This is a genomic window from Clostridium mucosae, from assembly GCF_024622765.1.
Lineage (GTDB): Bacteria > Bacillota > Clostridia > Clostridiales > Clostridiaceae > Clostridium.
In genome coordinates this window covers 1-230,686 of the sequence record NZ_JANKAF010000001.1, presented here as the reverse complement: position 1 = coordinate 230,686, position 230,686 = coordinate 1, and the positions used below count along the sequence as shown (strand labels likewise).

Here is a 230,686-nt window from a genome sequence, read left to right as displayed (position 1 = left end):
ACAAGAATCGATTATTCTTCTTCTATCGATTTCATTTGTTTCTAAGCTTATATTAGCTAGCCACTGTGGATTAATTCGACCAAAATCTTGAAGCGATAAGCTCATAGGATTTCCTCCTACTGCAGAAAATATCCCCATCATTAATATTATTATGCCTTCAACAAAAAGTACATCTCTAAAATTGTACCCCTTAAAGTTAGAAATAATTTCTCCTAAGCTAAAAGAAACTATCAAACTAATAATAAAAATAGTTATAAATTTTGATAAAGTTTTTGAATTCTTTTTAATCATAAGAATCACCATCCACCCTTCTTTGAAATCAATTACATTATAGCATTCTAGCCATTTCCTTACAATACCTACTAAACTTTCAATATATATTTAAATTATTAATATTATAAAATTTTCTAATTATCTTTAAATAAAATAGCATTTATTGTATATATTATTTTTTATAATTTAAACTATGTACAAATGTTTTATCATATAAATATATTTTTTGTACTTTTAAAAATTTTTCTTTCACAATTAACTTACTTATTAATTAGAAATACCGTTTTTCAAATTTCCATCCCTAGCATTAACTCTGTTCATATTCAAACTATTATGAACAACGTTCAAGATATGTTATGATAATCTATCAAATTGACTTTTTAAGGCAAAATCTAAAAGATTTTGAATCATTATAGAATTTGATATTTTAAATATTAAAAAGTATTATTAATATAAAGATTTAGTTAATGATCTTTATTTAATTGTACTTTTTAAGGAGTGAATAAAATGAATAATTTAATGATAGAAATTAAAAATAGAAGTAATATATTACACAAAGCAGCAGAAAATACTGGTTTCACAAGAAGACTTCTTGATAAAAATGCTACAGTTGAAAGTTATGCCGAATATATCTATAACTTATATTATGTATATAAAGCTATTGAAAATAATTTGGACAATTTAAAGAATATAGAAACAATTACCCCATTTGTGACAACAGAATTATACAGATCTGAATTAATTAAAGAAGATTTAAAAAATATTTTATCTATTAACTCATTCACCCCACTTTCATCTACCATAGCATATGTAAATAGAATTAATAATGTTTGCGAAAAGAATCCAAAATTAATCATTGCTCATGCATATACAAGATTTTTAGCAGATTTATTTGGTGGTAGAATGTTTTATAGTTTGCTAAAAGACCATTATAATATAAATAACAATTGCCTAAACTACTACTCTTATAAAAATCTTGGAGATATGAAATCTTATATAATGAATTATCATAATATGTTAAATACACTTACTCTTACAGAAGATGAAAAAGATGAATTTATCATTGAGATTTGTAATTCATATATTTATAATATAGCAATTTCAAATGAATTAGATTCTAAATGCTTTTAAAAAGAAGTGGCTTTGCCACTTCTTTTTAAATATAATATATAATTGTATCTTTTGATTTCTTATAATCATTTACTAAATCTTCTAATGTTATAGAAGAAAAATATTTGCTTATTAAACAATTTATCTCTTTCCATAAATTTTTATTTATAAAATCTTCTACCTCATTTTCTTCTTCTTCATTTATATCTATGAATATATTTTCACCTTCTAGAACTTTTAAAATTTCACTAATTGTTAATTCACTTGGATTTTTTCCTATTGTATATCCCCCTTGAGCTCCTTTTCGACCAACTATAATACCGCCCTTTCTTAGCAAAGAAAATATTTGTTCCAAATATCGTTCTGAAATATTTTGTCTTTCAGATATTGTCTTTATACTCACATTTTCACAATCCATATTTATAGCTAGATCAATTAATGCTCGTAAACCATATCTTCCTTTAGTTGAAATCTTCACATAATCACCTTTTTCTTATTATTTTATATATTTCAATTAATATCTTCCTAAACAAATATAATATAAAATAAATAGTTAATAAATTTGTTCAATACAAATAGTAAAATTGAAAGATTAACTTTAATTTTTTATAAGTTATTAAATAATATCTTTATTTAAATACTCTATTATTATGTCTTTTATTTAATCATATAACTTCTATTATAACTCATATATTTAATATATAAAAGCCACTACTATAAATAGCAATGACTTTGTTAGAATTATTTATATAAATCAGTTGATAAATATCTTTCTCCTGTATCTGGTAATAGGACAACAATATTTTTCCCCTTATTTTCTTCTCTGTTTGCAAGCTCTGTGGCTGCTACTATAGCTGCTCCTGCTGATATTCCAACTAATAGTCCTTCTGTTCTTGCAAGATCTTTAGATGCTTTAAATGCATCTTCATTTTCTACTGCAATAATTTCATCTATTACGGAAACATTTAGATTTTTTGGTATAAATCCAGCTCCTATACCTTGTATTTTATGAGGCCCTGGCTTTCCACCGGCGATAACTTGAGAATTTATTGGCTCAACAGCTACTATTTTAACATTAGGATTTTTAGCTTTTAAAACTTCTCCTACTCCAGTTATTGTACCACCTGTACCAACTCCAGCTACAAAAATATCTATCTTTCCATCTGTATCTCTTAATATTTCTTCAGCTGTAGTTTTTCTATGAATTTCCGGGTTAGCTGGATTATCAAATTGTTGCAAAATAACTGCATTTTCTATTGTATCTTTAAGTTCATTAGCTTTAGCAATAGCTCCCTTCATTCCTTCTGTCCCAGGAGTAAGAACTAATTCAGCTCCTAACGCCTTTAAAAGATTTCTTCTTTCTAAACTCATGGTTTCTGGCATAGTTAATATTAATCTATACCCTTTTGCTGCAGATACAAATGCTAGTGCAATACCAGTATTGCCACTTGTAGGTTCTATAATTACTGAATCTTTATTTAAAATTCCATTTTTCTCTGCATCATCTATCATTCCGTATCCAACTCTATCTTTTACACTTCCACCTGGATTGAAATATTCTAATTTACCTATAATGGTAGCTAAAATTTTCTTTTCTTTATTATAATTAGATAATTCTAGTAAAGGTGTATTCCCTATTAATTCAACTAAACTTTTTGCTATTTTCATTTTAACCTCTCCTCCATTTCCTACTACTCCGATATGTTTATTATTATAATTATATAATACTCCATTTTAATTAATTTGTGAATACTTTTTTTGAATTATAAAAAAAGAAACTGTATCGTTATTATAATACAATTTCTTTTAAATTAAACATATTTTAATTTTCTTTAAAACTTTTCATAAACATAGTGAAAAAATTAAATAAAACAAAACTTATTATAGCAGTTGTAATATATATTTGTATTCCTGAGATTTGCTTTGTAATATTTCCCAATACTTCATATCCTTCATTAATTAAAAAGCCTGAAATTTTAATTGAAGCTAAAGTACCTATAGCCATTGGGAATGTTAATCCTGCAAAAGCTGGAGTAAATTTGTAAGAGAAAAATTTCGGTAGCTTGTACACTACAAATAAAAGTGTAATGACTACTAAAATATATAATAAATATAATACAATTTTATTAGGTTCTTTAACAACATTTATATAACTAACTACACAAAGACTTGATGGAGCTAATAGAATTGCTTGTGTATGGAAAAATGCTTCTTTTAAAGGTAACCTTCTTAATCTTATAATCATGAATGGTAATATTAATAATAATACTAATATACCATAATATAATACTATCTTGCTTATCAAAGGTTCTTTCATAACAGAACCTACAACTGTTGAAACCATTATACCATTATAAGTTACAAACCAACTTGGAACAAATGTATCTTCATTTACACCTTTAATTACATTTCTATATGTAAATATGATTATATGTATTGCATGTAAAATAAGACCTATTAACCATAATATTTTTCCAAATGAATTATTATAATCAAAATAATACGATCCTAATATCATTGTTATCATAGTTATTCCTGCATAAAGGCTCGCTGGAACTGTATTTGAATATTCTTTTTTACAAGTAGGATAGAATGCTAAAATTTTAACTAAATATACTATTAAAATACAAGTTGCTATCCACATTGTTAAATGCCTTACCCAAGTATACCCTAACGATGAGTAAATATTCGATAATGTCGCTGCTCCTACCATTGTAGGTAATATTGGAACAGGTAAATTTTCAATTTTTCTAAAAATTAAATTATTTTTCATAACTCCTCCTAAGTCAGTTTTAATAATTATATAAAATTCTCATTATAACTTTGTTACTTATTGTTAATTTTTTCACTTAGATATGCATAAAAGGCCTTTCAAACATAATTCAACGCTATTATTATATCATTTAATAATATAATTACCGTGATTTTTATCACGAATTCTATTTTTATTTTTAATAAAATACACACTTTACTGAACCATTTATGAAAACTTTAGTTCAATAAAGTGTGCTATTTTTAACTTTTTTTTAAGCTTTTAAATAATATATGTGTAAATTTATATAAAACAAAAGCTATTATAGTTGTAGTAATATATATTTGTATTCCACTTATTTCTTTTATAATGTAACCTAAGAAATTATTATTCATTTTTATAAAAAATGATGATGCCTTAATTGACGCTACTATCCCAATTGCCATTGGGAACGTTAATCCTGCAAACCCTGGTGTAAAAGTGTAAGAAAAAAACTTAGGTAACATATATAAAATAAATAGTAATGTCAAAAATATTATAGTATATAAAACATATATAAGAACCTTATTAGGATTATTAATAAAATTTAAATAACATACTAAACAAAGACTTGATGGTGCTAATAATATAGCTTGGGTATGGAATAGTGCTTCATCTATAGGCTCTTTTCTTAACCTAGAAATCATAAATGGAATTATTAATAAAAAAGCTACTATTCCATAATACACTATTATCTTACAAATAAAAGGTTCATTCATAGGAACTCCTACTACAGCAGAAACCATTATTCCATTATACGTAACAAACCAACTAGGTACAAATGTTTCTTTTTTTATGCCTGGAAATACATTTTTATATGTAAAAATTATTATATGTATTGCATGTAATATTATACCTATATACCACAAACCTTTTCCTATTAGTTTATTAAAATCAAAATAATAAGATCCTAATATCATTAATATCATAGTGAATCCAGCATATAGACTTGATGGAACCGTATTACTATATTCACTTTTACATGTATCAAAATATAGTGTTATTTTCATGATATAGGCAATTAATATTATAGTTGCACATATCATTGTTATATGCCTTATCCACGTATATCCTAAAATTTGATACACATTTGATAAAGTAGCTGCCCCAACCATTGTAGGCAAAATTGGTACTGGCATATTTTTTATTTTTTTTAATATAGATTTCTTTTCCATGATTTGCTCCTTTGTATTTATTATTAATATACAAATTCTAAGTTTTCTGTTTCATTAAAGAAATCAGAATAATCTATATCAAATAAAGGCTTTTTAACTCTATCTACATTAATTTTTTGCTTTATAAGTTGAGTCAAAACTCCAACATATGATAAATCCCCTTGAACTATAGCTCCATAAATTGCACCATCTTTATAAATTATCTTCTTATAATCTTTTCCATCGATATCAGTTATTTCTTCATAACTATCATCCGGCTTTACTACCAACCCTAATGACATTGTAGCAACTCCACAAAAATTCATTGTATTTTTGCTTCCAAAAAAATCCTCCATAAAACTTTCTTTACCTACCATATTGTTTGCTGCTATCATTCCTTCTTTAACAGCAGTTGGCCATATTGGATTTCTTCCTGTTATATCCCCTGCTCCATAAACATCTCTAACATTTGTTTCACCTTTTGCATTTATTATAAGACCAAATTTATCACACTCAACTCCACTATCTTTTAAAAAGCCTACATTTGATCGGACTCCAGTACAAGCAATTATCAATTCACAAGGTACCTCTTCTCCAGTGCTAAGCTTTATAGAAATAGGATTATTTTCATCATCTACAATTACTTTTTCTGCCCTAACGCCAAATTTTAAATTTACTCCCTCTTTTTTTAATCTTTCTTCGTATATATTAGCTGCATATTTATCTAATTGAAGAGGAAGTAGTCTATCCCCCATTTCAATCAATGATATATTTACGTTATAATCCAGCAATCCTGCTAAAGCATCAACTCCAACAAGTCCAGCACCTAGAATTGCAACATTTTTTACTTTTCGAGCAATATTTTTAATTTTTATAGCATCATCTAAATTTCTTAATCCTATAACATTATTAGCACTCCTTAAATTTTCTATTGGAGGCAAAAAAGATGATGATCCAGTAGCAAGTAAAACTTTATCATAACTTAAATTTTCTTCATTAGATAATTTTAATAATTTTTCTTTTATATCTATTCCAATAACTTCTACTCCTTTTATCCATTTTATTTTATACATTTCAAAAAAGTTGTCAGGAGTAAAGTCTAAATCTTTAATATCCCTTCTCCCATCTAAAAAATGATGAAGTATACATCTTGAATAAACATGATCATCCTTAGATACCAAAACTATTTCTGAATCTTTATCATGTTCTCTAATAGTTCTTGCAGCATTAATTCCAGATGCTGATGCACCTACTATAACATATGACATTATTTATATACCTCCTCTAAGGTTAATGCTCCCATAGGACATCTATCTACGCAATGTGGATATTTAGTATCTGTAGATAGACACATATCACATTTCATTACTTCTCTATTAGTTTGATAATCCATTTTTAATACTCCATAAGGACAACCCATTATGCACATATAACATGTCGCACAACGACTTTTATCATATATGACATATCCACTTTCATCATCTCTTCTCATTGCTCCAGTTGGACATGAATATACGCACTCTGGTCTTGTGCAATGCCTACAATAAATTGGTGCATACCTTCCTTCACTATTAATAACAATCCTTCCTCTTGTATCTCTACATCCATGAGAAACCTTACAAGCAGTTGTACAAGTTAAACAGCCTATACATTTCTTTCTATCGATTTTTATCCTTTTCATAATAATCTCCTAATTGATTTTTTCTATTTTTACTGGACCATATTTATAATTAGGTTCCTTTGAGTACGTATCAAATATTGATGGCAGTACAGAATTTGCTTCTATATAATGCATTGGTGCATAAAGCTGATCTTTTTTAACAGTTCTACTTAACTTAACAAGGAATTGGTTGCTTATTCCATTTGGTGAACTTACTTTAACCATATCATTTTCTTTAATACCTAGCTCTTCTGCTAAATCAGTATTTATATTTATGTACCCTTTCTTCATAATTATAGCTTCTACATCTGGAATTTCTCTTGTTCTTGTTTGGGTATGCCATTGCCCAACTGTTCCTCTACCTGTATTTAAAATATATGGATATTCTTCACTTTGCTCAAAAGGAGGATTAATTATATCTTCATAAATAAATTTTGCTTTTTTATTTGGAGTATAGAACTTTCCATCTTCAAATAATCTTCTTTCTTCTTTTTCAATATCATCTCCTTCTTTAAATGGCCATTGAATTCCCTTTGAGTCCTTTAGCATATCATAGCTTACACCAGTTATATCACAAGGCATATTTCTAGTACACTCCTTCAAAGTTTCAAAGGCATCTCTTGGTGTTTTCCATTTATCTAAAAGACTTCCCATTCCAAGAGCATTTCCTATTCCTAGTAATATGTCATAATCACTTAATTCATCTTCTTTCTTTTCAAGCACTGGCTGAATCTTGGATAATCTTCTTTCCGTATTTATTAAAACACCTTCTTTTTTCAACCCATTTGTTGAAGGAAGTATAAGATGAGCATATTTACAGGTTTCTGTATCACTATAAATATCCTGCACTGCTAAAAACTCTAATTTTTCAGCTGCTTTTTTAAATTCCAAACTATTTATCCATGATACAACTGGATTTGTTGCTAGTACCCAAAGGGCTTTTATTGTTCCATTATTTATACCTTCAATTATTGCATTATATGGTATTGTAGGCTTTTTAGGTAGCATCTCTTCGTCAATTCCTAAAGCTTTAGCGACTACTTTTCTTCTAGCTTTATCAGTATATTCTCCTCCACCATAAAGTCCAGTAGTATTACTAAACAATCTTGATCCCATAGCATTACATTGACCTGTTATTGAATTAGCTCCAGTTCCAGGCCTTCCAATATTTCCAGTCATAAGAGCCAAATTTATCACGGCTTGTGCAGTTCTAACAGCTTGATATCCTTGATTTACACCCATAGTCCACCAAAATGATACTCTTTTTCCTTCATGTATTATTTTAGCTAATTCTAATACTCTTCCTTTTGATATTCCTGTGTACTCTTCAACATCATTTATGTCATATTTTTTAACATGATTTTTAAATCCTTCAAAATCTTCAGTACTATTTTTTATAAATTCTTCATCTATCCACCCTTCTTCAATTAATACATTTGCTAATGTATATAAAAGTCTTAAATCACTTTTAGGCTTTATATCTATCCACATGTCTGAATTAGTTACTGTTTCAGTTCTTCTTGGATCTATACTTATTATTTTTTTATCTTTATTTCTATTTTTTATAACTCTACTCCAAAGGATTGGATGCGCTACTACAGGATTACAACCTATAAATATCATTACATCCGATAATTCTAAATCTTCAAATGTGTATGGTGGAGAATCAAACCCAAAACTTTGTTTATATGCAACAACTGCTGTTGCCATACAAAGCCTAGTATTTCCATCTCCATTCCCTCCTAAGAATGTTCTTCCAATATGCCCTGCCAATGCCATTTCTTCTGTACATAATTGACCTGTACTCAGAAATGCAAAACTTTCTTTACCATATTCATCTTGAATTTTTTTTACTCTTTCTGCAAATATATTAAATGCTTTTTCCCAAGATATATGTTCTAATTTCCCTTTTTCATTTCTTAGTAATGGTAATACAGGATTTTCATATATAGTATTTTGTTTATCTAAATTAAGACCCTTAACACAGCAAAATCCTTTATTTACAGGATAATCCTTTGCTGGCTTAACCCTTTGTATAAATCCATCATCTTCAACATGAAAATCAAAATTACATGCTATGGAACAATAGTTACAAGTAGATCTAACAACTTTCATACTTTTTACCCCTCTTTAACAAACATTTTATAGATATTATTAGTATTGTTTACTTTTTATATTCACGCTAAACAATTAATTATATTTATCCTCTCATAATTTAAATTTCATCTATTTATTTTTTTACAATAAAAAACATCTTGATATTTGATTATTAAAACCAAATATCAAGATGTTTCCTTATTATAAAGTAAATACTTTCTTTTCATTATCTAACAAAGTACATTTATCTCCAACTCTTACTTTTCCACCTTTTAATACCCTAGTAAATATACCATTTTTAGGCATTATACATTCTCCAACTTGATAATATATAGCACATTTATCATGACATTCCTTACCTATTTGAGTTACTTCTAAAAGTACTTCTCCTACTGTTAATCTTTGACCAACTGGAAGTTTATTTAATTCTATTCCATCTACTACTAAATTTTCTCCAAATGCACCAAAATCAACATTTCCACCTTTATTTCTAAATTCATCAATTTTTTCAAAAGCTAATAAACTTACTTGTCTATGCCACTTACCAGCGTGAGCATCACCTTCTATTCCAAATTCCTCTATGAAGTTTGCTTCTTCAACTTCATTTTTTAAAGTTCCTTTGTGTTTACTTGTACATATAGCTAAAACCTTGCTCATATTTTTATCCTCCAATTTGATTCATAAACTTTAATTCTTTATCATTACTTTTTTGCATAAACAAATGTTTTTCCGGCTTATCAAAAATACTATTTTTTATTGCATGTGATAATTCACTATCTGAAACTCCGCTTCTAATTAATTCCTTCAAATCAATACCATAATTAAAGTGTAAGCATTGTTTTAAAAAACCTTCTGAAGTTAATCTAATCCTATTACAATCCTCACAAAAACAATTGCTTATAGCACTAATAAATCCAACCTTACCTCTACCGCCATTTACTTTTATATAAGTTGCTGGTCCACCACTATTAATTCTTTTAACTTCTTCGAAATTTTTATAATTATCTTTAATAATATTTATAATTGCTTCATTATTAATCCCTTTATATTTACTTCCTACTCCAATAGGCATAAGCTCTATAAACCTAACATCTATTGGCTTTTCTAAAGTTAAATTTACAAAATCAAGTATTTCATCATCATTAATGCCCTCTATCATAACTGTATTTAATTTAACTTTTATTCCAAGTGAAATACATTTATCTATTGCTGCTAGTACCTTTTTTAAATCTCCTAATCTAGTTAATCTTTTAAAGGTTTCTTTCTTTAATGAATCCAAACTTATATTAACACCTTTTAGTCCTGATTTTGCAAGAATTTCTGCTTTTTCTTCTAGTAATATTCCATTTGTAGTCAAGTACATTTCTTCTATGCCTGGTATAGTGTTTATCCTTTGTATTAGATCTACTATATCTTTCCTAACTAAAGGTTCTCCACCAGTGAATCTAACTTTTTTTATACCAAGCTTTGCACTTTCGCATACTATTTTATATATTTCATCATTAGTTAATTTATCTTCATCTTTAAGAAAAATATTATTCTTCTCTTCCATGCAATATATACATCTTAAGTTACAATTATCGGTTAATGAAATCCTTAAATAGTCTATTTCTCTATTATATTTATCTTTCATATTATTTTAAAGAGCTATCATAAAAATTAAACTCGCCGCTCTTCCCCCCTGTTTTTTTAAGTAAATGAGTACCTTCTATAATCATTCTTTTATCTACAGCTTTACACATATCATATATTGTTAATGCTGAAATTGTTGCTGCAGTTAATGCCTCCATTTCAACTCCTGTTTTATCTACTATTTTTACAGTTGCTTTTATTTCAATACTACTTTCTTCATCATTTATCTCAAAATCAATATTACAACTAGATATCATTAATGGATGGCACATAGGTATCAAATTAGATGTTTGCTTACTTGCCATTATTCCTGCAACTCTAGCTACACCTAAAACATCACCTTTACCTATTTTTCCTTCTTTTATAAGCTCTAAGGTTTCTTTGCTTACTTTTATTTTAGAAACTGCAATTGCAACTCTCTCAGTTTTATTTTTTTCTGATACATCTACCATTCTTGCATTTCCACTATTATCAAAATGAGTAAATTTATTATTCATTATATCCTCCTATTTTCCAAAAGAACAATGTGGGAAAGTACAAACCTTACAATCTAAGCACATTCCACCATGTCCATAAGCTGCTATATCACCTAAAGTTAATTTTTCATCTGCTAGTATTCTTGGCAGCACTAAATCTAATACTGTTCTTTTTGAATACATAGCACAACTTGGTACTCCAAGTATTGGAATATCTTTATAATAAGCTAGTAAAAACATAGCTCCTGGTAATACTGGTGATCCATACGTAACAAGTTCTCCACCACATTCTTTTATTGCTGTTGGAGTTACATCATCTGGATCTACTGACATCCCTCCTGTACATATAATCATATCTACATTTTCTTTAAAGCCATTTTTTATTTCTTCTATTATTCTTTCCTTGGAATCTGGCAAAATAACTTGCTTAATGACTTCACTACCATAATATCCAAGTTTTGATTTTATAACTGGTAAAAAGGCATCTTTAATTCTTCCGCTATAAACTTCATTACCAGTTGTTATAAGTAAGCATTTCTTAGGCTTTATTTCCTCTATATAAATTATTTTATCTTTTATTAATTTTTCTGCATTAATTATTTTTTCTTCATCAATTATTAATGGAATAACTCTAGTTGCACCAATTTTTTCTCCTTTTCTTATTGGAGTATTATTATGCAATGTTGATACTATTATTTCTCCAAGGCTATTAAGTTTAAATAATTCTTCTTTATCTATTTTTAAAACTCCATCTATATCTGCAAAAAAGTCAACTTTTCCTTCTTTTATTTCTTCTGACTTACATACCCCATCTCCAAGTACAAGATTTGAAATTCTAATTGCAGCATCATTTTCATGCAATTCTCCTTCACTAGGCTCCCATACATAAATGTGTTCTTTCCCTATAGATAGCAGTTTTTCTATGTCTTCCGCTTTTATAATATGGCCCTTTTTAAAAAGTCTTCCTTTAAATTCTCCTGGTATTATTTGTGTAACATCGTGAGATAATATACAACCAACAGAATCATATACGCTTATCATTTTCATTATAATGCATCTCCTATAAAGTTAATCATTTGTCTAGTTACTCATTTTTATAATTTTTTTGAATGAACTTATTTTCTTGCACATTCTTTTGCTTCTCCAATTAATATACCAATTCCATGTTTTAACTCGTCTAATATAAAATCTAAAGCTTCTTCACATGCTTTTGGACTTCCTGGTAAATTTACTATTAAAGTATCTTTTCTTATTCCTGATACTGCTCTAGAAAGCATTGCTCTTTTAGTTATTTGAAGACTATACATTCTTATAGCTTCACATATTCCAGGTGCCTCTCTATCAATTATTTCTTTGGTTGCTTCAGGAGTTATATCTCTTTTTGAGAATCCAGTACCACCTGTACTTAATATTAAGTTCACCTTTAATTCATCACTCATATTTATAAATTCTTTTTTTAACATTTCCTTTTCATCAGGTACAATAACCATCCTTTCTACTTTAAAACCTGCATTTTCTATTATTTCTTTAATAACAGCTCCACTTTTATCTTCTCTTTCTCCTGCGTATCCTTTATCACTACTTGTTATTATTCCAACAGTATACATTAAATCTCCTCCAAGTCTTTATAATCATTAACTGTATTTATATTTGAAAAATCTATCTCATTTAACTTCTCGTATTTTTTATCTTCTAATACTTTGTATTTTGTTGACATTATAAATTTTTGCAATTTATTTTCATTTTTTATTAAAGCATTTTCAATTTTAGGTATTAACCTCTTAGAATACACTGAACACAAAGGTTGTAGCTTTTCATTAATTTTAGGAATTAGAACCTCGTATTCTTCATCCACATTTCCTATTAAATTTAAAGTCTCTTTTGTAATTAAAGGCATGTCACAAGCAATACATAAAACTTTATCATTTTTTGAGTTTTTAAGTGCTGAATGTATTCCACATAAAGGACCATTTCCCAAGTATATATCACTAAATACATTCAATGAAAACTTATTATATACTTCTTTATTATTTGATATAATAATAATTTCATCAAAATCTTCTCCAGCACTTATTATATTTTCTATAAAAGTTTTTTCTTTATAAAGTAATAATGCCTTATTATTATAATTCATCCTACTACTTTTTCCACCTGCTAAAATAGCTAATGTTTTATTTATCATATATTCTCCTAAAGCTTTATAATATCTACTAAATCCCCTTGATTTTTTCCATTATTATTAGCTTCTATTTCAATTATACAATTTGAGTTTATTGTAGAACTAAGTATTCCATTTCCTGATTTAGTTTGTGTTATATGTACATATTGTTTGCAATTGTCAACTTCTACATATCCCCTTATGAACCTTCTTTGAGGACTTTTCTTCTTTATGTCTTGTGATAATATTGCTTTTTCCCTATTTATTTTAATTTCTTTATATCCAGATAATTTCTCAAGTGTTGGTTTAACTAATAATTCAAAAGTTGTTAAAGCTGCTGTTGGATTGCCTGATAAACTAATTACAATTGAATTATTTACCTTGCTACATAAAACTGCTGAACCTGGCTTAATAGTTATCTTCCAAAAAAGTTTTTCTCCACTTGTTGTATTTATAGCATCTTTTAATAAATCTTTCTCACCAACAGAAACTCCTCCAGTTGTAATTATCAAATCAACTTTCTTTGAAATTTCTTCTATATAACTACCTATTGCATTAAAATCATCATTTATATGATTTATATATTTGGCTTCATAGCCTAATTCATTTATTCTTGATAAAATAGAATATTTATTACTGTTATAAATTTTTCCTTTTTCTAATTCTAAGCCTATATCCATAACTTCATCACCTGTACTAATAAAAGCTATTTTAGGCTTTTTATATACATTTACTTTCTTTAATCCAGAACTAGCTAAAATTCCAATATCAGCATAATCAAGCTTTTTATTAATATTTAAAAGTAAAGCTCCTTTTGAAATGTCTTCTCCCTTTATACAGATATTTTCATTTTCTTTTACACTTTTCTTTAAAATAATATAATCATCTTGTAAAATTACATCTTCTTGTTTTATAACAGCATTTGCTCCCTTAGGGATTGGTGCTCCTGTCATTATTCTAATTGCTGTATTTTCTTTTACAATACTACTACAATTTCCTCCAGCATAGACTTTATCTATTACCTTTAATTTTTTATTGTTTGATTCAGTATCTCTAGAAATCAATGCATACCCATCCATTGCCGATTTATTAAAAGGTGGATTATTAATTTGAGAATATACATTTTCACCTATTACTCTATTTAATCCATTAATTAAATCTACCTCTTCTATATTCAAATTATTTACGTTATTATTTAGTATTTCTATTGCTTCTTCTAATGATATAAAGGATTTCACTTTTTTCCTCCTTTAAAAAGTTGATGTGTATAAATTTTCTATTCAAAAAAAGCCTATTACCCATAAATTTGGTGAGTAATAAGCTTTTAATTTAAATATAAATAAACACTGTAATAGTGCTAAAATCAACTTAATTATAAACCTCAAAATAAAATTAAACTTAATATTATTTTAAGACTTATATTTCTATAAGTATAATATATTTAAATCAACTTATTTTCCTTCCCAAATCGTGGAGATGCTATCTTTTCAAATTAACACCCTGTGAATATAAAATTCAGGCATAGAATCCATAGATTAATCCTTAGGTAAACTATGCTCAAGAAAATATTATTGATAATTTTCAAATTTAAATTCTTTTTCTTTTTCTATTAAATTAGCAAGTTCCTTAAAATTATCTTTATTTATAACTAAGGCATCATTTAAATTTAAATTTACATCACTTGCTACTGCTATAAGATTATTCTTAGTAGTTATTATTTTACTACTAACCCCACTCCTATATACTTCTATCTTTCTTAAATTACTTTTCTTATATCCTTCTACTAAAATTATATCCTTATCCTTTGCCATATTTATAAGATCATATAAGTTAGTTTCATGTTTTAATTCCTTTATTATTGCAAGTCTAGAACTTGAAGATATTATTACAGTTTCTGACCCTGCTTCTCTATGTTTATATGTATCTTTTCCTTTTTTATCAATATCAAATCCATGAACATCATGTTTTATTGTTGCTATACTTAAGTTTCTACTTTTTAATTCTCTTATTAGTCCTTCCATTACAAATGTTTTTCCTACATTTGACTTTTCTCCAACTATATTAATAACCTTTGGCATATCTTTCATCCTTTAAGTATATTTTTGTAACCATTAATATCTATATTTAATTTTAATTATATATGTTATTAACTATTATGTTCTAGATTTTTTATAATAATCCTTCTTTTATGTACACTATTATTAAAAATTTTAATTTATATGGAAATTAGTTTTAATACTAATTTCCATATAAAGTTTATTATTAATAAGTAAATTCAAAATTCTTTTTTATATTGAAGAAATCTGCATAATCTATATCAAATATATTTTTTGTTACTTTTGATATATCTATTTTTTCTTTTATAAGTTGTGTTAATACACCTGCATAAGATAAATCACCTTGAATTATTGCTCCATAAATCTTACCATCTTTGTGTATAATCTTTTTATAGTTTTCACCATCAATGCTTATTTCAACTTTATAAGTTTCATCCTTTGGCTCTACATCCCCTAAAGACATAGTTGCAATACCAACAAAATTCATAGTATTCTTGCTTCCAAAGAAATCTGTCATTATCATTTCTTTTCCTAACATGTTATTTGCAGCAATTATACCCTCTTTCACTGCTGTTGGCCAAATTGGATTTCTTCCAGTTACATCTCCAGCACCATAAATATCATCAATATTAGTTTTACCTTTTTCATCTATTATTAATCCAAATCTATCACATTCAACATTGCTATTACTTAAGAAATTGATATTAGACCTTACCCCTGTTGCTACAATAACTAATTCACATGGTATTTCTTCACCAGTATTGATTAATAATGCTTTAGGATTTTTATTTTCATCTAATATTAGTTTTTCTGCTTTAACACCAAGTTTTAAATTTACACCTTTTTCTTCAAACTTCTTTTTATAAACATCTGAAGTATATTTATCTAGCTGTATAGGTAAAACTTTATCTCCCATTTCTACTAAAGAAACATTAACTCCTGTATCTATAAGTCCACTTACTGCATCTATTCCAACAAGCCCAGCACCTAATACAACTACGTTTTTCACCTTAGAAGCTTGTTCTTTTATAAGTATTGCATCTTCTAAATTTCTAAGACCAACTACATTATTTCCTTCTCTTAACCCTTCAACAGGTGGAATGAATGATGAAGCTCCACTACAAATCATTAATTTATCAAAGTTTAAGACTTCATTGTTTGATAAAGTTAAAGTTTTACTTTCATCATTTACACAAGTAACCTCAACATTATTTATCCATTGTATATCGTATTCTTCAAAGAAATTCTTTGATGTGAAATTTAATTGTTCTACATTTCTATGGTTTGAAATATAGTGATGTAAAATACATCTTGAATAAACTTCTGTATCTTTTGAAATTAATATTATTTCTGCATCTTTATCTAACTCTCTTAATGTTTTTGCTCCACTAATTCCAGCTGCTGATGCTCCTATAACTATATATCTCATTAATTAGGTACCTCCTCTAATGTAATAGCTGCCATTGGGCACTTTTCTACACATTGTGGTGTTCCCTTATCTTTACACGCATCACATTTCATTATTTCCTTATGAACTCTACTATCAGCTTTTAAAACTCCATAAGGGCATGCCATTATACACATATAGCAACTTGCACAGTGTTCTTTATTGTAAGTAACTAATCCAGTTTCCTTATCTTTGCTCATTGCACCAGTCATACATGTATAAACACATTCTGGTCTATCACAATGTCTACAAAAAATCGGAGCATATTTTCCATTACTATCTATTGTTATTCTACTTCTTGTATCTTCTGAATTATGAGAAACAATACATGCAGTTGTGCAAGTTAAACATCCAACGCATTTCGATCTATCTATTTTTATTCTCTTCATATTGAATCCTCCTATTTCTTAGAAATATTTACTGCAACAGTTTTGAAAGATGGTTCTTTTGAGTAAGGATCATAAACTGAAGGAGTAAGTGAATTTGTTTCAATATAATGCATTGGTGCATATATATGATTCTTTTTCACATTTTCTGAGTAAACAACATTAAACTCATTAGTTTTCCCATTTTGTGAAGTTATTTTAACTCTTTCATTTTCACTTATATTTAATTCTTTTGCTAGCTCTGGGTTCATTAAAACATATGATTCCTTGCTGTAAATTCTATTATGTTCTATTTCTCTAGATCTAACTTGAGTGTGCCATTGTCCTACAGTTCCTCTTCCTGTATTTAATATATACGGGAATTCATCTGAAGTCTTTGTTGGATTTTCTGCTATATCTTCAAAATGGAATTTAGCCTTCTTAGATGGTGTATAATAGTTACCATCTTCATAAAGTCTTCTTTCATCTTCTTCTAGAACTTGTCCTTCTTTAAATGGCCATTGAACTCCTCTTGAACCTTCCATATTGTTACCTTCTAACATTTCATAAGTAACTCCTGTTATGTCACAAGGCATTCCTTTAGAACATTTTTTTAATAGTTCAAATACATCTCTTGGAGTTTTCCAATTATCAAGTAAACTTCCCATTCCTAATGCTTTACCTATATTAAAGAATATTTCAAAATCAGATAATTCGCCTTCTTCTTTTGCTACTACTGGATTAACTTTTGATAATCTACGCTCAGTATTAATTAGAACTCCTTCTTTTTTAATAGCTGGAACTGAAGGTAAATATAAATCGCAAAGCTCTGCAGTATGTGTATCCTCATATATATCTTGTACTACTAAGAAATCTAAATTTTCTACTGCCTTTTTGAATTCATCATTATTTGTAAAAGAATGTCTTGGATTTGTACATATTACCCATAATCCTTTAATTTCTCCTGCAATTGCTTTTTCTATAATAACGTTATACGGAAGAGTAGGCTTAGTTGCTAATACACTTTCATCAACTTCTAGTGCTTCTGCTACAGCTTTTCTTCTTACTGGATTATCAAAATCTCCACCGCCATAAAGTCCTGCTGTATTACTGAAAGCTCTTGATCCCATAGCATTACATTGACCTGTTAAGGAATTTGCACCTGTCCCTGGTCTACCTATATTACCAGTAATTAATGCTAAGTTAATTATAGATTGTGCAGTTCTTACTGCTTGATATCCTTGGTTTACACCCATTGTCCACCAGAATGATACTCTTTTACCATTATGTATTATTTCTGCAAGTTCTAAAACTCTTTCTTTAGATATTCCTGTTTCTTCTTCAACATTATCTAAGGTAAATTTAGATACATGATTTTTAAATTCTTCATATCCTTCTGTATGTTCCTCTATATATTTCTTATCAATCCAATCATTTTGAATTAATACATTTGCTAATGTATATAATAGAACTAAATCAGCTTTAGGTTTAATATCTACCCATATATGAGAATTTATTGCTGTTTCAGATTTTCTTGGATCAATAGTTATTATTTTTGCATCCTTATTTTTTCTTATTCTTCCCCAAAAAACTGGATGTGCTATAACTGGGTTAGCTCCAATTAAAACAATTGTATCTGAAAGCTCAGCATCATTCAAAGTATAAGGAGGAGCATCAAAACCAAAACTTTGCTTATGCGCTACTACTGATGTTGCCATGCATAATCTTGTATTACCGTCTCCATGCATCCCCATATAATTTCTTCCAACATGTCCAAGTAAAGCCATTTCTTCAGTTGTCATTTGACCAGTACTGATATATGCAACGCTTTCTTTACCATACTTAGCTTGAATCTCTGTCATTTTTTTAGCAAAGACTTGGAAACCTTCGTTCCATGATATTTCTTTCATTTCGCCATTTGCATCTCTTAATAATGGTGACTTTCTTGCCTTAATTTTTGTTTGTTGCTTGTCCAGACTTAATCCTTTTATACAACAAAACCCCTTATTAACTGGATAATCAACAGTAGGTGAAACCTTTTGAATTTTACCATTATCTACATAGAAATCTATGTTACATGCTAAAGCACATAAATTACAAGTTGACTGAATTTTTTTCATATAACTTACATCTCCACTTCACAATTTCATAAACTCACTATATTATTTTATGATTTCTAATTCTATCATTAACTACCACTAAAAACCGTGACAATTATCACATTTTTATCATCGATTGTTATATAATTAACAAATTATTAAAATGTATTCTTATTTATACTTCCAAAAAAATATTATATAAAAAAAGAAGCATGCTCACACTTCTTTTACACTTTAATTATTTCTTTTTTTACCGGTTCATTTTTTAATAATATTATTTTATTTGTAAATTCCCTTGCTTCATTTATATCATGGCTTATAATTATAACTGTTTTCTTATTATCGCAAAAATACTTTTTTATTAGTTTAATAATATTTTCTTTATTCTCCTTATCTAATCCTTTAAAAGGTTCATCCATAATAAAGATATCCCCATCATATATTACTGCTCTAGCTATGTTAACCCTTTGCTTCATGCCTCCACTTAATTCATGAGGATATAATTCTTTGCAATTTAATAGATTCATATTTTGTAATATATCATTAATTTTTATTTTTCTTTCATCTTTATTTAATTCATTTTTAATTACAATATCTAAATTCTTATATATATTTTTCCAAGGTATTAATCTATTTTCTTGAAAAACAACACTAACCTTAATTCCACTTGAAATTAATTTATCTTTTATATATTTTATTAAAGTGCTTTTACCTATACCTGATTCACCCATTATAAAATTTACATTATTCTCCTCAAAACCTATAGAAAAATCATCATATAAAACTCTATCATTAAACTTTATGTTTATATTATTAAAGTTAATCAACTATATATCTCCCACCCTTAATCAACTTGCTTGTAAAGTAAATAATTATCTTATCAGTTATATAGCATAATATAGCTACTATAATTATCCACGCAAATATACCTGATGTATTAAAATTAATTTTTTCACCTTGAATTGCAGTTCCAATTCCATACAATGGTTGCCCATAAACTTCTCCTGCTATAACCACCTTTAGTACTAAAGAAAATGTTGAGGTTGCTATAGATGAAATACTAATGATAATTGATTGAATATGTACATTTAAAAGTTTGTCTAAAAAACTAACTCTAAAAGTTTCAACCATATCATTTAATTCACTATTTCCATTCAAAATTGAATTCACAGTTGTTTCATATATTATAGGAAATGAGATAATTATTCCTATTAAATAAGGTGCGTAATTCTTATTTAGCCAAATTAACGCAATCAATATAAAAGCTATTGTTGGTATAGATTTTAATATTGAATTTATTGGATATAAAAAATTATATGCAAATTTATTGAATCCTGAAACTATTCCTAAAACTATTGCTATTATTAAAGCAATAAAAAAGCTTATAATCCCTCTTAGCAATGAGTTGCTTATATTTAATAAAAAATTATCTTCTTTTACTATTATAAAAATTTCATCTATTATCTCACTTATTTTAGGCAAGTAAATAGAATTATTAATTCTATTTGATAAAAATATCCATATCGCTACTATTATAAGTAGCGATATAAATATAATCTTTTTATCCTTCATAGAAGAAGTCTTCACCTGGTATATTTTCTCCTATTGATTTCGGGTTTTCACTTTCTAAAACTTTAAAATAATTTATATAGTCTTCTTTACTATCTCTTGCCTTTGAAAAGTTTATATTACTATTGTTTATTGATTTCTCTATTATAGAAGCTTCAACCTGTGATCCATTTTCTACTGAATAATCTGCAGCTTCTTTATTGTTTTCATTTACCCATTCAATAGAACTATCTACTTTATCTATAAAATCGTTAAGAAAATCCTTATCATTATTTATTATCTCCTCTTTTACTATTATACTTGCTTGTGGAAATCCTTTTTCATTATCAAACCTTTCTTTCCATAAATCATTTAAACTAGCTATTATATTTATATTAGGATTTTTGCTTAGTATAGTAGTTAATGCTGGTTCAGGAACGACTGCAAATTTAGCTTTACCACTCAATATTGCTGGAGCTAACTCAGTGGATCCACCAACATAACTTAAGGTTACATCATTTAATATTCCACTTTCTTTTAATAAAGCTTTAAAAACTATATCAGGAGTTAGACCATTGCCTATATTATATATTTCTTTTCCTTTAATATCGCTAAAATCTATTTTCCCTTCAGTTGAAATTAAATATAGAGCTCCATATCCAGTTGTACCAACTAACTTATAACCTAGCCCTTTATTATAAGCTTGTGCTGCTAGATTAGATGGAACTATAGCTATATCCGGTTCTCCTTTCATAACTGAAGTTGCTAATGTATCTGATGTGTTTTCTATATAGTAATTAATTGAATAATTATCGTTAACTTGCGTATTTTCTTTTATCAATTTTGATATAGCTGTAGATGGAACTCCATTAGGGACAACTATTGATATTTCTTTTCTTGCTGTATCTTGAATTACATTTTCATCCACTTTTGCTTTACAGCCTGTAAACATTAAGAATATAGCTGCTATAAAGAAAAGGCTTAATTTGATTTTATTGCTTCTTCTCATTTTATCTACTCCTTCATCTTTTACTATATATTACCATTATATCATTAATCTTGATATACTCAAAACCAATAAAATCAATACTAACACTTCTTTATATGTTATTTTTTATTATATAAAATAGATTTTAATATCGAAATAATATTATTTTATCTATATAATATTATTATAAAATTTTGAAAGGAATGAAAATTTATGATAGAAAATAAAATTGAATTACTAATCAAAAATAGTAATAACTTAGAGAATGTAAAATCTACCTTTGGTATGGGTACATTTAAAAAATGTAATGCACTAAATTTAACATTACGAAATATTGAGGCAAATGTAGAAAAGATTAATAACTGCATAGATATAATTAAGAGTAATTCCTCTATTTTTTCTAACTTTAGAGGAAATAACCTATTAACTACTGCGGTTAATTTATCTATGCAAACTAATCCTGAAGAAAGCTTTAATGATATTATGATAATATATGACAAATTAAAGAATCATTTCTTCAACAATCAGTTTTTAGTTTTAGCTGCTCAAATAATATACAATTACAAAAATACAAATGATATTGATTTAATAGTTATAAATACTAGAAAAGCTTATGATACTATGAAAAAAAATCATTTATTTTTAACTGGTCAAGATGACATTTGTGCTGCAGCTCTTATTGCAACAACTTCCAATAACTTAGAGCAAACATTTATAGATATGGAAGAATGTTATAATATTTTAAGAAATAATGGTTTTTTTGGTGGTAATAATCTTCAAGCTTTATCTCATATACTATCACTTTTTGAAGGATTTCCAGAGGAAAAATGTAATAAAGTTATTTTATTGGATAAAGTTTTAAGGAATTACTCTGTTCCTTTAAAAGGTTATTCTTTACCAATTTTAGGAGTTGCAGCTGTTGCTAATACTGATTATGAAAAATTTGCTACTGACTTAAATTCAATAAATAATTCCTTAAAGAAACAACATGGATTTGGAAGCTTTACTTTAGGCCGAGATGTTAGAAATATGATTATAGCTTCTTTACTTTCATTAGAATCTATAGAAGATAATAATTCTTTAATAAAAGAAAAATTAATAGAGACAACTAACAATATATCTTTAAATATAGTTATTGTAATGCAAATAGCAGCAGCAACTGCTGCCACATCTGCAGCAGCAGCCGCTGCAGCTTCAAGTAATTAACTTTATCAAAACCTTAAAGCTTATTCTGTAAACTTTAAGGTTTTTGTTATTTCATCTTCACCAATTATTACATCACTAAATGCTTCAGTAGCATTTTCTAAATACTCGTTCGGATTTAACATAGCAGGACTAAAATGAGTTAAAAGCATTTCTCTTACATCACCATTCTTTGCTAAGCTAGCAGCTTCTCTAAAAGTCATATGTTTATTTTTTATAGCCTTTTCAATATCATTGTCATCTCCATAAGTACCTTCGCAAACAAACAAATCACTATTTTTTATAAAGCTAGCAATACAATTTGTTGGTCTTGTATCTGTAATAAAACTTATTTTAATACCTTTTCTTTCTTCTCCTAAAACCATTGTATAGTCATATTTAAATCCATCGTAAATTACTTCTTCTTCTTTTTGCAATCTATTCCACAAGACTTTAGGCACATTATTTTTAGTAGCTTTTTCTACATCGAATTTCCTTTTTCTTTTGAAGTAAAACCCATATCCTAAACAAGCTGCTGAATGTTCAAGTTCTATAGTTTTTAAAATCAAATCACTTTTTTCACTTATATCTAGTTCAATCAAATCCTTTTTCACATTAAAATATAATTCATTAGGGTTTTCTATTATATTTAAATCATAAGGTAAATAAGGTGCAATAACTCTAAGACTATTTACTACATTAGTAATTCCTATTGGACCAATTATAGTTAAAGGATTTTCTCTTCCGCTATTTCCTATAGTTGAAAGAAGTCCTGGAAGCCCAACAATATGATCACCATGGCAATGAGTTATAAGTATTAAATCTATAGCCTTAAATCCAAGACCCATTTTTCTTATTGCTACTTGTGTCCCCTCACCACAATCTATTAATATTTTTCTACCTTTATAATTTATAAATAGTGAAGATAAATTTCTATTTAGCATTGGCATTCCTCCACCACATCCTAATAGCGATATATCAATCAAATTAATCACCTTCTTTTCTAATAAACTTGTAAATTTAAAATTTATATTTTTAATAATTTTTATCTTAATCAATAACTTAATACCTATATTATTATTTATCATATTTTAAACTTATACTCTAAAATATAGCCTTTATTTATTAATACATATAAATTAATAAAGACAGTAGAGTAACCATCTACTGTCTTCACTTAAATTATATAAAAAATTATTTTGCTAGTTCTAAGGCTATTTCCATCATATCAGTAAAGCTTTCTTGTCTTTCTTCAGGACTAGTTTCTATTCCTTTAAATATATGATCAGAGATTGTTAATATAGCTAATGCTTCAACTCCAAATTTTGCTGCTAATGTATAAAGCTCTGCTGATTCCATCTCCACAGCTAAACAACCGTAATCAGCCCATAATTTTATTCCTACATTAGTATCATCGTAGAATAAATCTGAAGATAAAACATTACCAACTTTAATGTTTAATCCCTTTTCTTTTCCTTTGTTATATGCTTCTAATAAAAGATCAAAATTTGCTGTTGGTGCATAGTCCATACCTTGAAATCTTCTCTTATTAATTGCTGAGTTTGTTGAAGCACTTTGTGCTAAAACTATATCCCTAACATTAACATCTTCATTCATAGATCCTGCAGATCCAATTCTAATAAGTCTCTTTGCTCCATAAAATTGAATTAATTCATTTACATATATAGAATGTGATGGTAATCCCATTCCTGTTCCTTGTACAGATATTCTTTTTCCTTTATATGTACCAGTATAACCATACATTCCTCTAACTTCATTATAACAAACAGGATTTTCCAAATAATTTTCAGCTATAAACTTAGCTCTTAATGGATCTCCTGGTAATAATACTGTTTCTGCTATATCTCCTTCATTAGCCATTATGTGTAAATGCTTTGCCATACGTTAAAAGCCTCCTTAAATTTATAATTAATAAAATACTACCATATTTCTAAAAACAAATAAACCTCTTCATTTTAAAATCTTATTATTGTTATATTTATTATTAAAAATAAAATAATTTTTACTCTTCACCATATATTATTCTGCCAATTTACATAGTTAAATTAAGAATTATCCTCATTAATGATATGTATTAAATTGGAGATTTTATTATAATAATAAACTACAATTCTATTATATAAAAATCGGAAAGTTAATACATGTCATTAAGTTTAATTCACAATTTATAACAAAAGTGTAATTAATAAAATTAATTTTACTAATTGCGCTAAAATCCTACTTCATTTCCTATCACAGATGTTCTACTTAATGAATATACTCTCCAAGTAGCAACTAATTTATTTAAATTTAAATACTTATCTGTACCTGGGGTAGTTGTTGGTGGGTTTACTGGAGGATTTATTGGTACTTCTAACCTTATATATTATTAAGTTTCTTTCTTATTTCTCCTATCATATAAAGTGAACCAGCTGCAACTATTAAATCATCTTTTTTTGCTTTATTTAATGATAGTTTTATTGCATTGTCATAATCATCAAAAGCAATACAATTATTGTTATATTTTAATACTACTTTCTTTAGCTCATTTGCACTAGCTGCTCTTATTGAATTTGCAGTAACAGTGTACACTTCAGTAGCTACTGGTGCTATTATTTTAACCATTTCCTCGACATTTTTATCTGCTAAAATTCCAAGTATTAAATATATATTTTTATATTTAAAATACTCTTCTATATTTCTTTTAAGATATTCTATACCTGAAATATTATGAGCCCCATCAATTACTATATATGGATCTTTCTTTAAAACTTCAAGTCTTCCTTTCCATTTAACACTTTTTACGCCTTTATATAATTTATTAATATTTACCTTTATACAATTTAAATTTTGAAGCTCTTCCAATGCTTTAATTGCTAAAGATAAATTAATTATTTGATGTTTACCAAGCAAACCTAAATCTAAAGTATATGTATTATTATTAAAGTTTACTGAAACTCTTTGATAAGGAATATCACCATTTACTATTTCTAATAAACTAAAATCATTTGAATCTACAATAGTTAATTTAGATTTTGTTAATAATGCTTTACTTCTAATAATATCCATAGCTTCATCTTTTTGATTACAAGTTAAAACTGGAGTAGATTCTTTTATTATTCCTACTTTTTCACTAGTTATTTCTTGTATTGTATTTCCCAAAATATTTGTATGATCTAAGCTTATAGAAGTTATTATTGATAAAATTGGTGTAATTACATTTGTTGAATCCAGCCTTCCTCCAAGTCCTACTTCTATTACTCCAAAATCAACTTTTTTTCTATATAAATATAAAAACATAATACATGTTAATACTTCAAATTCAGTAGGATGTTTATATCCTTCTTCCACTACTTTATTAACATATGGCTTTATTTCTTTTAATAAATATACCAAATCTTCTTCTGGTATATTTTCATCATTTATTCTTATTGTTTCTTCTATTTCTTCTAAATGTGGAGAATTGAAAAATCCTACTTTATAACCATGTTCAATTAAAACTCTACCTAATATAGAGGATGTTGATCCCTTTCCATTTGTTCCTGCTATATGTATAAGCTTTAACTTTTTATGGGGATTTCCAAGTAATTCTAATAGCCTTTCTGTACGTTCTAACCCATAATTTGAACCTAATACTCTTAGCTCCTCTAAATATTTTAATGTTTTTAAATCTTTCATATTTATTTCATTCCTTTAACGCTGTTTCTTATATGTTCTAAAAATAATTCCATAGTATTATTTACACCTAAATGACTTAACATCCTACTTCCAACCGCATCTTCAAATTCATTGAATAATATTTCACCATTTTCTAAAAGTAAGAAATCAATTCCCCCAAAGTCTATATCTATATTATTTAGTATCTTTTCTAATATCTCCTTTTGCAAAGATGAATATTTATATACTTCAACATTGCCACCTCTTGAAAAATTAGATAAAATTTCATCTTCTTTAGGAAGCCTAATTACTGAATTAACTATTTTATTATTTATTATATAAAATCTTATATCCCCAACATAATCCTCAATAAAATCCTGATAAACATTTTTATTAAAATCTAAGGAATCAAAACCCTTTAATATATTTATACCTATTCCACCATGTCCATTTTTAGGCTTTTCTATTATCTTTTTATTTCCTTTTATATCCTCATTACTTCTATAAATCTTTGGATATTTAATATCTAAAGTATCCATAAAATTATATGCTTCTAACTTATCATTTCCAAGCCTACAAAAATTAAATTTATTAAATACTCTTAATCCTAATGATTCTAAATTATAAGTTATTTTAAAATTTCTAGATCTATTTATAGCAAATTTATATTTTGAATTTACAATTTTGTAATCTATATCTTTTGTTAATATAAGTTCCAAATCTAAATTATATTTTATTCCATCTTCTATTAACCAATTTATATAACTTTTATTTTTTTCTACATCTATTTCATCATAAATAACTAACCCTTTTATCATAAACATTCCTCTAATATATATTTTAATATCTCTGCACCAAAGCTTTTTCTCCAAAGTTCTTCAAAACTTAAGAAGTTTAAATTTGAATTTACCTCACATAATATAGGCTTATCATCTTCGCCGAATAATAAATCGACACCTGAAAAATCTAACCCTAATACATTATGAGCTTTTAATGCAATCTCTTCTTGTTCCTTAGTTAAATTTATTAATTTACCTTTTCCACCTTGAGATATATTAGCTCTAAAATCTTTATCAGATTCCCTAAGCATAGCCCCTATTACTTTATTTCCTATGATATTTACTCTTATATCTTTTCCATAACTACTTTTTATATTTTCTTGTATAATAAAGTCTACATTTCTTTTATTTAATTCTGTAACCTTTTTAATAAACTCTTCTTTATTTTTTATTAAATATACTTGCATTCCAAAAGAACCCTTTGATTCCTTTATTATTACATCCTTTCCAAGCTCATCAAAACATTTTACTAAATAATCTTCATTATTTAATAAGTAATCAAATATCATTGGTGATAATATTGTTCTTGGCATTTGTATATCATTATTAGAAAGTTCTAAATGCATTAACCCCTTATGATCACAGTATTCAATAGATTTACTTGAATTGAAGACTTTAAATCCCATCTTTTCTAAGTGCCTTGCTAATAATACATCTTTGTCCCAAAATATAATAAATCTTGGGCTTTCAAGCTCTTTTAAACATAAAAGCTCAGCTTTTCCATCATTATTATATGTAGGTATTATCTCTGTATTTTTAACTGCCTGTAATCTTATATTTAACTTTTCTCCTTCAGTTACTAAAGATTTTACAAGCTTATTTATTTTAGGAATATTTAACGTTCCATTATAAATTATCCATCCTGTCATAAGTAATCCACTCTTTCTATACTAATATTTATTTAATGCTTTCGCCTTTTTTCCATAACTTCTTGCCTAAAAAATACCCAATTATAATAAGTAAAACATTTATTATAATTGTAATAGTTATTAAAAATCTATTTATTATATTTATTTTATTTATCATTACTACTGGTATAAATATCAAATAAAATAATACTAATAAACTTACAATTAAATTTCTTATAAAGCTCTTTTGACCTAATGATTTAAATGGCTGCCACCATATATTAAAATCTTTCATTTTTATATCTCCTATTTTTTCATGATTATAAATAATTCTATCCTTTTAATGTATAATGTAAAATTTATATTATTTTTAAATTACTTTAAAAAGCTTTTGAATTCATCATAAACTATACGTTTTTAATTGTATAATAACTATTAATTACCCTACTTTTATCACTTTTAATTTTTTTTGTCAATATTACATCTTAGTTTATTGCTTTTTATTAATTGAATTTTATATTAAGGTACTTTACAATAATAAATATAAAACCTAAAGAAGGAGCTTATTATGAACAATTTAAATGAAGCATTAAAGTTAAATTTAGATAAAATATCTATTTTTGAAATAGATGAAGAAAAGTTAATAGAACTTAAGTCTTACGATTACTATATGCAAACAAATTTTTATTTTTGGTTAATTACTAAGATAAATTATTTTGAAAATGAAAAACTTTATGATGAGTTAGCATATGCTCATTACTTAATGTCTTACTTTATTTTTATTATCCTAACACCTTTATCATATGAAGATTTAGCATTTAATCATATTAATAAAGCATTAAAATATAAAGATGAACTTAAATATAAAGAATGGCTTCTTATTTTTTCAACCCTTCCAAATAACTTTATAAAAATATATGATACAATAAAAATTGCTGAAGAAGTTATTGAAAAAGATCCAAGTAGTACTTTAGCTAATACTATATTACAAATGTTTTAAAAACACTAAAGGCCCTAGCTTAAGCTAGAGCCTTTAATGCCTTTTATCTTATTAAATCTTTTATCTTAAATATTATAAACCAAATACTCTAAATTAGAAACAAAAATTTTCTTTAATAATAAAATAAATTCTTTTAATGTTGTATCGCAATGAATATTATTTTAATATCTAAAAATAATATATTCTATTTTAAAGTATCTATTCTAACTAAAACTGCATTAAGCATTTCTTGATATTTTTCTCTCTTTTCTTTTTCACCATCAATTACAGCTTGTGGTGCTTTAGCTACAAATCCTTGATTAGATAGTTTTTTATCTATTCTTTCTACTTCGCCTTCTAACTTTTTCTTTTCCTTATTTAATCTTTCAAGTTCCTTTTCCTTATCTACCAAATCTAAAAGTGGCATAAATAATTCTCCACCTTTAACAACTAGTGATACTGCATTTTCAGGAACCATAGTTTTATCATCTATAAATGATACTTCAGATGCAGATGCTAACTTTTCTATATAGTGAACTCCAGAAATAAATGCATCTTTTGCTTCACTTGTAGCATAGCTAATTACTTTAGCTTTTCTTGATGGTGGAACATTCATTTCAGCTCTTACGTTTCTTAAACCCTTTATAGCTTCAATTATAAAGTCCATATCCTTTTCAGCTTTTTCATCAGTTAAACTTTCATTGTATTCTGGCCAGTTTGAAACTACTATTGAATCACCATCTGTTAAAGTAGTATATATTTCTTCAGTTATAAATTGCATTACAGGATGTAATAACTTAAGTCCAGTTTTAAGAACATCATTTAAAACATTATAAACTATACCTTTTTGTTTTTCATCTTCGCCATATAACACGCCTTTAACTAATTCTATATACCAATCGCAGAATTCTGTCCACATGAAATCATATACCTTTTGAAGAGCAATTCCAAGTTCATATTTTTCCATATTTTCAGTTACTTCTTTAATTAAAGTATTCATTCTTGAAAGAATCCACTTATCAGCTAAGCTATATTCTTTGCAATCAGCATACTTTTCCATTACTTCTTTATCAAGATTCATCATAACAAATCTAGAAGCATTCCACATCTTATTTGCAAAGTTTCTAGCAGCTTCAACTCTTTCTGGAATATATCTTATATCATTTCCTGGAGAGTTACCAGTTACTAGCATGAATCTTAAAGCATCTGCTCCATATTCATCAATAACTTCTAATGGATCAACACCATTTCCTAGAGATTTACTCATTTTTCTTCCTTGAGAATCTCTTATAATTCCATGAATTAAAACTGTATCAAATGGAGTTTTATCCATATTGTGTATTCCTGAGAATATCATTCTTGCTACCCAGAAGAAGATAATATCATATCCTGTAACTAATACATTTGTTGGATAGAAGTATTCAAGGTCTTCTGTTTCATTTGGCCATCCTAAAGTTGAGAAAGGCCATAAAGCTGAGGAGAACCAAGTATCTAATACATCTTCATCTTGATGCATATGTTTTGATCCACACTTAGGACAAGTTTCTGGTGCATCTACTTGAACTACAATTTCTCTACAATCATTACAATACCAAACTGGAATTCTATGTCCCCACCATAATTGTCTTGATATACACCAATCTTGAATGTTTTCCATCCAATTGAAGTATATTTTATCAAATCTTTCTGGAACAAATTTAGTTTCATTATTTTTTACTGCTTCTATAGCTGGTTTAGCTAAAGATTCCATTTTAACATACCATTGTTTTGATATTATAGGTTCAACTACAGTTCCACATCTATCATGTGTTCCTACATTATGATTATGTGGTTTAACCTTAACTAATAAGCCTTGTTCATCTAAATCACTAACCATTTGCTTTCTAGCTTCATATCTATCTAAACCTTGATATTTTCCACCTAGTTCATTAATAACACCATTATCATCCATAACTCTTATTTGAGGTAAGTTGTGTCTAAGTCCTACTTGGAAGTCATTTGGATCATGAGCAGGAGTTATTTTTACAGCACCAGTTCCAAATTCAATATCTACGTAGTCATCACCAACAATAGGAATTTCTCTATCTGTTAGTGGTAATTTTAATGTTTTTCCTATAAGATGTTTGAATCTATCATCATTTGGATTTACAGCAACTGCTGTATCCCCAAGTAAAGTTTCTGGTCTTGTTGTCGCAATTTCTAAATGTCCACTGCCATCAGCTAATGGATAATTTATATGCCAGAAGCTTCCTTCTTTTTCTTCATACTCTATTTCAGCATCTGAAAGTGCTGTAGTACACTTAGGACACCAGTTAGTTATTCTATTTCCTTGATAAATTAAGCCTTCATTATATAGCTTAACAAAAACAGTTCTAACTGCTTTATTTAGATTTTCATCCATTGTAAATGCTTCTCTTGAGAAGTCACAAGAAACTCCCATTTTCTTTAATTGAGTTCTTATTGTATCTCTATATTCATCAGCCCATTCCCAAACCTTTTCTAAGAATGCTTCTCTTCCCATTTCTTTTTTAATTAAGCCTTCTTTTAAAAGTTCATTTTCAACCTTAACTTCAGTTGCAATAGATGCATGGTCTTGTCCTGGTAGCCATAAAGTACAATATCCTTGCATTCTTTTAAATCTAATAAGCATATCTTGAAGTGTATTATCAAGAGCATGACCTAAATGAAGCTTTCCAGTTATATTTGGTGGTGGCATAACTATAGAAAAAGGCTTCTTATTTTTATCGATTATTGGTGTGAAATATTTTTTTTCTTCCCAAAGTTTATAAATTCTTTCTTCGAACTCCTTTGGATTGTATGTCGTTGCTAAGTTTTTCTTTTCAGACATCCTTTTTGCCTCCTTTTTTATTTTATATAGACTAAAAGCTAATACCCTAAATTTACTTATATTAAAGTTAATAAAACTATATTAAATAAAAAAATTAAAGTATTTATATAATTTGAAGGTTCATATATTTTAGATTCACATAATTAATTTATAAATTCACTTTTGTAATTTAGAAATAAAACAAAATAGTTTAGTATATCTTAATATTTATTTTTAAGCAATAAAAAAAGCCCTCATCACAAAAGGACGAAGACTCGCGGTACCACCTTTTTTCTTAATACAAAAAAATTATATTAAGCTCTTTATTTATTAACGACTAAGAAAGCCGCCTTTACTTACTTTAGTTCAGTAAAGATGCTCAAAAGCTACCTTCGGGATACTCTAATATAGAAGGCTTTCAGCCTGTGACCTTCATTCTCTTTATATATTGTATTCCTTACTCCTCTTTATCATTGCTTTTATAATATGATTTTGTAAGGCTATCTTATAATATATTATTATTTTTGTCAATATTGTCCTTATAATAAAATAAATATAAAAGGTGCTATGATACAATAGCACCTTTTATTGATTACTAAATTATAAAGTCTCTTTTATCATGTTCTTTTGCTTTTGGTTCTCCAAAAGCTGCTTTTACACTTTCCACTTGTGGATTATGATTAATATGTTTCTTATGACTATTCTTTGATTTCTTACCCATTTCTTTCACCTCCAAGCTTATATACTTAGATTATGTAAAAGAAATTTATTTATTTTATTTAATCTTAAGAAAGAAAGTGAAAATATGTAATTATTATTATCCTTCAATCCACTCCATGTCTTCTATAAACTCATTAACAAAGTCTTCACTCATACTTGGATTAATAGTTTCTTCATGAGTTATTGTAACTGTTGACATAGCAATAGCGTATTTAACTGTATCCTTCATAGAAAGATTATTCATATATCCATAACCAACACCAGCTACAAAAGAATCACCAGCGCCAGTAACATTTTTAACTTCTACACTACTAGTTCTAATCTTTCCTTCTTCCTTAAAACTTTTATAATATATTCCATCAGCATCAAGACTTATAAATACATTTTCAACTCCTAATGATAAGAAATAATCTGCTGCTCTTCTTAAATCATCATCATTTTCAATTTTAAATCCGCATAAAACTTCTGTTTCTAGTCTGTTTGGCTTTACAGTATGAAAATATTTAATTAAATGTTTTATTTTTTCTGCTTTTGTAGCTGAAACTAGATCTAAAACAAATTTACTTTTGCCTTTAAAAGTAGTTAAAATATATTCTAAAAGTTCTGGATTATCTGAATCTAATATTGTATATTCAGCATTTTCAATTATATGAGATTTAGAATCAATAAAAGAAGTTTCCATCTTATCTAGGCTGTCCATATCTACTATGGCAGATTCCATTTCTCCATCTTCATTTAAAATTGCCATATATGTTGGTGTGTACTCATCTTCTAAAATCAATGAGTGCTCCATATTATATCCTATTAACCTTGAATTTTCTAGGATATTTCTTCCTTGGTCATCTCCACCTAAGATAGAAATAAATTCTGTATTAACATTAACTCTTGCTAAGTTTTCCGCAATGTTTCTACATACTCCACCTAAAGATATCTTGATATTTCCAGGTATTGAGTCTCTTTCATGATATTTTTTTCTGCTAAAACCTATTATATCTACTATTGATGCTCCTAATACTAATATATAAGGATTATTATTACACATACCATCTCTCCTGCTCTTTAAAATCCGTTACTAAAAAACATAAATATATTATATTCGAGAAATATAAAAAAATAAAGTCAATTTTACAAAGTTTGTCGAATTTTATTTTTTAATAATATTTTTTATCAATATATTTAGTTTAAAAATTTCTAAAATTTGCTACAATTTCTTTTAATATTCATATATTGAATATTAACTAATTTAGCTGTCAATACTTTAAATATAAAATACTTATTACGACTTATATACATATTAATTGTCGCTTGGAGGTAAAAATGAATTACTTTAATGAAGGTAATAAATACTATAATCTTAAAGAATATAAAAAAGCAATTGAATATTATACTATGGCAATTGAAAACAATGAAAGTACAGCATGTTCTTACTACAACTGCGGAGTTTGTTATATAAAACTTAAAAATTTTGATTTAGCAATATCAATGATAAAGAAAGCACTTGCTATGCAACAAGAAAGTAAATATTTCTTTAACTTAGCATATTGTTATGCAATGAAAGAAGAAGTTAAAAAAGCATTAATTTATTTTAACATAGCTTGGTCCTTAGATAGTTCAGATACTGATTGTGAAAAAGCAATAAATTTAATAATGTCTAAAAACAAAAAAGCATTATAACCTGTTTAAGGTTATAATGCTTTTTAACTTATACACTTAAAGCCATTCACCTGCTATTTGAGCATTTAAATGATCTTCATTGAAGTCTTTATTATCAAAGTAATCTCCTGCTAAATAAAATGTTGGATCAACATTAATCCAAATACCCTCATCTTTAAGATATACTTGATTCCATGCATGAGGTCCATAATTTTGACCATCAAATGCATCTCCAGTTACTATTCTACTTCCTAAATCAACTGATTTTGCCATAGCTACATAAAGACATGCATAATCAAAGCAAATCCCACTTCGAGTATTCCAAGCTTCAATGGCTCCACTATTAGTTACACCTTCCGGTCCTAATGCTTTTTCTGCTTTTGCAAAATCATATTTTATATTTGAGCCTATCCATGAATATAATCTTTTTGCCTTTTCTCTATCATTTTTAGCATTTCCTATTATTTCAAGTGCCTTTTCATCTATTTCTTTGGATGATTTAATACCATCCTCTAAAGTGACACCATTATAATATACTATTACATTAGAATTTACCGGAATATATTCTTTAAAATCATCGTAAGATAAAACCGGCTTATTTATTGACATTATATTTTCTAAAGTATTATATCCATTAATGCTGTTAAATAAATTGATTTTCATACTTCTTCCGAAGGTTGTATTATAAGTTATTATTCCCATAAACATTATTAAAATAATAACTAACCCTTTTAAAAATCCAAACAGTGATGAAAATAATACTATCCTTAATTTACCTTCGCTTAATAAGAATTTATAAGCTTTTGATAATGGTTCACTTAAACATTTTAAAATCCAATAAATAATAGTTTGTATAACTAAAAAAACTATTCCTAATACTAATGCTTTAAATAAATTATTATTTACTAAAGTAACATTAGAATTATCACTTACAAACTTTAATACTTCTAGATATATCTTATCTAAATTAGTAAGCATAATTAAAAATGTTATAAAAATAGAAAAATAATAAACTAATCTATTTAAAGAGTACTTAGCACTTCCTTCTTCTAAAGACCCTTGTATACTACCCTTTATTGAAAAAAGCATTAATATAGCACATAATATATAAGGTAAATATGTAACCATTAATGTCTCTCCTTTTTAATAATCTACATATCATCAGTATTTGTTACTCTTTTTACAACATATGATACTGTATCGTAATCATATCCTTTTGATAATAGAAATCTATATATCTTTTGAGATAACTTATATTTATCAGATTCTCTTTTTGATAAAACATTATACTTTTTTAGTGCCATATTATATGCTACTTCTTTTTCTTCTTCTTCATCTATATTAGATATTTCTCTTTCTATAAGGTTATCGTTAATACCCTTTTTTATTAGATCATATTTTATCTTCTTTTTTCCTTGTAGTCTACTTCTATCCTTAACATACATTTTCACATAATTTGTATCACTTAAAAAATTATATTCTTTTAAAAAACTTAAAGTTTTATCAATTGTTAAATTATCATATCCCTTTAATAAAAGTTTATCCTTTAACTCTTTTTCACTCTTATATGATTTTTCTACTATTCTAAGTGCAGCATTTTTGCACTTCATATAATTATCCTCTTTAGCAATAGATTTCATTTTTTCTAAATCAATTTTTTCATTTATTTTAAGTCCTTCTTTATATACTAGTTCTGCACTTAAAGAAAATGAATACTCATTATCAATATATATATTTACTCTTTCTTTGTTTCTCTTTTGTACCTCTATTTTTGTAATAATATTCATAATTATCTCCAATATTTTAAGATTTTAATATATGAATTGTTGGATTACATAAAACTTCCCTAGCAACTTCTTGAATTCTATTTATATCAAGAGAATGTAACTTTTCCATATCCTTAACAAATTCATATAAGTCTTCACCATCTAATCCTTGATGAAGCATATAATTACACAGCTCTGAAGGATCTTCTAAAGTGGAAATAACAGCTGTTTTATGGACTTTTTTCATAAGTTCTAAATCTCTTTCACCAATTGCTAAACTTCCACTTTTAACCCCAGATATTGTTTCATTTATTGCATCTACTGCAGCATTAAGGTCTTCTTCTCCAACTGCTGTATAGATATATAAAGTCTTAACACTATTAGTCATATCTATACTTGTATAGATATCATAAGCAAGTCCTCTTTTTTCTCTAACTTCTCTAAATAAAAGTGAGTTAGAGCTCTCTCCTAATCTATGATTTAAAATTCTAAGAGGAAGTTCTAAATCTCTATTTAAATTATAGAAAGTATATAAGTAAACTATTGTATTTTGTTCTATATTAGATTTGGTTGTTGTTATAGACTTACATATATTCTTTTCTTCTAAAATACTTTTTTCTATCTTTTCTCCTCGTTCCCATTCTTTAAAAACCTTTTTCACTTCATTTAATGCTTCATCATGATCATATGAGGATACTACTGTAACTAAAGCATTATTTGGAATATAATGCTTCTTATAAAAATTAATCAAATCATCCCTATTATAATTTCTTACATTTGCTTCAATTCCTGCTACATCATACTTTAACGGACTTTTATTAAATGCTACTTCATTTGTTCTCTTGAAACTTAAATCTTCAATATCGTCCTTGCTAGTTCTCATTTCTGCAAGTATTACTCCTCTTTCCTTTTCTAATTCTCCTTTATTAAATGCGGGATTTATAACCATATCGCCTAAAATTTCTATAGCATTTTTAAATTCCTCTTCCAAACAACTTATAGTAAACACTGTAGATGTATAATCTGTATATGCATTATACTCTCCCCCTAGAAACTCTAATTCATCACTTAATTCTTCATAACTTCTTTTTTTTGTTCCTTTAAACAGCATATGCTCTATAAAGTGAGAAATTCCCTTTTCATTCATATTTTCATAAAGTGATCCAACCTTAATTCCAACGTTTATAGCTGAAATTTTTGTATCTTTTTTTATTGTTATAACTTCTAATCCATTATCTAAAAAATGTCTTTCAACATCAAAATTCAATTTAAACATATTAATCCACCCATTCTTCATACTACTTTACTTATTAAAAATATAATATGACTATATTCTAAATACAATACTATAATTATATATATGTTTCAACTAAGAATCTACATTATTACTCTTTTTAAATCAAATAATTACTTATTATTTTTAAACAATTTACGCAAGAAGTAATTAATAACTATCTTTACTTATTTTTATGAAATTTTTCTCAAAATTAATACTGTTTTTCAATATAAAAATGTACTTAGCTATATAACAAGATAAATATTACTTTTTATTTAATTTGATTAATTAATCTTTACCACTCAAGTCTTGACATTTATAATTATATTAAAGAATTGATTATAGGGAGGGTTTTATGCAAAAAAATATTCTATTAATTGAAGATGAAACTCGTATTAGATTTTTACTTAGAGATTATTTTTTAAAAGAAGGATTTAAAATTATTGAAGCTGCTGATGGAGATGAAGGGCTAAATTTTTTCATTAGTAATAAAATAGATCTAGTTATATTAGATATTATGATGCCAAAGGTTGATGGAATTACAGTTTTAGAAATGATAAGAAAGGTCTCTACAGTACCTGTTATATTATTAACTGCCAAAGGCCAAGAAGAAGATAAGTTATTTGGATATGAAATGGGCGCTGATGATTATATAACCAAACCTTTTTCACCTAAACTACTAATAGCCAAGGTAAAAGCTTTACTTAAGAGAACTTCTGAAGATACTTTTTCTGGTTCAAATGAATATAATGGGTTAACTATAAATAAATTATCTCATGAAGTTAAGGTAAATAATGAAGTCATAAATTTATCTCCAAAAGAATTTGAGCTATTATCTTACCTATCTGATAATGAAGGAATTGCATTATCCAGAGATACAATATTAGATAATGTATGGGGATTAGATTACTATGGCGACTTACGAACTGTTGATACAAACATAAAAAGACTTAGGGAAAAGCTTGGAGATAAATCATCCTATATAGTTACTGTTAGAGGAAGTGGATATAGATTTGAAGCACAAAGATAAATTTAGCATTTCAAAAAAATTATTTTTAATAACCTTTGGTTTAATATTTATTTTATTAATATTTAGCATGTTATTTCAAATTCTATTTTTTGAAGATTTTTATTTAAATAGAAAAGTAAAAGACATGATCAAGGAATCTAGTAAATTTAGCACTTTAAATTCTTATTATACTGATGAAAATATTTTAAATAAAGCATTGTTTAGATTCGAGCAAGAAACTGATTCCAGAGTTGTTATTCTTTCATTAGATGGTACAGTTAAATTTCTAGCTAATTACGGTAAAAATACAGATGACTTTCAAATTTTAACTGCATTTTATGCTGAACTTATCAATGATAAATATCTTATTAATGAAGTTTTAACTTCTGGTAAGCCACAAGCTAGCGTTTTTGAGAATAAGTTAAGTGGTACAAAAAAAATCGGTATTTTATCTCCAATGTCATTAACTTCTAAAAATGATTCAATTATTGTATCTGTTTCATCAATGCAACCTATAAATGAAGCTGCTGGTGTAACTAAAGAGTTTTATGTATATTTATTTTTAGGTTTTAGTATTATTGCAGTCTTCTTATCTTTTGTATATGCAAATTTGATTTCTAAACCGTTAATAAATATAAATAAAGTTGCTAAAAGAATGTCAGCAATGGATTTTAAAGCTAAATGTGAAGTAAACTCTGATGATGAAATTGGTAATCTTGCTATAACATTAAACTTTTTATCTTCCACACTTGAAAATGCATTAGATGATTTAAAACAAAAAAACAAAAAATTAGAGGAAGATATTGAAAAAGAACGTAAACTAGAAGAAATGAGGAAAGATTTTGTTGCAAGTGTTTCTCACGATTTGAAAACACCTATTGGAATAATAGAAGGATATGCAGAAGGCCTTAAAGATGGAATTGCTACTGGTAAAGATGCTTTAGTTTATCTAGACACTATAATTGATGAATCACATAAAATGAATAAACTAGTAACTAATATGTTAGAACTTTCAAAACTTGAATCTGGAAGCATAGAGCTAGTTTTAGAAAAATTTAATATACTTAGACTTATACAAAAGCTTATTAAAAGCTTCTCATTGGAATTTGATTCAAAAGATATAAATCTAGAATTAAAGACAGATTTTAAATATTGCTATATAATCGGTGATGTATTTCAGTTAGAACAAGTTATTACAAATCTTATAAGTAATACTCTAAAATATACTCCTAATGGAAAAAAAGTAATTATTGAGGTAAATAGTACTGACTCTTTAGTTAATATTTCCATTGAGAATAAAGGCGCGTATATACCTGAAAATGAGATTGAAAATTTATATACAAAATTTTATAGAATTGATAAAGCAAGGACTACTTCTAATAATAGTAACGGGCTTGGACTTGCAATTGTAAAAAGAATTTTAACCTTACATGAAAGTTCTTATTCTCTAAGTAATACAAATGATGGAGTTAAGTTTGAATTTACATTAAAAAAAGCTGATGATTCAGAAATAATATAAGTGATGAAACTTCATCCCTTATATTATTTTAAAAACTCTAATTCATAATATTATTTTCTTTATATTTTGTTATAAAAAAGTAGTAGAATTTAGACTTTCTACTACTTAACAATTTAACCTTCTATTAAGTTAAAATCTTGTATCTTCTTTATTTTTTTACAATATGGACATATAATTAAACATTCATCCTTTAACTCCTCGAAAGTGTATCCACATTTAGTACATGTACATTCTGATTTATTCATTTCCACATTCCTCCTTATTGTTATAATTTTCACCATCTGTTATTATTTTTATTCATCTATAAATAACTTTAAATTTATGATAGAAATTTTTCAGACTATATATTTCTATTCTTATTTTATATAAATATTCAAAAATTATTATAAAAATTTTTTTATTTTATTTCATACTTCCTATTTTCTTCTTATATTTATTTTAATATCATTTCTTATTTTGCTTCAACATAACAGTATAATTAACAAAAGATATTATACCAGATACTGGTGGATATATACACATCAATTTAAACAAAAATATCTCTCTTTTTCTACAAAAAATAAAGGAAATATACATTTCTGCATATTTCCTTTATCCGGACTTCTAAAATTTTCCAAGAACATAAAATTAACTATTCTTACTACTCAATTTCTAATTCTGTAGGTTTTTTTTCTCTTAAATTATTCATTATTTCTTCTTTTATTTTTAATAACTCTTCTGATTCATCAATAGATTTATTTTCTTGAATAGCAGTTAATTTTTCACTTAGCAAAAGCATAACTAAAGATTCAAAAGCATTTGATCCCTTACCTTCTCCTTCTGTTCCAGTATTTATAAGAGTTCTTGGCACTATATCAATACTTCCCTCTTTAATTGCATTTGTAAATGAAGTCATAACATCATTTATAACTTTATATTGTGGTCCTCCATAAGCATTTACTTGCTCTTTTGCAGCTATAGCTTTTGATATACCTACTCTTGCTTCCTTATCAGCGTCAGCTTCTGCAGTTATTTTTATTTTAAATGCCTCAGCTTCGGATTGCTTTTTAACTTTATAAGCTTCAGCTTCAGAAAGATTTTGTATTTTTTCAGCATCTTGCTTAGCCTTCATAAGCTCAGCTTTACCTTGATTTTCCTGTATCCTAATATTGATATCTGATTCAGTTAAAGTAGTTTGTTGTTTTGCAATAGCTTCTGCTTCCCTGAGTTCTTTTTCTTTTTCAGCTGCTCTTTGCTGAGTTTCATAAGTTTCAAGCTGCTCTTTTGCAATTTGTCTACTTCTTAGCTGTGTTAATATTGTCTCAATATTTGTATCAGCTTTAGAACTTCCAGGTGTTCCTATTAATACTTCTTCTAATTCTAAATTATAGTGTTCAAACTTTCCTTGCATTTCTAATGAACTTTGAGCTTGAATTTCATTTCTTTGTTGTATCAATTCTATTAATGTTTTAGTTTGTCCAATATTTTTAAAATATGCCGATACCATAGGATCTAATGTTTGATCTACTAGCATCTTTATATCTCCAAATCTTTGAATCACAAGAGGCGCCTTTCTGTAATCTATATGGAATACTACTGACAATGGTAATGTTGGTTCAAATGCATCCTTAGTGATTAAATTTACTTCTTTAAGATTTTCATCATATTTATGACTACCATTTTGGTTACTAATCCATTTTAATATAACGTTAGTAGTTGGTACTTTAATAATATTGCCGGCATATGTGTTAAATGCATATTTACCAGGCATTAATGGTTCATTCCAAACCCCTCTATATCCCTTCTTAACTAATTCTCCATGTTTATAATCGTTTCCTGAAAAATCTTCTCCTTTTGATCCTGTATATGAGACAACAACACCTACAAATCCAACTGGAATAACTATCTTAGGAATATATTCTACTGTGGCAAATAACCTATTTATAAAGTAAGTACCATCAGCTAAAACTTGATATTGTCTTCCCCTATATCCTCCTGCTCTTAAAAATGCATCAATATCTTGAAAATTATTATGATAATTTTCATCATTATGGTTATCTCCAACTATAGGACAAATTATATTTTCTGAACCTAATGACTGTCCATCATGCACTGTTACTATTCCTACTAAATCACTATTACCTTCAATTATAACTGGCTCAAACCCTCTTCTTTCAGAAATTAATCTAGACATAGTTGAAATAGTATCCAGCTCTTGTTTATTTCCCATCTTCAAATAATAAGTTTTATTTTCAGTAATAATCACAAATTGTGCGAGGTTAAAAGCATAAGTACCTTCTCTTACTATTCCTCTTTGCGGACCTTTTTGTCCTCCATTTTCTAAGAATCCTCTTACATCCTGAAAGTTGTTTCCCTCTTTAACTACATTTCCTAAAGTTTGTGTTGCATCTAATGGTTTACCATCTCTTGCAAAAACATATGCAATTTTTCCTTGAGGTATTGTTACTAAAGGAACTATATGGACTTTATAAATAAATGGCGTCCTAAAATGAATACCTCCTCTTAGCAATGCAGGCTGATATCCCGCTTCCCCTTTCAATGCAATTATTTGCTCCTTTAATGAACCTTTTGTAGACCACCATTTTTCCACAATACCAACCTTATCATTTGGAACTATTCTAAATCCTATAATCCAAAATAATAATATTATTCCAAGGATTATAGCTATTACTTTAATTCCAAGTAAAATCATTTCATCCATACCACACCTCCGATATTTAATAAGAGAATTATACCAAATATTGGTTTATAAATGTATATTCATTTTGAACAAAATATCTTGTATTTTCTATGAAAAAAAGCAAAAGAAATAGGTAGAAATACCTATTCCTTTTACTATCTAATTATTACATTAGTCTTTTAAATTCATCTTTCCTAATAGTTCTGCAAAAGGATTATTTAGTGGCTCTTCCGCTTCCTTTTTCATCTTCTTCATTATGTTGTTTACTTCTTTTTTATTTACCTTATCAGACTTAGAATTAAATCTTTTATTAAATACTGAAGCTTTTTCTCTAAATGTACAATTGGTATTTGGGCATACATATATTTGCCCTTCTCCATGTCCTCGAAGTTCTAATTTCTTTTTACATTCTGGACATCTTGCATTTGTATTTCTACTTACATTTTCTCTATATCCACATTCTCTATCTTGGAAAACATTCATAACTCCATTTTTACCTTTTACCTCTAAAAGGTATTTGCCACAATTAGGACACTTCTTACCTGTTTTATTGTCATGAATAAATTTACTGTTAGTTCCTTTTATAGCTTCTATTAATGCTACAGCATAGTTTCTCATTTCTTTTATAAATAAATTAGAATCTTCTTTTCCTTTACTTATTCCATCTAATCTCTTTTCCCACTTTGCAGTTAATAATGGTGATTTAAGCTCTTTTGGAACTAAATCTATAAGCTGTCTTCCCTTAGATGTAGGTATAATTTCTTTACCTTTCTTTTCTATTACAAAAGAATTGAATAATTTTTCTATTATATCTGCTTTAGTTGCAACAGTTCCAAGTCCACCTGTTTCATTTAATGTTTTAGCAGAATCTTTATCTACACTAATATATTTTTGTGGGTTTTCCATAGCTGATAAAAGAGTTCCTTCATTAAATCTAGCTGGTGGCTTAGTTTGACCTTTACTTAAATCTACTGAGTTTATCTTTATTAACTTATTTTTAATATTACAAAAATCCCCACAAGTTTTGTGATGATTTTGTAAGAAATCTTCTTCTCCTGTCTGGCTTATATGTCTTTTATAAATGATCTTAATAAGTTTATTGATTCCTGAGTATCACCTTTATCGAACGTCTGTATACACCACACAACATCCTTACAATTATTATTAATTTTATTAACTATATCAATTAAATTAATATTTCCTTTTCCTATTCCCAGATGAGCATCCTTATCTCCATAATTATCATGTACTGCCACATAACTAATATATTCCTTCATAGTTTCTACCCAGATATCTAAAGAAAGATTAGATATATAATTAGCATGTCCTATATCAAATGCAAATCTAAAATATTTTGAATTAATATATTCAAATAACTCTTTTAATAAGTATGGGCTTTCATCCCAAACATTACAATATAAACAAATAACATTTTTCTTTTCTGCATATTCTATTATTTCTTTCCAGAATTTCATATTTCTTTCTAGCCACATTTCAGAATAAAAATCAAACTTAACTAAATTATCAAAAGTAGTTGAAAACATTACATACTTTATATTATATTTTGATGCTAAATCTATTTACAGTTATTTGTCTTATTTTCGGATCGCCTGATTCTGGTTTAATATCACGAATAGGTCCCTCCAAACATTGAATATTTAATTTATTTTTTCTATTGAATGCTGATTCAAGTATCTTTTCTGCATCTAGTATTCTTTCAGGAAATATAAAATCTGATATTTCTACAAAATCATATTTTTCTAGTTTTTCTATACATTCAAAATCTTTTACATCATAATTTACACCTATCTTCATTATAATTATCCTTTCTATTATTTTATTATCATTGTTTTTTTATTTTGTCATGATAGAAATAATATTTACAATCTATTTCTAATGATTCTAAATAGTTATTTAAATCTTTCTGATAGTTCTCCCAATAGCTTAAATCCTTTTTAACATAAATATTATTATATAAATCCATTAAATAAGGATAATTCGTACTTATAAAATCTAAGACTACCTTTTTATGATTTCCTCTTAGATTCAAATTTTCAAAGCAAACATAATCAGCATATTCCTTAACACTATCCACTATCTTTTTACAATCTGTTATCCCTGGGAAAATTGGAGATATAAATGCATATGTATTTATATTATTCTCATGTAATACCTTTAAAGTATTAATTCTTTCATCAACTGAACTTGCACATGGTTCAATTTTTTCTCTAAAAGTATCATCTATAGTATTCATAGAGATTCCTACTTTTATATTTTTAATTTTTTTTATTATCTTAATATCATCTAACATATTTTTAGACTTTGTTAATATTTCAATATTTGCCTCTGAATCTACTAACTGTTCTAGAACCATTCTTGTTTTTCTATATTTTTTCTCTATAGAATTATACGGATCAGTAACTGAACTAATTAGTATAGTTTTTTCTTCCATATCATTGCACTTAATATCCTTTTTAGCATCTTTTACTATTATATATTCTCCCCACTTTTCTGAACAACGAGCAAATCTATTCATAAACTCAGCATAACAATATATGCATTTATGCGTACATCCTATGTATGGATTAATTACATAATCAGCATCTGGCAATTTTGATTTTGTCAATAAATCATTTACTTCTCTATTATATAGTTTCACTTTACACCATTCTTTCTTAAACATACTTAAAATAATCTAATTGTATGTTTTCAACATAATCATATGGTTTAATTCTTTTATAATATTCTTCATTAAATATTATTTTTTCTCGATTCATACCACTTTTTCTATTATCGTACATCCACAATACTAAAGGAGTTACTTTATATAAATAATTATTCTTATCCCTTAAATATTCTCCATAGTAAGGAAACTTCTCTAAATATTCTGCTTTTATCTTTTCATATTCTAAACTATTCTTACCTATTTTTACGCATCTTCCATGTATTTGTATATTTCCTATAGTTAATGCAACTAACTTATTAACATTTATAAATTTACATTTTGTAGTATAATTATATGCTCCAAAATAAATACTAAAATTTTGAGATAAATAAAACACTACCGCATTATCTATAAATACCCCATTAAATGTAGCAATCGAACATAACTTTTTCTTTTTTAATGTGTTAATTATATATTCATTCATGTATACTCCTTATTTATCTCCCTCTAAACAAATTTTATTTACGCTAATAGCTCCGCCTATAAAAATTACCACCATTAACGCTGCTAGTCCACAAACTCTGCTATATGAGAATATAAATCCTACAATTGATAACACTACAAAATTTAATGTTAATACTAAAAATGATATTATCGATAAATAAGTTGAACGTACTTCATCCTCAATTTCTTTATTCTTTATTAAAGTTAATGGTAAATTTCTTATAGGACCTACTATTGAAATTAATAATAATCCTAAAATTATCAAAATATTATTATTTGATATCATCAGCATTACTGAAAATACTAGAAGAATCATAGAATTTTTAAGCACAAATCTATTGTTAGTCTTTTCCAAAATCTTGTTAGCAAAAAATTGTGCTACTGCAGTTATTATTGTAATTAACGTGTATAAAACTCCAAATAACTTTATATCAAATCCATTTCTATTTAACATAGTTTGTGTAAGAACTGGTATATAATATTGTAGTCTCCCACATGCTTCATAAACAACTATAAAAATTGATTCCTTCTCTAATAAAACCTTACGCAAACAAGAAAAAAATATTATTTTTGCTTCATTTGAGCCTTTACTTATATCACTTTTAAGTTTTAAAAATATTGTACAGATGAACGAACAAAACTTAAAAATAAATGTTAAGATTATTAACATCCTATATGTATCGCCATTTGCATTCTTAAGTATTGTAGAATTAAGCATCCCTGCTATTATTGGCGCAATACTAAAGCCTGCATAAAAGAAAGAAAACTGTGCTCCTAAATTAAGGTTAGTTCCCTTTACATCTTCTACTATTATTGCATCTGTATTTCCAGAAAAGAAACTCCATCCAACTGCTTCAACTAAATATATAATAAAATACATAGGAACACAGTTAGAAAAAATAAGTAAAAAACTTGAAAGAGCAAAACATCCCATTGCAACAGATAATGTTTTTTTCCTTCCAATGCAGTCACCTATTATTCCTGTTGGTATTTCTAATACTGCACATCCTATTGGAACTATTAAATTTAGTAAAGAAATAATCTGTACTGGAACCCCTTTTGTTGTGAAATATACGGTTTCTATTGGAGCAAATAAACTCAAATTCATAAATATGGATACAATTAATAACATTTTTACATTTCTTGAGTACTTCATTTGCTATTCTCCTTGTATGATATAGATATAACATTTGATAGAAAACTTAATGTATTTCTAACGAGCATTAATTCATATCATTATTTTAATATTCATATTTTTAAATATATCTCGTCTAGCATCTTCCGATGCAGAACGCATATATTTTGTAATAATGGTTTTCTATTTAAATCCATTTTGGGGCCTAACCAAATTAAATATATTTTAGTATAATACTCCTAAATAGATGATAGATGTAATCCTCCTGGGAAGCTTTATGAGCCTATACCCGCAAATTAGCGTATCTTTCCATCAGTTAGATTTCTATGTTTAGCTCTGGTTGGGTTTCCCTTTGGGAATTACCCATGTCACAAACAACGTTATAGGCTAACTGATAGATTTGAATTTCTATTCTATCTCTAAACTAAATTTAAAGGAGATATTTACAATATCTAAATTTTTTAATAGTCCTACAGTAGGAATTGATGTTTCAGCAGATTTTTTTTATGTTGCAATACTTGCACCTAACGGAGATGTTTTCAAGAAGCCATTTAGAATAAAGAATGATGTTAATGGCTTTAACAACTTATTAAAAGAAATAAAAAAAGTGGAAGAAGAGTTTAATATGAAAACGGCCATTTTCATGGAGTCCACAGGTGTGTACCATTTATCTCTTTTCCACTTTCTTAATAAAAACTTCGATAACACATTTGTTATCAATCCACTTGTTACTAAGTGTAACAAAATGTGGATGTACGAAAAATGAATTTTCTTTTTAGTTTTTCAATCATTTCTTCATCTACAAATCTACCTGAAATACTAATTCCAACATTTTCACTACAAAGTTTTTCTGATGCATATTCAATTACATCAAGGTTAAGAGGATCTATCAATAAATCTCCTCCTGAAAAGTCTATTCTATATTTTCCATATTTTAATTGATCTATTATTTTTATTTTTTCTTCATATGATAGTTCATTATCATACTTGAATTTAGGATCTTTATTTACATTTACTTTTTCCATTCCTCCTGTGCATTTTGCTGCAACACAACAGAATCTACAATTCCAAACACAGCTCCTTGTTAAATTCCATATTATAGTTTTTTGACATCTTATTAACATTACCCCTCTTTTCTAATATTTATTACAATTTTTACTTGTTTTCTATTTATTATATCATTGATTTATTTATTTGCTAACTAGAACTTTCTTGCATATTTTTAAATAAATATTAATTTTTTCAATATTTATTTAATTTAATTAAAAAGTCATTGTTCTTTTATACTTTTTTTACTCCTTAATGCATTATTAATTCAGATATTGAAAGATAAAAGATAAAATAAACGATATCATATTATAATAATGACCAAAATAGAAAAATTAAAATCTGAAAAAAGCCGTACAGAAATCGAGTCATCTTCTTTTTAAAACTCGCAGAAATAGAAAGGATGCGGTGCTAAATTTAGTTCGTCACGAATATATTTAGCAAAGAATATTTTAATAATAATATATATCATTATGTTATCTATATATGCAGAACTAAATAATTTTGAATATTTTTAATTATATTTATTTTATTAAATTACATACTATTTTTCATTTCATCACTTTATTAAATTTGTTAAAAATCCAATTTATAAATGATTAATAAATCTTCATAATTTAAAAATGCCATAAATAAACATTTGAATGTTCATTTATAGCATTTAATTAAAGTTTTATCTATTTAATTTTTCCAAGTAAAGCTGAAAATGGATTATCCTCAGCAGAAGTCTGTTCAGCTTCCTTTTTCATCTTCTTCATTATGTTATTTACTTCTTTTTTATTTACCTTATCAGACTTAGAGTTAAATCTTTTATTAAATACTGAAGCTTTTTCTCTAAATGTACAATTGGTATTTGGGCATACATATATTTGCCCTTCTCCATGTCCTCGAAGTTCTAATTTCTTTTTACATTCTGGACATCTAGCATTTGTATTTCTACTTACGCTTTCCCTATAGCCACACTCTCTATCTTGGCAAACATTCATGACTCCATTTTTACCTTTTACCTCTAAAAGATATTTACCACAATTAGGACACTTCTTGCCTGTTTTATTGTCATGAATAAATTTACTATCAGTTCCTTTTATAGCTTCTATTAATGCTACAGCATAGTTTCTCATTTCTTTTATAAATAAATTAGAATCTTCTTTTCCTTTACTTATTCCATCTAATCTCTTTTCCCATTTTGCAGTTAATAATGGTGATTTAAGTTCTTTTGGAACTAAATCTATAAGTTGTCTTCCCTTAGATGTAGGTATTATTTCTTTACCTTTCTTTTCTATTACAAAAGAATTAAATAATTTTTCTATTATATCTGCTCTAGTTGCAACAGTTCCAAGTCCACCTGTTTCGTTTAATGTTTTAGCAGAATCTTTATCTACACTAATATATTTTTGTGGGTTTTCCATAGCTGATAAAAGAGTTCCTTCATTAAATCTAGCTGGTGGTTTAGTTTGCCCTTTATTTAAATCTACTGAATTTATCTTTAATATATCTCCTGTATTAAGCTTTGGAAGCACTTGATCTTTTAAATCATCTTCTTTTGAATTATCATCTATTATTTCTTTATCATATAAGGCTTTCCATCCCTTTGATTTTATAACTTGCCCCTTTGCAACAAGATTTTCTCCATTTATTTCTGCTTTAATGTTTGTTTGTATATATTCAAATGGAGGCATTAAAACACTTAGAAATCTTTTAACTACAAGGTCATATATATGTCTTTCCTCTGAACTTAAATTACTTAAGTTTGGCTTTTGTTCAGTCGGTATAATTGCATGGTGATCGCTAACTTTGCTATTATCTACAAAGCTTTTATTAGCACTTATTTTTCCCTTTAATATTTCAGATGCTGCCATTCTATATTCACCAATAGATATTGCTTTTAATCTCTCTGGAATAGTTGAAACAACATCTGTAGATATATATCTAGAATCAGTTCTTGGATATGTTAATATCTTATGATTTTCATAAAGCCTTTGCATTATTGATAAAGTTTGCTTTGCTGAATATCCCCATATTTTATTTGCATCTCTTTGAAGCTCTGTTAAATCATATAAAGCTGGTGAAAACTTCTTTTTAGGAGTTTCTGTTATAGATGTTACTTTAGCATCATGTCCCTTTAAGTTATTTAAAATCTTATTTGCTACTTCTTCATTGAAAATCCTTAAATTATTATCACTATTCATCCACTGAAGTGATATTCCATTTGCTTTTGCAGATATAGTATAAAAGTCTTTTGGTTTAAAATTCTTTATTTCATCTTCTCTATCAACTATCATAGCTAAAGTTGGAGATTGTACTCTTCCTGCTGAAAGTTGCGCATTATATTTGCATGTCAAAGCTCTTGTTGCATTAAGTCCAACTATCCAATCAGCTTCTGCTCTACATACTGCTGCCTTATATAGGTTTTCATAGTGGATTCCAGGCTTTAAGTTCTTGAAGCCATCTAATATCGCCTTATCAGTTTGAGATGATATCCATAGTCTTTTTATAGGTTTTTTAACTCCTGCCTTTTCTATAATCCATCTTGCTACAAGCTCACCTTCTCTACCAGCATCTGTAGCTATTACTATTTCTTCAATATCATTTCTATTTAAAAGCTTTTTCACTTCATAAAATTGCTTAGATGTCTTTTTTAAAACTGTTAGCTTCATATACTTAGGTAACATTGGAAGGGTTTCCATGCTCCAAGTTTTATATTTTTCATCATAACCTTCTGGATCTTGAAGACCAACCAAATGGCCTAACGCCCAAGTTATTACATACTTACTTCCTTCAATATATGATCCCTTATTTTGATTACTTTTTAGAACCTTTGCTATATCTCTACCAACAGAAGGCTTTTCTGCTAGTACTAATACTTTTCCCATATTATTAAGTCCTTTCTCTTTTAAGAGTTCTATTTTAACTCTTAACAAAATCTCTATTTATTTTCTTTTATCTAATTAAACTATATCTAATTTATAATATTCTGTAAACCTTCTTTAGTTAAACATTAGATATTCAAAGTATATTTATTATACAAAATTAGTAAATTGTTATATTTAATGATATAATAAATGATAAAAAACATAGGGGGAATATCTATGGTAGAAATATTGAAATTAATAGCTAGCATTATTAATGACTTACATGATAAAGTTTTAGATATTGTTAGCATAGCTGGATATCCATTAAATGACAAACAACTCCACTTTATATTCATGGCTTTAATAGGAATTATCATATTTGGAATAACACAAATTTTATTTAAAAAACTTGCTAAATATAGCATTACAGCAATATCTTTTATATATACATTAACAGTAATGATAGTTATAGTTTTTGCTATAGAAATACAACAAAAACTAACAAATAGAGGTAATATGGAATTTGCTGATATTGCTTATGGCTTATATGGTTTTATTTATATATTCTTTGTCTATTTACTTGTAAAACTTATTGTAATATCAATAAAGAAAATATTTAAGAAATATAAAAAATAATTATAGGCTTTTTCATACTAACTTATAGTATTGAATATCACTTTAACATATAATTTTTATAAAGGGCGTCGCGTTTCGCGACATCCTTTTTAACCATTGATTTTACTTACTTAAAGAAGCTTTTAAACTTAAATAGAAGTTTATGTCTATTATCAATTACCTAATATTAATTCTAAATAAGTCCTCCATCAACTTTTATAATTTGTCCAGTTAAATATTTGCATGAATCATTACATATAAAGGCTACCAATTTTCCAATTTCGTCCGTTTCACCAAATCTCCCCATTGGTATCTCCTCTTCTAATTCACTTCTTTCATCTTCTGATAAAAATGCATTCATTTCTGTATTAATTACTCCTGGCGCAATTGCATTGACTCTTATTCCCATTGGCGCAACTTCCTTAGCAAGTGATTTAGTAAATAAATTTATTGCACCTTTTGAAGTAGAATATATTACTTCACATGAAGCTCCAACATCACCCCATATAGAAGATATATTAATTATATTTCCTTTCCCTTTTGAAATCATATGTGGAAGTACATGTTTACTTAAGTACATAGCTCCAAGAATATTTATTCCCATTACATTATCTATATCCTCTTTTGAAGAATCCATAAATAATCCTATAGTAGATATTCCTGCATTATTTACTAATATATCTATTTTCCCAAAGGATTCTATAACATAGTCAATCATTTCTTTGCTCATATCATAATCAGATATGTTACACTTATATAATTTACCATATCCTCCCAATGCAATTATTTCTGCTAATGTAGTTTCTGCACCATTATCATCTTTTGAGTAATTTATAATTACTGTTGCTCCTTCTTTAGCTAATTCAACGGCGATTGCCTTTCCAATACCACGTGATGCACCTGTAACTAATGCTATTTTTCCTTGTAAGTTTTCCATCTTTTTCTCCTAAATTTTAATTTATATTATAAACACTCTTTAATCACTCTTTTTACATTTTTAAAGAATATCTTATCAATTTCTGAGTTTGTGAAATTTTCTTTTATTAAGGCATCTCTAAGTTTTCCTATTTCTCCAATATTTCTAATTTCTACTTCATTTTCAATTCCATCAAAATCTGTTCCAAGTGAAAGTACATCTATTCCTCCAATATTTCTTATATGTTTAATATGTGCTATCATGGATTCAATTGTTGGAACCTTGTTTCTTCCTAAAAATGGTGCACAAAAGTTTAATCCCATCACACCACCCTTATTAGCTAATTTTACTATCATATCATCTGTTAAATTTCTTGAATGATTAGTGATTTCTCTAGAATTAGAATGAGTTGCAATAAAAGGCTTTCTGCATATATCTACTAAATCGTAAAATCCACCATCTGATAAATGAGAACAATCAGGTATTATTCCAACTCTTTCCATTTCATTAACTATTTCTTTTCCTTTAGCAGTCAAACCATTATCTTTATATTTATACCCTGCATTTGGATAGCCTATGCTATTAGGAAAATTCCATGTTAAAGTTATAAATCTTATTCCCATATCATAAACTTCTTTTACTCTTTCCACTTTTCCTTCTAACACTTCACCTTCTTCTATTGATAGAAAAGCTCCTAGTTTCCCTTTATTATTAACGCTTTCTAATTCCTTTAAATTCGTTACAATTTCAATATCATTATAATTTTCTTTTAATTCTTTCATTAAAATTTCATGCATTCTTTTAAATTCTAAATATGGATTATCTACTATATTTAGTTCTATAAAATGTGCAAAAACCTGTGCTAATGCTTTTGCTTCCTTCAATTTTTTTATATCAACTTTACAAATACTTTCCTTTAGCTTTAGGTTTTCATATAATAATCTACTAGCTGTATCACAATGTAAGTCAATTGAGTTCATATATATCTCTCCTTTATTTTGTATTTTTTATTTTAATTCCATCTTCTTCTTTAGCATCATTTATAATTCTAATTCTCTCGTTTCTAGCCCATAATAAATAATCTTCTAGATTTTCTGGACCAGTAATAACTTTTCTTCTTGCCCAAAGAACTCCTGATTCTTGAGATTCCACGCTCCATTTTATAAGAGATATTTTTCCACTTTCTATTTCTATTGCTGTCATTGCATATGGTAACACACAACATCCATCATTAAAATATGGTGGTTCAAGACTTCCTGGCATTCTACTATTATGAGTATGTCCACATAGCAACATTTTACCATTTTCTTTTGTCCATTTTTCAAGCTTTCTATCAACTTTGCTTCCTTTTTTATTATTTTTAGCAGGGCTTGTTGGATCATTAAATCCTGCTAATCCATTTAAAAATTTCCATACATATCTTACTAAAAATCGTGATATCATCCAATAATCACAATTTATTAGATCTGCTTGATGTCCATGAGTAACTAAAAATTTTTCATTAACTGGAGTAAATTTAAAATTAATACCTTCATAAAATTTAATATCTTTAATGAACTTTAAAAAGTTTTTTCCATAATCAGCTCCAACTTTTCTTAATGCCCTATATTGTGTATAATAAAAATTTTCCCTGTTTTTTATTATATCATGATTTCCATAAATCATATAAATTCTATTTTCTTCTTTTAACCTATTAAACAATTTAAATATATCACTATAGCAATATGCAATATCATTAAAATTTCTATTCTTCCAAAGTTCATCTCCATCTCCAACTTCAACATAAGTGAAACCCTTTCTATAATAATAAGCAAGCGCCGTCTTATAAATATTTCTGTTTGGAAGAAGAGAATCATAAAAAGTTCCATCACCTCTGTGGATATCTGAAATAAACACAATATTATCTCCATCATCAAATTTTACTTCCATTGCATTATCATAAAGATAGTTTAGTCTTTTCATAAATTTCCCCTTACTTAATTTATAATATTTTATTATATGTTTTCATTACTTATTTGCTAAAAACCTCCATACAAAATACTAATAACTTATAGATAAATTTAACGTCTTTTGTATAAACTACTTATATAATTTAAAGAGGAAAGAGGCGAAATTTGTGAAGCTTAAATATAAATTTATTTTTTTTATTTTGATTGCACTATTTATTTTCAATACACTACACTTTTCTACTATTTTTGCCGAAGATTTAAATGAAGACGAGGAAGCTATTATTTTTTTAAATAATGGTTTATCATCTGAAGAAATGAAACAAGAGTTCAAGGGTTTACTAGAAGATTTATTTGAACAAAGAAATGCTGCAATAGTTTCAGGAGATTGTGAACTATTAAAGGGATTTTATGATTTAAATATAAAAGTAAGTTTATGGGCATATGAAAGTGAAGCTAAAAAAACTAACTATTTAATAAATTGGTCAGAAAAACAAGCAGTTAAATTTAGAGATTTAAAATCTATTGTAAGGATAAGAAAAGTAGCTGAAAAAGAACCTGGTTTGTATGGAGTAATTTGTGATGTTGCAACAGATTTTAATTATTATTATATAGATACTCCAGATATTATTAATCATTTTAGACTTGGAACTAATCATTACCTAAACTTAAAGAAAGAAAATGATAGATATATTATCACTAAGGAATGGTATACTGACCCTTTTGCAGACTCACTTGATATAAAAAATATAAAATCTGATGAAATAAAAAATTATATATTATCTCAAAAACAACCAGAGTTTGTACCAAGTGAAAGAGTAACAAAGGCAATAGAGTACGCTCATAAATATTGTGGAGTATCTGAAGATGAAGAGTTTACTTTTAAGTATAATTCAAAATATAAAGATCATAATCCTGATGGTGGGGATTGTGCAAATTTTGCTTCACAAATTCTTTTTGAAGGTGGTGGATTCAAGAAAAATAGTTTATGGAATTACTCAGGAAAAGAAGGGACTAAGGCTTGGTTAAATGCGCAAGGATTTAAAAATTATATGGTTGGAAGTGGCAGAGCTTCATATATTGCCAAAGGCTCCTATCAGCAAACATATAAAGCTGCATTTAATATGAGACCTGGAGATTTTGTTGCATATGAAAAGAAAGGCAGAATAACTCATATATCAACAGTTACTGGATTTGACTCAAAAGGCTATCCATTAGTTACATGTCATAACACCAATAGATTACTTGTTCCTTATGACTTAGGTTGGAGTAATGATAATATAAGATTTCATTTAATTCATGTTCATTACTAAAATCTTAATCACAAAAATACCACTACAAGCTTGATTTCAAATTTTGTAGTGGTATTTTTATTTATATAAACTTATTTTATTCCTTATATTTATCTAAAGAATTTACAACTATATTCATAAACTTAAATTGATAATTTGCATCACATAGCATTTTATCATCAAAACTATTATTTATTTTTGACTAATTTAGCTATAAAAAAGCCTTCCATATTTTCATTTGGAATTATTCTTATTGATTTTGTAATTTCTTCACTATATATTTTTTCTTTATATTTGCTTAAACCTCTTATTACATTTGGTAGCTCTAAATTAATTTTTTCTAAGCTCAAGTCTGGATATTTCTTTAATGCATATTCTATCACTTCTTCATTTTCAAAAGGATTTAAAGTACATGTTGAATATACCATTATCCCTCCAGGTTTAAGAGCATTATAAGCACTATCAAATAATTTTTTTTGCAATTTTGAGCATAGTGCAACTTTTTTTTCATTCCACCCCTTATATGCCTTACTGCTTTTTAATGTTATTATTCCTTCTCCAGAGCAAGGAACATCTAAAAGGACCCTATCAAAGTATTTATTTAACCGTTTACCTATAGAACATCCATCAGCTCCTAAAACTATTATAGAATTTGCACCTTGTTTTTCTATATTATAATTTAATCTCTCTCTTCTTATTTCATTTACATCATTTGCTAAAATAGTAGCTTTATTTTTAGTTATATCAGCCATGTAAAGACTCTTTCCTCCTGGTGCTGCACACATATCCAAAACAACTAAATCTTCTTTTAAATCTAAAAATAAAGGAGGTAACATTGAAGATAGATTTTGTAAATATATTTTACCATATTTATAAATCTCTAATCTTCTTAAGTTACTCTCCTTAATGTCTTTTGCAATAAATGCATTTTTCAATAACGGATGATTTACAGCTTTTATTCTATTCATGCTTAATTCATCCATTACTTCCTTAGTATTACCTTTTAAAGTATTAATTCTAAATGTAGTATTTCTTCCTCTATAATAACTTTTATAAATAAGATCTAATTGCCTATCTGTAAATATATTTTCTAAAATTTCTATAAGTTCTTTTGGTAAGCTATTTTTAACTTCCTTAATTGACACTACATCACCCCTATAGTTTATTCATAATATATATTACTTTTCAATTGTATAAATTATGCTGTGATTAAATTATTTTTATTTGTAGTAAATATAATTTGCATATCTTTAAAATAATTTTCACTGTCTATTCCAATATATAATTCATTTTTTATAATTTCTTCTTCTTCTTTAGTTATTAACTGGTTATTTTCTCCTATAATAAAGTTAACTTCAATTTTAACACTTCTACCAATTTTCAATACTCTTGTTACTGCTTGTATAAAATTATACTCATTTTTTATAACTTCAACTTGCTTTTCAACTTCTACACTTATTCTTTCTGGAACCCTTACTCCAATAACTTCTTTAAAGCTATTTATAAATATCTTTAAAGGAGCTTTTAAAAATAAAATTGATGTTATTATAACCATAGTTGGATCAATATATTTTGTTATAAATGAAAATGCAGTTTTTGATATTATTACAGATAAAATAAATCCAAATAAAACTGTAGCACTTAATATTCCATCCATTAGCCATTGTATACTTTCAGCATCTATAAGTTCAGAATTTATCTTCTTTCCTGCTTTTTTTATTCTATCGTAGAAAATAAATGAACCCAAAGTTGATACTATTGCATATACTATTGCTGATGATGTATTTACGCTATTACCTCCAAGCAATAAAGCATTTATAGCATCATATAATGACAATAAGCACATTATTATTAATATAATTGAATTTATAGATACAACTAATGGCTCCAAAACATACTTTCCAAATGGAAAATCTTCATTATCTTTTACTTCTATAACTTTACATACAACCAAAGAAGCTGACGATAATATAACACTTATAAATGAATATAGTCCATCAAAAATAATCATTTCTGATTTTATCAGTCATCCCCAAGCTAATCCAAATACTGCAAAAAATATTGTACCTAATACAGAAAATCTTAAAATATTACTTTCATTTTTGTCCATAATTTCACCTCTAACTTTTTGTAATATTCTATATTTATATATTACTCATTTCAAAAGTAATTTGTAATTTCTAATTATTCTGAAATTAATATCATAGAGGTTTTGATATTATTTCACATAAAAATATTTTAATAACACAAATGTACTTATAATTACTTATATAAGTACTCATATTGGTAATTTCTATAATGAAAAAAGCTACTTTACTATTTATTATATAAGTAGTAAAGTAGCTTAATTGTTTATTTGATTAAAGATTAATTCTAAGTTCAACTGGACAATGATCAGATCCTAAAATTTCTGAATGAATTTTAGCATCTTCTAATTTATCCTTTATTGAATCTGATACTAAGAAGTAATCAATTCTCCATCCTGCATTCTTTGCTCTTGCATTAAATCTATATGACCACCAAGAATAAGCTCCAACTTCATCAGGATAAAAATATCTAAATGTATCAACAAAACCAGCATTTAATAACTCAGTAAATTTACTTCTTTCCTCTTCTGTAAACCCTGCATTTCTTAAATTAGTCTTAGGATTTTTTAAATCTATTTCCTTATGTGCAACATTTAAATCCCCACAAACTATAACAGGCTTTTTTGTATCTAATTCCTTTAAATAATCTCTAAATGCATCTTCCCAAATCATTCTATAATCTAGCCTTGCAAGTTCATTCTTTGAATTTGGAGTATATACTGTTACCATATAAAAATTTTCAAATTCTAAAGTAATAACTCTTCCTTCTTTATCATGCTCTTCTATTCCTAGTCCATATCTTACACTTAATGGCTTTTCTTTAGTAAATATAGCTGTTCCTGAATATCCTTTTTTCTCAGCATAATTCCAATATTGATTATACCCTTCTAGCTCTAAATCTATTTGTCCTTCTTGTAATTTGCTTTCTTGAATACAAAAAATATCTGCATCCATTTCTTTAAAATATTCTAAAAAGCCTTTTGTAACACAGGCTCTTATTCCATTAACATTCCATGATATTAACTTCATATCTTCTTCTCCTTTTTGCTATAATATTATATTAATTATATTATAACACGTTTTTATTTTTATATCATTGACTACATTTTCTTATATAATTCAACTAATCAATTATGTTTTAAATAAAAAATAGTAGAAATATGTATTAAATCATTCTTATTAAAATAATACATATCTCCACTATTCTTAATTTTTATATTTTCTATGAATTAATAACTACCTATAAACTTTATTACTCATATAAAGGATGCTTTTCACATAAGGCTTTAACTCTTGATTTTAATAATTCTAAATCATTATCTTTTTTAGAAAGTGCATCATTTATAATAGACGCTACTTCCTTCATATCTTCTTCATTAAATCCTCTTGTTGTTACAGCTGGAGTACCTATTCTAATTCCAGATGTAATAAATGGACTTTTAGTTTCATTCGGTACAGTATTTTTGTTTACTGTTATTCCTATACTATCTAAAAGAATTTCTGCATCTTTTCCTGTAACATCTTTATTAGTTAAATCAACAAGTATTAAATGATTATCTGTTCCACCTGAAACTATTTTAAAATCATATTTAGTTAATTCATTTGCTAAAACATTGCAATTATTAACTACGTTTTTTATATATTCTTTATAACTTGGATCTAATGCTTCTTTAAAACATACTGCTTTTGCTGCTATAGTATGTATAAGTGGTCCTCCTTGTATCCCTGGGAATATGGTTTTATCTATTTGCTTTGCGTATTTTTCTTTACAAAGAATTAATCCACCTCTTGGTCCTCTTAATGTTTTATGTGTTGTAGAAGTTACAAAATCGGCATATGGTACTGGAGAAGGATGTACTCCTGCTGCAACAAGCCCTGCAATATGAGCCATATCTACCATGAATAAAGCTCCTACTTCATCACATATATCTTTAAAAGCTTTAAAATCAATTAGTCTTGCATATGCACTTGCACCTGCTACAATAAGTTTTGGCTTATGCTTAAGTGCTAATTCTCTAACTATATTATAATCAATAGTTTCAGTTTCTTTATCAACACCATAAGAAACAAAGTTAAATAACTTTCCTGAGAAATTTACTGGTGAACCATGAGTTAAATGTCCTCCATGGTTTAAATCCATTCCTAAAACAGTATCCCCTGGCTCTAATACTGAGAAATAAACAGCCATGTTAGCTTGTGAACCTGAATGTGGTTGAACATTTGCATGTTCAGCACCAAATAGTTCTTTTGCCCTTTCTCTTGCTACATCTTCTACTTCATCAACTATATGACAACCACCATAATATCTTTTATTTGGGTATCCTTCAGCATATTTGTTTGTAAGAAATGAGCCCATAGCTTCCATTACTGCTTTTGATGCAAAATTCTCTGATGCAATTAGTTCAATTCCATCTTGCTGCCTTTTTAATTCTTTTTCTATTAATTCATAAATTGCTTTATCTTCTTTTGAAATATTTTCAAAATTCATTTTATCACCCCAAATCCTTTTTTACTAAATTATAAATATAATTCAAATAATAATCAATTAATATTTCTAAATTATTCTTGTTTTTTTATAAATTTATAAAGTAGTTCCTTATTAATATGATATATATTATTAATTCTGAAAAGTAGTATATACTATATATAAAGCTATTGTGTTATAATACCTTAAGAAAATTTTTAGATTATAAGGAGCATACAATATGGATATGAATGAAATACTTCACGTTGCAACTTTCGCTGGAAAAATAATGCTTGAGTCTGGTGGAGAAACATATAGAGCTGAAGAAATAATATGGAGAATTTGTAAAATCTATGGAGTAGAAGAAGCAGAAAGCTTTGTTACTACAACTGGTATTATGGTTTCAGTATGTCATGAAGGAAAAACTTATTCATTAATTAGAAGAGTTTCAACAAGAACTATTGATTTAGATAAGGTTGATAAGGTAAATGATTTATCTAGAAATATTATAAGTCGAGGTTTATCTGTATCCGAATTAAAAAATCAACTTCAAATAATAAATAATGGAGAAAGATACAATAATAAAACTGCAATATTAATTTCTGCATTAGGTGCCTTTTGCTTTGTATTTCTTTTTGGTGGTAAAATAAAAGAAGCTATTGCTGCTTTTTTCATCGGACTTGTTATAAAATCTGTATCCATAAAATTTTCTAGCCTTGAAATAAATCAGTTCTTTATAAATAGCATTTCAGCAGGAATTGCTGCTATAATGGCTATTATATTTTTAAAGTTAGGATTTATAAATGACATAGACAAAACTATAATCGGCTCCATAATGCTATTAGTTCCAGGCCTCGCTATTACAAATGCAATAAGGGATACTATATCTGGAGATTTACTAGCTGGACTTACAAGAGCAGCAGAGGCTTTTTTAGTTGCTATATCAATAGCTGTAGGTACAGGAGCTGTACTTAGTTTTTGGATTTCTACTTTTGGAGGACTATAATATGCTAATACAATCATTATTTGCATTTTTTTCTACTCTTGGTTTTGGTATATTATTTAATATAAAAGGTCAAAAATTATTTTATGCTGCTTTAGGTGGTGGATTAAGTTGGTTTATAAGCATATATTGTGAGAGCTTAGGATTTAATACTACTTCATCATTTTTTATTTCATCAATTATATTTAGTATTTACTCAGAAGTTCTTGCAAGAATATTAAAAACCCCTGTTACAACACTTATAATTTGTGCCTTAATTCCATTAGTTCCTGGCGGAGGAATGTATTATACTATGTATGAAGCTATAAATGGGGATATAATGAAGTCTTTAGAAATAGGTTTAACTACACTAGCAAATGCTGGTTCACTTTCTCTTGGCGTTATATTTGTATCAACAGTTACTAGACTTTTAATGTCTGCTAGAAAAAAGAGAGAATTTAGAGAATTAGAAAGACGTGCAAAAAGAAAATTTAAATAATAAAGCCATACACTATAATATCCTTTAGTGTATGGCTTTTAAATTATTCTTCTATTGAAATAGCTGTTACTGGACAGCTTTCACAAGCTTCTCTTGTTGCATCTTCAAATTCTGCTGCAACAGTTCCTTCTATAGCAACTGAAACTCCTGTTTCTAATGAAAATACTTCTGGACAGACTCCTTCGCAAAGTCCACAAGATATACATGTATTTTCGTCAACAAATGCCTTCATGCAATTCGCCTCCTTTACTCACATTATCTTATATCTTCAAAAGTTAATGTGCATTTATAAGTTAATATACCATAATTATAAATAATTATTTTCATTTGTCAATATTATTAGACAAGCATTATTACTAATAAATATTAATTATTCCTTATTTAATAGATTATAATAAGTTTATGTCGTTTTCTCTACATACTTTTAAATTTTTTTCATCCCATGTACTTGCTTGTACTTCTCCTATATGAGCTTTATTTAAGAAATACATACAAATTCTAGATTGTCCTATTCCTCCCCCTATTGTATAAGGTAATTCTCCATTCAATAGCATCCTATGAAAATCTAAACTTCTTCTATCATCATTTCCAGAAACTCTAAGTTGATAATCTAATGCTTTTTCATCTACTCTTATTCCCATTGAAGATAGCTCTACAGCTCTATCTAAAAGAGGATACCAGAATAATATATCTCCATTTAAGTTCCAATCATCATAGTCAGGGCTTCTTCCATCATGCTTTTCTCCTGAACTTAAAACACCTCCGACCTTCATTAAAAATACTGCTTTATGTTCTTTGCATATAGCATCTTCTCTTTCTTTTGGAGTGTATTCTGGATACTTATCTTCTAACTCTTGAGTAGTTATAAAAAATATTTCTTCTGGCAACTTATCTTCACCTTTGATTAAATCTTTATGAACATAATTTTCAGTTTCCTTAAAAACATCATAAATACTTCTTACTACTTCTTTTAGTTTTTCTTCAGTTCTATCTTTTTTATCTATAACTTTTTCCCAATCCCATTGGTCTACATAAATAGAATGTAAATTATCTAATTCTTCATCTCTTCTTATTGCATTCATATCAGTATATAATCCTTCTGATACTTTAAATCCATATCTATGAAGGCTTAATCTTTTCCATTTAGCTAATGAATGAACTATTTCCACATCATTTCCAGTTGCTAATACATCAAACTTTACTGGTCTTTCTACTCCATTTAGATTATCATTAACACCGCTTTTAGAATCAACAAATAATGGTGCTGAAACCCTTGTTAAATTTAAGCTTTCTGCTAGTTTCTTTTCAAAGAAGTCTTTTATTTTTTTAATATGAACCTCTGTTTCAATTAATGTTGTACTACTTTTGTAACCTTCTGGTATTATTATTCCTTCTACTTTCATTTTAAATTTCCCCCTTCAAATAAGTAATTAATTAAATTTAAATAATCAAATCCCCAAGAGTAAAACAGTTTTATTACAATAAAAAAAGCTTTCATCCTTTATATATAAAAGGATGAAAGCTATAATTCCATGTTGCCACCTTAATTCACTATTACTTCACAATAATAGACTCTTCAAGTACGTAAGTAAAACTTAGATACTCTAGCACTATAACGGGTGCAACCCGGTTACCGCCTACTAGTTGTTATCTTTCGGGGTACGGCTCAGAGATGTTATTCAAATTAACTTTCTTATTCTACTCACAGCAAATGTAGAACTCTCTGAAAAGATACATCAATTTTACTTCTTCTCATCATAGCCTGTAATTCAATTATTTATAAAGAATATTATCACTTTATTAATATCTTGTAAATATCTATTTAAAATTTTTTCAATATTTATTTTACAAATGTATTTATAGTTTTTATTAATTGTTTTAAAGTTTCTTGCTCACATGAGCCCTCTTCAATACCTAAGCAATTATTTGCATAATACTCAATAGTTAATCCACCTACTCTGTTTATTGCTGATCTAATAGCTGATATTTGTACTAATATATCAGAGCAACACACATTTTTCTCCATCATTCCTTGAATTCCTTTTACTTGGCCTTCAATTCTTTTTAATCTATTCACTATATCTTTTCTTAGCTTTTCGTTTTCCTCTTCCATACTTAAAACCTCCATAATACTATACCTCTATAGGGTATATATATTTTAACATTTATATATCTATCTTTCAATTAAGAATGTACATAATTATTAATGATTCAGTAAACCAATATAAATAAAATTTATTTTTTAACTATCTTATTTACTCTTATATAAATTGGTATAATTAGTTTTATTAAGTATTATTTATAAATTTAAATTAATTATATTCACTATAGTTCTTATATTATTAAAAATATAGCTACTACTGCTTTTTATATAATTTATTATTATTTTAAGTGCTATAATAAGCTTATATATAAATAGTATTATGTTAATTTCAATTTTATATGATAAATCATGGAGGTTCTTATGGAGAAAATTTTAAATATATTTAATAATCAAAAAGAGTTTTTTTATTCTAATAAAACAAAAGATATTAACTTTAGAATTAATAATTTAAAAAAACTTAAAAATATAATAAAAGAAAATGAAAAAGATATTATGGATGCATTATACAAAGATTTAAGAAAATCAAATTTTGAAAGTTATGCTACTGAAATTGGACTAGTTTATGATGAATTAAATCTTCATATAAAAAATTTAAGAAAATGGTCCAAAAGAGAAAGAAAGAAAAGCCCTATTGTTCACTTTCCTGCTAAAAGTTATATTTATAAAGATCCTTATGGTGTTACTTTAATAATAGGCCCTTTTAACTATCCATTTCAATTGGTTATAGCCCCATTAATAGGTGCTATATCCGCTGGAAACTGTGCTATTATTAAGCCTTCAGAAAATACTCAAAATACAGCTTTACTGCTTGAAAAAATAATAAACGAAAATTTTGATGAACATTATATAAGCGTTGTTAATCCATTAGGTGGAAAAGATACGGTTTCTTACTTATTAGATTTAAAGTTTGATTATATTTTCTTTACTGGAAGCGTTAGAGTTGGAAAAATAGTTATGGAAAAAGCCTCAAAAAATCTTATTCCAGTTACTTTAGAACTTGGGGGAAAAAGCCCTTGTATAGTAGATGATTCAGCAAAGTTAGATTTAGCTGCTAAAAGGATAGTTTGGGGAAAATTTTTAAATGCTGGTCAAACCTGTGTTGCTCCAGATTATATATTAGTTCAAAAAGACGTTAAAGAAAAATTACTACTGGAATTAAAAAAAGAATTATTACTACAATTTGGAACTGATATAAAATCTAGTTCTGATTTTCCACGCATAGTAAACAAACATTCATTATTAAGATTAAAAAACTATTTAAATGATGGTGAAATATATTTTGGAGGATCAGTTGACGAAAAAGATTTATATTTAGAACCAACTATTTTAACAAACATCAAAGAAAACAACTTGATTATGGAAGAAGAAATTTTTGGACCTATTCTTCCTATTTTAGAATATTCAAATTTGGATGAAGCTTTAAGTTATGTAATAAATAAAGATAAGCCCCTTGCATTATATTATTTTTCGGAGGATTCCACTTCTATAGAAAAAGTATTAAGTTCAACTACATCTGGTGGCGTTACAATAAATGACACTATAATTCATGTTGCTTCTTCCTATTTACCTTTTGGAGGCGTTGGTCCAAGTGGCATGGGGGCATACCATGGCAAAGCAAGCTTTGATATATTCACTCATAAAAAATCTGTAATTAAAAGAGGAACTTTCATTGAATTTCCAATTAAATTTGCACCATATAATAATAAAATAAAATTATTAAAAAAGGTTATGAAATAAATATTCAAATGTAAATTATATCTTATATAATTTACCTCTCTTGAAACCTTTTCATTATTAGAGTATTATATACTTATATTTTAATATTCAAATATAAGGAGGACTTTATGAAAAATTTTAATTATAAAAATGGTACTGAAATCATATTTGGAAAAGATACTGAAAATAATGTTGGTGCAGAGGTAAAAAAATATGCTAATAAAATATTACTTCACTTTGGTGGTGGTAGTATAAAATCTACTGGATTATATGATAAAGTTATAAATTCATTAAAGAAAGAAAATATAGAAGTAGTTGAACTTTCTGGAGTTAAACCTAATCCAAGAGTATCCCTTGTAAGAGAAGGTATAGAACTTTGTAGAAAAAATGATATAGATTTTATCTTAGCTGTTGGTGGCGGTAGTGTTATCGATTCAGCTAAAGCAATAGCTGCTGGTGTTAATTATAATGGAGATGTTTGGGACTTATTTTTAGGCACACCTATAAATCATAAATGTCTACAAGTAGCAACTATATTAACAATACCTGCTGCTGGTAGTGAAACAAGCTCTGGTTGTGTTATAACAAATGAAGATGGATTATATAAAAGAAGTGCTGGACACCCTACACTAAGACCTGTATTTTCTATTTTAAACCCGGAACTTACATTTACTTTACCTAAATATCAAACTTCTTGTGGTATTGCAGATATGTTTGCTCATATACTTGAAAGATACTTTACTAATGAGCAATATGTTGATTTAACTGATAGATTATGTGAAGGTTCTTTAAAAGCTATAATAAATAATGCATTAAGATTAAATATAAATCCTAATGACTACAATGCAAGAGCAGAAATCATGTTATCAGGTATGGTTGCTCATAATGATTCTTTAAGTATGGGTAGAGTTGGAGATTGGGCAACACATGATATAGAACATGAATTAAGTGGAATATATGATATTGCTCATGGTGCTGGACTTGCAATTATATTCCCTGCTTGGATGAAATACGTTTATAAACATGATGTAAATAGATTTGCTCAATTTGCAAATAGAGTTTTTGATATTGATATAAATATGAATGATCCTGAAGAAACAGCTCTTCGTGGTATTGAAGCTTTAGAAAACTTCTTTACTAAAATTGAACTTCCAACTAGATTAAGTCATGTAAATATTAGCGATGAACATATAGATGAAATGGCAAGAAAATTAGTTGCTCATTGCGATCATGTAGGAAACTTTGTAGAAATACGTTATCCTGAAGCTTTAGAAATTTTAAAATTAGCTCTTTAATCTATAGAATGAAAAAGGTGTTACTGCTGAGTAACACCTTTTTTCCTTCTAACTTTATCTAAGATACTTTAAAATATTCCTCTAAAATTACAGCCCTTATTGACTCATACTTTATACTATCAGGTAAATATTTTTTCAAAATACTTACCTTTTCATACCCATTTACCTCACAAGCTTTTAATATTTTTTCTTTATCTTCATTATTATAATATTTATTTAAATTTAAACTAATAGAAAATTCCCCATTTTCCTTTATATAGTCTGTTACATACCCTAATATTGTAGAAACAGATACTTCAATATCTTCCGAAATTAATTCTAAACTAACTCCATCTTTTATCATATCTATAGCTATTTCTTCATTTGATCTCTTTTCTCCATCAATTATCACTTTTCTTTTTCCTTTTTCTTCGAAAAGTATATTTAAGTTTTTTTCTACTACAAACCTTCTTACTTCTTCTATTATTTCATTTCCATACTTAGTTATTTTTTTAGGTCCTATTCCAGATATATCTTTTAGTTCATCTAGATTCAAAGGATATCTTCCACTTATTTCTTTCAAAGTATTTAAAGATAAAATAGCTTGTGGTAGAGAGTTTTCTTTATTTGCAAATTCTCTTCTAATTACTTTTAACCTTGATAACAACTCTATATTACTATCAACATTCAAATAAACTTCTTCATTTTTCTTCTTATATTCATTATTAACTAGTTTTATATTATTTTCATCAACATACTCTTTAATTGTATTAATAAATATTTCTCCATATTTATTTAGTTTTACTTCTCCAACTCCACTAATATTCATAAGTTCATCTAAATTAAGTGGATATTTTGTACTCATTTCTCTTAGCGTATTATCACCAAATATAATATAAGGAGGAACCCCTTCTTCGTTTGCAATATTAAATCTAAGCTCTCTTAAAATTTCAAATAATGTATTATTATCATTTGAAGTACTCTTAATTTTAACTTCCTTAAATTGAACTTTTTCTTCTCCCTTTATAACTTTAATTGATCTATTATTAAGCTTTATAACTGGATATGTACCCTCCACATAATCCATATATCCATGAGAAATTAAAGTGTTTATAAATACCTTAAGTTCATCACTAGAATAATCCTTCATTATTCCGTAAGTTGATAATTCATTAAATTTTAAATTGATAACTTTACTATTTTTAGAACCTCTTAGCACATCTACTACCATTGTTACTCCAAAAGACTTTTTCATTCTATAAATACATGATAATACCTTTTGTGCATCTATGGTTTTATCTACTAATTCGCCTTCACTTAAACAACTACTACAGTTATTACAATTTTCACTAACAACTTCTCCAAAGTAGTTTAAAATATATTTTCTATAACAGTCATTACTATAAATTAAATCTACCATTTGCTTAAGTTTAAAATATTGATTATTCTTTCTATCTATATTTTCAGTACTAACTTCTATTAGATATTTTTGTGTATGAATATCACTTGGAGAAAATAATAGTATACACTCACTTTTTTCGCCATCTCTTCCTGCTCTACCTATTTCTTGATAATAGCCTTCTATATTTTTAGGCATATTATAATGAATTACAAATCTAATATTAGGTTTATCTATTCCCATTCCAAAAGCATTGGTGGCAACCATTATATTAATTTTATCTTTAATAAAATCTTCTTGGTTTTCTTTTCTTAATTCATCATTTAACCCTGCATGATATCTACCTGCTTTATAACCATTAGAAGTTAATAGTTCATAAATATAATCAACTTCTTTTCTTGTTGCTGCATATATTATTCCTGAACTGTCTTTATTTTGTTCTATATATTTTAATATATAGCTCTTTTTATCATTTCCTTTTTCTATATTAATAAATAAGTTTTCTCTATCAAACCCAGTTACAAATAAACTTGGTCTTCTAAGTCCAAGTAAATTTATTATATCCTCTTTTACTTCTTCTGTTGCTGTTGCAGTAAAAGCTGTTATGATTGGTCTTATACTAAGCATTTCAATAAAATTTTTTATTCTTCTATAACTTGATCTAAAATCATGCCCCCATTGAGATACACAATGTGCCTCATCTATTGCAATTTGACTTATTCTACATTCCGTTATAGCCATAATAAACTCATATGATTCTAATCTTTCAGGAGCTACATATATTATTTTGTATTTATTTTCTTTAACATTAGTTATTATTTCTTCAAATTCTCTAGAAGTTAATGAACTGTTTATATATGCAGATTCTATTCCCATCTCTTTTATTGCATCAACTTGATCCTTCATTAAAGATATAAGCGGAGAAATTACTATAGTTACTCCATCTAATAATAATGCAGGTATTTGATAACAAATCGATTTTCCTCCACCAGTTGGCATTATAGCTAATACATCATTTCCACTTAAAATGCTATTTATAATATTTTCTTGCCCTCTTCTAAAGCTTTTATATCCATAATATTTTTCTAATATTTCTAAGCCTCTATTTTTCACACAAAACACTCCTTAAAACTATCTACCATTTATTTAACTATTATAATTATCGACACAAACATACGTTCTTAATCATATATAATAGTTAAATAAGTTATCTAGAAATCGTACAATTATTTTTTCAACTAATGCTCTTCATAATTAACACTTGTAATTAGTACATTTAACATTTGTTGTAACTTACATATTTAAAAGAAAAGTGAAGGGACTCCTTCACTTTTTCATAATAATTTCATTCTTAACTAATTTATTTTTATTCTTTTCTTTATAATAAAATATCTTGTAAAAAGTTATAAATCCCAAAACAAATACTATTACTATTATAGCATATAATTTAAATACTTCTTCTGGTAATACATCAATAATTGGATCTGTTTTTGAATCAAAAACCCAATAATCATTATTGAAAAATATCTTATGAAATATTACAAAAGCCTTTGAAAAATCTATAAATATTGAAGTAAGTAATATTGTGATTATACTTATAAGTGTATTAGCTCCATAATTAAGAATTTTAAAGACCTCAAATTTTTTATTGTGTCGATTTAAAATAAATTTAATTATTAAAAAGGCTAGTACTATAACTATAATAATTAAGTAAATATTCAAAAATATTTTTTTCACTTCATAAAAATGAAATTCTCCATTAGTACTCATTATAAAATTATTAAATTTTAGCTTTTTTATAAATGGATTTTGTAAGTAATTTAATAATCGATTATAATCATTCATTAACGCTTCTTTTGAAAGTTGACCTAATTTTGTTAAATTATATTTATCTATTGAATAACTATAAATAATCCTTAAATTTAAAGATATGATTACGCTTAATCCAATTGTAAACAATGCTACCATTATTCCTTGAATAATCTTGGATATTGAAATTAACAACCTCTTCATAGTTTACCTCTTTTATTTTTCAACATTATTAATAAGTATTAATTATATGAATATTTAGCAAAATATAAAATATCTATTTTAACTTATATACATAATAACATAATAATTATAATTTTGAATAGAAAAAATAAAACAAATACTCTATGTATAAAACAATTTAATTTTAGTTACATTGAAACTAATTGAAATACAAAAAAATATAAGATAGTTAGTAGAAATTCATACTAAATATCTTATATCCATAGTATTATCTTTAATTTTTACTACTTTTTCAGTCTACTTTAAAACATTCACATCTTCTTTCAAATTTACCATTTTCTTTTATAGATTTTATCATAACGTAGTTAGAATAACATGTTTTTTCTTTATTGTAAAAACACTTTTCTGCATTACACTCTATATGTGGAAAAAGTAATTTATCATTTATTTTATATAATTTATCTATATATAAATCTGTCTTCCCCATCATGAATACCCTTTTAGAAATTTTATATTTTTCAAATGTTACACAAGATGTTTTTATTTCATCATTTAGCTTATTGACAATTTTAATTTTATCATTATCACATATTCCAAAAAAATTATAATTGCACTTTCTAACATTACAGGCTAATCTATTCATTTGATCATCCTTTCTATAAGAGATTTTCCTCCTATAGAAAGTTTTTGCATTATATCATATATTTATTCTTATATATAAATTAACCTATTATTAAATCTATATTTTCTTTGTACTGTGGATATTTTTTATTTTTATACAATATTGCGTTTTTTGGGCAACAGCTCATGCACCTACAACACATAATGCAATTGTCTCTAAATTTAATATCATCTCCTATATATTCTATATTCCTTGTAGGGCAAACCTTTACACACAAATTACATTTATCACAACTAGAATTTATAGAAAACTTATAAGAATTTTTATATAGATCTTTAGTTTTAAATTTATATAACCTCTTCATTATTGTTGCTTTAAAATTATTTATTTCTTCTTTACTATAATTTTCAATTAAAAAATTTGCAACTGTATCTTTTATTTCATTGGATGAGCTCTGATAAATTCTATCTAAATCATTATTTTTAACATTTCTATAATTTTTACTTATAATAAAACTATCTGGCATTTTAAAATTCTTAGTCACTATAACTTTATATTTTTTTTCTAATAAAATTTTTTCTAATTCATTAAAGAATATTTTATTTTTATCCTTCCCTGTAGTAAATATCATTGTTTTTACTTCTTTATACGACATACCTAAATTATCGTTTATATATTCCATAAAATTTTGAGGAATATATTCAAAATATTTAGGAAATCCAAGTATTAAATAATCATATTCAAAGTTCTTAATATTTATCTTTTCTTCTATAGAATGATTTTCTATATCACAACCATTTTTTACAAATTCTTCTTCTATTTTATTTGCAATAAACTTTGTATTTCCACTGCCACTAAAATATAAGATCAACCCCTTCAATATAACCCTCTCCTTTTATTACAATTAAAATTTAGCTAGGCTACAATAATAAGCTTATGTTAATAATTATATATTATATGCATAATATTGGAAATTATTTTAATTTTACATATATACATCTTATTTACTCTTTTTCATCAAAATAAAAAAAGATAGGACTTTTTCCTATCTTTTTCATTCATTTTTTATTCTATAATTATTGCATCTGATTCATTAAATTTCCAAAATAAAATTGCTGATACTAATATGGCTCCACATATTAATGCATATACAAGGAATAATGAATTTCCAAGCCCTCCAAATAGTATTATAAGAGAACCAATTGTTGCAAGAATAGGATTTATCTTCCCCTTCCATAATCCCTTAACCTCGCCACTTAATCCCATTTTAAATACCTTAAAATATAATAATATATACAGTACATAATTTACTGTAATAGAAATTTCTGATATATCACTATTTGGTAAAAGATTATACCTTTGTGTTAAATAATGAATAAATAAGCAAGTTATTGAAATTATAAATGCCACTAATGAAGAGAAAATTGGCATTCCTAATTTTTCATTAACAATTTTTACTTTATTTGATTTTGGAAACATTCCTCTTATAGCTAAGGAATATGGTAATCTAGTATGTCCCATTATTAAGCCATTCACAGTTCCTAAAATAGAAATAACTACAAATGTTAATATAATTTTAGCTCCCCAAGCTCCAAACAATTTATTAGCCGCTAAATCAACATGTGCATCTCCTAAACTCATAATTGTTTCAGGACCAACATACATACTTATACCAACAAAATATAATACATAAATAATTAATATAAATAATGGAGCAACTACTAAAGCTTTTGGTAAATTTCTCTTTGAATCTTTTATTTCATGTCCAATAGATGTTGCTATAATCCATCCATCAAAAGAAAACGCTATAGGTGCAATTGCAGCTATCCATGTTGCTGACTTCATTTGCATAATATCATTTATTGAAATTTCACTAGGATTTCCAAAGAAAACTCCTGCTAAAGCTATTAATATTAATGGAATAACTTTAATAACAGTTGAAGCATTTTGAAAATACCCTCCTAATTTTGCTGATAAAATGTTTAATATATAAAATAATACAATAACTGCAAAACCAATAAATATTTGAAGTTCTAACCCACCGCTAACTCCAAATAACATACATATATATATACCTGATACCCATGCAACTACAGCAATAAGTGTAGGGTAATATAAGAATGTATGAAACCATCCAAATGCACAAGCTATTGATTTATTATATGAGAATTCAGCATAAGTTATTATTCCTCCTGCAGTTGATTCTCTAGATGCCAATTCTGAAATAGTTAAGCTTCCAAATATAATTCCCATAGCAGCAATACAGAAAACAAGTACTCCTAAGCTTATACTTCCATTAGTTGCTACTAAGATATTATCACTCTTGAAAAATATTCCAGATCCTATTACAATTCCTACTATCATACCTATGGCAGTAAATAAGCCATATTCATTTTTCTTCATATTTCCACCTCTTCTTGTTAAGTTTTATTAATAATGACAAATAACTATGTCCACTATATCACAAAAAAGCAAAAATAAGAATATAAAATTAACAATTTTTAAGTATAATTTAAATATTTAATTCATTTTATCAATAAAACCCAATTTAATTTTCTATATTTGTTTTTAATAACTCCATTGGTATTTTTAATAATTACACTATTTCTATTTCTATATAATCTCTAAAATCTACTTACCCTTCTTATTATCAATTACCAAAATAATTATATATAACATTAATCAATTGTAAAATTAGCCAAATTTAATACTTTATTTTTTCTTTTACTTCTCAATATCTTAACACTAAACTTATAAAAATATTGCCACTATTCTCCACTTTATCTATATAATATTTATAATTTTTCTAAATATATTATTGATATATTTAAAAATGTAACATTTTAAACTTTATTTAATTTATATAGAAAAAGAAATTTGTATATATTTTAAAATTATCTCAATCTTAAATATGTTATTTAGTGCAAAAATCCAAATTTTATATTTTATTAATATTCTTATTGAATAATTTTTTCTTTAAATGTAAGATATTTGTAGAGAGTGCAATCGTTTGCTCTTTCTTATTAAATTTTAACATATATATGGAGGGGTTAAAAAATGAAAAAAGTATTAGCAACTGTTTTAGCTGCATCTTTGATGGCTGGTGTATTTGTTGGATGTTCTTCTAATTCTGGCAAAACAGAAAACGATACCAATAAGAGTGATGAAAATAAAGTAGTTAAAGTATTTCAACTTAAAGTTGAAATTAATGATGCTTTACAACAACTAGCAAAAAAATATGAAGAAGAAACTGGAGTCAAAGTTGAAGTTACTTCAGTTGGTGGTGGGGCTGACTATGGTGCAGCTTTAAAGGCTGAATTCCAAAAAGGTACTGAGCCAGATATTTTCATGGTTCAAGGGGCTGGTGACTTAGAAGTATGGTCTCATAAAGTTGATGATTTATCTTCTGAAAAATGGGTTTCAAATGCTGTTAAAGGTACATTAGACACAGTAACAAAGGATGGTAAAATCTATGGTATGCCAGTTGCAACTGAAGGATACGGACTAATATATAATAAAGAAATTTTAGATAAGGCATCTATAGACCCAAAATCAATTGACACTTTCGATAAATTAAAAGCTGCTGTTGAACAATTAGATTCCAAGAAAGCTGATTTAGGTTTAGAAAATGTTATATCCTATACCACAAAAGAATTTTGGGTAACTGGAAATCATACTTTTAATATTGGACTAGCTGCACAAAATACTCCTGCACAATTTACCAAAGATTATATTGATGGTAAAGCAGACATTGTAAATAATCAAGGATTTAAAGATTGGATGAACCTTGTTGACTTACTTTGTAAATACGGTGGAGGAGCTTCTTTAGACACAATAGACTATAGTACTCAAGTTGGTAACTTTGCTTTAGGTAAGACTGCTTTCTTACATCAAGGAAACTGGGTTGCTGGAGATTTAGCAGGACTAGGTGCAGATTTTGATATGGGATTCATTCCATTATCTATTAATAATGACACTAAAATAAGTGGAAGCATTCCTGTTGGAGTTCCAATGTACTGGACAGTTAACAAAGATTCCGCTGCAAATGCTGAAGCTAAAGCATTCCTTGATTGGATGGTTACTAGTGAAACTGGTCAAAAAGCTTTAATAGAAGATATGAATATGATACCAGCATTTACTAATTTCAAAGTTGAAACCGAAGATAAATTAGCTAAGTCAATAATCGAATATAACAATGCTGGAAAAACTCTTCCTTGGGCATTTACTAATCTTCCTGATGGATTCAACAAAGAAAAATTAGCACCTATTTTCTCTAAATATGCTAAAGGAGAAATTGATCAAACTAAGATGCTTGAAGAAATTCAGGCTGCAACAAAAAAATAAGCCATGATATTTTCTTGTATCCGCAAGGGATTATAATACCTTGTGGATACTTCTATTATAGATAAGTTTTATAGGAGATGATAATATGAAGAAAAAACGTAAATCTAATAAGGGGTTCTGGCTTTTTCTAGCTCCCTCTTTATTTGCACTAACTATGGTAGTAATAATTCCATTTTTGATAGGAATATATTATACATTTACTAATTGGAATGGTGCTAATCCCAATTACAATTTTGTAGGTCTCTCTAATTATAGTAATCTTTTTAAAGATACTCAATTTATTTATTCCTTCAAAATTACAATAGTTTATACTATCGCAAGTGTTATCTCTATAAATTTAATAGGCTTTGGACTAGCTTATTTTGTTACTAGAAATCTGAAAACAAAGAATTTCCTTAGAACTGGTTTCTTTATGCCAAATTTAATCGGTGGACTTATTTTAGGATTTATATGGCAATTTTTATTCAACTCAGTGTTTACATCTGTAGGCGCTAAATTGGGAACAGATTTTCTAGCAACATCTCTTCTTCAAGAAAGAAATACTGCCATTTTAGCCATGCTTATAGTTTCAGCCTGGCAATATGCTGGCTATATAATGGTTATTTATGTAGCTGCACTTGAAAATGTACCTACTGACTTAATTGAAGCAAGTCATATTGATGGTGCTAATGGGCTACAAGCCTTTAAACATATTACTTTACCTATGGTTGCCCCATCAATAACAATATGTTTATTTTTAACTCTTGCAAATTCTTTTAAATTATTTGACTTAAACTTCTCTTTAACACCTTTAAAGCCAACTGAAATGTTATCTTTAAATATATATAATGAAGCATTTTCATCAAATAATATGGGTATTGGCCAAGCCAAAGCTATAATATTCTTTATATTTGTTACGGCAATTTCCTTAACCCAAGTTTACTTTACTAAGAAAAAGGAGGTTGAAATGTAATGAGTAATAAAAAACATAATAAATTAAAAACATTAAATAGCTATAATTATAAATTAGGAATATTAGAATTTCTTGGATGGATATTTCTTATAGTTTATATGATTCCATTTTATCTTATGATTATGAACTCTTTTAAAACTAGAAGAGAAATTTTTGCTAATACTACTGGTTTACCTTCAGAATGGAATTTTAGTAACTATTCAGCTGCAATTGAAAGAATGAACATGAGCAGTGCATTTATTAACTCATTTATAATAACTGCATTAAGTATAATATTAATAGTTTTATTTTCCTCAATGGCTGCTTGGACTTTAGCTAGAACTAAAACAAAAACAAGCAAAGCAATATTTTATTTGTTTGTAGCAGCAATGATAGTTCCTTTTCAGGCTGCAATGCTTCCATTAGTAAAATGGATGGGTATGATGCGTATTGATGCTATAAACTTTAGTATGCTTGGAACACATTATGGACTTATTTTTATGTATATAGGATTTGGATCAAGTATGAGTATATTCTTATATCATGGATTTATAAATAATATTCCTTTAGAAGTTGAAGAAGCTGCTATAATAGATGGTTGTAACAAATGGCAAATATACCATAAAATCGTATTTCCCCTTTTAAAGCCAATTACTGTAACAGTTATGGTTTTAAACGGTATATGGATATGGAATGACTTTTTATTACCTTTCTTAACTATAAACGGTAAAATTAATACTATTCCGCTTGCCATGAATACTTTCTTCGGTGCATTTTCCAAGCAATGGGAACTAGCTATGGCAGCTCTAATTTTAGCTGTAATTCCAATTATTATCTTCTACTTCTTTGTTCAGAAATATATAATTAAAGGAATAGTTCAAGGTTCAATTAAATAATAACTTTATTTCCTATATTAAGTTTTATAGTTTATACTTAGTATATACTACGAAACTTATAAAGGAGATTTTATGGAAAATATTATTATTTCTTATCTCTTAATTGTTAACATTATAGCTTTTATAACAGTTTATATAGACAAGCAAAAAGCTATAAAAAAACAATGGAGAATTAAAGAATCTACTATCATTTTTATTGCATCAATTGGTGGAAGTATAGGAACTTATATAGGAATGTATTTTTTTAGACATAAAACGAGACATCTTAAGTTCACCTTAGGGATACCACTAATAATTTTAATACAGCTCTCAATTTTTATATTTATAAAAAATAGAATTGGATAATTTATAATAAATTATCCAGTTCTATTTTAAACTATCTTTGAAATCACTCATTTGTATAAACCAATTTTTAAAATCATCAATTTTATTATCCAAGTAATTTATTCTTTTTACAGTAAAATATGTTATAGGCTTATCATTTTTAAAACCTAATTCCTCCAAAACTCTGTGGTCTTTATTATAAATAGAACAACAAATTTCTATATTTTCAATTGCCTCTTCTATACTATCTCTAAATAGTTTGCATAATAAAATTTTAGTGTATTCTTTATCTATTGAATTTAATTCTAATATTTCAATTTTATTTTTACATTTTTTAAATACAATTGAAGCTAATACTAATTTATTTTTGCTAACAACATAATTATTATATTTCTCCATAGGATTTTCTCTAAATAACCATCTTAAATAATTTGCATCTTTATAAATTTTTATTTTATTAGAATCATTTCTTAATACTAATGAATAATTGAAATTATACTCATTATCTATATATACTTTTTGAATATCACATCTATTTATATGATAAATATCCTTATCCTTAATTTCTAACTTAAGTGTTGGTATCTCATATATATCCTCAAACCCAAACTTTTTTACTAAATTATAATGGCATATCTCATTTGGAAATCCTAATAATAACTTATAGTCTCTTTCTTTTAGCTTTTCATAAACTTTTATTGCAAGTTCACAAGATAATCCATTATTCCGAAAATCAGGCCTAACTAATATTGGCATAGATATTCCTGATTTAATTATCTCATCATCTACTACTAAATTAATAGGTAAAACTAAATAACTTGCAATCATTTTATTATTTTCTCTTGCAATACAAAGAATAAAATCATCTATTGGGTTATTTAAATATCTCCATAAAAAATAATCCCTACTTAAGTCTTTATTAAGACAAACTTTATTTAAATCCTTTAATTCATCTACTATTTTATTAAAATCTTCTTTATCTACAAACTCTAATTTCATAATTACACCTACTAGTTTTTCTTCTAATAAAATATATGAATCTTAAATTCATTACGTTCTAAAAAAAGAGGATATATGTAATTTTTATTATTCTGTAGCCATATTAATATTAAAATTAAATTATATTAACTTAAAGATTAAAATAGGGTTATAAAAAAACTATCCATAGAATAGACTTTATATTACTTACTAAAGAGTAGCTAAAGTAAATTGGAATAGAATTTATATAACATAAATTCTATTCCAATTTATTAAATATCTTTTTTAGAATATACGTTAGATGTAATAAAATATGATGCTAAAACCAATGTAAATACGCATAGACCAACCAGTATTTTAACTATTAACATATCAAAATTTATCTTTGGCAAATACTTTATTAATTCAGTTGAAAACACCATTGGAAAAACTGCCAAAAATACAAGTGCTATTCTACCTTTCTCAAATCCTAATATTAATTCGAACGGAATCAATATGGACATCATAAAAATACCTATGCCTATCATTATATAAATCAATGACCATAATGGACCAATTTCACTTATTGTAACTATATTAAAAGAAGTTAATCCTGTATATAATACTGATGATATTATAATAGCTATTAGTGTATTAATAGCTACAAATATATATCTTGATAATATATATTCTTTTGGCTTTATTGGCAGAGAATATATTAAATAATTCATTTTACTTTTTTCTTCATAAAATGCAGTGCTGTAGCATGTAGCCATTATATATAATGCTCCACTAAAGGTTATCATTTGAGGACTTATAAAGCCTAAAAATATTCCCATAGCAATTACTAGAGCCATATATTTTTTTAGCGACAATACTGTTTGAAATTGCAAAAATAATAAATTTAGTATTCTGTTCATATTAATCCCTCCTAGTATAATAAAGCATAATATCTTCTAAAGTTGGTTTTTCATAAATAACTTCACTTCCAAATATCTCAAATACTTCTTTTTTATTTGATGCTAATCCTTCAAACCCAAACTCATTAGTTTTAATAGAAATAAGATATTTTTTTGTTTCATTATCTAAAAGTTCTTTTTTTCCTTTTATTATAGAATACTGTTCTAAAATTTCGTCTTTCTCTCCATATAAAATGATTTTATCTTTATATATAAATATAATATAATCAGCACATTTTTCTAAATCACTAGTTACATGAGTTGAGTAAAAAATTGTAAGGTTTTCTTTTTCCATTTCTTCTTGCAATATTTCTAAAAACTCATTTCTTACAATTGGATCTAAACTAGCAGTAGGCTCATCCATTATTATAATTTTAGGCTTTATGGATAATGCCATAGTTAATTCAAATTGCTTCTTTTGCCCTTTTGATAATTTTCCATAAACCGCTGACTCCTTTATATTGAATTTATTAATTAAATTATTATATAAATTTTCATCCCAGTTACTATAAAATCTAGATACAGAAGCCTTTATATTTTTTAATTTACTTTCTTCTAAAAAACCACATACATCACCAACAAATCCTATTTGTTCTTTAGCCTTAAGTTCTTCCGAAATATTTTCTCCTAGAACTAATATTTCTCCTTCATCACATTTAATCATATTCATTATAGCTTTTATAGTAGTTGTTTTTCCTGAACCATTGGGGCCAATAAATCCTGTTATGAAGCCCTCTTTTACTTTTAATTCTTCTATATTTAATTTAAAATTCTTATATTCTTTTTTTAAATTTTTAATTTCAATTGCCTCCACTATTATACCTCCTCATATAAACTCTTAAATATTTCTAACGCCTCATCTAATGTTAATCCAATAGCTTTTGCAGAAATTATTGCTTCTTCTAATTTATTTTCAATTTCAAACATAGCCACTTCTTTAAGTCGTTCATTATTTGCTTCGGCTACAAAAGTTCCTTTACCTACAACAGTTTTAATAAATCCTTCTTTTTCAAGTTCTTCATACGCTCTTTTAGTAGTAATTATGCTTACTTTCAACTCTTTAGCTAAAGTTCTTATTGAAGGTAGTGCTTCGCCATGCTTTAAAGTTAAATTAATAATTTGATTCTTTATTTGATTTTCAATTTGCTCATATAAAGGCACTTGTGAGGAATTGCTAATCACTATATCCACTTTTTCACCTCCAATTGTATATACTATCTATATACATATATTGATTAATATATACACTATTGTCAATAGAATTAAAAATTTAACAGTCTAATAAACATATTTAACGTAAAATTTAATTTACTTTTTCAAGTAAGCTTTATTACCTTGAAAAAGTAAATTTATTATTTTTATAAAAGGGGGCGTGTTTCATCACCACCTTATATACTTTTCTATTAATTCTTTCTAAAGGGGCTCGCGAAACGCGAGGTCCTTTTAACCCATTGATTCTGCTTAATTTGAATAGTAACCTTACTGAATCATCTTCCTTATGTATAAAAGAAAATTAAATAAAGAAACCTGATGCTTACATAGGTTCCACATTTTCACGAAAATCTTTCATAATGATATTAATATACTAAAAAAGGGAAGTTCTAATTCGAACTTCCCTTTCTCTAGACTAGTATCAAAGTTTATTTTGATACATCCTCTTTTTAATATATTTTAGTCTTCTTTTACATTTATTGAAATACCTAATTCTTGTAATTGCTTTTCATCTGCTATATTAGGTGCTTCACTTAAATAACAATAAGCATTTTGGTTTTTAGGGAATGCAATAACATCCTTTATATTTTCTGTTCCTGCTAAGAACATTACCATTCTATCAAGTCCAAAAGCTAATCCGCCGTGTGGTGGTGGTCCAAACTTAAATGCATCTATTAAGAATCCAAATCTTTCTTGTGCTGATTCTTCTGTGAATCCTAATGCTTTAAACATTCTTTGTTGAAGCTTTGAATCGTGAATTCTTATAGATCCTCCACCTAATTCTTCACCATTTAAAACTAAATCATATGCTTTTGATCTTACTTCACCTGGATTAGTTTCTAGCATATCTAAATCTTCATCCATTGGTGATGTGAATGGGTGATGTGCTGCATGATATCTTCCCTCTTCTTCATCATATTCAAATAGTGGGAATTCTGTAATCCAAGTAAAATTAAATTCATTTTTATCTTTTATTAAATCAAATTGTTTAGCAAGCTCTAATCTTAATGCCCCTAAACTTTGGAATACTACTGAATTCTTGTCTGCAACTATAAATATAGCATCTCCAACTTCTGCTCCCATAGTTTTAACTATTGAGTTTGTAACATCATCAGTTAAGAACTTAGAAATAGAAGATTTAACTCCATCTTCTTTTAATTGAATCCATGCAAGACCTTTAGCTTTATAAGTCTTAACAAATTCACCTAATTTATCTATTGGCTTTCTTCCAAGCTCTGCTCCCCCTTTTAAACATAATGCTCTTACTGAACCACCAGCTTCTATTGCTGATTTAAACACTACAAAATCCATATCCTTTACGTCTTCTGTAATATTAGTTATTTCCATTCCAAATCTTAAATCTGGTTTATCTGAACCATACTTTTCCATAGCATCTTTAAATGTCATTCTCTTTATTGGTAATTTAACATCTACTCCTGCTACTTCTTTAAACACATGAGCTATTAAACCTTCATTCATTTTAATAACGTCTTCTTGTTCAACAAAACTCATTTCTAAATCTATTTGAGTAAATTCTGGTTGTCTATTTGCTCTTAAATCTTCATCTCTAAAGCATTTTACAATTTGATAGTATCTATCAAATCCCGAAACCATTAATAGTTGTTTAAAAATTTGTGGTGATTGTGGAAGCGCATAGAACATTCCAGGATAATTTCTAGAAGGTACAAGATAATCTCTAGCTCCTTCTGGTGTACTCTTTGTAAGCATTGGAGTTTCTACTTCTAAAAAGTTATTATCATCTAAATAGTCACGGACTGATTTAGAGATTCTATTTCTAATCATGAATATTCTTTGCATATCTGGTCTTCTAAGATCTAAATATCTATATTTTAATCTTATACTTTCAGCAGCATCTAAGCCTTCCTTTATATATATTGGAGGTGTATCTGACTCTGAAAGAATTTTTAAACTTTCACACTTAAGCTCTACTAATCCTGTTGGCATATTATGATTAGGAGCTTCTCTTAAAACTACTTCACCAGTAACTGCTATACAATATTCAGGTCTAACATCTTTAGCTTTTTCAAAAGCTTCAGCATTTATTTCTTCACCAAATACTATTTGCATTATTCCTGTTCTATCTCTAAGGTCAATAAATTGTAGACCTCCTAATTTTCTATTTCTTTGCACCCAACCCATTAATGTGATTTTTTGTGATACGTTATTTTCTCTAACTTCCCCACACATTAGGGTTCTTTTTAAGCCACCTAAAGCTTCACCCATTTTTTCTTCCTCCTAACTATTTTACAAGCTTTGCTATTTCTTCTATATTATCTAAACTTACTTCAAATTGCTCACCATCACTCATTCTTTTAAGCTTTAGTGTCTTATTTTGAAGTTCGTCATCACCTAAAATTGTAGTAAAGGCAGAACCTATTTTATTTGCATATTTCATTTCTGCTTTAATACTTCTTCCCATATGATTTATTTCTGTCTTTATACCAACTGCTCTAAGTTTATTAGCTAATACAAAAGCACTTGTCTTAGCATCTTCCCCTCTAGCACCTATATAAAGGTCAACTAATCCTTCATTTGGAATTTCTATACCTTCTTTTTCTAAAGTCATTATAAGTCTTTCTAAACCTAATCCAAATCCTACAGCTGGCATTTCTGGTCCACCAATTTCTTCTATAAGCTTATCGTATCTTCCGCCACCACAAACTGTAAAATCATCATTTAATATTTCAAATATAGTCTTTGTATAATAATCTAATCCTCTAACTATACCTGGATCTACTTTATATTGTATTTTTAAAGCATCTAAATAATTTTTAACTTCAGTAAAGTGAGAATCACACTCTTCACATATATAATCTAATATAATTGGAGCATGCTTAGTTATTTCATTACAACTTTTTTCTTTGCAATCAAGAATTCTCATTGGATTTTTTTCAAATCTAGTTTTACAAATTCCACAAAGATTATCGTAATTTTCTTCAAGATATTTCTTTAGAGCTTCATTATATTTAGGCCTACATTTAGGACACCCTAAGTTGTTTATATTTAAACTTAAGCTTTTAAGTCCTAATTTTTTTAATGATTCCATAGCTAATGAAATTACTTCAGCATCAATTGAAGCTTCTTTTGAACCAAAAACTTCAACTCCATATTGATGGAATTGTCTAAGTCTTCCTTTTTGAACATTTTCATATCTGAAACAAGGTATTATGTAATATAACTTTGTTGGCTGAGCTTCATTAAATAATCTATTTTCTATAAAAGCTCTTACTGTTGGTGCTGTACCTTCTGGTTTTAAGGTAATGCTTCTATCACCTTTATCATTAAAAGTGTACATTTCTTTTTGCACTATATCAGTTGTTTCTCCAACACCTCTTAAAAATAATTCTGTATGTTCAAACATTGGCGTTCTTATTTCTCTTACTCCATATGCTTTTGAAACTTCTCTTAAAACTCCCTCTACATAATGCCACTTATATGCATCTTGAGGTAGCATATCCTTAGTACCCTTAGGTGCTTGGATTTCCATAAAATATCTCCTCCTATTTAAGGTAAAGTGTATCTAAAAGTTTTATCTTTTCCTCTACCATTTCCTTAATTCTACTTGTGTACTCTCTAACATCTTTAACATTTCCAAATCTTTCAATTCTATTTTCTTCTAGAAAGACTACTTTTGATACGGCATCTGCTCCTAAAGCTATTATAGTTTGCTTATCTTCTATCATCTGTATATTATATAAGCATTCTTTGCCTTCTTTAGAATAGCCTAAATTCTCCATATTGCCAACCATATTTTTTTGTCTATACATATAGTATGGCTCTATATTTAAACTTTTAGCTAAACTTCTACTTACTTCATACATTGATGAAAGTTCATCTTGCTTCTTTATTTGTATTCCTTTTTTTAAAATGAAGTTTTCATAAAGAATTGATGCTCTTTTTAAGGATAATCCATGGACAGTTAAGCTATCTGGTCTTAACTTTAAGATTTCATTTGCAGTATATTCTGCTTCTTTTATCCCTTCTCCTGGCAAGCCAATTATCATATCCATATTTATATCATCAAATCCTAAATTTCTAGCTAAGTTAAATTTATCTATAACATCTTTTGATGTATGTCCTCTACCAATCATTTTTAATGTATCATCGTTCATTGTTTGAGGGTTAATACTTATTCTAGTAGTGTTATATTTTTTCATAGTTTGAAGCTTTTCTAAAGTTATACTATCTGGTCTTCCACATTCTACAGTAAATTCAACTATATCTTTATCTAATACAAAGGCATTGTAAATTTCTTCCATAATATCTTCAAACTCTTCATTATTTACTGCTGTTGGAGTTCCTCCACCAAAATATACACTTTCTATTTTTAAATTTCTCTCATTAACATATTCTTTCATTTCTCTTATTTCATATGTTAATGCTTCTAAATAAGGATTTACTAATTTTTTATTTCCACCTATAGGATTAGCTGTAAAGGAACAATAAAAACATCTTGTTGGACAAAATGCCATTCCAATGTAGATAGCAATACTCTTTTCATCTTTATTTACAAGTTCTTGCTCTTTTTTAGCTACTTTTATGCAAAGCTTAGCTTTTTCTTCTGAAGCTAAGTACTTCTTTGCAAATATATCTATTATTTCCTTTTCACTTTTTCCTTCTTCTAAGTATTTCAACGCTATTTTAGATGGCCTTATTCCTACAAGTATTCCCCATGGATAGTAATCTCCTGTTATTTCTTTCAATGAAGAAAAAATTAATCTCTTAATATCCTCTTTTATATTTTCTAAAACAGTACATTCTCTATAAAACTCATTAAATGAAAATGATATTTTATCTTCTTCTATGTTTATTATATAGTTACCATCTTCTTCAAACTTAATTTCATCAAGCGCATAATATATATTAAACATTTGATATACGTCATATCTATATTTTAAATTATTTAAACTAATTTTTAATTCCATTTATTCTCCTCTTATGCTAGAAATGGATTTTTCATCCTTTCAAATATAATAGTAGATTTTGGTCCATGACCTGGGTAAACTTCTACATCATTATCAAGTACCATAAGCTTAGTTTCTATACTTTCTATAAGCTCATTATAACTACCGCCTAAGAAGTCTGTTCTACCTATTGAACCATTAAATAAAGTATCTCCAGTAAATACCTTATCTTCTACTAAGTAACAAGTTCCACCTTTTGTATGCCCTGGGGTAAATATTGCTTTAAAAGTTAATTCTCCAACCTTTATTTCATCACCCTCATTTATATATTTATAAATGTTAGGTAGCTTTCCAAATATTCCTGAAGAATCCATTTCCATATATTCTTCTTCTGCTTTATTAAGATAAACATCTACTTTATATTTATCTTTTAATTCTTCTACAGCTCCATTGTGGTCAAAATGGCAATGTGTTAAAAGTATTACTTCTATTTCAATTCCTAGAGCTTCAATTTCTTTCATTAAATAACTAGCCTCTGCACCTGGGTCTATTACAGCAGCTTTATTTGTCTTTTCATCTATTACTAAATAACAATTTGTTTGCAATGATCCAAGCGGATATGTTTTTACTATCATACTTATCCTCCTTTTTAAAAGTTCTTTTTGCTATCTAACATTAAAGTCACAGGTCCATCATTTTGGATATCTACTTTCATATGTGCTCCAAACTCACCAGTTTCAACTTTCAAATTTGATTCCTTTAATAATTCAACAAACCTTTCATATAAAACTTTTGCTTTTTCCCCACCTTCTGCTTCCATGAAGTTTGGTCTTCTACCCTTTCTACAATCTCCATAAAGAGTAAATTGAGAAATCACTAAAATTTCACCTTTTACATCTAAAACTGATAAATTCATTTTATCAGATTCATCTTCAAATATTCTTAAATTAACTAGCTTCTCTTTAATATATAATAAATCTTCCTCAGTATCATCCTTTGAGATGCCTATTAATACATTCAGTCCTTTATTTATTGACCCAATAATATTTTCTTCTACTGTAACTTTAGAAGATGTTACTCTTTGAACAACGGCTCTCATATAATCACCTCTTTAGTTATTCATTCTATATACATCCATTACACCTTTTAGTCTTCTTATCTTTCTCATAAGCTCTCTTAGCTGTTCAATGGAATCAATTTTTACCTTTATATTTATTATGGCAATATTGCCTTTTGATGATTTAGCATTTAATGCATTTAATGGTAATTTAGCTTCAGTTATTATCATCATTATATCCGATAATATTCCTATTCTATCTTCTGCTCTAACTTGTATTTCAGCTACATAGGCTGTTCCCTTTGAAGAACCCCATGAAACTTCTACAACTTTTCCATTATCATAATCAATTAAAGCTTTTAAATTACTGCAATCACTTCTATGAACTGAAATTCCTCTTCCTTTAGTTATATATCCAAGTATCTCATCTCCCGGAACTGGATTGCAACATCTAGCAAACCTTACCATAAGATTATTAACGCCTTTTACTGTTACTCCATAATCATTAGGAGATGTTTTCTTATTTGTATTTGCCTTATCTGATTTAGAAATATGATCATCAATTGACTTATTTATGCTTTCTAAACTTTGTTTTTCAGTAATATTTTCTTCTTTTAACTTAGCTATATATGATGAAGCTGAAATCTGCCCCACTCCTATTGAAGCATATAAATCTTCCATACTGTGAATATTGTATCTTTTAACTGACTTTTCGTATGCTTCACCTTTGGCAATTTCTGAGTAAATTACCCCTTGCTTCTTTAGTTCTTTTTCAAAAACTTCTTTCCCTTTATCTATATTTTCTTCTTTTTTAATTTTCTTAAACCATTGTCTTATTTTACTTTTAGCTTGATTACTTTTAGCCATATTTAGCCAATCCATATTAGGTCCCTTAGCATTATTAGATGTTAATACTTCTACTATTTCACCTGTTTTTAGATTATAATCAAGAGGTACTATTTTACCATTTACCTTTGCTCCAATACATCTATTTCCTATATCTGTATGTATTCTATATGCAAAGTCTATTGGAGTAGCTCCACTTGGTAAATTTATCACAACGCCTTTTGGAGTAAATACAAAAATTTCATCTGTAAATAAATCTATCTTAAAACCTTCAATAAATTCTTCTGCATCTGATGTTTCTTTTTGCCACTCAAGCATATCTCTTAACCATGCAAGCTTATTTTCAAAGGATTTTTCCTTATCTTCTTGCGTATCACCCTCTTTATACTTCCAATGTGCTGCTATACCATATTCTGCAGTTTTATGCATCTCAAAGGTTCTAATTTGTATTTCAAATGTTTTCCCTTGAGGCCCTATTACAGTAGTATGAAGAGATTGATACATATTAGGCTTTGGCATTGCTATATAATCCTTAAATCTACCAGGAATAGGTTTATATATAGTATGAACTATCCCTAATACACCATAACAATCTTTAACTGTATTTACTAAAATTCTTATTGCTGTTAAATCGAATATTTGCTCAATACTTTTATTTTTATTTATCATCTTTTTATAGATACTATAAAAATGCTTTGGTCTTCCATCTATATCAGAATCTATTTCAGATTCCTCCAATTTATTATGTAAATCTTCTATTATTTCAGCAATATAAGTTTCTCTTTCAGCTCTTTTTTCTGCTATTTGTTTTACTAAATCATAATACTCTTCTTCATGCAAATATCTAAAAGATAAATCTTCAAGTTCCCACTTAATTTTAGAAATACCTAATCTATGAGCTAATGGAGCATAAATATCTAAAGTTTCTTTAGCCTTTTGCTTTTGTTTTTCTTTAGGCATAAATTTTAAAGTTCTAAGATTATGTAATCTATCCGCTAGCTTTATAATTATTACTCTAATATCCTTTGCCATAGCTAAAAGCATTTTTCTAACATTATCGGCTTGTTGCTCTTCTTTTGTCTTATATTCTATTTTTCCAAGCTTAGTTACACCTTGAACTAAATCTGCAATTTCTTCATTAAATATGTTTTTTATATCATCATATGTATAGTGTGTATCTTCTATAACATCGTGTAAAAGTCCAGCTACGATTGTACTAGTATCCATACCCATTTCAGCAAGTATTTCAGCCACATCTATTGGATGTGTTACATAGGGCTCACCTGACTCTCTCTTTTGGTTCTTATGAGCATCACATGCTAAATCATATGCTTTTTTTACGATATCTGTATCTATATTGTTACAATTTTCATTTATTTTTCGTAATAGGCTTTCATACATATGGGTAATCTCCTTTGATTAAGTCTAAAATAATTGGCTGGTTTTAACAACCAGCCATTTTCTTTTATTATATAATATTTGATTTGATATTTCAACAATATTAAAATTCGTAATCAACTAAAGACATAACTTCATATTTTCCTAATTTATCTCTTCCATGTAAACCTGTAAGCTCAATTGCGAAATCTAAACAAACTACTTCTCCACCAGCTAATTCTACAAGCTTAGCTACTGCATCTATTGTACCACCTGTTGCTAGTAAATCATCAACTATTGCAACTCTTTGTCCTTTTTTTATAGCATCTTTGTGTATTTGTAATGTATCGCTACCATATTCTAAATCATAAGTTATTGATATTGTTTCACCAGGTAACTTTCCTGGCTTTCTTACTGGTACAAAACCTATACCCATTGCATAAGCTACAGGAACTCCATAAATAAACCCTCTTGCTTCTGGCCCAACTATTAAATCTATATTTTTATCCTTAAGATGTTCAACCATTTTATCAATTGAATATCTTAGTGCTTCTCCGTCTCCAATTACTGTTGTTATATCCTTGAAGCTTATTCCTTCCTTTGGGAAATTTTCAATTACTCGTATCTTTTCTTTTAGATTCATGATAAATCCTCCATTACTAAAAATTACAAACTATATAATCATTTTTCTTACTAAAAACCATCAATATAATTTTACAGTAATTATCTAATTAATTATATAGTTATCTTTGATTTGTTTAAATATTTTGTTATTTGTTCAGCTCTATCTTTCTTAGTAGTAGTCAAAAGTTCTATAATTATACGTGCATTATCCATCATTGTAACTGCATTTATAGTTGGTGTAATGACATCTATAATTTTCAATATGCACTCTTCATCCATTTCAACAATACTATAATAATTCATTATAGACCTTAAACCATAATTATTAGTATTTATTAAAAATTTTCTTCCTTCCTTTAAAATAACACCATTTTCTCCTTTTAAAGGAACTTCTGCCCACTGCTCTCCTATAAGTATCAAATCCAAATACTTATTTATGCTCTTTATGTTATAGTATATAGCAATTGCTTGCATTAATTTAAAGGTTAATCCACTAATAGATAAATTTTTATATCTATACTGGCATCCCCTTTGATTTGGATTTATGTATATGTAATTTCTCTCATTATTAACTTCTTTATTTTCCAAAACTATCAAATCTATCCCAAGATCCCTACAAAGCTTTTCTTCTTTTTCTGAACTCAAATCTATACCTAAGGTTATCAAAAGTTGACCCCCTAGAAAACTAACATTATTCTTTATATCTTCTGATGTTATTCCAGAACTAGAAGTTTCATCATGAATTATATATTCTATATCTGCATTTAAATATTTTAATACCAATATTAAAGATGATATAGCACATATTCCATCTACATTAGGTACTCCATAAATAACTATCTTTTTTCTATTATTTATAGCTTCTACCATATGTTCAATAGCTTTATTCATATTTTTAAGTATAAAGGGATTATATCCAGTAATATAATTTGGACTATAAATACTCTCCCAAAACTTACGCATTATAAACTCCTCCATAAAACTTAAGAAAACACATATATTATAATGTAAAATCTCCAATATTACAAATGTTTTCTAAGGAAAAAAATAATAAACCTCCAAAATATTTCGGAGGTTTAACTTTTTTTGTTATTTTTTAAAAGATTAAGCCAATTCAGCTTTACTTTTTTTACCTCTTTTATCTTTTAATATAACCCATACTGGTGAAGCTATACATATAGAAGAATATGCCCCCGTTGCAATACCTATTATTAATGGGAATGTAAACTCCCTAACTGTTGGAACAAATATATTTACGGCTATAATTGTAATTAATGTCGTTAATGTTGTATTTATTGATCTTGACATAGTTTGAGTTAAACTCTTATTTGCAATTTCAGTAGCTGATGCTCTTCTCATGTTTTTAGAATTTTCTCTTATTCTATCAAAAATTACTATTGTATCATTTATAGAATAACCCACAATTGTTAATATGGCTGCTATAAATGGTGTATTAACAGGTATGTTGAAAATTGCAAATACGCTAATTGTAATAAATAAATCATGTACAAGTGCTATGATAGCAGCTATACCATAATTCATTTCAAATCTCATTGCAATATATGCAAGCATTGCTACACAAGCTACTAATAATGCAACAACTGAATTTCTTGTAAGTTCTTTTCCTACTGAAGCTCCAATTTCATTCTGTGATAATAAATCGTCATCTTCTAGATTATATTTATCTTGTAAGGCTTTAAAAACTTCTGAAACTTTTTTACTATCTAAATCTTTTGCTTTAATTTCGTATTGTGTTCCATTTGCCTCATTTGTAACTGCATCTGGAACTATCCCTTTAACTATTTCATCTGCTTCAGGTTTATTAAATCCTTCACCTAATTCAATAACAACTTTAGTACCACCTAAAAAGTCTATACCAAAATTTAATCCTCTTGAAATAGTAAATCCTACTCCAACTACTATAACTATTATTGATAAGGCGAACCAAAGCTTAGTTTTTTCTATAATTTTAAGCATTATTAGCCCCCCTCTTTACTCTAAACTGCCATAAACTCTTTAAAAGTCCCATATCTACTGCAAAATTTATTAAAATTTTAGTAACTACTAAAGCAGTAATTAAACTTAAAACTATTCCTATCATTAGTGTCACCGCAAATCCCTTTACAGTTCCTGAACCTATAAAATACAATATAAGTGCAGCAATAAATGTTGTAGCATTTGAATCCACTATTGATGACATTGCATTTTCAAATCCACTTTTTACTGCGCTTTTAACAGATATTCCTCTAGAAAGTTCTTCTCTAATTCTTTCAAAAATTAAGATATTTGCATCTACCGCCATACCTACTGTTAGCAATAATGCTGCAATTCCTGGTAGCGTTAGTGCTACACCCATCTCTACAAATACTAAAAGTACTAATGTTATATATAATGTTAATGCTATACTTGCCAAAATTCCTGGAACTCTATACCAAAGTATCATGAATATAAATATTAATGATATACCAATAACACCAGCCTTGACTGCATTTGGAAATGCTTCTGCACCTAATTGAGCTCCTACATTATTAATAGATACTGCTTTAACTGTTACTGGAAGCGCACCTGAACTTATAATTCCTGATAATTTTGTTGCTTCTTCCATTGAAGACATTCCATTAATAACAGCTTTCCCATCAGTAATAGCACTTTGAACTACTGGCTGAGATACTACTTCATCATCCATTGATATACTTATAGTCTTTCCTATATTATCAGCTGTAGCTTCAGCAAATTTTCTTTGCCCTTCCTCATTTAATTCTAATGATACAACTGGTCTTGATGTATCATCAAGAATAGCCGTTGCTTCTTTAACATCTTTACCTGTTAAAACAACATTACCTTCTGGGTCCTTAAATTCTAAGTTACCAGTTTTACTTAATCCATCAACTATTTCACTTGAGTTATATGCTCCAGGTATATCTACCCTTATTCTTTTTTCTCCTTCTTCAGTTACTACTGTTTCAGATACTCCAATTTTATTAACTCTAAGTTCTAATAATTGCTTTGTTCTTTGGCGAACATCTGATGGGACATCATCTTCTTGAATCTCCATCAAAACTGATACTCCACCTTGAAGATCAAGTCCTTTAGTTATTGCTTTATTAAAAGACTTAAACTCCCATCCTGCTATTTCAAACCCTTTAAAACCTGTAAATGCTAATGAGAAAATAGCAACGATACAGAGTATAAATAATATTGAACTTTTACTCTTGCTTTTGCTTCTCGCTTTCATGTTCTTCCCCCTCTGGTAAGTTTTCAATTAAAATTATATTACTTATGTTAAGTAATATCAACTACTTTTTACTTAATTGGAGTCGTTTTCCATCCTTTTTATTCCAAATTCTCTTAATAAATATTATTTAGCACACTTATATAAATAAGTATAACTATTATTTTGTAAATTTATACAATAATTACATATAATTTAGATTAATCTCATATTTCATAGAATATTAGTAACTTTAGTTTTGATCATATATTCATTAAATTTAATATTAATCAATTATATATTTTTATTAAATAAAAAAATAAGAGAACATGAAATCCTCTTATTTTTTAATATATTATATAATTATTATGAATTGATTGAAAGAATCTTTGGTTTTACAAATAAATTTTTATTGTATTAATAACGTTATAGATTTACGCCTAGCATTCCAGAAAAAAGGCCAATAAATACACATAATGTAAATTTAATAAAATCATACATGCCTAATGTTGGTTCTGCGCCGAATATAATACCAATTATATATAGAGCTATGTAAAACATACATCCTACTGCTAAACCAACAATCCACCCTTTACTTCCATGTGCTTTTACTGCAACTAGTGAGCCTACAACTAAAGCTAGACAAGAAATAACTACATAAATAATATTAAAAACACCTTCTCCAAGAGTAACACTATTCATTACTAGAGAAAGTATTGCTGTTACTAAAAATGTAATCATAATTGCCCAAACAACACCTTTTAGAACACTTTTAAAATAATTTGACCAGTCCATAAACATTTCACCCCCTAGTATTAATTTATGAAATACTAGGGGGTATTATTCTTATTCTGTTACTTTATTTACTTTTGATGCAATACCATTTTTAGAAATTTTTAATTTTGTTCTTTCAGCGCTAGTTTCGATAATAACATAGTCTTCTTCTACTATTATTATCTTTCCCATTATTCCGCCTCTAGTTACTATTTCATCGTTTTTTTCTAATGCTGATAACATTTCATTGTATTTTTTTGTTCTCTTCTTTTCAGGTAAAATTAGTAAAAAGTACATAAGACCAAACATTAATGCGAATGGTACTACAAGTGATAATATTTGTGCCATTTATATTCATTCCCTTCATTAAATAACTAATATGTTTCATAATAAAAACTATATCTTATTTATATGGTATTGTCAATTATATTAACAGATACTTAATACTTTAAGCTTTTCCATTCCATTCTTTTAATTTTTCTTCTTTAAAGTCTTTAAAGTATCCACCATCTATAGCAGCTCTTATATCTTCCATAAGCTTATTATAGAAATAAAGATTATGTAATACGCATAGTCTCATTGCAAGCATTTCCTTAGCTTTAAATAAATGCCTTATATATGCTCTTGTATAGCTTTTACAAGCTGGACATTGACACCCTTCATCTATCGGTCTTGTATCTAACTCAAATTTTGCATTCATTAGATTTATCTTTCCTTCTTTTGTGAATACATGACCATGTCTACCATTTCTTGCTGGAAGTACACAATCAAAGAAATCTACTCCTCTGTCAACTGCTTCTAATATATTACTTGGCGTTCCTACTCCCATTAAATATATAGGTTTATCTTCTGGCAAATATGGTACTACAGCATCTATAATTCTATACATTTCTTCATGGGTTTCACCAACTGCTAAACCACCTATTGCATATCCATCTAAATCCATCTTTGTTATAGTCTTTGCATGCTCGATTCTTATATCTTCATAACATCCACCTTGATTTATTCCAAATAGCATTTGGTCTTTATTTATAGTTTCAGGAAGTGAATTTAATCTATCCATTTCCTTTTTACATCTTTCAAGCCATCTTGTTGTTCTTGCAACTGACTTTTCTACATACTCTCTTGTAGATGGATTTGGAATACATTCATCAAATGCCATTGCTATAGTTGAAGCTAAATTACTTTGAATTTGCATTGACTCCTCTGGTCCCATAAATATCTTTTTACCATCTATATGTGATGAGAAATAAACACCTTCTTCTTTTATCTTTCTCATTCCTGATAATGAAAATACTTGGAATCCACCTGAATCTGTAAGTATTGGTCTATCCCAATTCATAAATTCATGCAGTCCACCAAGTTTTGCTACAACTTTATCTGATGGTCTTAAATGTAAATGATATGTATTTGATAACTCCACTTGACATCCTATCTCTTTTAAATCCATTGTTGATACTGCGCCTTTTATTACAGCAAGCGTACCAACATTCATAAATACAGGAGTTTCTATAGTTCCATGTGGAGTTTCAAATCTCCCTCTTCTTGCGTTTCCATCCTTTTTTAGTAAAGTATATCTTTTCTTACTCAAAATCTCACTTCCTCTTCTTGTTTATTCTTTTATTAGCATAGAATCTCCAAAGGAGAAAAATCTATATTTTTCTTTAACAGCTTCATTATAAGCATTCATTACATTTTCTTTTCCTGCTAAAGCTGAAACTAACATTATTAAAGTAGATTCAGGCAAATGGAAATTAGTTATTAATTCATCAATAACTTTATATTTATATCCTGGATAAATAAATATATCAGTCCATCCACTTTGCTCTCTTACAAATCCACTCTCATCGCCAATGGTCTCTAAAGTCCTTGTGGAAGTAGTACCAACTGCTATTACTTTATTTCCTCTTTTTTTAGTTTCATTTATTAAATCTGCATTTTCCTTATCTAAGTGATAATATTCGGAATGCATTATATGTTCATTAATATCTTCAACTTTTACAGGTCTAAAGGTTCCTAGGCCAACATGAAGAGTTAAATATGCAATATTAACTCCTTTAGCCTTGATTTCTTTTAATAATTCTTCTGTAAAGTGTAATCCTGCTGTTGGAGCTGCTGCTGATCCCTTTTCTTTTGAATATACAGTTTGATATCTTTCTTTATCTTCAAGTTTTTCAGTAATATATGGTGGAAGTGGCATTTCTCCTAACTCATCTAATACTTGTTCGAAAATTCCCTCATATGAAAACTCTATTATTCTATTTCCTTCTTCTACAACATCCACTACAGTGCATGTTAATTTACCTTCACCAAATGTAAATTTTTGACCAACCTTTGCTCTTTTACCTGGCATAGCTAAACATTCCCATTTATCGCCCTCAATTCTTTTTAATAACAAGAACTCAATTTTTCCACCAGTTCCTTCTTTTTCACCTATTAATCTTGCTGGCATTACTCTTGTATTATTTAAAACTAAGGTATCTCCTTCATTTAAATACTCTATTACATCATGAAAAGATCTATGTTCTATATCTCCACTTTTTTTATCTAAAACCATTAGCTTTGAAGAATCTCTTCTTTCTAAAGGATGTTGTGCAATTAATTCTTCTGGCAAATCAAAATCAAAATCGCTTACTTTCATTTTCTCGTCTCCTAATCTTTATCGTTAATAATTTAATTTTCTCTAAAACAGCTTTTGCTGCTCCCCTGTTACTTTTCTCTTGCCCTTACTTCTACCTAAATGTTCATAGGCTTTATCGGTTGCAACCCTTCCTCTTGAAGTTCTCACTATAAATCCCGTTTGCAATAAGTAAGGTTCATATACGTCTTCTATTGTGCCAAGCTCTTCTCCTATAAAATAGGAAAGTGTTTCTATTCCTACCGGTCCACCATTAAAGTTATCTATTATTGCTTCTAATATCTTATTATCAACTCTATCAAAACCTTTATCATCTACTTCTAAAAGTTCAAGTGCAGCTTTTGCTTCTTTATAACTTATAAGAGAATCTGAATAAACTTGTGCATAATCTCTAACTCTTTTTAATAATCTATTTGCAATTCTAGGGGTACCTCTTGATCTTCTTGCAAGCTCATAAGCACCTTCTTCTGTTATATTACATTCAAATACAAATGCAGATCTAATTATAATTTCTTTAAGTTGCTCTTCTGTGTAATATTGCATATCACAAAGAACTCCAAATCTATCTCTTAATGGAGATGTTAACATACCTATTCTTGTTGTTGCTCCTATTAAAGTAAACTTAGGTAAATCTAATCTTATAGATTTAGCTGCTGCTCCTTTTCCAATAACGATATGAAGAACATAATCCTCCATTGCTGGATATAATATTTCTTCTACATTTCTATTTAATCTATGTATTTCATCTATAAATAAAACATCATTATCTTTAAGTGTTGTTAATATTGCAGCTAAATCACCAGCTCTTTCTATTGCTGGCCCAGAAGTTATTTTAAGCTCTCCATCCATTTCCTTTGCTATAATATTAGCCAATGTAGTTTTACCAAGACCTGGTGGTCCATATAATAGTACATGATCCAAAGCTTCATCCCTATTTTGTGCCGCCTTTATAAATATATTTAATCTTTCTTTAACTTTATCTTGGCCTATATACTCATTTAAACTCTGTGGCCTTAAACTCAAAGAATTTCCATCTTCAAATATTTCTTGTGGTGTTATTATTCTTTCCATAATTCACCTCTATCCCATAAGAACCTTTAAACAATTTTTAATTATATTTTCTAGAGTATCTGTCTTATCTACTTTTTTAAGTGCAGCCTCTGCTTCTTTTTCTGAATATCCAAGAGCTAAAAGTGCACCTAAAGCCTCTGCTATATTGCTTGCATTATTTGGCATTAAATCTTCAAATTCACCTGATCCCTCTATTACTTCAGCTATATCTTCTTTTTTAATTTTATCTTTTAACTCTAATATAATTCTTCCTGCAGTTTTTTTCCCAATTCCAGGAGCTTTACATAAATGTTTTTCATCTCCCATCATTATTGCATATCTTAAATTATTAATTCTACTAATTGATAATAATGATAATGCAGCTTTTGCACCAACCCCATTAATAGATAGTAATAATTTAAACATTTCAAGTTCTTCTCTAGAATCAAATCCATATAACCCTAAAAAATCTTCTCTTACTATTTGCTCAAGATATAACTTAACTTCTTCGTCAATTCTTGGCATAGATGACATAGTTGCTCCTGATGTAAATATCTTGTAACCTATCCCATTATTTTCTACAATTATATAATCTCTATTTATACCTTTATATTTTCCTCTTATGTATTCGTACATACAACTAACCCCCTCATATGCCAACTAAATACTCTTCTTTATTTAGTTTCTAACCTACACTATACTTTATCATTATAAATAAAATAATTCAAGGTAGAAACATTATCATAGAGATGCAAAAGGAGTAAGATTAATTTCATCTTACTCCTTTCTATAAAATAATTATTAAAAAACTTATCTATTATTACCTATAAAAAATAATGCCAATGTTCCTGGACCTGAATGTGCTCCAATAACTGGTCCTACGTTATTTATAATAACTTCTTTTACTTTTGTTTCTTTTAGAATCAAATCTCTCAAATGCTCTGCTTCAGCTAAACAATCACCATGGCTTATAAATATTGTTTGATCTTCTGGACTCACAATTTTTTCTTTTAATTTTTCTTGTAATTCCTTAATTGATTTTTTTCTACCCTTTACTTTAGAAACTGGGGTTAGCTTTCCTTCATCATCTACATGCATTATTGGTTTTATGCTAAGCATTGTTCCAACTATAGCAACTGTACTTGATACTCTACCGCCTCTTTTTAAATGATTTAAATCATCTACAGTAAACCAATGATTAACTTTCAATTTATTTTCTTCTATCCAGTTTACTATTTCTTCCTTCGTTGATCCATTTTTAAGCATATTAGCAGCATAATAAACTATAAGTCCTAGTCCTAGTGATGCACTTTTTGTATCAATCACTGTAATATCTGCAGATTTAATTTCATCTTCTACTGCTTCCTTAGCTATTCTTGCACTATTTACACAACCACTAAGTGCTGATGAAAATCCTATATAAATTATTGAATAACCTTCACTAGAATATTTTTTAAATGCTTCTGCAAATGTATATGAGTTAACCTGAGATGTAGAAGGCATTTCACCTGATCTAATCATATCATAAAACTCTTTATACTTTATGCTTTGTCCTAGATCATCTGGAATGTCATCACCCTTTATATTAACTCTAAGCTGCATTATTTCTATATTATTTTCTTTAACAAAGCTTATAGGTAAATCACAACAAGAATCTGTTAAAATAACTGTCTTCATAGTCATCTCCTCCCAAAATATCTTTTATAATTATAATATGCTTTTTATTATACATCTATATTCAAAGTTTTTCTATGAAGTTTACAAAGTAATTTAATATTATACTTCATAATCCACTACAACTCTTGATTCAATTACCCTTTTTATAAAATTAACTACCTTTAAATGTTTTTCATGATTTTGATAATAATTTAAATCTTCTTTTGATTGGAATGTTGAATATAGAACTACGTCATAAGCTTGAATAGACTCTTCAAAATTTATTCCTACTTCTAATTCTAATACTTTATCTATACTTTCTTTCAAACTTTCTATCTGTCTTTTTATTTCTATAGCATTAATTTCCTTAGTATTCCCTTCTGCACTATCTTTTAACTTCCACATAACTATATGCTTAATCATAAACTTCCTCCTTATTTAATATTTTTAAATCTATGTCTAAATTATATAATTTTACGTTTATATCTTCAAAATCAACACCTTCATAAATTTTTATATGTTTATTTGTAATTCCAAAATAGGCCTTGCTTACGTCTACTGGGATATTTATTCTTGTTTCTACTGGTATCCACCCAACGCCCTGAATGTATACTTCTGCCCATGTATGATATAAATTTTTAGAAGTTTTTCCTAGAATAAATTTTGCTGGTATATTAGATGCCCTACATAATGCAATGAATACGTTAGTACATTCACTATAACTTCCTTTCATAATACTTATCGTCTTTAAAGCACTTTGAGTATCTTCGCCTTCATATATTCTTGTAGATAACTCATCATCAAATTCTATATTTCTGGTAAATTCTAATATCTTATTTATTATCATTAGTTTATTTTTCTCATTACCAATCAAATTCTTAGCAAAATCTTTGATATATTTAGAATCACATTCTATACTTTTGGTTGGCATTAAGTATTTTTCTAATCTTTCTATATTTAATTCTTGTTGAATAATTAGAGGATGAGTTTCTAATATAATTTCATAGTTTGGTTTTTTCCTATATAAATTTTTTACACTTTGATGAGAAGAATTTAAAAGATTTACATCTATTTTGCTTCCTTTAATGACATAAGTTTTATTGATTAAAAATTCATTATTTAAAAAGTCACTCCTTAAAACCTTCATTTTACCTATTATTACTGATTTAATATTTTCATTAATTTCATTAATTTTATTATTTATATTAATATTATAATAGCCTTCTTCCTCATCCTTTTCAGCATACTCTTTACTATTAGTAATATTAAAAACATAAATTTCACTATCTATATTAACAAAGCTATGTTTTAATAATATAAGATTTTCTAAATTTTCAACATTTATAGGTATAATTAAATGCTTGCCATACTGATTTTGAATTTCCTTAGCAGTTTCAACTACTAGCCTATTCCAAATATCCAAGCCCTCAAAGTTTTCCTTTATATTGTTATTTAATATATTATCTAACATCAAGGCTACTTCATACGGATTATAAACTATGCTATTTTCAATTTCTTCACAAACTTTTTTTGAAATACCAATATTATCGTTATTATTCATTACATCATTTATAATAACTATCAAGTTAACCCCTCCAATACCCATTGTAAATATTTTACTATTTATTCTATATTATTTTAACATAATATAAGTTATTTTATAAGTTGTAATATATATTTAAATAATTTTATTAAAAGAAAAAGCACTATAATAGTGCTTTTAAATCTCTTCCTTACTTTGTCTTGAAATATTCAGTAATATGCCTATTGCAGATAAATTAAACACAAGAGAAGTCCCTCCATAACTTATTAACGGCATTGGAACACCCGTTACTGGCATTGAACCTGTTACAACTGCAATATTTATTACTGCTTGTATAGCAATTACTGATATTATTCCTATAGCTAATAGATATCCATAATTATCTCTCGCCTTAACTGCAACAGAAGTACCTTTAATAACTATAAATATAAATATTGAAATTATAGCTACACATCCTATAAGACCAAGTTCTTCTCCTATTATTGCAAATATAAAATCATTGTGCGGTTCTGGCATAAATAATGCCTTTTGTCTTGAATTCCCAAGTCCAACTCCAAAAAAACCTCCTGAACCTAATGCATAAAGTGATTGTATAAGTTGATAACTATCTCCTGTTGGATCTGCCCATGGATTTAAAAAGCTAGTAAGTCTTTGCAGTCTATAAGGCTCCATAACAATCAACCCAAGACCCGCCGCTAACCCCATTGGAATAAGTGATAACAAATGGCTTATTTTAGCTCCACCAACTAATATCATTATGAATGCAACCATCATAACAATTGCAGTAATACTTAAGTTTTTCTCTAAAATTATTAATCCTGCAAATACGGCTGCTATAGCTAAATAATATAATGTTCCTGCTTTAAATTCTTTAATTTTACCTCTTCTTTTATCAATTAGTAACGCTAAGTATAATACTACAACATATTTAGCTAACTCTGATGGCTGTAATGATAATCCCCCTAATCTAATCCATCTTCTTGCTCCATTAATATCTGCCCCAACAAATAAAACAACTACTAAAAGACCTATCGTTATTATAACTAACCAAGGAGTCCATTTTTTATAAATATGATAATCTATAGACATAGTAACTATCATACCTACCACTCCTACAACCGTCCAAAGTATTTCTTTAGTAAAATAAAATTCTGAATTGAATACTTTATCCTGATACAAAGCATAATATGAACTTGATGAATATACCATAACTATACCTATGAAAAGCAATACTACTATAGCACATAACAAACTGTAATCTATATTTTTCATTTTTATTTTTTTTCTTTTTATTGAAGGTTTTTTCTTTTTATTTCTCCCCTTTATATCTAACTTTCTTACATTATCCATATTATCTCCTACTATCCTATTATTTCAAATCTAATTTAACTTTTGTTCCCTTTTCAATAAGTTTACCAGCAATAACATCTTGACTATCTACTATACCTGTACCATTTGCTTTAAATGTAATTTGAAGCTTATTTAAAATATTTGTTGCCTCTTCTAAGGTCTTGCCTTCGAGATTTGGCATTATTAACTTATTTGCATCATTTTTAGGATCAGATAAATTAACACTTATAATTGAATTTTCTTCAACTAATGAACCTGGATAAGGTTCCATACTAGTAACTTTAGATCCTTCTTCCTCTAAAGTTATATTTAAATTATTTGCTTCTAATATACTTTTTGCTTCGTCAACTGATTTTCCTCTTAACTCAGGAACAACTACTTTCTTTTTTTCTGTATATCTTTCAGTATAAACTTGTGAATCCATGTAAGTAAACATTTCTGACAATAATGATTTTAATACTGGAGTTGTAACAGGTCCCCCATAGTATTGACCTGCACTTGGGTCTTCAACCTTTATAAATATTGTTACTTGAGGATTTTCAACAGGATATAAAGCAACCACTGATGCAATGTACTTGTCAGCTGAATATCCTCCCAATATAGGATCAACTTTTTGTGCTGTCCCAGTTTTAGCTCCTACTCTTCTCTCTTTACCCATAAAGCTTCCAATTTCTTGTCCTTGATTTATAGTTCTTTCAAGATAATCTCTTAGTACAGCTGTTGTTTCTTCTGAAATTACATTTTCTTCAACTGCAGGTTTAAATTGTTCATCTATTACTTTTGTTCCATTATCAGATTCATGTGTAACTTCTTTCATAATATGTGGTTGAATTAACTTTCCTCCATTAGCTATAGCATTGAAAGCTCTCATAAGTTGAATGCTATTTACAGTATTAGTTTGTCCAAACGCAATAGTGGCTAAATCCATTTCGCTCATATCACTTACTGATTTTATAATTCCTTCTGATTCTCCTTGAAGATCTATTTTAGTCAACTTTCCAAAGCCAAATTTATCTATATACTCTTTTAATTTTGCACTACCTAACCTAGATCCTAATTCCATAAAACCTACATTACAAGAATTTTGTAGTATTTGTGGTAATGTTTGAGTTCCATGCCCTGCTGTATTCCAACATTTAATAGTTGTAGATCCAAATTTTACTCCACCATCACAATAAAATGTATCATTTTCATGCGCAACGCCTTCTTCTATAGCTGCTACCATAGTAATATTCTTAAAGGTAGATCCTGGCTCAAACGTGTTACTTATAGAACTATTTCTAAACATATTTTGTAGCTTTTCAAAATCATTTTCTCCTTCAAAATTCTCATATTCATCGTATGGATCATTAGGATTAAAGTCAGGCTTATTTACCATTGCTAAAATTTCGCCATTATTAGGATTCATAACTATAATTGATACTTCTTTTGCTTTATTTTCTTCGTAAGCCTTTTGAGCTGCTCTTTCAGCCATTAATTGAATATTTTCATCTATTGTTAACATAACATCTTTACCGTCAATTGGACTTGTATATTTTACTGTTTGGAATGGTAATTCCTTTAATGAACCATCAACTTCTGCTATTTTATAACCAGCTATTCCTGTTAATTCTGAATCATATTGTAATTCTACTCCATTTAATCCTGTATTATCGGAATTCACACTTCCTAATACATGTGATAAAAAGTTATTATTAGGATAATATCTCTTTGGATTAATAGAAATAACAACTCCATATATATTTAATGCTTTAATTTTATCTGCAACTTCTTTTTCTATTCCTGTAACAAGTGTACTATTCCTTATTTGAGTTCCATCTTCACCTACAGTGTTTAGTTTATCTTTAACTTCATTAAAAGGTATTCCTGAAGCATTTGCTAATTCTTGTGCAACTTTATCTATAGTTGTCCCCTCGTCTTGTAAATGTATTTTTATTGCATCTAAATCTAAATCTACCCTATAAACATCAATAGATGTTGCAAGTATAGAACCATTTCTATCTTTTATATCTCCTCTTTTAGCCTCCACAGAAACTTGTGAATTCCATTGACTTTGAGCCATATGTTTATATTCTTTATTTTTATAAATCATTATATAAGTTAATCTTCCTATTAAAAATAAGAATATTAAACAAATACTTATGCTACTATATAAAGCTCTTTCTCTTGAATAAATTTTTTTAAATTTATTGGTTTTTCTTTTATTAGTTTTTCTTTTATTATTCATTCTTCTCCCCCATGGTGCTATTTAAAGATTACTATTCATAGGTTGTCCAATTAATTATATCAAAAAGATATTCATTCTGTAAATTATTCCCTATGAATTAAACTAAATAAAAAGTAAAAGTGGATTCCCACCTTTACTTATTATCTTCAAATAAAGCTAAATATTTCCCATAGCCTTTTTCTTTCATTTCTTTTCTAGGTATAAACTTTAAGGCTGCAGAGTTAATGCAATATCTAAGTCCACCTAACTCCTCTGGCCCATCACAAAACACATGCCCAAGATGCGAATCTGAATTTTTACTTCTTACCTCAGTTCTAATCATTCCATGGCTTTTATCTACTTTTTCGGAAATTAACTTTCTATCTATAGGTTTTGAAAAAGCTGGCCAGCCACAACCAGAATTAAATTTGTCTGTTGAAATAAATAATGGCTCTAAGGAAACTATATCTACGTAAATACCTTCTTCAAAATGATTATTATATTCATTCATAAAAGGTGGTTCAGTTCCATTTTCTTGAGTAACTCTATATTGAAGTTCTGTTAATCTATTTTTTAATTCATCTTTATTTAATTTTTCCATATTTCATCCTCCATTTATATTATAAAGCCATTTATGTAAAATTTCTATTTATTCTTAGTAATAAATATTCTTTTTATAACAGTTTGTGGTGGATTTGATTTAGTCATAGCTTCGCTTACTCTCATATATACTAAATCTCCATTTTCAATTACTATATTTTCTTTTTTATCATTTGCTGAATTCATAACTTTCGTTTCATTATCTATAATTCCAACAACTGTTATTTTACTAACTTCTTTTCCTTTCATGTACCCTTGTACAGTTATCATAGTTGAATTTCCATCCTCTGATTTTTTTACTTCTGTTACTTCTCCTATAACAACAGGGCTTTTGGTTGACATTCCTTTTTCAGGGGTTGCTCCAATTAAAATTCCTGAAAAAATAATTAGTGAACAAAGTGCTAATATTGATTTTTTAAATTTCATACTAATTCCTCCTTAATTTATATTCACTAATAGTTTTGTTCTATTTTTTATAAATATTCATAGACTAAATCCAATTTATTTTTTCGAAACATAAGGATTATTTTTAATATAGAACCGCCATTTAAAATCTTTAGCTTCTTCAGCATAATCTATACCTATTCTAGTAGTTTCTACAATTTCTATATTCTTTTCATAATTATATTCTAAGTATAATCCACTATCTATATATAGTTTTTTATAATTATCCTCCCTTGTTATACTTAAAGCCGAACATAACTTAGATGGACCATTAGTTAAATTCTTTTTTTGTGCATTAGTTAACTCATTATAATTTTTGTTAAATCTAATATTAGATAAATACTCAAAATTATCAATGGGTTCTACAGCTCTTATTAAAACTGCTTCTGGTTCATCTTTAATATTGGTCACTATATTAAAACAATGATATAACCCATAAATAAAGTAAACATATGCTATTCCGCCTTCCTCGTATAAAGGCTTCGTACGTTCAGTTCTTTTATAATTATAAGCATGGCATGCTTTATCAGTAGCTCCTATGTAACTTTCTGTTTCCACTATTTTCGTTCTAACCTTTATTCCATTCACTTCTCTTACTAAGTAATGACCTAAAATACTTTTTGCAACTTCAATAGCTCCCTGGTTATAAAACTCTTTTTCAATTATCATAATAAATCTCCAATTTAAATTTATAATTTCATTATTTCTATAACTTTATTATTTATTATACTACTATATTTATTCCTTAAATATTTCATAATTATTACTTATGTTTTTTTTATAAATAGACATAATAAATATTATAAAAAACTATTAATCAGGAGATTTATATGTTAGAAAATTTTATAAAATCAATTATCCCCACTTTAGTAAATATTTTAGAATTAATAGGAATTTTGGTTATATGTATTAGTTCTATTAAAGCCTTTTATCATTATCTATATACATTAATAACTAAAAAACCTTATCCACTAAAATGGGAATATGCTAACTCTATGGCTACTGCACTTGAGTTTAAACTAGCAGCAGAAATATTAAAAACAGTTATTATTAGAAATATGAGCGAACTAATAATTCTAGGCTCAATAACTTTATTAAGAGGATTCTTAACATTAATCATTCATTGGGAAATGAAATCTGAAAATCCTTCTAAAAACAAAAAAGATAGAGAAGCCAAATAAAACTTCTCTATCTTTGCTATTTTAAATTATTAAATGACTGTTTTGTTAAAGATAAATCTTTATAATTTATATATACATCAAAATTTATAGTAGAAATTTTAATGTAAGGTCCTTTATCACTTTGGATATAGAGCTTAACTTCTTCTCCATCCTTCAACTTAAAATCACCCTTTTTAATGGTACCACCATCACTATATCCATTACTCTTAAATTCTATTTCTGGAGTATTATCTACAAGCTCTATTGATTTTATATCTTTTCTTTTTAAAGTAGTTCCATACATTCCATCTATAACTATAGTTTCATCTTTAACTATAATATTATTTGGTTCATTTCCATATGAAAAAATTATAATTACAAAAGATAATGCTATAAATCCTATAACTACCATTACTATTATTTCTACTTTGCTCTTTTTATTATGATCAAATCTTTGAATATATATTAAATATCCAAATATAATAATTAATAAAGTAATTACAAAAGGTAGTATAGAAATTTCAAAGTAATTTGAAACTATAACTCCTACAAATATTACAAAAGATATTAAGTAGCACATTCTTCCCATATGTTTTGCTACTTTTTCAATATCTACTCTCTCTTTTTCCTTTTTAGATTGTGTATTATATCCAGATATTAGCCAGTAGCATTTATACTTACTAATAGCTATTCCTAATATTATAAATATCATGCAAATAATAGAAATAAATATTATGAATCCCATGACATGCCTCTAATCTAAATATTTCTACAAAACAAAGTTATAACTTCATCTTATATGGTTAATTATAACACTTTTAATAATACTGTCAATATTATTATTAGCTATTTCTTACCATTCAATTGTTAAAATATTAACTTCATCTTTTATTAATGATACTTTATACCCTTCAATAACAAGCCAAGTTAATAATTCTTTTTGCACTTCATCATCATTACACATAAGTATTGCTGAGACCTTATTTATACTAGACTCCTTGGCATAATTTATATTATCTAATATTTTTCTTTTTTGATCATTTATAAACTCTAAATTCATAAATATCCTCCTATTTATTTTTATTCATTATAAATATGTATTCATTATAACTCACTATTATGTTAATTTCTTTTATTTCCCTGGGAAATATTTACACAAGTCATTTAAATATGTATAATCCTATAAAAAGGAGATGATATCATGAATAATATTTTAAGGTTTAAAATTTTAGGTTCTGGAGGATGTACTTCTATACCTAGAGCCTGTTGTAATTGTAATATATGTACTGAAGCAAGATTAAAAGGCGAGCCATATAAAAGAACAGGCTGTTCTCTTTATTTATATAATTTAAATATGCTTATAGACACTCCTGAAGATGTAAATTATCAATTAAATAGAGATTCTATAGATAATGTAGATAATATCCTATATTCTCATTGGGATCCAGATCATACATTAGGCATGAGAATAATTTAACAACTTAGGCTTAACTGGCTTGATTATTTTAGAAACATTGATTGTTCAAAATCAATTAATATATATGCATTGAATGACGTTTTTTCTGAAATAAAAGCTATAAAAAATAAATTTGGATCTTATTTAGATTATTATTCTAAACTAAATCTTTGCAGTATAAATGAAATACCTTCCAATGGCTATGTTAATTTAGATAATATAAAAATAACATTTATCCCTATAGTATCAAATTGTACTTCAACAGCATTTGTCTTTGAGCACTTAGATAAAAAAATTATATATGCCCCTTGTGATAATAAACCATTTCCTAATTCAAATATATTTATGAATGCAGATATCGCAATTTTAGGTGGATATATTCCAAACGAATACTTTAAAAATAACATATATATTCCAATGGGAAATGAAATATATAGTGCAATGTTTACAATTGATGAAATTATAGAAATAAAAAATAAATATAATCTAAAAAAAGTTATACTAACTCATCTTGAAGAAAACTGGGGTAAGAGCTACGATGATTACTTAAGGCTTGAAGCTTCTTTAAAAAAGCATAATATATATTTTGCTTATGATGGAATGGAGATAAACATCTAGTTTATCTCCTGTTTTATTACACCAATTGCAACTCCTAGTATATTAACTTCCTTGTTTTCTAAACTAATTGAAGCATATAAAGAATTTGCTGGCATTAATTTTGGTGAATCTCCATTTAAGTTTAGTGTTTTTAATGTCGCTTCACCATTTAAGCTTGCAGCTACTATTTCATTGTGATTTGCAGTAGCTTGCTTTTTAATAACAACTAAATCACCATCACAAATATCTTTTTCTACCATAGAGTCACCCTTTACTCTTAATATAAATGAATCCTTTCCTCTTTCTAACCAATATTTAGGTAGATAAAAGCTTCCCTCTATATTATCATTCATTTCTATAGGTGTTCCCGCTGCTATATTATTGAACATAGGGATATCTTCTAATTCATTTTCATTATAATAAACACTATTTTCTTCAAATACTTCTTTTTTATTTGAAGCTGTATCTATATTAAATTCAACAACGCCTTTATTTTTTAAGTTTATATATTTATACTTTTCAACTGTGTTTACTTGTTTTTTCTTCTTAGCGTTATATTTAATTTTAAAGTTAAAACTCTTTCCTTTTACATCTATTCCTAAGGTATTTACTTTTCTCCCTTTTATCATCCAAGAATTCTTTTTATTGTTAAGCTCACTATTTAATATGAAAATAAATGAAGAATGAGGCTTATTTTTATAAATAGCTTTTATAAACTCTATTTCCCCTTTAGTAAACTTCTCCATATCATCTAAAATAACATGACTATATATTCCACCATGATTATTTATATATGAAGTAGCATATATAACATGATCATACTCATCCATAAATCCTTTGTTTATTAAACTTTCATTATATAAGTCCTTTATTTTATAGATAGATTCCCTTGTATACGAATCTTTCTTAATTCTTCCTCCTCGTCCCTTTCTATCAACTTCAAGATAGTATTCCTTAGAAAAATTACTTGCTTTAATCCATAAAATTTCTTCTAATAAAAATTCAATTGTTGCCTTTTGAAGCAACTTAGATTTTTTATAAAATAATGATATTTCATTTTCCAACTCTTTTAATATCTCTATGCCCTTAACTTTATCTATAACTTGCATAGCTAGTCCCTTTTCTCTTCTGAAAGCTTTTGAATATGTTTCAATAATCTCTTCTAGCGTTACTATGTTTAATCTATCTTTTTCTAATGAAAATAATGAATAAAAATAATCCTCTTTACTTTCTTTTTTATAAAGCTCCTTTGCTTCGTATGTCTTAGTATAATTTGATGTTACAAATAAAATTTTATCTTCTTCATAAATACAATAATTATTTTCTAAATTTATAGCCTTATATATTGATGCAGTACTTTTCCCTGTTCCTTCTTTACCTTTCAAAAACTGATATCCAGAGCTCTTATGGTTTATAAATCTATTTTGAACTTTCGAAAGTTCCATACTTTCACCACCTTAAATCTATCTTATGTTTTTCCGTATTTTAATAATATATTTTATAATACTTTATGTCAAATTACCAATATCAAAAAATCACTATTATATATAATTAATAAACGTATTTAATCTAAGTATAAATAACTTATTTACATACCAAAATATAATACATATGTGCAAAAAAGAACCTATAAAATTTTTCTCCTTTACAAGTGTCTATTTTATAGGTTCTTTATTTAAATCTATCACTAAAAATATTTTTGAAGCAATTTAAATGAAATTTTATTAAAGCTTATATAAAAGGATTATAGAAACGTCCATGATTAAGTATAGTAGCAGCTATAGCTATAATAAATATTGCACTGACTATAGCTATTGTTATATAATCTCTTTTTTCAAATTTTCTTCCACTATACCAAGTACGTTTTTTATTTTTCCCAAAAGCCCTTAGCTCCATTGCTGAACTTATAGTATCTATTCTATCTAAACTTGAAAAAATTAATGGCATCAATATTGAAGCAGAATTTTTAATTCTTTTTGTCAATTTCTCCTTTTTAGACATATCAATTCCTCTAGCTTGTTGTGCAAATGATATATCTTGATAATCACGTTGAACATCTGGAATATATCTTAAAGCTATAGCAACAGAATAAGCAACCTTATAACTAACACCAATTTTATTTAATGATGCTGCAAATTCACTTGGATTAGTTGCAACCATAAATAATAATGCCATTGGTATTATAGAAAAATACTTTAAAGTTATATTAAACTGATAAAATAATTGCTCTAATGTTAGTGTATATGGCCCTGCAATTTTAAATAAATCAGTTCTACTCCCATAAATATGAACACCTTCATATGGAGAAAAAATAAATATTGCTAAATTATTTAACAATAAAAATATTAATATGAAATATAGAACAAATGATACTTGCTTAAATTCTACTTTTGAAATTTTAAATACAAATATGCTTATAATAAACATAAGTATAAGTACACGTGTATCATATGTAATCATTGAAGCTAATGCCCATATTATCAAAGCAATTAACTTAGATGCACCTGTCAGTTTATGAATAGGTGAATTTAAATTTGTATATTCAAGCATTTTACTCATATGCCTCTAATCCTCCTATCATAGTCAATAAACTTTTTAACAAAATCTCTTGGATTATCTAATTTAGCTTTTATTGCTAACTCATATAAAGATGTCTCTTTTAAATTAGCTTTAGATATCACTTCCTCATCTGTAAGAACATTAGCTGCCATATCATCTGCTAATTTTAATCCATTAGATAATACTATTGCTCGATTTGTGTACTCAAGCATCAAATGCATATCATGAGTTATCATGATTATAGTAACACCTTTTCTATTTAATTCTTGTAAGAATTCCATAATTTCAGTATAATGCTTAAAATCTTGCCCAGCTGTTGGTTCATCTAAGATTATAACTTCTGGATTTAATACTAATATAGATGCAATAGTTACACGCTTCTTTTGCCCGAAGCTAAGTGCAGAAATTGGCCAATTACGAAACTCATATAAGCCACAAATTTTTAATGTATCAAGTACTCTTTCTTTAATTTCTTTTTCACTAATTCCTCTAACTCTAAGTCCTAATGCTACTTCATCAAAAATCATAGTTTTAGATATCATTTGATTAGGATTTTGCATAACAATACCAATTTTATCTGCACGCTCTTTAATTGTATCGTTAACTAAATTTTTACCATTAAACAATATTTGTCCTTCTGTTGGCTTATAAAAACCACATATAAGCTTTGATATAGTAGACTTCCCTGCACCATTCCTTCCAACTATACTAACCATTTCACCTTTTCTAATATTAAAAGAAACTCCTTTTAATATTTCTCTATTTTCTTCATAACCAAACTTTATATCTTTTAATTCAAGTATAGTTTCAGAATTTACATTAGTACTCTTTTCAACAGTTTCATAATACCATTTTTTAAGTTTTTCACTACATGTATGTAAATTTAATGTATCAATATGTTGTGGATTAATTTCTGGAGTAACTTTACAACCTGCATATTTTAAAGCAGTAATATATAATGGTTCACGTATACCTGTTTCAGATAATATATTTGAACTTAGAAGTTCTTCTGGAGTTATATCAGCAGCAATTTCACCATTATCTACTACTATAATTCTATCCACAGGACAATGTAGTACATCTTCTAACCTATGCTCTATAATTACTATAGTTTTATTTGTTTCTTGTTGTATTTTGTCAATTAATTCAATTGCACTTTTACCAGTTGCAGGATCTAAACTTGCAAGTGGTTCATCAAATAAAAGTATGTCTACATCTCCAACCATAACTCCTGCTAATGTTACACGTTGTTTTTGACCACCTGATAAACTATATGGAGCTGATTCTAAATGCTTATCTATTCCAACAATTTCAGAAACAATTTCTACTTTCTTTTTCATTTCATCTTGAGAAATACAATCATTTTCTAGCTTAAAAGCAATATCTTCTCCTACGGTTAATCCAATAAACTGGCTATCTGGATCTTGAAGTACAGTACCAACTGAATTGGATAATTCAAATACGCTCATCTTACTAGTTTCTTTGCCTTTAACCTTTAAACTTCCTGAAATATCCCCTTTATATGAAAACGGAATAAGGCCATTTATACAACTTGAAATAGTACTCTTACCTGATCCAGAAGGACCAACAATAAGAACTTTTTCACCTTCATATATAGTTAAATTTATATTATTTAATGTTGGCTTTGCTTGAGCTCTGTATTGGAATGTAAAATTATTGAACTCAATTACAGGTTTTTTCATAGCAAATCTCCCTTTATATAAAAATTATATGTTCCTCGAAAACGTTATTTATGATTAAAAATAATAGTATATTGTTTGTAATATATAAGTAAAAAATACCAGAGACCTAAAGCCCCCAGTATTTTAATTAGATATTACTCTCTATCTAAACTTCCTTTTTTAACTCTAGTCTTTGCATAAGTATAAAGTAAAATAGTACCTAATATTCCAACTGTAATTGAATTAGAAATTGCAGATACTATTCCTTGTAAATAAACTTTATTAGCTGGCTCTGCATATATAAGTATATCTAATGTAGGAGCAACTAAAAGCCATGCAATTAAATTAGCAATTACTTGATATATATTAAAAACAATAATTTCTTTTTTATCAAATTCTCCGTCGTTAACTTTTAACTTCTTCCATGATAATCCTATTATAAGACCAACAACAGCTGAGGCTATAACCCAACTAAACCAAGGCGACCCAAAAAACACTAAATCCTTTAAAGCATGACCTATAAAACCTATAGCAATTCCAGCAATTGGACCATATAATACTGACATTAATGCTAAAAATGCATAACTTGTTTCTATATTAGTATTTGGGATACCTGATGGAATAGCTCCAAAACGTCCTAATATCATAAATACAGCTGCCCCTATCCCAATTGCTACTATTGTTTTAATAGACAGTTTATTTTCCATTATACTTCCTCCTTATTTGATATATTGTGAATCTATAATACTCGTTCTTTAAATTATTTTTTAATCATATATAAATCTAGGAGCTTTTCTTATAGATATTATCCAATTAGTTCCAGTTTGTATATTGTAAGCTTTCGAGAATGATCCTTGGTTTATGGCAACTGCTAAATTATCTAATGAGTTAACATAAACTAAAGTTTCACCTACATGAACATCTGCAAATGATTTTGCATAAACCATTATATTTCTATACACTTCTCTTGTATTATTTCTAATAGAAACTTCAACTTTATCACCATAACTAATTCCTAAACTAGTAAATAGTTCTCTTCCAATATTTGTCCATAAGCTACCAAATCTTACATCTAAAACATCTATAGTTCCTGTTACTAAATCATTTTCTCTTGTAGATTCTACTACTGGTAATTCTACTATTTCATCAACTGGAATTTTTGGTCCTACATGTTCAAAATCTATAACTCCAGCTGCAAGTCTTGCTCCTGTATAGGCATATATATCTCTTCCATGAAAAGTATAAGATGCACCAGAATTAGGTAATCTATTTATAGTTTCATCGATTTCTCTAGCCTCCACTATCCCACATATCCTTTTTATATGAGTAAGTGTTCCGTTATCTGGAGTAATTATATATTGTCCACTTGCAGTCTTAACTCCTATACTCTTTCTATTTGATCCAACTCCAGGATCAACTACAGATACGAACACAGTATCTTTTGGCCAATAAACAACTGTTTGAATTAATCTATATGAAGCCTCCCAAATATTATATTGTGGTATTTCATGTGTTAAATCAAATAATTGAAGTGTATTATCTACGTTATAAGCAACTCCATACATCGCACTAACTGCGCCATCTCCGATCCCAAAATCTGATTGAAATACTAAAGCATTTTTCATAAAAATTCCTCCTTAGTTAAACATCATATCAAAAGTATATAATGCGAATATTATTTTAGTCAACACTTTTTTCATTCGCATTTTAGTGTATTATTTTTGAACTTTTTAATAAATATTTAATGTAAATATAATTTATAATATTCTAAATATAAAATTAGAATATTTCACTCATTGTCTAATAAAAATTCGATAATTTACTTCCTTCATATATCTTATTTTTGTTATTATATCCTGTTTTTTTAATTTATATAAATAATATACGCATTTATTGTCTAAATTATATTTTTTTGCTATAATTTAACAAATAACTTGTGGAGGTGTTTCAAATGAACGATTTAAAAGTTTTAGTATATTTAGACCTTTTAAAAATCAAAAATTTCTTTTTTCAAATTTTTCATAATCCCATTCTATTCTTAAAGAAATTATTTTCCATAATCATATTCTTTGGACTTTGCTTTTCATCATTTATAGTTGCAATATTTAAAAATGAAGCTAAAGCTTCTGTATCACCAGAAATGCAACAAGCTACTTTAGGAATTATAGCTATAATATCATTAGTTTTTATACTATTTGTATTAGCAAACTATTTAAATGATTATGCTCCAAGTAATTTCTCAATTTCAGATATTAGCTATTTATTTCCTTCGCCTATAAATAATCGATTAATATTATTTTATTCAATGGTTCGTAGTGCAATAAAAGGTGTTGCAAGCTTCTTTTTAACCTTTATTTTTATTATACTAATGATCCTAGCATCTACTGATATATCATTAATAGGGCTATTTCCAATAGCTTTAGGCTTTTTCTTTATATTCTTATTTTTTATTTCTTTATCTTATTTATTTTTTGCAATAAAAATTAAGACAGGCATAGTAAAAATCTTAAAGCTTATTTCTTACTTATTACAAGGTATAGCATGTCTAATATTTTTATTTTATTTATATAAGTTTTGGAGTTTAAATTTTAACTTTACTGAATTATCCTTGTCTATTTTTAATAGCTTTATTGTCAAATTACCTATAATTTCATCTATAGTAAGATTTATATCTTTACTTTTAACAGAAACAATTACCCCTCCAATATTTGATATATTATATTTATTGTCATTAGTTATTATTAATTGTTTCTTATTTATAACTCTTAATATTGAATATTATGAAGAAATAGCTGAAAAGGTATCTACACAAAATGAAAAATTAAAACAATTGAAAAATAATAAGAGAGATGTTCATTCACAAATGGAAAAGGAAATGAAAAAAGTTAATTTAAATAGTAGTGCTAAGGAAAGATGGGGAGTTCTTTCTTTATACTGGAAAGCTTCAGTTATTAGAAAGAGAAAACAAACTCCTATAAAAAAATATTTATTATTCTTAGTTAATATTATCATTGGACTCATAGGTGGATATGTTACTTTAAAAGGACATCAATTAATTTCATTACTAGTGATTTCAATTGGTACAGTTTATATAGTTCTTATTTTATCTAATTTTTCTGAATTATCTAGAGAACTAAAAAATGTATATATTTATCTTATCCCAGGAAAACCAATAAACAAAATTCTTTCAACTGTTTTGGATGAGCTATTAATATTACTCATTAGAATTAGTATAATGCTTATTCCTTCAATTATTTTAGATTACAAATTCTTAATACTCGGGATTGGATGCTACTTAATGACTCTAGCATTATCACTAGTAGTAAAGTTACTTAACTTAATTATAATACTCCTTATGCCAAAAGATAATGAATCTGGCCCAGGAATGCTTGCAACTTTTGTATTAATGATAATTATTATGATTCCATTTGTTGCAACTGTAGTTACTTATGCTATAACTAAAAACTCTTATATATCTTTTGCAGTACTCACTGTAATTGTTGGAATTTATATAAGTTTACTAATGTTATTATGTAATAAAATATTTGATTTTATAGAATATTAATTGGAGGAAATTATGTTAGAAGTAAAAAATTTATCTAAATCATTTAAAAAAAATAAGGCAATTGATAATATATCATTCAAATTAAATACTGGTGAAATATCTATATTATGTGGACCTAACGGTGCTGGTAAAACTACCACATTAAAATGCATACTTTCTTTATTAAGAAAAGATTCAGGTGATATTTTAATAGATGGAAAATCTACAAAGGATAGAACTATAAGAGAAAATTTATCCTACATACCTGAGACCCCTGATTTATATAATTTATTAACAGTTTGGGAACACTTTAAATTCATAGCCTTAGCTTATAAAGTTAAAGATTGGACAAGTAAAGCTGAGGAGTTAATGAATGCTTTCAACTTAACCAATAAAAAAGATTCCCTTGCTAAGGACTTATCTAAAGGTATGAAGCAAAAGGTCTCTATTATAATGGCCCTAATTCATGATCCAAATATAATTTTAATTGATGAACCTTTTGTAGGCTTAGACCCAAATGGAATAAAGGAATTTAGAGAAATATTATCAAAAATAAAGTCTCTTGGAAAAACTATACTAGTTAGTACTCATATCCTAGCCTCAATGGAAGAAATCAGTGACACAATGATTTTAATGAAGGAAGGCAAAATAGTAGATTCTGGTAACAAAGAATATCTAAAGGAAAAATATAACGAACTAGGCACTATAGAAGATTTATTCTTTAAAATAATTGATAATGCTTAATTAAAATAAAAATGCTAATACTCTATTTTAAAGTATTAGCATTTTTATTTATATCAAGTTTTGCAATCATAGGATAATGATCTGAAGGATATTTTCCACTCTTATTATAATCCAATATTTCAGTATCTAAAACTTTAAACTCTTCTGTTACAAATATATAATCTATATGAAGACCTTTTTTATTTCCTTTAAACTTACTCATAGTTGACATATTATAAATTTCTTTTTTATGATCTTGTACTGCAATAAATTTTTTACTACTATATTTACCTTCTGATAAATTTTTTATAGCTTTGCTTGTAGGACTTGCATTAAAATCTCCCATCAATATAGCTGGATAATTGTCTTTTTCATGCTGCTTATCCATATACTCACCTATTTTTTTAAGTCCATATTCTCTAGCCTTCGATAGCAAAAAATCTAAATGAGTATTATATACTCTAACTATATTTCCATCATTTAATTTTATTAAGGCAGTTGTACATATTCTTGGATAAACAGAATACCAAATAGCACTTCCTATTTTTTCAGGATCTTCTGAAAGCCAAAATGTATTATGTTCTAATACTTTATGTTTCTTAGAAACTAAAATATCATTTCTCTCTATAAAATATTTAAGACTTCTAGGACTACCAATGATATTATATCCTGAAACTTCTTTTGAAATATCCTTAAACATTTTATTATTTAGCTCCTGAACTCCTATTATATCGCAATCATTATTATTTATGATATCATAAACAATTTCTTTTCTTTTATTCCATCTATTATTTATATCTAATAAGAAATCTGTTCTTAAGTTAAAGGTCATAACCTTCATACTTCTACCTCACGCTATATTCTAAAGTTATTTCACTTCTATAGATAATCTTTGCCTAATTTTCACCCTATCTAAAGAATAGCCAGCTATTAAAAATATTATACCACTTCCTATAGGTTGTATTATATCTATAAAGAAAGTTGCAAGTGGAGCTATAAAGTTACCAGATATAACAGCTCCAGCTAAATAATATCCAAACCAGCCTACTATACCTGCTATAAATACGGCTAATATATTTTTCTTACATATTATATTATCTTCTTTAGAAGTAAAAAATAATACCATAATTGGTTTAATTATTATTGTAGGCAATACCCATATCATTCCACCAGTTAATGCATCTGAAAGTCCAGCTCCTATACCTGCTGCAAGCATTGCATATGGAGTAGGTAAAAGTACTGCTGCAAGATATATAAATGTATCTCCTAAATGTATATATCCGCCATTAAATCCTGTAGGAATATGAACAAATACAATTGTAACACATATAAATGCTGCAAATAATGCTGCTAAAACTAGATTTCTCGTTTTAATACTTGTTTTCATTTATCAAAATCAGCTCCTTCAAAAATACTTCAAACATTATTCCTTCTTTTGGATTAGTTTTAAATTTAGATGTATATTTAATTGCTTCATAAATAAAATTAGTTGCATTTTTAATTGCAAAATTTAAATCATGATTATTTAATAATAATCCTATAATAATTGAAGTAAAAATATCTCCTGTCCCGCTATATGATTCATTATTAAAAACTGATTTTACTATAAAAAATTCATCTTTTTCTTTATCGTAAGCAAAGTTATAAATTTCACTTTTTCTTATTATTCCAGTAATAATGATCTTTGTAGGTCCTAATTGTGCCAGTTTTTTAGCAATTCTCATAACTTTTTCATCACTTATATCGTGCTTTTTATATTCTTCCCCTGTTAATATACAAGCTTCTGTTAAATTTGGGGTTACTATACTTGCAATAGAAATAAGTTCTTTCATTTTATTGCACATATTTTCTGTAAAAGTATCATAAAGTATCCCATTATCCCCCATAACCGGATCTATAACAACTAAAGAATCTTTATTATCTAATACAAAATCTAAAACTATGTCAATTTGCTTTTCAGAACCTAAAAAACCACTATATATACAATCAAATTTTATATTAAGTTCTTTCCAAATTTTTTTGTAAGTATTCATTTCGTTAGTTATATCTAAAAATGAAAATTTATCAAATTCTGTTTGAGAAGAAAGTATAGCTGTAGGAAATGGACAACATTGTACTCCTAAAGCTGATAATATGGGAAGTGCTGCGGTTAATGAACATCTTCCTATTCCAGATAAATCATTTATTGTAGCTACTTTTTTAACCTCATTCATAAGTGCACCTGCTTTTTAATTAAATTATTTATTTTATAATAATCCAAGATTTGCATTTTGTCCATTGTACCGATACAATATTCAATTAATAAAAAATAGAACTATTAATATTAAATAGTTCTATTTTTTTATTATTAATCTTTATTTTTGCGTACTACTATAACTCTATTACTTTATTTAATAACTCATTACTTCTATTAATGAAGTCATTCATTTCTTCAGCATTTAATTCTTTATTAGCTATTAAAGCTAAATCTAAAATATATTGACATATTAAATTAATGTCATCCTTTTTACTTTCAGAATCTGTATCTACCAACTTTTTAATTATTGAGTTATTATTGTTTATAACTAAAGTTTTTTCTTCCATAAACATATTTGGCATTTCCATTCCACCAAACATTTTGCTCATCTCTGCCATTCTTCTTGATTGCTCTGAAACTAATATCATAGCAGGAGTTGCTGAATTTTTTAAGCTTTCAACCTTAATATTATTTACTTTATTAGAAGTTGCTTCTTTAAATAATTCTTCTATCTTGGTATTTAATTCTTTTGAATCTTCACTTTCACTATTTTTAAGTATTTCAGAAATATCAGAGTCTATTCTAGTAAATGTAACTCCATTTTCTTTTGACTCTAAAAAGCTAATAAAATGATTATCTATTGAGCAATCTAAAACTACAGCATCTAAATCTGCTTCCTTAAACATTTTGATATATTGTGATTGTTGTTTTTCATCTGTTACATAAAAGACTTTATTTTCATGTTTATCTTTATTATTTTCTAAATATTCCTTTAAAGTTATATAACCACCATTTAATCTTCTAAAAATAATAATATCCTTTATTTTATCATAGAAGCTTTCATCCCTTAGACAACCATACTTAATAAATATTTGAATATCCTTCCAGAAGTTATCAAAGCTTTCTCTTTCATTTTTATATAGTCCAACTAATTTATCTGCTACCTTCTTAACTATATGCTTAGATATCTTTATAACATCTTTATCCTTTTGAAGGAAACTTCTTGAAACATTTAAAGGTAAATCTGGACAATCTATTGTACCCTTTAATAATAGTAAGAAATCTGGTATAACTTCTTTAATATTATTGGCAACAAAAACTTGATTATTATATAGTTTTACTTGTCCTTCAGTAGCCTCAAGTTCATGCTTTAACTTAGGAAAATATAATATTCCTTTTAAATTAAATGGATAGTCTACGTTTAAATGAATCCAAAATAGTGGATCATTAAAGTCTGAAAATACCTTTTTATAAAATTCTTTATATTCTTCATCAGTGCAATCCTTTGGAGATTTCATCCATAATGGAGTTGTGTCGTTTAAAGGCTTACTATCCTCTTCTTTAACTTCTTTTCCATCTTCCTCTAAATATATTTCTATAGGTAAGAAAGAACAATACTTTTCTATTATTTCTCTAACCTTATATAATTCTAAAAATTCATTACTATCGTCATCAACAAAAAGAGTTATTGTTGTTCCTCTTTCTTTTCTATTTTCAGATGGAGATATTTCATATTCTGTACCACCGTCGCAAATCCAAGTTACTGCTTCTGATCCTTCCAAATAAGATAAAGTATCTATTTGAACTCTTTTTGCGACCATGAAAGCAGAGTAGAAACCTAGGCCAAAGTGCCCTATTATATCTTTTCCATCTTCCATTTTATCCTTATATTTTTCTATAAAATCCTCGGCACCTGAAAATGCAACTTGATTTATATACTTTTTAACTTCATCTTCAGTCATTCCAATTCCATTATCAATAAACTTTAAAGTTTTATTTTCTTTATTTAATGAAACTGTAACCCTATATTTTTCATTATCATTTCCCTTAGCCTCCCCTAAGGAAACTAATCTTTTATATTTACTTATAGCATCGCATCCATTACTAATAAGTTCTCTAATAAAAATATCTTTATCAGAATATAACCATTTTTTTATAATTGGAAAAATATTTTCTGTATGTATTGAAATATTTCCTTTATTTTTCTCCATTAACAATCCCTCCTCTTTACCATAAATATTTTATTTAAAAGACATTATTATGTCAATATTTACTAAAGCTTGTTTTAGTTACTAAAATATCTATATTAATAATTAATTGAATAAAAATCAATTTTTTATAACAACACTTGCTTTATCTTTAACTTTCTTTGATTTTCATTTAATATATTTAATATTCCTATTAAGAATCACGTAAATATATAGTATTTCAATTTATATATAAAAATATATTGTAAATTAATTCCTAAGAACTATATAATATTAATATAATGAATTATCTATTAATTTGTAAAGAAGGGTTTATTTTGAAAAAGATCATTCTAAATACTTTATCTTGGATATTTATCGTATCCATACTATCTTTTTATCTCGAAAAGACTTTTAGTTTTCCTTTAATTAATTATATTTTAATCTTAGGGGTATCCCTTTTAGTATTTGGTATCATATCTATTTTAAAACCAATATTTAAAACTTCTAACATAAAAAATGCACTTGACAATACTATTAACTTTAGAAATATTGAAGGTAGCAGTATTTCAATTTGTTTAGCAGGAATAATTTCTTTATTAACGTGTATTTTATTATAATCTAAAAAGCAGTAGGAAAATATTAATTCCTACTGTTTTTAATATATTAAGTATTATTTTTCAATTACCTTAATAGTATTATAATGCACCCCAATTACTTTTAATCTATTATCAAAATACTCTTTAATTATATCAATAGCTTCTTTAGTAATTTTCTCACCTGCACAAATTAAAGGAATACCTGGAGGATATGGAATTATAGCCTCTTTAGCTATTCTTTCTAAAGAATCTTCTATATTTATATCCACACTATTTAAGCTAAAAATCTCATATGGTTCTAATACCTTAACAGGTGATATGTGTGGAAAGATTGTATTTTTTTCATCAGTCTTTAATAAACTTATATCTAAATTCGCAATAGATAAGTATAATTTTCCAAAGTCCTCTTCTATATTTGAAGGAGATAAAATTAAAACTACTCCTTGTGAAAAACTCATTTCAGCTTGAATCTTATTATCTCTTAGATAATTTAATAGCTTATGTCCACTATATCCTTTATTTAAAATAATTAAATATCTACTTCTATCTATTGTATAGTTATCTGCTAAATCTCTATCATCTATAATTTTAACTTTATTTAATGAATTTATTTTTTCTTTCCACTTTTCTGCTCTTTCTATTAAATTACCGTAATCATATTCTCCATAGTTATCTAGATAATATCTAGCATAATCTAATGAAGCCATTATTAGATATGATGGGGATGTAGTCATAAAAGCTTTTATATAAAAATCAATATTTTTTTCTTCATTATCATTTACTAATAAATATGCACCTTGCGTTAAACTCGGCAATGTTTTATGAGCACTTAGAACTACATAATCTCCTAATTTAGCTAGAGATTTAGGCAATTCTTTGCTTATTCCAAAATGAGCTCCATGAGCACTATCAATTATTACTTTTATACCTTTTTCTTTTAACTCATTAATTTTATTTTCTATATCATAAGATACTCCAAAATAATTAGGACTTGTAATTATTATTCCTTTTGGATTACTTGCTTTATTTAAAGCTTCATTTATTTCTTTTTCGCTAGGTGGCAAAAATATTCCTATTTCTTCATCTATTACAGCATCTATATAAATTACTTTAAGTTTTCTTAAAATAAGACCATTATAAATTGATTTATGGCAATTTCTTTCTACTAATACTTCATCACCTTCGTTAAAAGCTGAAAATATTGAAGCTAAATTTCCAGATGAACTTCCATTTACAAGAAAATATGCTTTTTTCACATTGTAAGTTTTCGCTAAAAGCTCCTCCGCTTCTTTTATTACTCCTTCTGGGCAATGTAAATTATCTAAAGGATCGACTTCAGTTATATCTAATGCTCCTAAAGATTCCTTAAATTTTCGTCCTAGTGAATCTCTTAAAAATGCTTTACCACTTTTATTTCCTGGCATTGATAAAATCAAATTTTCTTCTTCATGATATTTTAATAATTCTTCTAATAGAGGTGCTTTATTCATAAATATCTCCCTTTTAGTTATATTTAACTTAGTTACTCACTATTTGTATAGATTTATTATTCAATACTTTTTTAGCCACATCTGAAATATATTCTTTGTCTATAACTTCAAGATTATTAAATTCTTCTGAATATATTTTATAGTCGCCAAACATTGTGCTATATGTTGATAATTCTTTGGCTAAAATTATATTTTGCTCTTCTCTAAACCATCTTTTTAGTTTCATTGATTTTATAAAATCTAGTATATCATCATCACTTATATCTTCTTTAAATCTTTCAATTTTGTCTATGCAACTATTAATTAACTCCATTGATTTATTTAAATTCTCTTTTGAAGTACTGTAAGTTATTTTATATAGCTTTATATACTTTTCATAAGAAATTTTGGTTAAAATATCATATACAAGTCCATTTTTCGTTCTTAATATATCGAATAATAATGAATTAACTCCTTCTCCAAAGTATTCGTTAAATATTCTTAATGCTTTTATCTCATTATAGCTTAAACTATCTATAGGAAAAATAATTTGGACTTTACAAGTATTAATTCCCTCTTTAATTTCTTTATAAAATCCAAAGTTAGTCTTATCGTAAATTATTTTTTCTTTATCATTTTCATTATACTCAGTACTCCAATTTTCAAAATATCTTTCAACTATATTTTTGACTTCTTCAAATTCTAAAGAAGAAACTACTGCTATAGAAGTCTTATATGGTAAATAATTTTCTTTATAAAATTGTTTTATATCTTCTAATTTTATTTTTTCTAAATCTTCATTTGTACCTATGATTGGATATTTTATTCGTCTTTCTTCAAAGCTATTAAAAAATAATTTATCCTCGCAATATTGTTCTAATTCTTCATCCCATTCTCTTAATTCTTCCATTATTACATTCATTTCTTCTTCAAAGCCATCATTAGAAAATATAGGATTTATAATTATATCAGAGAAGAGTTCTACTCCCTTTTCAAAATCCTCATTTAGCATGGTTCCATAATATATAACATATGGAAAGTTTGTCATAGCATTTTGAAATCCGAAAATTTTACTTAAATCTCTATTTATTTGCTCTTCAGTTCTTTTTTTAGTACCCTTGTAAACCATATGCTCAGTTGCATGAGCAAGCCCTAATAAGTCTTTTTCTTTACAAGCACCTGCATCTATTGATATAGACATTGATGTTAAATTAGATGTAGTTTTTGTATATATAAGCTTTATATTATTTTTTAATATAAATTCCATCCTATCCTCCAAAAATTATTTTCTTATTAACATTGTAATATAAAAAGTTGGTACTTGAACATAATCAAATACCAACTTTTTATATTTAAATTATTCTGCCTTCAAAGCAATTGCACATTCAATTCTCTTCTTTTGCATTTTGCAACCAACTTCATAAGGTATTTTCATATCTCCATTGAAGCTAAAGTTATTTGCTTGACATCCTCCACTACAATAGAATCTTGCCCAGCAATCTCTGCACTTAGGTTTATTGTATATATGAGCTTTTTTAAATTCTTTGCCAAGGTCTTTGTTGTATGTATCATCATATATACTTCCAAGTTTAAATTCTTCTTTTCCTACAAATTGATGGCATGGATAAACATCACCCTGTGGAGTTATTGCAACATATTCAAATCCTGCTCCACAACCTGAAATTCTCTTATAAACACATGGTCCACCATTTAAATCAACATTAAAATGATAGAAGTTGTATTCTCCATTTTTTTCTCTTTTTCTTCTTACCATATCTTCATATAGCTTATCATAGTTTTTCATTATTTCTGGTAAATCTTCTTCTCTTAATGCAAGATGATGTCCCTTTTCTAGTACAACTGGTTCTATAGAAACTTCATCAAATCCCTCATTTACCATTGCCATTACATCTTCAAAGAAATCAGTATTGGCTCTTGTAAATGTTCCTCTAACATAATACATCTTACCAGGTGTTCTCTTTTTAATCATTTTCTTGATATTTGGAAGTATGTCATCATAAGAACCACTTCCATCAACTTTTATTCTTACATTATCATTAACACATTTTCTACCATCTAATGAAAGTATGATATTTCCCATTTCTTTATCCATGAAATCCATCATATCATCGTTTAAAAGAGTAGCATTTGTTGTCATTGTAAATCTTATATTTTTCTTCCACTCTTTTTCGTTTTCTCTAGCATACTGTATTATTTCTTTTACAGTATCCATAATCATAGTTGGTTCTCCACCAAATAAATCTATTTCTATATTTCTTCTTGGACCACTTCTTTTTACTACATAATCTATTGCTTTTTTAGCTGTTTCTAAAGACATAACACCTTTATGTCCATTATATTCGCCTTCATCTGCAAAGCAATATTTACATCTTAAATTGCATCCATGAATTATATTTAGACATACTGCCTTTATATAATCCCTATCATCCATTGAGCCATGAGCTATATCCTCATACTTATCTTCTGAATATAATAGTCCATCTTTTACAAGCTCCATTATTTCATCATAGGCTTCTATAATCGTATCTCTATCATATTTATCGCATAAAAGCTTTAATGTTTCTTCCTTATCCTTCATTCCATCATCATGTACTAAATCATATACTAGCTCGTCTACTATATGAACAGCTCCTGTATTTACATCTAATACAAAATAATTATCACCTTGTTTAAATTTGTGTATTAAAGACATTTTCCATCCCTCCAAAAGCTTTGCTAAAACTAAAAAGTAAGCAGCAACTTAATTGTTGCCGCTTCTTGTTAATTAGTTTTCACACTCTAAGTTTGCAACTGTACATGAAGTTTTGCAAGCTGATTGACATGAGTTAGCACATTCTTTACAACCTGGTTTTACTAAGCTGTTTTTGATATTAGTCTTATTGATTGTCTTGATATGTTTCATGATTATACTCCCCCATTCTTCCAAAATACCCAACGATTATAACATAAAAAACTAACTTATAAAAGATTAATTTCACAAATTTGGTGAATTTCTTATTATGTAACCATCATATGGTATTCTAACTCCTACTCTCGTTACATCAAATTTATAATCTGTATCTTGTAATGCTTCTTTACCTTCGGCTAAATTTAATGCTATTCTATAAAGAACTTTTGCCTTTTCTTTAGCATCTTGTAGAACTGTACCTGTCATAAATCCCTTTTTTATCATTTCCCTAACTTCTTCTGTTCCACCTATACCTACTACAGATATAAATTTATTTGGATCTCCTAGATTATATCCTTTTTCTTGAAGTGCTAAAACAGCTCCTACTGCCATATCATCATTATTTGATATTATTACTTCAATATTATCTCCATATTTATCAAATAATGACTCAATCTTTTCTCTGGCACATTCTTTTTCCCAGTTGCATACTTCTGAAGATATTTCATTAGTTTTAATTCCATTTTCATTTAAGGATCTTATGACACACTCACTTCTTAATTGAGCTTCTACATTATCTAAATATAACACTTAATTTTATGAATTAGGTGAATTTCTCACTATATACCCATTATATGGAATTCTAACTCCTACACCTGTTACATCGAATTTATATTCTGTATCTTGCAATGGTGCTTTTCCTTCAGCTAAGTTTAATCCTATTCTATAAAGTGCTTTAGCCATTCCTTCAGCATCTTGTATAACTGTGCCTGTCATAAATCCATTTTCTATCATTCTTCTTGCTTTTTCTGTTCCATCTACACCTACTACTGATATAAACTTATTTGGATCCCCTGTATTATATCCTTTTTCTTGAAGTGCTAAAATAGCTCCTATTGCCATTTCATCATTATTTGAAATTATCACTTCAATATTATCTCCATACCTTGAAAATAGTGATTCAATTTTATTTTTAGCACATCCTTGTTGCCAATTACAATATTCAGTTGCTATTTCATTAGTCTTAATTCCGTTTTCATTTATTGTCTTTATAACACATTCGCTTCTTAATTGTGCTTCAATATTATCTTTTTCTCCTTGTAATAATACATAGTCTAATGTTCCATTTCCATTTCTATCTTTTATATTGCTACTTTTCAGTTCATTGATTATCATTTCTCCTTGAATTTTACCTGAATCACAAGCTTCTGTTCCTATATATAAAGATTTACTATAAGACTTAATTCCATTTAGTGATGAAGGTTCTCTATTAAAAAATATTACAGGAATATTATTTTCTCTAATTTTATTTATTATAGGATCTGATTGATTTATATCTACAATATTTAATAGTATTAAATCTACTTTCATATCTATGAGCTCGTCTATTTGCTTATTTTGTAATTCTTGATTTCCATTAGCATCAAAAAATATAAAATCTATTTTTTCTTTATTTTCATTTTCTATTTTAAATAAATAATTCTTCACTTCAGAAATGTAATAATCATCTGCTTTATATAATAGTACCCCTGCTCTAACAGGATTTATATTAATTGTATTAGCACTTGCATTGAAACTTAATATATTCATTATCATAATTGTTATAATACTAAATAAACTTATTTTTTTCATAGTATCCTCCATATCACCTTTATTTATTAATAAAATTAGCTTTATATAAATCTATTTCTTCTACTATAACCTCCTGTAATTCTAAAAATTAAAATTTATATATTCCTTTTATTTTCAACTTAAATTACTAAAGTTAGTATTAATCATAAACATATTTTTAATACTCTATAAGGTAGCATAAAGATTTAACATTTTAATAAAAATATCTAAATAATTTATCGCATATAAATATAATTATTATTTCATCCACTTGTATAAAAAGACCACATAATAAATACCTTTAATTTTACTATTTTCATAAATTAATATACTAAAACTTTAGTTTATTAATAAATCATTAATTAAATTAAAAATCTTTCATCTAAAAAATATTTATTAAATGGTTTTTATAAATCAAGCACTCATATCCCATATAACTTAATTTATAGTAAATATTACAACTTGAATTATTCGTAATATATTGCTAATATAAAAATAGTCTTAAGTAACTTCCAAGTGGAGTGAAAATAGATATAACACAAACTTATTGTGGAGGGTGATTATGGCAAATCACTCTTTTTTAATTTAAATTATTATTCTTCTTATTATAAAATGTGTTATCATATCAAATGTGATCTTCCTTTTTTATTATCTTTAATTTATATCAAGTAAAATTTTATATTTCACTAAAGATATAAAAAAATAAAAGGCCTATATAAGACCTTCTATTTGTAATTTTTTATTTTTATTTATTGCTTAAATACTCTTCTAATCTTCTTATATTGCTCTTTTTACCTATAACAACAATTAAGTCATTTTCTTTTAAAATATAATTAGGATCTACTTCTATTATAGTTTCTTCATCTCTTTCTAGAGCTATAATATTTAAATTAAAATCATTTCTTATTTTAGATTTTAATATTGATTTTCCACCTATTTTGGATGTAACTCTTAATTCTTCTATATGAATATCATTATTTAGCTCAATAAATTCTAGTGCCTCTTCATTTAATAACCTATTTGCAATTCTAATTGCCATATCATTTTCAGGATATACAATTTCGGCACCAATTTTCTTTAGCACACATCCTTGCTCATATGTTATTGCTTTTGAAATAACTCTCTTTACTCCCATGTTTATTACATTTAATGTTGTTAAAATACTTACGTCTATCTTTTCACCTATACATACAAATACAGTCTCACAATTTTGAATACCTGTTTCTTCTAATGTTTCCTTATCTAAATTATTAACAACAAAAGCATTTTCTGTAAGAGATCTAATTTGCTTTATTTTACTTTCGTTATTATCTAGAACTATAACTTCCTTTCCTGCCTCTATTAAAGTTTTTGCTAAGGCGAAACCAAATCTACCTATTCCAATTATTCCAAACTCAATTTCTGGTCTATGATTAAACATTTTTCCTCTCTCCTATCCTATTATAACTGTTTCTTCTGAATAATAAGCATTTGATACTTCTTTAAAAGACCAAATTGTAGCTATAGTCATTGGTCCAAGTCTTCCAATAAACATTATTATCGATATTATTATCTTACTTAAATCAGTAAGATTTGGTGTTATTCCTGTTGATAATCCTACTGTACCAAAAGCACTAGTTACTTCAAACAATAATTGCATAAACGTATAATTAGGCTCTAATATACTTAATATAAATGTTCCCATACAAACAACAAATAATGCCAATATAGTTATATTAAAAGCTTTAAAAACTACACTAGTAGGGATCTTTCTTTTAAATGCAATACAATGTTTATTAGTAGATGTACTATACATGCTTTTATATAAAGTAAATATAGTCGTAGTTTTTATCCCCCCACCAGTAGATCCTGGAGATGCACCAATAAACATTAAAATAACTAACACAAATAATCCAGCATTTGTAAAGCTACTTAATGAGTAAGTACTAAATCCTGCTGTTCTTGCAGAAGTACTAAAAAAGAATGCTCCAAGCCACGAGATATCCTCAGTAAGTTTTAATAATATCGTTCCAACTACTAGTAATATAGCTGTCATAGTAATTACTACTTTTGTATGTAAGCTAAACTTTTTAAAAGATCTTTTCATTAAAATTTCTTTAGTTACCAAAAATCCTAAGCCTCCAAAAATAATTAATCCACATGTAGTTAAATTTAATAAGACATTATTTTGATAAGGTATCAAATTTTGAAGTCCTCCCAGTATATCAAACCCTGAGTTGTTAAAAGCTGCAATGGAATGGAACATACTTATCCCTAGTGCATCTAATGGATTATAATCCCTTGAGAAAACTAAATAACTTAATATAACCCCTATAGTTTCAAAGGTTAACGTCATTAATAGGATTGATTTAACTAATCTTACTAGTCCCTTCATTGAATCTAAATTCATTGATTCCTTAATAAGTGTTCTTTCCTTAATACCTACCCTTTTTCCCATAAGTAAAATAAATCCTACACCTACAGATGTAACTCCCAATCCACCTATTTGTATCAATAAAGCTACTACAGTTCGTCCAAAAACAGTAAATGTATCAGCGGTATCTATAGCTATCAATCCTGTCACACAAACTGCACTTGTAGAAGTAAACAAAGCATCTACAAAAGAAACTTCAACGCCATCATTTATGGATATTGGTAGCATTAATAAAATTGCGCCTATAACAATAACTAATAAAAATCCTAAAACTATAATTCTTCCTGGCTTTACTTTCTTCATTAATTTCATATAAAGCTCACTCCTTTGTGATGTCTTTTTATTATTATTTCCTTATTTTAATATTCTAGAATAGAAATAACTTACTGATTAATCTTTAATTCTTATTTATTAAACAAATAATAGTAGCTATTTACTTATAAAATTTGCCAAGATTTTTATGATTAATTATATATACACTGTTATATACTGTCAATTTTGTTATTCTTACTGATATTGTTATAAAAATTCCATTACACTAAAATAACGCTCTCTAATTTACTTATCTTCTAAAAATGTTGCAAATTCTTCCTTAATTAAATAAATAAGTATTTTAATAAAAAAACTCCGTATCAATTTAAAATTGATACGGAGTTTTTATTAAATTTATTCATCCCATCCTTCAGGGAATTCTGCATTGTGGTACACTTCTTGAACATCATCATCATCTTCAAGTAAGTCTAACATTTTTTGGAACTTCTTAGCATCATCTTCATTGATTTCAGTATATGTATCTGGAACCATCTTAACTGCCGCTTCTAAGAATTCTAATCCATTTGATTCTAAAGCTTCTCTAACAGTACCAAAATCTTCTGGTGAAGTTGTTATTATAAAAACTTCATCTTCTGCTGCAAAATCTTCTGCACCAGCATCTAAAGCAAGCATCATAACTTCATCTTCATCTTTATCTTCTCTTTCAATAACAATTTCACCCTTTTCTTGGAACATGAAACCTACACATCCTGTTGCTCCCATGTTTCCACCACCTTTAGTGAAAGCACTTCTTACATTTCCTGCTGATCTATTTTTGTTATCTGTTAAAGTTTCAACTATTACAGCAACTCCTGATGGACCATATCCTTCATAAACTATTTTTTCATAATTAACTCCAGCAAGTTCTCCTGAAGCTTTCTTTATTGATCTTGTTATAGTATCATTAGGCATATTTGCAGCCTTTGCTTTTGCTATTACATCTCTTAATTTTGGATTAGTGTCGGGTACAGGACCACCATTTTTAACTGCAATAACAATTTCTTTACCTAACTTTGTAAAGATTTTCCCTCTTTTAGCATCTGCTTTTCCTTTTTTGTTTTGTATATTATGCCATTTTGAATGTCCTGACATTTTTATTCCTCCCAACATTAATCGAAAATTTTATAAATATAGTGGAATTATAACACAATTATATTATTATGACAAATTTTCTTATATATTCTTAATTAGTAATAACTTCACTAATATTATGTCTATATTAACTTAGTATTCTTTAATAATACTCTTCACAATTAAACTAATAGTAAATACACCTATAAGTATATTATCAAGTTTGAAAGCATCAATTATTTAGTTTTAAATCAATTTGTATAGCCTATTTTCTTCTTTAAAGTATATTCCTTCATCTTCTTTGTTCACTATTATTTTGCCATTTGATATTTCAATTATTTCTTTTTCTATATCATTAGCTTTTTCTACTTCTGCTAATATATGAACAACTACTTTATCTGTATACTCAGTATCTTCTATATACCAATTATTTTCATTGCATTTATATTGAATTTTCCCTAACATATCGTAATCCATATGAAATAATAATCTTACTCCATTTACTTTTTCAACTACTCCACCAGCTTTTAAAGCTATAGATGCGCCCTTTGTATATGCTCTAGTAAGCCCTCCTGCACCTAATAATATTCCACCATAATATCTTGTTACTACTATTGCACAGTCTGTTACATTGCTTTTTTTCATTACTTCAAGTATTGGTATTCCTGCTGTTCCTTGTGGCTCACCATCATCGCTATACCTTTGAATCCCCATATTTTCTCCAATAACATATGCAAAACAATTATGAGTGGCTTGTTTATGTTTATTTTTAATTTCTGATACAAATGCCTTTGCTTCTTCTTCACTTTCACATCTTTTCGCATAACCAATAAATTCAGATTTTTTCTCTACAAAACTATCTTCTCCAAAATCTCTTATAGTAATGTAACTCATTAAAGTTCCTCCTTAATTAAACCTATACCTTTTATTATCTTATCTTTACTTACTTGTGAGAAACCAATTCTAAAAAAGTAATCTCCATTTTTGGAATCTCTATAAAATATTACTCCTGGAGTAATAAATACATTTCTTCTTTTTAACTTATAGAATAGCTCCTTAGATGTTATACTTTTATCTTTTAATTTTATATAAAAATAGAGTCCTCCTTTAGGATCTATATATGTTACTTTATCTAAAAGCTCATCTTCAATTAAACTTTTTATTAATTTATATTTTTTCTTATATTCCCTACATTGGTAAGCAATATGCTCTTTCCTGAATCCTTCACTTATATAAAGTTCCAAAGCTCTTTGCATAAGACTTGAAGTAGTAATATCAGTATTTATTTTAGAACTTTGTATAATTTCATTAAATGAAGCTGGTGTTACCATATACCCAAGTCTTATTCCTGGTAAAAATATCTTTGAAAAACTTTTTATATAAATAACTCTTTCATACTTATCAAGTTTTTTCAATGGTTCGTGAATTATATTATTATCATATATAAGTTCAGATAAATAGTCATCTTCTATAATATAGAAATCATATTTTTTTGAAAGCTCTAATAACTTTAGTTTTTTTTCACGGCTATAACTTATACCAGTAGGATTTTGAAAATAACTCATAGTGTAAAAACAACTGATTTTATTCTTCTTTAAAATTTCTTCAAATTCATCTAAATCTACGCCATCTTCTTTAATTTCTATTTCAAATATATTAGCTCTTCTCCATTTGAATACCGATAATGCTCCCCCATAAGTTGGCTTTTCTACTATAACATTATCATTTATATTTACGATAGCCTTTGATGCTATATCAATCCCCTGCTGTGCTCCTGAAACTATTAATATATTATCTAAATCTAATTTATTGTTCCAAAAAGATTTATTTATGGTTTCTCTTAGTTTTTCATATCCAAGAGGTTCTTTTATTATTAAAGCATTTGCTCCATCCCTATCTAGAACCTTATTTATTACAGATTTAAATTCATTTATTGGAAAATAAACCTCTGTATTGGTTTCTCCCGTAAAATCTATAATCTTTTCCAGTTCCTCGGGTAACATATTTTTAAATATCCTAGAATACTCTCTATTAAATAATGATGTTAGTTCCTTTCTTTTAGCATATGTTCCAGAACCAACTTTTTGAAAAGCATATCCATCTGATTTTAATTTTTTATATGCATTTACTATAGTAACATTATTTACTTCTAAAATATCTGCTAATTCCCTTATAGTAGGTAATTTTTCTCCATCGCTTATATCCTTATTATCTATTAACTTTTTTATATGATTTGCTATTTGTACATATTTAGGAATTTCATCTTTAAAAGATATCTTAAAAAATTCTTTCATATTTCCCCCAGAGCAACTTATTTTTTATAACTATATATATTTTCAACCGCAAGTAAACTTCCCTTAGAATCTCTAAACGCTCTTTCATTTCTTATCAAAATATTATTCTTATATAACAATTTTAATATCTCTTCAAATTTAATATTGAAATTTTTGAAATACAAACTCTCTTTAATTTCAAAGGCACTTAGTGGTTTCTCTTCTTCTTTTATATGCTCTAATAAATCTTTTGCACATATTTCAATATTATATTCTAAGTAATCTTCAATATAATTTAAAACATTTTTAATATTTTCATCATTAATATCAGAATAGAAAAGTTCTCTAACCATTACATTAAGCTCATCATTCAAGTTACATGCCATAGTTAATGAATCTTTACTTACAGTGTAACCATTAATACTTAAATAAAGATTAGAAAAACTACTTAACGCTCTAATTAAAAGTTCAGAAGCAGTATATCTACTTCCTGTACTTAGATACTTTTTACATATTCCTATTTCTTTCAGTGTATTTCCTAAATAAACTAGATTCCATCTTCCTTTGTCTAAATCCATTATATATATAAGTCTTTGATAAAGCTCTGTTATTTCCTGATCAATTGAATATATCAGCTTAGAAGATATAAGACAATTCTTTATTACATCCCTTTTACCTGCCTCAAGAAAATTCTTCTTAAAAGCTTCCTTACCTAGAAGTTTTATATGTATGGGTATATCCATAACTTCTGAATATAAATCTCGTACATTTTCAAATTCATCTTTATATATTACAAATAAATCTATATTTGATTCTTCCCATAAGTCACCAGTAACCATACTTCCAAATACAAAAATTGCTATTACATCAGTATTTTCCATAAGAATTTCTGTAATTTCCTTATAGGCTTTTTGGTAATCTATAATTGATTTTGCCATTAATACTCCCCCTTATATTTTTACTATTGTATTACTACAATTTATTATATAAAAAAACTGCAATAAAGTCTAATCTTCACCGCAGTCATCATCTTTTTCATTATCATCATTAAATTTTTTATCATCTTCATCCAAACAGTCAAAACATGATTTATAATCACTTGGTAAATCTCCGCATCTTTCAATATCATTTTCAACAGCACGCCTATATATGGCATTTCTTTTCTTTAAAGTATCTAAAATACAATAGGCTTCTTTTACTATCTCATAAGTTAAGTCAACAGGAAATTTAATTTGTCTCTTTTTTGCATATGCATTAGATTGTAAATTTTGTGCTGCTATAGATATACCTTGTGCTGACAAAGAAAGAAAATATAATTCATCTAATAGCGGTTTAACCTTTCTATCATAAAAGTATTTTTCCTCTTCACCACCTATAATTATTGAACCTATATTAGTTTGCATACTATTTAATGCAGCAGATAAAGTTGTTACTTTAGCTACTGCATCATCCACAGGGTTAGAAGATGAATGATTTAATGCATCTGATGTGTCATTTAATCCTGATGTATTATTGTTCGAATTCGTATTGTTATCTATTATTGCTGCTTGATCATCTTCAAGGGTTACATTTTCTTCGTCATTTGATGAATCTATCGCTACTTCATATATAACATTTTGCACTCAATCATCTCCATAACTTGTTTGTTACAGTATATTCTTAAGTAAGTATGTTTATTATAAAATCACTTGATTTGTTATAAGCTTCATCATCTACTTCAACAATCATAAAGGTTCCGTTATCTCTATAATCTTCTTCTAAAACTCTTCCATTTCTATGAAGATATGAATTCATATCACTTCTATCATAAGGAATTAAATATTCACATTTTTTCATTTTATATGGTAATTTTTCTTCTATTAAATCAAGAAGATTATCTAAGTTAATTCCTTCTTTTGCTGATATTTCAATTATTTTGTATTCTGAGCATGCTTTCTTTAATTCTTCTATTTGTTCATCTGTAGCTTTATCTATTTTATTTAACACTAATATAGTTTCTTTATCTTTTGCTCCAAGTTCTTCTAAAACTTCTTCTACAGCTTTTATTTGATCAAGTGCAGAATCTGAAGAAGTATCTACAACATGACATAAAAGATCCGAATATATTACTTCTTCTAGAGTTGATTTAAATGCTTCAACTAAATCATGAGGTAATTTCCTTACAAATCCTACTGTATCTGTTATTGTAACTACTCCTTTATTTTTTAATATTATTGATCTTGTAGTTATATCCAAGGTTGCAAATAACATATCTGCTTCAAAAACTTTTTCTTTTCCTTGAATCTCTTTTTGAGCTGCAACATCACAAAGCTTATTTCTTAGAGTTGATTTACCTGCATTTGTATATCCTACTAAGGATACTTTAGGAATGCTTTCTTTTATTCTTTTTTCTCTTTGAACTTCTCTTGTTTTCTTTATTTTTTTAAGTTCATCATTTAAATCATATATAGTTTCCTTTATATGTCTTCTATCAGTTTCAAGTTTCTTTTCTCCTGGTCCTCTAGTTCCTATTCCTCCACCAGTTCTTGAAAGCACTGTTCCTAACCCTTGAAGTCTACCCATTCTATATTTTAACTGAGCTAATTCAACTTGAATTTTTGATTCTTTACTTCTTGCTCTTCTTGCAAATATTTCTAAGATTAAAGTTGTTCTATCTATTACTTTAGCTCCTATAGCAGCTTCCAAATTTCTAACTTGTGAACCTGATAGTTCATCATCAAAAATTATAAGGTTTGCATGCTTACTTTGTCTTAAACTTGCTATTTCCAAAACTTTTCCTTTTCCTATATAAAAAGCTGGATCAATTTTACTTCTACTTTGATATACTGAATCTAGTACTGGTATATCACATGCCTTTGTAAGCTCCTTAAGCTCCTCTAAACTTTCTTTAGTATCGGAGCCAACTAAAATTGCCTTTTCACCTTCATCTTCAATTATATCTTTTTCCTTAATCATGCTTTCTACATGTTGAATTCTATCTAATATATGAATTGAAAGCACTTCTTCTATTGAAAGGTTTAATTTTTCTTCATAGTCTAATAAATCATCTGTAATTGTGATCATTCCTAAAGAGCAATCTGTTACCTTACCTTCATATACTCCTATTGCCATTATTGCATCAAGCTTTAATTTTAATAATGCTGATAAATCAAGAGCAGATAAATTAGAAAAACCATTAGGATGTGTATGTATAACTCTAACTCCTGATAATCTTTTTTCTCTTATATCTATCATTGATACTTCAACTGAAGTTGAATCTCCAATAGCAACAGAGACAACCTTACCTCTTCTATCTACTGCAACACTTATTTCCCTCTCCAAAATAGAAGTTAACCTTGAGATTACCTCTATTATTTCTACACTACATACTTCATCTTTTAAAACCTTTACTTTATAAAGCCTTTCAAGCTCCTCTAAATAAGTTTTTTTAATACCATCTATATTTCCAAATATCATTAATACCACCTCGCTTATATAATATTAACATAACAACTTTCATATAATTCTATACTATTAATTAAATCTTGTAAATATAGCCAAATCAATATACTATCTATGTTTATAGAATTAAAATATCCTCAAAAAGCCTTCAAAAATAAGTTGCAAGAATTTAAAATAATATGTAATATAAAAATAATAATATAATTAATATCATAAAAATTAACTAGATATAACTATTATAAGAATTTTATAATGAAATTTTTTATAAAATATTGAGGTTTATATTAAGAACATTTTAGGAGGATTAAACTAATGGATGACAAGAAAAGAAACATACTTTTTACAGAAGAACAAATTAAGACTAGAATAGCAGAGCTTGGTAAAGTATTAACTGAAGAATACAAGGATAAAAAGCTTTATGTGCTTCCACTTCTTAGAGGTAGCTTTGTCTTTGGGGCTGATCTATTTAGAGCTATTGATTGCAGAGCTAAAGTTGGTTTTATGACTACATCTAGTTATGGTCATGGAGAAGAAAGTACTGGTGAAGTTAAAGTTGTAAATGATATTCCCGATAATATAGAAGGATGGGATGTATTAATTGTAGATGATATAATAGATACTGGCTACACTATGGAATTTGTAATAGATTATGTAAAAAAACGTGGAGCCAATTCAGTAAAAACTTGCACTCTATTAGATAAACCTTCAAGAAGAAAGGTTAATTTGAAACCAGATTATTGTTGTTTTGAAATAGAAGATTTATTCGTAGTAGGCTATGGACTTGATTATGAAAGCTTCTATAGAAATGTACCTTATGTGTTTAACTGGGAATCAAAATAAAAATATAAATTTAAATTTTTAATATATCAATTATTAATATACATATAAAGAATAATAATTTGTTTAATAACATTGCTTATTTTGACACTAAAAATAAAGGCCCCTAAAATTGGGGCTTTTATAATTTTTAAATTAAAATTAATTAACTCATATATTTATTTTTATAAGTAATTTTTTTATTCTTCTATTATATAGATTTTTTTAGCAGTGCTTTTATTATTTTCTTATGACTATTTTAGCTTATAGATTAGCTAACGTATCTTATCAGTAACAAATTCCTATTTACTCTCAAGGTTTATTTAGTTCAATTGCAGTATTAGGAATTTTTCCGACTATTATTGTTTCAGCAATTGGTATTTGGCATGCTACTTCAACATCCTTGCTATTTAATGGTACTACTATTTTCATCTTCATATCAACGTTCAAATATATTTTATGCCTAGTTTGATTTATTCCTGCACTTTCAAATACCGACTCATAACTACTAGTTATGTTTCCTATCTGAGTCATCTTTATATTCATCTTAGGTCCTAAATTATAAAAAACTAAATTTTTAGTCATATATCCTAAAGGAACCTCTAACCCCATCTCTTGTAATTTTCCAAATTTATCATTAGCTGCTAAAATCAATCTGGAAGATAGATAATTTAACTTTACCGTATCGGCTCTTAGCATAGTTATGTTTCCATCATTATCTTTTTCTGTAATTATCATATCAGAATAATCGAATTGATTTGAGTAAATATCTAATGCTGTTTCGTTTATAATCTCTGTCGCTTCTCTTTTTAACTGTTCTTCTCCTATAGTTAAAACAGCTGGTAAAATATTTTTATCAAAAAAATACAATATAGAATTAAATAAGACACAAATGGCGATAATAACCAATATAAGTTTAGGATGTTTAATTTGAAATCGCATTTTAGGTTTTTTTGTATAATACTTCATAGACACCTTCTTGAGTTATTATTTTACTCTTTATATAAATATGCTATAATATTCTATATTATTTATTTTATACTTTAAATAATTTTAAATTGCAAGGGAGGAACAAATGGCTAATAAAGATACTTCTAGAACAGAAAAAAGCCAAGCTAATGTTAAAAATAATAAAAACAATGGCAAAAATTCTAAAAAGAAAAAAAATCAACCTAAATATAAGAAAATTTTGAAAGGTACTTTTCTTGGAATATTAATAGCAGGGCTTCTTTGCTTTGTTGTCGGACTTGGTTATATATTTGCAATAATTAAAAGTACCCCACCTCTTGACGTAAATGCAGTCTTAACTTTAAATGAACCTTCAATGCTTTTTGATAGTGAAGGTCAATATATTGATAATATACCAACTGAAGAAGAAAGATATAAGATAACCTTAGATGAAATGTCTAAATACTTAAAAGATGCCTATATTTCAATTGAAGATGAACGTTTTTATAAGCATCCTGGTGTAGATATAAAAAGAACTTTAGGTTCAGCCCTAAGATCTGCAAAATACTTCTTTACAGGAAGCGGAAACGTACAAGGTGGATCTACTCTTACTCAACAATTAATAAAAAATACCTTATTAACAAACGATGTTAAAATTGAAAGGAAAATTAGAGAAATCTATCTTGCACTAAACCTAGAAAGTAAACTTACAAAAGATCAAATATTAGAAGCATACTTAAATACCATTCCTCTAGGTGGTAGAATTTATGGGGTTGAAGCTGCTTCAAAGTACTATTTTGAAAAAAGTGCTAAAGACTTAACTTTACCTGAAGCTGCATTTCTTGCTGGTTTAACTCAAGCACCAAGTGCTTATAGTCCTTATGACCCAGAGAATATAGCAGCCCCTACAATATATTTAGATAGAACAAAAACTGTTCTTATGAAAATGAGAGATTTAGGTTATATAACTCAAGAAGAATATGATGAAGCTTATGCTTTTACAGATGCAAATCAATTTGCTTTTTCTCAAACAGTTATTAATTACAAAATTAATTATGAATGGTTTGTATATCCTGCTTTAGATCAAGTAAGAGAGGATTTAAAAGAAGTATATAAATATACAGACGAAGAAGTAGATAGATTATTTGCTACCGGTGGTCTAAAAATTTATACTACTATGGATAGAAAAATGCAAGATTCTACTCAAGCTGTCTTGAATGATAGAAATAGTATTCAGCAACTTGATATTTATGCTAATCCAGAAGTTACTGATGAAAATGGAACTCCATCACTTCAGGCAGCCGCTGTAATTATGGATTATAGAACTGGTCAAATTAAGGCCATGGTTGGTGGTAGAGGTGAACAGCCTGCTAGATCTACAAATAGAGCCTATTATGCTTTAAGATCTATTGGATCAACTACAAAACCTTTAACTGTTTACGGACCTGCAATTGATACTAAAACTATTACTGCTGGTACTGTTCTTGACGATGCTGGTCTTCCATCATCTATTCAAAGTAAATATGGTGGATACAATCCATCAAACTGGAATAGGGTTTCAGATGGATTAATTACAGCAAGACAATCAATTGCATTATCTAAAAATGTACCAACGGTTCTTATTGAAGACAAACTTGGTATCGAAACTGGATTAGCTTACGGTGAAAAATTAGGATTAGTTTATAGTGACCAATCAAAGGTTATATCTACTTTATCTTTAGGTGAATTTACAGGCGAAATTGGTAATCCCGATGGTGGTAATCCGTATATACTAGCTTCTGCTTTTGGAACTTTTGGTAATAATGGCTTATATACTGAACCATTATTATATACTAAAGTTGTTGATGCTACTGGTAAAGTTATTTTAGAAGCTAAACTTAATCAAACTCAAGTATTTTCTCCTCAAACTGCATATATAATGAGAGATTTACTTAAAGGTCCTTTAAGCTTTGATGGTGCTTTAGCTAAGCTTTCTAATATGCCTGTAATAGGTAAAACAGGTACAACTAGCCTTGTTACAGACTTTTTATTTGCTGGATTAACTCCATATTATTCAGGAGCAGTATGGATTGGTTATGATAATAGAAATCCAATGGGAGGAGCTAGTTATAGTTCTTCAGCAGCTTCATTATGGGGTGCTATTATGGCTCCAATTCATGCAGATTTAGAGTATAAAGAATTTGATGGAAATCCAGGTGGAGTTACTAGTGTATCTATTTGTAAAGACTCAGGAAAATTAGCTACAGATTTATGTTCTAGAGACCAAAGAGGCTCAAGAGTATACACCGAATTATTTATCTCTGGAACTGAGCCTACAGGAGTTTGTGATGTTCATGTAACAGCTAAAGTTAATAGAAACAATAACAAATTAGCAACAGAGAATACTCCATCAAATTTAATTGAAGATAGAGTATTTATAAAGAAACCTAATCCTTCTCCAAGTGCAGCTGATTATAAATATGTACTTCCAACAGAAAAGGATGATACAAAACATGTTCCAAAAGATGAAGAATTTAAATTATCTGATTTAGGAATTACTATAGGAAGCAATGCTGATAATGCTATAGAATTACTAAAATCTAAGGGAGTAAATGTAAAGATTTCTAACAATAATGCAAAAACTAGGATAATTAAAAGTATATCATCAGATAAAGCTAAAAAAGGTGATACAATAACTATAGAATTAAACGACTCTGAAGAAGTTAATAATAATAATAATAATGGTGGTGAAAATGAAAATACTCAACCACCTAATCCTGATGTTGACTAATTAAACATATTACAAAGAGCTTAATATTTGGTAGTATATAAAAATAAAAGTAAGGTAAGTAATATTAGATATTACTTACCTTATTTTTATACTCTTAAATTTATCTACTTTTGATTATGCATAAGTTGTCAGAATCAAATTCATTATATTGAATTAATAAATGAAAAATAGCTTGTTTATCTCGATTTTATGAATTGCTAATACTTTTCTCTTGCATTTTTTTCATATTTAATATATTATAATTTTAGATAAAACTTGTATTAATTACGAATGAAAAGGGGGATATTTATTTTATGGAATTTTTAAATAATATTATTTTAACATTTAATGATTTTTTATGGACTTATATACTAATCGCTATGTTAATTTTAATTGGACTTTACTTTACTATTAAAACTAAATTTGTTCAATTTGGAAACCTTAAAGAAATGTTTAGACTTCTTGGTGATGGTGCTACTGCTGAGAAAAAGGACCATTCAGTTTCATCTTTCCAAGCTTTTTGTATAAGTACAGCTTCTAGAGTAGGTACTGGAAACCTTGCAGGTATAGCAACTGCAATTGCAATAGGTGGGCCTGGTTCAATATTTTGGATGTGGCTTATAGCACTTGTTGGAGCAGCATCAAGTTTTATAGAATCAACTTTAGCTCAAATATATAAGGTTAAAGATGGACACGCTTTTAGAGGTGGTCCAGCTTATTATATGGAAAAAGGACTAAAGAAAAAATGGATGGGTATTACTTTTGCCCTACTTATTACAATTGCATTTGGATTAGTCTTTAATTCAGTTCAAGCAAATACTATTACTCTTTCTCTAAATAATTCATTTGGATTTAATCGAACATTCATCGGGGCATTAATAACAATCCTTACTATTTTTATTATTTTTGGAGGAGTTAATAGAATTGCTAAAGTTTCAAGTACTTTAGTTCCAATCATGGCAATAGCATATATAGTTGTTGCACTTTTTATTGTTATTAAAAATATAAATGAAATTCCTTCAGTACTAAAGCTTATATTTGAAAATGCATTTGGTGTAAATCAAATTGTTGGTGGTGGAATTGGTGCTGCATTAATGCAGGGTATAAAAAGAGGTTTATTCTCTAATGAGGCTGGTATGGGTTCAGCTCCAAATGCAGCTGCTACAGCAACCGTATCACATCCAGTTAAACAAGGCTTTATACAAACTCTTGGAGTCTTTACTGATACAATAATAATATGCAGTTGTACTGCATTTATAATTTTATTATCAGATACTCCACTTGATGGTACTGTAAAAGGAATAGAACTTACCCAAGCAGCACTTAACTCTCAAGTTGGTTCTTGGGGTGGAATATTTATTTCGATTTGCATTTTATTATTTGCATTTAGCTCTATTGTTGGAAATTATTATTACGGCGAAGCCAATATTCAATTTATAACTAATAAAAAGATTTATTTACAAATTTATAGAATTGCAGTAGGGGCAATGGTATTCTTTGGATCTCTTGTTAGCATGGATATAGTTTGGAATTTAGCTGATGTTTTTATGGGTCTTATGGCTATAATAAATTTAGTAGCAATTGTATTACTAAGCAAAATTGCCTTTAAAGCATTAGATGATTATAAAAAACAAAAAAGAGCTGGAATAAAAGATCCTATATTTGACGCTTCATCAATTCCTGAACTTTCTGACGAAGCAATAGAATGGCAATCATATGATGAAAATGATATAGCAGTTTAATTAAAAAGAGATTTGAATATTAAATTTATTCAAATCTCTTTTTATTACATTTATTTATTTTTCTTAATTCATTGCCACAGCTTCTAAATTGAAATTTATTACTTCTCCTGAGTCAGCTCTTATACATATATTATATATTTCTTCTTTTTTATCATTATTAATTACTTTTACATTATAAATATATGATAATACCATTTCATCATCTTTTACGGATACAAAAGCAATCATAGGATTATCCAAAGCACTGACTTTAAAATTAAGATTTGTAAAATGTCCTTTTGCTATTTCTCCAGCCTTAACTTCATCAATATTTATTTCTTTAATATGCTTTATATGATCTAATGGATAGTTTGAATACCCTTCTAACTTTCCTTCACTTTTATCAATTATTGCACTTATTTCCTGTTTATAGTAAGGATATCCATCTTTACACTTATAAAAAATTATATTATAGCATGGACTATTTTCCTCTTGTCTTGTCCTAACTTCTTTAAATTTAAACTCATCATCAGTAATTTCATTAACATACTTTGTTGCTAAATTAATAGCCTTTTTTTCATCTATAACTTCATTTATAGGCATACTTCCCAAATTTTTATTAGAAAATCCCAACACATTATAATTTTTATCTATATCTACTCCATAATTCCCTACTATAACAGAATATTGTATTTGAGAACTCTTATTAGCTAACTTATTTAATGTTGCTTCTTCAACTATTTTACTATCATCTTTATATTTTTCTATTATATTATTATCAGACAAATTCTCTATAAATTTTTTTGCTACACTAACTTCTTTTGTTCCTTTATTTAGTATATTGTTTACTATAAATACTATAAGAACTAATAATACTACAATAACCATACTGAAAGTTATAGTTCCTTTTTTTAGCCTCATTGTATCCTCCTTAACTTCTTGTATTAATTTTAATTCTATATCTATGTTTTCTTAATACAATAATTTTAATAAAATCCTAACTGCTATGTTTATTTATATTTTACATTATATAAGTTATAATATAAAGTATTTTTTATTTAGTAAAATTTCATAACTTTTCATATTATCAACTTATTTTGAAGATTACTTGTATTTATATACCAATTATTCTATAATCCATATATAAAACTAATTTACTATAAATGGGGGATTTTAATATGAATTTGACAAAGTTAATAGAGCAAAAGAAAAAAGAAAAAGCTAAAAGAGAAAAAGCTAAAGTTACTAAAAATGTTGCTTTAGGTGCTACTATTTGTATTGCTGCTGGACTAGCTAGTGGATTATTATTTGCACCTAAATCAGGTAAAGATACTAGAAAGTCATTAAAGAAAACTGCTAAGGATTTAAGTAATACAATTAAGAATAAAACTATAGATATAACCGAAGATACTAAAAGCAACTTTGATGACGCTAAAAGTAAAATTTCAAAATATCTTGAATCTAAAAAAACTATAACTAGCGATTTTGAAAAAAAGTCCACTGAAGAAGTAACAACTGAAAATAATAATGAATTTAACGAAGATTTAAATATTTAGGTAAACAGCATACTTATTTTATTAATATTAAGTGAGGAAATATAATATGACTATTACTATTAATTTTAATACTCTTTTATTAACTATTATAGTTATCGTTTCTGTCATAGCTTTAATTTATTTTATTTTAGCCTTGAGAAAGCTCATTATACTTATTGATACTATAAACAATACACTTAAGGATAATAAAGCCAATTTGGATAATACTATAAAGAATTTAAACGGAATTTCTGAAAATGTTAAAGATATAAGCGATGTTGCTGTTGAAACTACAGCCGAAGCTATTATTATGAAGGATGGAATTGTTAATCAATTAGATACCATAAAAGACATTATAAATATAATAGTTGGAGTATTTTCAAAAAAATAATTTACATATGTAAAGGACAGTCAATATTTGCTTTTAATCAATTTTTGAACTGTCCTATCTTTTATATTCTATTCTTTATTTTATACAACCTATTATATCATTTATATCTTTTATCCCTTGATCTATGCAGAACTTTTCCATTTCACTTATTATTTCTTTTCCAGCCATAGGGTTTATAAAGTTTATAGTTCCTATTTGAATTGCAGATGCTCCTGCCATCATAAATTCAATTGCATCTATTCCATTAGAAATACCACCTAATCCTATAACAGGGATGTCAACAACCTTAGATACCTCATGTACCATTCTTAATGCTATTGGTTTTACAGCTGGTCCTGAAAGCCCTGCATATATGTTGTTAAATATTGGCTTTCTTTTAAATGGATCTATTGCAAATCCTTTCAATGTGTTTATTAATGATATTGAATCTGCCCCAGCCTCTTCACAGCTTACTGCCATTTTAACTATATCTTCTGCATTAGGAGAAAGCTTAACCATAAGAGGTTTATCTGAAATATTCTTTATTTTAGAAACAACTTCATAGGCTACATTTGACTTTATTCCAAATGCCATTCCTCCTGATTTTACATTAGGACATGATATATTAAGTTCTATCATATCTATATCAGTATTTCTTAATTTCTCAATAGCCTCCTCATAATCTTCCATGCAACCTCCACCGACATTTGCAATAATATTAGTGCCAAGCTCCTTCATCTTTGGAAGTTCTTCTTTTATAAACCTATCTATTCCTGGATTTTGAAGTCCAACTGAATTCATCATTCCTGATGGAGTTTCATATACTCTTATTCCTTCATTACCGTCTTTAGGACTTAAAGTTAATCCCTTTGATGATATTCCCCCTAAGATCCCAACATCATAGAAATTATTATATTCTGCTCCAAAACCAAAGGTTCCTGATGCTGCTATTACTGGATTCTTAAATTCTACTCCATTTATATTAACCTTCAACATTTATAAAATTCCTCCTTTGATTTTAAAGTTCAACATAATATCCATCAAATACTGGACCATCCTTACATGTTCTTTTATTGCCATCTTTAGTTTTACATGTACAGACAAGACAAGCTCCAACTCCACAAGCCATATGTTTTTCCATAGATACATATGCTTTTACATTTTTTTCTTTACACATATCTATAACTTTTTTCATCATTATTTCTGGTCCACAGCAAAATACAGTATCATAATCTTCTACATTAAGAATATCTGTTACAAATCCCTTATGTCCATGTTTACCAGAATTTGTACTTACGTATGCTTTATCTACATAACTTTTTATTTCATCTATTAAATAAATATCCTCTCTAAAGCCTGCATATAAATCTAGCTTAGATGAATTCTTATTTTCTTTAATTTTTTTTGCTACTTCTAACATTGGTGCAGTACCTATGCCCCCAGAAACTAAAGCAACTTTACCAAGTTTTTCATATACATTAAATCCATTTCCTAAGGGTCCAGTAAGGTTTATATACTCGCCTTTTTCTAAATTAGTATATTCTCTTGTACCATTTCCAACAACCGCATATAAGAAAGTTATAGTTCCTTCGTTTTTTTCGCATACACTTATAGGTCTAGGAAGTAAAGTTTGTCCATTTAATTTTAACATATAGAATTGTCCTGGCTTCACTTCATTATTATCTTCTACAACCATTTTGTATATTCCATCAACTATTTTTTCATTTGATATAACTTTTGATTTACTATAAGTTACCTTCATTAGTTTTCCTCCTATATACTTTCTACTGCTGCCTTTATTTCATCTCTCATTCTTATAGCTTCTTCTCTTGCAAGTAATGCAAAATCTTTTTCCATGCCCTCTTGCTTTTTATATGCTAAAAGTATAGCTCTTGAAGAGTTTACAACTCCTCCATTTCCATTATTTAAATATAAAGCCACATCTTCTGCTTTTCCGCCTTGTGCTCCATAACCAGGTATTAAGAAAAACATATTCTTAAATCTTTTTCTTATTTCAATCCCCTCTTCAACATGAGTACATCCTATAACTCCACCAATGCTTGAATAGCCACACTCTCCTACTACTTCTTTACCAAGCTCAGCAATTTTATCACCAACTACCTTATAAACATCCCTATAATCTGTAGTTTTCAACATTTCTATATCTTCTGCTCCTGGATTAGAAGTTCTAACTAACGAGAAAACTCCCTTATTTCCTTTTTTCATATATGGCATATAGGGTTCAATACTATCCATCCCCATATATGGACTAAGAGTTATAAAATCAGCTTCAAAATCGCCTTCAAAGTGGGCCTTAGCATATTGCTTAGCTGTTGCAGCTATATCTCCTCTTTTTATATCAGCAATTATAATTGCATCTTTTTCTCTTAAATAATCTAAAGTTTCTTTATAAGCAATCATTCCTCTTAATCCTAACGCTTCATAATAAGCAATTTGAACCTTAAAGCAGGCTGCTACATCTATAGTTGCATCTATTATTTGTTTATTAAACTCAACTAATGCTTCTACTTCCGATCTTCCTTCAAAAAGATAGCTCGGGATATATTCAAGCGCAGTATCTAATCCAACGCAAACTACGCCTCTTTCCTCTACTCTATTAAATAATTTATCCATTATTAAGCTTTTCATCTTTATCCTCCTACTTCTTATAAAGAACTCTTCCTGCTTTTATTGTCATCTGGACTTCTCCATAAAACTCCATACCTTCAAAAGGAGTATTTTTGCCCTTTGAATGAAATTCATTTGAGTTTACTTTTATCTTCTTATCTAAATCTAATAAGACTACATCTCCATCAACTCCAGGACTAATTCTCCCCTTATTCATACCTAGAATATCAGCACAGTTCTTTGACATAATTTCACTTAACTTATTTAAAGTTACAGCTCCTGACTTAACTAAGCTTGTATAACATATAGAAAATGCTGTCTCTAGTCCAACCATTCCTGGAGAACCTTTTTCTTTATCTTCTTTTGTATGAGGCGCATGATCTGTTCCTATACAATCTACAACTCCATCTTTTATAGCATTTATAATTTTATCTACATCTTCTTTTTCTCTTATAGGAGGGTTTACTCTATAATTATTTATATCTTTTGTTAAGGATATATGATGAGGAGTAACCTCACAAGTTATATTGCTAAAGCGCTTCTTTGCTTCCCTAATATATTCTATAGCTTCTTTTATACTAACATGACACATATGAAGCCTTGCCCCAGTTTCTTTTGCTAAACAAATATCTCTTAAAGTCATTATATTTTCAGCAATTCTCATATCTATATCTGAAAAGCTATTATCTTCTGCATGAGACATTACTATCCAGTCATGTTCTTTTGCCTTTAACATAGCTTTATACATTATTTCGGAATCCATAACTCCAACACCATCATCTGATATTGCTTTAAGTTTAGTATCACTTTTAAATTCATCTAAATGGCTTATATCTTTTCCATTAAACCCTTTTGTAACAGATACACATTGATGCAAATCTATTAAATCCAGCTCTTTTTCTCTATTTCTAACTTCTTCTAAAACTTCTTTACTAGAACATATCGGCTTAGTATTTGCCATCAAGCATACTCCAGTATATCCTCCCCTTAATGCTGCCTTAGAACCTGTTTCTATATCTTCTTTGTAAGTAAGTCCTGGCTCCCTAAAATGAGAATGGGTATCTATAAATGAAGGCATTAACGTAAGTCCTTTAGCATCTATAAAATTTACATCATCTCTTTTAATATCTAATCCTACTTCTTTTATTTTTCCATTTTCTATATAAAGATCTCCAATAAAATCCTGTGAATAATCTACTATTCTAGCATTTTTTATTAGTAAATTCATAATTTCACCTCATATCTCATATTTAAATCTATAAATCAGATAGCTTTGTTATATGATCACAATAATCGCACTTGTATGTTCCTTTATTTTCATCTATTAGATTAAATGTATGAGGAACATATTGCTCTACTTCTGTTATACATCTTGGATTACCGCAAATCAGAACATCTATAACCTTTTTAGGTAACTCTGGTTTTATTTTTCTAGCTATTTCGCCTTCTCTTACCTCGTTTATAGTAAGATTTGGTGAAAGTAATCCTAAAATTGTATAGTTTACTTCTGAAGAATTTTCTATTTTAATTATGTCTTTTTTACCAATTTTATCACTTTCAACATTCATTATTAAAGCGACTTGACTATTCACTTTATCAAGATTTAAATAATTAAATATTTTTATTCCCATTCCAACTTTTATATGATCTATTACTAATCCATTTTTTATACTTGTTATTTCTAACATCTAAGCCACCCCCAAGAGTTTTGCAATTAATGCCATTCTTACATACATTCCATATTCTGCTTGCTTAAAATAACAAGCTCTCTCATCTTTATCTACTTCTATAGATATTTCATTTACTCTTGGTAGTGGATGCATAACTATCATATCTTTTTGGGCTAACTTCATTTTTTCTATATCCAGGATATAGCTATCTTTAAGCCTAATATATTCCTCTTCATTGAAAAATCTTTCTTTTTGGATTCTTGTCATATATAAAATATCTAGTTCCTCTATTACATCTTCTAATTTTTCAACCTCTTTAAATTCTATATTGTTTTTTATCAATATTTCTTCTCTTATATAAATTGGTATAGATAATTCCTTTGGTGAAATTAAGATAAATTTAGTTCCTTCATATCGTGACATAGCTTTTATAAGTGAGTGAACTGTCCTTCCATTTTTTAGGTCCCCACAAATTCCCATCGTATGATTTGTTAAGCCATCCTTTAAAGACTCTATAGTTAAAAGATCAGTTAATGTTTGAGTTGGATGCTGATGTCCCCCATCTCCCGCATTTATTACAGGAACTTCTGAGTACATACTTGCAAGTTTCGCAGACCCCTCCATTGGATGCCTCATGGCAATTATGTCAGAATATATAGATACCATAGTTATAGTATCTGCTAAAGTTTCTCCCTTTACAGTGGAACTTGAATTCGGCTCAGAAAACCCTAGAATTTTACCACCAAGTCTCATCATTGCAGCTTCAAAGCTAAATCTTGTTCTTGTACTTGGTTCATAAAATAAAGTTGCTAAAATTTTTCCATCACAGATATGAGAATATTCTCTCGGATTTGCTATTATTTGGTGTGCTAATTTAAAAATTTCTTGTAATTCCTGCCTTGAAAAATCCATTGGATCAATCAAATGCTTATTTTTGATATCCATTTACATCACTCCTTGTTAACATCTCTGTGTTAAATTTAAAGGTATATAAGTTGTAATAAATATTCTATACTTAACTAAATTATTTTAAAGCTTATAGTATTCAAGTAAAATAATAATTTCAGCAACTTATATAAAAATTATATACAATATATTTTCAATTTTACTCTTTTACTTAAATAAGCTTATTAAATTTTAATTTTATAAGATAGTAATTATATAGATTATTAATTAAAACATATATATTATAATTTACATAAAAAAACCTTCCTTATTTCAAGGAAGGTATAATAAGCCCTTAATAAAAGTCTTTTACTATTACAATCTCTTCCTTGTTAATCTCTCTGGATTAATTTAAAGGTCATCTTTTCCAATAGAATAACATTTATATATTCTATTGTCAATAAAGTATCTTCAAAAATACTATTTAATATATTATCTTTCATTAATAATTTCTTATCTCTAAAAGTTTAACGACTTAAATTAAAATGCGTAACATTATTGCACTTTATAACATATTATACACTATGTAATAAACACAATTTATTTATGTTTAAAACTAATAATGAGGGGGGGAATTTATATGTCTAAATATTATTATAGCGATTACGATTATAATGAAATACTTGATGGTTCTTATAATAACTATCTTAAAGTATTATATCAACTTCAAAAACAACTTCAGCTTCAAGCTCAAATTCAGGCTCAACTTCAAGCTCAGCTTCAAAGGCAAGAACAAGATCAGAGACAGTTTCAAGCCCAACTTCAAGCTCAACTTCAAAGGCAAGAACAAGATCAAAGACAATTTCAAGCTCAAATTCAGGCTCAGCTTCAAGCTCAACTTCAAGCTCAAGAAACTTCTAATACCGATACTACAAGTAACGGTAATACAATAACTTTAAATGTTACTGTTAACGGAACTAATACTAGCACTGATATTGAGACTGAAACTGAGACCGAGACCGAGACTGAAACCGAAGATGAAAGAGAAATTGATGCTAATGTTAACGTAAATGTTCAATAGTCCTTTATCTAATAAAAGCTTATATCTATAGATTAAAAATTTATCTAATCATAGTCTCTTATTTTAATAATTTATATAAAAAATAATTAATTTTTCATTGGCGTTACTGGAATAATAATTCCTGTAACGCTTCTATATGAAAAGCCCTTTTACTATTCATATTATATTTCTTCACTTTAACTTCCTATAATCAGATTCTCTTAATTTCCAATATAGTAGTAACATAAAAATATATTTTATATACTTATTTTCAAGCACATTTCTTTTTGAATTACATATTATAAATTATATTATTTTGAGATAGGAGAATTTTATATGTATACAAATGATTATAGCGCTTTAAGGCGTTGTCGCAGACAAACTCACAATCATGAATTCTTAGGAAGTACTAGATTTGCAGAAGAAGGTGATGATAGACATAATCATCGTTTTGCAGGAGTCTCAAGCGAAGCTATTCCATATAATGGATCTCATGTTCATAAAATAAAAACTAGCACAGACTTCTTCGGACACTTTCATGAAATCTGCATTGTAACAGGTCCAGCAATACCAGTAGGTAATGGTAAACATGTCCACTTAGCAAGAGCTACTACAACATTTGTTGATGGTCATGTTCATGAATTTATTTTCACAACATTAATTGATGCACCTACACTATAATTTATATTCTTGAACACTTTTAAAGTTAATCCCTCTTGTAATAAACAAACAGAAAATTATCTTTTAATCAAATTAAATGTTTGTTTCTATAGGGGGATTTTTATATAAATTTTATTATTACTAATCTATTTTTTTTTCGAAGATTTGATTATCAAATTTATAGTAATACACTATATTTATTTTTTTTACATATAAACGTAACTTTTTTTATACATATACCATACTATAAAATATGAAGTTAAGTTGTTTTAAAATACAATATACTGGACTATAAAATTCTCCAAGGAATAACTATAATATTGGTTATTCCTTCTTACTTATATTTCAATTTTATCTTTTTATATAAATAAAATTATCTATCTCTTTCATAGCCACAGTTCTAAAAAATTCATTTACTGATATATTTTTTAAATCACAATATTTTTTTATTAATTGTTTTTCTTTACTGTTTATCTTAAGCTCAACCTTATCATCTAAAATAGAATTCTCTTTCTCCTTAAAAATAAATTTGACTAATTTTAATATACTCCCCATTATTATCCTCCATAGATATCTACTTAAAAGCATCTTAAAGCAAAAGATAATTTTTAATTTTTTTGATTCTGTAATTATTATAAACTATCTTATATTACATATTTATTATATTGGTAACAAGATTATTACAATTTTTTATCATCTTTATATATTTTGTATTTATTTTGTATATTTAATTTTTATAAAGCCAAAATAATTGCGAAAGGTGGTTATTTAAATGAAAAAATTTATAGCTATTATTTTTATTTCTTTATTTTTAAACTTTAATATTGTAAAAGCAAATCCTCAAATCTCTTCTAATATATTAAAGGAAGGTGTTTACAACGTAAATGATATTACTAACACAATAGGAAATGTTAAAAATGTTCAGAATATCTCAAAAGATGGTTCTATATACCTGATACTTTTAGATAAAAATGAAACAGTTTTGCAAACAATAAAAATGAAGCCCGAATCTCAAAAATATACTTTAAATGATTTTGAAAAAAATTACAAGCTAATATTAATTGGTGATGGCTCAGCTTTTTTATCTTAGCTTTTAAGTTCATTTATATAAATATTTACTATTTCACTAAATAACACTCGTATAATATATATTTATTTAGTTAATTTTAATAGAAAGGTAGATGTTAAAATGAAAAAATTTATTAGCATACTATTACTTTGTTTATCATTATCATGCATACCTACTAACGCGATTATTCAATTTGCCGAATCTCAACTTAAAGAAGGGGTATATAGGGTAAATACTTTTACTACCCCATTAAATGAAATAAATTATATTGAAAATACATCAAAAACAGATGATGTTTATTTTGTAGTATTTAATGAAAATGATACCCTAATGCAATCAATAAAATTGCCTTCTAGTTCTTCTAAATATAAGATTTTACAGCTAGAACCTAGCTACAAAATAGTAATTATTGGAAAAGGCAGTATTCTTTTATCTAAAGAATAATTTTGAAATTTAAATATTGCTATTTTTTTTATAAAGCATTCTTTATTTATAGGGTAGATTTGTTTAATAGTTTCTACTCTATATTTTTCTATAAAAATAACTCCTAGAAACCTAGGAGTTATCATATTTCTTTAATTAATGCCAATTGTTCATCACATTATCCCACATCACTTTTCCACATTTAGCCAATGTAACTGTTCCATAAACACTATTAGGTATTCCCATAGATAAAACCGTGAATGTAAAGTTTCCTTTTGATAATCTGATTAATTCAGTATCGTTTTCTACTCCGTTCTTATCTCCAGTCTTACTTGAAATTTCATATTTTAAATCATCTGGAATATATAAAGCTAGCTTATTTTTAATTTGTTGTCTTGTTAAAATATCAATTAACATTTGACTATTTTCTTCGTTTAAATAAGTTGAATTATATAAATGCCTCCATATTCTAGCAAGATCTAACGCACATGTTATATTTTCAATTTCATTTTTAACTTTTCTTTCATCTGTTGTTTTTCTATTTAGTGTTGTATTTTTTAAACCCATTTCTTTTATATCTTTATTTATTTCTTCCATTCCAACAATATCAATTATTTTATTGGCTGCTGTATTATCACTTTGTATTAACATAGCAACTAATAATTCAAAAACTGTATATTCTCTTTCATTAAACTCATGAATTATACCTGTACCATAAACTTTATCTTTTCCATCTATCTTTATTTTATCTAAAAAATCAATTTTTTTATCTTCTACAGCTTTAATTAATGATACAGCTATAGGCAGCTTCATACAACCTGCTGCTACCATTTGAACGTTTTCATTATAACCATAAATGTATCCACTCTTTAAATCCTCAAAGAAAAATCCATACGTCCCAATTCTTGATTCTAAATATTTCTTTATCTCTTTCATAATACCCTCCAGCTTTCCTTACTGTATTCTCTGCCTAATAAGATTATATCATATTGTCAGAAAATTTTGAAGTATCAAATAAAATTTTATATAAGTTTTATTTAGTTTTTTATGTATATTTAAACAGCTAAAATAGTGGTAGAGTAAAATCTCTACCACCTCTATTGTAATTAATCAGCAAATGAAATTCCTATTTGTTTTGCAACTTGAACTAATTCTCCATTTGGATCCACTAATTTTGATTTTTGTCCTATAACATTTTCTAGACTATCACTAGACATTTTTCCATCTTTAAGACAAACCATTTCTCCAAATTTACCTTCATTAATAAGTTCCACAGCTCCAACTCCATATCTTGTTGATAAGATTCTATCATATGTTGAAGTTATTCCACCTCTTTGTATATGTCCAAGTACTGTACATCTTATTTCTTTATCTGGTAACAGCTTTTCTAAGTCTTCAGCCAATTTATTTCCTATTCCGCCAAGTCTTATTGGATCTGGACTATCAGCAACTATCTTAGCCACTACTACTTCTCCATCTTTTGGCTTTGCTCCTTCTGCTACTACGACTATACTAAATCTTCTTCCTGCCGCTTCTCTTTCTTTTACTTTTTCAGCAATCTTATTTATATCATAAGGCATTTCAGGTAAAAGTATAACATCTGCAGAACCTGCAATACCAGATTCTAATGCTATCCAACCTGCTCCTCTCCCCATAACCTCACAAATCATTACTCTATGATGTGATTCAGCTGTTGTATGAAGTCTATCTAATGCTTCAGTAGCAACATCTATAGCTGTATTAAATCCAAATGTTACATCTGTTGATGCTAAATCATTATCAATTGTTTTTGGAACTCCTATTACTTTAACTCCTTTTCTCGCAAAATCTCTTGCAGATGTTAAAGTTCCATCTCCTCCTATTACAACTAATACATCTACTCCTTCTTTCTTTAAATTTTCCACTGCTACATCTGATACATCTTTTTTAACCATAACGCCATTTTCTTCTACTAAGTAATCAAATAAGTTGTCCTTATTTGAGCTATATAATATAGTTCCACCTCTATGAAGAATACCTGATACGCTATCTAAAGTTAGAGGTACAAAATCATTGTTGTATAATCCTCTGTATCCAAACTTATAGCCTATTACTTCCATTCCATAGTTTATTATAGCTGTTCTTGTTACGGCTCTTATAACTGCATTTAATCCCGGACAATCTCCACCACCTGTTAGTAATGCTATTTTTTTTATTTGTTGTGACATTTAAAATTCCCCCTACCCGATTCAGTTACTTTTAAATTGATTATACATTTAAAATTTTCTGTTAATTCTCTTTAAAAATATAACAGTTTTTCTTTAATTAATGCAATTGTTTTCAAACTATTATTGTTACTTTTCTTATTTAATGATAGCATAAAGATAATATACTGAAAAGGAAAATTATTTATATTTTCAATATTTTTTATATCTTTGTAATTTTCTCATAATTATTCTTTTGATTTATATAAATTTAACTAAATTCTATTAAAATTAGTATTAAATACTATATAAAAGGTAAAATCAATTCTATTCTATATTCAACAAATAAATTAAATATCAAAATAAATACTATAAAATCAAACTTAGCAAACAAAGTTCATGATTTTAAAGAAGAAATTGAAAATTTAAAGAGAGAATCAGAAATTGAATAAAAAAACAAGAGTACTTGTTTGTACTCTTATTTTTTTTAATTATTTTACATAGTTAAAGTAACAATTCCAGCAAGTGATAATCCTAATAAAATTATACCTGCAATAACTCTATATATAGCAAATATTCTCATAGGCTTTTTCTTTAAATAACTTACAAACATATCCATAACTATTATTGATACAATAAAGGCTACAATAAATCCAATAATTAATGCAACTATATATGTAGAATTCATTATTGAATAATCAAAATTATATAAATCCATAGCCGATGAACCTATCATAGCTGGAACTGCTAAAAAGAATGAGAACTCTGCTGCTACTGGAGTTGCAAGTCCAGCAATCCATCCACCCATTATTGTTGAAGCACTTCTTGACATTCCTGGCCACATTGATAAAACTTGAAATAATCCAACCTTTAAAGATTGTATTGGAGTTAAATCAAAAACATCAACTGTTGGAATTTTTCCTCTTTTAGAAGTTTTATTTCTAAATCTATTTTCTATTACTAATAATAATATACCACCTACGATAAACCCAACAACTACTGCTGAAGGTTTAAATAAACTCTTTATATTATCATATAATGTTAAACCTACAATTAAAGCTGGGATTGATGCTATTATTATATTTATACCAAATTTAAAACCTGATTGTCCTTTTTTACCTAATGTAAAGATATAAGTAAAGAACTCAACTACCGCTCCCCAAAGTTTATTCCAATATAATACTACTACTGCTAAAATTGCTCCAAGTTGTATAACTACCTCAAACATGCTTGCAAATTCTTCTGCACCAATGCTACCTGATCTAAAGCCTATTAGACTTCCTACTAAAATCATATGACCTGTTGATGAAACTGGTACAAATTCTGTAAGACCTTCTACTATAGCTATAACAATAGCCTTAAGTATATAGATAAAATCTAAACCCATTCTTTTTCCTCCTTTTAAGACCTGTTCTAATTACAACAAATCTTATTATACCTTTATAATTCTTTACTGTCTATTGCTTATAATCCATTAATTCTTAAGATTATATTAAAGAACTTTAAAAATAAAGAAAACTTATATTTCATTTTTTATAATCTATTTCTATACTACTAACTACATTTTCACCATCTAATGAAAGTTCTATTAAGTTATCTCCCTTTGTTAATAATATATCTGAATATTTTTTAACTTTTCTAAACCCACTATCCTTTTCCTTTATATAATATTCATCCAATATTTTTCCATCCTTAAAAGCACCAATCACAAAACTATTGTTTTCATTTTTATCTTCAAGTGATGTTTGCTCTTGTTTTTTCATTAAAATTATATATGCTTTTTCATCACTGTTAACAGTTGTATCAATAGGATTTTTACTCATTAAATCTTTATTTTGAGTAAATATTGTAGGTGTAATATAACTTCCTTTAAATTTAAAGGTTATATCACTTGTATTTTTAACATAAGTTACATAGCTATTACTTTTTTTCATATCAGTAGTATTATCAATACTTATTGTGTAAGTATATAAAGATTTTTTTAGCATTGGTATATAATTTCTTCTATCACTGTTTCCTGTATAATTTAAATTTCTAACATCTTCATCTAAAAGTTCAACTGCACTGCAATAAAATCCTTCTTTATCAAAATATCCTCTATCAATAAAATCAATCATTATCCATTTATTATCTTCTTTGCTCCAAAACTCAACTACATAATATGAATTTTGCTTACTTAATTTAGCATCAGTCCTTCTAAATTCACCAAGTCTTGCGGTGTAGCCTACACTTTCAAGAAAATCCCTATAAATTATCCCAAGATCTCTAGCTGAAGCTTTTTTAGCTCCATTCTTTTCTTTTAATATGTCATATCCATTTATTCCTTTAGTATTAGGCACATCATCAAATGTAATTATTTCATTTAAAATCTCTGATATTCTTATTGCCTTCTTAATTTTATCTTTTTCACCATCTAATTTTTCTTCTGTATTATACATATCTTTAAGTATCTTTATTTTTTCATCATCCTTTTCTTCATAGAAGAAAGTTATATTATTTTCGTTATATATGTTGTCCCATTTTTTCACAGTAACGTCATTTGAATATTTTGACTTAAAAATAAATATTATAATTATTACTAATATAAAAATTATTGACATGATTATTTTTTTAAATTTTCTCAATCTGATCCCCCCATAAATATAATTATATATATAATATGATTATAATAATACCAGAAATTGTATTGTTTTTCTACATAAAAAAAGTGCCTATTGGCACTTTTAATAAAACAGTTTCAATCCTGATATTTTAAATTCTTGAGAACTATCTTCTAAAAATTTATTATAAACCTCTTTCGATTTATTATAATTTTCTATAATAGCATTTTTAGTATTTTCCTCCATACTAGTTGGAATTTCTTCATATGCAGCCTTTATATTTTCATATCCTCTTGCAATATCATTTTCAACCATCAAGTAATACCAGCCTGCATTACTTAATGCTAATATATCTTTTTCATTAATAGAATAAGCCTTACGAGTAAACTCAATTCCTTCTTCATTCTTTGAATTCTTCAAATATACTGCGCCTAAAGTTCTACAGTATTCCGGATTATTCTCATCAATCTTTATAGCTTTATTCAAGTTGTTAGCAGCTTCTTCCCACTTTTCTTCAGCTATATCTAGCTTAGCAAGTTTAAAATATAGTTTACTATCATCCTTTTTAATATTCAAGGCTAATTCATAGTAATTTCTAGCTTTTTCATTATTATATTCATAATTAGAATAATAATTAGCTATTTTAATTATTGTTTCATAGTTGTATGGCTCTTTTTGCATAGCAGTTCTAAAATATGCTTCTGTCGGCTTAATATTTCCTTTTGCTAATAAAATATTCGGAATCAAGCTTCCATAATTATTAGAATATTCTTCATTAGCTATTACACTTTTTTTAGCTAAGTTGAAAGCCTCGTCATATTTTTCATTATCTATTGCCTTTAATGATGAAATATAATATGTAATATATGAATCTTTTTTTTCTTTTTCTGCTTTTCTTTCAGCATCTTCTAAGTATTCCTCTGCTTCTGAATTCTTATTTGTTACTTTACATATATCATGATTTATAAAATCACTTGCTATTCCATAAGCACTATTGTCTTCTAAATCTTTCATTAATTCTTCTGCATCACCTGCAGTTTCTTCTGAAACAGAATAAGCTTTTGCTAGAAGCATTTTGTATGCATCTTCATCTTCATTTTTATCTATCATATCTTTTATCGATTTTATTAATTCTTCATTATTATATGAAGCCATATCTCCTATAACATCGTATATCTTCATTTCATTTTTATCTAAATACCATGCATCTTTTAAAAGTTCAAGACCTTTGTCCCATCTATTAATTAGCATATTCATATTAGCTAATACACATATATCATAAGGTGAGTTTTCATCCATCGGATATTCTTCCGTTAATACTTCTGCTTTATATATATGGTTATTTGAAATATAAGCTGAAAATAATGTTTTTAAGATTTCCTTGTTTTTACCATAATCATTTATATATTGTTCTCCAAGTGAAATAGCTTCATCATATTCTTTATTCATTATAAAAGTAAACAACATAGAATTAATTAATTCTATATCCTTATCTTTATACTTATCAAACCCTTCCTCTTTTATTATCCTATCTCTTTTTATTATTGCTTCCTTTAAAAGAGAACTTGATTTTTTTATATCACCTTTTAATGAATATATATCAGCAGATTTTACTGTCCATATTGGCCAATTTTCTTCTTTTTGCATTTTATTATATTCTTCTATTGCTTCATCATATTTATTTTCGTAATATAGATATTCTGCACTATTTTTAGTTATGTTAATTTCCTCAACAGTTGTAAAGCTCTTAATTCCTAATATCATAACAAGTACAAATAAACAGGGAATGCAAATCATAATAACTGGTTCTATATATTGGTTTTTTTCATTCATTTTTTTGTATGTACTACTTATTTTTTTGCTTGTCCCATCAATTCCATTTCTAAATGGTTTAATTACCATTTTTAGTTTTTCAACAAACGGTTTCAAATACTTTATTATAGTAGAAAAAAGATTGTCTGTTTTTTTCATAACTTCATCCACCTTTTCATTTTATCTACACAATTATTATATAATATACATTTTATCAAATTTTTTTAATTTTTACAATTGAAATCTTTACAATTTTCGCCTAATAATTAATCAGTATTTTAAGCATATTAAAATTAGTCAAGAAATTTTAAATATATTTAACTTAATTTTAAAAAGCTGATAATAAAAGTATTATCAGCTTTTTAATTTCAAAACTAATTTATATTTTTTAATTTTTGTTCAATCTTTGCTACAATCATATACATAAGAAATGCTATTATTGAAAGAATTACAATACTCATCATAACCATATCTAATTGTGAAATTTGTCCACCATATACTATTAAAAATCCTAATCCTTCTCTTGCAACTAAGAATTCACCCATAATAACCCCTACCCAAGATAAACCAACATTTATTTTTAATGCAGAAATTAATACTTGGATATTTGATGGGAATACAAGATACTTTAGTGTTTGAAATTTTGTAGCTTGTAGTGTTTGCATAAGCTTTAGTTTACCTTTATCAACTTCATTAAAGCCTGTTAATACTGTTATTATTGTAGTTACTATAGAAATTAAAAGTGCTATAACGATTATTGCTGTCATACCATTTCCCACCCAAAATATTACTATCGGTGCAAGTGCAACTTTTGGTAATGCATTTAGCACTACTAAGTATGGATCTAACACTTTTGATGTAAAAGGTGATGCCCATAAAATAATAGCTATAATTGCTCCAAGCACTGTTCCTAATGTAAAACCTAGTATTGTTTCATAACAAGTTACTGATATATGCCTAAGCAATGTTCCTTCCTTTACAAAAGATAGAAATGAATTAAGTATTCTAGATGGACTTGATGTTAGAAATGGATCAATCCATTTCAACCTAGCTGCTACTTCCCAAAAAACTATAAATATTAATAATATGGCTACTCTAAATACCGCAACCTTAATTTTATCTTTCTTTACCTTTTTAATATAAACCTCATGTTCATTACTCATTTACACTGTCCAACTCCTTCCATAATAAATTAAAATATTCATTAAATTCTGGTTCCTTCCTTCTTTGAAATGGAGTTGCTTCAGCATTTTTAAAAGTTATATCTACATCTAATTTTATATTTGCAGGTCTTTTAGTAAGAACTATTATTCTATCCGAAGTTGCAATGGCTTCTCCTAAATCATGAGTTACCATTATAGCTGTTTTCCCTTCTCTTTTTATTATACTTTTAACATCATCACACACTTTAAGCCTTGTTTGATAATCTAAAGCTGAAAATGGTTCATCTAAAAGAAGCACATCTGGATTTAATGCAAGAGTTCTAATAAGTGCTACTCTTTGTCTCATTCCACCTGAAAGCTCTGTTGGTTTATGATTTTTAAACTTTGATAGTTGATAATTGTCTAAAAGTTTATCAGCTCTTTGAATGTTTTCTTCACTATCTAATCCCTTTATCTTTAGTCCTAATAATATATTACTCCTAACAGAAAGCCATTCAAATAAATAATCCTTCTGAAACATGTATCCCATTTTATCTAGTCTATTGTTTATATCTTTATCTATATAAATTATTTTTCCTTCAGAAGGCTTTAAAAGCCCACTAATAATATTTAAGAGTGTTGACTTACCACATCCTGATGGTCCTATTATGCTAACAAACTCCCCCTTTTCTATTGAAAAATTTATATTTTCTATAGCCTTTGTTTCACCCTTTAAAGAGTGATACGTTAAACTTATATTTGACACATCTATTAAGCTCAAAATTATACCTCCTTTCTAATATATGTAGATATTTATAGGTAGAAGTTTATTAGCTAGCTCTAATATTCCTAGAGCTAGCTCTTAAAAATTTACTTAGAATTCATTACTTCTTCGGCAAAAGTATTGTTAACTATCTTTTTAAATTCTGGTCTATCTGTTAATAGACTACTATCATAGCTTTCAATTACATCCATTAATCTAGTTAAATCTTCTTCTTCAATTGATGGTTTAGTTGCTATAGCATTAATCTCTTTGTAATTCTTAACAACTGAAACTATTATGTCTTTATCAGTCCCTGGGAAAAATGAAATTATTGAATCAGCTATTTCTTCATCACTATGTGTTTCAACCCATTGTTGGCCTTTATATATTGCATTTGTAAACTTTTGTAGTATTTCTGGGTTTTTATCCATATAAGATTTAGTTGTAAAGAAACAAGTATAAGGCAAGTCTCCAACTGCTTCTCCAATTGATGCTATAATCTTACCGCTGCCTTCTTTTTCTAACATAGATGCTGTTGGTTCAAATAATGTTACATATTCCCCTGTACCAGCTTTAAAAGCTCCTGATGTAGCAGTGAAATCTATATTAGTTACCATATTCACATCAGTTTTTGGATTTAAACCATTTTGCTTTAATACATATTCAAATGCCATTTCTGGAACACCACCTGGTCTTCCTCCTATAACTTCTGCTCCTTTTAAATCAGTCCATTTAAAATCTTCATCTGCTTCTCTACCCACTAAAAATGCTCCATCTGTTTGTGTTAATTGTGCAAAGAGTACTGGATAATCCTCTCTACCTTGATTATTAATGTATACAGTTTGTTCTGGTCCACAAAATCCTATATCTGCATTTTTACTTAAAACTTGTTGCATTGTTTTATCTGCACCCTGCCCTGTTGATAAATCTATTTCTAACCCTTCTTCTTCAAAAAATCCTTCATTTATAGCAACATACATTGGTGCATAAAATACGGAACGAACAACTTCATTTAATCTGACCTTCGTTAATTCACCATTAGAATTTTTATTATCTTTTGAACAGGAAATAAAACTAAGGCTTGTAATACCTATTAAAGCTATTACAGATACAATTTTAATTAATTTACTTTTCATTTAAAACTCCTTAAGTTTTTTAATTGTTATCATAATTTATAATATGAGTTCAGAGCAAATTTTGTTAAAAAATAAGATATTTTAATTTATATTGGATAGTTCTGTAATCGATTATATTTAAAATCGAGATATTCAATTTTCGTTATTGCATTTACATCTCTATTTAATAGTGCTAAATTATTAATTGGATAGTTTAAGGAGGTCACAATATGAAAATTTTTAGAGAAGCCATAATAATTCTTGGCATTTACTTAATTGGAGAGCTTATTTCTAAAAGTCTTTCTTTACCTATACCTGGTAACATATTAGGAATGATAATCTTATTACTATTACTTTGTAGTAAGATAATCAAAATTGAAAAAGTAGAAACTGTATCTAACTTCTTTTTAGATCACCTTGCCTTTTTCTTCATTCCTGCTGGTGTAGGACTTATAACATCCTTTGATTCTATTAAAGATAGTTTAATACTTATTATATTATTATGTATAATTACTACATCTATCGTTATAGTAGTCACTGGAAGTATAGTTCAATTTGTTATGAATCTTCAAAAGAGAAAAACTAAGAAAGGATATGAATCAAAATAATGAATATTTTAACTGACAACATCTTATTTGGACTAGTAATTTCACTAATAGCCTTTGAAATTGGACTTTTTATCTATAAAAAAACAAAATTTCCACTATTTAATACACTGCTAATATCTATAGCTTTAGTAATTGGATTTTTAGTATTATTTAATATAGATTTCGATGATTATAATAAGGGTGGGCAATTTATAAATATGTTTCTTGGGCCTGCTACAGTAGTTTTAGCAGTACCATTATATAAGCAATTACAATTGCTTAAAGAACACTTATTGCCAATATTAACTGGAATATTATTTGGAAGTACCGTTGGAATAGCTTCAGTTTTCTTTCTTGGTAATATTTTCGGACTTGAAAATATACTTACTATTTCATTACTAGCAAAATCTGTTACTACCCCTATAGGAATAGAAATTACAAATCAGCTTGGTGGATTAGCTCCTGTAACGGTATTATCTATAATCCTATCTGGAATAATCGGCGCTGTAATTGGCCCTACTCTATGCAAAATATTTAAAATTAAAGAAAGAGTTGCCGTTGGAATTTCATTAGGGACTTCTGCACATGCTGTTGGAACAACCAAAGCATTAGAGCTTGGTGAAACAGAAGGAGCAATGAGTTCTCTATCTATTGGAATTGCTGGTATAATGACAGTATTCTTAGCTCCAGCTTTATATAGCTTATTTTTAATATTTGTAAAATAAATAAAACTAGTAAAGTTTAATTATATGTTAAACTTTACTAGTTTTATTTTATTGATTCTTTATTTTTAATAGTTTTGTATTTAAAAGTCCTATATTAGAATTATTTAATACTCTAGCAGTATTTTTCCTAGTATAAGCTTCTAATTTAACCATAAATTCATCTGGTTTAATTTCTTTATCATTTACCATCTTTAAGCCTTTTTCCCAAGAAGCTGTCAAAGATGGATTTAAAAGCGAAGGAATAGATACACTAATTGCTTCATAAATCATTTCTCCGAGTTCTGTTGGCGTTATAACTTGTGTTTTCTTATTTGATTGTATGTATTCTATATTTATTAATTTCTTTAATATTTCTGCCCTAGTTGCTGAAGTCCCTATACCAGCGCCCTTTATATGCTCACGCAACTCTTCATCTTCTATTAGCTTCCCTGCATTTTCCATAGCAATTATCATAGAACCTGTTGTATATCTCTTTGGAGGAGATGTTTCTCCTTCCTTTATTTCTAACTCATTTATATTTAATTTGGTTCCCTTTCTTAAATTTTCAGGGAAGGTCTCCTGTTCTTCATCTTTTTCATTTCCAAGGACAATTAAATATCCTTTATCAACACATATCTTTTTATTTAAAATAAAGTTTTCATTACCAACTAAAATTGTAATAGACATTTTGCTATATTGAGCTGGAGGATAGAAAATAGATAAAAATCTTCTAAGTATAATATAATAAACTTGTTTGTCTAAGCTAGGCAGTTTACTTAAAGTGTCTCTTCCTTCCCCTGTTGGTATAATAGCATAGTGGTCTGTGATTTTACTATCGTCTACATATTTACTTTTCATTATAGACTTTGGATAATCTTTTTCTAGTATTTCAGTTGTAATATTAGTTAATTCCTCTCCGATCGGCATATTTTTAAGTTTTATTATGTTACCTTTTATTCCTTTTGCAACTGCAGTAGATAGTACTCTTGCATCTGTTCTTGGATATGTAACCATCTTCTTCTCATACAACCCTTGAACTATTTTTAATGTTTCATCTGGGCTTATTTTGAACCTTTTTGTACATTCATTTTGTAGCTCTGCTAAGTTATATAAAAGCGGTGCATTCTTTTTTTCCTTTGTTTTTTTGACTTCCTTAACTGTTCCAAAACCTATATCTCTTAAATCCTTAATTAAGATTTCAGCATCTTCTTTCTTTTTGAATCCTACCTCATTATAAAGTTTTGGAGATTCAAAATATGTAGATCCCTCTATTGCCTTCCAATCACCTTTTATAACGGCATCATCGTTATCTTTAATAAAGTCTCCAGATATTTTATAAAAAGATGTCTTTCTAAAACTTCTTATTTCCCTTTCTCTTTCTACTACCATTCCAAGAACGCAAGTCATAACTCTTCCAACAGCTACTACTACATTCTTATCTTTTTTTAATACATTAGCTAGTGTCTTCCCATACATAAGAGTTAGCAGTCTTGAAAAGTTTATACCAAATATATAATCTTCCTTTGCTCTTAAATATGCTGAATGTGCTAATGAATCATATTCCGATAGTGGTTTTGCTTCTTTTATACCTCTTTTTATTTCTTCTTCCGTTTGAGAGTCAATCCAAACTCTTTTTTTTATCTTATTTGGTTTTCCAGCCATATCATCTACTAATCTATATATATATTCTCCCTCTCTTCCAGAGTCAGTACATACATATATGCTATCAACATCTTCTCTGTTCATCAAACTGCTGACGATATTAAACTGAGCTGAAGCTGAAGAAATAACTTCATATTTATACTCAGCAGGTAAAAAAGGTAAATCTCTCAAGTTCCAAAATTTTAATTTTTCGTCATAAGCTTCTGGATAACTCATGGTAACCATATGTCCTACACACCATGTAAAAATACTTCTTTCTCCCTCTATATATCCATTGCTTCTTTTCCCCTTAACATTAAGTAGCTTTACAAAATCCATAGCTACTGATGGTTTTTCTGCTATAAATAAAGTTTTCCCCATAGAAACTTCCTTTCTAAATAAAATAAACCTTCAGAAGAAGGCTTATTTCTATTATACTACATATTAAATTACATTTCATTAAGTAGCCAAATAAAATAATTTAAAACTCCTGCAAATACAAGCCATAACATATATGGAGTTAATAAAATTGCAGCTATCTTGTCTACTTTAATAAATTTTATAAATGTTATTATTACTAAAACAAATAATATTATAATCCAGAAAAATGAAATTGCATATAATCTAAATGTAAAAAATATAAAACTCCACATCAAATTAAATATAAGTTGAACTAGGTAGAAAAAATATGCTCCTTTATCATCAATTCCTTGCTTGTTTCTCATATATATTCTATAGGCAGCAATACCCATTAATATATATAATATACTCCATACTATTGGAAACACAATAGCAGGTGGATTAAAAAATGGCTTTTTTAAAGTTTCATATGTAGTCATAGAATTTTTATTAAGATATCCTACAATAAATCCAGATACTACTGGTATTAGTATATTAATTATTAAAGGTATTAATTTAAATTCACCATTTACTTTAAATATATTTAAACTTTTATGTTTTTTATGAGTTTTTTTATGTTTTATTTTCTTAGGCTTTTTAATATCTTTTTTACTAGGTTTTATTTTATTAAGTTTCTTTTCCTTATTCTTCATTTAATGCACCTCTATATAATATTCATTATTATATATGCATTAGTATTTTAATTTATGAAATTAAAAATATATATCTGAGAACTCTATATCTATTTTTTCTTGTAATTCATTTATCTCTACATTATTATTTAGTAATACAATTTCTCCTTTAATATTATTATCATATGGTAATGTTATTTTAAATATATTACCATATTTCATACCTGCATTAATTGTTATTTCTCCATTATGTAATTCTACTAGTCCCTTAGTTAAAAATAATCCTAAGCCACTTCCTTCTGAAGGTCTATTTAATGATGTATTTACTTTTGTGAACTTGTCAAATATAACCTTTCTCTTATCTTCAGGAATAGCTTCCGCATCATTTATAACTTCTATAACTATATTCTCTTTATTTTCTATTTTTACCATGACATATATATTACCTTTATATTTACCATATTTTAAGGAATTTGATAGAATATTCAACATTATTCTCTCTATATAATTTTTATCACAATAAAAATATATCTCTTCATATTGAGGATCAAAAGTTAACTTTGTTTCTCTAAGATTCATATAAAAATTACATGACAAAACTACATTTTCTATTATATCTACGATATTGTAGATCCTTTTATCAATTTCTAAAAATCCTTCTGAAAGCTTATTACTATCTATAAAATTATTAATAGTTCTAATTAATCTTAAACAATTTTGTTTTATTATATTATTATTTCTATTGATTTTTTCCACTTCACAATTTTTTAAATACATATCGTTCAATTGAAGTGCAGAGTAAATAACATTTATAGGAGTTCTTAATTCATGTGATATATTAGAATAAAATTCATCCTTAATATTTTCATCATTAATTTTCTTCTCAAGTTTTAAAATCTCATCTCTTTGCTTTACTAATTTAGTTGCATCATTAAATAATAATATTTTTTTATTATCATAAATTTTAACCAAGCTAACTTCTAAATCTTTAATTTCTCCATATTCATCTTGTATACTTACCTCTGCTGAAAAATCATTTATCTCATAATCATTAGGATATTCTACACCTATAATTTCATTTAATAAATAATTTAGTTTTAAATTATTTTTATTACGTGTTATTTCAATTGGTACATTATAATACACATCATTATAATTATTGGAGTAAATCATTATATCATTTTCAAAAAGCAACAAACCATCTGAAAAAGCTTTGACAACATCGTAATATCTTTTTTCACTCTTTTCTAAAAGCAAGTTTAATTCTTTTAATTCTTTTTCTCTTCTTTTTAAATTTTTATGTAAATTAGTCTCAATTTTTCTCACTCTATTTAAACTTTCATAAGCACTTGAATACGCATTAAATAACAAAGTTTCTTCAAACTTCTCATAAACTAAAAAATACGCTAATAATTTTGTAATCCATATAAAAGAAGTTAAATTTGCATCTAATAATGGCATAAGTACAATAAAGCTATCACTTATTATTAATAAGATACTAGTATATATAATCCATTTATTTTCCCTATAATTATCTAGTTCCTTATATTGATGTAATATAACACCAAATAAAATAAGTAATATAATTTGATTTATAATAAAGTAATTATATATATTAGTTAAATAAATTAATCCATTGAATCCTCTTAATGAAATCATATAAACGATAGGTATAACTATAATAAAAACTAAGTTTTGTATTTTCGGAGAATATCTTTTTTTATATAAAATTATGCTTGATATTATATTTATTAGCTCCAAACATGTAATAAATCCTATGAAAGACATAGCAAGTCCAAATTTTTCTTTTTGCCATAAATACTCTAGATCTATAAACCTTAATATAGCTATATAAAAATAACCAACTCCAATGTATTTTAACAGCCCTAAATCCTTCTTATTTACTTTTACGGCACTTAATATAAATATTAGTATGGATATAGCAAAACAAAGTAGTCTAATTATAAATATATATTCATTTGACATTTTGAAAACCCTATTGATAATGATCAGCATTACAAGTACAGGTATAAATATATTAGACATCAATCCTTTATGTCTATATTTTTTTTCACTTAACATCTATCTTCCAATCACCCTTCATTTATATAGCTTAATTATAAAAGTAGTTCCTTTACCTACATCACTAATTATTTCTATATCTCCATTTTGAGCTTTAATTAAATTATATACAACAAAAAGACCTACTCCGAAACCTGTTGAGTTATTATTTTTTATTCTGTCCTCAACCTCATATTTATTAAAGGCTTTTTTTATAAATTCTTTGCTCATACCTATCCCAGTATCTCCTACCTCTATAAGTACTGCATCTTTTGAATTCTTTATATTTATAAATATAGTTCCATCCTCATCAGTAAATTTTAATGAGTTTGATATTAAATTTAATATCACTCTTTCCATCATCTCTTTGTCGAAATAAACATATATCTCTTCTTCATCAGTATCAAAAAGAATATTTATTCCATTACTCTTTATATGTGCAAAAAGGGAATTTATATAATCCTCAACAAACTCTACAATGTTATCTAAAACTAAATTAGCATCTAAATTTTCCGAATCTATTTTACTTGTATCTATAAGATTATTAGTAAATTTAGTAAGCATAAAACAATTTTGCTTACTTACTTCATTATAAAAATTTATTTTTTCTATATCATTATTTTCAATTAATATTTTTTCTAATTGTATTGCTGAATATATTACGCTTATAGGTATTTTTAAATCATGAGAAATACTTGATAAAAAGTTTCTTTTTATTTCTTCTTTCATTTTTATGCTCTCTAATTCTTCTTTCATAGATACAAGTTTTATTTCTTCAGTTAAATCTTTCAATAATAATATACATTCTGATTCTTCACCATTTAAAGAAAAGAATCTAACTTCTATTTTCTTATCATCTTTATCTATCGTCGTAGAATAGGAACCTTTATTTATATCAACCACTTTTTTTCTTATATCAACATCAAAATTTATATAGTTTTCTATTCTTCTATTTACAACTTCTCTTAAATTTTCTTTTTCTATTAGATTTAAAAAATTTGAATTACAATAAGATATCCTAAGATTATTATTTACTATTACTATAGGATCAGGTAAACAACCTAAAAAACTCTTATATACTAATTGTCTCTCCTTTAACTTTCTATAAGCTTCTTCTAGTTTATAGTTACTTTGTATTATTTCTTTATTTATCTCTTCTAATTTTTTATTTGTATTAACTGTTTCTTTAAACATAAAATTATAATTTTCCTTTGATATATTAACTATAATAAACAAGATAGTCGCTGTATAAACTAACATTTTTATCATCATAACTATATCAACAAGAAAATAGGTGTCTGTATATTTAACAAAAATCCTAATAAAAAAGTATATCATCATAATATTTATATTTAACTTTAGTAAATCTATCTTTTTATTAAAGCTTTCATTATTTATATTAATATATCTATATGTTCCTATTAAAAGTACTATGGTTGAAATTATATATAATAAATATATAAAATTTTTATCTATAACATTGTTTGTCAAACTAAAAAATGAAATAATTCCAAATAATGCTATATATTCTAAGTAAATTTTTTTACCAACTACAGTTACATTTTTATATTTTGCTATTATATAATATAGCATTACTGTATTAATAATTTGAAATTCATCACATTTACTATATCCAAGCTTGGTAAGAAATATTTTTATTCCTTGAAATTGATTTTCCGGAGTTAAAAACACCATGAAAACTATACATATTGTAAAAAGAAATATTTGCAGTATCCCATATATATCTTTTTTAGTTAAATTCTTCAAGTGTATTGTAAACATTAGTAAAATCATAACTATTATTATCTTAAAGATTTGTACAATATCATTTATAGCCATAAAATCATACATTAAAGCAATCTGGTGCATACTAAAGAAAATTAAGCTTATTAATATATATGATAATAATTTTTTCATATCAATATAATAAATTTTCATTCTAAAATTATTATAATCCACATTATTTCTCCTCACTAGCAATTATTACTACATAATTTTACATCATTTCCTTTTATATGTGAATAATTTTAGAAATTTTTGTAGATATTTTATTTTTAATATTCTATTTCTCTATCCATTTTATTATATCACTAATAACTTCATCCTTATTTACTTCATTTAGCATCTCGTGCCTTCCATCTTTATATAGCTTATAACTAATATCTTTTACTCCTATATTTTTATATACTTCATAAAGATTAATTATTCCTTTTCCAAAATAACCAACAGGATCTCTATCTCCTGCAAAAATATAAATGGGAATGTCTAAATCCTTTACTTTTTCTATATTTTCATTTTTATGTATATCCCATAATCCGTTTATTAAATCATAGTAAAAAGGAGTTGGATATATAAATCCACAATACTTATCATTTATATACTTATCTACTTCATTTTCATCCGAACAAAGCCAATCGAAATTAGTTCTTGGATTTTTTACACTTTTATTAAACCCTCCAAAGGATAGCCTATCCATCAAGCGACTTCTTTTATCATTTCCTTTAATCAACATTTCCATTTTAGAAACAGCTAATCCTAATTTAGTAAATATCTTTGGTTTCCCATTACTTCCAGATAAAATAAGAGCATCAATAGTATATCCATACATTTGTATATATCTTTGACTTAAGAAAGATCCCATGCTATGGCCAAATAATATTACTGGTATCTCTTTATTTTCATTTTTAATAATATCATTTAATATTTTTATATCATCAATCATTGAGTAAAATCTATTTTCTTTACTTATAAAACCTAGTTCACTTAAGCTCTTTGCACTTTTTCCATGCCCACTATGATCATGAGCATAAACTACATATCCCTCTTTAACAAGTCTATTTGCAAAATAGTCATATCTCCCAGCCCATTCTGACATTCCATGAACTATTTGAATAACAGCTTTAGGCTTGCTTGAATTATCACTCCATTTATAGCAACTAATATCCATTCCTTCTTTATTCTTAAAAACAAAATTGTCCATAACACTTCCTCCATTCTTTCATTTATCATATTTTCTCTTTTTTATCACCTATCAAACTTCAATAATTAATAAAATCTTATCATAACTTTATTTGTAAGTATATAAAGTTATGATATACTATTCATAGTCAAAATCAAAATTTATTATTATTTGATTATCTATTAATATTATTGTATATAATATTTGATAAGTATTATAAGGTGGTGAAAAAGATTAGTATTAAATCAATAATAAGCATTATAGCTTCAAAAATTACAATTTTTCTAACAAAAACAATACTAAAAGGGGGAACAACATTCCCTGGAAAAGTGGCCTTAAAAATAGATAGAAATATACTTTCAAAAGTGTCAAAAGGCTACAAAGTAGTTTTAATCACAGGTACTAATGGTAAAACTACTACAACTAGCATGATTTATAACATTATAAAAGAAAGCGGAAAGAAAGTTATTACTAATAATACTGGTGCAAACCTTTTTCCTGGAATAGTTACAACCTTCATTGATAACTACAAGTTCTTTAATAAAATCGAGGATTCTTATGCAGTTATAGAAGTTGATGAAGCTAACTTAAAATATATAACTAAATATATTAATCCAGAAATAATAACTGTAACAAACCTTTTTAGAGATCAGCTAGATAGATATGGTGAAGTTTACACTACTCTATCAAAGATATTAGAAGGAATACATCTTTCTCCTAATACTACTTTAGTCTTAAATGGAGATGAATCTCTCCTAGGTAAATTAGATCTTCCAAATAAAACTGTATTTTATGGTTTTAACGCAAGCATAGGAGATAATAAAGATATAGAAATAAATGCCGATGCTAAGTTCTGTAAATTCTGTAAGTCTCCTTATGAATATAATCATATTACATATAATCATTTAGGTGACTTCTACTGTACAGGCTGTGGATTTAAAAGAGCTCCTTTAGAATATGCAGTAAATGAAGTCTTAGAATTAACACCAGATAGTTCAACTGTGAAACTTAATGATTTAGAAGTTACTATAAGCCAGTCAGGTGCTTATAACATTTATAATGGTCTTTGTGCTTATGCTGTAACTAAAGAACTTGGAATAAATGATAATTCAATAAAAAAATCATTGCAAAACCAAGATTCTAGTTTTGGAAGACAAGAAGCATTAAACATTGAAGGTAAGGATGTAAAAATTATTTTAGTTAAAAATCCTGCTGGATATAATCAAGCTTTAGATACACTTTGTTTAAATAAAGATCCTTTTGCTGCCGCATTTCTTTTAAATGATAACTATGCTGATGGTACTGATGTTTCTTGGATATGGGATGTTGACTTTGAAAAACTTCATGATCTTAATATTAATGAAATATTTGTCTCTGGTATTAGATGCTATGATATGGCTGTTAGGCTTAATGTTGCAGGATTAAATAAAGATAACTTTATAATTGAAGAAACCTTCGAAGAGTTAACAGAAAAGATTAAAAATAGTAAAAATGATAAAATTTATATTCTTGCTACTTATACTGCTATGATTAACTTTAGAAAATATCTTCATTCAAAAGGTTACATTAAAAAACTTTGGTAAATAAGGAGGTCTATAAATGGAATTAAATATTTGTCATCTTTATCCTGATTTACTTAATGTTTATGGAGATGTTGGTAATATTCTAATACTTAAACATAGAGCTGAACAAAGAGGAATAAAGGTTAATATAATTAATACATCATTAAATGATGAATTTGATTCAGAAAATACAGATATTCTATTTTTTGGTGGCGGTCAAGATTTTGAGCAATCAATAGTTTCTAATGATTTAAAAACTATAAAAAAACCTAGCTTACAAAAATATATTGAAGATGAAAAAGTAGTTATTGCAATTTGTGGTGGTTATCAATTGCTAGGAAAATATTATATGGCTCCAAATGGTGAAAAAATCGAGGGATTAGGAATTCTTGATATATATACTGAAGGTGGAGATACTAGATTTATAGGCAACACAGTTATATATAATGAAGATTTTAATGAAACGTATGTAGGTTTTGAAAATCATTCTGGTAGAACTTATACTAATGGATTAAAACCACTAGGAAAGTGTGTTCATGGTTACGGAAATAACGGTGAAGATGGGAATGAGGGCTGTATATATAAAAATACATTTTGTAGCTATTTTCATGGATCATTATTATCTAAAAATCCTGAGTTAGCAGATAGATTTTTAAATATAGCTTTAAGTAAAAAATATGACAATATAACCCTTGAGAAGATAGATGATTCTCTTGAACTAAAAGCAAAAGAAGTTATGATAAAAAAATTAGATAATAAGAAATAAATTTGAGGCAAGCTACTACACAATAGCTTGCCTTGTTTTTTATTATTTATTCAATACATTTATATCTTTTAAATATTGAATTTCCCAGTTTTCAATTTCATTTAATGTTTTAAACTTATAACCTTTTTCTTTATAAAAATTAATTATTTCTTGAAGTGAATCTACAGTTGCATACTTATCACCTAAATCATGCATAAGAACTACTTCAACATCATATAATCCACCTTCATCTTTTATCCTTGAATTAATAAATTCTGATGATAAATCTTTTGCTTCACTATCTCCTGCAGCAATTGTCCAATCTATATAATAATCACCATTTCTTACTATTCTATTTTTTATTTTACTTAATACATTAGAATCACAAACTGTATTATTAGAACCACCTGGTAATCTTATAAAATTTAAGTTTCTCTTTCCTAATATACTTTCAATAGTATCCCTACATTTATCTAAATCTTTAAAATAATTTTCTTCACTTTTATATACAGATACATAGTCATGAATATTACAATGAGGCATTATGCACATTCCATTTTCATTTAGTGATTTTATCATGTAAGGATATATATTAGCATAATCTCCGACAACAAAAAAAGTTGCTTTTATGCCATTATTGTTTAAGATATTAATTAACTCCTTAGTTACATTTACAGATGGTCCATCATCAAAAGTTAAATATACAGTTTTCAGGTGATTTTCTGTATACAATGCAGAAACTGGGATATAATTTATATTGTTAAGAAATATAAAAAGTGCAATAAAACTAATAAACTTACTAAACTTTTTGATATTAACCACCTCTTTCTTATATTTCTATTTTGTACAATTATTAAATTTATATTACATGTAAATTAAACCACTTAACAATTATTCTATATGTTGTTATTATGGAAAGTAGATGTTATACTTTAATTTGTGTTTAAATCAAATAGTTTCAAAATATAAAATTAAAGCAATATATGTTTAGTTGTTAATATACATACTTATTTGTAGTACAATATTAAATAGTCAATAAACCTATTTAAGAATAATTACATATGTTTTAAGTGAATATTTTTATGAAAAGTCATATATGTTTAATTTTTTATATAAGTTACTAAAATACATACTTTTCCAAATTATTGTAATTTATATAATTCGGTTATTTATATTGGTTAACTATATAATTTATTATAACTTATATATATATTAAAATCTTTAGAAATGGGGAGATGAAATTGAAAAAGAAAAATTTACTAAAGTCGCTGGCAGTTGCTCTTTCTATTTCGTTATTAGCTCCTTTTGCTAATAAAGTTAGTGCACAAGAGACAAATATTCAAACTCCAGAAATTATTGGAGAAGCTGCTATAACAATGGACATTAACACAGGTGAAGTTATTTACTCAAAAAATGCTGACTTAAAATTATCACCTGCAAGTACTACTAAACTTATGACTGCTTTACTTTTTGCTGAGAACAAGTCAAAGGCTGAAACATTAACTTTTAGTGATACTGTAGTTAAAGTAACTGAAACATCACTTAATAACTACAAATCAATAAATGCTGGAGATAAAATTTCAGCAGAAGATACTATGAAAGCTGTAATGATATTTTCAGCAAATGATACTGCTTACTTAATGGCAGAATCAGTTGGTGGAACTGTAGATAACTTTGTAAATATGATGAACGATAAAGCAGTAGAATTAGGGCTTAAAAATACTCATTTCGTTAATCCATCAGGTTTAGAAATTGACCCTTTAAATCCTAGCAATACTGAAATAAATCAAACTACAGCATATGACTTAGCTCAAATAGGAATTGCAGCTTTTAAAAACGATTGGGTTAGAGAAACTATGGCTCCTAAAAGCGGTGAAATTAGTGTTAGTCTTTCAGGTACTCCTGTAATAATTGAGTCTAGAAACAAGTTACTTGGCAAAAATGGTAATATAGGTGGTAAAACTGGAACTGAAGAACAAGCTGGACATTGCTTTGTAGGTTTTTATGAAAGAGATGGCAGAGATTTAGTTACTGTAGTTCTAAAATCTGAATACGGTGCAACAGGTCTTAATGTATTTGAGGATACAGAAAAATTAGCTAACTATAGTTACTCAGCACAAAAAGAAATATATAAAAATGCTGGTGATGAAATTGGTACTGTAGATTTAACTTATAAAGCATTCAGATTCTTTGGCCCTGAAAAGCAAATAACAGCACCTATAGTTATTAATCAAAATGTTGAATACTACAAGAATGATTTTAATGATAAAAATGCTACACTTTCTTATGAGGGAGATGTAACAGATGCTTGGAAATTAAGTGGTAATGAAGAAATTAAGCTAACATTTTCTACTCCCGGACATACTGAAGATGTCTTAGGAACAGTTAAACTTTCATCTTTTGAACTTATTAAATCTAATTTACCTCTATATTTATTATCATTACTGATTATTGTTATTATATTAGTTTTAGTATTATTTATAGTAAGAATAATTAATATGAAAAAAAGAAGAAGAAGATATTATTAGAAAAAGGTAGATTTAATTAAATCTACCTTTTTCTAATTTTCAATCTTATTTATATAAATTAGAATAAATATATGCTATAATCCTAAAGAAAATATTTTAAAGGGGAGATTCTATTTTGAATAAAGTTGATTTTAAAGGAAGCGTGGTTTTAAACCCTGTCCCTGTAGTTTTAATTACATCTAGGAATAAATCTGGAAAAGATAATGTTTTTACAGTTGGATGGACTGGAACAATCTGCACAAAGCCTCCAATGCTTTCTATTTCTATTAGACCTGAAAGACTTTCTTATGAATACATATGTGAAACTATGGAATTCATTGTTAATATGCCCTCTTCTGAAATGGTTAAAGTAGTAGATTACTGTGGAGTTAAGCCTGGTAGAAAATTCGATAAAATTAACGATATGGGATTTACTATGAAAGAAGGAACAAATGTTAATGTTGCCTATATAGACGAATGCCCTGTTACTATAGAATGTAAAGTAAAAGATATTATAAAATTAGGCACGCATGACATGTTTATTGCAGAAGTAGTAGGTTCTCATATAAATAGTACTTTGATAGATGAAAAAGGAAAAATTCATTTTGAAAAAGGTGATTTAATTTCGTATTGTCATGGAGAATACTTTAAACTTCCTCAAAATTCTATTGGTTCTTTTGGCTTCTCTGTTTCAAAAAAAATTAATGATAATAAAAAGAAGAAAGATACTAAAATAAATAATAATACTAAAATAGAAGAAAAATCTAAAAGTAATTTTTCAAGTAAAAATAATATTCCTAAAAACAGTTTAAAATCAAATAGTAAAAAAAATCATAAAAATAAATCAAAAAAAGCAAGTAATTCAATTAAATTCAAAAAAAAAAATAAATAATATCTCAATATATTATCGAATTCATTTTTTGAATTAATTTATATACAAATTTGTTTTAATAAACGCTTATAATTCCAATAGATTCCTTGACTTTAAGTAAAAATCTATCTATACTCAATAATGTTATAATGAATTAGATTTGGGGGATTAAGCCATGTTTATATTAACATATATTATTAAATATGAAGAGCTAGATGAGAAAATTGAAAAATTACAAATTAACGATATCTTCAATGTATTTTATGAAAGTCCTTTAGAAATTACAACTGATGAGTATGGATATGGTTATCTAGAAAAATCAGTTTCTACTATCGATCTTAAAGTTGCTTATGAGCTAGATAAAGATAACTTATCTTCATTTAAAGATACTGTTTCTTCTATTTTAGAAGCAGATTGCATAAATATTGAAGAAGTAAATTATGATTATGAAAATTATAACTTTCCTACGGTACATATAAATGATAATTGGGTTTTAGCTTCCCCTGATGAAGTTATAAGTGATAAAAACATACATAAAATATCTTTTATATCCCAAGGTGCATTTGGTACAGGTTTACATGAAACAACAAGAGATCTTTTAGATATTATTCTAACTAAAATTGATTTACATAATAAATCAGTTCTAGATATAGGTACAGGATCAGGAATTTTATCAGTTGCATCCGCTATCATCGGTGCGTCAAAAGTTACTGCTTTAGATATACGAGATGTGAGAGAAGAAGTTGAATTAAATGCTTCATTAAATGGATTATATAACATTGAAGTTTTAGTTGGCAATGCATTAAATGAAGAAGTCAATATACATGATAAGTATGATTGGATTTATATAAATATAGGTGGAGAAGAAACTGAGTTATTTATGGATTTTATAAAAGAACATTTATTAAATAACGGTAAGCTTCTTGTATCTGGACTTGTGGAATGGAGTTTTGATAAAGTAAAAGCTATAGTAGAAAGTCATGGATTTAAACTTGAAACAAAACATCAAACTAATGAATGGATAACAGCTATATTTAATTAGAAAATTAAATAGTGAAAGAGTTCAGAAAAATCCTTATTGATTTTTAATAAAAAGGTGTTTCGCACAAATTAATTTTTAAGAAGCACCCCTTCTAAACTTTTTCACTATTTTAATATCTTTTAATCACTAATAATTTTTTCAACAACATTATTTATTAAAGGATTTAACCGTCTCTCTATATCAAGAAAATCCTACTCTTGAATTGGAAAAATTGATTCTTCAGCCTTTCTAACATTCTTAACTGGAATCATTATTCCAGTTTTATCCTTATCATTTAAACTAATGACATTCATTTCTACAGGATAAGATAAAGCATTCCAAAAAACATCCAATACAGGCTCTCTATGGTATTCCATTAGCTCTTTTGTCCCTCCTCCATGACCTATAATTCCAACAGTTTTTTCAAATAGAGGAAATCGATAATCTTCATTATTGAATCTTTTCAAAAACGCTAATTGTTCTATTTTCTCAAGTAGTACAATCTTAACCTCTGCATCTTTATCAAATATATAAACAAATCATTCTTTGTTATAGCATTTAATTTGTTTATTATATTAATTATACTTAATTTCGGTAAAAAGCACACTTTATTTCATATTTACTATATAAAATATGAATAAAAAAATAAAAATTGGGCCCATTTAATTAAGAAACTCTTTATTAAATAGGCTCAATTTTTATTTTTCATGAAGATATTTATATATATTATAATTTGCTTTAACTTTATCTACATATTTTTTTGTTTCCGGGAATGGTATATAATCTAAATTTTCACCATCTAATGAATATTCTTCATCATTTAGCCACTTATTTACGTTTCCACTTCCTCCGTTATAAGCTGCTAATATCAAATCCAAATTTTCATCAAATTCATTTTCTAAGTTTTTTAAATACCAACAACCCATTTTTATATTTAATTCTGGATCAAAAAGCATAGATGGCATAAAATAATTTATCCCAATTTCTTTAGCCGCCCATTCTCCTGTTGCATCCATAATTTGCATTAATCCCTTGGCATCTCTTTTTGAAACAGCTTCCTTATTAAAATTACTTTCTGTCTTAATAACTGCTAATACAAGATACGGATCTACTTCATATTCCTCACTATACTTATTTACATAATCAGCATATTTGTAAGGAAACACATAGTTCTTCATCACTAATGTTATTCCAATATAAGCAATAAATACTGTAATTAGAATAGTTAATATACGTTTAAACTTCATTACCTTCTCCTTACTTATTTAATTACCTTTAAAAAATCCACTACCTTATCAACTTGATTTTTAGTTTTTAATAAGTCACCATTATTATCAATAATAATGTGTGCATAATCTTTTTTCTTATCTAGAGATATTTGCGCATTTAACCTATTTACAGCTTCATCTCTAGATAATCTATCTCTATTTTTTAATCTCATTATCTGAGTATTATTATCTACCCATACTACAATAATATAGTCCATATAATCATGAAGATTATTTTCTATTAAAGTTGGAGCATCTAGTATCACCATTGATTCTCCGCTTTTTTCATATTTATCTATCTCTGAAAAAATTTCATCTTTTATATATGGAATAATTATTTCTTCGTATTTTTTTCTCTGTTTTGGAAATCTAAATATATGATTTCCAAATTCCCTTCTTCTAAATTCCCCTCTCCAATCGAAAAAACCTGATCCAAATTCTATTTTTATTTTATCTAGAATTTCAGGGTATTTAATAAGGACATCTCTAGATATTGTATCTGCATCTATTATTTTAAATCCTTTTTCAGTAAGCATTTTTGATACAGTGCTTTTACCAGAACCAATTCCTCCTGTTAACCCTATTTTAATCATTTTCAGTTATGCCCCCTTATTTAGCCTCATACCATGTTTTACCTATATTAATATCTACCTCAAGAGGTACCTTCATATCTAAAACTTTTTCCATTTCATCTTTAACTATTTGTTTTACATCTTCAAGTTCATTTTCTTTAACATTTAATATAAGCTCATCATGTACTTGTAAAATCATTTTACTTTTCAGTTCTTTTTCCTTTAATTTATTATAAACATTAACCATCGCTAGCTTAATTATATCAGCTGCACTTCCTTGAATAGGAGCATTCATTGCCAATCTTTCACCTAAAGCTTTTACTATTCTATTAGATGATTTAATTTCTGGTATAAATCTTCTTCTATTTAAAATAGTTAAAACATATCCATTTTCTTTTGCTTCTTGTATTACACTATCTAAATATCCCTTAATATTAGGATATCTATCAAAATAAATCTCCATATATTCAGAAGCTTCTTTTTTAGTTATGTGTAAATCCTGTGAAAGACTAAAATCACTTATTCCATAAACTATTCCAAAATTTACGGCTTTAGCTCTACTTCTCATTAATGATGTAACTTCTTCTACTGGCACTTTAAATACTTCAGATGCAGTTTTTGTATGTATATCACTATGATGCTTAAATGCATCTATCATATTTTCATCATTTGACATATGAGCAAGAACTCTTAATTCTATTTGTGAATAGTCACAAGATAATAGAATATCACCTTCTTCATCAGGTATAAATACTTTCCTTATTTCTCTCCCCATTTCATATTTTATAGGGATATTTTGAAGGTTAGGCTCTGTACTTGATAATCTACCTGTAGTAGTTACTGTTTGATTAAAACTTGAATGTATATGTCCATCACTATCTATAACATTTTTTAATCCTTCCACATAAGTAGAATTAAGCTTTGTTATTTGTCTATAGTAAGTTATCTTTGGTATTATATCATGTTTGTCTTGAAGCTTTTCTAATACTTCAGCATTAGTTGAATAACCTGTTTTTGTTTTCTTAATTACAGGTAAATCTAATTTTTCAAAAAGTATTTTTCCTAATTGCTTTGGTGAGTTTATATTAAATTCCTCTTCTGCTAAGTCAAAAATTTCCTTTTCTGTTCTAGTAATCTCTTCTTTAAACTTTATTGCCAAATCATCTAGCATATTTTTATTTATATTAAATCCTAAAGATTCCATAGAAGAAAGAACAAATATTAATGGATGCTCAACTTCATAATAAAGTTCTTCCATCTTCTCTTCCTGTATTTTCCCCTTTAACAATTCATATATATCTCTTAGTTTAAAGTTTATCTTTCCTTCTAAGATTTCGGCTTCACCTGTAACATCTTCACATAGGTATTCATTTATTAATGTTAATAAATCATATGATGATCTAGCTGAATCTATTAAATAAGCTGCTATAGCAGTGTCAAATTCAAATCTATTTATGGATATATTTAGCTTATTCAATACTGTAACTAGCGATTTACCATCATGAATTATTTTATTTAATTCTTCATTTTCCATGATTGTTTTTAAAGCTAAATTAGCTTCATTTTTATTAGTATTATAGATATCCTTAAAATTTATTAAGTACACTTTGTCTTCATTAGATAGATACATTTTATTCAGCTCTATTTCTAAATATTTTGTACTATTTATTACATCATATGTTATATAGCATATCTTATCTAATGATTTTGATAAACTAAGAAAATCTTCTGGATTATCGATAGTAATTAAATTTATAGTTTCTTCAGTTACTTCTAAATCTTTATCTGACTCAGGAAGTTTATCGAACATCGACTTCATTTGAAGCTTAAAGAACAACTTTCTTAAGCCTTCTTTATCATATGATTCTTGACTTTTTATCTCATCTAAATCAAATTCAATAGGTACTTCAGTTATTATTGTTGCTAGCTTCTTACTGAATATAGCTTGTTCTCTATAATTTTCTAAATTTTCTTTTAACTTTTTCCCACTAATATTATCTATATTATTTAATACTTCTTCTACAGAACCATAAGTTTGAATTAATTTATAAGCTGTTTTTTCTCCTACTCCAGGAACTCCTGGTATATTATCTGACTTATCTCCCATAAGACCTTTTACATCTATAAACTGAGTTGGTGTTACTCCAAATTCCTCAACAAATGTTTTATGATCGTACACTGCTGTTTCTGTGACACCTTTTTTTGTTATAACAACATTTATATTATCTGATGCTAACTGTAGTGCATCCCTATCTCCTGTAACTACAAAGACTTCAATATTATTTTTTTCTGCATATTTTGCTAAAGAACCTATTATATCATCAGCTTCAAATCCATCGATTTCATATTTACTTATGGCTAATAAACCTAAAAGATCTTTTACTATAGGAAATTGCTCTGCAAGTTCAGGTGGCATTTTCTTTCTACCTGCCTTGTAGTCTTCATATTCTTTATGTCTAAAAGTTGGGCCCTTTTTATCAAAAGCTGCAACTATATAATCTGGTTTTAACTCTTCCTTCATTTTAAATAACATATTTGTAAACCCATAAACTGCATTTGTATGAATTCCATCACTAGTTGTTAACTCTGGAATAGCATAAAATGCTCTGTTAAGAAGTGAGTTAGAATCTAATATCAATAATCTTTCCATATCTTCCTCCAAATTAAGGCGTTTACTCCTTAAACTTATGTTTATTATAAATTATACTATTTTTATAATAACAAATCATTACATTTTAATTAATATATCTATTTCAAATAGAAATCTACTTTTTAAAATAACTTTATAATATGTATATTCCTTTTACATCATATTTTAAAATTCCTTACATTATAAAATTTCCCAAATCAATACTTATTAATTCATTTAAAATATTAAAAAATACTTAAATCCAATTCTTCTGATAACTCTTTAATCACATGTAATCCTGATATGCTATTTCCTTTTTCATCTAATGATGGTCCATAGATACCTATTCCATATTTTCTTGGAACGGTAGCAAGGATTCCTCCGCCAACCCCTGATTTTGCTGGGATTCCAACATGAACTGCAAACTCACCAGATGCATCATACATTCCACAGGTAACCATAATAGTTTTTACTATTCTACATACCTCTCTTGACATTACTCTTTCATTATTCCAAGGAGTAACTCCATCATTAGCAAGTACTGACCCAAACCTAGCTAAATCTCTTGCAGATACTTCTATTGAACATTGCTTAAAGTACAAATCTAGTATTTCTTCTACGTCACCATCTAAAATACCACTACTCTTCATAAAATATGCCAAAGCTCTATTCCTATTTCCTGTCTCCTTTTCTGATAAATATACTCTTTCATTTACTGATATACTTTCATTATTTGTAACAAGTCTTATAAAATCTAAAATTTTTTGAAACTTTTCATCGACATCTTTTCCATCTATTAATGATGTTGTAACTATAGCTCCAGCATTTATCATTGGATTATAAGGTCTTCCTGTATCTCTAACCTCAAGGTTTACTATTGAATTAAATCCCATTCCAGTTGGCTCTACATTAACTTTTTTAAAGACATTATATCTTCCGTTATCTTTAAGAGCTAAAATTAATGTAACAACTTTTGATATGCTTTGAATAGTAAATTTCTTATCACATTCTCCTGAATAATATTCTTTTCCATTTAAATCAACTATACATATTCCTAAATCATCAGGATTTGCTTCTAGCAGCGCTGGAATATATGATGCAAGTTTGCCATCCTTACCATATTTTCTATTTTTATCAACTAATGTATCTAATAAATTAAACAATTTTATCACCTCATAATATCTTCAGTTTTATGTTGTATTCCTTAATTACTAAGCATTTCTATTATATTAATAATTCCTACTATACACAAGTGGATTTATACTTCTATATTTTTAACTAGACTATTTTACAATATTATGTAAAAATAAATAATATAAATTATAATTTGAGGTGATTTCATGGATATGAAAAATATGTTATTAAAGTATGCAACACTTGCTGTGAAAAAAGGTGTTAATTTGCAAAAAGATCAAGTTTTGCTTGTTAGTTCACCAGTAGAATGCATAGATTTTGCAAGAGCTATTGCAGAAGTTGCTTACAAAGAAGGTGCCAAAGAAGTTGTTGTTCATTATGGAGATCAAAAATTACAAAGACTTAAACTTGAATATGCATCAATGAATACATTAAAAGAAGTACCAAATTGGGTAGCTGAATCATATAACTCATATGCTAGAGAAGGATGTGCTGTAATTTCAATTTCAGCTTCAGACCCTGATGCTTATAAAGATATTCCTATGGAAAAAATATCAACATTCCAAAAGCATCGTCAATTGGCTTTAAAAGAATACTATGATTATTCAATGTCAAACAAGATACGTTGGACTGTTGTATCTGTTCCAACTGAAGCATTGGCATTAAAAATCTTTAAGGACTCTACTTCTGAAGAAGCTGTATCAAAACTATGGGATGTAATATTTGATGTAGTTAGATTAAATAACGATGATCCAATTAAAGCTTGGGAAGAACATAACAACAATATAGATAAAAAATTAGAATTTTTAAATTCCACTAAGCTTCAAAAACTCCATTATAAAAATTCTAAAGGTACTGATTTAACTATAGAACTACCTGAAGATCATATTTGGCTTGGTGGCTCAGAAAAATGTAATTCTGGAATAGAATTTAATGCTAATATGCCAACTGAAGAAGTTTTTACTCTTCCTAAAAAACATGGAATTAACGGAACTGTTACTTCATCAAAACCTTTAAGCTATGGAGGAAACCTAATCAATAATTTCTCCCTAACATTTAAAGATGGAAAAGTTATTGATTTTACCGCTGAAGAAGGGTATGAATCATTAAAAGAATTATTAGCTAGTGATGAAGGAGCTAGTTATTTAGGAGAAGTAGCATTAGTTCCTTTTGATTCACCTATTTCAAATTCCAACCTAATTTTTTATAACACATTATTTGATGAAAATGCAGCTTGCCATCTAGCTTTTGGTAAAGCTTATCCAACTTGTATAATTAATGGAGAAAATTTAAGCAATGATGAACTTACTGCTAAAGGCGCAAATGATTCAATAATTCATGTTGATTTTATGATTGGAACAGATGATTTAGACATAACAGGATATACTTCTGATAACACTAAAGTTAAAATATTTACTTCAGGAAACTGGGCATTTTAATCACTCTTAATATTTCAAAATCTTCAATCATATATTAGTACATATTGAAGTATTTTACTTCTTATATATTAATTACTTAAATTTGTTTATACTATGAAAATTATGTATATACTATGTTAATGAGAGGGGTTTTGTTATGTTATTAAAGGAGGAAAAAATGATTAAAATTTTATTATTAGGTGGAAGTGAATTTGTTTCAGAATCTCTTGCAACCTATTTAATTAGTCGTGGCTACGATATTGATATTTTAACTAGAGGTCTAAGAAAAATAAATTATTCAGGATACAAAAATCATATTATCTGTGATAGAAGAAATAAGGAAGCTTTAAAAAATGCTTTAAATAATAAAAAATATGATGTAATATTTGATATATCTGCTTACTCAAAGGATGATGTTGAAATTCTATTTTCATATATTAATCCCTCTTCTTTAAAAAGATATATTTTCTGCTCATCTGCAGCAGTATATATCCCAAGTGCTGAAAATATTAAAGAATATGCTAATAAAGGAGAAAATTCTACTTGGGGTAGTTATGGATATAATAAATTACAAGCTGAATATTATATAAATGAATTAATAAAAAATAATGGATTACATGCAACAATATTTAGACCTACTTATATTTATGGTGAAGGAAATAACTTATATAGAGAATGTTTTTTCTTTGATAAAATAAAAAATGATGAGGTTATATTAGTTCCAGAAGATGATGTTAAGGTTCAATTTATCCACATCCAAGATTTAGTTAAAGCATTTGAATGTGCAATATATAATGATAACGATAATAGAGCATATAATTTAACTAGCCCTGATTTATATTCTTGGGATGAAGTGATTAAATCTTGTGCATCTATTTTAAATAAAGATGCCAAAATCAAAAAAGTTCCTTTATCTAATTCAGAAGTTAGAAGTTACTTCCCTTTTAGAAGCACTAACTTTAATTTAAATATAATGGACCTTAGGGAAAATGGATTTCATTTACCAGTTATATATTTAAAAGAAGGATTAGAAATGTCATATAAATGGTATGTTGACAAAAAGCCTTTTTACAAAGATTATAAGCTAGTAAAAGCATTAAATAAATAAAAAAATTCGTCTTAAAACTATAATTTACTAGTTAATTTAAATATTTTTAAACAAAGAGCACCTAATAAGATACATTTATTCTTATCAGGTGCTCTTTGCTTATTATAACATATTCAATTTCTATATAAAGAACGCTATTTTTATAACCAATTATTTATTAGATGGTTAATTTTTATTCTATTTCGCTTTTAGAACTATTATTTCCTCCATCTCTTCTTTCTAATTCTTGTTCTAATACTGCCTTTATTCCTTGCATCTTAGCTTTTAATTTTTTCTTTGCATTAAATTTTTGAAATAATAACGTTAATGATGATGTAAATCCCATCATTTCTTGTGTTTCACTTAATAATATCTCTGTAGAATTTGAATCTATTTCTTTAAATTCATATTTTGAAATATATTTATCATTGCTTATTGAATTTGTTACCTCATATAACTTATTTTTTTCATATCCAGTTATACGAGTTTCCATTTCAATTTTTTGTTTTCCTACTTGTTTTATTACCTTTTTATAACTTACTTCTGTTGGATTTTTATCATTAAACTTTGGCATTTCTTTTTTATTTAAATCAATAAAAACTTTAAATACTCTTTCTATTGAGTAATCTATTTTTATACCTACATTATAATTACTCATTTATAATCCCCCTATATAACTTATAATCATAATAATATTATTACATCTTTTTGAGTAAATTGCTATAAAAAAATAAAAGGATTACATCCTTTTATTTTTTATAGTTATTAATTCTTCTCTTCAGATCTTGGTTTATTTTTACCAAGCTTTCTAGATTCCTTAGAATATCCAACTTCATCAGCAGTTTCCATCTTCATTTTTTTTAGTTCTGTTTTAGTTTTTTGCCCTGCTTTTTTATTTTTTTTAGAATTTTTATTGTTTTTATGTGCCATATAAAAACACCTCCTACCTCATATATATTTTCAAGATATTTAGGTATTTTTATTCTAAATAATGACTTATTTTTTTATTATTCTTCGTATATTATATTATCACAATTTTCTTTTACTTTTTCTAAATTAGTTGTTGCTTTTACAGTCCATCCTAATATAGGAACATTTCTTTTACGTTGAAATTTAACTACAGCTTTTGGCAAATAATCAACTTCATATGCTATAAAAGCTGGTTTACTTTCGAAATTTAAAAGTAAATTTCTCAATGCAAACTTTTTGTATCCAGGCAAATCAGAATCATTAAAAGATCCTGCTAATTGTCCCCTAGGTATCTCTGGAGCATTTTTTTTAAACCAGGATAAAACAAATGGATTAAAGGCTTGAACAGCTACATCTCCATTATAATCCTTTATTATACTATAAACTTCACTTTCAAGGATTCCAACTTTATCCTCATTTTTTATTTCAATAAGTAATGGAACTTTTCCATCTATAAGTTCTAAAACTTCATTTAAAGTAGGTATATATTCATTGGTATTTAAGAGTTTTAAATCTAAAATATCTATATAGTCTAATTCATTTAAATTTTTATTTGATCCCGTCATTCTCTCTAAATTATAATCATGAAACACAACAACTTTGTTGTCTTTAGTTAACTGAACATCTAATTCTATAGCGACATTTTCATCAATAGAATTTTTAAATGCTTTTAAAGAATTTTCAGGTATTTCATTATTATTATGTAGACCTCTATGAGATATTTTAATATTCTTAATCCATTCTAAACTTCCATCTTCTATGGGAGTTGCTTTAGTTAATAAAAACATACTTATTAAACATATTAATACTATTCCTAAAACAATAGATGAAATTATAATTATTTTTTTCTTCATAAATCTTCTCCTCATATTCAATTTTAAAACCATTAATTGCCATAATAAAATTATATCACTTAATTTTCTAAAAAACAGTAGCTGTCTAAAAATTTAGACAGCTTATACTACTATTCTTTATTTATTTTTATAAAACTCTTCTAATCTAATTCTTATTTGCTTTATAAAATCATAAGAATTAGTTACTGTAATATCTTCTAAATCTGATAAAAGAGCCAAATCTTTTGTCATATATCCTTCATTAATTGTCTTTATAGATACTTCTTCTAACTTATTTGCAAATTCTACTAATTCATTTAAATTATCTAGTTCTCCTCTTTTTCTTAATGCACCTGACCAAGCAAATATTGTTGCTATAGAATTAGTAGATGTTTCTTTTCCTGCTAGATGATTGTAATAATGTCTTTGCACAGTTCCATGAGCTGCTTCATATTCATAATATCCTTCTGGTGAAACTAGTACTGAAGTCATCATTGCAAGAGACCCAAAAGCAGTTGCCACCATATCACTCATAACATCACCATCATAGTTTTTGCATGCCCATATGTATCCTCCCTTTGATTTTATAACTCTTGCTATTGCATCATCAATTAATGTATAGAAATACTCTATATTAAGCTCATCAAATTTCTCTTTATATTCTTTATCAAATATATCTTGAAATATATCTTTAAAGGTATGATCGTATTTCTTGGAAATAGTATCCTTTGATGCAAACCATAAATCTTGCTTTGTATCAACTGCAAAGTTAAAACAACTTCTAGCAAAACTTTCTATAGATTTATTTAAATTATGCATTCCTAAAACTACCCCATCACCCTCAAAGTTATGGATAAGCTCTCTTACCTCTTCTCCAGATTCATTAGTAAAAACTAATTCTACTTTTCCCTTCTCTTCAATCTTCATTTCTATATCCCTATATACGTCTCCATAAGCATGTCTTGCTATAGTAATAGGTTCTTTCCATGTTCTCACATAAGGTTTTATAGAATCAATTATTATGGGTGCTCTAAAAACTGTACCATCTAAAATAGCTCTTATAGTTCCATTAGGACTTTTCCACATTTCCTTTAAATTATATTCTTTGACCCTTGCTGCATTAGGCGTAATTGTAGCACATTTTACTCCTACACCATAATTTTTTATTGCTTCTGCTGCATCTACAGTAATACTATCATTAGTCTTATTTCTATACTCTAATCCTAAATCATAGTACTCTGTTTTTAAATCAATAAATGGATTTAACAATTCATCTTTTATAATGCCCCATAGAATCCTCGTCATTTCATCTCCATCCATTTCAACTAATGGTGTTATCATCTTTATTTTACTCATGTTTAGCCCCCCAATATTTAATTTTTAATAAGCTAATTATACATTATAAGTTTATTTTTTACAATTAAGTTTATTATTGTGTCTATTTACATAGAATATTTACTATGTTTAATAATAAATGATAACTTAAATAATTTAAGGTTATTTATAATAAATAAAAAATCTGATACTAAAATATTTATAATTTTAGTATCAGATTATTATTTTATTTAATATTTATTTCTAGAAGAAAATGGCTATTAATATTATAGCAAATATTATTTGACTGACTCCTACTGCTCCTCCATATAACATTGCTTTTGGCCCTTCTTTTATTAAATCATTTATTTTAACTCTCATTCCTATTCCTGCTAATGCTATGATTTCAAAATTACTACTAATCCATTTAAACATAGAAGATATAAACTGTGGTACAACACCTATAGTATATAATATACAAATTATAAAGAAACCATTTATGAACCATGGAATATTAATTTTTCTCTTTTTAGCTACATTACTACTATCCTTTTTTTCTTCCTTACTAACTTTAATTTCTGATTCTTCATTACCAGAAGATTCTTTAGATAAATCTATTTTTTCAAAAACTAATACAATTGCAACTAATAATATTATTCTTATAATTTTAAATACCGTTGCTAATTTTACAACATCATCTGAAACAAATTTCGCTGAACCTATTACTTGCCCTACTGATTGTAATATTCCCCCCATCATAGCTGATGTTTGAAGTGTTTCATTATTATATAATGCCGCAGTTATAAATGGTAGTAAAATCATTAAAATAGTTCCTATAACATTTACTATTGTTATAGATATTACTTTATCAGAATCATCAGCATCTATAACTGGTGCTGTTGCACCTATTGCAGATGAACCACAAACTGCATTTCCTGATGACATAAGCAAACAATATTTTCTATTAAATTTAAGTTTTCTTCCTATCCAATATGTTATTATAATTGTTAATGTCATTTGTAAAATAACAAAAATAAGTCCATTAAAGCCAAGACCTAATATCTCACCTAGATTTAAATTCGCACCCATAAGAACTATAGAATAATTTAAAAGATCTTTTTCTGCAAATTTAGTACCATTATCATATTTATTTCCTTTAAATATTGTATTTCCTACTATTATACCTATAAATATAGCAAAACTTGCAGCTCCTACTGTAGAAAATTTTTTCCCTAATACTTCTGAAATAACACCTATAATTAAGCAAATTATAAGTCCAGGTAATATGCTTTTTACTTTTTTCACTATGTACTCACCTCAAAATCTATAAATTTTATATATCTTTGTTACGACCTTATTATAGATGTTATTTACTTAAAGGTAAAATATTATTACTTTATTATTATAATAACTATTTACTTATATATCTTTTATCTTTTATCTCTTATATATTCTATAAACATATTAATATTATTAGATATAAATTTATCTTTATGCATTATTAAATATAAATCTCTCTCAATTTTCCCTTCTTCAAGTCTAAAATAAAATAATTTTCCTGCATTAACTTGCTCCTCTATCACTCTATATGAAACACATCCTACTCCAAGATTTGCCTCAACAGTTCTTTTTATAGCTTCCGTATTACCTAACTCTAAAAAAGTATTAAATTTTATTTTATTCTTTTTAAAAAATAATTCTGTGTGTTCTCTTGTTCCACTTCCTACTTCTCTCATAATTAATTTTTGATCTTCTAACATTTTTCCTGATACTATTTGTAAATTTTTTAATTCATTTTCATCTCCACAAATAAATACTAATTCATCCTTCCATTCACCTTCTCTTATTATTTCTTCTGAATGGATTTCACCTTCAACAAATGCAAGATCTATTTTATTTTCTAAAATTAAATTTTCAATATTTTTTGTATTTTCAATAATTAAAGATATCTCAATATCCCTAAACTTACTAGAGAAATCCTTAATTATATAAGGAAGTATATATGTTCCAATCGTTGTACTTGCTCCAATAATAATCTTACCTTTTTTATTATCTGTAAATTCTCTTAAACTTTTAAACCCTTCATCATATAAATTTAAAATTCTTCTTGTATAATTTAAAAAAACCTCTCCTTCATGAGTTAAAAATAATTTTTTACCTATTCTATCAAACAGCTTTACACCAAGGTCTGCTTCCAATTCATTTATGCTTTGACTAATTGAAGGTTGACTTATATACATTTCCTTTGCTACTTTTGTCATATTTAAGTGTTTAGCAGTTTCATAAAATATCTTAAGTTTCCTAAAATTCATGGTTTAAACCCCTTTCTCATAAATAGAAGAACTCAGCAATTGCTGAGTTCCATAATAAATTATTTATTTAAATCTTCATATTCTACATCAATTACTTCTCCAACAGAATCATCAACACGATTTGAATAATCATTATTTAAGTTTGATTTAGTCTCGTAGCTATAACTATTATTGGTTGATTTCTTCCTCCTTTTACTATCAAAGTATCCTTTTATCTTAAATACTATATATAAAACTATTATAAAAGGTAATATCCATACCAAAAGTTGGATAGCTAAAGCTGAAACCAATCCAATTATTAAAACTCCGCCTACTAAGTACAATCCTGTTTTTAATCCACTACTCATAATAAACCTACCTCTTTATTTTATATTGTTAGTTTTCGCTACAATAAAGGTATTATACCATAAGAAAAAAACTTTTTCAATAAGAGATATTTCTTATTTCTTTAAAAGGTTTATTATAACTCTTATTATTATTTTGATGTATTTTTATCTTTCTTTGCAATTTTAGGTAAAATAGCTCCTAAACCTAATAATACAATTATTGTTATTACAGTAAGAGAAATTTGGAACCACCATTCACCTGAATATGTTTCAACTCCTTTTGGAAACATACCCATTACACAGGCAAATGCTGTAAATATAAAGCACCAAATTCCAAATCCTAAAGCTACTTTATTATTTCTTACAAATTTATAATCTGAATTAAACTTATCTGAAAGCTTTTTAAGCATTATAAATGCTAAGAATACCCATAAATATCTTAACGGCATTACTACTGAATTAAGTTTTAATAACCAATCAAATAATGCATTCATATCACCAATTCCTAAGGCAGGAACCATAATTAATATACCAACTAATATAGCAGTCATAGCATATCCATTTATAGGAGCACCGTATTTATTAGTCTTAGTTAATTTTCTTGGTATATAATTTTCATCAGCATCGCCAATTAAAACCTTAAGTGGTGCATCTATTGAAAATACTAATGCTGATATTTGTGCAAGCATATTTGCTATTGCATAAACTATTAAGAATAAATTACCTAATCCATAATATTCACCTAACATCTTAAATGCATAGTATTGACCATTCATCATAAGATCTTTTGGAATATTATTAGCATCAAACATCATTCCCATAGCCATTGATCCAAGTAAAGCTGAAATAGCAACCATAGCAGCTAGTACTATCATCCCTCTTGGAAATTCCTTACTAGGTTTACTCATATTATTTACATATGGAGATATCTTTTCAGCGCCTCCAACTGCAAAAACTAGCATTGATAATGTTGTAAAGTATTTAAAGTCAAAATTAGGTATAATTGATTCCCATGTTATATTTGTTGTAGCTATTTCTACTCCTCTTATAGCAGGTGCTGCTACCATTAATAATATGTATAGCATAGACATTACAAAAACTGAAGTACCTGCAATAGTACCAATTTTCTTTAGAGATGTAATACCTCTAGATGCTACCCATAAAAATGCTAAAAATACTACAAGTGTTAAACTTTGTGCTACAAGCGTATTCATATTGCTTATAAAAGTTCCATCTTGTTTTACAGCCCATCCAAGTGCTATTAAAACAGCCTGAGGCTTTTGAGCTAAGTAAGGTACATGTACTACCCAATAAGTCCACCCAGCAAAATATGCTAAAGTTGGTCCCATAGTTTGTCTAATCCATGTGCTTACTCCTCCTTTTCCATCTTTAAAAGTTGAACCTAATTCACCAACCATTAAAGCATAAGGAACAAAATATAAAGCAATTATTAATATCCATGATACAACTACAGTTAAGCCTTGATTTGCAAAGTTATTTACCACATTTCCAAATCCCCAAACTGATACAAATGCCATTAATGCTAAGTTGTACCACCTAATCTTTTTAGCGTCTTCTCCCATAACGCGCCTCCTTAAACTTTCAGGTATTAATAAAAATATTAATCCATAATCATTTTACCAACAGCAATATATTCCTACAATAAAAAATATTTTATTCATCTAGATTTTTTTATTATATTAGCATTTTTTTAATATTTTATTGATAATATTAAACATTTTATTATCCATTTATAATATATTATTACAATTCCCTAAAAATTCTTATCATATTACAAAATGTACAAGTCTTATTAAATATTTTATATTTTATTCCAATTCAAACCATCTATTTATAACATTTACTGTCTCTTCACTTGGATAATACATCTTATCGCCTTCTTTGTTACCTACTGCAAAAAGTGAAAAACCTAAAAACCATGGTTCTGCCTCATAAATTCTTCTGTATGCTTCAAAACCATTTGCTTGTTCTTGCATATTTATTTCTTTTGAAAGATATGGATTCCATGGCTCAACTGTTGCTTTAGTAGTTTTAGGAAATCCTAGTTCTCCAAAGAAAATTGGTTTATTCCACTTATCATAAAAATTTTCAACCTGTTCCTTAATTTCTTGTTTTCTATTGTATCTTTGAGATGAAATCAGTGCTTTTTCAATATTATCAACAGTGTTTATATCGTTATCAGTTAGCTCAAAATATGAAGCAATAGATATAAAGTCCACCTTTGAAAATATCTTATTATTTAATTTCTCATTATATTTTTTATTTAATTCATCCACTTGATTTTTTGTAACTTCATCATCCCAATTAGCTGTTGTCCAAAAGCTTGTCCTATAAGTAATTAATCCTTTATAATACTCTCTTGTAAAATCAATCATATCGCAAAATTCATTTTCCATTCCTTCTAGATTTGTAAATACTGTAGCAATATTTATTGCATCAACTCTATAAGGAATAGCTATTTCATCTATTATAGGCTTTAATACATTTTGCTTCCAATTTAAAAAGAAACTTTCTTTATCCGAAGGATTGTAATCAGTTTCATATTTACTCCCATTTGCAATCCATGGATAGGGATCCAATATTACATTTATCTTTTTTCCTTTAAGCTCTTTTAAAATTAACTTCGCTCTTTCCAAACTATTGCCATCTACATCCATAGTACTTGAATCTATATCATCTATACTTATAACAATTGGTAAATTTATTGTGTTTAATTCTAGAGTTTCAATATCATTCATTGCTTGTTCTACTGTATAATCTGTTGAAAGGTTAGCTGATTTAATTTTTTCACTAAATTCATTATTTAATATCTTCCCTTCTCTTTTATTTAGAAAATTATTTATCATACCTCTAGTTGTATAGTTAATTGCATATAAATAATATCCTGATATAATAAGCATAATAATTACCCCTGCAATTATCCTAACTTTTAAATCCTCAATTCTTTCTTTTTTAGCATCATTATTCTCCATAATTATCTCCCATACTATCTATTCAATTTAATCATTATCTAATATACCATTTTTTTATTTATTTTACAATTTTTATTATTTAAATTGTAACTAATAAAAGCTTAGGAATAAATTTAAATACTCCTAAGCTTTTTCTTAAATTCTATATAATTATAATGTAAATTTATATTAAAAATTTTAGAACAAATATTATTCCTACTACTATAGTTGGTATAGTAATATCCTTATATTTTCCAGTAAATACTTTAAGTATTATGTAAGATAAAACACCAAATACCATCCCATCTGAAATACTATAAGCTAACGGCATCATTATGATAGTTAAAAATGCTGGTAAAGCTTCTGTCCAATCTTCTAAATCTATTTCTTTTATTGGCTCTAGCATAAATAACCCTACTAAAACTAATGCACAACATGTTACTGCTGGCGTAATTACTCCAAATAATGGTGCAAAGAATAATGCTAATATAAACATAATTGCCGTTGAAACTGCTGTTAATCCAGTTCTTCCGCCTTCAGCAACTCCTGATGCACTTTCAACAAATGTGCTTACAGTACTAGTTCCTAGACAAGCTCCTAATGTTGTTCCAACTGCATCTGAAAGAAGTGCTTTTTTAATATTTGGAACTTTATCATTACTATCTAACATTTTTGCTTTTGTAGCAACTCCAACTAATGTTCCAATTGTATCAAACATATCCATAAATAATAATGTAAATAAAACTATTAACATGTCTAAAGAAAATATGTTATTCCATTCAAATTTCATAAATACAGAACTAATTGAAGGTGGTTCACTTATAATTGCATCAGGTATGTTTGTAATTCCCATTGGAATTCCTATAATTGCTGTTATTATCATACCTAAAAATAAAGCACCCTTTACGTTTTTAGCCATTAATATCCCAGTTATAACTATACCAATAACTGCTAATAAAGCTGGCCCCTTTGTTATATCTCCAAGTGAAACTAATGTCCCTTCACCTTTAACAATAACACCTGCTCCTTCTAAACCTATAAGCGCAATAAATAATCCTATACCTACTGAAATTGCTTTTTTAATATTTGCCGGTATAGAGTCTACTATAGCTTCACGAACATTCAACACAGTAAGTAAAATGAATATTATACCTTCTAAGAATGCAGCTGTTAAAGCAAATTGGAATGAATATCCCATTCCTATTACAATTGTAAATGCAAAGAAAGCATTTAATCCCATACCTGGTGCCTGAGCAAATGGAAGCTTAGCATATAATCCCATGATTAAAGTTGATATAACAGCTGCTAATGCTGTTGCTGTGAATACAGCTCCACTATCCATTCCAGCTTGTGAAAGAATAGAAGGATTAACAATTAATATATACGCCATTGTCATAAACGTAGTTATTCCTGCCAACATTTCTCTTTTTATATTAGATCCACTTTCTGTTATCCCAAAATATCTATCGATAATTTGATTAGCTTTTGATTCTTTTTTCATTTTATCCCTCTTTCGTATTATTTTATAAATCCATGAACTATAATACACCATTTCAAAATAAAACCCAAGTATTAAACGAATATTTTTTATTTATTTATAATTATTTTCTGTGATAATATTTACATATGTATATTTTTATTATTTTTTTAGCATTATAATTCGTTAATTTATAATAGCATTTTATTATCAAAGATAACTTCTTCTCTCTGTTAATAAATATTATTTCCTTTTATTTTATAAAAAATGAATTTTTCTTTTACTTATAGACAATAATTATAATACAGGCCTTCGAATGCAAATTAAAAAAAAAGATTGTGGTAATAATAAAGGTTTCTCTTCATAATTACCACAATCTTAATTTTATTATTTCCAGTGTATTATTTTATTATTTCATTGCTTCTTCTATAGCAACAGCAACTGCAACAGTAGCTCCAACCATTGGATTATTTCCCATTCCAATTAATCCCATCATTTCAACGTGAGCTGGAACTGAAGAAGATCCTGCAAATTGTGCATCTGAGTGCATTCTTCCCATTGTATCTGTCATACCATATGAAGCTGGACCTGCTGCCATGTTATCTGGGTGAAGAGTTCTTCCTGTACCACCACCAGATGCTACTGAGAAGTATTTCTTTCCTTGATCAACACATTCCTTTTTGTATGTTCCAGCAACTGGATGTTGGAATCTTGTAGGGTTAGTTGAGTTACCAGTGATTGATACGTCAACTCCTTCATGATGCATTATAGCAACACCTTCTCTAACATCATTTGCTCCATAACATTTAACTTTAGCTCTTGGTCCATTTGAATATGGAACTTCTCTAACTATTTCTAATTTACCTGTGAAGAAATCAAAGTTTGTTTCAACATAAGTAAATCCATTTATTCTTGATATAATATATGCAGCATCTTTTCCTAAACCATTTAATATAACTCTTAATGGTTCTTTTCTTACTTTATTAGCTTTTTCAGCTATTTTTATAGCACCTTCTGCTGCTGCAAAACTTTCGTGTCCTGCTAAGAAAGCAAAACATTTAGTTTCTTCTCTTAAAAGCATAGCTCCTAAGTTACCATGTCCTAAACCAACTTTTCTATCATCTGCAACTGAGCCTGGGATACAGAAGGCTTGTAATCCTTCTCCGATGGCTTCAGCAGCATCTGCAGCTTTTACACATCCTTTTTTAATAGCTATAGCAGCACCTAAAGTATAAGCCCACATAGCATTTTCAAAAGCAATTGGTTGAGTTGATTTTACGATATCGTAAACATCTATACCTTTTTCATCACAAACTGTTTTTGCATCTTCTATTTTAGTCATTCCGTACTTTTCTAATACAGGAATGATTTGATTAATTCTTCTTTCATAACTTTCAAATAATGGCATAATACTTTTCCCCCTTCAAACTATTCGTGTCTTGGATCGATAACTTTAACTGCTTCGTCAAATCTACCGTATTGTCCTGTAGCTTTTTCCATAGCTTCATTAGCATCCATTCCCTTAGCAACCATTTCCATCATCTTTCCTAAGTGAACGAATCTGTATCCAATAATCTCATTGTTTGTATCTAAAGCAATCTTAGTTACATAACCTTCTGCCATTTCTAGGTATCTTGTTCCCTTTGCAACTGTTCCATACATAGTACCAACTTGTGATCTAAGTCCCTTTCCTAAATCTTCAAGTCCAGCTCCTATAGGTAGTCCACCTTCTGAAAAAGCAGTTTGGCTTCTTCCATAAACTATTTGAAGGAATAATTCTCTCATTGCTGTATTAATTGCATCACAAACTAAATCTGTATTTAATGCCTCTAATATAGTCTTTCCTGGTAATATTTCTGAAGCCATAGCAGCTGAATGAGTCATTCCTGAACATCCAATTGTTTCAACTAATGCTTCTTCGATTATTCCATCTTTAACATTTAAAGTTAATTTACAAGCTCCTTGTTGAGGTGCACACCAGCCCACTCCGTGAGTTAATCCTGAAATGTCTTTTACCTCTTTAGCTTGTACCCATCTTCCTTCAACAGGAATTGGTGCAGGTCCATGATTTGGTCCCTTAGCAACAACGCACATTTCTTCCACTTCTCTTGAATACATCATATTATATCTCCTCCCTAATTATAGATTGCTATAGTCCTATTGGCTTATGAACACCTTTTAAAATATGTAGACTACAAGTAATCGGGACAAAGCCCATCCCACCATGGGCAAATTTATCCTACCTATATAATAACAGATGTCCAAATCTCAAACAACATAATATTATAAAAAATTTCCCTTTCATTCCATTAAATTTTACTACTTGCTATTTTAATCCACTTCTGATATAATAGCTTTTGTAGTCAGTCGGCATGGCGGAACTGGCAGACGCACATGACTCAAAATCATGCGGGAAACCGTGAGGGTTCGATTCCCTCTGCCGGCACCAATAATTGTAGGAAATGGCTTTATCACTAGGTTTGAATATCTTTTGATAAAGCCATTTTTATATTTATATCACTTTTAATTTAAAGTAAAAACCAATCGATAATATTTAACTATTAAAACTAATATCCTTGTCATGGTTCTTATATACATTCTAATCCATAAAATCTACTATATACTATTTTATTGTTACGTATATCTTTAATTTTTGCCTTTATATTTATTTCATAATACAATATTTTTAAAACTATTCACATCAAGGTACTCTAGTGTAGTTACTACATAAATATATTAAGTAACTACTATATCCCCCATTCCACTTTAAGCTTATTAACTACTTTCATCATTTCTCCATCATCTTTCGCTATATCTGGATGATATACTTTTGCTAAAGTTTTATATATTTTTTTATACTTGTCTCTATCCTCTTCACTGTAGTTACTATGTTTATTTTTCTGATAACTACTACTTGAATTATAACTATTGTAGTTACTTTTAAAATTTTCATAGTAACTACGCTGCTGTTCTTTAGACTCTTCATATTGCTTCTTAATATTATCTAGCATTTCATTATTTCTAAGTACACCAAAAACATCATAGCACTTATCATAAGAATACCTTCCATATTTTTCTTCAAAATTTGTTTTATCTTTTATATATTTATTGATTATTTTTTCATGTTTCTTATGAATTTCGTATTCTTTCGTTTTCTTATATTCCCGTTCTATTCTTTCAACTAATGAATTCAGCTTATTATATACCATTTTACAAAGCTCTTCTTCTGTTACCCCTATTGCCTCAATTTTCTTATTTAAATCGCAATAATCACCTATCCACATATCAGAATCAGTGGCAATATCATAATATTCAATAGTACATATACTCAATTGCTTCTTTTTAACCTTACCAGCTTCTCTATAACTCTTATGGATACTTATCTTATAAGCTTTTTTATAGGTCTTTTAAATCTCCCCCCTGTATATCTGTACTCATAATATCCAACATTAACTCCATATGTAGCTGATGATGTATAATATGCCTCAAGTTCTTTGTATTCTCCATAAGCATTTTCTTTCTTAAGCCCTATTTCTTGTATTACACAATACACCTTATCCCCCTTCCTTGTAGTTACTTTAATATATTTTTTAGTAACTACTCCATACTATATAAATATGCAATAAATCACCTTATTTAATTTAATTACCTTATTTAATTCAATTACCGTATTTTTATCTAAATAAATTTTAACTACTATATAACCTCTTTTTATAATAATATTTTTTTAAATTGTTTATTTAGTGTATTATTATGCACAAAAAAAGGACTCATTTTAGAATCCCTTGTTATTAATATTTTAAAACTTAAGAATTAAATTAATTAAATCATTATTTTATTATTAAATACTTGATTCAATCACTATTATAAAAATTATTATTCTTTTTCACTATTACATTTTTCTTTAATAATCTTAACAATTAAAGGAGCTAATTTAATCATAGAATCTCTATATCCTAATTCAATATTATCAAGCATCTTGCTTTTATTTATCATCAAGCTTCCTGAGCCATTAACTAATTCTATTTTTTTAGATGGATATACTTCTATAATTTTATTTTTGTCGAATCCTTCCTTACTTACGTTATCCTTATTAGATAAACCTACAACAATAATTAAATCACAATCATAGTTTTTTAATGGAGTTATTGGAATATTATCAACATTATTTTTAGAGTATTCTGGCGACTTAATACCTCCATCTGCATATCTATCATCTTTAATTTTAATAGGGCTAAAAATTATTGGTATAGCACAAGATGCTAAAACTATATTCAGTATTTCTTCATTACTATAGTCATTTAATTTAAAGTACTCCGCTCTTTCTTTATCTATATTATATGCGCATGCATAAATATCTCTATTATGCACATTTATCGTATCTATATTTACATATTCCCTTATAAAATTTTCTATACCTATTTGTGATAAAAGTCCTATATCATTATTTTTTATCTGCTCTATCATACTGCTCTCATAATTTCCATGAGCTATATTCTTAATAAATTCAGATATTTTTTTATTTCTAGTTTTTTCTTGTAACTTTATAAATCTAGAATAAGTTATACTACTCCAGCTATCTTTTATAATTTTTCTATCATTCATTGCAAATAGCAACGCATTCACAGATCCTACAGAAGTTCCAGATATAACTTTCACATTATCTATTAAATCTAGTTCCCATAATGTTTTAAAAACTCCTGCTTCATAAGATCCCTTAGCCCCTCCTCCAGAAAGTACAAGCCCAATTTTAAAATCTTCTAATAAATTACTCATATTAACCTCTCTTAGCAAAATTCTCACTATACATTGCAAATATGTAATATATTCCCTTAATTAATTGAATTATATAATACTGATATTGCCTAAGTAAATATTTATTATTTATACTTTTATTTATTGCTTGTTATGAATTTATTTTCTAATACTAAAGGGGCTATATACAAATGCCCCTTAATTTAAAATATATAATATATTATTCGAAATCTCTTTATTATTTTAACTTACCTAGGAACTAATCTTATAATTTTATCGTCTCCAAAATTGATATTTCCTCTTCCATCCTATTACTTGTTGTAATATAAATAGATCCCTCCTCACTTTGAATAGCTTCTCGTAATCGTCCATACTTATTTTTAAATAATGAATCTATGTTAGTTACTAATGTTCCCTTTGAATCTAATGATATTACAAGTAACTGTTCTCCATGTAAATTTGCTACTAGTAATTTACCTATCCACGGGCCTTTATTTATAAAAGTCATTCCTGATGGCGCCCAAGTTATATCTCCACTTTGAATAAATGGTGACTGTACTTTTATTTCATTAGAAGTTTCATCTCCCTGTACTAATGGCCATCCATAGTTAGCTCCAGGTTTTATAATATTTATCTCATCATGTGCTGTTTGTCCATGCTCTGATTCATATAGCATATTACTTGAATTCCATGCTAATCCTTGTGGATTTCTATGTCCTAAACTATAAATCGGTGAGCTTTTAATTGGATTATCTCTAGGAATACTTCCATCTAACTCTATCCTTAATATCTTTCCTGCTAAGCTTCTAACATCTTGTGCTAAATTAGGATTTTCTGCATCTCCTGTTGATATATATAATTTCTTATCCTTCCCTATCTTTATACGTCCTCCATTATGAAATTCTCCACCTGGAATTTTATCTAGAATAATTTTATCAATAAATGCATTGTTATTTCTTTCAATTAATCTAACAACACTATTATATATTTTATTTCCTTCTAAATATGAATGCATTACATAAATATAATTATTTTCTAAATGATTTGGATCTAATGCAATTCCCATCAATCCACCTTCTCCTTTACTAATGAAAGGTGAAGTAAATCTAATTAATGGCTCTTCCTTAAGTTTACCATTTTCAATTATCCTAACTGTACCTAATCTTTCTGTAAAATATATTTTTCCATTATTGCTTATGTCTATTGCCCAAGGAACAAATAAGTTTTCTGCTATAACTTCTATTTTATATGGAAATTTATTTGATGAAGATAATTCAGCTTTTGTATTCTTCATATTTTCACTACGAGATAACATATTAGATAAAACACTATATATTATTCTTTTCATAGCAGCATCCTCCATATTATAATTAACACTTTCTTTATAATATGAATATATAACTATATTGCAACATTTATTTTTATTACGCATTTTAAATATGCATATCTTTTATATTTAATAATAGAAAGAATAGGAATTAAGCTTATACTCTTTATCATAATCTTTATCATAATCTCTATTATATTTATGTTAAGCATATATACATACTAAATAGTATCGTTTTATTCCAAAATCATAACTTTTTCATCATTTTTTTCATAAATATTATACAAAAAATTGTATATATGGTAAAATATTATATGAATTCGTCATTTTGCGGAGGTAATATAAATGGAAATTGTTAATAAAGGAATAATAACTAACTCTAATAATTTTTATATAGATACAATAAATAATTTACTTTTTACTCCAAATCTATTTATAAAAAGAAATTATCTTGAAGATTTATCTGAGGATATGGAAAATAGATTAATTAATAATAAAATTAATAAAAGCGAACAATCTATGATAAAACTTATAATTGGACTTTGTAATGAAAAATTAGAAGAATATTTTTGTGCTATAAACATATTTAATGAATTGATTCAAAGTAAAGAATTTATAAAGGATTCATTCATTATGGGAGCCTTGTATATTTCTTTATCTCTTACTAATTTAAAAATAAATAATATGGAATTACAAAAAAAATATTTTAATTTAAGTAAATCATTTTTAGAAGATACTAACCAATTTGAACTTTTACTTTTTCTTTATATAAATACTTCTATTATAAACTTAAAAATATATAAATTTGATCTTTACTTATATAATAATATCGATAGTTCCTTTAAAATTTTATCAGAACATGAATACAAATATTCCTCTCAAGCATATTTAATGCTTGGAATTATATATTATAAATATCTAAGTTTAAATAATATATCAATAAAACTTTTAAATAAAGCTTTATATATTTCAAAAATTAATAATCAAAATGAAATAGAAATTTTGGCTAACTATCATATAGCCTCAGTCAATATGCAATTATATAAATTTAAGGATAGTACAAATTTATATAAAAATATTTTAAACAATTATGATCTTTCATTACCTGTTAATATTAAAATGGACATCTATATTAAGTTATTACAAATATATATGAAATCCAATGAAAATCTAGATGATATAAATAAACTATTTAATATTATTGAAAAAAGCATTTATAAGTTAGATATTTATCATATTGATTCTTATCTTATAAAATACAATTTATTACTAGTCCAATATAAAATATCTAAAACTGATGACTCTATCATTGATCCATCATTAAATGACTTATTTTACTACTTAGACAATGCATACTATATATATAAAAGTAATATTACAAAGTTTAAGTTCATGGAATTTGATTATTGGCTAAAAATAGCATATGGAAATTTATTTTATAGATTAAATGACTATGATAACGCATTATTCCATCACAAGAAATCATTGCTTTATTCTGAAAAATATAAAAATATGAATACAATAAATTCATATAAATTAATTTATAAAGATTTTGAAGCTCTTGAAAACTATAAAGAAGCCCTTAATTATCTTAAAGCTTCAACAGAAACTCTCGAAAGCTACAATATAGATAAAAATTCTGATATTTACATTCAATTATTTGATGATTATGAAAATCTAAAATGTTATCACTCAATTAAGAACGACTTCTTTTCTAATCTTAGTCACGAACTTAGAACTCCTATTAATATAATTTATTCTTCTGTGCAGCTTATAAGTTCTTTAAAAGATAGAGATCCTGATTCAATAAAGGAATACTTTTTTAAATATGAAAAAAGTGTAAGACAAAATTGTTTAAGAATGTTGAAATTAATAAACAATTTAATAGATATAACTAAAATTGATTCTGGATCAGCTAAATTAAATCTTGTAACTCTAGATATAGTATCTTTTATTGAAGATTTAACCTTATCTATAATACCCTATACAAGATACAAAAAACTAAATGTCACTTTTGATACCAATGTTGAAAAATTATATATGAATTTAGATACTTATGCATTAGAAAAAATATTGCTAAATCTTCTATCAAATGCAATAAAATTTACTAATCCTAATGGCAATATTTTAGTGAAAATTAACTCCAATAACAATTTTACTAAAATAATTGTAAGAGATGACGGCATAGGAATACCAAGTAATCTAAAAAATCTTATCTTTGATAAGTTTTTTAAAGTAGATGATACCCTCTCTAGAAATACTGAAGGAAGCGGCATTGGATTATCAATAACAAAAGGGCTAGTTGAAATGCATGGAGGATTTATTATTGTTAATGATGAATATACTAACGGCACTGAATTAATAGTTAATTTACCAACCCAACCTAAAAAACAATCATTAAAAAATAGTGATTTTAAATACTTCATAGATGACGAAAAAATTATAAGAGAATTATCTGATATTTATGAGCTATTTTAAATTAGTAAAAAGTTATACTAAGTTTATTATTTTATACTTAGTATGACTTTTTCATTTATTAATTATAATATTATAGTCTTACTATTTTATATTATTGCTAAAATGAGCTTTACTTACTCTTCCTTCCCCCCAAAGTTTAATCTACTCTTATTTTAAATTATGTTAATTTACTTTAAGTAAACATTCTCATCTCCTGAATTTTATGATTAAAATATTACTTTTTATTAATTATGTATTTTTTAAGGCATTTAGTAAATACTATTACTATATTTTAGATTATTATCTAAATTTATTTTAAGGAGGATTCTAAATGAAAAAGTTTGTTTGTACTGTTTGTGGCTATATCCATGAAGGAGATGCACCACCAGAATTTTGTCCTGTCTGTAAAGTAGGTCCTGAAAAATTTCAAGAAATCACTGATGAAATGAAATGGGCAGATCAACATAAGATTGGTACTGGAAGTGGCCTTGATCCAGAAATTTTAGAAGCACTTAGAGCTAACTTTACAGGTGAATGTACTGAAGTTGGAATGTACTTAGCTATGTCACGTCAAGCAGATCGTGAAGGATATCCAGAAGTTGCCGAGGCATATAAAAGAATTGCTTATGAAGAAGCTGAACATGCTTCTAAATTTGCAGAGCTTTTAGGTGAAGTTGTTGTTCCAGATACAAAAGCAAATTTACAAGCTAGAGTTGAAGCTGAATATGGTGCTTGTGATGGTAAAAAGAAACTTGCTGATTTAGCTAAGCAACAAAACCTTGATGCTATTCATGATACAGTTCATGAAATGTGTAAAGATGAAGCTAGACATGGATGTGCATTCAAAGGCTTATTAGATAGATATTTTAATTAATAATCATTAAGAAGGAGAGATTTCAATGCAAAAAATTTATTGTAGTGCAAATAATTGTTCTCATAACAAAGAAAACATTTGTTTTGCTAATCGTATAAACGTTGTTGGGAAGAATTCAGATGTTGAATCTGATACATGTTGTGGATCATTCTTAGATAGATATACTTATGGAAATTTAACTAATAATGTTTATGATGAAGGAGATCCTTGTAGTTGTTTAGTATGTAAAGTTAATAGCTGTAAATATAACGAAAATCAGTTGTGTTCATTAAACTCTATAAATGTTTCAGGAAATGATGCTAAATTATATAGCCAAACTAATTGTGAAAGCTTTTGCAGAGAATAATATACTAAAAAAAATGATATCCAATCACGGATATCATTTTTTTATTAAGGGGATAAATTATTAATTGCTAAGCTGCGCTAACAACTATATACATATATTACTATGTTTTTATGTCAGTACTGTTACAAAAACTATAAGAAAATATTTCTTTTCCCTTAAGAAAATTAATTTTCAATAAATTTATTTAGCTTTTTTTGAAGACTATATATCCTTACATTAGATTTTAGCTTGGCTATGAATAATTCTTCATCTATTGGCTTAGTTATAAAATCATCAGCACCACAATCTAAAATTTTAGACAATGCTTTATTATTATCTAATGCAGTTACTGCTATAATTGATGCATCTATATTACTTCTTCTTATTTTTCTAATTAAATCCTTGCCAAATTCATTTTGCAGAATAATATCTATTAAATAAATATCATACTTCTTCTTACTATCTATTAATGATTTCCCGTCTTTATAATAATCTACGTTATATATTTTTCTACTCCTTAATATTTCTCTTTCAAACTCTATAAAAAATTCGTTATCCTCAACTATTGCAATATTAGCTTCTTGAAGATCCCTCATATACTCGTCAGCTCTAAAAATATTATCTAAATAATTTCTAATTTCTTCTTCTAAATCTTTTTTTAGTATATATTCACTTATACCAAGATTAACCAAATCTTTTCTTTTATCATCCATATCTTCACTAGTAACTATAAAAATAGGAATATCAAACCTTTTATTTACTACTCCTACAAACTCTTCAATATCTCCACCATTAGCATATAATGATGATATTATAAGACTAACATTTTGCGAATTTAATACTTCTCTTGCCTCATTAAAACCATTCACATTAATATACTTATGTCCTTTTTCTTTAACAATTTTCTCTACTAATTTAGAAAAAAAACTACTTTGCTCTACATGTAATATATTGTACATTTTCTTCCCACCTTTATATCATTTTAAATCAAATATATATTAAATACGTTTCTTTATATTTATCGTAAGAATTTTAAACTTATGAATCTTTTAGATGAATCTTTTGTAATAAAAAGATCAAATATATAATTTTACTTATTTCTTAACTTTACTCTAGGCCAGAGCAAACTATATATCAACTTGAAAACTGAAGGCAAAAAAATTAAAAATCTTTGAAAATTACTTCAAAGATTTTTAATTTAAATCTATGTTTTAATTAATAATTTACATAATTAAAACTAAAAGTATAGTAAATATTGATATTATCTTTTAGAATATATCTCACCAAACACATTCATATACATATAAAAATAATAAAATCATTGCAACTCCTAAAAGCATCCATAATATTGAATAAATAATTTTTTCTATCTTCTTACTCATTTATATCACCTATGCTATAATATTCTATTGCATTTTTTAAGAACTTAACAGTTTGAATCGGAGCTTTCCCTATAGAAGTTTCTCCAGCTAATAAAAACCCATCAATACCATATTTGATAAATTTATAAATGCTTTCTATTTCTGGCAAAGTTGCAGGATTGCCATTCTTCATGCTATTTAATAAGTGTGTTGCTATAAAAACTTTTTTATTACTTTCCTTTATAATATTAATAGCTTGCTCTTGAAGATTTACAGCATTTAATATACCTGACTCAGGTACTAAATCTCCTCTTCCTATAACAATGGAATCCACTGCATCTAAAATTTCTTTAATATTACTTATTCCAGTAGGTGTTTCCACTTTAGCCCATAGTCTACATTTATTATCTGGATATTTTTCTTTTATTAATTTATTTATTATATTAATATCTTCTTTTCTTTCAACAAAAGATTGGCAAATTATATCTATATCATTATCTAACGCCCATAATATATTCTCTTTATCTTCTTCACTTAAAAAAGTTTTATCATCATATACATTAGATAAATTACATCCCTTCCCTCCCCTTATAATTCCTCCTCTAATAACTTTAGTTTTTATTACGCCTTTATCTACTTCTATAATTTCGAAATTCATAGTATTATCCTTCATAGAGATAGATTTAATGTCACTTTTTATTATTTCCTCTGTTCCTATTGTTAAAGGAATAAGCTTCATTTCATTAAGTTTTGAAGTATCTATGCTCCTATATAAATCTTCTCCACAAAAATACACTTCTTGTCCATTATAAATCTTATATATATATTTTAAATCTTTAGATACTCTTATCTTTTTCCCACATAAATCAACTAGTATATGTACATCTCTTTTTATCTCCCTAGAAAATTTTATTACATATTCAAATTCGTCTTTATTAAAATGAGAACAATTTAACCTTAATATATCTACTCCATTTTCTATAAGTTCTTTAATAATCCATTTATCTGTAGATTTTGGTCCTATAGTTGCTATTATGTGCATAATACTCTCCCCATTATTACTGATACTTATTTCTACTACCCAAATAATATTTTTATTACTAAAATCTCTTTGTATAATTTCATAAAAATATGATATGAAATTATGTTTTTAAAGAACTTTCATATCATATTTATACTATTATTTTTACTATCACACATTACAAATTAATATTAGCTAATATATTAACTATTCCTTCTATATATAATTTTTCTATTATCTCTTCATTTTCTAGAGGTATCTTTATATATAATCCGGGTGCATTTGTATTTTTAAGCAAGTAAAGATGTTCACCTTTTTCACAAATCGTATTTTTAAGGTTATTCTTCAAAAGATTTTCTACCATTTCACAGCAAATTTTTGAATTTCTATCATAAAATATTTCACACATCGAAATATCTTTTTTAAATTCTATTCCAACATAAAAATCTATATTTGTTATATTGGCTATAAGAACCTTTTCTAATAAGTTTTTCCCTATATTTCTATTTTGAATTTGAGATAAATTTACAATGAAATTACCTCTTTCCTTTAATCCTTGTGAAATGGCGTTTAAAATTCTAGTATTATTTATATCTATTCCGTATTTCACCCTGCCTCCAAGGAAAATTGTTATTAGTTCATTATATTCTCTTTTGTGTAAAAATGTTCTAAAGTCTTTTTTATAAGAATAAGTTTATATATAACTTATTATTTGAGGAGGTAAATCGTGAAGAAATATTTTTTTGCTTCTATTTCTGTATTAATTATATTTTTATTTACTGGTTGTAATTTTAATAGCTCACAATACATAAGACCAAAGTCTAAACCAAGTAATAATTACTATACAAATCAAATTCAAGAAAAGCTAAATAATAACGAATCCTATACAATTAAAATTTTCGATTTAAATGTATATAAGTATTATAGTGTTAATGAAGGTGAACATAGCATTTTACCTGAATTTATCGAGTCATTAAGTAATGAAAACTATGGAGCTGAAATAGAAAAAGATCTTACTCCTGAGTATAAGTTAATTATAGAGTTCTCAGATGCAAAATATATAATAAATGCATATACTGACAAATTAATATCAATTCATCCTTGGGATGGGGTATATGATAAGGATAATATTTCCATGGAAGGTGTCTCTGATTATTATAATTTATATAAGTTTTGTGAATATATAAAGAAAGTTTCAAGTGGATTTGAAGGATAATTTAAAAGACAGTAGATAAATTCTTATTTTTACACTAACTTATCTACTGTCCTATTTTAATCTAACTTATGTTATTCTATAAAACTATTTTTATTATTATTTTTTGTTATTTTATTTTTTTATTTCTTCTAACATTCTAAACACTCTTTTTTTATTTAATGGATGTATCATATTAGGAGCAATTTCATTTAATGGAGCTAATACAAATTCTCTTTCTTCCATTCTAGGATGAGGTATTGTTACGAAATCATTGCTTGTTACTAAATCATCATAAAAGATAATATCTAAATCTATTACTCTTGGACCCCATCTAATTATTCTTTCTCTCTTCATATCTTTTTCTATATCTAGTAGCAAAGTCATAAGCTCATTTGGATTCAATATAGTATCTACTTCTATAACCGCATTTTTAAAACTATCTTGCTCTTCATATCCCCATGGCTCTGTTTCTATTATAGTAGATTTTTTTACTAATTTTATTTCCTTATTACCTTTTATTTTTTCTATAGCAATATTTATATTTTCTTCTTTTTCTCCAATATTGCTACCTAATGCAATATATGCTTTATGCCATCCTCTATTTATTTCAATTGCAGCTGTATCTAAATGTCTTCCTATTGGTGCCCATGGTTTTTTTAAATATACTTTTATATTTTTTACTAAATCATAATTGTATAATACGTATTCTGCTATTTTTTCTGCTGCAGTTTCTATTAAATCATAGCTCTCTTTTTGAAATTCCTTTTCGATATTATGACAAAGCTCTCCATAATGAACTGACTTTGTTAAATCTCCTGTTTTAGATGCTAAGCTCAAATCTATATCTAATTCTAAAGATAATATAAATTTTTGTCCAAGAGATTTTTCCTCATTAAATACACCATGGTTTGCAAATATCTCAACATCTTTTAAATATAACTTATCCATAGTTTTCCCTCTATTTCATTTTTAATATTTTATCTGTCATTATGCAAGCTCTTTTATTTTCAAGCACGTCATGCACTCTAACGATTTTGCATCCTTTCATTATTCCCATTACAGTAGTTGCTATAGTTCCTTCTACTCTTTCATCTACTGGTAAATTTAATGCTAATCCAATCATTGACTTTCTTGAAGTTGCAAGTAAAACAGGGAATCCTATATTTACAATTCGTTCCAAGTTATTCATCACAATCAAATTTTCCTCATAAGTTTTAGCAAACCCTATGCCTGGGTCTAATATAATATTTTCTCTTTTTACACCAGCATCTAAAGCTATATTTATACTTTCTATTAAATCTTCTAATACATTGTTCATTAAATTAGTATAAGGTTTATCTTCTCTGTTATGCATTAGTATGCATGGTACATTATATTCTGCTACTACTTTAGCCATATTTTTATCTTTTTTAAATCCCCATACGTCATTTATTATATCTGCTCCTGCTTTTATAGATTCTTCTGCAGTTTTACTTTTATAAGTATCTATTGATATTAAAACATCTAACTCATTTTTTATAGCTTTAATTATTGGCACTACTCTCTTTATTTCTTCTTCTTCAGATACATACTCTGCTCCTGGTCTTGTTGATTCTCCACCTATATCTATTATATCGGCACCTTCTTCTACCATTTGCTTTGCTCTTTTTACAGCTTCCTGAGTTTCATTGTATTTTCCACCATCAGAAAAAGAATCTGGTGTTACATTTAGTATACCCATTACATAAGTTCTTTCATCTAAATTTATTACTTTATTTGCTATCTTCATATTTCTCTCCCCTTTAGCTTGTATTTTTATAATCTTATAATTTTATTTTTTTTATTTTCATCCCAATAACAATCATTATAAGCCTTACAATTAAAACAATTTCTTGAAAGCTTATCACTTTTATATATAATTTTTGAAAGCTCATCATCACTTTCTTGCCTATGCTCTTTTATACATTTAATAATTAAATTTTTATCTTCCTTACTAAAATTTGTATCTTCTAATAATTCCGATGCTATTATGGCACTTCCTTTATGATGATCTATTCCTTCATTATATTGCAAAACTCTTCCTATATCATGTAATAAAGCTATAGCATATATTACTTCTTTATTATATTTCAAACCCTTTTCTAGTACAGTTATATACGCAATTCTTGCAACATCTAAGAAATGCTCAATGGTATGATTGCAAAATTCTCTATTTATTTCTAATTCATTTAATTCATTTAATAAGCTTTTATACTTAGGGCTATTTAGAATCTTGTTAACATTTTGCAAAATCCCACCTCCTATTTTAATAAGCTCATTACTTCTTTTCTTAGCTCATAATCGTCTTTAAAGCATCCTCTGTACGTTGTTGTAATAGTTTTTGTTCCTGGCTTTTTTACACCTCTCATAGTCATACACATATGTTCACCTTCAATTACTACCATAACGCCTTCTGCATCTAAATATTTCATTATTGCATCAGCAACTTCTGTTGTTAATCTTTCTTGCAACTGTGGTTTCTTTGCATAAACTTCTACACATCTTGCAAGTTTTGAAAGTCCTGCAACCTTTCCATTTGGTATATAAGCAATATGAGCCTTACCATAAAAAGGTACAAGGTGATGTTCACACATTGAATAAAATGTAATATCTTTTTCAAGAACTAAATCATTGCCCTCAACAGTAAATGTTTTTGATAGTTCCTCTTTTGCTTCTTGTCCTATACCCGAAAATATTTCTTCATACATTCTAGCCATTCTATCTGGAGTTTCTAAAAGCCCTTCTCTATTTGGATCTTCTCCAATACCTTCTAATATTAGCTTTACTCCTTCTAATATTTTTTCTCTATCTATCATTAAACGCCCCTCCTAGTTTTCAATTTGTGCTTCATACTCTTCTCTAATCTTAATTGTGATTTTATTTTCTGTCAAAATTCTATTTTCAAATTTACTTACTCCCATTATACCTAATAAACTATTTGTTATAAATATTTCATCTGCATTCATTATTTCATCTAAATTTATTTCTTTCTCTATTACATTGTGATTTCTAATAACATAATCTCTAACTATCCCTGGAAGTAATCCACTACTAACTTTTGGAGTAAAGATTGTACCATTCTTCACAATAAATATATTAGATAAGCTGCCATCACATACATATCCTTTTTCATTTAAAAATATAACTTCATTATATCCTTCTTTTGTAGCTTCTTCTCTTTCTAAAATATTTTCTAAATAGTTCATAGATTTTATATATGTTAATTTAGAAGTTGAATTTTTTATTGTCCCTGCTATCTTTAATGAAAATCCTCTTAAATAATCTCCACTTTTATATACTAGTTCTCTTGTTTCTAATACTATATTTTTTTCTGTCACAACTATTTTTAACGCACAATTCTCTATATTAAAATCTTTTATTAAATTATTAATATCTTCTACTTCTACTAATTCTCCAATTTGCAAAGTATTAATACCATTATTAAGTCTATTTATATGTTTCTCTAAAAATATTGGCTTTTCTTTCACTAGTATAGTTTCAAATACACCTCTTGCAAAAAAATATCCACTATCTATAGTTATCTTATCTTTTCCAACTATTACATTTCTCATTATAATACCCTCATTAAAGCTTTTGCTTTATCTAGTGTTTCATTATATTCATCTTCTTCTATAGAATCATAAGTTATACCGCCACCAACTCCAAAGTAAGCCTTATTATCTTTCTTAATAATTGTTCTTATAGCAATATTAAAATCTGCATTTCCTCTAAAATCAAAATAACCTATAGAACCTGTGTAAAGATTTCTTTTTAACCCCTCTAATTCTTCTATTATTTCCATAGCTCTAATTTTGGGTGTTCCTGTTATAGATCCCCCTGGAAAACATTCTTTAATACACTTCACTGCAGATACATTATCCTTTAATCTTCCCTCTACAGTTGAAACTAAATGGAATACAGTCGCATATTTTTCAAGCTTAAAAAGTTCAGTTACTTTTACAGAGTGAGGTTTACATACCTTGCTTAAATCATTTCTTTCAAGATCTACTACCATTAATAACTCTGCTCTATCTTTTTCGCTATTAATAAGTTCTAGACTATTCTTTATATCCTCTTCTTCATTCTTCCCTCTAGGTCTTGTCCCTTTTATTGGCCTTGTAACTACTTTGCCTTTATTTATTTCTATAAATCTTTCAGGTGAGGAACTTATTACTTGAAAATCTTCAAAATTCATATATGCAGAGAAAGGAGCCTTATTTATAGTTCTTAATTTTTTATATATTTCAAATGGCTCTTCCTCATTTTCCGTATAAAACCTTTGAGTCATATTAGCAATATAAACATCACCATTTACAATATAGTTTTTTAATTTAGTAATTGCTTTTTTATAGTCTTCTTTTTCAAAGTTAGATTTAAAATTATTATTTATAGATTCAAAATTGTTCTCTTTTATTACAGTTGCTAAACCTATCTTTTTCTCTAAATAATCTAACTCTTCATTATAATTAGTATCACTTATTGATGTTATGTATTGCTTATTATTTTCTAAATCAAAAATTATTATATTCTTATAAAAAATAAACTTCATATCACTTATATTAAAATCTTCATTACTTGTATCTGGAATCCTCTCCAATATTCTTCCTGTATCATATGATATATATCCAATTGCGCCTGAAATAAGAGGTATATTTTCATATTCGTTATTATCGTATTTATATTTATTTATAAGACTTTCTAGAACCCCAAATGGTTCACCTTGTACTTTTACTTTGTTAATAAATGATTCTTGTCCTTTGGACTCAAAAATCATAAAAGGATTTATACCTATAAATGAAAATTTAGATAAAATTTTATCTTCTTTAGATGAATCTAATAATATCGTATTTACTCCATCCTTAAAAATATTATAAACCTCAAGAGGATTAAATTTAATTTTAACTTCTCTTACTTTAACCATTCATATCCTCCCTAAAGTTCTTTGATATCTCTATAAAATTCTTTATTATTTTATGTCCATCTTCTGTCATTTCAGCTTCAGGATGGAATTGAACTCCAAAAATAGGATATTTCTTATGTCTAACCCCCATAACTACATTATCTCCAGTATAACTAGTAACTTCTAAATCACTACTAAGATTTTTCTCATCTATTATAAGAGAATGATATCTTGTGACTCTTAATGGATTTTTTATATCTTTAAATACACCTTTATTTGAATGATTAATATAACTTATTTTACCGTGCACAGGCTCTTTTCCTTTTATTACACTACTAGAAAAATAATGACCTATACACTGATGCCCAAGACATATTCCAAATATAGGCTTAATGCCTTTAAAATTATGTAAGATATCTAGTGATATCCCTGCTTCAGTAGGTGTCTTAGGGCCTGGAGAAATTATTATTCCATCTATATCTAGCTTTTCTATTTCTTCAATTGTTATCTTATCATTTCTATATATTAAAACATCTTCTCCTAACTCTTCTATATATCTAACTAAATTAAACACAAACGAATCATAATTATCTATCATTAAAAGCATAAATCTCCTCCATGTTTTGTGTTAAAAGCAATATTATTATGTTAAAATTATTTTAATGAATAAATTATATCATAATAGTATATAACTTTAAAATTCTAAGTTATATATTATTAATTTGAAAGGAGAAGATATATGTTTAAATGCGATTTGCATATTCATTCTATTTGTTCTGATGGTAGATTCACTCCTAGCGATATTGTAAAAATGGCAAAAGAAAAGAACTTAGACTATATTTCTTTAACAGATCACGATACATTAACTGGTATAAAAGAAGCTTTAAATGAGGCTGAAACTCTCAATGTTAAATTTATTCCTGGAATAGAACTCTCTACAGAATATAATGGTGAATCAATCCATGTTTTAGGCTTCTTTAATAAAGATAATTATGATCATCTTGAACTTAATAATATATTAAATGAATTTAAAGAAAGAAGAATTTCTAGAGCATATAAGATAGTTGATAATTTAAAAAAATATCATAATATTGAAATTGATATAAATAAAGTTTTATCTAATGGAAAAGATACTATTGCAAGACCTCATATAGCAAAAGCTATAATTGATGCTGGTTATCCTTATGACCATGATTATATATTTGATAACTTTATAGGTAATAATTGTCCAGCTTATATTCCATCTACTAAACTTTCTACTAAAGATGGTATTAAACTATTAAAAAAGTATGGTGCCTTAGTTTTTTTAGCACATCCTGTATTGGTTAAAAAAACACCTGTTGAAGATTTATTAGATTTGGGATTTGATGGACTTGAAGCTATTTATTATAAAAATACCGAAAAAGATACAGATAAATTTTTAAGGCTAGCTAAAGACAGAAATTTATTTATTTCAAGCGGATCAGATTGTCATGGAATTCCTAATGATGAAGGTCATGGAAGTGTAGGCGATGTTAATATTCCTCAAGATGATTCTATATTCTCTATGTTAAGTTGGGTTCTCTCTCATAATTAAAGAGCTGTCTGTAGCAGCTCCTTAATAATATAAATGAAAATAATCCAGTGTAAAATACTATCATAATTTTATACTTTTCATTCTAAATAAAGAGGTGTCTTATACATCTCTTTATTTCTTTGATATATATTTATAGAATATTATACTTACTATTAAAACTGTAATTCCTCCAAATAAAATTACTATATAAGCTTCTATATTTTGAAGTAAAACTCCTGATATTAAATATGATATAGGAACAACTACTTTTACTATACTTATTGTTAAACTTAAAGACCTCGCTCTAAATTCTTCTTCTATATTAGTTTGCATAGTATATGAAAAAGGAATATCAACTAAAGATACACATATTCCCATAAAGATCATTATAAGCAAATAGTAAATAACATATACATTTATATTATTTATGTTATTAATAAAAAGTGGGATAGAAAGTAATATTATATTAACAGACATAATTATTCCTGTTACTGAAAAGATACTATTCAACTTATATTTTGCTATGATCTTTTTTACCATAAATGCGCCTATTATCATACCTATCGGGATTGCTCCCTGAATTAATCCAAAACTTTTAGCTGGAATTTCTAATATATTATTTAAAATAATTGGTATTGGAATAGTAACCGAGAAAGAAATAAAGAAGTTAACTATTATAAATAGGGCTAGAATCTCAACAATGTATCTTTTACTTATTAAATATTTAAAACCTTCTGCTATTTCCTTAAAATAATTCAAATTTCCTATCGTAATTCTTTTATCCTGCTTCTCTTCTAATTCACTATTAGTATTATATTTAAAATCAATCAAAGTATCTAAAATAGCTGAAAGTAAAAATGAAATAGAATTTATTAATATAAAAAACTCTATATCAAATATAGCAAAAGCTATTCCCCCAAATACTGGACCAAGTACAGAGGATATTGAATCTATTATTCGATTTCCTGCATTGATATTAACTATTTTTTCTTTCGAAACAATATTAGGTATTGAAGAATCTATACTAACATCAAATATAATATTTATACTATTAATAACAAAAGTACTTAAATAAATAATTCCAATGCTTAACCCCTTCCAATTGCTTATTAAATATATTATAACTAGAAATATTCCATTTAATAGATTAGCTGTAACTACTAATTTTTTCTTATTAAATTTGTCAACCATAACTCCCACAATTGGATTTAGTATAATTATAGGTATTATACTTAAAATCAATGTTGTAGAAAAACTAACACTTGATCCAGTCATCTTTAACGTATATAAACTTATTGCAAAAGTATATATCGTTGTCCCAAATATTGATACTAAGCTTCCTAGATAAAATAAGAGAGCATTTCTATCTCCTTTATTTTTTATAAATTTCATTCTTATCACCTCTAGAAAATTCTATACTATCTCCTTTACACCATATCAAGTATCTAATATTCTTATTTTTATTAAACTCAAAAGAAAAGATAGGGTTAACCCTACCGTTTTCCAAAATACAAATATGAATAAACTTCTTCACTTTCTGAAAAATAATCTTCATATATACTAGGTTTGTTTAAATAATCTGATTTCTGTTCTGATATCATTTTAAAGTTATGTTTTTTTAGCTCTTCTTTAATATAATTAATATTAAAATTTTTTCTATTTTCTTCTTTTATGGAGTTACTTAACACAAATTTTTTAAATAAAATGTACGATAACCCAACATATGAATCTTCTTTTAAATACTTTAATATATCTTTAATAGAAAAATCATTTTTTTCAAACCAGTAATTACTGCTCCCTCCATAATCTAAAAATAAATCAATGGACTTTTCCTTTATTGGCACATACTTAAAATCTGTACAAATAAACATTATATTTTTTTAGTATTACTTCTTTCAATTAATGATTTCAAATAATTATGCTTTTCAATATTATTATCTATAGCAATATATACGCTACTCTCATCTAAATCATCATATAAATTTCTTAATAGAAATCCTAATCCACTTCCTATTTCTAAGATTACTTTATCACTAAAATCAAGCTTACAAAGCTCATTATGAACCCAATCTAATCCTTTTCTTACATTCAAAATATAATTTTCATCGGTTTCTTTTATATACTCTTCAATAATGTTGTTATTTACTTCACTACTCTTTTTTTCAGCATACTCATCAACAATTAATATTCCAGATTTTACACTATAGCTAATACCACAAGTGCACTTTAACTTTCCATCTAATATTTGGTTGTTTTTTATATTGCCTTCTTCTAAGTATAAATCTTCTCTGCAACTAACACATGATAATAAATTTAAATTTTTAATATCTATTCCTAAACTAAAATTTCTTTTTACCTCTACTGAATTTATATCTTTTATTTTCTTTGTCAATTTAGTTTCTATCTCTACTAGTTCATTTATTTTTTTACTTATTTCCTTTTTCTTTAATGTAAATAAATCATGTAAAATATTATTTTTTTCAGTGATACTAAGCTTTCCTAAGGTCTCATAAACAAAAATAGATTTTATTTCATTTAATGTAAATCCTAAAGATTTTAGATTTAAAATATTTTCAAGTTCTTTTTGACACTTTTGATTAAATTCATATTGAGACCCATTCTTATATGGTATAATTAGGCCCAAATCCATATAGTGTCTTACAGTTTCTATACTTATTTTGTTTATCTTACTAAATTCCCCAATTTTCATATATACTCTCACTTTTCAATAATATAATAACTTAATTTTATATTAATTTATTATGGCTTTCAAATACTTCTAATAATTAAATAGAGATATTATTAAAAATAATATCTCTATAAATAATTATATTTAAATTTATTTATCTATTCTTTTATCGTCATTAAACCATTTGGATTGAGTTGTAGGATTACTAACTATACCTAATGCAACTAATATAGATAATATTGCATGAGTTATAGTTCGATATTCTTCTGGAACTATGTGTACACCAAAAGCACTTAAAATCATTGGAATTAATGCAAGAATAGAAACCCATAAACCATAGTTCTTAAATCTTGACCAATCAAAATTCATAGTAAATCACCTCTTGCCTATGATATATTTTATTCACTAAAATCTAATTATGTGAATAAAATATAAAACTGTATCAATCTATGTAAAAAACTAGTATTGATACAGTCTTAACTCTATTCTTGATTAAACTATTTATTCTAATTCTTCCTCTAAGAAAGCCTTATATCCTCTCATAGTTTCATAGATATCTAGCTTACTTGCTACTTCCCAAGGAGCATGCATATTTTGAAGCGCTACACCACAATCGATAACTTCCATATTATATTCTGCTAAAATATATGCGATCGTTCCACCGCCTCCTTGATCTACTTTACCAAGTTCAGCTGTTTGGAATAAAACATCATTTTTATCCATAACATTTCTAAGCCATGCCATAAATTCTGGATTTGCATCATTACATCCTGATTTTCCTCTTGCGCCTGTATATTTACTAAATACAAGGCCCTTACCGAAATATGCAGAATTTTTCTTTTCCATTACAGAAGGATAATTAGAATCATAAGCAGCTGTTACATCTGCTGATAACATCTTTGAGTTTGCTAATGCTCTTTTTAATTTTAAGCTTGAATATTCTCCAAGTCTATCCATAACTTCAGCTACAACATTTTCAAAGAATTTTGAATGCATCCCAGTTGCTCCATTGCTTCCTACTTCTTCTTTATCAACTAATAATACTACTGAAGTATATTTGCTTTTATCCAAATCTAAAAGAGCCATTAATGAAGTATAAGCACAAACTCTATCATCTTGACCATATGCCATTATCATACTTCTATCTAATCCATATTCTCTAGCTCTTCCTGCTGGAACTACTTCTATTTCAGCTGATAAGAAATCTTCTTCTTCAAAATCATACTTTTCTTTTAGGATATTAAGAATATTTGCTTTAACAGCATCCTTTTCGCATCCTTCTAAAGGCATATTTCCAACTAATAAATTTAAATCTTCACCTTCAATAACTACATTAGCTTTCTTTTGAAGTTGATCTGCAGATAAATGTATTAAGAGATCAGATATTCCTACAACAGGATCATTATTATCTTCACCAATTACTACATCAATTTTGGTACCATCTTTCTTAACAACAACTCCGTGTAATGCTAATGGTAATGTGACCCATTGGTACTTTTTAACTCCACCATAATAATGAGTTTCCATCATTGCAAGGTTAGAATCTTCATATAGAGGATTTTGCTTTAAATCCAATCTTGGAGAATCTACGTGAGATCCTATTATTCTCATACCTTTTTCAATTGGCTCTTCACCTATAAGAAATAGTGCTAATGCTTTATCTTTATTATTTATAAATATCTTATCACCAGTTTTTAAAGTTTCTCCATTTTCTATAACTTCTTCTAAATCTCTATATCCTAGAGCAGCAGCCATATCTATACTTGTTAAAACACATTCTCTTTCTGTTTTGCATAAAGACATATAATCTATATATCCCTTACAAAAATCAAATAATTCATCTTTCTTATCTCCCGTATATTTTAACCAAGGATTTTTTTTATCTTCCTTTTTATCCATATTAGCCCTCCTGATTTTATTTATTATAAGTATTTTTAAACCTATACTATTAATATAAGTATTATTCTATTATCTTATCCATTCTACTTTCAATTATATCTACCGGAGTAACCTCAGACATTAGTGAATGTCTATAATTTACAGCCGCAGCCTCTATTATAACAGCGATATTTCTTCCTGGCCTTACAGGAACTCTAAGTTTTTTAACTTTAACTCCCAATATATCTTGACGATCATCATTTAATCCTAGTCTATCGTAATCCCCATCATCTTTCCAATGCTCAAAATGCATAAGTAATTGTATATCCTTTTCAGGTAATATAGAACTTAACCCATATAACGATGCGACATCTATTATACCAATTCCTCTTACTTCAAGCATACCTATAGTAATTCTTGGTGACCTACCAATTAACTCTCCATCAATTTCTTTTATATCTACCGCATCATCAGTTACTAATCTATGACCTCTTTTTATAAGTTCTAAAGCAGTTTCACTTTTGCCAATTCCACTTTCTCCTGTTATCAATATTCCTATTCCATACACATCCACCAATACTCCATGAAGTCTAGTTTCTGGTGCTAATTGTCCTGTAAGATAAATAGTTAGCTTACTAATAAGTTTTGTTGTTACTAATTTAGTTCTAATAAGCCAAATTTTATTTTTCTTAGCTGCTTTTAATAACTCCTCTTGAGGTTCTAAATCTCTTGTAATTACTAGACATTTTAAATTAAAACTGAAATACTTATCTATTCTTTTCTTACGAAGTTCAAGGCCCATTGCCTCTAAAAAACTCCATTCTGCTTTTCCTATTACTTGTATTCTTTCAGGAGCAAAGTAATTATAAAAGCCTGATAATTGTAATCCTGGTCTATTTATATCATTTACAAATATTTCTACATCTTTTTCCCCTTCAACCAATACTTCCATGTCAAAATCTTTTATTATTTTTTCAACTGTAACTGACAAATTTATCACCCTTTAATTTCTTTTTTTTGGTTCCACTGTTTCTAGCTGAGCTCTAAAATTATTTTTTACACTATCTATATATCTTCTTCTTAAAATTTGTTGTTCTTCTTTTTCTAAATCGTTTAATCCCTCTTCTTTACTCTTCTTATAAAGTTCATTAATTCTTTTTATTACATCATCCATTTTCATACTTTGATAATCCATCTTTAGTTCTCCTCTTTATTCTAATTTTAATTTTAATTCTTTCTTATATTTTACCCTCTATTTAAATCAATATCAACTTATATAATTTCGACAAACTCTTTTCTCGTTATTTTTTATATCCATGTAATATTTTTATATACCTTCCATTATATTTGATATTTTTACAATTTTTGATAAAGGATACAGTAAAATTTTAAACTAATTTGTTGTTATTTGTTTTATGAATTTATTTTACATCTTTATACTTTTTGGTATAATATTGTTATAACACGATGTATTTTGTAAATAGATGGAGGTGCTACTAAAAATGATAAAGAAATGTAGAAGACAAATACTACTAAAGAAAGCTATACTTAACTTTTTATTAGGGTATCTTTCTCCAAGCAACAGATTAATAATTTATCTTTCACAAGATTTGGACAAGCTAATAAGTAAATCACAAAAGAATATCTATAAAAGATATGTAAAAAGACACTTTGGTAGCAACCCTTTCAAAAAGGTTGCTTAAATAGTCTACTAATTATTTATTATGTGTGAATTTGATGATTACTTTATTTATAAATTAGTTAAATATAATTCCTTATAAAACAAAAAATATAGAAACTTTATAAGCTATTAACTTAAAAGTTTCTATATTTTCTGAATAAAAAAAACACCTCATTACATGAGGTATTATTAACAAATATACTCCCAACATGCCGTTCACTTAAATATTCATACCTGCGGCTCGCAGGTGGGTTAAGCTCACTAATCCGCTGCCTTCTCCTGCCACATAAAGTGAATTACTGAAGCCTGACATTGTTTTAGCTATTGCAAATCCCGTATCAATAATGTAGGTTGAATATTATAAGCTTAGCGCACATCTCAGGATTTATTTTATGATTTTATTATATCATAAATTGCTTCATATGCAATAGAATTTTTTTCATATGTATCTATCAATTAGCAAATAAACTCTTTTGCAACATCCTCAATAGATAAATCACTTTCTTCTTCTGTAAACAATGCCATAAACTTAATATTTTCACAATTTCCTGGATCAATCTGAAAAGCCATAACTTCGCCTGAAATTTCTAGCTCTTCAACTATTTCCTCAATTATATCAACAACTTCATCATTACCATAGTCATAAAGGTAAGGAATAAAGTATTCTTTATACCATTCATTACTTTCTTCTTCGTAATCACTTTCTTCATTTGAATAACTTCTTGCTGCTTTTAAAACATCTTCATCAAAATCTAAAAAGAATTTTACCAAGAATAAACCATCTTCTTTTTTTAATTCTTCAATTTCAGTTAAATAATTTCCATCTAATATCTCTATAATCTTACTATAATTCATAAACTCCTCCAATTTAATATAATAATTTTTTATATTCTTTTTTAACCGCTAAAAATTCCTTATCATCTTCAACTAAGTTTAACTCTTCTTTTCCATCTACATTATCTACTCTAAAAACATACACATCTTCGCTCTTTTCATCCATTGGAGCTAATAACAAATATTCTTTTTCTTCTAAATAAATTCTTGCTACAGCTTCAAAGTCTATTTTATTACCATCTTCATCTAAGAAACTCATTATCTTCTTTTCATTATCTTCTAAGTTCAATTCTTTATTATCCATTTTGTTCTCCTTTAATTTAATTATCAAATAATATTTTATATTTAAAAAAGATTTTTTACTACTATTTTTTTATTAATTTAGATTTATATTAAATCACTTTTTGTAACTATATAAATATTTTTTTCATATTATGAAGTAAAAATAATTTCTGAGGACAAATTTATGATTGAAACAATAATATTAGTTTTATCTGTATCAATAGATTCATTCATAGCAAGTATTGCATATGGAACTAGTAAAATCAAAATTCCACTGACCTCTGCTTTCATAGTGGACATAATATCAGCTAGTATGCTTGGACTTTCTCTTATTGTTGGTGGATTCCTTCAAAATTATATATCTGCTAATGTTGCAAGAATTATGAGTTTTCTTATACTTTTTCTTTTAGGAGTATATAGACTCTTTGAAAGTTTATTAAAATCTTATATTAAGAATAAATCAAATAATTTATCACCATTAACTTTTAAATTATTTGATTTTAATATTGTTCTACAAGTATATGCAGATGAAACAAAGGCTGATTTCGATAAATCTAAGATACTTACATCAAAAGAAGCATTTTACCTTGCATTAGCCCTATCACTAGATAGTTTAGCTGTTGGATTTGGTAGTAGCCTTATATCTATTAATTATATAGACGTTTTTATAGTCGCTCTTTTAATTGGTATAATAGCCATTTTACTTGGTGCTTTTATGGGAAAGAAGTTTGTTGAAACTACAAATATAAACCTTTCTTGGCTATCAGGTGCAATGCTTATAATTTTAGCTTTTCTAAGAGCATTCTAAAGGCTGCTAAAGATAATTTAGCAGCCTAAATTTTTTAATAGAATTTATTTATTTTCCATCTTTTTCTTTTTGCTTAATAACATAAATGCTCCAGCTCCAACTATAATTATACCTACAATTATTAAATAAATAGGATTATTCCCACCAGTAGCTGGTAAAGTTACTCCACTTTCATTATTAGCTTTTTCTGCAATTATAAACTTACTAAAATGTGGTGTTTTAAAAGTTATTTCATTTCCATTTATAGTTGTTTCTAATTGTTCAAATGTCTTAGTTTCTTCATTATAATAAAATACAGCTAAGTTAGCCTTATTTAAGCCTTTTAAATCTTCATCTGTTAACTTTAAAGTTACAGTTGCAACTCCATCTTTAAAGCTATGAACTGTAACTACTTCTTCGCCATTCTTAATCAATAAGTTGAATTCAAATACTTTTTTAACTCCTCTAATTCCAGCTGTAATAGTTGCATCTTCTTTAACCTTCATTTCAAAAATTATACTTGAATCTTCTTTTAATAGTTCTTTATCAATTAAGCTAAATGGTAGTAGTATAGTATTTTCTCCATTTTTAATTTCAAAAGATCCATTTCCAGTTTTTATAGCTTCTATATCTTTTATTTCAACTCTAATTTCATTTGATGGAATTTTTATAACTACTTGATTCTTTCCATTAGGATTTTCTACTTTTTCAACTATATTTTCTACAGGATCAGTTGTTCCATTATCATCCTTATCGCTCTTAACAGTAACTTCGCATGTAGCTTTAAAGCCTCCATCTTTTGTTGTAACTGTTATTGTTGCTTTTCCTTCTCCTATAGCTGTTACTTTTCCATTTTCATCTACCTTTGCAACTTTTTCATCACTTGTTGTCCATGTAACTTCTTTATTTGTTGCGTTTGCTGGTGAAATGCTTGCTTTTAATTCTAAGCTTTCATTTATCTTTAATTCTACTGATGTCTTATCTAAACTTATTCCTGTTACCTTCACATCATCATTGTCTTGTAACTTTTCAATTTCTGCTGAATCTCTAACTCTTAGTCTATGACCTTCCGGATCCTCAGATTCAAGTCCAATTGCAGAAACTTTATCTCCTACGTTAATTCTAGCCTTCCATTCATCATCTACTCCAGGATTTTTACTACTTCTAACGTAACCTTCTACATAAACTCTTGATTCTCCAGAACCATCATTTACAAATATACTTTGTCCTTCAATCCTAGTTACTTTTCCTTCAACCTTAACTAAAAGGCCTTCTTTTTCTTCTAGCATGCTATCCTTTGTTGACAGTTTAATTGGCTGTACTAAATTAATATTTTCATCAATAATTTTAAGCCCTAAACTTTCATTTTTAAGAGCTATTTATGCATCATTTAAATATGATGAAACTTTTCCTTTAATTCTTACCTTTTGACCTAATTTTACTGATGTAGTCGAAACTCCAAATATAGTTAACCCTGCTGTTTCATCTTGAATATAAATAACATCAAAGAATGAATTTCCAGGTGCTGCTACGTTAGATGCTGCTGTTACATATCCTTCAACTACTACAGATTCACCAAATCTATCTGGAAGATTATCTTTATTAGCATCTATTCTTACATCAGCAATTTTACTTATTGGAAGTTCAGGTGCTGAAGCAAGTTCTTTTATAACTTTTTCTGTTATTTGATAATTAGAATAATCTAATCCATCCATCTCAAAGTTTGAGAAGAAGGTAGCACCTGACACTACAACTTTTGCTCCATTACTTAAAGTTTCAACTGCTAATCCCACAACTTCACCTTTTCCTACTGGAGTATTATCCTTTTGGTTATCAGCATCATTTCCGTAAGTATTTGCATGACCTCTTACTAAAACATCTATGTTTGATTTATCTGATGGCATTATAAGTGTTGAACCACTATAAAAACTATATTTTTTAGTTGTATCTATGCCATTCATCCAACTACTTTCTAAATTATAATCATCAAAATATAACCTATAGTTTTGACCACCATTTTCACTATCATCCGTTGCTTGATCATCATTAAATCTTATTTTTGCTCCTATTGCTTCAAGTACAGAATTACCTTGTCTTGCATTTCCATACTCATCCTTAGCATCTCCATAGTCAGCTTTAGAAGTTATTGCAATATTTCCACCATTTTTAACAAATCTAGCTATTGCAGCTAATTCATCGTCAGTATATTTTTGAGGAGTTAATCCATATGCATCCTTAACTGTACTTTGCGGATCTGACATTATAAGCAGTGATGCTCCATTTAGAACTTCATCTGTTATAGGTTTAGTATTTATAATTGCCTTAACTTTATTTTGTGCCATTAAAGCGGTTAATGTTGTAACTTTATTTGAATAGTCTCCTGATACATATTGATTTTGATGTGCTCCATCTATAACAACTTTAGAAACTTCATTTGCTTCTAAAACTTCAACTTCAATAGATCCTTTAAATTCTTTAACTTCTCCATTAATAGTAGCTGTTACTTTTACCTGGAAAGAATAATCTCCAGCCTTCTCAAATTTATGTTTTAGCTTTGCTACTATTGATGATCCTGCATCTACTTTTTCAATAGTTTGAGTATCTATTGCTTCGCTTCCATTGTTTAAATAGTATTCTACTTTAATATTATTTATAGCTGTTGCTTCATTATTATATATAGTAGTTCCTATATTGAATTCCTCACCAGCAATAATTACTTCTGTGTCAGAATCTACTGTAGAAATCCCAAAATTTTCTCTTTCTCCAACCCAAACTGCAGATGTAACAGCTATATCACTATCTGCTTCATCTACTCTTACATAGTAATATGAACTTGTTGATTTATCTAATGTAAATGACCAGTTCTTAGTTGTAGAATTTACATTATCAATTGACTTAACAACTTTACCACCATCGCCAATTATTGAAATCTTTTTAATATTATCTCTAGAATCAATATCCTCAACATTAACATTAAATTCTAGTGAATCTGTTTGTGGTATTATTGATCCCATTGTATTTCCATTAACTTCATAAGAAATTTTTAAATTTTCATCTTCTGTTGCATAAACTCTTCTTTCTTTTATTGCATCATAAACAGACTCTCTTGAAAGATCAGATGCTTCTACAACAGTTCTTGCAGTGTTTGCATTTCCCCATTTACCTTTATGGTTATCTTGATTATTCGTAGGGGCAACATGCCATCCTTTATCAAGTGCTCTTGTATAATATTCATATGAAGGGAAATATCCTGATCCTCTAATAGCTCCTTCACCATTTCCAACTTCAATTAATGTAACTTGCTTATCTATTTCAGCATCATAATAGGCAAAGTCACTAAAATCTCCAAAAGTTTTTCCTGGGTGATTTAATTGTGACATGGATTGTTTTTGGGTTTTTAAAGCATTATAGTAATTTTTCAAATCCATTTTAATATTTGTTCTTGTCTCAAATCCTGGCGTATTAAAAGTATTAATATGACCATATCCACCAGTAGAACCTGACCAAGTCATTTCATATCCATAAATAGCTACGAAATCTCCATTTTTATTATACCTATCTGCAGCATTTAAACCCTTTTTCCAAGCTTCACTCATTGATCCATCAGCTATGCTCGCTAATTTATCATTATCAAACCAATTTGAGTGATCTGTTACAGCTAAGAAATCTACTTTTGCAGTATTTTCTGCATATTGATATGCCTCATCTACAGTTCCAGTACCATCTGATATATTAGTATGAGAATGTAGCTGTCCAAAATATAAGTTTTTCTTAACTTCTCCAATTGTAAACTTCCATTCTTGAGCTGTTAAATTTCCTAAAGAATCTTTGACTTCAACTAAAACAGTATGAGCACCATCTGCTAAATCTTCTCCTACAGAATATTTTATAGTTTTATCATCTTTAGATATGTTACCGCTTACATCTTTTCCATCAAGTGATAACTTAATTGAATCCATAGCTATTCCTGATTCATCTTGAAAAGTTGCACTAATTTCAGGACGTCTTAAATTTCCTATATTTTGTCCATTTGCTGGCTTTAAATCACTAACTGTTGGCCCAATCTTATCTGTAGTTTTATTTACTTCTACTCTACATACTGATTTTATATCAGGTTTTATTGTTGATTTAACTTCTATAATTGCTTTTCCTTCTTTAACAGCAACAACTTTCCCATCTTTATCTACTGTTGCTATTTCAGGGTTTAAACTTATATATTCAACACCTTTTTCAGTAGTATTTTCTGGGGTATAAGCAAGTGTTAAACTTTTATTTTCTCCAACTTCAAGATATATATTTTCATCAATTTTCAATCCAATTAATGCAATGTCTACAGATGAATATTTTGAATTTCTAGGAGTTGGTTCTTTTACGTAAAAATCATTTCCATTATTATTAGTATCCCAACCATTAGTTATTCCATTATTTGATCCGTCATTATCTTTACGATGAGCACTCAAACTAGCGCTAATTGCAGGTGCAGCCTTATCTCCTTCAAAAGTTGTCGCTGTTCCAATACCAACGAAATCTATAACTGCTCCTTCAGCATTGACTACTCTAACCTTTAAATTTGAAGCTCCCATATTTAATTCGCCTATTATATCTGGCTCTGGTAAAGCTTCTGTTCCAGCAGCCCCCGCTGCTTGCTGAGCTAAAAAATATCCATTTGCCTTAATTGTCCCACTTAAGTTACAATTATTTTTTCCAAACTCTCCTGTGGCACTTGCATATTCTATTTTCCAACCTGTCAAATCAATATCATTATCAGTTGGATTATATAGTTCTATGAAATCGTTTTTATATTTAGATCCAAAATTTCCTCCACCGCCATATACTTCACTTATCACTATACTACTTGCTTTTTCTGCTTTAACTTCTTTTACTGGTACAGTTATTAGTCCTAATATCATTGTAAGTGCCATAAATGAGCTTAACATTCTGCTTTTTAAAAGCTTTTTCATATTCATCCCCCTTAAAATATTTTAATAAGCTCTTGATATAAGTATTTATCCTTATACCTTTAATAAATTATGCCAAACTTAAAATGTAAATTTAAATAGAATCTCTTTGTACCTTTCCCCCAAAAAACTCCTCCTTCCACCTTTTACTAATTTAATTTTATCATTTAGTACTTCTTCTTCAAGTCGAAAATAATTATATAAAATAATTATTTTTATCTATAAATCGACCTAATGTTTAGTTTTTGATTCAATATATATTACATATTTTATTATTTTTTATTATTTATTTATTATTTAAGTACTTTTATTAAACTTTTTATATTATGTTAAGTAAATTTAATTTATTATGCTGAATAAAACTTCTGTCAAACATATTAAAGAAAATTAACAAAAGGGGCTGTTGCAAAATGATTTTTAATCATTTTGTAGCAACCTCTTTTTTTGCATTTTAAAATTGATATTTTAGGGGTTATAATAAAAACATACTATGAAATATCTGGTTAAATATTTATTTTGTTGCATGACTAAAAGAGGTAAATATACCCCTTTTTTAAAAAAGTTACAGTTATAGTTTTTTATAATATTTCTTTTATAAAAATACTACATCCTAATCTATTACTAATGATTTTGTTATGTAACTTAGAAATATTATATGCTAATGCTTTAAGTAGAAATTCTATTTTTACATTGACCGAACCACGAAGTAAAAATCTTCTGAATCCATGATCTTCCTTAATTACTCCAAATGTACCTTCGGCTTGAATAGACCTA

General features: G+C 27.1%; 222 protein-coding genes, 1 tRNA gene, 3 pseudogenes, 1 riboswitch and 2 other annotated features (1 of these 229 cut by a window edge). Of the genes and pseudogenes, 48 read left to right on the top strand and 178 right to left on the bottom strand.

Annotation, left to right across the window (positions count from 1 at the left end):
• On the bottom strand, nt 1–291 hold the 5' portion of the coding sequence (locus NSA50_RS01135; RefSeq protein ID WP_195263994.1) for a hypothetical protein. It extends 84 nt beyond the left edge of the window; the window shows 291 of its 375 coding nt (coding positions 1–291); it begins with the start codon at nt 289–291; its stop codon lies off the left edge, out of view.
• Nucleotides 292–780: 489 nt separating this feature from the next.
• Between NSA50_RS01135 and NSA50_RS01130 the strand changes: the two genes are divergently transcribed.
• Nucleotides 781–1,404 (top strand): biliverdin-producing heme oxygenase, encoded by a 624-nt coding sequence (locus tag NSA50_RS01130; RefSeq protein WP_195428425.1) that lies wholly within the window; start codon nt 781–783, stop codon nt 1,402–1,404.
• A gap of 25 nt (nt 1,405–1,429) precedes the next feature.
• On the opposite strand, the gene NSA50_RS01125 is transcribed toward NSA50_RS01130, so the two are convergent.
• The 21 genes from NSA50_RS01125 to NSA50_RS01025 all read right to left on the bottom strand — a co-directional run bounded on the left by NSA50_RS01125 (nt 1,430) and on the right by NSA50_RS01025 (nt 21,876).
• Nucleotides 1,430–1,861, bottom strand: a complete 432-nt coding sequence (locus NSA50_RS01125) for an Rrf2 family transcriptional regulator (RefSeq protein WP_195263992.1) — start codon at nt 1,859–1,861, stop codon at nt 1,430–1,432.
• Nucleotides 1,862–2,124: 263 nt separating this feature from the next.
• Nucleotides 2,125–3,051, bottom strand: a complete 927-nt coding sequence (gene cysK, locus NSA50_RS01120; protein ID WP_195428426.1) for a cysteine synthase A — start codon at nt 3,049–3,051, stop codon at nt 2,125–2,127.
• A gap of 154 nt (nt 3,052–3,205) precedes the next feature.
• Nucleotides 3,206–4,156 (bottom strand): TDT family transporter, encoded by a 951-nt coding sequence (locus NSA50_RS01115; protein WP_257442323.1) that lies wholly within the window; start codon nt 4,154–4,156, stop codon nt 3,206–3,208.
• A 242-nt stretch (nt 4,157–4,398) separates the two neighbouring features.
• On the bottom strand, nt 4,399–5,349 hold the full coding sequence (locus NSA50_RS01110) for a TDT family transporter (protein ID WP_195263989.1): 951 nt from the start codon (nt 5,347–5,349) through the stop codon (nt 4,399–4,401).
• A 23-nt stretch (nt 5,350–5,372) separates the two neighbouring features.
• Entirely contained in the window at nt 5,373–6,596 is a 1,224-nt protein-coding gene (locus NSA50_RS01105; RefSeq protein ID WP_195263988.1) for an NAD(P)/FAD-dependent oxidoreductase, read from the bottom strand.
• Nucleotides 6,596–7,009 (bottom strand): 4Fe-4S dicluster domain-containing protein, encoded by a 414-nt coding sequence (locus tag NSA50_RS01100; protein ID WP_195263987.1) that lies wholly within the window; start codon nt 7,007–7,009, stop codon nt 6,596–6,598. The genes NSA50_RS01105 and NSA50_RS01100 overlap by 1 nt, the downstream gene beginning before the upstream one ends.
• A 9-nt stretch (nt 7,010–7,018) precedes the next feature.
• Nucleotides 7,019–9,103: a molybdopterin oxidoreductase family protein gene (locus NSA50_RS01095; RefSeq protein WP_195263986.1), complete on the bottom strand. Its 2,085-nt coding sequence runs from the start codon at nt 9,101–9,103 to the stop codon at nt 7,019–7,021.
• A gap of 183 nt (nt 9,104–9,286) precedes the next feature.
• Entirely contained in the window at nt 9,287–9,742 is a 456-nt protein-coding gene (locus NSA50_RS01090) for an MOSC domain-containing protein (RefSeq protein ID WP_097032876.1), read from the bottom strand.
• A 4-nt stretch (nt 9,743–9,746) separates the two neighbouring features.
• Nucleotides 9,747–10,718, bottom strand: a complete 972-nt coding sequence (gene moaA / locus NSA50_RS01085; protein WP_195263985.1) for a GTP 3',8-cyclase MoaA — start codon at nt 10,716–10,718, stop codon at nt 9,747–9,749.
• A gap of 1 nt (nt 10,719) precedes the next feature.
• Nucleotides 10,720–11,214 carry a cyclic pyranopterin monophosphate synthase MoaC gene (moaC, locus tag NSA50_RS01080; protein ID WP_195263984.1) on the bottom strand — a complete coding sequence of 165 codons (495 nt, stop codon included), beginning with the start codon at nt 11,212–11,214 and terminating at the stop codon, nt 10,720–10,722.
• A gap of 9 nt (nt 11,215–11,223) precedes the next feature.
• Nucleotides 11,224–12,240, bottom strand: coding sequence for a molybdopterin-binding protein (locus NSA50_RS01075; protein WP_195263983.1), 1,017 nt, complete (start codon nt 12,238–12,240; stop codon nt 11,224–11,226).
• Nucleotides 12,241–12,308: 68 nt separating this feature from the next.
• Nucleotides 12,309–12,800 carry a MogA/MoaB family molybdenum cofactor biosynthesis protein gene (locus NSA50_RS01070; protein ID WP_257442312.1) on the bottom strand — a complete coding sequence of 164 codons (492 nt, stop codon included), beginning with the start codon at nt 12,798–12,800 and terminating at the stop codon, nt 12,309–12,311.
• On the bottom strand, nt 12,800–13,375 hold the full coding sequence (locus NSA50_RS01065; protein ID WP_257442310.1) for a molybdenum cofactor guanylyltransferase: 576 nt from the start codon (nt 13,373–13,375) through the stop codon (nt 12,800–12,802). Before NSA50_RS01065 ends, NSA50_RS01070 begins: the two co-directional genes overlap by 1 nt.
• 8 nt (nt 13,376–13,383) lie before the next feature.
• Nucleotides 13,384–14,589 (bottom strand): molybdopterin molybdotransferase MoeA, encoded by a 1,206-nt coding sequence (locus NSA50_RS01060; protein ID WP_195263980.1) that lies wholly within the window; start codon nt 14,587–14,589, stop codon nt 13,384–13,386.
• A gap of 202 nt (nt 14,590–14,791) precedes the next feature.
• Nucleotides 14,792–14,928, bottom strand: a riboswitch (molybdenum cofactor riboswitch).
• Nucleotides 14,920–15,429, bottom strand: coding sequence for a molybdopterin-guanine dinucleotide biosynthesis protein B (gene mobB / locus NSA50_RS01055; RefSeq protein ID WP_257442308.1), 510 nt, complete (start codon nt 15,427–15,429; stop codon nt 14,920–14,922). Its footprint overlaps the riboswitch before it by 9 nt.
• Before the next feature lie 184 nt (nt 15,430–15,613).
• Entirely contained in the window at nt 15,614–16,837 is a 1,224-nt protein-coding gene (locus NSA50_RS01050) for an NAD(P)/FAD-dependent oxidoreductase (protein ID WP_257442306.1), read from the bottom strand.
• Nucleotides 16,837–17,244 carry a 4Fe-4S dicluster domain-containing protein gene (locus NSA50_RS01045; protein WP_195263977.1) on the bottom strand — a complete coding sequence of 136 codons (408 nt, stop codon included), beginning with the start codon at nt 17,242–17,244 and terminating at the stop codon, nt 16,837–16,839. The genes NSA50_RS01050 and NSA50_RS01045 overlap by 1 nt, the downstream gene beginning before the upstream one ends.
• An 11-nt stretch (nt 17,245–17,255) precedes the next feature.
• The gene (locus tag NSA50_RS01040) at nt 17,256–19,340 is read right to left on the bottom strand and encodes a molybdopterin oxidoreductase family protein (protein ID WP_195263976.1); all 2,085 of its coding nucleotides are present in this window, start codon (nt 19,338–19,340) and stop codon (nt 17,256–17,258) included.
• A 206-nt stretch (nt 19,341–19,546) separates the two neighbouring features.
• Complete coding sequence (locus NSA50_RS01035; RefSeq protein WP_195428436.1) at nt 19,547–20,146, bottom strand: ATP-binding cassette domain-containing protein; 600 nt, start codon at nt 20,144–20,146, stop codon at nt 19,547–19,549.
• Nucleotides 20,139–20,891, bottom strand: a complete 753-nt coding sequence (locus NSA50_RS01030; protein WP_207738468.1) for an ABC transporter permease — start codon at nt 20,889–20,891, stop codon at nt 20,139–20,141. The genes NSA50_RS01035 and NSA50_RS01030 overlap by 8 nt, the downstream gene beginning before the upstream one ends.
• Nucleotides 20,881–21,876, bottom strand: coding sequence for an ABC transporter substrate-binding protein (locus NSA50_RS01025; protein ID WP_195428438.1), 996 nt, complete (start codon nt 21,874–21,876; stop codon nt 20,881–20,883). Before NSA50_RS01025 ends, NSA50_RS01030 begins: the two co-directional genes overlap by 11 nt.
• A gap of 192 nt (nt 21,877–22,068) precedes the next feature.
• Between NSA50_RS01025 and NSA50_RS01020 the strand changes: the two genes are divergently transcribed.
• Complete coding sequence (locus NSA50_RS01020; protein WP_195263972.1) at nt 22,069–23,061, top strand: DUF4003 family protein; 993 nt, start codon at nt 22,069–22,071, stop codon at nt 23,059–23,061.
• 20 nt (nt 23,062–23,081) lie between these two features.
• On the opposite strand, the gene NSA50_RS01015 is transcribed toward NSA50_RS01020, so the two are convergent.
• The 6 genes from NSA50_RS01015 to NSA50_RS00990 all read right to left on the bottom strand — a co-directional run bounded on the left by NSA50_RS01015 (nt 23,082) and on the right by NSA50_RS00990 (nt 28,676).
• On the bottom strand, nt 23,082–24,023 hold the full coding sequence (locus NSA50_RS01015) for a ribonuclease Z (protein ID WP_257442295.1): 942 nt from the start codon (nt 24,021–24,023) through the stop codon (nt 23,082–23,084).
• Nucleotides 24,024–24,231: 208 nt separating this feature from the next.
• Nucleotides 24,232–24,939: a purine-nucleoside phosphorylase gene (gene deoD, locus NSA50_RS01010; protein ID WP_195263970.1), complete on the bottom strand. Its 708-nt coding sequence runs from the start codon at nt 24,937–24,939 to the stop codon at nt 24,232–24,234.
• A gap of 477 nt (nt 24,940–25,416) precedes the next feature.
• Complete coding sequence (locus NSA50_RS01005) at nt 25,417–26,715, bottom strand: bifunctional folylpolyglutamate synthase/dihydrofolate synthase (RefSeq protein ID WP_257442294.1); 1,299 nt, start codon at nt 26,713–26,715, stop codon at nt 25,417–25,419.
• 2 nt (nt 26,716–26,717) lie between these two features.
• Entirely contained in the window at nt 26,718–27,512 is a 795-nt protein-coding gene (locus tag NSA50_RS01000) for an ATP-grasp domain-containing protein (RefSeq protein WP_195263968.1), read from the bottom strand.
• Nucleotides 27,509–28,402, bottom strand: coding sequence for an ATP-grasp domain-containing protein (locus NSA50_RS00995; RefSeq protein ID WP_257442293.1), 894 nt, complete (start codon nt 28,400–28,402; stop codon nt 27,509–27,511). The genes NSA50_RS01000 and NSA50_RS00995 overlap by 4 nt, the downstream gene beginning before the upstream one ends.
• Before the next feature lie 28 nt (nt 28,403–28,430).
• Nucleotides 28,431–28,676, bottom strand: coding sequence for a hypothetical protein (locus NSA50_RS00990; RefSeq protein ID WP_195263966.1), 246 nt, complete (start codon nt 28,674–28,676; stop codon nt 28,431–28,433).
• Nucleotides 28,677–28,949: 273 nt separating this feature from the next.
• Here NSA50_RS00990 and NSA50_RS00985 point away from each other — a divergent pair, with 273 nt between their 5' ends.
• Nucleotides 28,950–29,381, top strand: coding sequence for a hypothetical protein (locus NSA50_RS00985; RefSeq protein WP_257442290.1), 432 nt, complete (start codon nt 28,950–28,952; stop codon nt 29,379–29,381).
• Between the two features lie 184 nt (nt 29,382–29,565).
• Here the strand turns inward: NSA50_RS00985 and NSA50_RS00980 are convergent, their stop codons facing one another.
• The 3 genes from NSA50_RS00980 to NSA50_RS00970 form a co-directional block, all read right to left on the bottom strand.
• The gene (locus NSA50_RS00980) at nt 29,566–32,208 is read right to left on the bottom strand and encodes a valine--tRNA ligase (protein WP_257442289.1); all 2,643 of its coding nucleotides are present in this window, start codon (nt 32,206–32,208) and stop codon (nt 29,566–29,568) included.
• Nucleotides 32,209–32,447: 239 nt separating this feature from the next.
• Nucleotides 32,448–32,670: a binding site (T-box leader), on the bottom strand.
• A gap of 112 nt (nt 32,671–32,782) precedes the next feature.
• The gene (locus NSA50_RS00975; RefSeq protein WP_257442288.1) at nt 32,783–32,908 is read right to left on the bottom strand and encodes a CPC_1213 family protein; all 126 of its coding nucleotides are present in this window, start codon (nt 32,906–32,908) and stop codon (nt 32,783–32,785) included.
• A gap of 96 nt (nt 32,909–33,004) precedes the next feature.
• Complete coding sequence (locus NSA50_RS00970; RefSeq protein WP_257442287.1) at nt 33,005–33,949, bottom strand: carbohydrate kinase family protein; 945 nt, start codon at nt 33,947–33,949, stop codon at nt 33,005–33,007.
• A 275-nt stretch (nt 33,950–34,224) separates the two neighbouring features.
• On the opposite strand from NSA50_RS00970, the gene NSA50_RS00965 reads away from it, so the two are divergent.
• On the top strand, nt 34,225–34,581 hold the full coding sequence (locus tag NSA50_RS00965) for a tetratricopeptide repeat protein (RefSeq protein ID WP_195265539.1): 357 nt from the start codon (nt 34,225–34,227) through the stop codon (nt 34,579–34,581).
• Nucleotides 34,582–34,617: 36 nt separating this feature from the next.
• On the opposite strand, the gene NSA50_RS00960 is transcribed toward NSA50_RS00965, so the two are convergent.
• The 3 genes from NSA50_RS00960 to NSA50_RS00950 are packed head-to-tail and all read right to left on the bottom strand — an operon-like array spanning nt 34,618 to nt 37,602.
• Complete coding sequence (locus NSA50_RS00960; RefSeq protein ID WP_195265541.1) at nt 34,618–35,688, bottom strand: transglutaminase-like domain-containing protein; 1,071 nt, start codon at nt 35,686–35,688, stop codon at nt 34,618–34,620.
• A gap of 23 nt (nt 35,689–35,711) precedes the next feature.
• On the bottom strand, nt 35,712–36,347 hold the full coding sequence (recX, locus tag NSA50_RS00955) for a recombination regulator RecX (RefSeq protein WP_195265543.1): 636 nt from the start codon (nt 36,345–36,347) through the stop codon (nt 35,712–35,714).
• Nucleotides 36,348–36,363: 16 nt separating this feature from the next.
• Nucleotides 36,364–37,602: a M16 family metallopeptidase gene (locus NSA50_RS00950; protein WP_257442286.1), complete on the bottom strand. Its 1,239-nt coding sequence runs from the start codon at nt 37,600–37,602 to the stop codon at nt 36,364–36,366.
• A gap of 355 nt (nt 37,603–37,957) precedes the next feature.
• Between NSA50_RS00950 and NSA50_RS00945 the strand changes: the two genes are divergently transcribed.
• Nucleotides 37,958–38,632 (top strand): response regulator transcription factor, encoded by a 675-nt coding sequence (locus NSA50_RS00945; protein ID WP_195265547.1) that lies wholly within the window; start codon nt 37,958–37,960, stop codon nt 38,630–38,632.
• Nucleotides 38,616–40,130 (top strand): HAMP domain-containing sensor histidine kinase, encoded by a 1,515-nt coding sequence (locus tag NSA50_RS00940; RefSeq protein WP_257442285.1) that lies wholly within the window; start codon nt 38,616–38,618, stop codon nt 40,128–40,130. The genes NSA50_RS00945 and NSA50_RS00940 overlap by 17 nt, the downstream gene beginning before the upstream one ends.
• Before the next feature lie 113 nt (nt 40,131–40,243).
• Here NSA50_RS00940 and NSA50_RS00935 read toward each other — a convergent pair whose 3' ends face one another.
• From NSA50_RS00935 to NSA50_RS00900, 8 genes and pseudogenes are all read right to left on the bottom strand, one after another.
• The gene (locus NSA50_RS00935) at nt 40,244–40,375 is read right to left on the bottom strand and encodes a hypothetical protein (protein WP_257442284.1); all 132 of its coding nucleotides are present in this window, start codon (nt 40,373–40,375) and stop codon (nt 40,244–40,246) included.
• 395 nt (nt 40,376–40,770) lie between these two features.
• Entirely contained in the window at nt 40,771–42,831 is a 2,061-nt protein-coding gene (locus NSA50_RS00930; protein WP_257442282.1) for an SPFH domain-containing protein, read from the bottom strand.
• A 150-nt stretch (nt 42,832–42,981) separates the two neighbouring features.
• Nucleotides 42,982–43,809 (bottom strand): annotated as a pseudogene (locus tag NSA50_RS00925) (DNA topoisomerase); the annotation flags it as partial.
• 65 nt (nt 43,810–43,874) lie between these two features.
• Complete coding sequence (locus NSA50_RS00920) at nt 43,875–44,354, bottom strand: sugar phosphate isomerase/epimerase family protein (protein ID WP_257442280.1); 480 nt, start codon at nt 44,352–44,354, stop codon at nt 43,875–43,877.
• A gap of 13 nt (nt 44,355–44,367) precedes the next feature.
• Nucleotides 44,368–44,625, bottom strand: a complete 258-nt coding sequence (locus NSA50_RS00915) for a hypothetical protein (protein ID WP_195428450.1) — start codon at nt 44,623–44,625, stop codon at nt 44,368–44,370.
• Between the two features lie 28 nt (nt 44,626–44,653).
• Nucleotides 44,654–45,493, bottom strand: a complete 840-nt coding sequence (locus NSA50_RS00910) for a radical SAM protein (protein ID WP_257442277.1) — start codon at nt 45,491–45,493, stop codon at nt 44,654–44,656.
• Nucleotides 45,486–45,959, bottom strand: a complete 474-nt coding sequence (locus tag NSA50_RS00905; RefSeq protein ID WP_257442275.1) for a hypothetical protein — start codon at nt 45,957–45,959, stop codon at nt 45,486–45,488. The genes NSA50_RS00910 and NSA50_RS00905 overlap by 8 nt, the downstream gene beginning before the upstream one ends.
• A gap of 9 nt (nt 45,960–45,968) precedes the next feature.
• On the bottom strand, nt 45,969–47,135 hold the full coding sequence (locus NSA50_RS00900; RefSeq protein ID WP_257442273.1) for an MFS transporter: 1,167 nt from the start codon (nt 47,133–47,135) through the stop codon (nt 45,969–45,971).
• Between the two features lie 427 nt (nt 47,136–47,562).
• Here NSA50_RS00900 and NSA50_RS00895 point away from each other — a divergent pair.
• Nucleotides 47,563–47,879: pseudogene (locus NSA50_RS00895) on the top strand (IS110 family transposase); the annotation flags it as partial.
• Nucleotides 47,880–47,896: 17 nt separating this feature from the next.
• On the opposite strand, the pseudogene NSA50_RS00890 reads toward NSA50_RS00895, so the two are convergent.
• Both NSA50_RS00890 and NSA50_RS00885 read right to left on the bottom strand, forming a co-directional pair.
• Nucleotides 47,897–48,238, bottom strand: a pseudogene (locus NSA50_RS00890) (radical SAM protein); the annotation flags it as partial.
• A 600-nt stretch (nt 48,239–48,838) separates the two neighbouring features.
• Complete coding sequence (locus NSA50_RS00885) at nt 48,839–51,034, bottom strand: DNA topoisomerase III (RefSeq protein WP_257442266.1); 2,196 nt, start codon at nt 51,032–51,034, stop codon at nt 48,839–48,841.
• Between the two features lie 216 nt (nt 51,035–51,250).
• On the opposite strand from NSA50_RS00885, the gene NSA50_RS00880 reads away from it, so the two are divergent.
• Nucleotides 51,251–51,649: a hypothetical protein gene (locus tag NSA50_RS00880; RefSeq protein WP_195265555.1), complete on the top strand. Its 399-nt coding sequence runs from the start codon at nt 51,251–51,253 to the stop codon at nt 51,647–51,649.
• Between the two features lie 172 nt (nt 51,650–51,821).
• On the opposite strand, the gene ymfI is transcribed toward NSA50_RS00880, so the two are convergent.
• From ymfI to NSA50_RS00865, 3 genes are read right to left on the bottom strand one after another with little or no spacing between them, the layout of a single operon-like run.
• Complete coding sequence (gene ymfI, locus NSA50_RS00875) at nt 51,822–52,565, bottom strand: elongation factor P 5-aminopentanone reductase (protein ID WP_195265558.1); 744 nt, start codon at nt 52,563–52,565, stop codon at nt 51,822–51,824.
• A 26-nt stretch (nt 52,566–52,591) separates the two neighbouring features.
• Nucleotides 52,592–53,524, bottom strand: a complete 933-nt coding sequence (locus NSA50_RS00870) for a dipeptidase (RefSeq protein WP_195265560.1) — start codon at nt 53,522–53,524, stop codon at nt 52,592–52,594.
• Between the two features lie 13 nt (nt 53,525–53,537).
• On the bottom strand, nt 53,538–54,506 hold the full coding sequence (locus NSA50_RS00865) for a metallophosphoesterase (protein WP_257442264.1): 969 nt from the start codon (nt 54,504–54,506) through the stop codon (nt 53,538–53,540).
• Between the two features lie 154 nt (nt 54,507–54,660).
• Here NSA50_RS00865 and NSA50_RS00860 point away from each other — a divergent pair, with 154 nt between their 5' ends.
• Nucleotides 54,661–55,803 (top strand): amidase domain-containing protein, encoded by a 1,143-nt coding sequence (locus tag NSA50_RS00860; RefSeq protein WP_195265564.1) that lies wholly within the window; start codon nt 54,661–54,663, stop codon nt 55,801–55,803.
• Nucleotides 55,804–55,970: 167 nt separating this feature from the next.
• On the opposite strand, the gene NSA50_RS00855 is transcribed toward NSA50_RS00860, so the two are convergent.
• From NSA50_RS00855 to NSA50_RS00840, 4 genes are all read right to left on the bottom strand, one after another.
• Nucleotides 55,971–56,927: an RsmB/NOP family class I SAM-dependent RNA methyltransferase gene (locus tag NSA50_RS00855; protein ID WP_257442263.1), complete on the bottom strand. Its 957-nt coding sequence runs from the start codon at nt 56,925–56,927 to the stop codon at nt 55,971–55,973.
• A gap of 53 nt (nt 56,928–56,980) precedes the next feature.
• Nucleotides 56,981–57,793 (bottom strand): cation transporter, encoded by an 813-nt coding sequence (locus NSA50_RS00850; protein ID WP_257442262.1) that lies wholly within the window; start codon nt 57,791–57,793, stop codon nt 56,981–56,983.
• Between the two features lie 349 nt (nt 57,794–58,142).
• Nucleotides 58,143–58,898, bottom strand: a complete 756-nt coding sequence (locus NSA50_RS00845; protein WP_195428465.1) for an exodeoxyribonuclease III — start codon at nt 58,896–58,898, stop codon at nt 58,143–58,145.
• A gap of 223 nt (nt 58,899–59,121) precedes the next feature.
• Nucleotides 59,122–60,357 carry a serine hydroxymethyltransferase gene (locus NSA50_RS00840; RefSeq protein ID WP_257442261.1) on the bottom strand — a complete coding sequence of 412 codons (1,236 nt, stop codon included), beginning with the start codon at nt 60,355–60,357 and terminating at the stop codon, nt 59,122–59,124.
• A 217-nt stretch (nt 60,358–60,574) separates the two neighbouring features.
• Between NSA50_RS00840 and NSA50_RS00835 the strand changes: the two genes are divergently transcribed.
• The gene (locus NSA50_RS00835) at nt 60,575–61,339 is read left to right on the top strand and encodes a threonine/serine exporter family protein (RefSeq protein ID WP_195265575.1); all 765 of its coding nucleotides are present in this window, start codon (nt 60,575–60,577) and stop codon (nt 61,337–61,339) included.
• Nucleotide 61,340: 1 nt separating this feature from the next.
• A complete protein-coding gene (locus NSA50_RS00830; RefSeq protein WP_195265577.1) occupies nt 61,341–61,814 on the top strand; it encodes a threonine/serine exporter family protein in 474 nt (157 codons plus the stop codon).
• Nucleotides 61,815–61,857: 43 nt separating this feature from the next.
• On the opposite strand, the gene NSA50_RS00825 is transcribed toward NSA50_RS00830, so the two are convergent.
• From NSA50_RS00825 to NSA50_RS00815, 3 genes are all read right to left on the bottom strand, one after another.
• Nucleotides 61,858–62,046: a ferredoxin gene (locus NSA50_RS00825; RefSeq protein WP_195265579.1), complete on the bottom strand. Its 189-nt coding sequence runs from the start codon at nt 62,044–62,046 to the stop codon at nt 61,858–61,860.
• A 157-nt stretch (nt 62,047–62,203) separates the two neighbouring features.
• Complete coding sequence (gene asnA, locus NSA50_RS00820) at nt 62,204–63,217, bottom strand: aspartate--ammonia ligase (protein WP_195265581.1); 1,014 nt, start codon at nt 63,215–63,217, stop codon at nt 62,204–62,206.
• A 105-nt stretch (nt 63,218–63,322) separates the two neighbouring features.
• Nucleotides 63,323–63,582 (bottom strand) — a binding site (T-box leader).
• 72 nt (nt 63,583–63,654) lie between these two features.
• Nucleotides 63,655–63,927 (bottom strand): metal-sensitive transcriptional regulator, encoded by a 273-nt coding sequence (locus NSA50_RS00815; protein WP_195265583.1) that lies wholly within the window; start codon nt 63,925–63,927, stop codon nt 63,655–63,657.
• A gap of 351 nt (nt 63,928–64,278) precedes the next feature.
• On the opposite strand from NSA50_RS00815, the gene NSA50_RS00810 reads away from it, so the two are divergent.
• Together NSA50_RS00810 and NSA50_RS00805 are read left to right on the top strand one after the other, a co-directional pair.
• A complete protein-coding gene (locus NSA50_RS00810) occupies nt 64,279–65,655 on the top strand; it encodes an aldehyde dehydrogenase (protein WP_195265585.1) in 1,377 nt (458 codons plus the stop codon).
• 107 nt (nt 65,656–65,762) lie between these two features.
• Nucleotides 65,763–66,929: an iron-containing alcohol dehydrogenase gene (locus NSA50_RS00805; protein WP_257442257.1), complete on the top strand. Its 1,167-nt coding sequence runs from the start codon at nt 65,763–65,765 to the stop codon at nt 66,927–66,929.
• A 58-nt stretch (nt 66,930–66,987) separates the two neighbouring features.
• Here the strand turns inward: NSA50_RS00805 and recQ are convergent, their stop codons facing one another.
• The 5 genes from recQ to NSA50_RS00780 form a co-directional block, all read right to left on the bottom strand.
• Nucleotides 66,988–69,420, bottom strand: a complete 2,433-nt coding sequence (gene recQ, locus NSA50_RS00800; protein ID WP_257442256.1) for a DNA helicase RecQ — start codon at nt 69,418–69,420, stop codon at nt 66,988–66,990.
• Nucleotides 69,421–69,633: 213 nt separating this feature from the next.
• Nucleotides 69,634–70,320 (bottom strand): TIGR01906 family membrane protein, encoded by a 687-nt coding sequence (locus NSA50_RS00795; protein WP_257442255.1) that lies wholly within the window; start codon nt 70,318–70,320, stop codon nt 69,634–69,636.
• A 271-nt stretch (nt 70,321–70,591) separates the two neighbouring features.
• Complete coding sequence (locus tag NSA50_RS00790; RefSeq protein WP_195428470.1) at nt 70,592–70,942, bottom strand: DUF1540 domain-containing protein; 351 nt, start codon at nt 70,940–70,942, stop codon at nt 70,592–70,594.
• Between the two features lie 79 nt (nt 70,943–71,021).
• On the bottom strand, nt 71,022–71,801 hold the full coding sequence (locus tag NSA50_RS00785) for an EFR1 family ferrodoxin (RefSeq protein ID WP_257442254.1): 780 nt from the start codon (nt 71,799–71,801) through the stop codon (nt 71,022–71,024).
• Between the two features lie 185 nt (nt 71,802–71,986).
• Nucleotides 71,987–73,324, bottom strand: coding sequence for an APC family permease (locus tag NSA50_RS00780; RefSeq protein ID WP_257442253.1), 1,338 nt, complete (start codon nt 73,322–73,324; stop codon nt 71,987–71,989).
• A gap of 654 nt (nt 73,325–73,978) precedes the next feature.
• Here NSA50_RS00780 and NSA50_RS00775 point away from each other — a divergent pair.
• The 4 genes from NSA50_RS00775 to NSA50_RS00760 all read left to right on the top strand — a co-directional run bounded on the left by NSA50_RS00775 (nt 73,979) and on the right by NSA50_RS00760 (nt 77,437).
• Entirely contained in the window at nt 73,979–75,265 is a 1,287-nt protein-coding gene (locus tag NSA50_RS00775) for an ABC transporter substrate-binding protein (RefSeq protein ID WP_195428472.1), read from the top strand.
• A gap of 85 nt (nt 75,266–75,350) precedes the next feature.
• A complete protein-coding gene (locus NSA50_RS00770) occupies nt 75,351–76,217 on the top strand; it encodes a carbohydrate ABC transporter permease (RefSeq protein ID WP_195428473.1) in 867 nt (288 codons plus the stop codon).
• Nucleotides 76,217–77,092: a carbohydrate ABC transporter permease gene (locus tag NSA50_RS00765; RefSeq protein WP_257442250.1), complete on the top strand. Its 876-nt coding sequence runs from the start codon at nt 76,217–76,219 to the stop codon at nt 77,090–77,092. Before NSA50_RS00770 ends, NSA50_RS00765 begins: the two co-directional genes overlap by 1 nt.
• Before the next feature lie 72 nt (nt 77,093–77,164).
• Nucleotides 77,165–77,437: a DUF1294 domain-containing protein gene (locus NSA50_RS00760; protein ID WP_195265605.1), complete on the top strand. Its 273-nt coding sequence runs from the start codon at nt 77,165–77,167 to the stop codon at nt 77,435–77,437.
• A 21-nt stretch (nt 77,438–77,458) separates the two neighbouring features.
• Here the strand turns inward: NSA50_RS00760 and NSA50_RS00755 are convergent, their stop codons facing one another.
• The 28 genes from NSA50_RS00755 to NSA50_RS00620 all read right to left on the bottom strand — a co-directional run bounded on the left by NSA50_RS00755 (nt 77,459) and on the right by NSA50_RS00620 (nt 105,514).
• Nucleotides 77,459–78,415, bottom strand: a complete 957-nt coding sequence (locus NSA50_RS00755) for a GNAT family N-acetyltransferase (RefSeq protein WP_257442247.1) — start codon at nt 78,413–78,415, stop codon at nt 77,459–77,461.
• A gap of 251 nt (nt 78,416–78,666) precedes the next feature.
• Complete coding sequence (locus tag NSA50_RS00750; RefSeq protein WP_195265609.1) at nt 78,667–79,293, bottom strand: ABC-2 transporter permease; 627 nt, start codon at nt 79,291–79,293, stop codon at nt 78,667–78,669.
• 1 nt (nt 79,294) lies between these two features.
• The gene (locus tag NSA50_RS00745) at nt 79,295–80,146 is read right to left on the bottom strand and encodes an ABC transporter ATP-binding protein (protein WP_257442245.1); all 852 of its coding nucleotides are present in this window, start codon (nt 80,144–80,146) and stop codon (nt 79,295–79,297) included.
• 2 nt (nt 80,147–80,148) lie between these two features.
• Entirely contained in the window at nt 80,149–80,523 is a 375-nt protein-coding gene (locus NSA50_RS00740) for a GntR family transcriptional regulator (protein WP_257442244.1), read from the bottom strand.
• 480 nt (nt 80,524–81,003) lie between these two features.
• Nucleotides 81,004–82,788, bottom strand: a complete 1,785-nt coding sequence (gene aspS, locus NSA50_RS00735) for an aspartate--tRNA ligase (protein WP_257442243.1) — start codon at nt 82,786–82,788, stop codon at nt 81,004–81,006.
• Nucleotides 82,789–82,804: 16 nt separating this feature from the next.
• Nucleotides 82,805–84,052, bottom strand: a complete 1,248-nt coding sequence (gene hisS, locus NSA50_RS00730; protein WP_257442242.1) for a histidine--tRNA ligase — start codon at nt 84,050–84,052, stop codon at nt 82,805–82,807.
• 13 nt (nt 84,053–84,065) lie between these two features.
• Nucleotides 84,066–85,490 (bottom strand): coproporphyrinogen III oxidase, encoded by a 1,425-nt coding sequence (locus NSA50_RS00725; RefSeq protein WP_257442241.1) that lies wholly within the window; start codon nt 85,488–85,490, stop codon nt 84,066–84,068.
• 11 nt (nt 85,491–85,501) lie between these two features.
• Nucleotides 85,502–86,104 carry an MBL fold metallo-hydrolase gene (locus NSA50_RS00720; RefSeq protein WP_195265621.1) on the bottom strand — a complete coding sequence of 201 codons (603 nt, stop codon included), beginning with the start codon at nt 86,102–86,104 and terminating at the stop codon, nt 85,502–85,504.
• Nucleotides 86,105–86,118: 14 nt separating this feature from the next.
• Nucleotides 86,119–86,568 (bottom strand): D-aminoacyl-tRNA deacylase, encoded by a 450-nt coding sequence (gene dtd / locus NSA50_RS00715; RefSeq protein WP_257442240.1) that lies wholly within the window; start codon nt 86,566–86,568, stop codon nt 86,119–86,121.
• A gap of 12 nt (nt 86,569–86,580) precedes the next feature.
• Nucleotides 86,581–88,773, bottom strand: coding sequence for a RelA/SpoT family protein (locus NSA50_RS00710; protein WP_195265625.1), 2,193 nt, complete (start codon nt 88,771–88,773; stop codon nt 86,581–86,583).
• A 100-nt stretch (nt 88,774–88,873) separates the two neighbouring features.
• Nucleotides 88,874–89,392: an adenine phosphoribosyltransferase gene (locus NSA50_RS00705; RefSeq protein ID WP_195265627.1), complete on the bottom strand. Its 519-nt coding sequence runs from the start codon at nt 89,390–89,392 to the stop codon at nt 88,874–88,876.
• A 92-nt stretch (nt 89,393–89,484) separates the two neighbouring features.
• On the bottom strand, nt 89,485–90,336 hold the full coding sequence (locus NSA50_RS00700) for a DHH family phosphoesterase (RefSeq protein ID WP_195265629.1): 852 nt from the start codon (nt 90,334–90,336) through the stop codon (nt 89,485–89,487).
• A 141-nt stretch (nt 90,337–90,477) separates the two neighbouring features.
• Nucleotides 90,478–91,350, bottom strand: a complete 873-nt coding sequence (gene secF / locus NSA50_RS00695) for a protein translocase subunit SecF (RefSeq protein WP_195428483.1) — start codon at nt 91,348–91,350, stop codon at nt 90,478–90,480.
• Nucleotides 91,343–92,608 (bottom strand): protein translocase subunit SecD, encoded by a 1,266-nt coding sequence (gene secD / locus NSA50_RS00690; RefSeq protein WP_195265633.1) that lies wholly within the window; start codon nt 92,606–92,608, stop codon nt 91,343–91,345. Before secD ends, secF begins: the two co-directional genes overlap by 8 nt.
• A 402-nt stretch (nt 92,609–93,010) precedes the next feature.
• Nucleotides 93,011–93,379 (bottom strand): TIGR04086 family membrane protein, encoded by a 369-nt coding sequence (locus NSA50_RS00685; RefSeq protein ID WP_195265635.1) that lies wholly within the window; start codon nt 93,377–93,379, stop codon nt 93,011–93,013.
• A 51-nt stretch (nt 93,380–93,430) separates the two neighbouring features.
• Nucleotides 93,431–93,706: a preprotein translocase subunit YajC gene (yajC, locus tag NSA50_RS00680; RefSeq protein ID WP_195265637.1), complete on the bottom strand. Its 276-nt coding sequence runs from the start codon at nt 93,704–93,706 to the stop codon at nt 93,431–93,433.
• A 100-nt stretch (nt 93,707–93,806) separates the two neighbouring features.
• Complete coding sequence (gene tgt / locus NSA50_RS00675) at nt 93,807–94,949, bottom strand: tRNA guanosine(34) transglycosylase Tgt (protein WP_257442232.1); 1,143 nt, start codon at nt 94,947–94,949, stop codon at nt 93,807–93,809.
• A 21-nt stretch (nt 94,950–94,970) separates the two neighbouring features.
• Nucleotides 94,971–95,999, bottom strand: coding sequence for a tRNA preQ1(34) S-adenosylmethionine ribosyltransferase-isomerase QueA (gene queA / locus NSA50_RS00670; protein ID WP_257442229.1), 1,029 nt, complete (start codon nt 95,997–95,999; stop codon nt 94,971–94,973).
• A gap of 42 nt (nt 96,000–96,041) precedes the next feature.
• Nucleotides 96,042–97,067 (bottom strand): Holliday junction branch migration DNA helicase RuvB, encoded by a 1,026-nt coding sequence (gene ruvB / locus NSA50_RS00665; RefSeq protein ID WP_257442227.1) that lies wholly within the window; start codon nt 97,065–97,067, stop codon nt 96,042–96,044.
• Nucleotides 97,068–97,076: 9 nt separating this feature from the next.
• A complete protein-coding gene (ruvA, locus tag NSA50_RS00660) occupies nt 97,077–97,682 on the bottom strand; it encodes a Holliday junction branch migration protein RuvA (RefSeq protein ID WP_195265646.1) in 606 nt (201 codons plus the stop codon).
• Between the two features lie 174 nt (nt 97,683–97,856).
• Complete coding sequence (locus tag NSA50_RS00655; RefSeq protein WP_195265648.1) at nt 97,857–98,723, bottom strand: DegV family protein; 867 nt, start codon at nt 98,721–98,723, stop codon at nt 97,857–97,859.
• Between the two features lie 99 nt (nt 98,724–98,822).
• Complete coding sequence (locus NSA50_RS00650) at nt 98,823–99,125, bottom strand: Dabb family protein (RefSeq protein WP_195265649.1); 303 nt, start codon at nt 99,123–99,125, stop codon at nt 98,823–98,825.
• Complete coding sequence (locus NSA50_RS00645; protein WP_195428487.1) at nt 99,118–100,287, bottom strand: transglutaminase-like domain-containing protein; 1,170 nt, start codon at nt 100,285–100,287, stop codon at nt 99,118–99,120. Before NSA50_RS00645 ends, NSA50_RS00650 begins: the two co-directional genes overlap by 8 nt.
• 135 nt (nt 100,288–100,422) lie before the next feature.
• A complete protein-coding gene (spoVE, locus tag NSA50_RS00640) occupies nt 100,423–101,595 on the bottom strand; it encodes a stage V sporulation protein E (RefSeq protein WP_195428489.1) in 1,173 nt (390 codons plus the stop codon).
• Between the two features lie 19 nt (nt 101,596–101,614).
• A complete protein-coding gene (locus NSA50_RS00635; RefSeq protein WP_257442221.1) occupies nt 101,615–103,822 on the bottom strand; it encodes a stage V sporulation protein D in 2,208 nt (735 codons plus the stop codon).
• A gap of 133 nt (nt 103,823–103,955) precedes the next feature.
• The gene (msrB, locus tag NSA50_RS00630; RefSeq protein ID WP_195428493.1) at nt 103,956–104,402 is read right to left on the bottom strand and encodes a peptide-methionine (R)-S-oxide reductase MsrB; all 447 of its coding nucleotides are present in this window, start codon (nt 104,400–104,402) and stop codon (nt 103,956–103,958) included.
• Nucleotides 104,403–104,446: 44 nt separating this feature from the next.
• Nucleotides 104,447–104,827 (bottom strand): hypothetical protein, encoded by a 381-nt coding sequence (locus NSA50_RS00625; RefSeq protein ID WP_195266894.1) that lies wholly within the window; start codon nt 104,825–104,827, stop codon nt 104,447–104,449.
• A 75-nt stretch (nt 104,828–104,902) separates the two neighbouring features.
• Nucleotides 104,903–105,514, bottom strand: a complete 612-nt coding sequence (locus NSA50_RS00620) for a DNA-3-methyladenine glycosylase (protein WP_195266895.1) — start codon at nt 105,512–105,514, stop codon at nt 104,903–104,905.
• Between the two features lie 161 nt (nt 105,515–105,675).
• On the opposite strand from NSA50_RS00620, the gene NSA50_RS00615 reads away from it, so the two are divergent.
• Nucleotides 105,676–106,026: a DUF1622 domain-containing protein gene (locus NSA50_RS00615; protein ID WP_195266896.1), complete on the top strand. Its 351-nt coding sequence runs from the start codon at nt 105,676–105,678 to the stop codon at nt 106,024–106,026.
• 16 nt (nt 106,027–106,042) lie between these two features.
• On the opposite strand, the gene NSA50_RS00610 is transcribed toward NSA50_RS00615, so the two are convergent.
• Both NSA50_RS00610 and NSA50_RS00605 read right to left on the bottom strand, forming a co-directional pair.
• A complete protein-coding gene (locus NSA50_RS00610; RefSeq protein ID WP_195266897.1) occupies nt 106,043–106,750 on the bottom strand; it encodes a DUF3784 domain-containing protein in 708 nt (235 codons plus the stop codon).
• 108 nt (nt 106,751–106,858) lie between these two features.
• On the bottom strand, nt 106,859–107,065 hold the full coding sequence (locus NSA50_RS00605; protein ID WP_195266898.1) for a hypothetical protein: 207 nt from the start codon (nt 107,063–107,065) through the stop codon (nt 106,859–106,861).
• Nucleotides 107,066–107,206: 141 nt separating this feature from the next.
• Between NSA50_RS00605 and NSA50_RS00600 the strand changes: the two genes are divergently transcribed.
• Nucleotides 107,207–107,482, top strand: coding sequence for an MBL fold metallo-hydrolase (locus NSA50_RS00600; protein ID WP_257442219.1), 276 nt, complete (start codon nt 107,207–107,209; stop codon nt 107,480–107,482).
• A 69-nt stretch (nt 107,483–107,551) separates the two neighbouring features.
• Nucleotides 107,552–108,079: an MBL fold metallo-hydrolase gene (locus tag NSA50_RS00595; RefSeq protein WP_257442217.1), complete on the top strand. Its 528-nt coding sequence runs from the start codon at nt 107,552–107,554 to the stop codon at nt 108,077–108,079.
• Here NSA50_RS00595 and lexA read toward each other — a convergent pair.
• The 5 genes from lexA to NSA50_RS00570 all read right to left on the bottom strand — a co-directional run bounded on the left by lexA (nt 108,076) and on the right by NSA50_RS00570 (nt 113,924).
• A complete protein-coding gene (gene lexA, locus NSA50_RS00590; RefSeq protein WP_257442215.1) occupies nt 108,076–109,503 on the bottom strand; it encodes a transcriptional repressor LexA in 1,428 nt (475 codons plus the stop codon). The two genes, NSA50_RS00595 and lexA, sit on opposite strands and share 4 nt — an antisense overlap.
• A gap of 286 nt (nt 109,504–109,789) precedes the next feature.
• Nucleotides 109,790–110,617: an energy-coupling factor transporter transmembrane component T family protein gene (locus NSA50_RS00585; protein ID WP_195266901.1), complete on the bottom strand. Its 828-nt coding sequence runs from the start codon at nt 110,615–110,617 to the stop codon at nt 109,790–109,792.
• On the bottom strand, nt 110,614–112,320 hold the full coding sequence (locus NSA50_RS00580; RefSeq protein ID WP_257442213.1) for an ABC transporter ATP-binding protein: 1,707 nt from the start codon (nt 112,318–112,320) through the stop codon (nt 110,614–110,616). The genes NSA50_RS00585 and NSA50_RS00580 overlap by 4 nt, the downstream gene beginning before the upstream one ends.
• Before the next feature lie 134 nt (nt 112,321–112,454).
• Nucleotides 112,455–113,009 (bottom strand): ECF-type riboflavin transporter substrate-binding protein, encoded by a 555-nt coding sequence (locus NSA50_RS00575; protein ID WP_374940957.1) that lies wholly within the window; start codon nt 113,007–113,009, stop codon nt 112,455–112,457.
• Between the two features lie 57 nt (nt 113,010–113,066).
• Nucleotides 113,067–113,924, bottom strand: coding sequence for an SAM hydrolase/SAM-dependent halogenase family protein (locus NSA50_RS00570; RefSeq protein WP_257442211.1), 858 nt, complete (start codon nt 113,922–113,924; stop codon nt 113,067–113,069).
• A gap of 326 nt (nt 113,925–114,250) precedes the next feature.
• Here NSA50_RS00570 and NSA50_RS00565 point away from each other — a divergent pair, with 326 nt between their 5' ends.
• Complete coding sequence (locus tag NSA50_RS00565; protein WP_257442210.1) at nt 114,251–115,864, top strand: putative ABC exporter domain-containing protein; 1,614 nt, start codon at nt 114,251–114,253, stop codon at nt 115,862–115,864.
• 12 nt (nt 115,865–115,876) lie between these two features.
• Nucleotides 115,877–116,587, top strand: a complete 711-nt coding sequence (locus NSA50_RS00560) for an ABC transporter ATP-binding protein (RefSeq protein WP_257442209.1) — start codon at nt 115,877–115,879, stop codon at nt 116,585–116,587.
• A 22-nt stretch (nt 116,588–116,609) separates the two neighbouring features.
• Here the strand turns inward: NSA50_RS00560 and NSA50_RS00555 are convergent, their stop codons facing one another.
• The 18 genes from NSA50_RS00555 to hflX all read right to left on the bottom strand — a co-directional run bounded on the left by NSA50_RS00555 (nt 116,610) and on the right by hflX (nt 136,881).
• Entirely contained in the window at nt 116,610–117,407 is a 798-nt protein-coding gene (locus NSA50_RS00555; RefSeq protein ID WP_195264119.1) for an endonuclease/exonuclease/phosphatase family protein, read from the bottom strand.
• 27 nt (nt 117,408–117,434) lie between these two features.
• On the bottom strand, nt 117,435–117,953 hold the full coding sequence (locus NSA50_RS00550; protein WP_195264120.1) for a TIGR04002 family protein: 519 nt from the start codon (nt 117,951–117,953) through the stop codon (nt 117,435–117,437).
• Entirely contained in the window at nt 117,937–118,779 is an 843-nt protein-coding gene (locus NSA50_RS00545) for a pyridoxamine kinase (protein WP_195264121.1), read from the bottom strand. Before NSA50_RS00545 ends, NSA50_RS00550 begins: the two co-directional genes overlap by 17 nt.
• A gap of 157 nt (nt 118,780–118,936) precedes the next feature.
• A complete protein-coding gene (htpG, locus tag NSA50_RS00540; RefSeq protein ID WP_257442208.1) occupies nt 118,937–120,793 on the bottom strand; it encodes a molecular chaperone HtpG in 1,857 nt (618 codons plus the stop codon).
• A 649-nt stretch (nt 120,794–121,442) separates the two neighbouring features.
• On the bottom strand, nt 121,443–122,858 hold the full coding sequence (locus NSA50_RS00535) for an aminotransferase class I/II-fold pyridoxal phosphate-dependent enzyme (protein WP_257442206.1): 1,416 nt from the start codon (nt 122,856–122,858) through the stop codon (nt 121,443–121,445).
• 28 nt (nt 122,859–122,886) lie between these two features.
• The gene (locus tag NSA50_RS00530) at nt 122,887–124,104 is read right to left on the bottom strand and encodes a M16 family metallopeptidase (protein ID WP_257442204.1); all 1,218 of its coding nucleotides are present in this window, start codon (nt 124,102–124,104) and stop codon (nt 122,887–122,889) included.
• A gap of 90 nt (nt 124,105–124,194) precedes the next feature.
• The gene (gene scfB / locus NSA50_RS00525; RefSeq protein WP_257442202.1) at nt 124,195–125,550 is read right to left on the bottom strand and encodes a thioether cross-link-forming SCIFF peptide maturase; all 1,356 of its coding nucleotides are present in this window, start codon (nt 125,548–125,550) and stop codon (nt 124,195–124,197) included.
• 72 nt (nt 125,551–125,622) lie between these two features.
• Nucleotides 125,623–125,760, bottom strand: a complete 138-nt coding sequence (gene scfA, locus NSA50_RS00520) for a six-cysteine ranthipeptide SCIFF (protein WP_016208429.1) — start codon at nt 125,758–125,760, stop codon at nt 125,623–125,625.
• Between the two features lie 72 nt (nt 125,761–125,832).
• Nucleotides 125,833–126,336: a substrate-binding domain-containing protein gene (locus NSA50_RS00515; RefSeq protein WP_257442196.1), complete on the bottom strand. Its 504-nt coding sequence runs from the start codon at nt 126,334–126,336 to the stop codon at nt 125,833–125,835.
• Nucleotides 126,337–126,342: 6 nt separating this feature from the next.
• The gene (locus NSA50_RS00510; protein WP_257442194.1) at nt 126,343–127,377 is read right to left on the bottom strand and encodes a galactose ABC transporter substrate-binding protein; all 1,035 of its coding nucleotides are present in this window, start codon (nt 127,375–127,377) and stop codon (nt 126,343–126,345) included.
• Nucleotides 127,378–128,101: 724 nt separating this feature from the next.
• Nucleotides 128,102–128,776, bottom strand: coding sequence for a potassium channel family protein (locus NSA50_RS00505; protein ID WP_195264128.1), 675 nt, complete (start codon nt 128,774–128,776; stop codon nt 128,102–128,104).
• A 12-nt stretch (nt 128,777–128,788) separates the two neighbouring features.
• Nucleotides 128,789–130,081 carry a TrkH family potassium uptake protein gene (locus tag NSA50_RS00500; protein ID WP_257442193.1) on the bottom strand — a complete coding sequence of 431 codons (1,293 nt, stop codon included), beginning with the start codon at nt 130,079–130,081 and terminating at the stop codon, nt 128,789–128,791.
• A 354-nt stretch (nt 130,082–130,435) separates the two neighbouring features.
• Nucleotides 130,436–131,173, bottom strand: a complete 738-nt coding sequence (locus NSA50_RS00495; protein ID WP_195264131.1) for a YebC/PmpR family DNA-binding transcriptional regulator — start codon at nt 131,171–131,173, stop codon at nt 130,436–130,438.
• A 225-nt stretch (nt 131,174–131,398) separates the two neighbouring features.
• Nucleotides 131,399–132,046: a YigZ family protein gene (locus NSA50_RS00490; RefSeq protein ID WP_195264132.1), complete on the bottom strand. Its 648-nt coding sequence runs from the start codon at nt 132,044–132,046 to the stop codon at nt 131,399–131,401.
• Complete coding sequence (pdxR, locus tag NSA50_RS00485) at nt 132,046–133,446, bottom strand: MocR-like pyridoxine biosynthesis transcription factor PdxR (RefSeq protein ID WP_257442192.1); 1,401 nt, start codon at nt 133,444–133,446, stop codon at nt 132,046–132,048. The genes NSA50_RS00490 and pdxR overlap by 1 nt, the downstream gene beginning before the upstream one ends.
• Nucleotides 133,447–133,463: 17 nt before the next feature.
• Nucleotides 133,464–134,363, bottom strand: a complete 900-nt coding sequence (locus tag NSA50_RS00480; protein ID WP_257442191.1) for a nucleotidyltransferase domain-containing protein — start codon at nt 134,361–134,363, stop codon at nt 133,464–133,466.
• 69 nt (nt 134,364–134,432) lie between these two features.
• The gene (locus NSA50_RS00475) at nt 134,433–135,047 is read right to left on the bottom strand and encodes a hypothetical protein (protein ID WP_257442190.1); all 615 of its coding nucleotides are present in this window, start codon (nt 135,045–135,047) and stop codon (nt 134,433–134,435) included.
• A gap of 37 nt (nt 135,048–135,084) precedes the next feature.
• Nucleotides 135,085–136,881: a GTPase HflX gene (hflX, locus tag NSA50_RS00470; RefSeq protein WP_195264136.1), complete on the bottom strand. Its 1,797-nt coding sequence runs from the start codon at nt 136,879–136,881 to the stop codon at nt 135,085–135,087.
• 297 nt (nt 136,882–137,178) lie between these two features.
• Here hflX and hpt point away from each other — a divergent pair, with 297 nt between their 5' ends.
• Nucleotides 137,179–137,706: a hypoxanthine phosphoribosyltransferase gene (gene hpt / locus NSA50_RS00465; protein WP_195264137.1), complete on the top strand. Its 528-nt coding sequence runs from the start codon at nt 137,179–137,181 to the stop codon at nt 137,704–137,706.
• 288 nt (nt 137,707–137,994) lie between these two features.
• Here the strand turns inward: hpt and yunB are convergent, their stop codons facing one another.
• Nucleotides 137,995–138,651: a sporulation protein YunB gene (gene yunB / locus NSA50_RS00460; RefSeq protein WP_195264138.1), complete on the bottom strand. Its 657-nt coding sequence runs from the start codon at nt 138,649–138,651 to the stop codon at nt 137,995–137,997.
• 106 nt (nt 138,652–138,757) lie between these two features.
• Here yunB and NSA50_RS00455 point away from each other — a divergent pair, with 106 nt between their 5' ends.
• Both NSA50_RS00455 and NSA50_RS00450 read left to right on the top strand, forming a co-directional pair.
• Nucleotides 138,758–141,400, top strand: coding sequence for a transglycosylase domain-containing protein (locus tag NSA50_RS00455; RefSeq protein ID WP_257442188.1), 2,643 nt, complete (start codon nt 138,758–138,760; stop codon nt 141,398–141,400).
• A 293-nt stretch (nt 141,401–141,693) separates the two neighbouring features.
• Nucleotides 141,694–143,121, top strand: coding sequence for an alanine/glycine:cation symporter family protein (locus NSA50_RS00450; RefSeq protein ID WP_195428514.1), 1,428 nt, complete (start codon nt 141,694–141,696; stop codon nt 143,119–143,121).
• A 63-nt stretch (nt 143,122–143,184) separates the two neighbouring features.
• Here NSA50_RS00450 and NSA50_RS00445 read toward each other — a convergent pair whose 3' ends face one another.
• Entirely contained in the window at nt 143,185–144,021 is an 837-nt protein-coding gene (locus NSA50_RS00445) for a hypothetical protein (protein WP_257442187.1), read from the bottom strand.
• A gap of 257 nt (nt 144,022–144,278) precedes the next feature.
• Between NSA50_RS00445 and NSA50_RS00440 the strand changes: the two genes are divergently transcribed.
• Together NSA50_RS00440 and NSA50_RS00435 are read left to right on the top strand one after the other, a co-directional pair.
• The gene (locus NSA50_RS00440; protein ID WP_257442185.1) at nt 144,279–144,656 is read left to right on the top strand and encodes a YtxH domain-containing protein; all 378 of its coding nucleotides are present in this window, start codon (nt 144,279–144,281) and stop codon (nt 144,654–144,656) included.
• Nucleotides 144,657–144,702: 46 nt separating this feature from the next.
• Nucleotides 144,703–145,026 carry a hypothetical protein gene (locus NSA50_RS00435; protein ID WP_257442184.1) on the top strand — a complete coding sequence of 108 codons (324 nt, stop codon included), beginning with the start codon at nt 144,703–144,705 and terminating at the stop codon, nt 145,024–145,026.
• Nucleotides 145,027–145,101: 75 nt separating this feature from the next.
• Here the strand turns inward: NSA50_RS00435 and NSA50_RS00430 are convergent, their stop codons facing one another.
• From NSA50_RS00430 to pyrB, 6 genes are read right to left on the bottom strand one after another with little or no spacing between them, the layout of a single operon-like run.
• Nucleotides 145,102–146,001, bottom strand: a complete 900-nt coding sequence (locus tag NSA50_RS00430) for a dihydroorotate dehydrogenase (RefSeq protein WP_195264144.1) — start codon at nt 145,999–146,001, stop codon at nt 145,102–145,104.
• A 22-nt stretch (nt 146,002–146,023) separates the two neighbouring features.
• Complete coding sequence (locus tag NSA50_RS00425) at nt 146,024–146,767, bottom strand: dihydroorotate dehydrogenase electron transfer subunit (protein WP_195264145.1); 744 nt, start codon at nt 146,765–146,767, stop codon at nt 146,024–146,026.
• 11 nt (nt 146,768–146,778) lie between these two features.
• Nucleotides 146,779–147,654, bottom strand: a complete 876-nt coding sequence (pyrF, locus tag NSA50_RS00420) for an orotidine-5'-phosphate decarboxylase (protein ID WP_257442181.1) — start codon at nt 147,652–147,654, stop codon at nt 146,779–146,781.
• A gap of 10 nt (nt 147,655–147,664) precedes the next feature.
• A complete protein-coding gene (locus NSA50_RS00415) occupies nt 147,665–148,861 on the bottom strand; it encodes a dihydroorotase (RefSeq protein WP_257442179.1) in 1,197 nt (398 codons plus the stop codon).
• 28 nt (nt 148,862–148,889) lie between these two features.
• Nucleotides 148,890–149,321, bottom strand: coding sequence for an aspartate carbamoyltransferase regulatory subunit (locus NSA50_RS00410; protein WP_195264148.1), 432 nt, complete (start codon nt 149,319–149,321; stop codon nt 148,890–148,892).
• Entirely contained in the window at nt 149,322–150,248 is a 927-nt protein-coding gene (gene pyrB, locus NSA50_RS00405; RefSeq protein ID WP_257442177.1) for an aspartate carbamoyltransferase, read from the bottom strand.
• 580 nt (nt 150,249–150,828) lie between these two features.
• On the opposite strand from pyrB, the gene NSA50_RS00400 reads away from it, so the two are divergent.
• Together NSA50_RS00400 and NSA50_RS00395 are read left to right on the top strand one after the other, a co-directional pair.
• Complete coding sequence (locus NSA50_RS00400; RefSeq protein WP_195264150.1) at nt 150,829–151,269, top strand: hypothetical protein; 441 nt, start codon at nt 150,829–150,831, stop codon at nt 151,267–151,269.
• Between the two features lie 315 nt (nt 151,270–151,584).
• Nucleotides 151,585–151,929 carry a YmaF family protein gene (locus NSA50_RS00395; protein ID WP_195428521.1) on the top strand — a complete coding sequence of 115 codons (345 nt, stop codon included), beginning with the start codon at nt 151,585–151,587 and terminating at the stop codon, nt 151,927–151,929.
• Nucleotides 151,930–152,259: 330 nt separating this feature from the next.
• Here NSA50_RS00395 and NSA50_RS00390 read toward each other — a convergent pair whose 3' ends face one another.
• Entirely contained in the window at nt 152,260–152,463 is a 204-nt protein-coding gene (locus tag NSA50_RS00390; protein WP_195264152.1) for a DUF6290 family protein, read from the bottom strand.
• Nucleotides 152,464–152,680: 217 nt separating this feature from the next.
• On the opposite strand from NSA50_RS00390, the gene NSA50_RS00385 reads away from it, so the two are divergent.
• Both NSA50_RS00385 and NSA50_RS00380 read left to right on the top strand, forming a co-directional pair.
• Entirely contained in the window at nt 152,681–152,998 is a 318-nt protein-coding gene (locus NSA50_RS00385; protein WP_195264153.1) for a hypothetical protein, read from the top strand.
• Nucleotides 152,999–153,097: 99 nt separating this feature from the next.
• Entirely contained in the window at nt 153,098–153,421 is a 324-nt protein-coding gene (locus tag NSA50_RS00380; RefSeq protein ID WP_195264154.1) for a hypothetical protein, read from the top strand.
• 135 nt (nt 153,422–153,556) lie between these two features.
• On the opposite strand, the gene NSA50_RS00375 is transcribed toward NSA50_RS00380, so the two are convergent.
• The 8 genes from NSA50_RS00375 to NSA50_RS00340 all read right to left on the bottom strand — a co-directional run bounded on the left by NSA50_RS00375 (nt 153,557) and on the right by NSA50_RS00340 (nt 163,036).
• Entirely contained in the window at nt 153,557–154,336 is a 780-nt protein-coding gene (locus NSA50_RS00375) for a serine hydrolase (protein WP_257442170.1), read from the bottom strand.
• Nucleotides 154,337–154,506: 170 nt separating this feature from the next.
• Complete coding sequence (locus tag NSA50_RS00370; protein WP_195264156.1) at nt 154,507–155,607, bottom strand: 6-phosphofructokinase; 1,101 nt, start codon at nt 155,605–155,607, stop codon at nt 154,507–154,509.
• 472 nt (nt 155,608–156,079) lie between these two features.
• Nucleotides 156,080–156,970 carry an undecaprenyl-diphosphate phosphatase gene (locus NSA50_RS00365; protein ID WP_195264157.1) on the bottom strand — a complete coding sequence of 297 codons (891 nt, stop codon included), beginning with the start codon at nt 156,968–156,970 and terminating at the stop codon, nt 156,080–156,082.
• Nucleotides 156,971–157,109: 139 nt separating this feature from the next.
• Complete coding sequence (locus NSA50_RS00360) at nt 157,110–158,207, bottom strand: hypothetical protein (protein ID WP_257442167.1); 1,098 nt, start codon at nt 158,205–158,207, stop codon at nt 157,110–157,112.
• A 99-nt stretch (nt 158,208–158,306) separates the two neighbouring features.
• Nucleotides 158,307–160,154, bottom strand: a complete 1,848-nt coding sequence (locus NSA50_RS00355; protein WP_257442165.1) for a tetratricopeptide repeat protein — start codon at nt 160,152–160,154, stop codon at nt 158,307–158,309.
• Between the two features lie 215 nt (nt 160,155–160,369).
• Nucleotides 160,370–161,158, bottom strand: a complete 789-nt coding sequence (locus tag NSA50_RS00350) for an ABC transporter permease (protein ID WP_257442163.1) — start codon at nt 161,156–161,158, stop codon at nt 160,370–160,372.
• Nucleotides 161,151–161,918 carry an ABC transporter ATP-binding protein gene (locus NSA50_RS00345; protein WP_257442161.1) on the bottom strand — a complete coding sequence of 256 codons (768 nt, stop codon included), beginning with the start codon at nt 161,916–161,918 and terminating at the stop codon, nt 161,151–161,153. Before NSA50_RS00345 ends, NSA50_RS00350 begins: the two co-directional genes overlap by 8 nt.
• Before the next feature lie 89 nt (nt 161,919–162,007).
• The gene (locus NSA50_RS00340) at nt 162,008–163,036 is read right to left on the bottom strand and encodes an ABC transporter substrate-binding protein (RefSeq protein ID WP_195264162.1); all 1,029 of its coding nucleotides are present in this window, start codon (nt 163,034–163,036) and stop codon (nt 162,008–162,010) included.
• 209 nt (nt 163,037–163,245) lie between these two features.
• Between NSA50_RS00340 and NSA50_RS00335 the strand changes: the two genes are divergently transcribed.
• The gene (locus tag NSA50_RS00335; RefSeq protein WP_195264163.1) at nt 163,246–163,623 is read left to right on the top strand and encodes a CidA/LrgA family protein; all 378 of its coding nucleotides are present in this window, start codon (nt 163,246–163,248) and stop codon (nt 163,621–163,623) included.
• The gene (locus tag NSA50_RS00330) at nt 163,623–164,327 is read left to right on the top strand and encodes an LrgB family protein (RefSeq protein WP_195264164.1); all 705 of its coding nucleotides are present in this window, start codon (nt 163,623–163,625) and stop codon (nt 164,325–164,327) included. The genes NSA50_RS00335 and NSA50_RS00330 overlap by 1 nt, the downstream gene beginning before the upstream one ends.
• A gap of 48 nt (nt 164,328–164,375) precedes the next feature.
• On the opposite strand, the gene NSA50_RS00325 is transcribed toward NSA50_RS00330, so the two are convergent.
• The 5 genes from NSA50_RS00325 to NSA50_RS00305 all read right to left on the bottom strand — a co-directional run bounded on the left by NSA50_RS00325 (nt 164,376) and on the right by NSA50_RS00305 (nt 172,019).
• The gene (locus NSA50_RS00325; protein ID WP_195264165.1) at nt 164,376–166,328 is read right to left on the bottom strand and encodes a DNA topoisomerase; all 1,953 of its coding nucleotides are present in this window, start codon (nt 166,326–166,328) and stop codon (nt 164,376–164,378) included.
• A 68-nt stretch (nt 166,329–166,396) separates the two neighbouring features.
• Nucleotides 166,397–166,999: a TspO/MBR family protein gene (locus NSA50_RS00320; RefSeq protein ID WP_207733793.1), complete on the bottom strand. Its 603-nt coding sequence runs from the start codon at nt 166,997–166,999 to the stop codon at nt 166,397–166,399.
• 60 nt (nt 167,000–167,059) lie between these two features.
• Entirely contained in the window at nt 167,060–168,964 is a 1,905-nt protein-coding gene (locus NSA50_RS00315) for a sensor histidine kinase (protein WP_257442158.1), read from the bottom strand.
• A gap of 114 nt (nt 168,965–169,078) precedes the next feature.
• On the bottom strand, nt 169,079–170,998 hold the full coding sequence (locus NSA50_RS19860; protein ID WP_257442157.1) for a sensor histidine kinase: 1,920 nt from the start codon (nt 170,996–170,998) through the stop codon (nt 169,079–169,081).
• 103 nt (nt 170,999–171,101) lie between these two features.
• Nucleotides 171,102–172,019, bottom strand: coding sequence for an alpha/beta hydrolase (locus tag NSA50_RS00305; protein WP_257442156.1), 918 nt, complete (start codon nt 172,017–172,019; stop codon nt 171,102–171,104).
• A gap of 203 nt (nt 172,020–172,222) precedes the next feature.
• On the opposite strand from NSA50_RS00305, the gene NSA50_RS00300 reads away from it, so the two are divergent.
• Complete coding sequence (locus NSA50_RS00300) at nt 172,223–173,581, top strand: MurT ligase domain-containing protein (RefSeq protein ID WP_195264169.1); 1,359 nt, start codon at nt 172,223–172,225, stop codon at nt 173,579–173,581.
• Nucleotides 173,582–173,597: 16 nt separating this feature from the next.
• Nucleotides 173,598–174,326 carry a type 1 glutamine amidotransferase gene (locus tag NSA50_RS00295; protein ID WP_195264170.1) on the top strand — a complete coding sequence of 243 codons (729 nt, stop codon included), beginning with the start codon at nt 173,598–173,600 and terminating at the stop codon, nt 174,324–174,326.
• 42 nt (nt 174,327–174,368) lie between these two features.
• On the opposite strand, the gene NSA50_RS00290 is transcribed toward NSA50_RS00295, so the two are convergent.
• Nucleotides 174,369–175,127 (bottom strand): polysaccharide deacetylase family protein, encoded by a 759-nt coding sequence (locus tag NSA50_RS00290; protein WP_257442155.1) that lies wholly within the window; start codon nt 175,125–175,127, stop codon nt 174,369–174,371.
• Nucleotides 175,128–175,540: 413 nt separating this feature from the next.
• Here NSA50_RS00290 and NSA50_RS00285 point away from each other — a divergent pair, with 413 nt between their 5' ends.
• The 3 genes from NSA50_RS00285 to NSA50_RS00275 all read left to right on the top strand — a co-directional run bounded on the left by NSA50_RS00285 (nt 175,541) and on the right by NSA50_RS00275 (nt 178,725).
• Complete coding sequence (locus tag NSA50_RS00285) at nt 175,541–176,833, top strand: D-alanyl-D-alanine carboxypeptidase family protein (protein WP_374940953.1); 1,293 nt, start codon at nt 175,541–175,543, stop codon at nt 176,831–176,833.
• A gap of 115 nt (nt 176,834–176,948) precedes the next feature.
• A complete protein-coding gene (locus tag NSA50_RS00280) occupies nt 176,949–177,704 on the top strand; it encodes a flavin reductase family protein (protein WP_257442153.1) in 756 nt (251 codons plus the stop codon).
• A gap of 154 nt (nt 177,705–177,858) precedes the next feature.
• Nucleotides 177,859–178,725, top strand: a complete 867-nt coding sequence (locus NSA50_RS00275; protein ID WP_195264174.1) for a 50S ribosomal protein L11 methyltransferase — start codon at nt 177,859–177,861, stop codon at nt 178,723–178,725.
• A gap of 191 nt (nt 178,726–178,916) precedes the next feature.
• Here the strand turns inward: NSA50_RS00275 and NSA50_RS00270 are convergent, their stop codons facing one another.
• The 5 genes from NSA50_RS00270 to glsA form a co-directional block, all read right to left on the bottom strand.
• Entirely contained in the window at nt 178,917–179,171 is a 255-nt protein-coding gene (locus tag NSA50_RS00270) for a hypothetical protein (protein WP_257442152.1), read from the bottom strand.
• 231 nt (nt 179,172–179,402) lie between these two features.
• Entirely contained in the window at nt 179,403–179,951 is a 549-nt protein-coding gene (locus tag NSA50_RS00265) for a lytic transglycosylase domain-containing protein (RefSeq protein WP_195264176.1), read from the bottom strand.
• Between the two features lie 14 nt (nt 179,952–179,965).
• Nucleotides 179,966–180,565, bottom strand: coding sequence for a dephospho-CoA kinase (gene coaE / locus NSA50_RS00260; RefSeq protein WP_195264177.1), 600 nt, complete (start codon nt 180,563–180,565; stop codon nt 179,966–179,968).
• Between the two features lie 16 nt (nt 180,566–180,581).
• A complete protein-coding gene (polA, locus tag NSA50_RS00255) occupies nt 180,582–183,194 on the bottom strand; it encodes a DNA polymerase I (RefSeq protein ID WP_257442151.1) in 2,613 nt (870 codons plus the stop codon).
• A 224-nt stretch (nt 183,195–183,418) separates the two neighbouring features.
• Nucleotides 183,419–184,336 carry a glutaminase A gene (gene glsA / locus NSA50_RS00250; RefSeq protein ID WP_195264179.1) on the bottom strand — a complete coding sequence of 306 codons (918 nt, stop codon included), beginning with the start codon at nt 184,334–184,336 and terminating at the stop codon, nt 183,419–183,421.
• Between the two features lie 177 nt (nt 184,337–184,513).
• Here glsA and NSA50_RS00245 point away from each other — a divergent pair, with 177 nt between their 5' ends.
• Together NSA50_RS00245 and NSA50_RS00240 are read left to right on the top strand one after the other, a co-directional pair.
• Complete coding sequence (locus NSA50_RS00245; RefSeq protein WP_257442150.1) at nt 184,514–185,746, top strand: aminopeptidase; 1,233 nt, start codon at nt 184,514–184,516, stop codon at nt 185,744–185,746.
• A 157-nt stretch (nt 185,747–185,903) separates the two neighbouring features.
• The gene (locus tag NSA50_RS00240; protein ID WP_257442149.1) at nt 185,904–186,833 is read left to right on the top strand and encodes an NAD-dependent epimerase/dehydratase family protein; all 930 of its coding nucleotides are present in this window, start codon (nt 185,904–185,906) and stop codon (nt 186,831–186,833) included.
• A 172-nt stretch (nt 186,834–187,005) separates the two neighbouring features.
• Here NSA50_RS00240 and NSA50_RS00235 read toward each other — a convergent pair whose 3' ends face one another.
• The 12 genes from NSA50_RS00235 to NSA50_RS00180 all read right to left on the bottom strand — a co-directional run bounded on the left by NSA50_RS00235 (nt 187,006) and on the right by NSA50_RS00180 (nt 199,136).
• Entirely contained in the window at nt 187,006–187,470 is a 465-nt protein-coding gene (locus NSA50_RS00235) for a DUF3284 domain-containing protein (protein WP_257442148.1), read from the bottom strand.
• 107 nt (nt 187,471–187,577) lie between these two features.
• Nucleotides 187,578–187,742 (bottom strand): small, acid-soluble spore protein, alpha/beta type, encoded by a 165-nt coding sequence (locus NSA50_RS00230; protein ID WP_195264183.1) that lies wholly within the window; start codon nt 187,740–187,742, stop codon nt 187,578–187,580.
• 77 nt (nt 187,743–187,819) lie between these two features.
• Nucleotides 187,820–188,635: a glycerophosphodiester phosphodiesterase gene (locus NSA50_RS00225; RefSeq protein WP_257442147.1), complete on the bottom strand. Its 816-nt coding sequence runs from the start codon at nt 188,633–188,635 to the stop codon at nt 187,820–187,822.
• A gap of 117 nt (nt 188,636–188,752) precedes the next feature.
• Nucleotides 188,753–189,970, bottom strand: a complete 1,218-nt coding sequence (locus NSA50_RS00220; RefSeq protein WP_257442146.1) for an NADP-dependent isocitrate dehydrogenase — start codon at nt 189,968–189,970, stop codon at nt 188,753–188,755.
• Between the two features lie 222 nt (nt 189,971–190,192).
• Nucleotides 190,193–191,236, bottom strand: a complete 1,044-nt coding sequence (locus NSA50_RS00215) for a putative sulfate exporter family transporter (RefSeq protein WP_195264245.1) — start codon at nt 191,234–191,236, stop codon at nt 190,193–190,195.
• Nucleotides 191,237–191,358: 122 nt separating this feature from the next.
• Entirely contained in the window at nt 191,359–192,240 is an 882-nt protein-coding gene (locus tag NSA50_RS00210) for a LysR family transcriptional regulator (RefSeq protein WP_257442145.1), read from the bottom strand.
• Between the two features lie 59 nt (nt 192,241–192,299).
• Nucleotides 192,300–192,587 (bottom strand): hypothetical protein, encoded by a 288-nt coding sequence (locus NSA50_RS00205; RefSeq protein WP_195264187.1) that lies wholly within the window; start codon nt 192,585–192,587, stop codon nt 192,300–192,302.
• A 128-nt stretch (nt 192,588–192,715) separates the two neighbouring features.
• Nucleotides 192,716–194,149 carry an amino acid permease gene (locus tag NSA50_RS00200; RefSeq protein WP_257442144.1) on the bottom strand — a complete coding sequence of 478 codons (1,434 nt, stop codon included), beginning with the start codon at nt 194,147–194,149 and terminating at the stop codon, nt 192,716–192,718.
• Between the two features lie 246 nt (nt 194,150–194,395).
• Entirely contained in the window at nt 194,396–195,559 is a 1,164-nt protein-coding gene (locus NSA50_RS00195; protein ID WP_257442143.1) for a glycoside hydrolase family 113, read from the bottom strand.
• A 163-nt stretch (nt 195,560–195,722) separates the two neighbouring features.
• On the bottom strand, nt 195,723–196,958 hold the full coding sequence (locus NSA50_RS00190; protein ID WP_374940956.1) for an NCS2 family permease: 1,236 nt from the start codon (nt 196,956–196,958) through the stop codon (nt 195,723–195,725).
• A 466-nt stretch (nt 196,959–197,424) separates the two neighbouring features.
• A complete protein-coding gene (locus NSA50_RS00185; RefSeq protein ID WP_008679645.1) occupies nt 197,425–198,423 on the bottom strand; it encodes a GGGtGRT protein in 999 nt (332 codons plus the stop codon).
• Nucleotides 198,424–198,443: 20 nt separating this feature from the next.
• Nucleotides 198,444–199,136 (bottom strand): iron-sulfur cluster assembly scaffold protein, encoded by a 693-nt coding sequence (locus NSA50_RS00180; protein WP_195264190.1) that lies wholly within the window; start codon nt 199,134–199,136, stop codon nt 198,444–198,446.
• A gap of 245 nt (nt 199,137–199,381) precedes the next feature.
• Between NSA50_RS00180 and NSA50_RS00175 the strand changes: the two genes are divergently transcribed.
• Nucleotides 199,382–199,464, top strand: a tRNA-Leu gene (locus tag NSA50_RS00175).
• A 298-nt stretch (nt 199,465–199,762) separates the two neighbouring features.
• On the opposite strand, the gene NSA50_RS00170 is transcribed toward NSA50_RS00175, so the two are convergent.
• From NSA50_RS00170 to NSA50_RS00155, 4 genes are all read right to left on the bottom strand, one after another.
• Entirely contained in the window at nt 199,763–200,347 is a 585-nt protein-coding gene (locus tag NSA50_RS00170) for a hypothetical protein (protein WP_257442137.1), read from the bottom strand.
• Between the two features lie 47 nt (nt 200,348–200,394).
• A complete protein-coding gene (locus NSA50_RS00165; protein WP_257442135.1) occupies nt 200,395–200,568 on the bottom strand; it encodes a hypothetical protein in 174 nt (57 codons plus the stop codon).
• A gap of 323 nt (nt 200,569–200,891) precedes the next feature.
• Entirely contained in the window at nt 200,892–201,791 is a 900-nt protein-coding gene (locus NSA50_RS00160; protein WP_257442134.1) for a patatin-like phospholipase family protein, read from the bottom strand.
• A gap of 244 nt (nt 201,792–202,035) precedes the next feature.
• Complete coding sequence (locus NSA50_RS00155; protein ID WP_374940952.1) at nt 202,036–203,118, bottom strand: PQQ-dependent sugar dehydrogenase; 1,083 nt, start codon at nt 203,116–203,118, stop codon at nt 202,036–202,038.
• Between the two features lie 324 nt (nt 203,119–203,442).
• Here NSA50_RS00155 and NSA50_RS00150 point away from each other — a divergent pair, with 324 nt between their 5' ends.
• The 3 genes from NSA50_RS00150 to NSA50_RS00140 all read left to right on the top strand — a co-directional run bounded on the left by NSA50_RS00150 (nt 203,443) and on the right by NSA50_RS00140 (nt 206,774).
• Nucleotides 203,443–205,575: an ATP-binding protein gene (locus NSA50_RS00150; protein ID WP_257442133.1), complete on the top strand. Its 2,133-nt coding sequence runs from the start codon at nt 203,443–203,445 to the stop codon at nt 205,573–205,575.
• A gap of 310 nt (nt 205,576–205,885) precedes the next feature.
• Nucleotides 205,886–206,428 (top strand): NADH peroxidase, encoded by a 543-nt coding sequence (locus NSA50_RS00145; RefSeq protein ID WP_195428555.1) that lies wholly within the window; start codon nt 205,886–205,888, stop codon nt 206,426–206,428.
• Nucleotides 206,429–206,453: 25 nt separating this feature from the next.
• Nucleotides 206,454–206,774, top strand: a complete 321-nt coding sequence (locus NSA50_RS00140; RefSeq protein WP_195264196.1) for a DUF1540 domain-containing protein — start codon at nt 206,454–206,456, stop codon at nt 206,772–206,774.
• A gap of 164 nt (nt 206,775–206,938) precedes the next feature.
• On the opposite strand, the gene NSA50_RS00135 is transcribed toward NSA50_RS00140, so the two are convergent.
• From NSA50_RS00135 to NSA50_RS00125, 3 genes are all read right to left on the bottom strand, one after another.
• Nucleotides 206,939–207,712 carry a response regulator gene (locus tag NSA50_RS00135; protein ID WP_195264197.1) on the bottom strand — a complete coding sequence of 258 codons (774 nt, stop codon included), beginning with the start codon at nt 207,710–207,712 and terminating at the stop codon, nt 206,939–206,941.
• 415 nt (nt 207,713–208,127) lie between these two features.
• Nucleotides 208,128–209,156: a pyruvate kinase gene (locus tag NSA50_RS00130; RefSeq protein WP_257442132.1), complete on the bottom strand. Its 1,029-nt coding sequence runs from the start codon at nt 209,154–209,156 to the stop codon at nt 208,128–208,130.
• A gap of 157 nt (nt 209,157–209,313) precedes the next feature.
• Nucleotides 209,314–209,745 (bottom strand): hypothetical protein, encoded by a 432-nt coding sequence (locus NSA50_RS00125; RefSeq protein WP_195264199.1) that lies wholly within the window; start codon nt 209,743–209,745, stop codon nt 209,314–209,316.
• Nucleotides 209,746–209,862: 117 nt separating this feature from the next.
• On the opposite strand from NSA50_RS00125, the gene NSA50_RS00120 reads away from it, so the two are divergent.
• Nucleotides 209,863–210,351, top strand: coding sequence for a DUF4883 family protein (locus NSA50_RS00120; protein ID WP_195264200.1), 489 nt, complete (start codon nt 209,863–209,865; stop codon nt 210,349–210,351).
• A gap of 111 nt (nt 210,352–210,462) precedes the next feature.
• Here the strand turns inward: NSA50_RS00120 and folK are convergent, their stop codons facing one another.
• From folK to NSA50_RS00085, 7 genes are read right to left on the bottom strand one after another with little or no spacing between them, the layout of a single operon-like run.
• Nucleotides 210,463–211,278 carry a 2-amino-4-hydroxy-6-hydroxymethyldihydropteridine diphosphokinase gene (gene folK, locus NSA50_RS00115; protein WP_257442131.1) on the bottom strand — a complete coding sequence of 272 codons (816 nt, stop codon included), beginning with the start codon at nt 211,276–211,278 and terminating at the stop codon, nt 210,463–210,465.
• A gap of 10 nt (nt 211,279–211,288) precedes the next feature.
• Complete coding sequence (gene folP, locus NSA50_RS00110) at nt 211,289–212,098, bottom strand: dihydropteroate synthase (RefSeq protein WP_257442129.1); 810 nt, start codon at nt 212,096–212,098, stop codon at nt 211,289–211,291.
• 26 nt (nt 212,099–212,124) lie between these two features.
• On the bottom strand, nt 212,125–212,598 hold the full coding sequence (locus NSA50_RS00105) for an HD domain-containing protein (protein ID WP_195428561.1): 474 nt from the start codon (nt 212,596–212,598) through the stop codon (nt 212,125–212,127).
• An 11-nt stretch (nt 212,599–212,609) separates the two neighbouring features.
• Nucleotides 212,610–213,164: a GTP cyclohydrolase I FolE gene (gene folE, locus NSA50_RS00100; protein ID WP_195264204.1), complete on the bottom strand. Its 555-nt coding sequence runs from the start codon at nt 213,162–213,164 to the stop codon at nt 212,610–212,612.
• Between the two features lie 12 nt (nt 213,165–213,176).
• A complete protein-coding gene (locus tag NSA50_RS00095; RefSeq protein ID WP_195428563.1) occupies nt 213,177–213,920 on the bottom strand; it encodes an aminotransferase class IV in 744 nt (247 codons plus the stop codon).
• Nucleotides 213,920–215,269: an aminodeoxychorismate synthase component I gene (gene pabB, locus NSA50_RS00090; RefSeq protein ID WP_257442120.1), complete on the bottom strand. Its 1,350-nt coding sequence runs from the start codon at nt 215,267–215,269 to the stop codon at nt 213,920–213,922. The genes NSA50_RS00095 and pabB overlap by 1 nt, the downstream gene beginning before the upstream one ends.
• Nucleotides 215,262–215,855: an anthranilate synthase component II gene (locus NSA50_RS00085; RefSeq protein ID WP_257442118.1), complete on the bottom strand. Its 594-nt coding sequence runs from the start codon at nt 215,853–215,855 to the stop codon at nt 215,262–215,264. The genes pabB and NSA50_RS00085 overlap by 8 nt, the downstream gene beginning before the upstream one ends.
• Nucleotides 215,856–215,987: 132 nt before the next feature.
• On the opposite strand from NSA50_RS00085, the gene NSA50_RS00080 reads away from it, so the two are divergent.
• Nucleotides 215,988–216,824: a PHP domain-containing protein gene (locus tag NSA50_RS00080; RefSeq protein ID WP_257442116.1), complete on the top strand. Its 837-nt coding sequence runs from the start codon at nt 215,988–215,990 to the stop codon at nt 216,822–216,824.
• A gap of 111 nt (nt 216,825–216,935) precedes the next feature.
• On the opposite strand, the gene NSA50_RS00075 is transcribed toward NSA50_RS00080, so the two are convergent.
• The 7 genes from NSA50_RS00075 to NSA50_RS00045 form a co-directional block, all read right to left on the bottom strand.
• Nucleotides 216,936–218,195 carry an MFS transporter gene (locus NSA50_RS00075; protein WP_257442114.1) on the bottom strand — a complete coding sequence of 420 codons (1,260 nt, stop codon included), beginning with the start codon at nt 218,193–218,195 and terminating at the stop codon, nt 216,936–216,938.
• Nucleotides 218,196–218,296: 101 nt separating this feature from the next.
• Nucleotides 218,297–218,674 carry a hypothetical protein gene (locus NSA50_RS00070; RefSeq protein ID WP_257442112.1) on the bottom strand — a complete coding sequence of 126 codons (378 nt, stop codon included), beginning with the start codon at nt 218,672–218,674 and terminating at the stop codon, nt 218,297–218,299.
• Nucleotides 218,674–219,513 carry a MerR family transcriptional regulator gene (locus tag NSA50_RS00065; RefSeq protein ID WP_257442110.1) on the bottom strand — a complete coding sequence of 280 codons (840 nt, stop codon included), beginning with the start codon at nt 219,511–219,513 and terminating at the stop codon, nt 218,674–218,676. The genes NSA50_RS00070 and NSA50_RS00065 overlap by 1 nt, the downstream gene beginning before the upstream one ends.
• A gap of 129 nt (nt 219,514–219,642) precedes the next feature.
• Nucleotides 219,643–219,861: a phage holin gene (locus NSA50_RS00060; protein WP_195264211.1), complete on the bottom strand. Its 219-nt coding sequence runs from the start codon at nt 219,859–219,861 to the stop codon at nt 219,643–219,645.
• Between the two features lie 132 nt (nt 219,862–219,993).
• Nucleotides 219,994–221,391 (bottom strand): aminopeptidase, encoded by a 1,398-nt coding sequence (locus tag NSA50_RS00055; protein WP_257442107.1) that lies wholly within the window; start codon nt 221,389–221,391, stop codon nt 219,994–219,996.
• A 61-nt stretch (nt 221,392–221,452) separates the two neighbouring features.
• Nucleotides 221,453–222,361, bottom strand: a complete 909-nt coding sequence (gene hprK / locus NSA50_RS00050) for an HPr(Ser) kinase/phosphatase (protein WP_195264247.1) — start codon at nt 222,359–222,361, stop codon at nt 221,453–221,455.
• Between the two features lie 12 nt (nt 222,362–222,373).
• On the bottom strand, nt 222,374–222,565 hold the full coding sequence (locus NSA50_RS00045) for a DUF896 domain-containing protein (RefSeq protein WP_195264213.1): 192 nt from the start codon (nt 222,563–222,565) through the stop codon (nt 222,374–222,376).
• A 307-nt stretch (nt 222,566–222,872) separates the two neighbouring features.
• Between NSA50_RS00045 and NSA50_RS00040 the strand changes: the two genes are divergently transcribed.
• On the top strand, nt 222,873–223,073 hold the full coding sequence (locus tag NSA50_RS00040; RefSeq protein ID WP_195264214.1) for a hypothetical protein: 201 nt from the start codon (nt 222,873–222,875) through the stop codon (nt 223,071–223,073).
• Nucleotides 223,074–223,507: 434 nt separating this feature from the next.
• Here NSA50_RS00040 and NSA50_RS00030 read toward each other — a convergent pair whose 3' ends face one another.
• A complete protein-coding gene (locus NSA50_RS00030) occupies nt 223,508–223,906 on the bottom strand; it encodes a hypothetical protein (RefSeq protein ID WP_257442101.1) in 399 nt (132 codons plus the stop codon).
• 13 nt (nt 223,907–223,919) lie between these two features.
• Complete coding sequence (locus tag NSA50_RS00025) at nt 223,920–224,189, bottom strand: DUF1292 domain-containing protein (RefSeq protein ID WP_195264216.1); 270 nt, start codon at nt 224,187–224,189, stop codon at nt 223,920–223,922.
• 162 nt (nt 224,190–224,351) lie between these two features.
• Between NSA50_RS00025 and ytaF the strand changes: the two genes are divergently transcribed.
• A complete protein-coding gene (gene ytaF, locus NSA50_RS00020) occupies nt 224,352–224,975 on the top strand; it encodes a sporulation membrane protein YtaF (RefSeq protein WP_195264217.1) in 624 nt (207 codons plus the stop codon).
• Between the two features lie 44 nt (nt 224,976–225,019).
• On the opposite strand, the gene NSA50_RS00015 is transcribed toward ytaF, so the two are convergent.
• The 3 genes from NSA50_RS00015 to NSA50_RS00005 form a co-directional block, all read right to left on the bottom strand.
• Nucleotides 225,020–226,243 (bottom strand): Ig-like domain-containing protein, encoded by a 1,224-nt coding sequence (locus NSA50_RS00015; protein WP_257442096.1) that lies wholly within the window; start codon nt 226,241–226,243, stop codon nt 225,020–225,022.
• 90 nt (nt 226,244–226,333) lie between these two features.
• Nucleotides 226,334–229,915 carry a CehA/McbA family metallohydrolase gene (locus tag NSA50_RS00010; RefSeq protein WP_257442095.1) on the bottom strand — a complete coding sequence of 1,194 codons (3,582 nt, stop codon included), beginning with the start codon at nt 229,913–229,915 and terminating at the stop codon, nt 226,334–226,336.
• A 575-nt stretch (nt 229,916–230,490) separates the two neighbouring features.
• A partial coding sequence (locus NSA50_RS00005; protein ID WP_257442094.1) for a transposase occupies nt 230,491–230,686 on the bottom strand: 196 nt, incomplete at its 5' end.

Excerpts from the sequence above, each read along its gene's own strand:
- NSA50_RS01130 (WP_195428425.1), top strand. The coding sequence starts at position 781 with ATGAATAATTTAATGATAGAAATTAAAAATAGAAGTAATATATTACAC.
- cysK (WP_195428426.1), bottom strand. The coding sequence starts at position 3,051 with ATGAAAATAGCAAAAAGTTTAGTTGAATTAATAGGGAATACACCTTTA.
- NSA50_RS01115 (WP_257442323.1), bottom strand. The coding sequence starts at position 4,156 with ATGAAAAATAATTTAATTTTTAGAAAAATTGAAAATTTACCTGTTCCA.
- NSA50_RS01110 (WP_195263989.1), bottom strand. The coding sequence starts at position 5,349 with ATGGAAAAGAAATCTATATTAAAAAAAATAAAAAATATGCCAGTACCA.
- NSA50_RS01105 (WP_195263988.1), bottom strand. The coding sequence starts at position 6,596 with ATGTCATATGTTATAGTAGGTGCATCAGCATCTGGAATTAATGCTGCA.
- NSA50_RS01100 (WP_195263987.1), bottom strand. The coding sequence starts at position 7,009 with ATGAAAAGGATAAAAATCGATAGAAAGAAATGTATAGGCTGTTTAACT.
- NSA50_RS01095 (WP_195263986.1), bottom strand. The coding sequence starts at position 9,103 with ATGAAAGTTGTTAGATCTACTTGTAACTATTGTTCCATAGCATGTAAT.
- NSA50_RS01090 (WP_097032876.1), bottom strand. The coding sequence starts at position 9,742 with ATGAGCAAGGTTTTAGCTATATGTACAAGTAAACACAAAGGAACTTTA.
- moaA (WP_195263985.1), bottom strand. The coding sequence starts at position 10,718 with ATGAAAGATAAATATAATAGAGAAATAGACTATTTAAGGATTTCATTA.
- moaC (WP_195263984.1), bottom strand. The coding sequence starts at position 11,214 with ATGAATAATAAATTTACTCATTTTGATAATAGTGGAAATGCAAGAATG.
- NSA50_RS01075 (WP_195263983.1), bottom strand. The coding sequence starts at position 12,240 with ATGAAAATGATAAGCGTATATGATTCTGTTGGTTGTATATTATCTCAC.
- NSA50_RS01070 (WP_257442312.1), bottom strand. The coding sequence starts at position 12,800 with ATGTATACTGTTGGAATAATAACAAGTAGTGATAAAGGATACGCAGGA.
- NSA50_RS01065 (WP_257442310.1), bottom strand. The coding sequence starts at position 13,375 with ATGATAAATAAAACATTAGCTATTTTAGCAGGTGGAAAAAGTAGTAGG.
- mobB (WP_257442308.1), bottom strand. The coding sequence starts at position 15,429 with ATGCCAAAGGTTATTAATATAGTTGGAGAAAAGTCAAATGTAGGAAAA.
- NSA50_RS01050 (WP_257442306.1), bottom strand. The coding sequence starts at position 16,837 with ATGAGATATATAGTTATAGGAGCATCAGCAGCTGGAATTAGTGGAGCA.
- NSA50_RS01045 (WP_195263977.1), bottom strand. The coding sequence starts at position 17,244 with ATGAAGAGAATAAAAATAGATAGATCGAAATGCGTTGGATGTTTAACT.
- NSA50_RS01040 (WP_195263976.1), bottom strand. The coding sequence starts at position 19,340 with ATGAAAAAAATTCAGTCAACTTGTAATTTATGTGCTTTAGCATGTAAC.
- NSA50_RS01030 (WP_207738468.1), bottom strand. The coding sequence starts at position 20,891 with ATGAAGGATAAAAAGATTATATTTATATCGCTACTTATAATAGTAGCG.
- NSA50_RS01025 (WP_195428438.1), bottom strand. The coding sequence starts at position 21,876 with ATGAGAAGAAGCAATAAAATCAAATTAAGCCTTTTCTTTATAGCAGCT.
- NSA50_RS01020 (WP_195263972.1), top strand. The coding sequence starts at position 22,069 with ATGATAGAAAATAAAATTGAATTACTAATCAAAAATAGTAATAACTTA.
- deoD (WP_195263970.1), bottom strand. The coding sequence starts at position 24,939 with ATGGCAAAGCATTTACACATAATGGCTAATGAAGGAGATATAGCAGAA.
- NSA50_RS01005 (WP_257442294.1), bottom strand. The coding sequence starts at position 26,715 with ATGAAAGATTTAAAAACATTAAAATATTTAGAGGAGCTAAGAGTATTA.
- NSA50_RS01000 (WP_195263968.1), bottom strand. The coding sequence starts at position 27,512 with ATGATAAAAGGGTTAGTTATTTATGATGAAATAGATGTAGAAAAAAAT.
- NSA50_RS00995 (WP_257442293.1), bottom strand. The coding sequence starts at position 28,402 with ATGACAGGATGGATAATTTATAATGGAACGTTAAATATTCCTAAAATA.
- NSA50_RS00990 (WP_195263966.1), bottom strand. The coding sequence starts at position 28,676 with ATGAAAGATTTTAATATATGGTGGCAGCCATTTAAATCATTAGGTCAA.
- NSA50_RS00985 (WP_257442290.1), top strand. The coding sequence starts at position 28,950 with ATGAACAATTTAAATGAAGCATTAAAGTTAAATTTAGATAAAATATCT.
- NSA50_RS00980 (WP_257442289.1), bottom strand. The coding sequence starts at position 32,208 with ATGTCTGAAAAGAAAAACTTAGCAACGACATACAATCCAAAGGAGTTC.
- NSA50_RS00975 (WP_257442288.1), bottom strand. The coding sequence starts at position 32,908 with ATGGGTAAGAAATCAAAGAATAGTCATAAGAAACATATTAATCATAAT.
- NSA50_RS00970 (WP_257442287.1), bottom strand. The coding sequence starts at position 33,949 with ATGTGTAATAATAATCCTTATATATTAGTATTAGGAGCATCAATAGTA.
- NSA50_RS00965 (WP_195265539.1), top strand. The coding sequence starts at position 34,225 with ATGAATTACTTTAATGAAGGTAATAAATACTATAATCTTAAAGAATAT.
- NSA50_RS00960 (WP_195265541.1), bottom strand. The coding sequence starts at position 35,688 with ATGGTTACATATTTACCTTATATATTATGTGCTATATTAATGCTTTTT.
- recX (WP_195265543.1), bottom strand. The coding sequence starts at position 36,347 with ATGAATATTATTACAAAAATAGAGGTACAAAAGAGAAACAAAGAAAGA.
- NSA50_RS00950 (WP_257442286.1), bottom strand. The coding sequence starts at position 37,602 with ATGTTTAAATTGAATTTTGATGTTGAAAGACATTTTTTAGATAATGGA.
- NSA50_RS00945 (WP_195265547.1), top strand. The coding sequence starts at position 37,958 with ATGCAAAAAAATATTCTATTAATTGAAGATGAAACTCGTATTAGATTT.
- NSA50_RS00935 (WP_257442284.1), bottom strand. The coding sequence starts at position 40,375 with ATGAATAAATCAGAATGTACATGTACTAAATGTGGATACACTTTCGAG.
- NSA50_RS00930 (WP_257442282.1), bottom strand. The coding sequence starts at position 42,831 with ATGGATGAAATGATTTTACTTGGAATTAAAGTAATAGCTATAATCCTT.
- NSA50_RS00920 (WP_257442280.1), bottom strand. The coding sequence starts at position 44,354 with ATGTTTTCAACTACTTTTGATAATTTAGTTAAGTTTGATTTTTATTCT.
- NSA50_RS00915 (WP_195428450.1), bottom strand. The coding sequence starts at position 44,625 with ATGAAGATAGGTGTAAATTATGATGTAAAAGATTTTGAATGTATAGAA.
- NSA50_RS00910 (WP_257442277.1), bottom strand. The coding sequence starts at position 45,493 with ATGTTTAAGAAAGAATGGTGTAAAGTGAAACTATATAATAGAGAAGTA.
- NSA50_RS00905 (WP_257442275.1), bottom strand. The coding sequence starts at position 45,959 with ATGAATGAATATATAATTAACACATTAAAAAAGAAAAAGTTATGTTCG.
- NSA50_RS00900 (WP_257442273.1), bottom strand. The coding sequence starts at position 47,135 with ATGAAGTACTCAAGAAATGTAAAAATGTTATTAATTGTATCCATATTT.
- NSA50_RS00885 (WP_257442266.1), bottom strand. The coding sequence starts at position 51,034 with ATGGGAAAAGTATTAGTACTAGCAGAAAAGCCTTCTGTTGGTAGAGAT.
- NSA50_RS00880 (WP_195265555.1), top strand. The coding sequence starts at position 51,251 with ATGGTAGAAATATTGAAATTAATAGCTAGCATTATTAATGACTTACAT.
- ymfI (WP_195265558.1), bottom strand. The coding sequence starts at position 52,565 with ATGGAAAACTTACAAGGAAAAATAGCATTAGTTACAGGTGCATCACGT.
- NSA50_RS00870 (WP_195265560.1), bottom strand. The coding sequence starts at position 53,524 with ATGAACTCAATTGACTTACATTGTGATACAGCTAGTAGATTATTATAT.
- NSA50_RS00865 (WP_257442264.1), bottom strand. The coding sequence starts at position 54,506 with ATGAAAAGACTAAACTATCTTTATGATAATGCAATGGAAGTAAAATTT.
- NSA50_RS00850 (WP_257442262.1), bottom strand. The coding sequence starts at position 57,793 with ATGATTATTTTTGATGGACTATATTCATTTATAAGTGTTATATTATCG.
- NSA50_RS00845 (WP_195428465.1), bottom strand. The coding sequence starts at position 58,898 with ATGAAGTTAATATCATGGAATGTTAATGGAATAAGAGCCTGTGTTACA.
- NSA50_RS00840 (WP_257442261.1), bottom strand. The coding sequence starts at position 60,357 with ATGAATTTTGAAAATATTTCAAAAGAAGATAAAGCAATTTATGAATTA.
- NSA50_RS00835 (WP_195265575.1), top strand. The coding sequence starts at position 60,575 with ATGGATATGAATGAAATACTTCACGTTGCAACTTTCGCTGGAAAAATA.
- NSA50_RS00830 (WP_195265577.1), top strand. The coding sequence starts at position 61,341 with ATGCTAATACAATCATTATTTGCATTTTTTTCTACTCTTGGTTTTGGT.
- NSA50_RS00825 (WP_195265579.1), bottom strand. The coding sequence starts at position 62,046 with ATGAAGGCATTTGTTGACGAAAATACATGTATATCTTGTGGACTTTGC.
- asnA (WP_195265581.1), bottom strand. The coding sequence starts at position 63,217 with ATGAAAGTAGAAGGAATAATAATACCAGAAGGTTACAAAAGTAGTACA.
- NSA50_RS00815 (WP_195265583.1), bottom strand. The coding sequence starts at position 63,927 with ATGGAAGAGGAAAACGAAAAGCTAAGAAAAGATATAGTGAATAGATTA.
- NSA50_RS00810 (WP_195265585.1), top strand. The coding sequence starts at position 64,279 with ATGGAGAAAATTTTAAATATATTTAATAATCAAAAAGAGTTTTTTTAT.
- NSA50_RS00805 (WP_257442257.1), top strand. The coding sequence starts at position 65,763 with ATGAAAAATTTTAATTATAAAAATGGTACTGAAATCATATTTGGAAAA.
- NSA50_RS00795 (WP_257442255.1), bottom strand. The coding sequence starts at position 70,320 with ATGAAGAGGTTGTTAATTTCAATATCCAAGATTATTCAAGGAATAATG.
- NSA50_RS00790 (WP_195428470.1), bottom strand. The coding sequence starts at position 70,942 with ATGAATAGATTAGCCTGTAATGTTAGAAAGTGCAATTATAATTTTTTT.
- NSA50_RS00780 (WP_257442253.1), bottom strand. The coding sequence starts at position 73,324 with ATGAAGAAAAATGAATATGGCTTATTTACTGCCATAGGTATGATAGTA.
- NSA50_RS00775 (WP_195428472.1), top strand. The coding sequence starts at position 73,979 with ATGAAAAAAGTATTAGCAACTGTTTTAGCTGCATCTTTGATGGCTGGT.
- NSA50_RS00770 (WP_195428473.1), top strand. The coding sequence starts at position 75,351 with ATGAAGAAAAAACGTAAATCTAATAAGGGGTTCTGGCTTTTTCTAGCT.
- NSA50_RS00765 (WP_257442250.1), top strand. The coding sequence starts at position 76,217 with ATGAGTAATAAAAAACATAATAAATTAAAAACATTAAATAGCTATAAT.
- NSA50_RS00760 (WP_195265605.1), top strand. The coding sequence starts at position 77,165 with ATGGAAAATATTATTATTTCTTATCTCTTAATTGTTAACATTATAGCT.
- NSA50_RS00755 (WP_257442247.1), bottom strand. The coding sequence starts at position 78,415 with ATGAAATTAGAGTTTGTAGATAAAGAAGATTTTAATAAAATAGTAGAT.
- NSA50_RS00750 (WP_195265609.1), bottom strand. The coding sequence starts at position 79,293 with ATGAACAGAATACTAAATTTATTATTTTTGCAATTTCAAACAGTATTG.
- aspS (WP_257442243.1), bottom strand. The coding sequence starts at position 82,788 with ATGGGTGAAGCTTTAGGTGGCTTAAAAAGAACCCTAATGTGTGGGGAA.
- hisS (WP_257442242.1), bottom strand. The coding sequence starts at position 84,052 with ATGGAAATCCAAGCACCTAAGGGTACTAAGGATATGCTACCTCAAGAT.
- NSA50_RS00725 (WP_257442241.1), bottom strand. The coding sequence starts at position 85,490 with ATGGAATTAAAAATTAGTTTAAATAATTTAAAATATAGATATGACGTA.
- NSA50_RS00720 (WP_195265621.1), bottom strand. The coding sequence starts at position 86,104 with ATGATAGTAAAAACATATCCGCTTGGATCATTGCAAACAAATTGTTAT.
- dtd (WP_257442240.1), bottom strand. The coding sequence starts at position 86,568 with ATGAGAGCCGTTGTTCAAAGAGTAACATCTTCTAAAGTTACAGTAGAA.
- NSA50_RS00710 (WP_195265625.1), bottom strand. The coding sequence starts at position 88,773 with ATGTATGAAAGCCTATTACGAAAAATAAATGAAAATTGTAACAATATA.
- NSA50_RS00705 (WP_195265627.1), bottom strand. The coding sequence starts at position 89,392 with ATGAATCTAAAAGAAAAGATACGAGTAATTGAAAATTTCCCAAAGGAA.
- NSA50_RS00700 (WP_195265629.1), bottom strand. The coding sequence starts at position 90,336 with ATGCGTAAGTTTTGGGAGAGTATTTATAGTCCAAATTATATTACTGGA.
- secF (WP_195428483.1), bottom strand. The coding sequence starts at position 91,350 with ATGCTTAAAATTATAGAAAAAACTAAGCTTTGGTTCGCCTTATCAATA.
- secD (WP_195265633.1), bottom strand. The coding sequence starts at position 92,608 with ATGAAAGCGAGAAGCAAAAGCAAGAGTAAAAGTTCAATATTATTTATA.
- NSA50_RS00685 (WP_195265635.1), bottom strand. The coding sequence starts at position 93,379 with ATGGACTGGTCAAATTATTTTAAAAGTGTTCTAAAAGGTGTTGTTTGG.
- yajC (WP_195265637.1), bottom strand. The coding sequence starts at position 93,706 with ATGGCACAAATATTATCACTTGTAGTACCATTCGCATTAATGTTTGGT.
- queA (WP_257442229.1), bottom strand. The coding sequence starts at position 95,999 with ATGAAAGTAAGCGATTTTGATTTTGATTTGCCAGAAGAATTAATTGCA.
- ruvB (WP_257442227.1), bottom strand. The coding sequence starts at position 97,067 with ATGGAAAGAATAATAACACCACAAGAAATATTTGAAGATGGAAATTCT.
- ruvA (WP_195265646.1), bottom strand. The coding sequence starts at position 97,682 with ATGTACGAATACATAAGAGGAAAATATAAAGGTATAAATAGAGATTAT.
- NSA50_RS00655 (WP_195265648.1), bottom strand. The coding sequence starts at position 98,723 with ATGAAGACAGTTATTTTAACAGATTCTTGTTGTGATTTACCTATAAGC.
- NSA50_RS00650 (WP_195265649.1), bottom strand. The coding sequence starts at position 99,125 with ATGATTAAGCATATAGTTATGTGGAAGTTAAAAGATAGTGCAGAAGGG.
- spoVE (WP_195428489.1), bottom strand. The coding sequence starts at position 101,595 with ATGGATAATGTAAGAAAGTTAGATATAAAGGGGAGAAATAAAAAGAAA.
- NSA50_RS00635 (WP_257442221.1), bottom strand. The coding sequence starts at position 103,822 with ATGAATAATAAAAGAAAAACTAATAAAAGAAAAACCAATAAATTTAAA.
- msrB (WP_195428493.1), bottom strand. The coding sequence starts at position 104,402 with ATGGAAAAATTAAATAAAGATGAATTAAAAAATAGATTAACAGAACTT.
- NSA50_RS00625 (WP_195266894.1), bottom strand. The coding sequence starts at position 104,827 with ATGAAATTTAAAAAATCAATATTAGCACTTTGTTCACTAATTATTTTT.
- NSA50_RS00620 (WP_195266895.1), bottom strand. The coding sequence starts at position 105,514 with ATGATAATTGAAAAAGAGTTTTATAACCAGGGAGCTATTGAAGTTGCA.
- NSA50_RS00615 (WP_195266896.1), top strand. The coding sequence starts at position 105,676 with ATGTTAGAAAATTTTATAAAATCAATTATCCCCACTTTAGTAAATATT.
- NSA50_RS00610 (WP_195266897.1), bottom strand. The coding sequence starts at position 106,750 with ATGGGATTCATAATATTTATTTCTATTATTTGCATGATATTTATAATA.
- NSA50_RS00605 (WP_195266898.1), bottom strand. The coding sequence starts at position 107,065 with ATGAATTTAGAGTTTATAAATGATCAAAAAAGAAAAATATTAGATAAT.
- NSA50_RS00600 (WP_257442219.1), top strand. The coding sequence starts at position 107,207 with ATGAATAATATTTTAAGGTTTAAAATTTTAGGTTCTGGAGGATGTACT.
- lexA (WP_257442215.1), bottom strand. The coding sequence starts at position 109,503 with ATGGAACTTTCGAAAGTTCAAAATAGATTTATAAACCATAAGAGCTCT.
- NSA50_RS00585 (WP_195266901.1), bottom strand. The coding sequence starts at position 110,617 with ATGAGTAAAATGCTTGAATATACAAATTTAAATTCACCTATTCATAAA.
- NSA50_RS00580 (WP_257442213.1), bottom strand. The coding sequence starts at position 112,320 with ATGAAAAAACCTGTAATTGAGTTCAATAATTTTACATTCCAATACAGA.
- NSA50_RS00570 (WP_257442211.1), bottom strand. The coding sequence starts at position 113,924 with ATGAAAAATGCTTTAGTATTTCAATCAGATTTTGGGATCGGAGATGGC.
- NSA50_RS00565 (WP_257442210.1), top strand. The coding sequence starts at position 114,251 with ATGAACGATTTAAAAGTTTTAGTATATTTAGACCTTTTAAAAATCAAA.
- NSA50_RS00560 (WP_257442209.1), top strand. The coding sequence starts at position 115,877 with ATGTTAGAAGTAAAAAATTTATCTAAATCATTTAAAAAAAATAAGGCA.
- NSA50_RS00555 (WP_195264119.1), bottom strand. The coding sequence starts at position 117,407 with ATGAAGGTTATGACCTTTAACTTAAGAACAGATTTCTTATTAGATATA.
- NSA50_RS00550 (WP_195264120.1), bottom strand. The coding sequence starts at position 117,953 with ATGAAAACAAGTATTAAAACGAGAAATCTAGTTTTAGCAGCATTATTT.
- NSA50_RS00545 (WP_195264121.1), bottom strand. The coding sequence starts at position 118,779 with ATGAATGAGGTTAAAAAAGTAGCTACAATAAATGATTTATCTGGAATA.
- htpG (WP_257442208.1), bottom strand. The coding sequence starts at position 120,793 with ATGGAGAAAAATAAAGGAAATATTTCAATACATACAGAAAATATTTTT.
- NSA50_RS00535 (WP_257442206.1), bottom strand. The coding sequence starts at position 122,858 with ATGAATAAAGCACCTCTATTAGAAGAATTATTAAAATATCATGAAGAA.
- NSA50_RS00530 (WP_257442204.1), bottom strand. The coding sequence starts at position 124,104 with ATGGAATTTATATTAAAAAATAATATAAAGCTTATATATACAAAAACT.
- scfB (WP_257442202.1), bottom strand. The coding sequence starts at position 125,550 with ATGTCTTTAATACACAAATTTAAACAAGGTGATAATTATTTTGTATTA.
- scfA (WP_016208429.1), bottom strand. The coding sequence starts at position 125,760 with ATGAAACATATCAAGACAATCAATAAGACTAATATCAAAAACAGCTTA.
- NSA50_RS00510 (WP_257442194.1), bottom strand. The coding sequence starts at position 127,377 with ATGAAAAAAATAAGTTTATTTAGTATTATAACAATTATGATAATGAAT.
- NSA50_RS00505 (WP_195264128.1), bottom strand. The coding sequence starts at position 128,776 with ATGTTTAATCATAGACCAGAAATTGAGTTTGGAATAATTGGAATAGGT.
- NSA50_RS00500 (WP_257442193.1), bottom strand. The coding sequence starts at position 130,081 with ATGAAATTAATGAAGAAAGTAAAGCCAGGAAGAATTATAGTTTTAGGA.
- NSA50_RS00495 (WP_195264131.1), bottom strand. The coding sequence starts at position 131,173 with ATGTCAGGACATTCAAAATGGCATAATATACAAAACAAAAAAGGAAAA.
- NSA50_RS00490 (WP_195264132.1), bottom strand. The coding sequence starts at position 132,046 with ATGAGTTACATTACTATAAGAGATTTTGGAGAAGATAGTTTTGTAGAG.
- pdxR (WP_257442192.1), bottom strand. The coding sequence starts at position 133,446 with ATGAAAGAATTTTTTAAGATATCTTTTAAAGATGAAATTCCTAAATAT.
- NSA50_RS00480 (WP_257442191.1), bottom strand. The coding sequence starts at position 134,363 with ATGGCAAAATCAATTATAGATTACCAAAAAGCCTATAAGGAAATTACA.
- hflX (WP_195264136.1), bottom strand. The coding sequence starts at position 136,881 with ATGATATTTGGAAATATAGATGGTATTAAAAAAACTTATTTAGAGGAG.
- hpt (WP_195264137.1), top strand. The coding sequence starts at position 137,179 with ATGGATGACAAGAAAAGAAACATACTTTTTACAGAAGAACAAATTAAG.
- yunB (WP_195264138.1), bottom strand. The coding sequence starts at position 138,651 with ATGAAGTATTATACAAAAAAACCTAAAATGCGATTTCAAATTAAACAT.
- NSA50_RS00455 (WP_257442188.1), top strand. The coding sequence starts at position 138,758 with ATGGCTAATAAAGATACTTCTAGAACAGAAAAAAGCCAAGCTAATGTT.
- NSA50_RS00450 (WP_195428514.1), top strand. The coding sequence starts at position 141,694 with ATGGAATTTTTAAATAATATTATTTTAACATTTAATGATTTTTTATGG.
- NSA50_RS00445 (WP_257442187.1), bottom strand. The coding sequence starts at position 144,021 with ATGAGGCTAAAAAAAGGAACTATAACTTTCAGTATGGTTATTGTAGTA.
- NSA50_RS00440 (WP_257442185.1), top strand. The coding sequence starts at position 144,279 with ATGAATTTGACAAAGTTAATAGAGCAAAAGAAAAAAGAAAAAGCTAAA.
- NSA50_RS00435 (WP_257442184.1), top strand. The coding sequence starts at position 144,703 with ATGACTATTACTATTAATTTTAATACTCTTTTATTAACTATTATAGTT.
- NSA50_RS00430 (WP_195264144.1), bottom strand. The coding sequence starts at position 146,001 with ATGTTGAAGGTTAATATAAATGGAGTAGAATTTAAGAATCCAGTAATA.
- NSA50_RS00425 (WP_195264145.1), bottom strand. The coding sequence starts at position 146,767 with ATGAAGGTAACTTATAGTAAATCAAAAGTTATATCAAATGAAAAAATA.
- pyrF (WP_257442181.1), bottom strand. The coding sequence starts at position 147,654 with ATGAAAAGCTTAATAATGGATAAATTATTTAATAGAGTAGAGGAAAGA.
- NSA50_RS00415 (WP_257442179.1), bottom strand. The coding sequence starts at position 148,861 with ATGAATTTACTAATAAAAAATGCTAGAATAGTAGATTATTCACAGGAT.
- NSA50_RS00410 (WP_195264148.1), bottom strand. The coding sequence starts at position 149,321 with ATGTTAGAAATAACAAGTATAAAAAATGGATTAGTAATAGATCATATA.
- pyrB (WP_257442177.1), bottom strand. The coding sequence starts at position 150,248 with ATGGATATCAAAAATAAGCATTTGATTGATCCAATGGATTTTTCAAGG.
- NSA50_RS00400 (WP_195264150.1), top strand. The coding sequence starts at position 150,829 with ATGTCTAAATATTATTATAGCGATTACGATTATAATGAAATACTTGAT.
- NSA50_RS00395 (WP_195428521.1), top strand. The coding sequence starts at position 151,585 with ATGTATACAAATGATTATAGCGCTTTAAGGCGTTGTCGCAGACAAACT.
- NSA50_RS00390 (WP_195264152.1), bottom strand. The coding sequence starts at position 152,463 with ATGGGGAGTATATTAAAATTAGTCAAATTTATTTTTAAGGAGAAAGAG.
- NSA50_RS00385 (WP_195264153.1), top strand. The coding sequence starts at position 152,681 with ATGAAAAAATTTATAGCTATTATTTTTATTTCTTTATTTTTAAACTTT.
- NSA50_RS00380 (WP_195264154.1), top strand. The coding sequence starts at position 153,098 with ATGAAAAAATTTATTAGCATACTATTACTTTGTTTATCATTATCATGC.
- NSA50_RS00375 (WP_257442170.1), bottom strand. The coding sequence starts at position 154,336 with ATGAAAGAGATAAAGAAATATTTAGAATCAAGAATTGGGACGTATGGA.
- NSA50_RS00370 (WP_195264156.1), bottom strand. The coding sequence starts at position 155,607 with ATGTCACAACAAATAAAAAAAATAGCATTACTAACAGGTGGTGGAGAT.
- NSA50_RS00365 (WP_195264157.1), bottom strand. The coding sequence starts at position 156,970 with ATGGGTTTAGATTTTATCTATATACTTAAGGCTATTGTTATAGCTATA.
- NSA50_RS00355 (WP_257442165.1), bottom strand. The coding sequence starts at position 160,154 with ATGAAAAAAACAGACAATCTTTTTTCTACTATAATAAAGTATTTGAAA.
- NSA50_RS00350 (WP_257442163.1), bottom strand. The coding sequence starts at position 161,158 with ATGAGTAATGAACATGAGGTTTATATTAAAAAGGTAAAGAAAGATAAA.
- NSA50_RS00340 (WP_195264162.1), bottom strand. The coding sequence starts at position 163,036 with ATGAAAAGTAAATTAATTAAAATTGTATCTGTAATAGCTTTAATAGGT.
- NSA50_RS00335 (WP_195264163.1), top strand. The coding sequence starts at position 163,246 with ATGAAAATTTTTAGAGAAGCCATAATAATTCTTGGCATTTACTTAATT.
- NSA50_RS00330 (WP_195264164.1), top strand. The coding sequence starts at position 163,623 with ATGAATATTTTAACTGACAACATCTTATTTGGACTAGTAATTTCACTA.
- NSA50_RS00325 (WP_195264165.1), bottom strand. The coding sequence starts at position 166,328 with ATGGGGAAAACTTTATTTATAGCAGAAAAACCATCAGTAGCTATGGAT.
- NSA50_RS00320 (WP_207733793.1), bottom strand. The coding sequence starts at position 166,999 with ATGAAGAATAAGGAAAAGAAACTTAATAAAATAAAACCTAGTAAAAAA.
- NSA50_RS00315 (WP_257442158.1), bottom strand. The coding sequence starts at position 168,964 with ATGTCAAATGAATATATATTTATAATTAGACTACTTTGTTTTGCTATA.
- NSA50_RS00305 (WP_257442156.1), bottom strand. The coding sequence starts at position 172,019 with ATGGACAATTTTGTTTTTAAGAATAAAGAAGGAATGGATATTAGTTGC.
- NSA50_RS00295 (WP_195264170.1), top strand. The coding sequence starts at position 173,598 with ATGGAATTAAATATTTGTCATCTTTATCCTGATTTACTTAATGTTTAT.
- NSA50_RS00285 (WP_374940953.1), top strand. The coding sequence starts at position 175,541 with ATGAAATTGAAAAAGAAAAATTTACTAAAGTCGCTGGCAGTTGCTCTT.
- NSA50_RS00275 (WP_195264174.1), top strand. The coding sequence starts at position 177,859 with ATGTTTATATTAACATATATTATTAAATATGAAGAGCTAGATGAGAAA.
- NSA50_RS00265 (WP_195264176.1), bottom strand. The coding sequence starts at position 179,951 with ATGAAGTTTAAACGTATATTAACTATTCTAATTACAGTATTTATTGCT.
- coaE (WP_195264177.1), bottom strand. The coding sequence starts at position 180,565 with ATGATTAAAATAGGGTTAACAGGAGGAATTGGTTCTGGTAAAAGCACT.
- polA (WP_257442151.1), bottom strand. The coding sequence starts at position 183,194 with ATGGAAAGATTATTGATATTAGATTCTAACTCACTTCTTAACAGAGCA.
- NSA50_RS00245 (WP_257442150.1), top strand. The coding sequence starts at position 184,514 with ATGGATATGAAAAATATGTTATTAAAGTATGCAACACTTGCTGTGAAA.
- NSA50_RS00240 (WP_257442149.1), top strand. The coding sequence starts at position 185,904 with ATGATTAAAATTTTATTATTAGGTGGAAGTGAATTTGTTTCAGAATCT.
- NSA50_RS00235 (WP_257442148.1), bottom strand. The coding sequence starts at position 187,470 with ATGAGTAATTATAATGTAGGTATAAAAATAGATTACTCAATAGAAAGA.
- NSA50_RS00230 (WP_195264183.1), bottom strand. The coding sequence starts at position 187,742 with ATGGCACATAAAAACAATAAAAATTCTAAAAAAAATAAAAAAGCAGGG.
- NSA50_RS00225 (WP_257442147.1), bottom strand. The coding sequence starts at position 188,635 with ATGAAGAAAAAAATAATTATAATTTCATCTATTGTTTTAGGAATAGTA.
- NSA50_RS00220 (WP_257442146.1), bottom strand. The coding sequence starts at position 189,970 with ATGAGTAAAATAAAGATGATAACACCATTAGTTGAAATGGATGGAGAT.
- NSA50_RS00210 (WP_257442145.1), bottom strand. The coding sequence starts at position 192,240 with ATGAATTTTAGGAAACTTAAGATATTTTATGAAACTGCTAAACACTTA.
- NSA50_RS00205 (WP_195264187.1), bottom strand. The coding sequence starts at position 192,587 with ATGAGTAGTGGATTAAAAACAGGATTGTACTTAGTAGGCGGAGTTTTA.
- NSA50_RS00200 (WP_257442144.1), bottom strand. The coding sequence starts at position 194,149 with ATGGGAGAAGACGCTAAAAAGATTAGGTGGTACAACTTAGCATTAATG.
- NSA50_RS00195 (WP_257442143.1), bottom strand. The coding sequence starts at position 195,559 with ATGGAGAATAATGATGCTAAAAAAGAAAGAATTGAGGATTTAAAAGTT.
- NSA50_RS00190 (WP_374940956.1), bottom strand. The coding sequence starts at position 196,958 with ATGTTGGCAGGAATAACTACGTTTATGACAATGGCGTATATATTAATT.
- NSA50_RS00185 (WP_008679645.1), bottom strand. The coding sequence starts at position 198,423 with ATGCCATTATTTGAAAGTTATGAAAGAAGAATTAATCAAATCATTCCT.
- NSA50_RS00180 (WP_195264190.1), bottom strand. The coding sequence starts at position 199,136 with ATGATGTATTCAAGAGAAGTGGAAGAAATGTGCGTTGTTGCTAAGGGA.
- NSA50_RS00160 (WP_257442134.1), bottom strand. The coding sequence starts at position 201,791 with ATGAGTAATTTATTAGAAGATTTTAAAATTGGGCTTGTACTTTCTGGA.
- NSA50_RS00155 (WP_374940952.1), bottom strand. The coding sequence starts at position 203,118 with ATGAAAAGAATAATATATAGTGTTTTATCTAATATGTTATCTCGTAGT.
- NSA50_RS00150 (WP_257442133.1), top strand. The coding sequence starts at position 203,443 with ATGGAAATTGTTAATAAAGGAATAATAACTAACTCTAATAATTTTTAT.
- NSA50_RS00145 (WP_195428555.1), top strand. The coding sequence starts at position 205,886 with ATGAAAAAGTTTGTTTGTACTGTTTGTGGCTATATCCATGAAGGAGAT.
- NSA50_RS00140 (WP_195264196.1), top strand. The coding sequence starts at position 206,454 with ATGCAAAAAATTTATTGTAGTGCAAATAATTGTTCTCATAACAAAGAA.
- NSA50_RS00135 (WP_195264197.1), bottom strand. The coding sequence starts at position 207,712 with ATGTACAATATATTACATGTAGAGCAAAGTAGTTTTTTTTCTAAATTA.
- NSA50_RS00130 (WP_257442132.1), bottom strand. The coding sequence starts at position 209,156 with ATGCACATAATAGCAACTATAGGACCAAAATCTACAGATAAATGGATT.
- folK (WP_257442131.1), bottom strand. The coding sequence starts at position 211,278 with ATGGATAAGTTATATTTAAAAGATGTTGAGATATTTGCAAACCATGGT.
- folP (WP_257442129.1), bottom strand. The coding sequence starts at position 212,098 with ATGAAGATAGCAAATAAAGTAATAAATTTAGATGAAAGAACTTATGTA.
- folE (WP_195264204.1), bottom strand. The coding sequence starts at position 213,164 with ATGATAGATAGAGAAAAAATATTAGAAGGAGTAAAGCTAATATTAGAA.
- NSA50_RS00095 (WP_195428563.1), bottom strand. The coding sequence starts at position 213,920 with ATGAGAAATGTAATAGTTGGAAAAGATAAGATAACTATAGATAGTGGA.
- pabB (WP_257442120.1), bottom strand. The coding sequence starts at position 215,269 with ATGGTTAAAGTAAGAGAAGTTAAAATTAAATTTAATCCTCTTGAGGTT.
- NSA50_RS00085 (WP_257442118.1), bottom strand. The coding sequence starts at position 215,855 with ATGCTTTTAATGATAGATAATTATGATTCGTTTGTGTTTAATTTAGTT.
- NSA50_RS00080 (WP_257442116.1), top strand. The coding sequence starts at position 215,988 with ATGTTTAAATGCGATTTGCATATTCATTCTATTTGTTCTGATGGTAGA.
- NSA50_RS00075 (WP_257442114.1), bottom strand. The coding sequence starts at position 218,195 with ATGAAATTTATAAAAAATAAAGGAGATAGAAATGCTCTCTTATTTTAT.
- NSA50_RS00070 (WP_257442112.1), bottom strand. The coding sequence starts at position 218,674 with ATGTTTATTTGTACAGATTTTAAGTATGTGCCAATAAAGGAAAAGTCC.
- NSA50_RS00065 (WP_257442110.1), bottom strand. The coding sequence starts at position 219,513 with ATGAAAATTGGGGAATTTAGTAAGATAAACAAAATAAGTATAGAAACT.
- NSA50_RS00060 (WP_195264211.1), bottom strand. The coding sequence starts at position 219,861 with ATGAATTTTGATTGGTCAAGATTTAAGAACTATGGTTTATGGGTTTCT.
- NSA50_RS00055 (WP_257442107.1), bottom strand. The coding sequence starts at position 221,391 with ATGGATAAAAAGGAAGATAAAAAAAATCCTTGGTTAAAATATACGGGA.
- NSA50_RS00045 (WP_195264213.1), bottom strand. The coding sequence starts at position 222,565 with ATGGATTATCAAAGTATGAAAATGGATGATGTAATAAAAAGAATTAAT.
- NSA50_RS00040 (WP_195264214.1), top strand. The coding sequence starts at position 222,873 with ATGATAAAGAAATGTAGAAGACAAATACTACTAAAGAAAGCTATACTT.
- NSA50_RS00030 (WP_257442101.1), bottom strand. The coding sequence starts at position 223,906 with ATGAATTATAGTAAGATTATAGAGATATTAGATGGAAATTATTTAACT.
- NSA50_RS00025 (WP_195264216.1), bottom strand. The coding sequence starts at position 224,189 with ATGGATAATAAAGAATTGAACTTAGAAGATAATGAAAAGAAGATAATG.
- ytaF (WP_195264217.1), top strand. The coding sequence starts at position 224,352 with ATGATTGAAACAATAATATTAGTTTTATCTGTATCAATAGATTCATTC.
- NSA50_RS00015 (WP_257442096.1), bottom strand. The coding sequence starts at position 226,243 with ATGCTAGAAGAAAAAGAAGGCCTTTTAGTTAAGGTTGAAGGAAAAGTA.
- NSA50_RS00010 (WP_257442095.1), bottom strand. The coding sequence starts at position 229,915 with ATGAAAAAGCTTTTAAAAAGCAGAATGTTAAGCTCATTTATGGCACTT.